Source organism: Pseudomonas sp. NFR09 (assembly GCF_900111535.1).
Lineage (GTDB): Bacteria > Pseudomonadota > Gammaproteobacteria > Pseudomonadales > Pseudomonadaceae > Aquipseudomonas > Aquipseudomonas extremorientalis.
Genome location: NZ_FOIH01000008.1, coordinates 171,000 through 355,810 on the forward strand (window position 1 = coordinate 171,000; position 184,811 = coordinate 355,810).

General features: G+C 59.7%; 174 protein-coding genes, 10 tRNA genes, 5 pseudogenes and 1 riboswitch (1 of these 190 only partly in view). Of the genes and pseudogenes, 68 read left to right on the plus strand and 121 right to left on the minus strand.

Annotated features, from left to right (window positions below; translation table 11 throughout):
- The 9 genes from fecC to BMX59_RS18910 form a co-directional block, all read right to left on the minus strand.
- Positions 1-764 carry the 5' portion of an iron-dicitrate ABC transporter permease FecC gene (gene fecC, locus BMX59_RS18870; protein ID WP_093124544.1) on the minus strand. 226 nt of this gene lie to the left of the window's left edge, so the window shows 764 of its 990 coding nt (coding positions 1-764); it begins with the start codon at positions 762-764; the stop codon falls past the left edge of the window.
- A gap of 2 nt (positions 765-766) precedes the next feature.
- Complete coding sequence (locus tag BMX59_RS18875; protein WP_371322062.1) at positions 767-1,681, minus strand: Fe(3+) dicitrate ABC transporter substrate-binding protein FecB; 915 nt, start codon at positions 1,679-1,681, stop codon at positions 767-769.
- Between the two features lie 127 nt (positions 1,682-1,808).
- Entirely contained in the window at positions 1,809-4,199 is a 2,391-nt protein-coding gene (locus BMX59_RS18880; protein ID WP_093124547.1) for a TonB-dependent receptor, read from the minus strand.
- 85 nt (positions 4,200-4,284) lie between these two features.
- Positions 4,285-5,895 carry a gamma-glutamyltransferase family protein gene (locus BMX59_RS18885; protein WP_093124550.1) on the minus strand — a complete coding sequence of 537 codons (1,611 nt, stop codon included), beginning with the start codon at positions 5,893-5,895 and terminating at the stop codon, positions 4,285-4,287.
- 35 nt (positions 5,896-5,930) lie between these two features.
- Positions 5,931-6,710, minus strand: coding sequence for an amino acid ABC transporter ATP-binding protein (locus tag BMX59_RS18890; RefSeq protein ID WP_093124553.1), 780 nt, complete (start codon positions 6,708-6,710; stop codon positions 5,931-5,933).
- Positions 6,711-6,712: 2 nt separating this feature from the next.
- Positions 6,713-7,489, minus strand: coding sequence for an amino acid ABC transporter permease (locus BMX59_RS18895; protein WP_093124556.1), 777 nt, complete (start codon positions 7,487-7,489; stop codon positions 6,713-6,715).
- Positions 7,490-7,501: 12 nt separating this feature from the next.
- Entirely contained in the window at positions 7,502-8,308 is an 807-nt protein-coding gene (locus BMX59_RS18900) for an ABC transporter substrate-binding protein (protein ID WP_071492170.1), read from the minus strand.
- Between the two features lie 65 nt (positions 8,309-8,373).
- Positions 8,374-9,045, minus strand: coding sequence for a GntR family transcriptional regulator (locus BMX59_RS18905; RefSeq protein WP_071492171.1), 672 nt, complete (start codon positions 9,043-9,045; stop codon positions 8,374-8,376).
- Positions 9,046-9,309: 264 nt separating this feature from the next.
- Positions 9,310-10,200: a LysR family transcriptional regulator gene (locus BMX59_RS18910; RefSeq protein ID WP_071492172.1), complete on the minus strand. Its 891-nt coding sequence runs from the start codon at positions 10,198-10,200 to the stop codon at positions 9,310-9,312.
- Positions 10,201-10,365: 165 nt separating this feature from the next.
- Between BMX59_RS18910 and BMX59_RS18915 the strand changes: the two genes are divergently transcribed.
- From BMX59_RS18915 to BMX59_RS18930, 4 genes are all read left to right on the plus strand, one after another.
- Entirely contained in the window at positions 10,366-11,448 is a 1,083-nt protein-coding gene (locus tag BMX59_RS18915) for a 4-oxalomesaconate tautomerase (protein WP_071492173.1), read from the plus strand.
- A 43-nt stretch (positions 11,449-11,491) separates the two neighbouring features.
- Complete coding sequence (locus BMX59_RS18920) at positions 11,492-12,805, plus strand: dicarboxylate/amino acid:cation symporter (protein WP_092250441.1); 1,314 nt, start codon at positions 11,492-11,494, stop codon at positions 12,803-12,805.
- A gap of 128 nt (positions 12,806-12,933) precedes the next feature.
- Positions 12,934-14,238 (plus strand): CitMHS family transporter, encoded by a 1,305-nt coding sequence (locus BMX59_RS18925; RefSeq protein ID WP_092250438.1) that lies wholly within the window; start codon positions 12,934-12,936, stop codon positions 14,236-14,238.
- A gap of 91 nt (positions 14,239-14,329) precedes the next feature.
- Entirely contained in the window at positions 14,330-15,583 is a 1,254-nt protein-coding gene (locus BMX59_RS18930; RefSeq protein ID WP_093124560.1) for an OprD family porin, read from the plus strand.
- Between the two features lie 540 nt (positions 15,584-16,123).
- Here the strand turns inward: BMX59_RS18930 and BMX59_RS18940 are convergent.
- Positions 16,124-17,059 carry an AraC-like ligand-binding domain-containing protein gene (locus BMX59_RS18940; RefSeq protein WP_092250429.1) on the minus strand — a complete coding sequence of 312 codons (936 nt, stop codon included), beginning with the start codon at positions 17,057-17,059 and terminating at the stop codon, positions 16,124-16,126.
- Between the two features lie 550 nt (positions 17,060-17,609).
- On the opposite strand from BMX59_RS18940, the gene BMX59_RS18945 reads away from it, so the two are divergent.
- From BMX59_RS18945 to BMX59_RS18975, 7 genes are all read left to right on the plus strand, one after another.
- A complete protein-coding gene (locus tag BMX59_RS18945; protein ID WP_093124565.1) occupies positions 17,610-18,677 on the plus strand; it encodes an aliphatic aldoxime dehydratase in 1,068 nt (355 codons plus the stop codon).
- Positions 18,674-19,543 carry a transporter gene (locus BMX59_RS18950; protein WP_093124569.1) on the plus strand — a complete coding sequence of 290 codons (870 nt, stop codon included), beginning with the start codon at positions 18,674-18,676 and terminating at the stop codon, positions 19,541-19,543. Before BMX59_RS18945 ends, BMX59_RS18950 begins: the two co-directional genes overlap by 4 nt.
- Positions 19,544-19,661: 118 nt before the next feature.
- Positions 19,662-21,176, plus strand: a complete 1,515-nt coding sequence (locus BMX59_RS18955; RefSeq protein WP_092250421.1) for an amidase — start codon at positions 19,662-19,664, stop codon at positions 21,174-21,176.
- A gap of 80 nt (positions 21,177-21,256) precedes the next feature.
- Positions 21,257-21,859, plus strand: a complete 603-nt coding sequence (gene nthA / locus BMX59_RS18960) for a nitrile hydratase subunit alpha (protein ID WP_093124576.1) — start codon at positions 21,257-21,259, stop codon at positions 21,857-21,859.
- 41 nt (positions 21,860-21,900) lie between these two features.
- The gene (gene nthB, locus BMX59_RS18965; RefSeq protein ID WP_071492183.1) at positions 21,901-22,563 is read left to right on the plus strand and encodes a nitrile hydratase subunit beta; all 663 of its coding nucleotides are present in this window, start codon (positions 21,901-21,903) and stop codon (positions 22,561-22,563) included.
- Complete coding sequence (locus BMX59_RS18970; RefSeq protein ID WP_093124581.1) at positions 22,560-23,840, plus strand: GTP-binding protein; 1,281 nt, start codon at positions 22,560-22,562, stop codon at positions 23,838-23,840. The genes nthB and BMX59_RS18970 overlap by 4 nt, the downstream gene beginning before the upstream one ends.
- 25 nt (positions 23,841-23,865) lie before the next feature.
- Positions 23,866-25,506, plus strand: coding sequence for an AMP-binding protein (locus tag BMX59_RS18975; RefSeq protein ID WP_093124586.1), 1,641 nt, complete (start codon positions 23,866-23,868; stop codon positions 25,504-25,506).
- A 102-nt stretch (positions 25,507-25,608) separates the two neighbouring features.
- On the opposite strand, the gene BMX59_RS31160 is transcribed toward BMX59_RS18975, so the two are convergent.
- The 11 genes and pseudogenes from BMX59_RS31160 to thrS form a co-directional block, all read right to left on the minus strand.
- Positions 25,609-26,046, minus strand: coding sequence for a methyl-accepting chemotaxis protein (locus BMX59_RS31160; protein ID WP_371322063.1), 438 nt, complete (start codon positions 26,044-26,046; stop codon positions 25,609-25,611).
- A gap of 99 nt (positions 26,047-26,145) precedes the next feature.
- Positions 26,146-26,922: pseudogene (locus BMX59_RS31165) on the minus strand (PAS domain-containing protein); the annotation flags it as partial.
- Between the two features lie 215 nt (positions 26,923-27,137).
- Positions 27,138-27,214 (minus strand) — tRNA-Pro (locus BMX59_RS18985).
- 90 nt (positions 27,215-27,304) lie between these two features.
- Complete coding sequence (locus BMX59_RS18990; protein WP_010209127.1) at positions 27,305-27,661, minus strand: MerR family transcriptional regulator; 357 nt, start codon at positions 27,659-27,661, stop codon at positions 27,305-27,307.
- Entirely contained in the window at positions 27,642-27,944 is a 303-nt protein-coding gene (ihfA, locus tag BMX59_RS18995) for an integration host factor subunit alpha (RefSeq protein ID WP_002553164.1), read from the minus strand. Before ihfA ends, BMX59_RS18990 begins: the two co-directional genes overlap by 20 nt.
- 3 nt (positions 27,945-27,947) lie before the next feature.
- Positions 27,948-30,326: a phenylalanine--tRNA ligase subunit beta gene (gene pheT / locus BMX59_RS19000; RefSeq protein WP_093124591.1), complete on the minus strand. Its 2,379-nt coding sequence runs from the start codon at positions 30,324-30,326 to the stop codon at positions 27,948-27,950.
- A 26-nt stretch (positions 30,327-30,352) separates the two neighbouring features.
- Positions 30,353-31,369: a phenylalanine--tRNA ligase subunit alpha gene (gene pheS, locus BMX59_RS19005; protein ID WP_003192486.1), complete on the minus strand. Its 1,017-nt coding sequence runs from the start codon at positions 31,367-31,369 to the stop codon at positions 30,353-30,355.
- Between the two features lie 108 nt (positions 31,370-31,477).
- Positions 31,478-31,834, minus strand: coding sequence for a 50S ribosomal protein L20 (gene rplT / locus BMX59_RS19010; protein ID WP_002553161.1), 357 nt, complete (start codon positions 31,832-31,834; stop codon positions 31,478-31,480).
- A 30-nt stretch (positions 31,835-31,864) separates the two neighbouring features.
- Positions 31,865-32,059 carry a 50S ribosomal protein L35 gene (gene rpmI / locus BMX59_RS19015; RefSeq protein WP_002553160.1) on the minus strand — a complete coding sequence of 65 codons (195 nt, stop codon included), beginning with the start codon at positions 32,057-32,059 and terminating at the stop codon, positions 31,865-31,867.
- A gap of 60 nt (positions 32,060-32,119) precedes the next feature.
- The gene (infC, locus tag BMX59_RS19020) at positions 32,120-32,671 is read right to left on the minus strand and encodes a translation initiation factor IF-3 (protein WP_169850653.1); all 552 of its coding nucleotides are present in this window, start codon (positions 32,669-32,671) and stop codon (positions 32,120-32,122) included.
- Positions 32,671-34,593, minus strand: a complete 1,923-nt coding sequence (gene thrS / locus BMX59_RS19025) for a threonine--tRNA ligase (protein WP_003192490.1) — start codon at positions 34,591-34,593, stop codon at positions 32,671-32,673. Before thrS ends, infC begins: the two co-directional genes overlap by 1 nt.
- Before the next feature lie 367 nt (positions 34,594-34,960).
- Between thrS and BMX59_RS19030 the strand changes: the two genes are divergently transcribed.
- Both BMX59_RS19030 and BMX59_RS19035 read left to right on the plus strand, forming a co-directional pair.
- Positions 34,961-35,275 carry a hypothetical protein gene (locus BMX59_RS19030; RefSeq protein WP_016978147.1) on the plus strand — a complete coding sequence of 105 codons (315 nt, stop codon included), beginning with the start codon at positions 34,961-34,963 and terminating at the stop codon, positions 35,273-35,275.
- A 289-nt stretch (positions 35,276-35,564) separates the two neighbouring features.
- Complete coding sequence (locus tag BMX59_RS19035) at positions 35,565-35,777, plus strand: cold-shock protein (RefSeq protein ID WP_003234260.1); 213 nt, start codon at positions 35,565-35,567, stop codon at positions 35,775-35,777.
- Positions 35,778-35,850: 73 nt separating this feature from the next.
- Here BMX59_RS19035 and BMX59_RS19040 read toward each other — a convergent pair whose 3' ends face one another.
- Complete coding sequence (locus BMX59_RS19040) at positions 35,851-36,171, minus strand: I78 family peptidase inhibitor (protein WP_092250399.1); 321 nt, start codon at positions 36,169-36,171, stop codon at positions 35,851-35,853.
- 143 nt (positions 36,172-36,314) lie between these two features.
- Positions 36,315-36,623: a hypothetical protein gene (locus tag BMX59_RS19045; RefSeq protein ID WP_071492213.1), complete on the minus strand. Its 309-nt coding sequence runs from the start codon at positions 36,621-36,623 to the stop codon at positions 36,315-36,317.
- Positions 36,624-36,793: 170 nt separating this feature from the next.
- Between BMX59_RS19045 and BMX59_RS19050 the strand changes: the two genes are divergently transcribed.
- Entirely contained in the window at positions 36,794-37,006 is a 213-nt protein-coding gene (locus BMX59_RS19050; RefSeq protein WP_010209115.1) for a hypothetical protein, read from the plus strand.
- Positions 37,007-37,030: 24 nt separating this feature from the next.
- On the opposite strand, the gene BMX59_RS19055 is transcribed toward BMX59_RS19050, so the two are convergent.
- Genes BMX59_RS19055 through BMX59_RS19085 form a run of 7 tightly spaced genes read right to left on the minus strand, consistent with a single transcriptional unit; the run spans position 37,031 to position 43,995 of the window.
- Positions 37,031-38,059, minus strand: a complete 1,029-nt coding sequence (locus tag BMX59_RS19055; protein WP_093124597.1) for a nucleoside hydrolase — start codon at positions 38,057-38,059, stop codon at positions 37,031-37,033.
- A 25-nt stretch (positions 38,060-38,084) separates the two neighbouring features.
- On the minus strand, positions 38,085-38,489 hold the full coding sequence (rbsD, locus tag BMX59_RS19060; RefSeq protein ID WP_071492190.1) for a D-ribose pyranase: 405 nt from the start codon (positions 38,487-38,489) through the stop codon (positions 38,085-38,087).
- Positions 38,486-39,403: a ribokinase gene (gene rbsK / locus BMX59_RS19065; RefSeq protein WP_092250396.1), complete on the minus strand. Its 918-nt coding sequence runs from the start codon at positions 39,401-39,403 to the stop codon at positions 38,486-38,488. The genes rbsD and rbsK overlap by 4 nt, the downstream gene beginning before the upstream one ends.
- Before the next feature lie 23 nt (positions 39,404-39,426).
- Positions 39,427-40,449 carry a LacI family DNA-binding transcriptional regulator gene (locus BMX59_RS19070; protein ID WP_092250393.1) on the minus strand — a complete coding sequence of 341 codons (1,023 nt, stop codon included), beginning with the start codon at positions 40,447-40,449 and terminating at the stop codon, positions 39,427-39,429.
- Between the two features lie 3 nt (positions 40,450-40,452).
- Positions 40,453-41,430 (minus strand): ABC transporter permease, encoded by a 978-nt coding sequence (locus BMX59_RS19075; protein WP_017528200.1) that lies wholly within the window; start codon positions 41,428-41,430, stop codon positions 40,453-40,455.
- Complete coding sequence (locus BMX59_RS19080) at positions 41,427-42,980, minus strand: sugar ABC transporter ATP-binding protein (protein WP_071492193.1); 1,554 nt, start codon at positions 42,978-42,980, stop codon at positions 41,427-41,429. The genes BMX59_RS19075 and BMX59_RS19080 overlap by 4 nt, the downstream gene beginning before the upstream one ends.
- Before the next feature lie 58 nt (positions 42,981-43,038).
- Positions 43,039-43,995, minus strand: a complete 957-nt coding sequence (locus BMX59_RS19085) for a sugar ABC transporter substrate-binding protein (RefSeq protein ID WP_092250390.1) — start codon at positions 43,993-43,995, stop codon at positions 43,039-43,041.
- A gap of 552 nt (positions 43,996-44,547) precedes the next feature.
- Here BMX59_RS19085 and BMX59_RS19090 point away from each other — a divergent pair.
- The 3 genes from BMX59_RS19090 to BMX59_RS19100 all read left to right on the plus strand — a co-directional run bounded on the left by BMX59_RS19090 (position 44,548) and on the right by BMX59_RS19100 (position 46,753).
- Positions 44,548-45,636: an asparaginase gene (locus tag BMX59_RS19090; RefSeq protein ID WP_071492194.1), complete on the plus strand. Its 1,089-nt coding sequence runs from the start codon at positions 44,548-44,550 to the stop codon at positions 45,634-45,636.
- 171 nt (positions 45,637-45,807) lie between these two features.
- Positions 45,808-46,059, plus strand: coding sequence for a DUF1654 domain-containing protein (locus BMX59_RS19095; protein ID WP_083351486.1), 252 nt, complete (start codon positions 45,808-45,810; stop codon positions 46,057-46,059).
- A 4-nt stretch (positions 46,060-46,063) separates the two neighbouring features.
- Positions 46,064-46,753, plus strand: a complete 690-nt coding sequence (locus tag BMX59_RS19100) for an endonuclease (protein WP_071492196.1) — start codon at positions 46,064-46,066, stop codon at positions 46,751-46,753.
- Between the two features lie 31 nt (positions 46,754-46,784).
- Here BMX59_RS19100 and BMX59_RS19105 read toward each other — a convergent pair whose 3' ends face one another.
- On the minus strand, positions 46,785-47,150 hold the full coding sequence (locus tag BMX59_RS19105) for a penicillin-binding protein activator LpoB (RefSeq protein ID WP_092250381.1): 366 nt from the start codon (positions 47,148-47,150) through the stop codon (positions 46,785-46,787).
- A gap of 263 nt (positions 47,151-47,413) precedes the next feature.
- On the opposite strand from BMX59_RS19105, the gene csrA reads away from it, so the two are divergent.
- Positions 47,414-47,608 carry a carbon storage regulator CsrA gene (csrA, locus tag BMX59_RS19110; protein ID WP_058426265.1) on the plus strand — a complete coding sequence of 65 codons (195 nt, stop codon included), beginning with the start codon at positions 47,414-47,416 and terminating at the stop codon, positions 47,606-47,608.
- A 516-nt stretch (positions 47,609-48,124) separates the two neighbouring features.
- On the opposite strand, the gene BMX59_RS19120 is transcribed toward csrA, so the two are convergent.
- A complete protein-coding gene (locus BMX59_RS19120; RefSeq protein WP_093124611.1) occupies positions 48,125-48,802 on the minus strand; it encodes an HAD family hydrolase in 678 nt (225 codons plus the stop codon).
- Positions 48,803-48,937: 135 nt separating this feature from the next.
- On the opposite strand from BMX59_RS19120, the pseudogene BMX59_RS19125 reads away from it, so the two are divergent.
- The 5 genes and pseudogenes from BMX59_RS19125 to BMX59_RS19145 form a co-directional block, all read left to right on the plus strand.
- Positions 48,938-49,414, plus strand: a pseudogene (locus BMX59_RS19125) (alpha/beta fold hydrolase); the annotation flags it as partial.
- Positions 49,415-49,525: 111 nt separating this feature from the next.
- On the plus strand, positions 49,526-49,771 hold the full coding sequence (locus tag BMX59_RS19130; RefSeq protein WP_071492201.1) for a DUF2790 domain-containing protein: 246 nt from the start codon (positions 49,526-49,528) through the stop codon (positions 49,769-49,771).
- Positions 49,772-49,813: 42 nt separating this feature from the next.
- On the plus strand, positions 49,814-50,485 hold the full coding sequence (locus tag BMX59_RS19135) for a heavy metal response regulator transcription factor (protein ID WP_071492202.1): 672 nt from the start codon (positions 49,814-49,816) through the stop codon (positions 50,483-50,485).
- A complete protein-coding gene (locus BMX59_RS19140; protein ID WP_092250374.1) occupies positions 50,482-51,882 on the plus strand; it encodes a heavy metal sensor histidine kinase in 1,401 nt (466 codons plus the stop codon). The genes BMX59_RS19135 and BMX59_RS19140 overlap by 4 nt, the downstream gene beginning before the upstream one ends.
- 124 nt (positions 51,883-52,006) lie before the next feature.
- On the plus strand, positions 52,007-52,231 hold the full coding sequence (locus BMX59_RS19145; protein WP_058426270.1) for a hypothetical protein: 225 nt from the start codon (positions 52,007-52,009) through the stop codon (positions 52,229-52,231).
- A gap of 15 nt (positions 52,232-52,246) precedes the next feature.
- On the opposite strand, the gene pcp is transcribed toward BMX59_RS19145, so the two are convergent.
- The 4 genes from pcp to BMX59_RS30510 all read right to left on the minus strand — a co-directional run bounded on the left by pcp (position 52,247) and on the right by BMX59_RS30510 (position 55,098).
- A complete protein-coding gene (pcp, locus tag BMX59_RS19150) occupies positions 52,247-52,888 on the minus strand; it encodes a pyroglutamyl-peptidase I (RefSeq protein WP_093124617.1) in 642 nt (213 codons plus the stop codon).
- Positions 52,889-52,895: 7 nt separating this feature from the next.
- A complete protein-coding gene (locus BMX59_RS19155; RefSeq protein WP_071492205.1) occupies positions 52,896-53,846 on the minus strand; it encodes a DUF979 domain-containing protein in 951 nt (316 codons plus the stop codon).
- A complete protein-coding gene (locus tag BMX59_RS19160; protein ID WP_071492206.1) occupies positions 53,843-54,559 on the minus strand; it encodes a DUF969 domain-containing protein in 717 nt (238 codons plus the stop codon). The genes BMX59_RS19155 and BMX59_RS19160 overlap by 4 nt, the downstream gene beginning before the upstream one ends.
- Before the next feature lie 439 nt (positions 54,560-54,998).
- Positions 54,999-55,098, minus strand: a tRNA-Val gene (locus tag BMX59_RS30510).
- 23 nt (positions 55,099-55,121) lie between these two features.
- On the opposite strand from BMX59_RS30510, the gene BMX59_RS19165 reads away from it, so the two are divergent.
- From BMX59_RS19165 to BMX59_RS19175, 3 genes are all read left to right on the plus strand, one after another.
- Positions 55,122-56,078, plus strand: a complete 957-nt coding sequence (locus tag BMX59_RS19165; RefSeq protein WP_093124622.1) for a tyrosine-type recombinase/integrase — start codon at positions 55,122-55,124, stop codon at positions 56,076-56,078.
- Positions 56,079-57,535: 1,457 nt separating this feature from the next.
- Positions 57,536-58,012 (plus strand): HMG-box domain-containing protein, encoded by a 477-nt coding sequence (locus BMX59_RS19170; protein ID WP_093124627.1) that lies wholly within the window; start codon positions 57,536-57,538, stop codon positions 58,010-58,012.
- 435 nt (positions 58,013-58,447) lie between these two features.
- The gene (locus tag BMX59_RS19175; protein ID WP_093124631.1) at positions 58,448-59,095 is read left to right on the plus strand and encodes a hypothetical protein; all 648 of its coding nucleotides are present in this window, start codon (positions 58,448-58,450) and stop codon (positions 59,093-59,095) included.
- Positions 59,096-59,655: 560 nt separating this feature from the next.
- On the opposite strand, the gene BMX59_RS30630 is transcribed toward BMX59_RS19175, so the two are convergent.
- Together BMX59_RS30630 and BMX59_RS19185 are read right to left on the minus strand one after the other, a co-directional pair.
- Positions 59,656-60,027: a zinc ribbon domain-containing protein gene (locus BMX59_RS30630; protein WP_093124634.1), complete on the minus strand. Its 372-nt coding sequence runs from the start codon at positions 60,025-60,027 to the stop codon at positions 59,656-59,658.
- A 396-nt stretch (positions 60,028-60,423) separates the two neighbouring features.
- Positions 60,424-61,005: a hypothetical protein gene (locus tag BMX59_RS19185; protein WP_139212905.1), complete on the minus strand. Its 582-nt coding sequence runs from the start codon at positions 61,003-61,005 to the stop codon at positions 60,424-60,426.
- A gap of 105 nt (positions 61,006-61,110) precedes the next feature.
- On the opposite strand from BMX59_RS19185, the gene BMX59_RS19190 reads away from it, so the two are divergent.
- The 3 genes from BMX59_RS19190 (at position 61,111) to BMX59_RS19200 (ending at position 62,429) form a co-directional block, all read left to right on the plus strand.
- Positions 61,111-61,332 carry a helix-turn-helix domain-containing protein gene (locus BMX59_RS19190; RefSeq protein ID WP_093124640.1) on the plus strand — a complete coding sequence of 74 codons (222 nt, stop codon included), beginning with the start codon at positions 61,111-61,113 and terminating at the stop codon, positions 61,330-61,332.
- A 32-nt stretch (positions 61,333-61,364) separates the two neighbouring features.
- Positions 61,365-61,568 (plus strand): hypothetical protein, encoded by a 204-nt coding sequence (locus BMX59_RS19195; RefSeq protein WP_093124643.1) that lies wholly within the window; start codon positions 61,365-61,367, stop codon positions 61,566-61,568.
- A 90-nt stretch (positions 61,569-61,658) separates the two neighbouring features.
- The gene (locus tag BMX59_RS19200; RefSeq protein WP_256572980.1) at positions 61,659-62,429 is read left to right on the plus strand and encodes a recombinase family protein; all 771 of its coding nucleotides are present in this window, start codon (positions 61,659-61,661) and stop codon (positions 62,427-62,429) included.
- Positions 62,430-62,575: 146 nt separating this feature from the next.
- Here the strand turns inward: BMX59_RS19200 and BMX59_RS19205 are convergent, their stop codons facing one another.
- The 7 genes from BMX59_RS19205 to BMX59_RS19230 all read right to left on the minus strand — a co-directional run bounded on the left by BMX59_RS19205 (position 62,576) and on the right by BMX59_RS19230 (position 68,261).
- Positions 62,576-63,376: a DUF2971 domain-containing protein gene (locus tag BMX59_RS19205; RefSeq protein ID WP_139212906.1), complete on the minus strand. Its 801-nt coding sequence runs from the start codon at positions 63,374-63,376 to the stop codon at positions 62,576-62,578.
- Between the two features lie 379 nt (positions 63,377-63,755).
- Positions 63,756-64,397, minus strand: a complete 642-nt coding sequence (locus BMX59_RS19210) for a hypothetical protein (RefSeq protein WP_093124649.1) — start codon at positions 64,395-64,397, stop codon at positions 63,756-63,758.
- 156 nt (positions 64,398-64,553) lie between these two features.
- Positions 64,554-66,446, minus strand: a complete 1,893-nt coding sequence (locus BMX59_RS19215; protein ID WP_139212907.1) for an AAA family ATPase — start codon at positions 66,444-66,446, stop codon at positions 64,554-64,556.
- The gene (locus BMX59_RS19220) at positions 66,421-66,936 is read right to left on the minus strand and encodes an ABC-three component system middle component 5 (RefSeq protein ID WP_093124655.1); all 516 of its coding nucleotides are present in this window, start codon (positions 66,934-66,936) and stop codon (positions 66,421-66,423) included. The genes BMX59_RS19215 and BMX59_RS19220 overlap by 26 nt, the downstream gene beginning before the upstream one ends.
- Positions 66,933-67,385, minus strand: coding sequence for an ABC-three component system protein (locus BMX59_RS19225; protein ID WP_139212908.1), 453 nt, complete (start codon positions 67,383-67,385; stop codon positions 66,933-66,935). The genes BMX59_RS19220 and BMX59_RS19225 overlap by 4 nt, the downstream gene beginning before the upstream one ends.
- A gap of 64 nt (positions 67,386-67,449) precedes the next feature.
- Positions 67,450-67,635 carry a hypothetical protein gene (locus BMX59_RS30230; protein WP_139212910.1) on the minus strand — a complete coding sequence of 62 codons (186 nt, stop codon included), beginning with the start codon at positions 67,633-67,635 and terminating at the stop codon, positions 67,450-67,452.
- A 549-nt stretch (positions 67,636-68,184) separates the two neighbouring features.
- A tRNA-Val gene (locus BMX59_RS19230) sits at positions 68,185-68,261 on the minus strand.
- Positions 68,262-68,445: 184 nt separating this feature from the next.
- On the opposite strand from BMX59_RS19230, the gene BMX59_RS19235 reads away from it, so the two are divergent.
- Positions 68,446-69,729 (plus strand): NAD(P)/FAD-dependent oxidoreductase, encoded by a 1,284-nt coding sequence (locus tag BMX59_RS19235; RefSeq protein ID WP_093124661.1) that lies wholly within the window; start codon positions 68,446-68,448, stop codon positions 69,727-69,729.
- A gap of 162 nt (positions 69,730-69,891) precedes the next feature.
- Here BMX59_RS19235 and BMX59_RS19240 read toward each other — a convergent pair.
- The 19 genes from BMX59_RS19240 to leuC form a co-directional block, all read right to left on the minus strand.
- Positions 69,892-69,968, minus strand: a tRNA-Asp gene (locus BMX59_RS19240).
- Between the two features lie 105 nt (positions 69,969-70,073).
- Positions 70,074-70,150: transfer RNA gene (locus BMX59_RS19245), tRNA-Asp, on the minus strand.
- Positions 70,151-70,205: 55 nt separating this feature from the next.
- Positions 70,206-70,281 (minus strand) — tRNA-Val (locus BMX59_RS19250).
- Between the two features lie 107 nt (positions 70,282-70,388).
- Complete coding sequence (locus BMX59_RS19255) at positions 70,389-71,153, minus strand: SDR family oxidoreductase (protein ID WP_093124664.1); 765 nt, start codon at positions 71,151-71,153, stop codon at positions 70,389-70,391.
- A gap of 11 nt (positions 71,154-71,164) precedes the next feature.
- Entirely contained in the window at positions 71,165-72,376 is a 1,212-nt protein-coding gene (locus BMX59_RS19260) for an O-succinylhomoserine sulfhydrylase (protein ID WP_071492215.1), read from the minus strand.
- A gap of 65 nt (positions 72,377-72,441) precedes the next feature.
- Positions 72,442-73,947, minus strand: coding sequence for an amidophosphoribosyltransferase (gene purF, locus BMX59_RS19265; protein WP_058426877.1), 1,506 nt, complete (start codon positions 73,945-73,947; stop codon positions 72,442-72,444).
- A 41-nt stretch (positions 73,948-73,988) separates the two neighbouring features.
- Complete coding sequence (locus tag BMX59_RS19270; RefSeq protein ID WP_003192538.1) at positions 73,989-74,546, minus strand: CvpA family protein; 558 nt, start codon at positions 74,544-74,546, stop codon at positions 73,989-73,991.
- A gap of 113 nt (positions 74,547-74,659) precedes the next feature.
- A complete protein-coding gene (locus BMX59_RS19275; RefSeq protein WP_092250359.1) occupies positions 74,660-75,319 on the minus strand; it encodes an SPOR domain-containing protein in 660 nt (219 codons plus the stop codon).
- On the minus strand, positions 75,303-76,610 hold the full coding sequence (gene folC, locus BMX59_RS19280; protein ID WP_092250356.1) for a bifunctional tetrahydrofolate synthase/dihydrofolate synthase: 1,308 nt from the start codon (positions 76,608-76,610) through the stop codon (positions 75,303-75,305). The genes BMX59_RS19275 and folC overlap by 17 nt, the downstream gene beginning before the upstream one ends.
- Positions 76,607-77,527 (minus strand): acetyl-CoA carboxylase, carboxyltransferase subunit beta, encoded by a 921-nt coding sequence (gene accD / locus BMX59_RS19285; RefSeq protein ID WP_025856447.1) that lies wholly within the window; start codon positions 77,525-77,527, stop codon positions 76,607-76,609. The genes folC and accD overlap by 4 nt, the downstream gene beginning before the upstream one ends.
- Positions 77,528-77,770: 243 nt before the next feature.
- Complete coding sequence (locus BMX59_RS19290; protein ID WP_093124669.1) at positions 77,771-78,403, minus strand: phosphoribosylanthranilate isomerase; 633 nt, start codon at positions 78,401-78,403, stop codon at positions 77,771-77,773.
- Positions 78,404-78,467: 64 nt separating this feature from the next.
- Complete coding sequence (gene truA, locus BMX59_RS19295) at positions 78,468-79,292, minus strand: tRNA pseudouridine(38-40) synthase TruA (protein ID WP_071492219.1); 825 nt, start codon at positions 79,290-79,292, stop codon at positions 78,468-78,470.
- 141 nt (positions 79,293-79,433) lie between these two features.
- Positions 79,434-81,983, minus strand: a complete 2,550-nt coding sequence (locus tag BMX59_RS19300; protein WP_093124672.1) for a FimV/HubP family polar landmark protein — start codon at positions 81,981-81,983, stop codon at positions 79,434-79,436.
- A gap of 162 nt (positions 81,984-82,145) precedes the next feature.
- A complete protein-coding gene (locus BMX59_RS19305) occupies positions 82,146-83,156 on the minus strand; it encodes an aspartate-semialdehyde dehydrogenase (RefSeq protein ID WP_093124675.1) in 1,011 nt (336 codons plus the stop codon).
- 239 nt (positions 83,157-83,395) lie between these two features.
- A complete protein-coding gene (asd, locus tag BMX59_RS19310; protein WP_092250344.1) occupies positions 83,396-84,508 on the minus strand; it encodes an aspartate-semialdehyde dehydrogenase in 1,113 nt (370 codons plus the stop codon).
- Between the two features lie 64 nt (positions 84,509-84,572).
- Positions 84,573-85,655 (minus strand): 3-isopropylmalate dehydrogenase, encoded by a 1,083-nt coding sequence (gene leuB / locus BMX59_RS19315; protein ID WP_092250341.1) that lies wholly within the window; start codon positions 85,653-85,655, stop codon positions 84,573-84,575.
- Between the two features lie 53 nt (positions 85,656-85,708).
- Positions 85,709-86,473 (minus strand): class I SAM-dependent methyltransferase, encoded by a 765-nt coding sequence (locus tag BMX59_RS19320; protein WP_093124680.1) that lies wholly within the window; start codon positions 86,471-86,473, stop codon positions 85,709-85,711.
- A 128-nt stretch (positions 86,474-86,601) separates the two neighbouring features.
- The gene (gene leuD / locus BMX59_RS19325; RefSeq protein WP_058426887.1) at positions 86,602-87,246 is read right to left on the minus strand and encodes a 3-isopropylmalate dehydratase small subunit; all 645 of its coding nucleotides are present in this window, start codon (positions 87,244-87,246) and stop codon (positions 86,602-86,604) included.
- A gap of 10 nt (positions 87,247-87,256) precedes the next feature.
- A complete protein-coding gene (gene leuC, locus BMX59_RS19330) occupies positions 87,257-88,675 on the minus strand; it encodes a 3-isopropylmalate dehydratase large subunit (RefSeq protein WP_093124685.1) in 1,419 nt (472 codons plus the stop codon).
- 139 nt (positions 88,676-88,814) lie between these two features.
- Between leuC and BMX59_RS19335 the strand changes: the two genes are divergently transcribed.
- Positions 88,815-89,705 (plus strand): LysR family transcriptional regulator, encoded by an 891-nt coding sequence (locus BMX59_RS19335; RefSeq protein WP_071492224.1) that lies wholly within the window; start codon positions 88,815-88,817, stop codon positions 89,703-89,705.
- Positions 89,706-89,771: 66 nt separating this feature from the next.
- On the plus strand, positions 89,772-93,050 hold the full coding sequence (locus BMX59_RS19340; protein WP_093124688.1) for an EAL domain-containing protein: 3,279 nt from the start codon (positions 89,772-89,774) through the stop codon (positions 93,048-93,050).
- Between the two features lie 4 nt (positions 93,051-93,054).
- On the opposite strand, the gene BMX59_RS19345 is transcribed toward BMX59_RS19340, so the two are convergent.
- The 12 genes from BMX59_RS19345 to uvrB all read right to left on the minus strand — a co-directional run bounded on the left by BMX59_RS19345 (position 93,055) and on the right by uvrB (position 103,972).
- The gene (locus BMX59_RS19345) at positions 93,055-94,353 is read right to left on the minus strand and encodes a hypothetical protein (RefSeq protein WP_092250329.1); all 1,299 of its coding nucleotides are present in this window, start codon (positions 94,351-94,353) and stop codon (positions 93,055-93,057) included.
- Positions 94,354-94,493: 140 nt separating this feature from the next.
- Positions 94,494-96,032 (minus strand): hypothetical protein, encoded by a 1,539-nt coding sequence (locus BMX59_RS19350; RefSeq protein WP_093124692.1) that lies wholly within the window; start codon positions 96,030-96,032, stop codon positions 94,494-94,496.
- A gap of 553 nt (positions 96,033-96,585) precedes the next feature.
- Entirely contained in the window at positions 96,586-97,545 is a 960-nt protein-coding gene (locus tag BMX59_RS19355) for a tRNA dihydrouridine synthase (protein ID WP_092250323.1), read from the minus strand.
- A 55-nt stretch (positions 97,546-97,600) separates the two neighbouring features.
- On the minus strand, positions 97,601-98,035 hold the full coding sequence (locus BMX59_RS19360) for an acyl-CoA thioesterase (RefSeq protein WP_033901813.1): 435 nt from the start codon (positions 98,033-98,035) through the stop codon (positions 97,601-97,603).
- A gap of 40 nt (positions 98,036-98,075) precedes the next feature.
- Positions 98,076-98,909, minus strand: a complete 834-nt coding sequence (locus BMX59_RS19365) for an alpha/beta hydrolase (protein WP_092250500.1) — start codon at positions 98,907-98,909, stop codon at positions 98,076-98,078.
- Positions 98,910-98,923: 14 nt separating this feature from the next.
- Complete coding sequence (locus BMX59_RS19370; RefSeq protein ID WP_058426896.1) at positions 98,924-99,463, minus strand: TetR/AcrR family transcriptional regulator; 540 nt, start codon at positions 99,461-99,463, stop codon at positions 98,924-98,926.
- A 180-nt stretch (positions 99,464-99,643) separates the two neighbouring features.
- A tRNA-Glu gene (locus BMX59_RS19375) sits at positions 99,644-99,719 on the minus strand.
- Between the two features lie 77 nt (positions 99,720-99,796).
- Positions 99,797-99,872 (minus strand) — tRNA-Ala (locus tag BMX59_RS19380).
- A gap of 50 nt (positions 99,873-99,922) precedes the next feature.
- Positions 99,923-99,998 (minus strand) — tRNA-Glu (locus BMX59_RS19385).
- Positions 99,999-100,076: 78 nt separating this feature from the next.
- Positions 100,077-100,152: transfer RNA gene (locus BMX59_RS19390), tRNA-Ala, on the minus strand.
- Between the two features lie 147 nt (positions 100,153-100,299).
- Positions 100,300-101,781 carry a glutamate--tRNA ligase gene (gene gltX, locus BMX59_RS19395; protein ID WP_093124698.1) on the minus strand — a complete coding sequence of 494 codons (1,482 nt, stop codon included), beginning with the start codon at positions 101,779-101,781 and terminating at the stop codon, positions 100,300-100,302.
- Positions 101,782-101,956: 175 nt separating this feature from the next.
- A complete protein-coding gene (gene uvrB / locus BMX59_RS19400; RefSeq protein ID WP_093124701.1) occupies positions 101,957-103,972 on the minus strand; it encodes an excinuclease ABC subunit UvrB in 2,016 nt (671 codons plus the stop codon).
- A 343-nt stretch (positions 103,973-104,315) separates the two neighbouring features.
- On the opposite strand from uvrB, the gene BMX59_RS19405 reads away from it, so the two are divergent.
- Together BMX59_RS19405 and BMX59_RS19410 are read left to right on the plus strand one after the other, a co-directional pair.
- Positions 104,316-105,512 (plus strand): amino acid aminotransferase, encoded by a 1,197-nt coding sequence (locus BMX59_RS19405; RefSeq protein ID WP_058427801.1) that lies wholly within the window; start codon positions 104,316-104,318, stop codon positions 105,510-105,512.
- 100 nt (positions 105,513-105,612) lie between these two features.
- On the plus strand, positions 105,613-105,822 hold the full coding sequence (locus BMX59_RS19410; protein ID WP_093124704.1) for a hypothetical protein: 210 nt from the start codon (positions 105,613-105,615) through the stop codon (positions 105,820-105,822).
- Positions 105,823-105,835: 13 nt separating this feature from the next.
- On the opposite strand, the gene BMX59_RS19415 is transcribed toward BMX59_RS19410, so the two are convergent.
- Positions 105,836-106,708, minus strand: coding sequence for a putrescine utilization regulator PtrR (locus BMX59_RS19415; RefSeq protein WP_093124706.1), 873 nt, complete (start codon positions 106,706-106,708; stop codon positions 105,836-105,838).
- 103 nt (positions 106,709-106,811) lie between these two features.
- Here BMX59_RS19415 and BMX59_RS19420 point away from each other — a divergent pair, with 103 nt between their 5' ends.
- Positions 106,812-108,194 (plus strand): aldehyde dehydrogenase family protein, encoded by a 1,383-nt coding sequence (locus tag BMX59_RS19420; RefSeq protein ID WP_093124710.1) that lies wholly within the window; start codon positions 106,812-106,814, stop codon positions 108,192-108,194.
- A 56-nt stretch (positions 108,195-108,250) separates the two neighbouring features.
- Here BMX59_RS19420 and BMX59_RS19425 read toward each other — a convergent pair whose 3' ends face one another.
- Positions 108,251-108,556: a protealysin inhibitor emfourin gene (locus BMX59_RS19425; protein WP_092250312.1), complete on the minus strand. Its 306-nt coding sequence runs from the start codon at positions 108,554-108,556 to the stop codon at positions 108,251-108,253.
- 14 nt (positions 108,557-108,570) lie between these two features.
- A complete protein-coding gene (locus tag BMX59_RS19430) occupies positions 108,571-109,632 on the minus strand; it encodes a M4 family metallopeptidase (protein WP_071490120.1) in 1,062 nt (353 codons plus the stop codon).
- Positions 109,633-109,762: 130 nt separating this feature from the next.
- Between BMX59_RS19430 and BMX59_RS19435 the strand changes: the two genes are divergently transcribed.
- The 4 genes from BMX59_RS19435 to BMX59_RS19450 all read left to right on the plus strand — a co-directional run bounded on the left by BMX59_RS19435 (position 109,763) and on the right by BMX59_RS19450 (position 113,795).
- On the plus strand, positions 109,763-110,689 hold the full coding sequence (locus tag BMX59_RS19435) for a DNA/RNA non-specific endonuclease (RefSeq protein ID WP_093124715.1): 927 nt from the start codon (positions 109,763-109,765) through the stop codon (positions 110,687-110,689).
- 36 nt (positions 110,690-110,725) lie between these two features.
- Positions 110,726-110,921, plus strand: a riboswitch (cobalamin riboswitch).
- 101 nt (positions 110,922-111,022) lie between these two features.
- Positions 111,023-112,033 (plus strand): ABC transporter substrate-binding protein, encoded by a 1,011-nt coding sequence (locus tag BMX59_RS19440; protein WP_093124718.1) that lies wholly within the window; start codon positions 111,023-111,025, stop codon positions 112,031-112,033.
- The gene (locus BMX59_RS19445; protein ID WP_093124722.1) at positions 112,030-113,034 is read left to right on the plus strand and encodes a FecCD family ABC transporter permease; all 1,005 of its coding nucleotides are present in this window, start codon (positions 112,030-112,032) and stop codon (positions 113,032-113,034) included. Before BMX59_RS19440 ends, BMX59_RS19445 begins: the two co-directional genes overlap by 4 nt.
- Positions 113,031-113,795, plus strand: a complete 765-nt coding sequence (locus tag BMX59_RS19450; RefSeq protein ID WP_092250301.1) for an ABC transporter ATP-binding protein — start codon at positions 113,031-113,033, stop codon at positions 113,793-113,795. The genes BMX59_RS19445 and BMX59_RS19450 overlap by 4 nt, the downstream gene beginning before the upstream one ends.
- Positions 113,796-113,842: 47 nt before the next feature.
- On the opposite strand, the gene BMX59_RS19455 is transcribed toward BMX59_RS19450, so the two are convergent.
- Together BMX59_RS19455 and BMX59_RS19460 are read right to left on the minus strand one after the other, a co-directional pair.
- Positions 113,843-114,307, minus strand: a complete 465-nt coding sequence (locus BMX59_RS19455) for a GNAT family N-acetyltransferase (RefSeq protein WP_093124958.1) — start codon at positions 114,305-114,307, stop codon at positions 113,843-113,845.
- Positions 114,308-114,324: 17 nt separating this feature from the next.
- A complete protein-coding gene (locus BMX59_RS19460) occupies positions 114,325-114,864 on the minus strand; it encodes a hypothetical protein (RefSeq protein WP_256572981.1) in 540 nt (179 codons plus the stop codon).
- A 146-nt stretch (positions 114,865-115,010) separates the two neighbouring features.
- Here BMX59_RS19460 and BMX59_RS19465 point away from each other — a divergent pair, with 146 nt between their 5' ends.
- On the plus strand, positions 115,011-115,445 hold the full coding sequence (locus BMX59_RS19465) for a DUF6678 family protein (RefSeq protein WP_170856129.1): 435 nt from the start codon (positions 115,011-115,013) through the stop codon (positions 115,443-115,445).
- Between the two features lie 217 nt (positions 115,446-115,662).
- On the opposite strand, the gene BMX59_RS19470 is transcribed toward BMX59_RS19465, so the two are convergent.
- The 3 genes from BMX59_RS19470 to BMX59_RS19480 form a co-directional block, all read right to left on the minus strand.
- Complete coding sequence (locus BMX59_RS19470; RefSeq protein ID WP_093124735.1) at positions 115,663-116,580, minus strand: alpha/beta hydrolase; 918 nt, start codon at positions 116,578-116,580, stop codon at positions 115,663-115,665.
- Positions 116,580-117,020 (minus strand): tryptophan-rich sensory protein TspO, encoded by a 441-nt coding sequence (locus tag BMX59_RS19475; protein ID WP_093124739.1) that lies wholly within the window; start codon positions 117,018-117,020, stop codon positions 116,580-116,582. The genes BMX59_RS19470 and BMX59_RS19475 overlap by 1 nt, the downstream gene beginning before the upstream one ends.
- A 64-nt stretch (positions 117,021-117,084) precedes the next feature.
- Positions 117,085-117,645: a nucleotidyltransferase family protein gene (locus tag BMX59_RS19480; protein WP_093124742.1), complete on the minus strand. Its 561-nt coding sequence runs from the start codon at positions 117,643-117,645 to the stop codon at positions 117,085-117,087.
- A gap of 131 nt (positions 117,646-117,776) precedes the next feature.
- Between BMX59_RS19480 and BMX59_RS19485 the strand changes: the two genes are divergently transcribed.
- Positions 117,777-118,382: a hypothetical protein gene (locus BMX59_RS19485; RefSeq protein ID WP_093124745.1), complete on the plus strand. Its 606-nt coding sequence runs from the start codon at positions 117,777-117,779 to the stop codon at positions 118,380-118,382.
- 2 nt (positions 118,383-118,384) lie between these two features.
- Here BMX59_RS19485 and BMX59_RS19490 read toward each other — a convergent pair whose 3' ends face one another.
- A complete protein-coding gene (locus tag BMX59_RS19490; RefSeq protein ID WP_058425621.1) occupies positions 118,385-118,618 on the minus strand; it encodes a hypothetical protein in 234 nt (77 codons plus the stop codon).
- A 90-nt stretch (positions 118,619-118,708) separates the two neighbouring features.
- Here BMX59_RS19490 and BMX59_RS19495 point away from each other — a divergent pair, with 90 nt between their 5' ends.
- From BMX59_RS19495 to BMX59_RS19505, 3 genes are all read left to right on the plus strand, one after another.
- Complete coding sequence (locus BMX59_RS19495) at positions 118,709-119,242, plus strand: YeeE/YedE family protein (protein WP_371914382.1); 534 nt, start codon at positions 118,709-118,711, stop codon at positions 119,240-119,242.
- Between the two features lie 2 nt (positions 119,243-119,244).
- On the plus strand, positions 119,245-119,670 hold the full coding sequence (locus tag BMX59_RS19500) for a DUF6691 family protein (RefSeq protein ID WP_093124750.1): 426 nt from the start codon (positions 119,245-119,247) through the stop codon (positions 119,668-119,670).
- 85 nt (positions 119,671-119,755) lie between these two features.
- On the plus strand, positions 119,756-120,745 hold the full coding sequence (locus BMX59_RS19505; protein ID WP_093124754.1) for a zinc-dependent alcohol dehydrogenase family protein: 990 nt from the start codon (positions 119,756-119,758) through the stop codon (positions 120,743-120,745).
- A 599-nt stretch (positions 120,746-121,344) separates the two neighbouring features.
- Here the strand turns inward: BMX59_RS19505 and BMX59_RS19510 are convergent.
- The 3 genes from BMX59_RS19510 to BMX59_RS19520 all read right to left on the minus strand — a co-directional run bounded on the left by BMX59_RS19510 (position 121,345) and on the right by BMX59_RS19520 (position 123,328).
- On the minus strand, positions 121,345-121,767 hold the full coding sequence (locus BMX59_RS19510) for a DUF6896 domain-containing protein (protein WP_093124758.1): 423 nt from the start codon (positions 121,765-121,767) through the stop codon (positions 121,345-121,347).
- A 173-nt stretch (positions 121,768-121,940) separates the two neighbouring features.
- Entirely contained in the window at positions 121,941-122,396 is a 456-nt protein-coding gene (locus tag BMX59_RS19515) for a hypothetical protein (RefSeq protein WP_093124762.1), read from the minus strand.
- Between the two features lie 248 nt (positions 122,397-122,644).
- Positions 122,645-123,328 carry a hypothetical protein gene (locus BMX59_RS19520; protein ID WP_172963358.1) on the minus strand — a complete coding sequence of 228 codons (684 nt, stop codon included), beginning with the start codon at positions 123,326-123,328 and terminating at the stop codon, positions 122,645-122,647.
- Positions 123,329-123,477: 149 nt separating this feature from the next.
- Between BMX59_RS19520 and BMX59_RS19525 the strand changes: the two genes are divergently transcribed.
- Together BMX59_RS19525 and BMX59_RS19530 are read left to right on the plus strand one after the other, a co-directional pair.
- Positions 123,478-123,720, plus strand: coding sequence for a hypothetical protein (locus tag BMX59_RS19525; protein WP_093124968.1), 243 nt, complete (start codon positions 123,478-123,480; stop codon positions 123,718-123,720).
- A 38-nt stretch (positions 123,721-123,758) separates the two neighbouring features.
- On the plus strand, positions 123,759-124,295 hold the full coding sequence (locus tag BMX59_RS19530; protein ID WP_256572982.1) for a hypothetical protein: 537 nt from the start codon (positions 123,759-123,761) through the stop codon (positions 124,293-124,295).
- Positions 124,296-124,309: 14 nt separating this feature from the next.
- Here the strand turns inward: BMX59_RS19530 and BMX59_RS19535 are convergent, their stop codons facing one another.
- Positions 124,310-124,918: a LysE family translocator gene (locus BMX59_RS19535; RefSeq protein ID WP_093124773.1), complete on the minus strand. Its 609-nt coding sequence runs from the start codon at positions 124,916-124,918 to the stop codon at positions 124,310-124,312.
- A 111-nt stretch (positions 124,919-125,029) separates the two neighbouring features.
- Between BMX59_RS19535 and BMX59_RS19540 the strand changes: the two genes are divergently transcribed.
- The 3 genes from BMX59_RS19540 (at position 125,030) to BMX59_RS19550 (ending at position 127,670) form a co-directional block, all read left to right on the plus strand.
- Entirely contained in the window at positions 125,030-125,893 is an 864-nt protein-coding gene (locus BMX59_RS19540; RefSeq protein WP_092250716.1) for a LysR family transcriptional regulator, read from the plus strand.
- 97 nt (positions 125,894-125,990) lie between these two features.
- Positions 125,991-126,353 (plus strand): hypothetical protein, encoded by a 363-nt coding sequence (locus tag BMX59_RS19545; protein WP_092250713.1) that lies wholly within the window; start codon positions 125,991-125,993, stop codon positions 126,351-126,353.
- Between the two features lie 69 nt (positions 126,354-126,422).
- Positions 126,423-127,670 carry a hypothetical protein gene (locus BMX59_RS19550; RefSeq protein ID WP_093124779.1) on the plus strand — a complete coding sequence of 416 codons (1,248 nt, stop codon included), beginning with the start codon at positions 126,423-126,425 and terminating at the stop codon, positions 127,668-127,670.
- Between the two features lie 141 nt (positions 127,671-127,811).
- On the opposite strand, the gene BMX59_RS19555 is transcribed toward BMX59_RS19550, so the two are convergent.
- Positions 127,812-128,537 (minus strand): BPL-N domain-containing protein, encoded by a 726-nt coding sequence (locus tag BMX59_RS19555; protein WP_093124784.1) that lies wholly within the window; start codon positions 128,535-128,537, stop codon positions 127,812-127,814.
- Between the two features lie 126 nt (positions 128,538-128,663).
- On the opposite strand from BMX59_RS19555, the gene BMX59_RS19560 reads away from it, so the two are divergent.
- A complete protein-coding gene (locus BMX59_RS19560; protein ID WP_092250704.1) occupies positions 128,664-129,290 on the plus strand; it encodes a LysE family translocator in 627 nt (208 codons plus the stop codon).
- Here the strand turns inward: BMX59_RS19560 and BMX59_RS19565 are convergent, their stop codons facing one another.
- Both BMX59_RS19565 and BMX59_RS19570 read right to left on the minus strand, forming a co-directional pair.
- Positions 129,291-129,917 (minus strand): glutathione S-transferase family protein, encoded by a 627-nt coding sequence (locus BMX59_RS19565; protein ID WP_092250701.1) that lies wholly within the window; start codon positions 129,915-129,917, stop codon positions 129,291-129,293.
- Positions 129,918-129,984: 67 nt separating this feature from the next.
- Positions 129,985-130,623, minus strand: a complete 639-nt coding sequence (locus BMX59_RS19570) for a TetR/AcrR family transcriptional regulator (protein ID WP_093124789.1) — start codon at positions 130,621-130,623, stop codon at positions 129,985-129,987.
- 134 nt (positions 130,624-130,757) lie between these two features.
- On the opposite strand from BMX59_RS19570, the gene BMX59_RS19575 reads away from it, so the two are divergent.
- The gene (locus BMX59_RS19575; protein ID WP_071490155.1) at positions 130,758-131,198 is read left to right on the plus strand and encodes a hotdog fold domain-containing protein; all 441 of its coding nucleotides are present in this window, start codon (positions 130,758-130,760) and stop codon (positions 131,196-131,198) included.
- A 38-nt stretch (positions 131,199-131,236) separates the two neighbouring features.
- On the opposite strand, the gene BMX59_RS19580 is transcribed toward BMX59_RS19575, so the two are convergent.
- The 5 genes from BMX59_RS19580 to BMX59_RS19600 form a co-directional block, all read right to left on the minus strand.
- Positions 131,237-132,964, minus strand: a complete 1,728-nt coding sequence (locus BMX59_RS19580) for an OPT family oligopeptide transporter (protein ID WP_093124793.1) — start codon at positions 132,962-132,964, stop codon at positions 131,237-131,239.
- Positions 132,965-133,039: 75 nt separating this feature from the next.
- Entirely contained in the window at positions 133,040-135,097 is a 2,058-nt protein-coding gene (locus tag BMX59_RS19585) for a methyl-accepting chemotaxis protein (RefSeq protein ID WP_093124797.1), read from the minus strand.
- Between the two features lie 268 nt (positions 135,098-135,365).
- Entirely contained in the window at positions 135,366-135,665 is a 300-nt protein-coding gene (locus BMX59_RS19590; RefSeq protein ID WP_093124803.1) for a DUF3144 domain-containing protein, read from the minus strand.
- Positions 135,666-135,704: 39 nt separating this feature from the next.
- On the minus strand, positions 135,705-136,400 hold the full coding sequence (locus BMX59_RS19595; RefSeq protein WP_093124808.1) for a tRNA (adenine(22)-N(1))-methyltransferase: 696 nt from the start codon (positions 136,398-136,400) through the stop codon (positions 135,705-135,707).
- The gene (locus BMX59_RS19600; protein ID WP_071490160.1) at positions 136,397-137,116 is read right to left on the minus strand and encodes a FadR/GntR family transcriptional regulator; all 720 of its coding nucleotides are present in this window, start codon (positions 137,114-137,116) and stop codon (positions 136,397-136,399) included. The genes BMX59_RS19595 and BMX59_RS19600 overlap by 4 nt, the downstream gene beginning before the upstream one ends.
- A 232-nt stretch (positions 137,117-137,348) precedes the next feature.
- Between BMX59_RS19600 and BMX59_RS19605 the strand changes: the two genes are divergently transcribed.
- Both BMX59_RS19605 and gudD read left to right on the plus strand, forming a co-directional pair.
- Complete coding sequence (locus BMX59_RS19605) at positions 137,349-138,707, plus strand: MFS transporter (RefSeq protein WP_093124973.1); 1,359 nt, start codon at positions 137,349-137,351, stop codon at positions 138,705-138,707.
- 19 nt (positions 138,708-138,726) lie between these two features.
- Entirely contained in the window at positions 138,727-140,052 is a 1,326-nt protein-coding gene (gene gudD / locus BMX59_RS19610) for a glucarate dehydratase (RefSeq protein ID WP_093124813.1), read from the plus strand.
- Positions 140,053-140,126: 74 nt separating this feature from the next.
- Here the strand turns inward: gudD and BMX59_RS19615 are convergent.
- Together BMX59_RS19615 and BMX59_RS19620 are read right to left on the minus strand one after the other, a co-directional pair.
- A pseudogene (locus tag BMX59_RS19615) lies at positions 140,127-140,300 on the minus strand (DNA-binding protein); the annotation flags it as partial.
- A 25-nt stretch (positions 140,301-140,325) separates the two neighbouring features.
- The gene (locus BMX59_RS19620; RefSeq protein ID WP_093124818.1) at positions 140,326-141,249 is read right to left on the minus strand and encodes an ABC transporter substrate-binding protein; all 924 of its coding nucleotides are present in this window, start codon (positions 141,247-141,249) and stop codon (positions 140,326-140,328) included.
- A gap of 241 nt (positions 141,250-141,490) precedes the next feature.
- Between BMX59_RS19620 and BMX59_RS19625 the strand changes: the two genes are divergently transcribed.
- The gene (locus BMX59_RS19625) at positions 141,491-142,732 is read left to right on the plus strand and encodes an acyl-CoA dehydrogenase family protein (RefSeq protein ID WP_093124822.1); all 1,242 of its coding nucleotides are present in this window, start codon (positions 141,491-141,493) and stop codon (positions 142,730-142,732) included.
- A 122-nt stretch (positions 142,733-142,854) separates the two neighbouring features.
- Here the strand turns inward: BMX59_RS19625 and argE are convergent, their stop codons facing one another.
- The 7 genes from argE to BMX59_RS19660 all read right to left on the minus strand — a co-directional run bounded on the left by argE (position 142,855) and on the right by BMX59_RS19660 (position 149,931).
- A complete protein-coding gene (argE, locus tag BMX59_RS19630) occupies positions 142,855-144,003 on the minus strand; it encodes an acetylornithine deacetylase (RefSeq protein WP_071490165.1) in 1,149 nt (382 codons plus the stop codon).
- A complete protein-coding gene (locus tag BMX59_RS19635) occupies positions 144,000-144,674 on the minus strand; it encodes a DUF1028 domain-containing protein (RefSeq protein ID WP_093124826.1) in 675 nt (224 codons plus the stop codon). The genes argE and BMX59_RS19635 overlap by 4 nt, the downstream gene beginning before the upstream one ends.
- A 10-nt stretch (positions 144,675-144,684) precedes the next feature.
- Entirely contained in the window at positions 144,685-145,416 is a 732-nt protein-coding gene (locus tag BMX59_RS19640) for a class II aldolase and adducin N-terminal domain-containing protein (protein ID WP_093124831.1), read from the minus strand.
- A 54-nt stretch (positions 145,417-145,470) separates the two neighbouring features.
- On the minus strand, positions 145,471-146,301 hold the full coding sequence (locus BMX59_RS19645) for an ABC transporter substrate-binding protein (RefSeq protein ID WP_093124836.1): 831 nt from the start codon (positions 146,299-146,301) through the stop codon (positions 145,471-145,473).
- A 28-nt stretch (positions 146,302-146,329) separates the two neighbouring features.
- Positions 146,330-147,202, minus strand: coding sequence for a phytanoyl-CoA dioxygenase family protein (locus BMX59_RS19650; RefSeq protein WP_093124840.1), 873 nt, complete (start codon positions 147,200-147,202; stop codon positions 146,330-146,332).
- Positions 147,203-147,229: 27 nt separating this feature from the next.
- Positions 147,230-148,747 carry an amino acid ABC transporter permease/ATP-binding protein gene (locus BMX59_RS19655; protein WP_093124845.1) on the minus strand — a complete coding sequence of 506 codons (1,518 nt, stop codon included), beginning with the start codon at positions 148,745-148,747 and terminating at the stop codon, positions 147,230-147,232.
- Between the two features lie 209 nt (positions 148,748-148,956).
- Complete coding sequence (locus BMX59_RS19660; protein ID WP_093124850.1) at positions 148,957-149,931, minus strand: LysR family transcriptional regulator; 975 nt, start codon at positions 149,929-149,931, stop codon at positions 148,957-148,959.
- Positions 149,932-150,113: 182 nt separating this feature from the next.
- On the opposite strand from BMX59_RS19660, the gene BMX59_RS19665 reads away from it, so the two are divergent.
- From BMX59_RS19665 to BMX59_RS19680, 4 genes are all read left to right on the plus strand, one after another.
- On the plus strand, positions 150,114-150,536 hold the full coding sequence (locus BMX59_RS19665; protein WP_058425659.1) for a RidA family protein: 423 nt from the start codon (positions 150,114-150,116) through the stop codon (positions 150,534-150,536).
- Between the two features lie 25 nt (positions 150,537-150,561).
- Complete coding sequence (locus BMX59_RS19670) at positions 150,562-151,008, plus strand: type II 3-dehydroquinate dehydratase (RefSeq protein ID WP_092250659.1); 447 nt, start codon at positions 150,562-150,564, stop codon at positions 151,006-151,008.
- Between the two features lie 20 nt (positions 151,009-151,028).
- Positions 151,029-152,279 (plus strand): flavin-containing monooxygenase, encoded by a 1,251-nt coding sequence (locus BMX59_RS19675; RefSeq protein ID WP_093124858.1) that lies wholly within the window; start codon positions 151,029-151,031, stop codon positions 152,277-152,279.
- Between the two features lie 322 nt (positions 152,280-152,601).
- A complete protein-coding gene (locus tag BMX59_RS19680; RefSeq protein WP_093124862.1) occupies positions 152,602-152,934 on the plus strand; it encodes a DUF6124 family protein in 333 nt (110 codons plus the stop codon).
- Between the two features lie 264 nt (positions 152,935-153,198).
- Here BMX59_RS19680 and msrA read toward each other — a convergent pair whose 3' ends face one another.
- From msrA to BMX59_RS30235, 3 genes are all read right to left on the minus strand, one after another.
- Entirely contained in the window at positions 153,199-153,705 is a 507-nt protein-coding gene (msrA, locus tag BMX59_RS19685; protein WP_071490175.1) for a peptide-methionine (S)-S-oxide reductase MsrA, read from the minus strand.
- Between the two features lie 95 nt (positions 153,706-153,800).
- Complete coding sequence (locus tag BMX59_RS19690; RefSeq protein WP_093124866.1) at positions 153,801-155,144, minus strand: hypothetical protein; 1,344 nt, start codon at positions 155,142-155,144, stop codon at positions 153,801-153,803.
- A 99-nt stretch (positions 155,145-155,243) separates the two neighbouring features.
- On the minus strand, positions 155,244-155,732 hold the full coding sequence (locus tag BMX59_RS30235; RefSeq protein WP_139212911.1) for a hypothetical protein: 489 nt from the start codon (positions 155,730-155,732) through the stop codon (positions 155,244-155,246).
- A 244-nt stretch (positions 155,733-155,976) separates the two neighbouring features.
- Here BMX59_RS30235 and BMX59_RS19695 point away from each other — a divergent pair.
- Both BMX59_RS19695 and BMX59_RS19700 read left to right on the plus strand, forming a co-directional pair.
- Positions 155,977-156,589: pseudogene (locus BMX59_RS19695) on the plus strand (alpha/beta hydrolase family protein).
- A gap of 40 nt (positions 156,590-156,629) precedes the next feature.
- Positions 156,630-156,791 (plus strand): DUF2986 domain-containing protein, encoded by a 162-nt coding sequence (locus tag BMX59_RS19700; protein WP_092250644.1) that lies wholly within the window; start codon positions 156,630-156,632, stop codon positions 156,789-156,791.
- Position 156,792: 1 nt separating this feature from the next.
- Here BMX59_RS19700 and BMX59_RS19705 read toward each other — a convergent pair whose 3' ends face one another.
- Positions 156,793-158,004, minus strand: a complete 1,212-nt coding sequence (locus BMX59_RS19705) for a YeeE/YedE family protein (protein WP_093124872.1) — start codon at positions 158,002-158,004, stop codon at positions 156,793-156,795.
- A 123-nt stretch (positions 158,005-158,127) separates the two neighbouring features.
- Here BMX59_RS19705 and BMX59_RS19710 point away from each other — a divergent pair, with 123 nt between their 5' ends.
- On the plus strand, positions 158,128-158,307 hold the full coding sequence (locus tag BMX59_RS19710) for a DUF1289 domain-containing protein (RefSeq protein WP_058425670.1): 180 nt from the start codon (positions 158,128-158,130) through the stop codon (positions 158,305-158,307).
- A gap of 74 nt (positions 158,308-158,381) precedes the next feature.
- Here the strand turns inward: BMX59_RS19710 and BMX59_RS19715 are convergent, their stop codons facing one another.
- Both BMX59_RS19715 and BMX59_RS19720 read right to left on the minus strand, forming a co-directional pair.
- Positions 158,382-159,176: a DNA/RNA non-specific endonuclease gene (locus BMX59_RS19715; protein WP_093124876.1), complete on the minus strand. Its 795-nt coding sequence runs from the start codon at positions 159,174-159,176 to the stop codon at positions 158,382-158,384.
- Positions 159,177-159,270: 94 nt separating this feature from the next.
- Entirely contained in the window at positions 159,271-160,488 is a 1,218-nt protein-coding gene (locus tag BMX59_RS19720; protein WP_092250635.1) for an MFS transporter, read from the minus strand.
- Between the two features lie 123 nt (positions 160,489-160,611).
- Here BMX59_RS19720 and BMX59_RS19725 point away from each other — a divergent pair, with 123 nt between their 5' ends.
- Positions 160,612-161,316 carry a TetR/AcrR family transcriptional regulator gene (locus tag BMX59_RS19725; RefSeq protein WP_092250632.1) on the plus strand — a complete coding sequence of 235 codons (705 nt, stop codon included), beginning with the start codon at positions 160,612-160,614 and terminating at the stop codon, positions 161,314-161,316.
- Here the strand turns inward: BMX59_RS19725 and BMX59_RS19730 are convergent.
- The 7 genes from BMX59_RS19730 to BMX59_RS19760 all read right to left on the minus strand — a co-directional run bounded on the left by BMX59_RS19730 (position 161,219) and on the right by BMX59_RS19760 (position 170,581).
- Positions 161,219-162,142: a LysR family transcriptional regulator gene (locus BMX59_RS19730; RefSeq protein ID WP_093124884.1), complete on the minus strand. Its 924-nt coding sequence runs from the start codon at positions 162,140-162,142 to the stop codon at positions 161,219-161,221. The two genes, BMX59_RS19725 and BMX59_RS19730, sit on opposite strands and share 98 nt — an antisense overlap.
- A 93-nt stretch (positions 162,143-162,235) precedes the next feature.
- Positions 162,236-162,889 (minus strand): RraA family protein, encoded by a 654-nt coding sequence (locus BMX59_RS19735; protein WP_092250629.1) that lies wholly within the window; start codon positions 162,887-162,889, stop codon positions 162,236-162,238.
- Between the two features lie 26 nt (positions 162,890-162,915).
- Complete coding sequence (locus BMX59_RS19740) at positions 162,916-163,971, minus strand: NAD(P)-dependent oxidoreductase (protein ID WP_092250626.1); 1,056 nt, start codon at positions 163,969-163,971, stop codon at positions 162,916-162,918.
- 69 nt (positions 163,972-164,040) lie between these two features.
- On the minus strand, positions 164,041-166,707 hold the full coding sequence (locus BMX59_RS19745) for a phosphoenolpyruvate carboxylase (protein ID WP_256572983.1): 2,667 nt from the start codon (positions 166,705-166,707) through the stop codon (positions 164,041-164,043).
- Between the two features lie 589 nt (positions 166,708-167,296).
- The gene (locus BMX59_RS19750; protein ID WP_071490189.1) at positions 167,297-167,755 is read right to left on the minus strand and encodes an Hsp20 family protein; all 459 of its coding nucleotides are present in this window, start codon (positions 167,753-167,755) and stop codon (positions 167,297-167,299) included.
- 115 nt (positions 167,756-167,870) lie between these two features.
- The gene (locus BMX59_RS19755) at positions 167,871-169,322 is read right to left on the minus strand and encodes a cysteate racemase (protein ID WP_093124898.1); all 1,452 of its coding nucleotides are present in this window, start codon (positions 169,320-169,322) and stop codon (positions 167,871-167,873) included.
- Positions 169,319-170,581 carry a dicarboxylate/amino acid:cation symporter gene (locus tag BMX59_RS19760; RefSeq protein ID WP_093124903.1) on the minus strand — a complete coding sequence of 421 codons (1,263 nt, stop codon included), beginning with the start codon at positions 170,579-170,581 and terminating at the stop codon, positions 169,319-169,321. Before BMX59_RS19760 ends, BMX59_RS19755 begins: the two co-directional genes overlap by 4 nt.
- Positions 170,582-170,754: 173 nt before the next feature.
- Here BMX59_RS19760 and BMX59_RS19765 point away from each other — a divergent pair, with 173 nt between their 5' ends.
- The gene (locus BMX59_RS19765) at positions 170,755-171,657 is read left to right on the plus strand and encodes a LysR substrate-binding domain-containing protein (RefSeq protein ID WP_092250614.1); all 903 of its coding nucleotides are present in this window, start codon (positions 170,755-170,757) and stop codon (positions 171,655-171,657) included.
- Between the two features lie 2 nt (positions 171,658-171,659).
- Here the strand turns inward: BMX59_RS19765 and BMX59_RS19770 are convergent, their stop codons facing one another.
- Positions 171,660-172,565, minus strand: coding sequence for a LysR family transcriptional regulator (locus BMX59_RS19770; protein WP_093124909.1), 906 nt, complete (start codon positions 172,563-172,565; stop codon positions 171,660-171,662).
- A gap of 72 nt (positions 172,566-172,637) precedes the next feature.
- Positions 172,638-173,864, minus strand: a complete 1,227-nt coding sequence (locus tag BMX59_RS19775; RefSeq protein ID WP_093124914.1) for an OprD family outer membrane porin — start codon at positions 173,862-173,864, stop codon at positions 172,638-172,640.
- Positions 173,865-174,168: 304 nt separating this feature from the next.
- Between BMX59_RS19775 and BMX59_RS19780 the strand changes: the two genes are divergently transcribed.
- The 5 genes and pseudogenes from BMX59_RS19780 to BMX59_RS30240 all read left to right on the plus strand — a co-directional run.
- Complete coding sequence (locus tag BMX59_RS19780; protein WP_093124919.1) at positions 174,169-175,584, plus strand: YfcC family protein; 1,416 nt, start codon at positions 174,169-174,171, stop codon at positions 175,582-175,584.
- Between the two features lie 47 nt (positions 175,585-175,631).
- Entirely contained in the window at positions 175,632-177,458 is a 1,827-nt protein-coding gene (locus BMX59_RS19785) for a CocE/NonD family hydrolase (protein WP_093124978.1), read from the plus strand.
- 16 nt (positions 177,459-177,474) lie between these two features.
- Positions 177,475-177,770 (plus strand): annotated as a pseudogene (locus BMX59_RS19790) (zinc-binding dehydrogenase); the annotation flags it as partial.
- Between the two features lie 214 nt (positions 177,771-177,984).
- Positions 177,985-181,197, plus strand: a complete 3,213-nt coding sequence (locus BMX59_RS19795; RefSeq protein WP_093124924.1) for a Tc toxin subunit A — start codon at positions 177,985-177,987, stop codon at positions 181,195-181,197.
- Between the two features lie 12 nt (positions 181,198-181,209).
- Positions 181,210-184,811 (plus strand): Tc toxin subunit A-related protein (locus BMX59_RS30240; RefSeq protein ID WP_139212912.1); only part of this gene is annotated, 3,602 nt, incomplete at its 3' end.

Below are 184,811 nucleotides of genomic sequence, written 5' to 3' on the forward strand. Positions count from 1 at the left end.
CCCACCGCACACACGCTGGCGCCCACCAGCAGCAAACTGGCGACAAACACCTGCAGACGCAGGCTGGCGATGCCGACGCCCAGTGAGCGTGCGGCGTCTTCGCCGAGGTTGATCAGGTTCAGGCGCGGCGCGCACCAGAGTGCCCACAGGCCGCCGATCAAGGCGCATGGCCAGAGCAGTTGCACCTGCGCAGCGCCGACATTGGCCAGTGAACCGGCCAGCCAGTTGAGCACGCTTTGCGCCTGGGCCTCGACCAGGATCACTGTGAGCCGGGTCAACGCGGCGCACAACGCCGCCACGGCCACGCCAGCCAAAACCAGACGGCCCTGGGCCGTGGTCGGCGACCAGGCACCGCCCAGGCTGAACACGGTGATCCAGGCCAGCGCGCCGCCCAGGCAGGTCATCAACAGCGCACCGCCGGCAAAGGGCGGCGCGACCAGGCCCGTGGAAAACAGGGCCAGTCCCAGCGCGGCGCCCGCCGTCACGCCAAACAGCGACGGCGAGGCCAGACGGTTGCGCGTAATGCCCTGCATCAGCGCCCCCGCGAGGCCCAGGCAGGCACCGACCAACGCGGCACACACGGCCCGTGGCACACGCAACTGGGCGACGATATAGGCCATGTTGCCGCCGACGCGGCCCTGGTGAACCAGGCCATTCCACGCATCCGTCGCTGTCAGGGTAAATGGCGACCAGCTGTACAGCGACAGCCAGAACAACCCGGCACCCGACAGCAGAATGCCAACGGCGGCGAAACTGCGTCGCACGGTTATTGGCTCAATACGGCTTTACCGCCCTTGAGAATCGCCAGCGCATCCTCGGCGATCTGCTCCGACGCCAGCACGCCACGGTTGCGCGCCCAGCTGTCGCCATCCACTTCGGCCACATGCTTATTGCGCACGGCGCCGAGCACTTGCCACAACGGCTGCTTGCTCCAGCTGTCGACGATGCTGGGGCGACGGTAATGACCGACCAGCAACCAACCCGGGTCGAGGGCCAGCAACTGTTCCAGGCTGACGAACTCGGTGGGCGCGGCGTTGGCGCGTACCGATGGGACTTTCAGGCCGATGGCCTCAAGCACGCTGCCGGCGTAGGAGTCCGGGCCATGCACGGAGAAGCTGTCCTCACGCGCCACACCGAACAACACGCTGGCGCCTGCCGGGATCTGTTGCGCGATGGCCTTGAGGTTTTCACGGTTCTTCTGGATGCGCGCCTCCATCTGCGCGCTCTTGCCGAGGGCCTTGCCAATCAGTTCGGCGGATTTGAGGCTGCCCTGGTAATCCTCGCCACGGGACGGCAACAGCAAGGTCGGCGCGATGCTCGCCAGGTCGCTGTACAGCGCCTGGTGGCGATTGAGGTCGGCCACGATCAGATCGGGCTTGAGCCGGGCGATCTCCTCGATGCTCGGCTGCGAGCGCAGGCCCACCGACTGCCATTGGCCGATGGCCTGGCGTACGCGGGGCAACACGCGGTTGGCATCGCCATCATCGGCGGCGCCGACCGGGGTGACGTCAACGGCGGCCAGGCTGTCGAGAAAGGAAAACTCCAGCACCACCACGCGCTTGGGGGCATCGGGCAGATGCACGGCGTGCTGGCCATCGTTGAGGTCGATGGGGGCGGCGCTCAGCAGGCTGGACGAGAACGCCAGGACACAGGCGGCCAGGGTGGGGATGGAACGCAGCATTCGCATGACAAGGACCTCGGCGTTAAAACACCCCGGCTAGGCAGGCCGGGGAAAACGGCGGGTACTATTCCATATCGGCGCGGCGTGATCAAAAAACATTCTCATTTATAACCTGCACAGCCCAGTGTCAGAAGTCGACGGTGGCCGACAGCAGGTAGGTGCGCGGCGTCGACAGGGTCAGCCCCGGCTCGCTGTCATCCGATGCACCGGCCGAGCTCCAGTAGCGTTTATCGGCGACGTTCTCCACATTCGCCCGCAGGGTGATGTGCTTGTCATCCACCTTGAAGCCATAGCGCGCACCCACGTCGAGGCGGTTCCAGGCGTCGATTTCCTTGACGTTGGACTGGTCCAGGTACTGCGAGCTGGAGTAGATGCCACGGCTGGTCAACGTCAGGCCTTCCAGGCCCGGCACGTCCCATTCGGCGCCGAGGTTGACGTTGTACTTGGGCGTGGCCGGCGCACGGTTGCCGTCCCAGGTGCCATTGGTGGTGTCTTTGAGTTTGCTGTCGATGTACATCACCCCGCCCAGCAGGCGGAAGCCCTTGAGCGGTTCGCCGAACACGCTCAGTTCCACACCGGCATTCTCGCGCTTGCCGTTGGGGCCAAACAGCCGCGTGGTCGCATTGGTTTCATAGGCCGGTTGCTTGATGCGGAACACGGCGGCGGTCACCGCGAAGGCACCGGCATCGTACTTGGCGCCCACTTCCACCTGGCGGCTGATGAACGGCGGGAAGATCTCGTCTTCGTTTCTCGAGGTCGACGGCGCGATCTTGCCCTGGCTCAGGCCCTCCATGTAGTTGGCGTACAGCGACAACTTGTCGGTGGCCTTGAACAGGATGCCGCCCGACGGCGATACCTTTTCTTCGTCATAGGCGGTGTCGCCTTTGATCCCGTCGCTCCAGTCAGTCACCTTGACCCGCTGCCAGCGCGCACCGAGGGTGAGCAACAGGCGGTCGTCGAAAAAACCCAGGGTGTCGGACAAGGCCACGCCGCTGAATTTGTTTTCGGTGTAGACCTTGGGATCGAAGCGCGTCGGCCGTGACGGCGTCGGCGACTGCACCGGGTTGTAGAGATTGCTCGACGGCGCCGTATACCGCGCACCGCCGTTGGTGAAGTCCATGTCGAAGTAGCTGGCGGCCAGGTTGACCTCATGGCTCACCGGCCCGGTATGGAACCAGTTGCGCACGCCAGCGGTGTAGGTGCGCACGTTTTCATCGCGGGTGAAATCCCGCGGCTGCACGCTGAAATCGCCGGCCGCATTGGTCACCGAAACCGCGTGGCGCAGGAAGTCGTGGTTGCTTTTGCGCGCGCCCACGCCACCGTAGAGCATCACGTTGTCACTGAGGTCGTACTCGGCGTTGACCGTACCAAAGGTGTCATTGGTGCGAGCCTTGCTCCACGACTGCGCATAGTTGCGGCGCACGTCGTTGGCACTCGGGACCGGCGCAGCGGCCGCCACCTGCACGCGCTCCTGGGGGGCATCGGTGTCGCGCTCGGTGTGGCCGATATCGGTGGAAAGGCGCAGGCGCTCGCCGCGAAAATCCAGGCCCAGCACGGCCATTTCGCGGTCGACGCTCTGGTGGTCCCAGGCGGTGTCGCCGGATTGCTTCACGCCGTTGAAGCGAATGCCGTACTGGTTGTCCTCGCCAAAGCGTCGGCCAATGTCCACCGCACCGCCGGCCTGGCTGTCGGACGCCCAGTTGCCGGTAAACGAGTTGATGTCCTTGTCGGTGGCGCGCTTGGGCACCACGTTGATCCCGCCGCCGACGCTGCCACGCGGCGAGATGCCGTTGATCAACTGGCTCGGGCCTTTGAGGATGTCGACGCGATCGGCCATCTCCATGTCGATGGTGTACGTCGGCAGCACGCCGTACAGGCCGTTGTAGGCCACGTCACTGTTGAACAGGCTGAACCCGCGAATGGTGAATTGCTCGTAGCGCCCACCGGCCGGGTTGGTGGCGCGCACCGAGGGGTCGGCCGCGATCAGGTCGCCGAGGGTGCGTGCCTGCTGGTTTTTCACCGCCTCCTGGGTGTAGGTGGTGATGCTGAACGGAGTCTCCATGAAATCCCGCGTGCCCAGCATGCCCTGCGCCGTGCGGCGCGCCACCTGGCCACCGGCGTAGGTGTCGCCGTCGTACAGGCCGGTGGTGCCGAGGATGGACGTGGGCGCCAGCTCCAGGCTGCTGCCGTCCGGCACCGGCACCAGCATGTAGGCCTGCTCGCCCATGGCTTGCAGTTGCAGGCCGGAACCTTGCAGCAGGCGGGCAAAGCCCTCCTCCACGCCGTATTCGCCGGACAAGCCAGTGCTGCTGCGCCCGCTGACCAGCGCCGGGTCCACCGACAGGTTGACCCCCGACAGCCCGGCAAAACGCGTCAGCGCCGCGCTCAGGCTGCCCGCCGGCACTTGGTAGCTGCGCCGCGCGGCGGTGTCTTCGGCGTAGCTGACGGCGGCGAAAAACGGGCTGGCGCTGAGGCTCAGCATCAGGCTCAGTTTGAGCAAGGGGCGGACTGCGGGCATTGGCGGAAGCTCTCGATATTGTTCACTTGCCTGGAATGACAGGCGAGGTGAAAAAAAGGGACAGGCTTCAGCCAATTTTTTTCGCTTACCACACTGCGATCGTTGAATCCGTCCTTGGCTCCGTTCCGCCGCACAATACACCACTGACCGGATCACGCAGGATGATCTGGCCACGCCCGTAGTCGGTGAGGTCGCTGGCGATCTGCACCTGGTGCCCGCGTCGCGCCAGGGCATTGGCCAGGTCACTAGAGGCACCGTGTTCGATGCCGACCTTCATGTCGCCCAGCCATTGCCAGCGCGGCGCGTCCAGGGCCGCTTGCGGGTTGAGGCCGAAGTCCACCAGGTTCATCACCATCTGCACATGGCCCTGGGGCTGCATGTAGCCGCCCATCACGCCGAATGGCCCGAGGGCCTGCCCGTCCTTGGTGAGGAAGCCGGGAATAATGGTGTGGAAGGTTTTCTTGCCCGGTGCCAGGCAGTTGGCGTGACTTGGGTCGAGGCTGAATTCCTGCCCACGGTTCTGCAGGGCGATGCCGCTGTCGGGCAGCACCACGCCGGAGCCGAAGCCGTGGTAGTTGCTCTGGATGAACGAGACCATATTGCCCTCGGCATCCGCCGTGGCCAGGTACACCGTGCCGCTGGCATGGGGGTCGCCGGGCTTGGGCGGTTGCGCCTGTTCGCCGATCTGCCCACGGCGACGGGTGCTGTAGGCATCGCTGAGCAGGTCGGCGACGGCCACGCGCATGTGCAACGGGTCGGTGATGTGGTGCAGGCCGTCGCTGTAGGCGAGTTTCATCGCCTCCAACTGGCGGTGCCAGGTCTGCTGGCTGTCGCGGTGATCGAAGCTGAAGCCTTCAAGGATTTTCAACGCCATCAGCGCCACCAGGCCCTGGCCGCTGGGCGGGATTTCCCAGACGTCCACCCCTCGGTAGTTGACGTGGATCGGGTCCACCCATTGGGCGCGATAATCCTGGAGGTCGCTGGCGCGCAGGTAACCGCCACTGGCCCTGGAATGCGCATCCAGGCGTTCGGCCAGGGCACCGCGATACAAGCTTTCGCAACGGGTAGCGGCGAGTTCTTCCAAGGTACGTGCCTGGGCGGGGTTGCGGAATATCTCACCCGCCCGGGGCGCACGGCCGTCGATCAGGAACGTGTCGAACCAGGCGTCCAGGGCCGGGTCACGATGGGGGCCGAATTCATCCAGCGCGTCCTGCCAGAGCTGGGCGATCACCGGCGACAACGGGAAGCCGTCACGCGCCAGGCTGATGGCGGGCTGCAGCAACTCGGCAAACGGCAACTTGCCGAAGCGCTCGGACAGCTCGGCCCAGGCCGAGGGGCAACCGGGCACGGTGACCGGTGTCCAGCCATACAGCGGCATCCGGTCGTGCCCCGCCGCCTTGACCGCCTCGATACTCAAGGCCGCCGGCGCGTGGCCATTGCCGTTCAGGCCGTGCAACCGGCCCTTGCACCAGACCAGCGCGAACGCGTCGCCGCCCAGGCCACAGCCGGTGGGCTCCACCACCGTGAGCGCGGCCGCCGTGGCAATCGCCGCATCAATGGCGTTACCGCCCTGTTGCATGATCTGGATACCGGCCTGGGCCGCCAGGGGCTGGGACGCCGCAACCATGCCGCGACGGGCAAACACGCTTTGGCGCTGCGAGGGATAGGGGTACTCGTGAGCAGAAAATTTCAACATGGCTAAGACTCGTCAACACAGGGTGATGGAAAGACTCACAACACACGACTGAGAAAGGCCCGGGTACGGGGATGGCTGGGGCGGCTGAAAATCTGTTCCGGCGGCCCTTGTTCGATGAGTTCGCCCTGGTCGAGCACCACCACGCGGTCGGCCACTTCACGGGCAAAGCCCATTTCGTGGGTGACCACCACCATGGTCATGCCCTCCTCGGCCAGCTCCTTCATCACCTGCAGCACCTCGCCGACGGTTTCCGGGTCGAGGGCGCTGGTGGGTTCGTCGAACAGCATGGCCTGGGGTTTCATCGCCAGGGCGCGGGCAATCGCCACCCGCTGCTGCTGGCCGCCGGAGAGCATCGACGGGTAATGGCTGGCCTTGTCCGCCAGGCCGACCCGCGCCAGCAATCCACGGGCTTGCTCCAAGGCTTCGGCGCGAGATGTGCCGAGCACCTGGATCGGCGCTTCGATGATGTTTTCCAGCGCGGTCATGTGGGGGAACAGGTTGAAACGCTGGAACACCATGCCGATGTCGCGGCGTTGGCGCGCGATGTTGCGCTCCGAATCGCGTACCAGGCTGCCATCGCTGCGCTCGCGATAGCCCATGGCACAACCGTTGACGCGGATGCGCCCACTCTGGATGTCTTCCAGCAGGTTGATGCAGCGGATAAAGGTGGTCTTGCCCGAGCCGGAGGCGCCGATCAGCACCACCACTTCGCCGCGCCGCACTTGCAGGGAGATGCCCTTGAGGATCTGCAGGGTGCCGAACGACTTGTGGATGTCCAGCGCCTCGATGATCAGTTCTTCACTCTGGTGCGCCATGGTTATCGTCCCCTCAGCAGTTTCAAGGTGCTGCGCCCGAACATGCGGCTGGACGCCGGTGGCGGCGCGGATGGCCGGTCGGACTGGCCAAAGCGCGCCTCCAGCCAGCGCTGGAAAAAGCCCCACAGCGTGGTAAGCATCAAAAAGTAAATCGCGACCACCAGGTACAACTCGAACACGCGGAACGTCGCCGAGGTGACCATCTGCGTGCTGAGCAGCAACTCCTGCACGCCGATCACGCTGACCAGGGTGGTGTTCTTGAGCATCACGTTGAACTCATTGCCCAGCGGCGGCACGATCACGCGGAACGCCTGGGGCAGCACGATGCGCCGCATCAGCTTGGCAAAGCCCATGCCCAGGGAACGCCCGGCTTCGTATTGGCCCTTGTCCACCGCGCCGATGCCGGCGCGGATGATCTCGGCCATGTACGCGCCTTCGTTCAAGCCCAGCGCGATGATCGCCGCCTGGATATTGCCGGGGATGACCAGGCCGAACAGCGCGATGTCCTCGAAACGGAAAATCCCACCCGCCGCCAGCGCGGTGTACAGGAATACGATCTGCACCAGCAGCGGCGTACCGCGCATCAGCCACACATAAACGCGTACCGGCAAGTGCAACAGCGGGTTCTTCGACAAGCGCAGCAGCGCCGCCGCCAACCCCAGCACGCAGCCCAGCAGCATCGCCGACACCGCGATCAGGCAGGTCAGCCACAGCCCGGTGAGGTACACCCCGCTCGGCTGCAACAGGTACTGCCAGAACACATCCCAATTGAAATTCATCGCCGGTGTGCCTCAGTCGAGTGTGTCGCTGCTGACATGCCATTTGTTCAGCAACTGGACGTAGCTGCCGTCGCTGCGCATGTCGCTGATCACCTGCTGCACGGCGGCGGTGAGTTGCGGGTCGTCCTTGCGCATGCCCAAACCGGTGAGAATGCGGCTGAACGCTGGCACGCCTTCCTGGAAAAGGTCCGGGGCCATGGCGGCGTAATAGCCGGCCGTTTCCACGGTGGTACCGTAGGCGTCGACCTGGCTGATGCGCAGAGCCTGGAAGGCGTCGGTGTCGGTGTTGTACACCACCAGTTTCATCGGCGGTTTGCCGGCCTTGGCCAGGCTGTCGTTCTGCGCGTCCAGCAGGGTCTTGATGGTGGAGCCGTTGAGCACCGCGACCTTGTGTCCGGACAAGTCATCCAGGGTCTTGATGCCCTTGGGGTTGCCCTTGGGCACCACCACCGATTGGCTGGAATACATGTAGTTGACGATGTCGATCACCTGGCGTCGCTCAGGCTTGTCGAACAGTTGGTCGACGATCATGTCGCACTGCTGGGCGAGCAATGCCGGCACCAGGCCAGAGAACGGAATCACTCGCCACTGCACCTGCTTGTCGCCTAGGCGCCTGGCGATCTCCAGGCCCAGGTCGATGGTGAGCCCGCGGGGTTTCTGTGCTTCATCGAAGGACACCAGGGGCGGTGAATCCATCCCCGAGCAGTAGATGAGTTTGTCGACGTTCTTCAGGCGCTCCGGCACCTGGGGCGCGGCAACGGCCCATTGGGTACAGAGGCCGAGGGAGACAGCCACCAGCAAGGCGCGGTGTTTATGCATGACCAGACACTCCAGTTCGTTGATTAACGGGGCAGGACTCAACGTCAACACACAGCAGATGTTTCTTATTGTTGTTCGGTTTGCAGGAACTGGATCAGTGCCGGCACGGTGCCTTCGATGTGTTCGCGCACCACGGCCTCGGCGCGGGCGGCGTCACCGGCACGGATCGCGTCGAGGATCACCGCGTGTTCCTGGCGGGCACTGAGGGGTTTTTCACCGTGCTGCAACCACAGGCGCATGGGCGCTTCGACCAGTGAGTACAGCGCCGAAATCTGCTTCATCAGGCGTGGGCGGCCACTGAGGCTACACAGGTATTCGTGGAAAGCGCGGTGCCGGCTGACCCAGGCGGCACTGTCATCGCGGTAGTCGTCCATCGCATCGAGCAAGCGCTCCAGCGCGGCCAACTGGCGCTCGCCGATACGCCCCACCGCGACGCGCACTGCCAGGCCTTCGAGGGCGCTGCGCATTTCGAACACTTCGTGCAGTTCATCGATATCCAGGCCGCTGACGATGGCGCCGCGATTGGGCCGCAGGGTCACCAGGCCCTGGGCGTCCAGGCGGCGAAAGGCTTCGCGCACCGGCATGCGGCTCATGCCGATTTCGCTGGCGATATCTTCGGCGATCAGACGGTCGCCTTTGCGGTAGCGGCCGCCGCAAATGGCATCGAGCAGGAAGTTGTAGGCCTCCTCCTCGGCGGTGAGGGGCTGGCGGTCAACGTAAGCGGGGGCAAATTGCATCGGCAGCACCTTTTGAATTTTTGTATCCAATTATCCATGGATACGAAAAAGCAGGAAGCGTGCCAAATCACGGCGCTATGACCCAAGCGCTTGATTCAAATGAAATAGGCCCATTGCATCAGCGGAAACCGTGAAGGGATCGTGCACAAGCTTGCTACCTGACCGCTCAGAAAACGCCCCCTCAGTGGGCAGAAGTAACAACTCAGAGCATGCCCACCTCGCATTCATGACGATGACCGCCGGCGAACGGCAACACGCGGCCGGTCACTGTGGCCATTGCTCAAGCAGTATCGAGACGAATTTTTCCGCCGCTGGCGAAAGCGAGGACCCTCGGCGGTAAACCAGGCCCAAAGAGCGGTTCACCACGGGCTCGATCAATGGAACGCTGACCAGGGTGGGATGATCATCAGCCGGCATGGCCAGGCTTGGCATCGCCGAAACCCCCAGGCCAGCCTCCACCAGGCCCAGTGAAGTCGAAAGGTGCTGGACTTCATAGAACCATTGCGGCCGCCAACTCAAGCCCGATAGAGCGTGGTCGAGCAGCATGCGGTTGCCGCTCAAACGCCCTACCCCGATAAGGCGGTAATCGCTCAATTCAGACCAGGTGACCGAACTGCGCCCTGCCAGCTCGTGATCACGCCGGCACGCCAATACAAAGGGCTCACTGACCAATGGCACGAACTCAATGTCCGGATGCTGGCCACTCATCATGTTGATACCGAAGTCGGCTTCCCCGCGCAGCACCGCTTCAAGCCCCTCATTCGCACTCAAATCCAGCAGACGGATGCGGATTTTCGGGTAGCGCTCGTTGTACAGACGGATCACTGAAGGCAGGAAATAGAACGCGGCGGTAGGGATACACGCCAGGGTTACACGGCCGATCTGGCGTTCGGCCAGTTCACGGATATTAAGAATCGACTCGTCGAAGTCATCCAGCAACCGGCGCGCCTTGGGAAGAAAGTCACGCCCGACGCTGGTAAGGCTGACTTTGCGGGTGGTGCGATCCAGCAACGCCGTGCCCAGCCCCTCTTCGAGTTTTTTTATCCGCCGGCTGAGTGCAGGTTGAGACAGATGCAAAGCATCGGCCGCTTCGTGAAAGCTACCCAATTCGGCGATTTTCACGAAAGATCGGATGTCATTCAGCTCATAGTCCATGTCCAGTCTCGTCAGCCAAGGAAATTGGGAAGTCGTTTGGCGCACATTTACCATTCGCCAAACGCAATAATAACGTCAATTTTTGCATTGGAAACATTTTTCAAAGCTTGAGACTCTTGCTCACAGAGCATCAATTACCTCGATTGATCAACAAGAGTCAGTATTATGCAAAGAATCCCCTGTGTGCTGATGCGCGGTGGTACCTCCAAAGGTCCGGTTTTTCTCGACTGGGATTTGCCGTCGTCCATCGAGGCCCGCGACGAACTGCTACTCAACCTGATGGGCTCCGGTCATGAACTGGAGATCGACGGAATCGGTGGTGGCAGCCCGCAAACCAGCAAGGTTGCGATTGTCAGCCCTTCGCTGCACCCGGATGCGGACGTCGATTACTTGTTTGTCCAAGTGATGGTGTCTCAGCGCAGAGTCGACAGCGCACCCAATTGCGGCAACATGCTGTGTGCGGTTGGCCCATTCGCCATCGAACAGGGCCTGGTCAAAGCCACCCCCGGACGCACCCGCGTGCGCATTCGCAACGTCAACACCGGGACCTTCATCCATTCCCAGGTGTACACACCGGATGGCAAAGTCAGTTATGAGGGCGATACCGCCATTGATGGCGTGCCCGGTACTGCGGCGCCGGTGCAACTGACCTTCCTGGATGCAGCCGGCAGCAAGACGGGCAAGCTCTTTCCCACCGGCAACACGCAGGACGTCTTTGATGGCATTGCAGTGACCTGTATCGACATGGCGATGCCCATGGTGCTCGTCGAAGCCAGCCAACTGGGCAAGCGAGGCGATGAGAGCCCAGCGGAACTGGACGCCGATAAGGAGTTCCTGCGACGCCTGGAGACACTGCGGCTCCAGGCCGGCCTGGCCATGGGCCTGGGCGATGTCAGCGGCAAAGTGATTCCCAAGCCGGTCCTGGTCTCGCCCGCGAAAGCTGGCGGTACGATTCAGGTTCGCTATTTCATGCCGCACAACTGCCACCGCGCGCTTGCCATTACCGGCTCGATTGGTCTGGCCACCGCGTGCGTGATAGAAGGCAGCATCGTCGCGCAGATGCTTGGCGGGGTCAGCACGCCGCGTCGTGAAGCGGTGCGTATCGAACATCCAAGCGGCGGGATTGATGTCGTATTGTCCTACACCGGCAGCAATGGTGAGACAATTCAAGCGTCCGTCGTACGCACCGCGCGCAGGCTTTTCTCCGGTTACGTCTACGCCACTGAGTCACAGCGCCTCGCCGGATAATTCCGGCGGTCGTTGGCATTTTTGCATCCGCACAATTCTAAAAATGGGTGATGCCATGAAAGTTGTTAAATCGCTCTACTTCCAGATTCTCTGCGCCGTGGTGCTGGGCATTGTGGTCGGGCATTTCTGGGCTCAGCAGGCCATCGCGCTCAAGCCGTTGGGTGATGCGTTCATCAAGCTGATCAAGATGATGATTGCCCCCGTGGTGTTCTGCACCATCGTCACCGGCATCGCCGGAATGAGCGACAAACGCTCGCTCGGACGCCTGCTCAGCAAGACTATGCTGCTGTTTTTTGGCCTGACGGTGATCAGCCTGGTGATTGGCCTGGTGGCGGTGTATGTGTTCCAGCCGGGCGTCGGCATGAACATTGATCCCACCCAACTGAGCACCAAAGGCTTGGCCCAGTACACCGAGTCGGCGGCAAAGCTTGGGGTTGTGGAGTTCTTCATGCACATCATCCCCGAAACCTTCGTGGGTGCCTTCAGTAAGGGGGAAGTGCTGCCGGTGCTCTTTATTGCAGTGTTGTCCGGGTTTGCCTTGTCATCCCTGGGCGAACGTGGCAAGCCGGTACTCGACGTACTCGAAGCCGCTTCGCAGATGGTCTTCAAGATCTTCGCGTACCTGATGCGTTTTGCCCCGGTCGGTGCCTTCGGCGCCCTGGCGTTCACCGTGGGTCAGTACGGCATCACTTCGCTGGGTTCGCTGGCGAAGTTGATCATGACCTTGTACATCGCCTGCGGCTTCTTCGTGTTCGTGGTCCTGGGCAGCATTTGCCGTAGCAACGGCTTCAGCCTGTGGAAACTGTTGCGCTACTTTCGCGAAGAATTCCTGGTGGTGCTGGGCACGTCCTCCACGGAACCGGTCATGCCACGCATGCTGGAAAAACTCGAAGCGCTGGGCTGCAAAAAAGGCGTCGTAGGCCTGGTACTCCCCACCGGCTACTCGTTCAACCTGGACGGTACGGCCATTTACCTGTCGTTGGCGGCGATTTTCATCGCCCAGGCCTGCAACATTGACCTGAGCCTGACGCAAATCATCACCATGCTGGCGATCATGCTGCTGTCCTCCAAAGGTGCCGCCGGCGTGACGGGCAGCGGGTTCGTCGCGCTCGCCTCGACCTTGACGGTCATTCACGACATCCCGTTGGCCGGCCTGGCGCTGCTGATCGGGGTTGACCGCTTCATGTCCGAAGCGCGCGCCCTGACCAGCCTGGCCAGCAACGCCGTCGCGACGGTAGTGATTTCCCTATCTGAAAATGCCTGCCATCGCGAAACGCTGCACCGGATGCTCGACGCAAAACCCTCTGCGACGCCGGTAGAAGCCTGGGAAGACCTGAAAGTCCCCAAGCGCGTTTAACAATAACCGGGCAACGCCCCTCCCTGACTTGACCCCTCCTCCGCCAGGCGCCCTTGGCCGCCCGGCGGATCAGGGCGCGTGCGCCTCGGCGTCAGCCACTATTACGATAACAACAAGAGAATCGTCCTATGCTCGCTTTCCTTGGCCTGGCCATGGTGGTCGTATTCACCGTCCTCATCATGACGAAGCGTTTGTCGCCAATCGTCGCGCTTACCGTTGTACCTATCGTCTTCGCGGTGCTTGGCGGTTTCGGCGGCACCACCGGCAAGATGATGCTCGACGGCCTGAAAATGGTCGCCCCGTCTGCCGCCTTGCTGTTGTTTGCGATCCTGTTCTTCGGCTTGATGATCGACGCAGGCTTGTTCGACCCGCTGATCCGCAAGATCCTCAAGCGGGTCAATGGCGACCCGATGAAGATCGCGGTCGGCACTGCCCTGCTCTCGTTGCTGGTCGCACTCGACGGCGACGGCACCACGACCTACATGATCACCTGTGCGGCAATGCTGCCGCTGTATAAGCGCATCGGCATGAATCCGATGATCCTGGCGACCATTTCCATGCTGTCGCTGAGCATCATGAGCGGCATGACCCCCTGGGGCGGCCCCGCGACACGGGCTATCGCCGCGCTGGGCCTGGATGCCGGCGAATACTTCGTGCCATTGCTGCCGACCATGATCGGCGGCGCCCTGTGGGTGATCTTCACCGCCTTCCTGCTGGGGCGCGCCGAGCGCAAGCGGATCGGCAACGTCCAACTGCAGAGCGGTGGCGGCGATTGCTATATCAACGCGATTCTTGAAGACACCCCCCACAAGCGTCCGAAACTGGCCTACGTCAACCTGGTGCTGGTCATTGCGGTGATGGCGGCCCTGGTGATGGGGTTGATGCACTCCGCGATCCTGTTCCTGATCGGCTTTGTGCTCGCGCTGATGATCAACTACCCGCAATTGGACATTCAGAAAGAACGCATCCTGGCGCACTCGGGCAATGCCATGACCGTGGTGTTGCTGGTATTCGCCGCCGGGATCTTCGCCGGGATTTTTTCCGGCACAAAGATGGTGGACGCCCTGGCGCAGACCCTCGTCGACTGGATCCCGCCATCCTGGGGCCACCTGTTTCCCTTGGTGGTGGCGATCACCAGCATGCCGCTGACGTTCGTGCTGTCCAATGACGCCTACTATTTTGGCGTGGTGCCGATCCTGGCCAATGCCGCCGCGGCGTATGGCATCGACCCGGTTGAAATCGCGCGCGCCTCGATCCTGGGGCAACCCGTCCACCTCATGAGCCCGCTGGTGGCCTCGACCCTGTTGCTGGTGGGCATGGTCGATCGCGATATCGGCGACTTCCAGAAGGCCACCGTCAAATGGGCAGTGCTGACCTCGCTGGTCGTCACCGCGCTGGCCTTGTTGACCGGGGCCATCAGCCTGTTCACCTGATCCACCCACAACCTCTGCTGTCTTTCAGCGCGCCTCGCTCACGGGGCGCGTGTCGCACCGCACCCCAAATAACAACAAAGAGTCATTTGCCATGAACCATGTGTATGCCCATCGGGCGTTGTTTTGCGCGTTTGCCCTGGTACCGGTCACAAGTGCGAACGCCGAAGGTTTTATTGACGACAGCAAACTCAAGCTGCAACTGCGCAATGTGTATTTCAACGAGAACTTTCGCGACGAGCACGGCTTGAGTGCGCGAGCCGCCAGAACGGCAAAAAGCGAGCGTACCGAGTGGGCCCAGGGATTTCTGCTGGACTATCAGTCCGGATTCACGCCGGGCACCCTTGGCTTTGGTGTGGACGCCCTGGGGCTCTATGGCGTAAAGCTCGATTCGGGGCGCGGTCGCAGTGGCACCGGGCTCATGCCGGTGCATGACGATGGGCAGGCAGCCGACGAGTTCGCCAGCGCCGGCGCTACCGCGAAGGCCAGGTTCGCCAAAACCACCGTCAAGTACGGCACCTTGCTGCCCAAGACGCCGGTACTGATTTACAACGATGCACGCTTGTTGCCCCAGACCTACCAGGGCACCCAGGTCAGCAGCACCGACATCGACAACCTGACCGTCACCGGCGGGCACCTGGACCGCTTCAAGTTACGCGACTCCACCAACAGCGTGCCGATCGTGCCCGATGGCTACAGCGGGGAAAAATCGGGGGATTTCAACTACGCGGGGGCTGAGTACAAATGGGGCAAAAACCTTCGCTTGAGTTATTTCTATGGAGAGCTCGAGAACTTCTACCGACAGAATTTCGCCGGTATCCAGCACGACCTGCCACTGGCCGGTGGGGTGCTGACCAGCGACCTGCGCTACTTCAACAGTGTCGATAGCGGCTCTGCCTACGCAGGCAAAATCGACAACGACATGTTCAGCGGCCAGCTGTCCTACGTGATCGCAGGCCATACCGTCGGCGGCGGCTACCAGACCCTTCGCGGAGATGCCGGTCTGCCCTACATCAGCGGCGCCACCGTCTACTCGTTCAGCAACGCCGGCATCGGCAAATTCATCGAGGAGGACGAGAAGACCTGGATGCTCAACTACGGCTACAACTTCGCCGCCGTCGGCGTGCCCGGCCTGACCTTTTCAACGCGCTACCTGAGCGGCAATGACGGTAAGTCCGCAACCACCGTCAAGGAATGGGAGCGTGATACCGAGTTGGCCTACGTGGTGCAGGCCGGCACGTTCAAGGGGCTGGGGGTGCGCATGCGCAACTATGTCTATCGCTCTGAATTCTCCCGGGGCCGCGACAGCAACCGCCTTTACCTCACCTATGACATTGCCCTCTGGTAAGTCGACGATTGCGGCCCTTGCGGCCGCTTTCCTTAAGGTTCAGGTGAGGTCATCCGAACATGCTGTTCAAGAACAAAGCGCTGATCCTGGTGCTGTTGTTTACGGTGCTGGCACTGAGCACTGGCGCCAACCTGCTGGCAAGCGCAGAGCAGGAATATTCGGGGCCCTGATCAATTAGGTATAAAGGTTGTTCAGATTGAAAATGATGGCCTATTGGCACTTCTTGAAGGCGCACAGGTCAACAGTTCATCACTACCCACGTTAGTACGTCATCATGCACAGCTGGAAGAAAATATCGCTGACCGAGGGTCTGGAGCGGAGCCTGCCGGGGCACAAGGTCGATTGCGTTCTGATCAATGGCTGGACTGCTACCGTCTTTGTCAGGTCGCCAGAAACTGAATCAATGTTTTGCACAACGGGTATCAACCTGGCCAAGCTTGCAGACCGCTCGAGCGTGCAGCAGCTTGCGGACGAGATAACGTTTGAGATTGATATGTCCAGGAACAGGAGCGCCGGCTAGCGCTCCCCCTGCTTGATCATTCAATTTCGCTGCAACAGCGTGTTAGGCGCGACGCCGAACGCTTTGCGGAACGCATGGCTGAAATGGGAGAAGTCAGAAAACCCGAAGTCCAGTGCGGCTTGCGAGATACTGCGCACCTGGCCGCGCTCGATCGCTTCACGGCTGGCATTCAGGCGTTCCCTCCAGATTTCTGCGGCGGGGGTTTTCTGGTGCCGCGCGAAGGCGCGCGTGACGGTGCGGGTCGACACATTGTGGGCTTGGGCGATGACCTCAATCGACAGGTCCGGCTCGGCCAGATGCCGTTGGATGTACTGCATGATGCGGCCGTAAAGGTCCAGTTCCTGGTGAGTGGCCTTCAGGTCCTGGAGTTCCAGGCTGATCACCAGAAGGTCGAGCAACGCCCCTGAATAGCGACTGGAGATGTGCTGATCCTGTAAGGATGCCGGCGTAATCGCTGCTTGGCGCAGCATTTCCCGCAAGGGAATCACGCCAGGCCGCCGATCATCCAGGACCATCGCGGTGTGCTCCGCAATACGCGGCAGGCGTTCGGTCAGCAACGCCCGCGGAATACGCACCAGGTGGTTTTCGGTACCACCGAGGCTGAATCGGAACGGTTGCGTTGCGTCATAAAGAAACAAATTGCCCGTTGCCAGGCTGGCTTTTCTTCCGCTCTGTTCGATCTGTCCATAACCGTTTCGGGCAAACCCCAACCATAGATCGTCGGCCGGACCGCTGCGCAGATGCTGCTCGGAACGCTCCCAGTAATGCAGGGGCGATGACAGGGAACAGAGATCGAGAGCGCCCACGGAATTGACCGCAAGAACGCCATCGAAACTGCTCTGGGACAGGGGTTTGCTATCGGCCGCCAGGCAATGGCGACAGACCACTTCTTTCCAGTAATCAAATCGACGTGGTGCAGCAACGGCAAGGGTCGAATACTGAGTGCTTGGATTCATGGCACTGACCTCGGTACAGCGATGCAGTAAGAACTCGAAAAGGTGTTACCGGCTTTTCAGCGCTAGCAATTAACAGGCCAGGCACATTGACGCTCGCCCTCACGTACGCCTATCGGTTTCCTGCACCCAAGCGTGGCTTTCAACGCCCTCGTTGTCCCCAATAAGAGGCACAGAGGCCTGAGCTTTCGACACGGGCGCACCAACGCCGATCACCCGTGGAGTCCCCTCCGGCGTTGTCTCTTCCAACCAAACGGTTGTCTCGACGAACCAAGCGCCGCCTTGCCGTCACGCCTAATTTCCACCTCACAGCAGCTCACCCCCCCCCCCCCCCCTGATGAGGCACGCCATGCATCGACACTGTTCACACCCTTCGGCTGATGCCTCCTGGCTCTTGCAGAGGCGCGACCTCGTGCCTGAAGAGTCGGCTTATTGGTTGATTGAGTGGGGGGCCATGAAGCTGCTGCGCCGACGACAGACCGCCAAGCGCGACCCGTCGCCCCAGCACTGATGCCCACCCGCAGACCTGAACGAAAATAACGAGGAGCGCAACATGGAATCTGCAATCGACACACATCTCAAATGCCCACGCACCCTGTCTCGCCGTGTGCCCGAAGAGTACCAGCCCCCCTTTGCCATGTGGGTTGCACGCGCCGACGAGCAATTGGAACAGGTGGTGATGGCTTACTTCGGCGTGCAGTACCGAGGGGAAGCGCAGCGCGAAGCCGCGCTCCAGGCCATGCGTCACATCGTTGGCAGCTTCAGCCTCGTCGATGGCCCGCAGAACCATGACGTGACCCACCACACCGACAACAGCGGCTTCGATAACCTGATGGTGGTCGGCTACTGGAAAGACCCGGCAGCTCACTGCCGCTGGTCACGCTGCGCACCGGTCAACGACTGGTGGGCCTCCCAGGATCGCCTCGACGACGGGCTGGGCTATTTTCGTGAAATCAGCGCACCGCGCGCGGAGCAGTTCGAGACGCTGTACGCCTTCCAGGACAATCTGCCCGGTGTCGGCGCAGTCATGGACAAGACCAGCGGCGAAATCGAAGAGCACGGTTACTGGGGCTCGATGCGCGACCGCTTTCCGATCTCCCAGACCGACTGGATGAAGCCTACCAGTGAGCTGCAAGTGATCAGCGGTGATCCCGCCAGGGGCGGACGGGTGGTGGTGCTGGGGCATGACAACCTCACGCTGATTCGTTCCGGCCAGGATTGGGCGGACGCCGAGGCGGATGAGCGCGCGCTGTACCTCGACGAAATTCTGCCAACCTTGCAGGACGGCATGGACTTCCTGCGTGACAACGGCCAGCCGTTGGGCTGCTACAGCAATCGGTTCGTGCGCAATATCGACCTGGACGGCAACTTTCTCGACATCAGCTACAACATCGGCCACTGGCGCTCGGTGGAAAAACTCGAGCGCTGGGCCGAATCCCACCCGACCCACCTGCGTATTTTCGTGACGTTCTTCCGCGTGGCCGCCGGTTTGAAAAAGTTGCGGCTATACCACGAAGTGTCAGTGTCAGACGCCAACAGCCAGATCTTCGAGTACATCAACTGCCATCCGCACACCGGAATGCTGCGCGATGCCGCTGCCGCACAAGGAGAACGGCCATGAAAGTGAGTCGACTCGTGCTGGTGCTGGGGATGTTGCCATTTGCCAAAAGCCAGGCCCTTGAAGTCGCGCCGGGGGATTTCGAGCCGCTGCCCGCCGGGGCCGATGCGGTGCTGTTTTACTACCAGCACACCGACCGGTCCGAGCTGTATCAGAACGGCCATCGAACCTCGGACAACGCCAAGCTCAGCTCCGACGTAGGGATCCTGCGTTACATCCATGCCATAGGCCTCGGCGAAAACCTTTCATGGGAACCGCAGATATTGCTGCCGTTCGGCTACATGAACGCCGCTGGCGATGTCGGCGCACTGGGCGATGCCCACGGCGTGGGCGACCCGATTCTCACCGCCCCGCTCAAGTGGACACTGCCCACCGCCAACAAAGATGTATTTGCCCTGGCCCCCTACCTGTACATCCCCGTGGGCAGCTACGACAAAAACGATGCCTTGAACCTGGGCGAGAATCGCTGGCGGGCGACGCTACAAGCAGCCTATATCCACCACTTCTCAGCGCAGTGGGCATTGGACACCGTAGCAGACGTGTCCTGGGTTTCGACCAATCACGACTACGGCGCCAGCAGCGCAAAACTCGAAGAAAACACGCGCTACGAGTACCAGGCCGCCGTGCGCTACAACTGGACCCCAAGCACCACGTTCGCCCTCGGCGGAGGCTATGTCACCGGGGCCGCAACCAGCGTCGACGGCGTTGACCAGCACGATGGCGTATCGACGTCCTATGCACGTTTCACGGTCACGCACTTTATCGATCCAACCTTGCAGGTCCAGGCGCAGCTCGGCAGGGATATCGAGGTGGAGCAAGGCTTCAGGGAAGGTGCACGGCTGAATCTGCGCGTCTTGAAAGTGTTCTGAGTGGCGCTGTCCTTTTCAGCCAAATGCGTGTCCTGCTCAACCATGCGAACACAGTGATAGAGGCCTAATTTGGTGTCCATTGCTACCCGGACTGAATCGATAAAAAGACAGGAAAATCATGGCCATTACTCGTCCCACGCTTGATCAGCTGTTAGCCATTGCGGCCCAGTTGAACATGCAACTGACCCACGAACAGGCGGCGTCCTACCTGGACCTGATGCAACCGAGTTTCGATGCATACGACCTGGTCGACGAACTGTGTGATTTCGTTCCGCCGATACGTTACGAGCGCAGCTCAGGCTATCGTCCCTCGGCCAAGGAAAACCCGCTCAACGCGTGGTACTACCGGACTGAAGTAAATGGCGCCCGTAGCGGCCTGCTGGCCGGTAAAACCGTCGCGCTCAAAGACAACATCGCCCTGGCCGGCGTCCCGATGATGAACGGCGCCGCACCGCTGGAAGGGTTTGTGCCGGGCTTCGATGCCACCGTGGTCACGCGTTTGCTCGATGCCGGCGCGACCATCCTCGGCAAAGCCACTTGCGAGCACTACTGTCTGTCGGGCGGCAGCCATACCTCTGACCCAGCCCCGGTACACAACCCCCATCGCCACGGGTATGCCGCCGGCGGGTCTTCATCGGGCAGCGCGGCATTGGTCGCCACTGGTGAAGTCGACATCGCCGTGGGCGGCGATCAAGGCGGCTCCATCCGCATCCCGTCGGCCTTCTGCGGCACCTACGGCATGAAACCCACCCATGGCCTGGTGCCCTACACCGGCATCATGGCGATTGAAGCGACGATCGATCATGTCGGCCCCATTTCCGCCAACGTGCACGACAACGCGCTGATGCTGCAGGCCATGGCCGGTTCCGATGGCCTCGACCCACGCCAGGCGGCGCCCCAGGTCGATGACTATTGCAGTTACCTGGCGCGGGGCGTGAGCGGGCTCAGAATCGGCGTGTTGCAGGAGGGGTTCGCGCTGGCCAATCAGGACCCGCGCGTGGCGGACAAGGTGCGCGACGCTATCGCCCGTCTCGAAGCGTTGGGCGCCCATGTCGAGCCGGTGTCCGTTCCCGAACACAACCTGGCAGGTTCGTTGTGGCATCCCATCGGTTGCGAAGGCTTGACCATGCAGATGATGCACGGCAACGGCGCGGGCTTTAACTGGAAAGGCCTGTACGACGTCGGCCTGCTGGACAAACAGGCCGGTTGGCGCGACCAGGCGGACCAGTTATCCGCGTCGCTCAAGCTGTGCATGTTCGTCGGCCAGTACGGCCTGACCCACTACAACGGGCGGTATTACGCCAAGGCACAGAACCTCGCCCGCTTCGCCCGGCAAGGCTATGACAAGGCCTTGCAGAGCTATGACCTGCTGGTGATGCCGACCACGCCCATCACCGCCCAGCCCCACCCGCCAGCGGGCTGTTCGATCACTGAATACGTGGCGCGCGCCCTGGAAATGATCGGCAATACCGCGCCACAAGACATCACCGGGCATCCGGCCATGTCGATTCCCTGCGGCCTGGTGGACGGGCTGCCCGTCGGGCTGATGCTGGTCGCCAGGCACTACGGCGAAGGCACGATCTACCAGGCCGCGGCGGCGTTCGAAGCCACGGTGGACTGGCGCACGCTCTGAGCGCCCAACCTGGAAAACAATAAGAAACACCGGCACGTTTCAACCACTCCACAACCGCGTTGACTGATAGGAGATACCCCATGAGTCCATCCAATTCCACGCCTGCGGGCACTTCAACCCCAGGTGAACGGGCCTGGGCATTGTTTCAAGTCCTCAAGAGCAAGGACCTTATCCCAGAGGGCTACGTCGAGCAGCTCACGCAATTGATGGAGCACGGCTGGAGCCCGGAGAACGGCGCCCGTGTGGTCGCCAAGGCCTGGGTCGATCCGCAATTCCGGGCGCTGTTGCTCAAGGACGGCACCGCTGCGTGTGCCCGGTTCGGCTATACCGGACCGCAGGGCGAATACATCGTCGCGCTGGAAGACACGCCGCAGGTGAAGAACGTCATTGTCTGCAGCTTGTGCTCCTGCACCAACTGGCCGGTGCTCGGCCTGCCGCCCGAGTGGTACAAGGGCTTCGAGTTCCGTGCACGCCTGGTCCGGGAGGGGCGCACGGTGCTGCAAGAACTGGGGACGAAGCTGCCAAACGACGTGGTGGTCAAGGTCTGGGATACCAGCGCCGAGACCCGCTACCTGGTGTTGCCGGTAAGGCCTGAAGGTTCCGAGCACATGAGTGAGGAGCAGCTTCAGGCACTCGTGACCAAAGACGTGCTGATCGGCGTCGCCCTGCCCCGCGTTGGCTGAGAAAAACCACGCATCATCGTTCAACTCCCGGAGTTTCTATTATGGATGGCTTTCACGATCTCGGCGGTTTCCAAGGCTTTGGCAAAGTCCCTCACACCATCAATAGCCTGGACTACAAACAGGTATTCAAACAGGACTGGGAGCACCTGGCCTACAGCTTGATGTTCGTCGGGGCCGATCATTTGAAGAAGTTCAGCGTGGACGAAGTGCGTCATGCCGTCGAACGCCTGGACGTTCGCCAACATGTCGGCACCCAGTACTACGAACGCTACGTCATCGCGACCGCCACCCTGCTGGTCGAAACGGGCGTCATCACCCAGGCGGAGCTCGACCAGGCCTTGGGTTCTCACTTCAAGCTGGCAAACCCGGCACAGGCTGGAGGTCGTGCGGCGATCACCGGTCGAGCGCCGTTTGAGGTCGGTGACCGCGTGGTCGTGCGCGACGAGTACGTGGCCGGGCATATCCGCATGCCGGCCTATGTGCGCGGCAAGCAAGGCGTGGTGTTGCATCGCACGTCGGAAAAATGGCCGTTCCCGGACGCGATCGGCCATGGCGATACAAGCGCGGCGCATCAGCCGACCTACCATGTGGAGTTTGCCGTGAAAGATCTATGGGGCGATGCGGCAGACGACGGCTTCGTGGTGGTCGATCTGTTCGAAAGCTACCTGGACCGCGTCGATGCCCCTCGAGCGGTGAACGTATGAGGGACGGCACCCAGGCGGGCCGACTGCCGGTGACGGTGCTCTCCGGCTTCCTCGGTGCCGGCAAGACCACCCTGCTCAACCATATCCTGCGCAATCGCGAAGGCCTGAAGGTGGCGGTCATCGTCAATGATATGAGCGAGGTCAATATCGATGCCGCTGAGGTGCAGCGCGACGTGTCGCTGCACCGTGGTCGCGATGAGCTGATCGAAATGAGCAACGGCTGCATTTGCTGCACGCTGCGCGCCGATCTGCTCGAACAGATCAGTGCCCTGGCGCGTCAGCAGCGTTTCGATTACCTGCTCATCGAATCCACGGGCATCTCGGAGCCAATGCCGGTCGCCGAGACGTTCGCCTTCCTTGACGCTGAAGGCTTCAGCCTCAGCGAACTGGCACGGCTCGACACCCTGGTGACGGTGGTCGATGGCAGCCGTTTCCAGGCATTGCTCGCGTCACCGGACACCGTGGCCCGCGACGACACACAGGAGAGCACCCCTGCGCGCCCTCTGGCGGACCTGCTGATCGAGCAGGTGGAATACGCCAACGTCATTCTCGTCAACAAACGGGACCTGATCGACGAGCCGGGTTATCAGGCTGTGCGGGCGATTCTCGCAGGCCTTAATCCGACTGCCCGGATCATGCCGATGGCCCACGGCCAGGTCGAATTGACCCGCCTCCTCGACACCCATCTGTTTGACTTGCCCAGCCTTGCGGCGTCGCCGGGCTGGATGAGGAAAATGGAGGTTGAAGACGCTCCGGCCTCCGAGTCGGACACCTATGGCGTGACGTCCTGGGTATACCGCGAACGCGCGCCCTTCCATCCACAACGCTTGCTCGATTTCCTCCAACGGCCCTGGAGCAACGGCCGCCTGTTACGCAGCAAAGGGTATTTCTGGCTGGCCAGCCGACACTTGGAAACCGGCCTGCTGGCGCAAAGCGGCGCGCAGTTCCAGTGGGACTACGTCGGGCACTGGTGGAACTTTATCGAGCAGTCGCAGTGGCCGCGGGATGAATACCGGTTGCAGAGCATCATGGCCAAGTGGGACAGCATCGTCGGCGACTGTCGGCAGGAGTGGGTGTTCATCGGCCAGGATCTCGACACCCATGCTTTGCAGCGTGAACTCGACCACTGCCTGCTCAGTGCCGAGGAAATCGCCGCCGGGCCGTCGGCCTGGCGAGCCCTGCCGGGGGCGGCTGCCTTTGACGCACAGGCCCTGTCGGCCGCCTTGCAGGCTGGGGCAACCTCCCCCCCGCACCGTGGCCGTGGGCAAAGCACCTAATCCAACAATAACAATCAGGTACGTTATGCGCGATTACGACTCAGCAGTGAACTCCTTCGATTTTTTACGCCTGGCCGCGCAGGATTTGCAGGGCGAGCTGAATGCCTTGAATGCCTGCGTCGAATGCTGCGACCGCCACGCCGACGCAAATGCCGTGGCGTTGTATTGCGAAACGCGGGATGGCCGTGCCACGCATTACCGCTTCAGCGAACTGCAGGCCCATGCTGAGCGCTTCGGCAATTTTCTGCGGCAACAGGGAGTCAAGCCCGGAGAGCGTGTCGCGGGCCTGATGCCACGCACGGTTGAACTGTTGATCGCCATCTTGGGCACCTGGCGTATCGGCGCGGTCTACCAGCCGCTTTTTACCGCATTCGGTCCCAAGGCGATCGAGCAGCGATTGGGCTGCTCCAAGGCACGCTGGATCGTGACCGACGCGCACAACCGTTCCAAGCTGGATGACATCCCGGACTGCCCAGGCATCCTGGTGACCGACGATCATGCACGGGCCCCGGGCGATTACGATTTCTGGAGTGCACTGGGTCATCAACACACCGAATGCGCACCCGAGTTGCTGGATGCCAGTGCGCCTTTTCTGCTGATGTGCACCTCGGGCACCACCGGGCCGGCCAAACCGCTGGAAGTGCCTTTAAGCGCCCTCCTGGCCTTCAAGGGCTATATGCGTGATGCAATCGACCTGCGTGAGGACGAGCCATTCTGGAACCTCGCCGACCCTGGCTGGGCGTATGGTCTGTACTACGCGGTGACCGGTCCATTGGCATGTGGCCATGCCACATTGTTTTATGACGGGCCGTTTTCGGTGGAGAGTACCTGCCGGATCATCGCCAAATACAACATCCGCAACCTGGCCGGCTCGCCGACAGCCTATCGCCTGCTGATCGCGGCAGGAGCCGAGTTCGCCGACGCCGTGCGCGGCCACCTGCGTATCGTCAGCAGCGCCGGCGAGCCGCTCAACCCGCAAGTCATCCGTTGGTTTGCCGAACAGCTCGGCGTGGTCATCCACGACCATTACGGCCAGACCGAAATCGGCATGGTGCTGTGCAATCATCATGGGCTACGCCACCCGGTACGTGAGGGCTCGGCCGGCTATGCGGTGCCGGGATACCGGATTGTCGTGCTGGATGACGCCCACCAGGAATTGCCGACTGGCCAGCCTGGCGTGCTGGCGGTGGACCGCGAGCGTTCGCCGCAGTGCTGGTTCAACGGCTACTTCGCGATGCCGACCAACGCCTTCGTCAGCCGCTATTACTTGAGCGGCGATATCGTGGAGTTGAATGACGACGGCAGCATCAGCTTCGTCGGCCGTAACGACGATGTGATCACCACCTCGGGCTATCGCGTCGGGCCTTTCGATGTCGAGAGCGCGTTGATCGAACACCCGGCGGTGGTCGAGGCCGCGGTGATCGGCAAACCCGACCCGCAGCGCACCGAACTGATCAAGGCGTTTATCGTATTGCATGGCCAGTATTCGCCCAGCGCCGAATTGGCGGAAGTCCTGCGCCTGCACGTGCGAGAGCGCCTGGCTGCACATGCTTACCCGCGGGAAATCGAATTCGTCGAACAAGTACCCAAGACACCGAGTGGAAAGTTGCAGCGGTTTATTTTGCGCAACCAGGAAATAGCCAAACAGCACGCACTCGACACATGACTCAGGGGCGGATGGTTCCTGTGCTGAGCCGACCGGCGTTTCAGCGCAGGGCCGTGTCCAGGCCCCATCCTTGATGACAGCTGTGGCGCGCCCTTTCGCTCCCTAAGCCAACTGGGTCGCAAACCTGCCCACGGCGTCGACTACTTGCTTGGCACCGTCCTGGATTTCAACAATCACCTGGCCTGCCTGAGTGGCAAGTTCCAGGCCTTGCTCGGCTTGGGACTTGCTGTTGGCCATCTCAGCGACGGTCTCATCGACCAACTTCTGATTCTGCAAGACAACCGACGCGATTTCTTCAGTCGCCGTGCTGGTTCTGCCCGCCAATTGTCGAACCTCATCAGCCACAACGGCAAATCCTCGACCTTGCTCACCTGCGCGAGCCGCTTCAATCGCAGCATTCAAAGCAAGAAGATTGGTTTGCTGCGCGATGCTGCTGATCGTCTGAATAATCGAGCTGATCAACAATGACTGTTTGCCCAGCGCTTCTACTCCCCCGGAGGCCGCCTGCATATCAACGGCGATCTTACGCATGGTATGCATCGTATCGTTGACGACGACTGCGCCTCGTTGAGCGCTGACATCCGTTTGCTGAGAAATTTCAAATGCCGTCTGGGCGGCCCCGCTCACTTCTTGCTCACGGGCCACTTGATCGGTCACTACCGTGGCGAACTTCACCACTTTGCAAAGATTGCCTTCGGTGTCGTAAACCGGGTTGTAGGTCGCTTCCAGCCACACCGTTTGGCCGCGACTGTCTATACGTTCGAACCGGCCGGCAACAAATTCACCTCTGTTCAGCTTTGCCCAGAAGTCCTTGTACGCCTGGGACGAAGTCAGCTCCGGTTTACAGAAAACACGGTGATGGCTCCCTTTTGCCTGTCCCAGGTTGTAGCCCATGGCTTGTAGAAACTGATCATTCGCCATCAGTACATGCCCGGAGAGATCAAACTCGATCACCGCAGTGGAACGTAATAACGCCTCAATGAACGACGCATTTTCCGAGGCTTTTTCCACTCGGGAGGTAATGTTCGTCGCGTAGCACGTGACATGACTCAACTGGCCGCTCGCGTCCATGATTGGCTGCCAATGTGCATGAATCCACACCAACGAACCATTGGCATGAAGGTATCTGTAATCGTCGCTGATTGACTTACCCGCGGCCACCGCCGCTCGAAAGTTATGAAAGCACGGCAGTTTGGAGACATACGAGGGAACAATCTCGGCCATGGCGCGACCGACAAGTTGATCCGGAGCGTAGCCCAGCGTATTTCCAAAGTTTTCGTTGCAGGCCGTGATGTTAAACGACGAGTCGATACTCAACGTCAGCATTTCACGGTTCAGGCCATCACGCAGTTGGCGAAGCTCTAACAGTTCACTGGTCTGAGATTGAAGCTGTTTCTTAAGGCTTGCATTGAACATAGGACATCGCCTCTTGGGTCATACCTATCGTATCGGCGTCTCATGGCGCAAATTGAGGGCATGACCAAGAACTATCAGCGGGACCCATGGGGAAATCATCTGGTCCGAGGCAGTTCCGGATCTGAACATCAGCGAAATCAACGAGAAGTTTTGTGCAGGCACAAAAAAGCCGATCTAACTGATCGGCTTAAGAGTCTGATTTTACTCAGGAATAATGGTCGGGACGGAGTGATTCGAACACTCGACCCCTAGCACCCCATGCTAGTGCGCTACCGGACTGCGCTACGCCCCGACTAGGCGTGTTACTGGGTTTGCTTCTTGACGAAGCGAACCGGAATATACCGCAAGCTTTTGAAATGTGGAAGTATTTTAAAAGCCGGAATTACTTTTTCAGAACCACCAGCACATCTTCGAGTTCGGCAATCATCTGGCGGATCATTTGTTTGTATTGGGTGGTGTCGTCTTTGGCTTCATCACCGGACATACGCTGACGCGCGCCGCTGATGGTGAACCCCTGATCGTAGAGCAACGCTCGGATCTGTCGGATCATCAGCACATCCTGGCGCTGATAATACCGACGGTTCCCGGTGCGTTTGACGGGGTTGAGCTGAGGAAACTCCTGCTCCCAATAGCGCAGCACGTGCGGCTTTACCGCACAAAGCTCGCTGACTTCACCAATGGTGAAGTAGCGTTTGCCTGGGATGACGGGTAGCTCGTCGTTATGACTTGGTTCCAGCATAAGCCTCAACTCGGGCCTTCAACTTCTGCCCTGGACGAAAGGTGACCACACGGCGAGCCGTGATCGGGATTTCTTCTCCCGTTTTTGGATTGCGGCCAGGCCGCTGGCGTTTGTCCCGCAGGTCAAAATTGCCGAAACCGGACAATTTGACCTGTTCGTTGTCTTCCAGAGCGTGTCTGATCTCTTCAAAAAACAGCTCGACCAATTCCTTGGCCTCGCGCTTGTTCAGACCCAACTCTTCGTACAGACGTTCCGCCATCTCAGCTTTCGTCAAAGCCCCCATACGTCACTTCCTTAACGTGGCGTTCAACCTTTGTTCGAGCGAGGTGAGGATATTTTGTGTCGTGGTATTCACCTCATCGTCATTAAGAGTGCGCGATGGATGCTGCCAGGTCAAGCCAACTGCAAGGCTTTTTCTATGCGGATCAATACCTTTACCCTGATAGACGTCAAATAGCCTGAGGTCTGTCAGCCATTCCCCTGCATTTTCACGGATTACATCCAGAACGGCAGTGGCAGCCACGTCACGGTCGGCAATCAGCGCCAGGTCACGGCGCACTTCAGGGAAGCGCGACAGCTCGCTGAATTTGGGCATTTTGCCCAAAGCCACTTCAGCCAGGACCAGTTCGAACACAAACACCGGACGATCAAGACCGAGGGTTTTCGACAGTTCAGGGTGAAGGGCACCGACGAAACCTACCAAACGCCCTTCGCGCTCGATGCGTGCTGTCTGGCCTGGGTGCAACGCCGGATGGCTGCCTGGTACGAAGGTGAAGGCGTCCAGTGCACCGGCAAAGCCCAGCACCGCTTCCACGTCAGCCTTGACGTCGAAGAAGTCCACGGCATCGCGGCCCTGCGCCCAACCTTCCGGCAGGCGGCTACCGCACACCACGCCAGCCAGCATTGGCTCTTGCTTCAGGCCATCGAGCTGGCCAACGAAACGCAGGCCGCTCTCGAACATGCGCACGCGGTCTTGCTGACGGTTCAGGTTATGGGAAAGTGCTTTCACCAGGCCTGGCCACAGGGACGAACGCATGGCCGCCATGTCGTTGGAGATCGGGTTCGCCAACAGCAGCGGCTCGACGCCAGGGTTGAACAGTTCGAACTGCTTGGGATCGATGAAACTGTAGGTCACCGCTTCCTGGTAGCCACGGGCAACCAGCAGGCGACGCAGCTCAGGCAGGTGCGCACGCGCCTCGGCCTTGGGTTGCGGCGCCAGGCGCGCTTGCGGGTAACGAACCGGCAGGCGGTTGTAGCCGTAGAGGCGGGCCAGCTCTTCGATCAGGTCGACTTCCAGGCTGATATCGAAGCGATGGCTTGGTACTTCAACGCTCCACTGCCCTTCCCCACCGGCGGAAATGCCCAGGCCGAGGGCGGACAACAGTTGCTCGATTTCAGCCGGTTCGATCACCAGGCCAAGCATCTGCTCAACACTTTTGGCACGCAGGGTGATCGGCGCAACCGATGGCAGGAACTGCTTGTTGACGGTTTCGGTGATCGGGCCGGCTTCGCCGCCAGTGATTTCCAGCAGCAGGCCAGTAGCGCGCTCCATGGCTTCACGGGCGAGGTTCCAGTCCACGCCGCGCTCATAGCGGTGCGACGCGTCGGTGTGCAGGCCATAGGAACGGGCCTTGCCGGCGATAGCGATCTGGTCGAAGAATGCGCTTTCGAGGAATACGTCGCGAGTGGTAGCGGATACGCCGCTGTGCTCGCCACCCATCACGCCGGCAATCGCCAGGGCGCGGGAGTGGTCGGCGATAACCAGGGTGTCTGCGCGAAGGTTGACTTCCTGACCATCGAGCAGCACCAGCTTCTCGCCGTCTTCCGCCATGCGCACACGGATGCCGCCGTTGATTTCGGCAAGGTCGAACGCGTGCAGCGGTTGCCCCAGCTCCAGCATCACGTAGTTGGTGATGTCGACGGCAGCGTCGATGCTGCGCACGTCAGCGCGGCGCAGGCGTTCAACCATCCACAGCGGGGTGGGCCTGGACAGGTCGACGTTGCGGATCACCCGGCCCAGGTAACGTGGGCAGGCGTTGGGGGCCAGCACGTCGATCGGACGTACTTCGTCGTGCACAGCGAGTACAGCTGCAACGACCGGACGAGTGACCGGGGCGTTGTACAAAGCGCCCACTTCACGCGCCAGGCCAGCCAGGGACAGGCAGTCGCCACGGTTCGGGGTCAGGTCGACCTCGATGCTGGCGTCTTCCAGTTCCAGGTAAACGCGGATGTCCTGGCCCACGGGCGCGTCGGCCGGCAGTTCCATCAGGCCATCATTGCCCTCGCCGACCTGCAGCTCCGCCTGGGAACACAGCATGCCGTTGGATTCAACGCCACGCAGCTTGGCCTTCTTGATCTTGAAGTCGCCCGGCAACTCGGCACCGATCATGGCGAACGGGATCTTCAGGCCCGCGCGCACATTGGGCGCTCCGCACACGACCTGGAAGGTTTCCGCGCCATTGCTCACTTGGCATACGCGCAATTTGTCAGCGTCGGGATGCTGCTCGGTGCTCAGCACCTCGCCTACCACCACGCCACTGAAAACACCGGCGGCCGGCGTAACGCTATCGACCTCAAGACCGGCCATCGACAGACGCGCAACCAGCTCGTCGCGACTAACCTGCGGGCTTACCCAGCCACGCAGCCATTGTTCACTGAATTTCATCCTGCTCTCCTAAAGATTCGTTACGACTAGCGAAATTGCGCGAGGAACCGCAAGTCGTTGTCGAAGAACAGACGCAAGTCGTTCACGCCGTAACGCAGCATGGCCAGACGCTCTACACCCATGCCGAAGGCAAAGCCCGAGAATTCTTCCGGATCGATACCGGACATGCGCAGCACGTTGGGGTGAACCATGCCGCAGCCCATCACTTCCAGCCAGCCGGTCTGTTTGCAGACGCGGCAGCCTTTACCACTGCACATCACGCATTCCATATCGACTTCAGCGGACGGCTCGGTGAACGGGAAGAACGATGGACGGAAACGTACCGCCAGCTCCTTCTCGAAGAACACCCGCAGGAATTCTTCGATGGTGCCCTTGAGGTCGGCGAAGTTGATATCGCGATCAACCAGCAGGCCTTCGACCTGGTGAAACATTGGCGAGTGGGTGATATCGGAGTCGCTGCGGTATACACGGCCTGGGCAGACGATGCGGATCGGCGGCTTGTTCGCTTCCATGGTGCGGACCTGTACCGGCGAGGTATGGGTGCGCAACAACATGTTCGCGTTGAAATAGAAGGTGTCGTGCATCGACCGGGCCGGGTGGTGGCCTGGGATGTTGAGCGCCTCGAAGTTGTGATAATCGTCTTCGACCTCAGGGCCTTCGGCGATGCCGTAGCCGATATGGGTGAAGAACTGTTCGATACGTTCCAGAGTCCGGGTGATCGGATGCAGACCGCCCGAGGCCTGACCACGGCCAGGCAGGGTTACGTCAATGGACTCGGCGGCGAGCTTGGCCGCAAGATCGGCCTCCTCGAGCGACGCCTTGCGCGCATTGAGCACCTCTGTGACACGCTCCTTGGCGACGTTGATCAGCGCACCGACTTGCGGGCGCTCTTCAGCCGGCAAATTCCCCAGGGTCTTCATCACCTGAGTCAATTCACCTTTTTTGCCAAGGTAGTGAACCCGGATTTGCTCCAGGGCATTTACATCTTCAGCGCTTTGCACAGCCTCAAGGGCTTGAGCGACGAGCGCGTCCAGGTTTTCCATGTACAGACTCCAGATACAAAATAGGGGAAGAGCTTGAAGGCTCTTCCCCTATTTATGACGTTTAACACCTTGGGCTACAGCGTAACCCAGGGTGACTGTCGGGGGTACTTAAGCCAAGGTGGCTTTAGCTTTCTCGACAATCGCAGCAAACGCCGCTTTTTCGTTCACTGCCAGATCAGCCAGAACCTTACGGTCGATCTCGATGGACGCTTTTTTCAGGCCAGCGATGAAACGGCTGTAGGACAGACCGTTAACACGTGCACCAGCGTTGATACGAGCGATCCACAGAGCGCGGAACTGACGTTTTTTCTGACGACGGTCACGGTAGGCGTATTGGCCTGCCTTGATTACCGCTTGCTTGGCAACACGGAATACGCGTGAACGCGCGCCGTAGTAGCCTTTAGCAAGTTTCAGAATTTTTTTGTGACGCTTACGGGCAATGACGCCACGCTTTACACGAGCCATGAGTTACTTCCTCTATTCTTGATCCAAAAATTAACGAAGGCGCAGCATGCGCTCGACTTTTGCCACGTCAGACGGATGCAGCAAGCTGCTACCGCGCAGTTGACGCTTACGCTTGGTCGACATTTTGGTCAGGATGTGGCTCTTGAAAGCGTGCTTGTGCTTGATACCGTTAGCAGTTTTCAGAAACCGCTTAGCAGCACCACTTTTAGTCTTCATCTTTGGCATGTTCGGATACTCCGCATTCAGTTGATAAACATAATCAGAAGGCCTGCCGTGCCCTGTTGATTACTTCTTCTTTTTCGGGGCGATGACCATGATCAGCTGGCGTCCTTCCATCTTAGGATGCTGTTCGACCGAACCGTACTCGAGCAGGTCAGCTTCAACCCGCTTGAGGAGTTCCATCCCCAGCTCCTGGTGGGCCATCTCACGGCCGCGGAATCGCAAGGATACCTTGGCCCTGTCCCCATCACTCAGGAAACGTACCAGGTTGCGCAGTTTTACCTGGTAATCCCCTTCCTCCGTCCCTGGACGAAACTTGATTTCTTTTACTTGAATCTGCTTCTGGTTCTTCTTCGCCGCAGCAATCTGCTTCTTCTTTTCGAAGATCGACTTGCCGTAGTCCATCACCCGGCAAACAGGCGGGACTGCGTCGGCGGAGATTTCCACCAGGTCCAATTTGGACTCTTCAGCGATACGAAGCGCTTCATCAATCGAGACGATGCCAATCTGCTCGCCGTCAGCGCCAATTAACCGAACCTCGCGTGCCGAGATATTCTCGTTGATCGGGGCTTTCGGTGCAGCTCGTTTATCTTGTCTCATTTCACGCTTAATAATAATTACTCCGAATCTGGGCGACCACGCCGGGAAACCGCTTGCGCGAGGAACTCAGCGAACTGGGCGACGGGCATCGAGCCCAGGTCAGCACCTTCACGAGTACGCACAGCGACAGTCTGCATCTCGACTTCCCGATCTCCGATAACCAAAAGATAGGGAACCTTGAGCAAAGTATGCTCGCGGATTTTAAAGCCGATCTTTTCATTTCTCAAGTCGGACTTGGCACGAAATCCGCTTTCGTTGAGTGTTTTTTCAACTTCAGCGGCAAAATCTGCCTGTTTATCAGTGATATTCATGATCACTGCCTGGGTCGGAGCCAGCCACGCAGGGAATGCACCCTCGTAGTGCTCGATCAGGATCCCGACGAACCGTTCGAACGAGCCAAGGATCGCCCGGTGCAGCATAACCGGGTGCTTACGGCTGTTGTCTTCGGAGACGTATTCGGCTCCCAGACGGATCGGCAGGTTAAAATCGAGCTGCAGGGTACCACACTGCCAGACGCGGCCAAGGCAATCTTTCAGCGAGAACTCGATCTTCGGACCGTAGAAAGCGCCCTCGCCCGGTTGCAGGTCGTACGCAAGGCCCGCACTGTCGAGCGCAGCGGCCAGTGCCGCTTCGGCGCGGTCCCACAGTTCGTCGGAGCCGACGCGTTTTTCCGGACGAGTGGACAGCTTCATCTCGACTTCGGTAAAGCCGAAATCACGATAAACGTCCATGGTCAGCTTGATGAACGCGGCGGATTCGGCCTGCATCTGCTCCTCGGTGCAGAAGATGTGGGCGTCGTCCTGGGTAAAACCACGCACGCGCATGATGCCGTGCAGCGCACCCGATGGCTCGTTACGGTGGCAGGCACCGAACTCGGCCAGGCGCATCGGCAACTCGCGGTAGCTCTTCAGGCCCTGGTTGAACACCTGCACGTGGCAAGGGCAGTTCATGGGCTTGATGGCGTAGTCGCGGTTTTCCGACTGGGTGGTGAACATGTTGTCGGCGTAGTTGGCCCAGTGCCCGGACTTTTCCCACAGGCTGCGGTCAACGACCTGAGGTGTCTTGATCTCCAGGTAGCCATTTTCGCGCTGAACTTTGCGCATGTATTGCTCGAGCACCTGGTACAGGGTCCAACCGTTCGGATGCCAGAACACCATGCCCGGCGCTTCTTCCTGGAGGTGGAACAGGTTCAGGCGCTTGCCGATCTTGCGGTGGTCGCGTTTCTCGGCTTCTTCGATGCGCTGGATGTAGGCCGCCAGTTGCTTCTTGTCAGCCCAGGCAGTGCCATAGATCCGCTGCAGTTGCTCGTTCTTCGCGTCCCCACGCCAGTAGGCGCCGGACAGCTTGGTCAGCTTGAAGGACTTGAGAAAGCGTGTGTTCGGCACGTGCGGGCCACGGCACATGTCGACGTATTCTTCGTGGTAGTACAGGCCCATGGCCTGCTCGTCCGGCATGTCTTCCACCAGGCGCAGTTTGTAGTCTTCGCCACGGGCGGTGAACACGTCGATCACTTCGGCGCGCGGCGTGACCTTCTTGATCACGTCGTAGTCTTTTTCGATCAGCGCGTGCATGCGTTGTTCGATGGCAGCCAGGTCGTCCGGAGTGAAAGGACGCTCGTAGGCAATGTCGTAATAGAAGCCTTCTTCAATGACGGGACCGATCACCATCTTCGCGGTGGGGTACAGCTGCTTGACCGCATGGCCAATCAAGTGCGCGCAAGAGTGGCGAATGATCTCCAGCCCCTCTTGATCCTTGGGCGTGATGATTTGCAGGCTGGCATCGGAGGTGATCAGGTCGCTGGCATCGACCAGCTTGCCGTCGACCTTGCCGGCCACAGTGGCCTTGGCCAGGCCTGCACCAATGGATGCGGCGACCTCGGCTACGGAAACCGGATGATCGAATGAACGTTGACTGCCGTCGGGAAGAGTAATAGTTGGCATGGCGCCTCCTCTCCTAGTGGTGACCCCTACCAAAGGTCACGTGGGTTGGGATGAGCCAGTACAAGATCCAACACCAGGCCGTTCAATGATGAACGCCTGCCTTACAGCGGCAGGAGCCTTTCGGCCAACCGATAATCGAACCAGAGTGACTGGAGTGAGCTAAAAAGAACCTGGCAAGGCGGCAATTGGCACGCCTGGAAATAGCCAAGCGCAAGATGCTAGCACAGATGAACGGTCATCGCGGCGCTGCTATCTTGCGTTACGACAAAATCCGCCATTTATAGCTGCAAAAGTGAACTTGAGCTGTACGCAATGCCTCAAACCCACTGAGAATCGCCGTTCGTCCTCGACCCAAAGGAGCATCCTCATGATGCGTTTTACCTCTACCCTCGCTCTCGCCGCTTCCCTGACCCTTCTTTCCCTCGGTGCACAGGCGGCCGCTCCGTCCAACTGGCCAGCCGGTGCCCGTGACAGCTTTGTCAGCGATTGCAGCGCAGCCGCCAGCCAGAACGTAGACGTCAAAACTGCCAAAGCCCACTGCGAATGTGGCGCCGACAAGATCAACGCCGAATTGAGCACCGCGGAAATCAAAGAGCTCATGACCAACCAGAACGCCAGCCCGGAGCTTAAAAACAAAGCAGTCGCGGCTATTTCGTCCTGCAAAGTCGTGAAGAAAAAGTAAGATCCGCCACAGATCAGACGGTTTTTTTACCGGTAAAACGGCTGTAAAACTGCCATTTCTCACAAATTACGCAGCTTTTACGGCTTTTTTTACCAGTTGATATTTCGGGCGCAAGCCCCGTGGATCGGGGCTTTCAGCCGGAACAGGGACTAAACGCAACGCTATTGATTAGCAAACAATGCCTTGGGGGGGCTCCCAAGCCGAACATTTCGACTATGATAGCCCGGTGTGCCCAGTTGGCCTGAGCAGCACAGCACTACTGAAAATATATGTTTCTTGGAGATACACCATGTCTAATCGCCAAACCGGCACCGTTAAATGGTTCAACGATGAAAAAGGCTTCGGCTTCATCACTCCTCAAGGTGGCGGTGACGACCTGTTCGTACACTTCAAAGCTATCGAAAGCGACGGTTTCAAAAGCCTGAAAGAAGGCCAAACCGTTTCCTTCGTGGCTGAGAAAGGCCAAAAGGGTATGCAAGCTGCACAGGTTCGCGGCGAGTAATTCTCCGCTGAGCTAAAAAAACCCCGTCCATGTGACGGGGTTTTTTATGGGCACTGCAAAAGCCTTGAGAGACTTAGCCGCAATTGACCCGCGTGATCACCAGGTTGTCATCGGTGTTCAGGTTGAGGCGGTCGGAGCGGTACTCCAGGGTGATCATGTCATTCGGCTTGAGGATCCGCGCGTTCTGCGCACCGGCACGGGTACGCGCCTGCTCCAGCAACTCGGGCGAGGCTTTCTGGCCGATCGTGAATTCGGCGGCCTTCGACTCACAGCGGCTATGACCGGCGTCGGTCACGGTGGCGTCTTTGCCTGGCTCAGAGGCACCCGGGGTGCTGCAACCCGCCAACGCAAGTGCCGCCAACAAAGTACCGAATGATGCGAGCTTCCAAGGCATGAAGCCTCCTATGATAAAAATGGACAGAGATCGTGCGACAGCGATTGTGCGGATTGGTTTCAAGACGTAAACCGCCGCCGGGCAAGTTTGCCTGAGTCGGGACAGGCATTCGCCCGCTCAATCGTGACCGGATATGAATGTGCTCAATAGATGTCGATGTAGTCGAACGCAGGCTTCGGCCAGTTTTCCTTCAGTGCATTGAAGATCTGTGTCACCCAGACTTCATCACTGGCGGCCACATTCCCTACGTATCCGGAACCCTTGGCCCAAGTCTCCAGCCGGAACAGCAGCCCATCGATATCAACGCCACCGACAACCCTCCCTGAAGAGATATAGGCAATTCCGGCCTTGGTCACCCGCAATTGGGCATGTTCATCGTCACTGGCACTGGCGAGGAGCTGGCGCACATTCGCCAGCGTCAGGTTCTCGGGGTTGTTCAAATCGATCTGCACGTGGTGTCCCCGGCAATTAAACAGGCGGACAGTGTCGCACAGCAGCAGCGTCATGCCGAATCGACTCATGCCTAAGTATCAGTGCCAAACGCGATGCAAAATGGTTAACTGGCCCGGTAAGAACCGCGTTCCAGCGCATTGCCCAGTACTTTCAGCCCCGTGAGACCTACATGACCACCGTAACGCTCCAAGCCGATATCAAAGCCAAGTGGCCCCAAGGACAAAGCTCCTACAGCCCCGGCAGCCCAGAGGAATTGGCAATCATCGGCATCGACCTGCTGGTCAAGGAACTGGGTACGCAGGCAGCCCAAGCGTTCATCGGCCAGATATTCGAGAAATACCCGGCCGATCACATGGGGGCACATGACCCCGAGCGCGAATAAGAACCGACTGGACCGGTCAACCCATTACTTCAGACGCGCCAGGCGCTCGGTCAGCAGATCGAAAAAGCCCTGGGCATCACCGTTCTCCACCCAGAACGCGTTCTTCGGTTGTTTCAGGCCGTCGTACCAGTCGACAATGGTCTGGCCGAAGGTTGGGCCTTCACGGCTGTCCACCACCACGTTGACCTCACGTCCGCTGAACAGCGAAGGCTTGAGCAGGTAGGCAATAACGGTTGCATCATGCACCGGGCCGCCGGGAATACCGTAGTGCTCCATGTCGCCCTTGACGTATTCATTGAGAATATCGCCAACCACCTTGCTCGCGTTGTTCTTGAGGTCGGCGATCTTTTTCAGGCGCGCTTCGCTGGTCAGAACCTTGTGGGTCACGTCCAGCGGCAGGTAGGTCAGCTTGACGCCGCTCTTGAGCACAATCTCAGCCGCGACCGGGTCGGCGAACAGGTTGAACTCCGCCACCGGCGTGATATTGCCGCCGTTGAAGTGCGCGCCGCCCATTACCACGACTTCCTTGATGCCCTGAGTGATTTCCGGTGCCTGGGTCAGCGCCAGTGCCAGGTTGGTCTGCGGGCCGAGCATCGCGATGGTGATGCTGTGCGGCTTGGCAGTGCTGAGGGTATTGATCAGGTAATCAACGGCATTGCCGTCCGCCAGGCCCTTTTTCGGCTCATGCACGGTGACGCCGGAAATGCCTTCCTTACCGTGGATATTCTCGGCGTAGATCGGCGTGCGCAGCAGCGGTGCGGGCGCACCGGCGTACACCGGGATATCCTCGCGCCCCGCCCATTCACGGGCCAGGCGTGCATTGCGGGAGGTCTTGTCCAGGCGCACGTTGCCGGCGACGGTGGTGAGCGCGCGAATGTTCAGCTCATCCTCGGAGGCCATGGCAAACAATAATGCCACCACATCATCGGCGCCTGGGTCGGTGTCGATGACCAGGTCGATTTTTTCCGCCGCCTGGGCGCTTGCAGCAGTGAGCGCAGACAAAAGCAGAACACTCCGGAACAGGTTTTTCAGGGTGGGAAGACCATATTGCATAAAACACTCCTTGTCGTTGAGAACGCTAGAACGTTACGCCGGACACCAGCGCGATATTGCAGTAAGGCTGGCATTCACCAGTGCGCACCACCGCGCGCGCCTTGTGGCTGAGCTGCTTGAATTCGTCATGGCTGACCAGGCGCCGCTCACCGAGGGCCGCCTGCTCTGTGAGCGCATTGAGCTCGACCAGCGCCGGTGGTTGCTTGAGCAGGATTTCTTCCGCCAGCACATGGCGTTCAACCTGCATCTCGCTGAGCACGATACGCAAGGTGCTGATGAAATCCGGGATGCCCTGGGTCAATGCCAGGTCGATCAACTCGACACCCGGCGGCACCGGCAGGCCAGCGTCACCGATCACGAGGATGTCACCGTGCCCCAGGGAGGCGATCACACGCGACAGGGCAATATTGAGCAGAGGTGTCTTTTTCATGAGGGCACAAAACCTTGTACGTCGTGCAGCGTTGGAATAGAGGGCTGCGCACCGGCGCGGGTGACCGACAATGCCGCCGCGACCTGGCCAAAACGAATGGCCTCGGCCTCGCTCTTGCCGTTGGCCAACGCCGCAGCAAAGCCACCGACGAACGTATCACCCGCTGCCGTTGTGTCTACCGCCTTGACCTTGGGCGCATGCAGGTGCTCGAAATTCTGGCCGTCGGTAAACAGTGCGCCCTGAGAGCCCAGGGTGACGATGACTTTGCCGGCGCCCGCCAGGATCAGTTGGGTGGCCGCGGCCTTGGCACTGTCAATGGAGTCGACGGCCACACCACTCAGTGCGCCAGCTTCGCTTTCATTGGGGATCAGGTAGTCGATCGAGGCGTACCACTCGGCCGGCAACGGCGCGCTGGCCGGTGCAGGGTTGAGGATCACCGTCTTGCCCAGCTCACGACCGCGCTTGAGGGCATAGCCTACCGTATTCATCGGCACTTCCAGCTGGCAGACGATCACCTCAGCCGTCTGCAGCACCGCATCAAACGCCTGCAATGAGGCTGGCGTCAGTTCGCCGTTACTGCCCGCCACGATCACAATCGCGTTCTGACTGCTGTCGTCGACCACGATCAAGGCCACGCCACTGGAACCGTCCACGGTGCTGACGGCCTGGCAATCGATGCCTTCCACCACCAACGCATCGCGCAACTGGATGCCATAGGCATCGCTGCCGACACAGCCGATCATCGACACATCGGCCCCCAAGCGTGCGCAGGCTACCGCCTGGTTCGCACCCTTGCCGCCAGGTACGGTTGAGAATGTCTGGCCGATCAAGGTTTCACCGGCACGGGGCAAACGGCTGGCACGGGTGACCAGGTCCATGTTCAAGCTGCCTATTACCACTACTTTTGCTGGCATACATCAGTACTCATCAATTCGGTTCAGCGGTATTGGGCGAACGTACCGGAGACAGGTGCCGTCGACTCACGCAACACGATGCTCGGCGTCACGATGCGTTGATCGAATGGCATTTGGGGTGTTGCAATTCTTCGCAGTAAAAGCTCGGCGGCCGTCTCGCCCAGTTGCACGATCGACTGCCCGACCGTGGTCAGCGCCGGGTAGACGTAACGGCTCATTTGAATGTCATCGAAACCGATCACCGACAGCTCGCCGGGTACGCGAATATTGCGCTCTGCCGCTGCACGCAATACGCCGAAACCTATCATATCGTTGCTGGCAAAAATCGCACTGGGCGGGTTTTGCGCCAGCAATTGCACAGCGGCGGCATAACCGCCCGTGCTGGTGAAATCGCTTTCCTGGGTGCGGTTGGCGGCCACTTCGGCACCGGCCTCGCGCAGCGCACGGTAAAAACCCGCCAAACGCATTTGCGCGACACGGGTATGGGCAGGGCCGCCAATGCAAGCAATGTCGCGATGGCCCAATTCGAGCAGGTGCCGGGTCGCCAGGTAGGCGCCCTCCTCGTGATCGATGCGCACCAGGTCCACATCAATGCCATCCAGCGCCCGGTCGACGATCACCATGGGCGTGCGCACTGCGCTCAAGCCGGCGGCGAGGCCACTGTCATCGCCGCCCACCGATGTGACGATCAAGCCGTCGATGCGCTTTTCCAGCAACACGCGCAAATAGTTGCGCTGCTTTTCAGCGTTGTCGTCGGAGTTGCACAGGATGACGCAGTAGCCGTTACGCTCGCAGTAATCCTCGATGCCGCGAGCCAGTTCTGCAAAATACGGGTTGAGGCTGTTGGGCACCAGCAAACCGATGGTGGCCGTGGTCTTGGCCTTGAGTGAGCGCGCGACGGCACTGGGCACGTAGTCGAGCTGCTTGATCGCCGCTTCAACCTTGATACGCACCGGCTCACTGACCGGGCGGGTCTTGTTCACCACATGGGACACCGTGGTGTAGGAAATACCCGCAAGCGCTGCCACATCCTTGATGGTTGCCATGGTTCAACCCCGCCGACTGGCGCGCCGGCTGCGGTAGGTATCGAGTACCACGGCAATCACGATCACGGCACCGGTGATGATGCGCTTGGTCGGTTCCGTGGCACCGATCTGCGCCAGGCCAGCCGCCAGTACCGAAATAATCAACACACCAAAGAAAGTACTGATTACCGAGCCGCGCCCGCCCATCAGGCTGGTGCCGCCGATCACCACAGCCGCAATCACTTGCAGCTCCAGGCCGGAGCCGGCGTTCGGGTCCGCCGCTTCCAGGCGCGAAATCTGGAACAGCGCCGCCACGCCGGCCAGCAGGCCCATGAGGCTGAACACCAGGATCTTGTAGGGCTTTGGATTGATCCCCGCCAGGCGCACGGCCTCTTCGTTGGTGCCGATACCGATCAGGTAACGACCAAACACAGTACGGGTCAACACCAGCTGCGCGACGATGATCACCAGCAACGCGATGATGAACGACGGCGAGATACCAAAGGCAATCGGGTTGGACAGCCAGGCAAATGAATCCCCGATGTAGGCGGTGCGCGAGCCGGTCATCTGGTAGGCGACGCCCCGGGCCATTTCCAGCACGCCGAGGGAGACGATAAACGACGGAATGCGCCAGGCCACGGTGATCGAGCCGGTGATGGTGCCGGCCAAGGCCGCACAGCCCATGCCCAGTACGGCAGCCGGCAACACGCTCCAGCCCCAGCCGAGGATCGCCACGCTGACGGCCGATGCAGCCAGTGCCAGCACCGAGCCCACCGACAGGTCGATCCCGCCGATGATCAGGATGAAAGTCATGCCCACCGCCAGCACCATGAGGTCCGGAATCTGGTTGGCCAGGGTACTGAAGGTGTCATAGGACAGGAAGTGATCGCTGAGCACCGAGAACAGCGCAATCATCGCCAGCAAGGCACCCGCAAGACCCAGGTAGGTACCCAGGCCATAGAAGTTGCCGCCGGTCTTGCCAGGGGAGGTTGTGGTTTTCATGGGGTATCCCTAAGCACTGCGTCGTTGAGCAGCGCATCACGTTTCTGATAGCCGGCGAAGGCGGCGGCGAGCAATTCATCCTGGGTCCAGCTGTCGCGCTCGAACGTCTCGATCAAGCGCCCGGCGGACAATACACCGATGCGATCGCAGATCAGCATGAGCTCACGCAGGTCGCTGGACACCACCACCAGCGCTTTGCCCTGGCGGGTCAACTCGCCCAGCAAGGCATAAATATCGAACTTGGCACCCACGTCGATGCCGCGGGTTGGCTCGTCGAACAGCATCACCGAGCAGTCGCGCTCCAGCCAGCGGCCAATCACCACCTTCTGCTGGTTACCGCCGGACAGTTCGGAGACCAACTGCGCCGGACTGGAACTGCGGATGCGCATGGCGTCAATCTGACGCTTGGCCAAGGCGGTTTCGTCGCGGCTGTTGACCACCCCACCGCCAGAGATTTCCGGCATATTGCCCAGGGCGATGTTGGCGCTGATGGACTGGGTCAGCAGCAGCCCTTCACCCTTGCGGTCTTCGGTGATCAGGGCAATGCCGTGGCCTACCGCGTCCACGGGCGAGCGGATGCTCACCACCTGGGCCGGCGAACCGAGCGCCACGGTGCCGCTGTCGGCCAGGTCGGCGCCGAAGATCAGGCGCAACAATTCAGTACGGCCGGCACCGATCAGGCCGGAGATGCCATAGATCTCGCCCGCACGCACTTCAAAGGACACGTCGCGGACCTTGTCCGAGCGGGTCAGGCCTTTTACGGTCAGCGCCGGCCCCCCGATGGTTCGCGGGCCCAGGTCGATGTGCTCGCCCAGCTCGCGCCCCACCATCAAGGTGACCAGTTGCTCGCTGTTGTAATTGGCCATCGGCTCGACACAGACCAGCTTGCCGTCGCGCAGTACCGCAATGCGCTGGGCAACACGGGCAAGTTCTTCCAGCCGGTGCGAAATATAGATGATCGCCACGCCCCTGGCCTGCAGACGGGTGATCTGTTCGAACAGCATCTCGACTTCACGGGCCGTGAGCATGGCCGTGGGTTCGTCAAGGATCAGTACGTGACAATCGCCGATCAGGTTGCGTGCGATTTCGACCATTTGCTGATGACCAATGCCCAGGCTGCCAACCAGAGTGTCAGGGTCGATAGCGTCCAGCCCGACCTGGGCCATGGCCTCGACCGCCGCCTTGCGCAGTTGCTTGCGGCTGATCCAGCCGCAGTGGCTGGGCAGGTTATCCAGGAACAGGTTTTCGGCAACGGTCAGCGTCGGCAGCAGGTTGAGTTCCTGCATGACCATGCGCACGCCCAGCTCTTCAGCCTGGGTGCGGCTGCCAGGGCGATAATCCTGGCCGTTGAACTGCATCTGCCCGGTGGTCGGCGTGACCAGCCCGCCGATGATCTTCGACAAGGTACTTTTGCCTGCGCCGTTTTCACCCGTCAGCGCCAGCACTTCCCCACGATTGAGCGTCAGGGTGATGTCGGACAGAACCGGTTGGGCATAGGTCTTGCCGATACCGCTGACCGAGAGGACAGCGTTCGGGGCGGAAGATGACATAGGAAAATCTCCAGGCGCCCGCCCAGGACGAGCGGGCGCTGTTGGGGTATTGCCGGAATTACTTCTTGAGGACGAGTTCGACCGGGGTCTCGATCACGCCGTCCTTGGCATCGACTTTCTCACCCTTGACCAGCTTGAGCGCATTCTGGATACCGAACACGGCTTGCTTGGCAGCGGCCTGGTCGGCGGTCGCCAGCACACGACCGTCCTGCAGCATCGGCTTGATGGCTTCGATGTTGTCATAGCCTACGACCAGCACCTTGCCGGCTTTGCCTGCCGCACGCACGGCGGAGACCGCGCCCAGGGCCATGTTGTCGTTACCGGCCAGCAGGGCCTTGAGGTCCGGGTATTCGCTCAGCATGGCGGACGCCACTTTCTGGCCCTGGTCGATTTCCCAGTTGCCGGATTGAGTGGACACAATCTTCATGCCGGCAGCGTCCATCGCATCCTTGTAGCCTGCGGTACGTTGCTGGGCGTTGGTGGTGGTCGGCACACCTTCGATAATGCCGACCTTGTCACCCGAGGCCAGTTGCTTGGCCAGGTAGTCACCCACCAGTTTCGAGCCTTTACGGTTGTCCGGGCCTACGAATGGGATATCGAGGTTCTTGCTTTTAAGCACATCCGGGTCGAGGCGGTTATCGATGTTGACGACCTTGATACCGGCATCGGAGGCCTTCTTCAGCACGGTGACCAGTGCCTTCGAATCAGCAGGCGCGATCACGATGGCGTTGACCTTGGCGAGGATCATCTGGTTGACGATATCGATCTGCGCGCTGGTGTCGGTTTCGTTCTTGATCCCGTTGGTGATCATGTCGAAATCGGCGGCGTGCTCTTTCTGATACGTCTTGGCACCGTCCTGCATGGTGACGAAGAATTCATTGGCGAGGGATTTCATGACCAGGCCGACCTTGGGTTTGGCGGCGTCATCGGCAAATGCAGAGGAGAGAGGCAGGGCAGCGGATGCGGCGGCAAGCACAGCGACAGCAAGAAGACGTCCAGCGAATGGCAGCTTCATGGTTTCACTCCGATCTTATGATTATTGTGAGCAACGCTTGCACCGAAGACCCCTTCGGCAGCCTTCCCACCCGGGGGACTGATACGAGCTATCACGATACTCAATGAGTGCTTCGTGAAACATCTCGCAAACGTTTGCGTTGTTCAAACTATGAGAACCTTGTCGAGATTTGTCAACGGTTGAAAACAGCCTTTCATCCAGGCCCTCCCTCACGCTTGGGCATAGATGCAGCTAAACATCACACACTTCCAATCGTTCTCTGAAACGACAGGCTGGAACGCATCATTCATGCATCCTCAAAAGCCTGGCGGTCAACTTTTCGGACAACCGAACGCAATGCGGTCCGATGTTCGGAAAGCCGGACACCCACATGATAAATAAGCCCGAAAAATCAATATTAACTGTTATAAATCAATAATTTAAATTGTTTTAGCGTTCACGCTGAGCCTGGTACAGATCCTGCTCTACCTCATCACCTCGTGGCATTCAGAACCGCACGGGTGTTCTAGGTGAACCTGCTACAGCACTCATCAAAAACCAGAGAGAAAAATAATGAAATCTGCACTGAAGACTTTTGTTCCGGGCGCGTTAGCCCTCCTGCTGTTGTTCCCCGTTGCCGCCCAGGCAAAGGAAGTTGAAACCAAGACCAAACTGTCCAACGTGGTGATCCTCGCCACCGGCGGTACCATTGCCGGCGCCGGCGCCAGCGCAGCCAACAGCGCCACCTACCAGGCAGCGAAAGTCGGTATCGAGCAATTGATCGCTGGTGTTCCTGAGCTTAGCCAGATCGCCAATGTGCGTGGCGAGCAAGTGATGCAAATTGCGTCCGAAAGCATCAACAATGACAACCTGCTGCAACTGGGTCGCCGCGTCGCCGAACTGGCCGACAGCAAGGATGTGGACGGCATCGTGATCACCCACGGTACCGACACCCTGGAAGAAACCGCCTACTTCCTGAACCTGGTGGAGAAAACCGACAAGCCAATCGTGGTGGTCGGCTCCATGCGACCAGGCACCGCCATGTCGGCGGACGGCATGCTCAACCTGTACAACGCTGTGGCCGTGGCCGGCAGCAAGGATGCACGCGGCAAAGGCGTGCTGGTCACCATGAACGACGAGATCCAGTCGGGTCGCGACGTCAGCAAGATGATCAATATCAAGACCGAAGCGTTCAAGAGCCCATGGGGCCCACTGGGCATGGTGGTTGAAGGCAAATCCTACTGGTTCCGCTTGCCGGCCAAGCGTCACACAATGGATTCGGAATTCGATATCAAGAACATCAAGAGCCTGCCGGACGTCGAGATCGCCTATGGCTACGGCAACGTGAGCGACACTGCCTACAAGGCCCTGGCTCAAGCAGGCGCCAAAGCCATCATCCACGCCGGCACTGGCAACGGCTCCGTGTCCTCCAAAGTCGTACCTGCCCTGGTGGAACTGCGCAAACAGGGTGTACAGATCATTCGCTCTTCCCACGTGAATGCCGGTGGCATGGTTCTGCGCAACGCCGAACAGCCTGACGACAAATACGACTGGGTGGCTGCACTCGACCTGAACCCGCAGAAAGCCCGCATCCTGGCCATGGTCGCCTTGACCAAGACCCAAGACAGCAAAGAGCTGCAGCGCATGTTCTGGGAATATTGATTCCTGACTGTCCCCCTGCAGGAGCGAGCATGCTCGCTCCTGCACCATCCCGCCCCGCCCTACACCCAATTGCCTGAATTGCTGTAAGACGAACTTCTTGAATTTTAAGTAGTTGCGAAATCGCCTACAGTTAAATACTGTATGTGCGTACAGCTTATTAAGGAATACTCCGTGGCAAAGTCCTCTTCCGCAGTGCCAACCGCACCTGATGCCTACGAACGCCTGGCTATTCGCGTGCAAAAGATCATCAATTCAACCAACGCCCAGAAAGCCAAGGCGGCGTTGATCTTCCGTTTGCCGGACGAGCCCGAGGATGAATGGGCGCGGTTGCTGGAGGAAATAGCAGAGAACGACAACGTCACCCTCGCCTATCGTGACGACGGTGGCGTACAGATTTTCTGGGTTGTACCGAAGGAAGATTGATTCAATGAGTGTCCGTTTTATCGCGGTTTGCTGCCTGTTTTTTGCTGTCACCGCCCACGCCCAGGCGCCACGCACGTTCAGTGAAGCCAAGAAAATCGCCTGGAAGCTCTACGCGCCACAATCCACCGAGTTCTATTGCGGCTGCAAGTACACGGGCAATCGCGTGGACTTGAAAGCCTGTGGCTACATCCCCCGCAAAAACGCCAATCGTGCCGCACGCATCGAATGGGAGCACATTGTTCCCGCCTGGCAGATCGGGCATCAGCGCCAATGCTGGCAGGACGGTGGACGTAAGAACTGCACGCGCCATGATGACGTGTTCAAGCGTGCCGAAGCGGACCTGCACAACCTGGTACCCAGCATCGGCGAGGTCAACGGTGACCGTAATAACTTCAGTTTTGGCTGGCTGCCGGTACAAAGCGGGCAGTATGGGTCTTGCCTGACTCAAGTGGATTTCAAGGCCAAGAAGGTCATGCCGCGCCCTTCCATCCGGGGAATGATCGCCCGCACCTATTTTTATATGAGCAAACAGTACGGCTTGCGCCTGTCGAAACAGGATCGCCAGTTGTACGAAGCCTGGAACAAGACCTACCCGGTGCAGGCCTGGGAGCGCCAGCGTAACCAGACAGTGGCGTGTGTGATGGGGCGCGGCAATGAGTTTGTCGGCCCGGTGAATCTGAAAGCCTGTAGTTGAAAATGGGCGAAACTCCCGCCCACCCGGCGCGTTACTGTGCCGCCTTGTGCTCGATAACCTGCGATTCGGTATCGGTTTTCTTGGCGCGCGCCATTTTCTCGTTGAGCAGTGCCTGCTTGGCCTGCGCTTCAGCCTTGGTCGCGAACGGCCCCAGCAGGACTTCGTCCTTGCCGTCAACCTTCACGATGTAAAAGTTGAAACCATGCTCCAGCAACCAGGCCGTGAGGTCGGTGATGGCCTGTAGCTTGTGGTCCGGCGGCCCGACCCACACGTCCCATTCCTGGGCAGCAATCGCGCCGGTTCGAGGCTGGTTTTCGGTCACGACAGGCTTGCTCCTGGGGGCCTCCACGCGTTTGTCCTCACCGCAACCGGCCAATGCCAACACCGCCATTGCCATCGCTACTTTACGCACTGCCCTGCTCCTTTAAAGATAAAGAGGCGACTTTATCATTCACTGTCTATTCTGGCCGTCATAAACATTGGCTTAAACAATGCGAATCATGTATCGCAGACCTGTATGATGCCGCCATGGGAATTAATGTCGCCTCTATGCGTCCTAAAAAGAGGCAGTCACAGGGAAGCGCTTAGCAGTAAGCTACACACATCCGACACCTGCCCTGTCTGAAACATGTGTCCTTAAAAGTAATCAAGGAGAAGTCCATGCTGATACTCACCCGCAAAGTTGGTGAAAGCATAAACATCGGTGATGACATCACGGTCACCATCCTGGGCGTCAGCGGCCAGCAAGTAAGAATCGGCATCAACGCACCCAAGGATGTTGCCGTGCATCGCGAGGAGATCTACCAGCGCATCCAGGCCGGTTTGACTGCCCCGGACAAAAACCAGACGCCTTGAAGCGCCCTCAGTAGCCAGCCCTTTCGTGCACTGTAATGGCTGGCGAAAACCTCTTCACACCGCTCTTGTCATTGCTGCGTGACTGACGCCACCAATACGTTCATCTTCATGGAAAGATGAAACTGTCTTCACGCCCGGAACTTGTTGTTTCATTCTCAGCCGAATCTTCTGACTGACACTCAGCCATCCGTGTGCATTCAGGAGCATGTCGATGCGGCCCAGGCCCCCACCGCCATTTGCCTACACGTCTTGGATGATCGCCTTATCGATAGGATGGGTCTTCGCAGGGCTGGCCTATGGTTTGAAGTATGCAATCGAAGGCTCCGGCTCCGCCGCCCCTCATTCAGGGCTGGACTTGGCGCTGCTGCTTTGCGGGTACTTGTTCCTGTTTTGTCTCAAACCCATCCAGAAGTCCGTGCAACGCAGGTTGTGCCGGCAAACGCGTCAGTGACATCGCGCTCATCGCTAGCAGCCCCCCTATCAACAGCGTCACAGCGCGAGTTTGGCCTTTTCGTATCAGCCCGCCCGACTCTGCAAGTACAACAAGCCGTCTGCGTCACGCTGTACGTCCAACTGCTGGTACCCGTCTATCGAAGGGTGGTCAGTGGCCATAGGCGTGTGATGCGTCGACGTCACGACCATCACATCCGCGCCTGCGGCCTCTCCCGCACGAATACCCACCGGCGCATCTTCAAACACCAGGCATTCCTGCACCGGCACACCCAGGCGTTGCGCCCCCAAAACGTAACAAGCCGGATTCGGCTTGCCGACAGCCACGTCTTCAGCCGTCACCAATACCGCCGGCGGCGCAATGCCCGCTGCTTGCAGTCGGCGCAACGCCAACTCCCTGGGGGCAGAAGTGACCAACGCCCATTGATCACCCGGCAGGCGGTTCAGAAACGCCACGGCGCCGGAAATCGCCACAACACCTTCGACATCATTGATTTCTGCCTCGGTGATCCACTGCGCTTCAACCTCGGGATCGACGCCCGGCAATGCCTGGCGTGTGATGGTGTCGATCGCGCGGGCGCCGTGAATAGTCGTCAAAAAAGCCGCCACATCCAGCCCATGACGTTCAGCCCAGATGCTCCACACCCGCTCGGCAGCGGCAATGGAGTTGAGCAAGGTCCCATCCATATCAAACAAAAAGGCACGGTAACGGCGATTGAACACGGCTGAAGCTCGGATAGACACTGAGCGAATTCCTCATGGGCGGAAAAATGATAGCCCGATGCAATCTACGGATCACCTCGGTGCTTGTAAACGCTACCGAGGTCGATTGCATTACAGGTTTGTAATGGAGCGGTAAGTCTTACCAGCACCCTCACTTCATACAGTGGAGTCGACGCCGGGGCCAACCCGAAGGTCAGCGCCCTGGTGTACGTGGCCGCCCGCGCGCCTGACGCCAATGAGGACTTTGTCGCGCTCTCGGCAAAGTATCCAAGCATGCCGGTGCGGGCCGGCGTTGAAGACCACGACGGCTACCTCACCCTGAGCCAGGAGGCCTTCCTCAAATACTTTGCCGGCGATGTGCCGCATGCCAAGGCCATGGAGCTGTACGCCGTGCAGCAGCCCATCGCCAAGACCCTGTTCAGCGGTCGCACCGTCAATGCCGCCTGGCACACCAAGCCTTCCTGGTATGCAGTGTCGGCGAATGACCAGACCATCAATCCGGACTTGGAGCGCTTCCTCGCCAAGCGCATGAACGCCACCACCATCGAGCTGCCTTCGAGCCATCTGTCGCTGGTGTCCCACGCCAAGGAAATCACCGACCTGATCCTCGAGGCCTCTGGCCGCCAGCCCTGAGCCGTGCATTACAAACTTGTCATCATCCTGTTGGTTGGCTGTTCGGGGTGCCTGGTTACCGTGAACTCACTGTCACGATCTGGCAGCCAACCCTTTAAGAGAGATACCACCATGAAACTGTTTGTCCTCGGTTTTACCGCTCTGCTCGCTACCGGTTCCGTGCTTGCCGCAGAACCTGTGATCCATGACAAAACCGGCTTCTTCGTGCACCTGGATGTGGCCAAAGTGCTGTCGAGCACCGACACCTACGGCCAATGCGGCATCGTCCCGGCGCGCCTCGACTACCTGGACAGCCAGGGTCGCGAACATGTGTTGGACTACCAGGTCCAGGGCATCGGTTGCGCCAGCGACAATTGATCGGGCTACACTTGCGCCACGCATTGAGACAGGGCACTTTCCATGAACATTCTTGTAGTCGAAGACGAACCCAAGGCCGGCAATTACCTGCTCAACGGCCTGCAGGAACTGGGTTACTCCGTCAGCCTCGCCCGTGACGGCGTGGACGGTTTGCACCAGGCCCTGGAAACAGCGTTCGACGTGATCGTGCTGGATGTGATGATGCCGAAAATGGACGGCTGGGAGGTGCTGCGCCGCCTGCGAAAGGAAGCGGATACGCCGGTACTTTTCCTGACGGCTCGCGACGACATTGCCGACCGCATCAAGGGCCTGGAGCTGGGTGCCGATGATTACCTGATCAAGCCTTTTTCCTTCGCCGAACTGGTGGCACGTTTGCGAACCCTGACCCGTCGTGGCCCAAGCCGCGAGGAGGAACAGCTGCAGATCGCCGACCTGCAAATCGACGTGCTCAAACGCCGTGTCACCCGCGCCGGCACCCGCATCACCCTGACCAACAAAGAGTTCGCCTTGCTGCACCTGTTCGCCACTCATCAGGACCAGGTGCTGTCCCGTTCGCTGATCGCGTCGCGGGTGTGGGACATGAATTTCGACAGCGACACCAACGTGGTTGACGTGGCCGTACGGCGCCTGCGCCTGAAAATCGACGACCCGTTCCAGCTCAAGCTGATCCACAGCGTGCGTGGCATCGGCTACCGTTTCGATACCCAGCCATGAACACACGCCGTCATTACTCCCTGACCCTGCGCCTGGCGTTGATCTTCGCCCTGCTCGCCTTCGCCCTGCTGGCGACCCTCGGTGTGGCGCTGTATCGCGAACTGGAGCGGGAATTGATCATGCGTGACGACGCGGCCTTGATCTACCGCATCGATCAGTTGCGCAACCTGCTCAATGACAGCAACACCCTGGACCTGATCAAGACCAAGCCGGAGTTGTTCCAGAACATGCTCGGCAACCGCGAATCGGTACTGAGCATCGCCGCGCCAGGACAGAAGCCATTGCTGACGGTCAATCCCGGCAATATCGACCTGCCTTCCATACCCCCGGTCCCCAAGAACCACGAACTGACGCTCGCCGACGTACACCATTTTCCCAGCATCAACGGCGTACCCTTCGCCACCGTCGCCGCGTCCATCGACTCCGGCGACCTGGGCAGCCTGCAAGTCACCACGGGGCGCCTGATGACCGAGCGCACCAGCGTACTCGCCAGCTATCGACTGAGCGTTTATATCCTGGCGAGCGTTGCCGCAATCATCCTGGCCCTGGTCGGCTACCTGCTGGTTCATCGCGGGCTGTTACCGTTGCGACGCCTGGCCCGGCACGCTCAAGGCATTGGCGTCGGCAACCTCGCCGAACGCCTCGACAGCCACGGTGCGCCTAAGGAACTGCTGCCGATGATTGATTCATTCAATACCATGCTTGAGCGGCTGGCCAAGGGCTTTGTCCAACTGGGTCAGGTGTCCACCGACATGGCCCACGAGCTGCGCACACCCATCAACAATTTGCTGGGGGAAACCCAGGTCGCCCTGCAACAGCACCGCAGCATTGAAAGTTATCAGCAGTTGTTGGCGTCCAATGTGGAAGAGCTTGAACGCCTGGCGCGGATGCTCGATAACATGCTGTTCCTCGCGCGCACCGACCCGGCCAGTGCTTTGCGGCAACGCCAGGAACTCAGTGCCTGGGACGAGGTGGAACGCATCGCCGAGTACTTTGAGGGCTTGGCGGGTGATGTGGATATCAGCATTCACGCCGAAGGTGAAGGCGTGATCTGGGCGGAGCCAATGCTGCTGCGCAGGGCCTTGGCGAACCTGTGCGCCAACGCCATCAAATATGGTGCGCCAGGTACCGAGCTGGAGATCCGCGCCGTGCCAAGCGCCGATGGCATTCACCTGAGGGTCAGCAATCAAGGCGAGACCATCGCCGCCGAGCATCTGCCGCGGCTGTTCGAACGGTTTTACCGGGTGGATGAGTCACGGGAACGTTCTGCACAGTCCAACGGGTTGGGATTATCGATTGTGGCAACCATCATGCAACTGCATAACGGGCGGTACAGCGTAAGCAGTGAGGCAGGTGTGACGTGTTTTGAGTTGTTCTTTCCTAGACGGGAAGATTGAGCGCAAACGCCCGGTGTTATTTTGCAAAGGTTTGTCTCTTAACACTGGTCGCAAGCCAGACTAGTCTCGCTTCCCAAGGGGCTCAAGGGAGAGCCGGCAGCGGTAAAATTATGGAGATCCTGAAATGGAAATGCGATTAGGTTTACTGGAAAAGGGGCTGGCTGAAATGAATGAGAAGCTGATCACCGTTTCGAGCAAGGCAGATGCCATGGACAAGCACTTCGCTTCCAAGGCAGACCTGGCAACTACTGAACTGAACCTTATCAAATGGTACGTGGCAACCGCATTCGCCATGACAGGCCTGGCTTGCGCTATCACCTTCGGGCTTACCCGACTGTTTGCGATTTGAGGAGCGTCGGGCCGATCAGCTGACCTGCCCGCCCGCTTCCTCTGCATCTACCGGTGTTTGCCACGCCGCCAGCACAGCTGTCTGCAGCCCCGCAACCAACGTATCCAACGCCATTGAGGGCCGCTGTGAATCTGCCACCTGCTCTGGCAGAAAAGGTACGTGGATAAACCCACTGCGTACCCCAGAACCTGCGAGCGCATGCTGCAACAGATAAAACACCTGGTTACACACAAATGTCCCAGCCGTCTGCGATACCGAGGCCGCGACTCCCGCGTCGCGCACAGCCTTGACCATCGCCTTGATCGGCAAGGTCGTGAAGTAGGCCGCCGGGCCGCCGGCTACGACAGCCGTATCGATAGGCTGCTCCCCGAGGTTATCGGGGATGCGTGCATCATTGATATTGATCGCCACCCGTTCGACTGAGATATCGCTACGCCCAGGCCCCAGGCCAGTCGCAATCACCATCGCAGGGTGCAACTCGTCGATCAGCCCGGTCAGGCACGCGCCCGCCGTGGCAAATGCGCAAGGCAGCAATCGCGCAACAATCTGCACATCGCTCCCCAGTCGCACGCCGTCCAGTTGGCGCACGGCTTCCCAGGAGGGGTTCACCCGGTCTTGATCAAAGGGCTCGAAACCCGTCAGCAGTACAATTTGCATCACGGCCTCACATCAACAGATAAAGCAGCACAATATTGACCACCAGCATCATCAACGCGGTCGGAAGCTGGGCCTTGATTACCGCATTCTTGTCCGGCAGCTCGAGCAACGCCGCCGGAACGATATTGAAGTTGGCTGCCATCGGGGTCATCAGGGTACCGCAGTAGCCGGAGAACATACCGATCGCCGCCATCACCGCGGGGTTACCGCCATAGATACCCACCAACACTGGCACGCCGACACCGCCGGTCATTACAGGAAAAGCTGCAAAGCCATTCCCCATGATCACCGTAAACAACGCCATGCCCAGCACATAGACGATCACCGCCACCAACTTGAAATCAAGGTTGATATAGGTAGTGGTGACGTGCGCGACAGCCGTACCAACCCCGGCTTCGTTGAACAGTAAGCCCAGCATTGCCAGCATCTGCGGCAGCACCATGGCCCAGCCAAGCGCTTCAGTCAGGCGACGGGATTCACGCAAGGCCTGCACCGGCGTATCACGGGTCAACCAGCACGCCAGGCCAAGGGCGATCAGGCAGCCGATACCGAGAGAAACGAAGGTCGTGTTTTTCGGGTCCAGCAATGGCACTCCGCCGATCTCGGTGTGCTTGAGCAACACCGATCCGATCACCGTGGTCAGCGGGATCGCCAACGCCGGGATGAACAGCTTGTGCCCCAGGCGACCAGCGCTGGCACGGGATGCTTTGTCGTGCAGCTCGGCATGCTTGCCTCGGCCGACGCCGCCCATGCCGGCTATCAAGGCCATGACCACTATGCCTACCCCGATAGCCACCGACGGCAGACGCTCACCGATCAGGAATGGAATGGCGAACAACAGCCAGAACAATGCACTGGTCCAGCGTTTGGGATGGGTGCGATCCATCAGGATCATGCCCGCCGTGATCAGCAGCAGAACCCCGGCCAGCCAGTACAGGTATTGAATGGAAATAATCATTGTGCGGCCTCCACGGGTGCAGCGGCCGGCGTCATCTCTCGGGTGAGCCTTCGGTCAAACCGATGCAGGCGGATCGCGTGAATGATGAAGGCGCAGATCGCCGTAGGAATCCCCCATACCGCAATATGCAGCGGCTCCACATCAATCCCCGAGCCCAGCAGGAAGGTGTGCATCAAGGCGATTGCACCGAAGGCGACAAAGATATCCTCACCAAAAAACAGGCCGACATTGTCAGTTGCCGCGCACATCGCCAGCACTTTATGACGCAGTTTTTCGGGAAGTTTGCCGTAGCGTTTTTCCGCTGCACCTTCAGCCATCGGCGCCAGCAGCGGACGCACCATCTGCGGATGCCCGCCCAGGCTGGTCAAGCCCATGGCGGCCGTGGATTCACGCACAAACAGATAGATGATCAACAAGCGCCCGACCGTGGCGCGCTCGAACCGTGCAATCCAATTCTGCGCATGCAGGCGCAGCCCATGCCGCTCCAGCAGTCCAATGACCGCCAGGGGCAGCAACAGAATCAATTGCAGGGCACGGGTCTGAAGGAAGCCATCGCCCATGGTGGCGAGGATTTTTTCCAGGGGGAAATGGGCGGCAAGCCCGGTGGCGATAGCGGCGGCGGTGACCACCAACAGAGGGTTGATACGCAATACAAAGCCAACCACGATCACCAGTACGCCGATCAACGGCCATAAGTTCACAACAGTTTGCATGGCGGTGAGGTCCTTAAGTGCGCGCTGCGGCGCCATTACAGCAGGATGTGAACAAAGGGTTCACAGCAGGAAGTGGCGTGCAGTCGGCTCGGTTTTTTATTGTTGACCCAGAAGGTCGAGCGTCAGTGGCCGCAACTTTGCTGCCTGGGGGCGGGAGGTGTCCAACAAGAAAAATTGTTGCTGCGAACCAATAAATTTTGTGGGTGGTTGAACATCGTGCATGTAGCGAGAGTGGATAGCCCCGCAGGGACTCACGCATCTCAGCGCCGCTTGTTTCTGAGGCCTGAGCGAGTAAACCGATGACGCCCCCCTCTTACCCGCCGGCCATGACCCGGAAGCATCTGGAGGGTTTTGCAAAAAAACTTGCAAATCGCACCAACAAAAAAGGGCCCACCTTTCGGTGAGCCCTTCTAGACCGCCCAGCAGAGCGGATTTTGTTTGGTAGGCGCGATTGGACTCGAACCAACGACCCCCACCATGTCAAGGTCTGCTGGGAGCGAGCTCCCAGCCCTGCTGCTCTTGGATTTCACAGAACGCCCATTCACATTATGAGGCGTCAACAATGGCTACTTTCCGCTCCCTTCCATCCGGCAACTGGAACGCTCAGGTACGCGTAAAAGGTAAATCTCCCCAGTCGAAAACCTTTAGCACGAAGGCCGAAGCAGAGTCATGGGCAAACCAGCTCGAAGCCGTGACAATGGAGCACAAGCACCACACCATCTATACGTTGGGCATGATCTACTGCGAAACGATGCTCAAGGGTAAAGGTAGCTACAACCACGCACTGAAGATCGTGGAGCATCTGGGCAGGCACTTCACTCAGCCCATTAACGAAATCACGCCACAGATGGTCAATGACTTCAAGATTATGCGATTGAAGAAGGTGAAGCCGTCCACGTGCAGGACGCAGCTCGCATTTATGTCCCGATTCTATAGGTTCGCCAAGCGCGGCCTGCTGATCGACATTCATAATCCTGTAAGTGATATCGCACTCCCAAAGCCAGACCGGTCTTCGGACAAGGTGATTAGGACAAGTGAGCTTGAGCGTTTGCTGGAAAAGCTCTCTCCCACCATGAAACTCATCGTAGAACTAGCATACGAAACTGCGATGCGACGCTCTGAAATCCTGAAGCTAACGAAAGACTGCCTGCACCTGAGTGATCGCATTGCCGATGTGATTGACGGGAAGAACGGTACACGGTCTGTCCCCCTCACCCGCCGAGCTGTTGAAATTCTCCACCTCGCCCAACTTTGGGCCACTGTGGGAGGTCACCCGAACGGTCAAGTGTTCACCGTCACACCGCACGCCGTAACTCAGGCTGTGCGCTTAGCGCGCGTAAAGGCAGGTTTAGATAGTAGCGTCAGGTTGCATCAACTCAGGCACACCAGAATCACGAACGTCGCGAAAAAGGGATTCAACAACGCTCAGATCATGATCGTATCTGGGCACCGTGATACACGGTCGGTTGCGCGATACTCCCATCTAAACGTGAGGGACGTATTGCACCTGATCGACTAATCAAACCGGGCGGCCAGCCATGTTGAATTACCAGCTGGCTGCCCCTCCCCATATACATGGCTCGGCAGATACAAGACAAAGTGCTGGGCCACTAAACCACGAAAGCCTTCCACAGCTTCCGCAACACAGTGATATACGGATGAGGCAGGTATGAGTGAGAGACTCCTTAGTCAAATGCATCGCTAGACATTAGGACTCTGCCGCCATCTTCGGTGTTTACGGTAGCCGAATTCATATTAAAGCGACGTTCGAAGCAATCAAAAACCTCAACTTCAACCTAGCAAAATAACTGAAGAAAAAGTTGACAAACTCGTCCAACATATTGACAAAAATGCGCTTACTAGTATATAATATGCACATATAGGGAGAAAAACTAAGACCAATCTTAGCGACCTGCTTTTCTTCTACCGTCAGTGACTGTTAGTTACCTTCCCCCTTAATTATTAGGCCACTCCTTCAGCGGGCGGCCTTTTTATTGCGCAACACCCAACACATACTCCAACTTTTTATTACCAACTCTAAACGGAGCAATTTTTTATGCCTGTAGAAAAACAATGCATTGTCTGTAACAGATCATTAGCCGGTAAACGTAGTCACGCGGTCACTTGCTCATCTACCTGTCGCGGAGTTCGCTGGAGGGCAAACAAAACACCAATGGTGCCTCTGAAGCTAGCATTCCGTATCAATCACTTTGAAGCAATCAAAGAAGCTGCCAAGGCATCTGGCGCATCTATCAACAAGTACGTGCATGGCCGTCTAACTAAATACTTGGAGCTTTCACAATGAAGGTATTCCTCAATGAACAAGCTGTTTTCCAACTGGAAGGGCTAATGCGTCGGGCTGGGTATAAAAATCATCAGCACTGTCTACAGGTGTTACTGAGCACGGTCACGAACAATCTACGCCGTGGTGACGCGAAGAAAGCTGCAATAAAAATCTAAACCCGTCAATCCAAAATACTTTCAACCTACACATTAGAGGATAGAACGTATCTTATAGAGGAATAAATATAAACTACTTGGCAATTCACAAACAATCTCAGTTAATTTTTAAAGCAATCACCACATCTCACACACCTACGCCGGATGAGCATCACGAGCTTCATCCCGTTTCAACCACAGTACTTAATAAATACTACAAACTCAAGTCTAAAGCTAACCGTCAAGGTGTGTTGGTAAATGTGGGTGACCTTGCTGCTGTAAGTCCGAGCTTCTTGGAATCACTGGTAGATTCGAAGCGTCGACAATAAGCCATTTCATTACCCCAAAACCCGTTAAATCCCCTCCCCCTATGCACCCTACAAGGTACGGTGTTTTGCATGGCTACATCCCTTGTAAACCGTGTATCTAAATCCTCAAAAACACCTTATCTCAGGTGTCTTCCAACTCAAGCACAATACAGAACAACCGCCATTCAGAATGCTGAATTTATTAAACAGAAAAAGGAAGAAGTAAAAAATGACTACCAAAGTATCCATTAAAGGTACCGCACCGAAGTTCGACGCTGCTATATTGATGCAGCGCCAAGAGGCTCGACATATTGTTTATGATCAAACTGATGAGTGCACTGCTCTCGTTCGTGGTGAGATCCCGGTTCAGTTTCTGACCAATGTAATTGATCATCATGCTAAGGGTTACATGCTTAGCCTGAAGTATCCGCCCTCTTTTGGCTCTGGCAGTTATTGGTGCCGCATGGAGAAACCTGAACATATCAAGATTGGCGAACGCCAAGCACTTGATGCCCAAGTGAAGCTTGAGTACATCGCTTGGCTTGAAAGCGAGCATGATAGGTATAAAAAAATGCTCACTGAGCAACTGCTTCAAGCAGCCGAGACCAAAGAGAAAATGAAAGAGGAAGCCAAGCGGGTCAAACTACTTTCAGAAATCGAAAAGGAAGTACTCGAAACATTTGGTGATTTGGGTATCCCTGAGTAACCCAGCAACACACGCTAAAAGCGACAGCAGCCAGAAGCTCCCACAAAGGCTTTACAGAGCGTTCCCGATGCAACCCTACCCAATGTGACCCCGACAGCTACCAAGGCTGTACGGGGCTTTACGTGCTTTCTGGAAAAGTATGAGGTCGGCACGAGCAACATCTCGTTCTTAGTTGGTTGCGCATTGTTTAACGATTAAGCAACAAACGCGCAAGTCGAGAAAGCAAACAATAAACCTCTTGACAAATACGGATCATTCGCGTATAAAGCAATCCTTACAGACAGCACCCAAAAGTATCAAATCAAGCCTCATGCACTCCTCTGACTCATCCCAGATCAGGATCGCATGGGTGTTTTTGCGTCTGCGATTTGTACAATCCACTGGCAGCCACCCAAGAGGAATGCCTATGAAATAAACTTAAAAGGAGAATGAACAATGGCACTTTACTGCCCAGCTTTTACCGCAACACCCTTTCTGCACGTCGATGGGCTATTGATCAGTTCAACAACTGGCGAAATCTTCGGCTATGACGACAAACCATCGGTTTTCAGCGAATGTCCCGACCAATGCCCCGGACTAAGCAGTTGCCGGAGTGTTGACGACCTGAGTGCGTTCCTGAAGCACAAGCTCATTGACCGTCGCAAGCTGCCTGCGCACACGCTGCACTCACTGATCTACGCACAAGACATTGCCCATGGCGTATGGCGCCGTGACGGCGTGGATTGTCGTATCACTCTGCCGATGATGAATACCCTTCGCAAGCTGCATGGGTTGGTTGAGTACCATAGCGTTATCATCATTGCTCAGGCTGATCTGGCGAAAGCACTGAACACGACAGAATCGAATCTGATGAAAAAGCTGAACACCTTAATCGATGCGAACATGTTAAGGGTCGATACATCAAGGGGTGGTGATATACGTAAGGGGGAGATCAAGCTTGCCATCAACCCTCGACTTATTTTCAGAGGACCGGACAAGGCACGTGACCGGTACATAGCGGCTTGGTATCGCCCAACGGGCTACCTGCATACGGGCGCCCTTCGCCCTTTCAGCGTGGACGAATGTCTCATCGAAGCCGCGTAGTGCTCCCGTAGGTTTTTTGAAAAAACTACGCTAAAAATGGTCTGCAAGCCACGTAAATAAAGGGGTTTGAAAAAATCCTATTATATATAGAGAGAGCGAAGCGAGCGATGCTTTGACTCTCGGGAGATTGTCCCGATGAATGCTCAGTTTTCAGGGAGGTCATCCCTGAAGCTGTGTCCTTGAGAAAGTTAAGAGAAAGATGGGATAAAACCCATCAAAATAAAAAGAAGGATAACCATGTCGTTACCACGACATAGATGTATATCCCTTAGTATGAGATCACTATCGTAGTTACGATAGGAATAAAATTCTGAGTAGACTCAGAAGACAGATCAAAGGCGGGAGGGGTTTATCACCCTTTTCTCCCTAAGAGCATTCACTCCTTCGTCGCTCACTGCTGACACGTTCTGTATTGAAGAGTTAAAACTCTATACGCCACTCCTGATTGTCAATCAGAGATGTTTGCAATCTTCTGTGTGCACACAGAACAATTAGATGTTGCTGTGCATCGCACAGAAAACGATACTACAGATTACTAGTCTTTAAACAAGTCTGAATAGCTAGGCATCAAGGTCTAATTTACTACCACAATGCTTGCACTTAATAGCCTCCACTCTTACAGGCTCAGCACAAAACTGGCACTTCTTCATACCACCATAACTTCCAGTATCAGCAGCCATTTGCTCTTTGTTCTTAGCCATTATCGCCCAGAAAAAACCAACAACCGGGCAGAGGAAAGCAACAACCCACATTGCAATAGGCTTAGCATCCATGTTATTTCCTAGAGAATAGGAAGCTATCATCATCAGCGGTACCGCAGGGGCAACCATAGAGAAGAAGAGAAGTAAACCTGAGCGTCCTTTTTTGTTTGCAATAAACGAGATAAGAACGCAAAGAATGATAAATACAACAAGCCAGTGTATAGGTTCCATTTTATTTTCCTAAATTAAAAAAACTGTGTGACTCGTAACACTTTGTTTGACCGAATTAAGAATCCCTAGCTTTGCTGAGAACTTATTTTCGCTTTGTAATAGTGGACTGCCAGCATTTTGTTTACCTGTGTAGGGTCTAGGAAGCGTCCCGCGCATCACTATCCGCGATTGATCCATGCCTGCCTCAAGTACGCAGATACTGGGCAACAGTGAATAACGTGATCATCCAAGGCTTTATCAGGTGCTTTATCAGGGGTAATAACTGAGCCAATACACCGACATCCTTGAGACAGAGCGGCTGTGCACCTGATTGTACGCAGCCTTTAGCCACTCCTTACTAAGCAGCGGTCATGCTCTCTACGAAATCGTAGAATTTAAACAACTCAGCACAGGCTTTCAAAGTTTTGATGCATTTTCGCTTACTTTCCCGTGCTCATCTCTCAAAGCTTCTACAGCGACAGATTTATTTATTAATGATATGGAGCTAGTATCAATATTATCGCTATACTTTCTCAAGATAATTTGTACTTTCTTACCTTCCCAATATGATTTTTCATTCTGGAACGTGGCACCAACCTTCGTCTTCACCATCTCCGTCTTTTGACTTTGTGGACGCCCATATTTTTGGGTGAGCAAAGCGACCACCGCATCGTAATCATCTGTCTTCGTGTTGAGTACAATTTCTCGGATCAAGGAGTCATGCGTCAACACGCCAGCTGTATAGCCATGCAACCCTAGAGAAGGCACGGCAAACAGAGGGTAGTAACCTTGAAATGGACGTTGATAACAGATTTCGGCAGGAACACTGTAGTCCGCTGGGCACTGCTTCATCTGATAAATCAGTTTCTCATCAAACTTAATGCCTAAAAATGTGGTGGGCTCTTGAACCCATGGCGTAGGTTCAGCATTTTTCTTAGCCCCATACGCCGAAGTTGCCAAACAAAGAATTGCCAATGCCGTTGATAGCTTTGCGTTCATTACAAACATCCCTTTGCAAGCCTTCATAAACCATCCTCATGTATCACTTGGTGTGTCATCATTTGGTGTGTTCACGATTAGAGCACAGACGCCCATCATTCGGGAATGCAGACAAACCAAAATCTCAGAAAGACCTTCGGGCAACGTGTGCGTGATCTACGCCACAGTCAGGGCTTCAGCCAAGAAGCATTTGCTGATAGGTGCGGCTTTGTACGGACATACATGTCGCGCATCGAGACAGGCACAGCGAACCCCAGCCTTGAGGCCACCAAAGTGCTTGCAGACGGTCTGGGTCTCTCCCTATCAGAGCTGTTACAAGGACTCTGAAGCTCATCACACATGGTTTACGGATGACAGCCATGCAAGACAACATAGCCACAGCAGATGTACTAACCCTACTATGGGAAGGGCAACTGCCCTGTGCGGCAGCCATTGAAGAATTGGCATTGTGGGCAAGGACGACAGGCTCACCTGAAGCTCATGAAAAAGCACTCAACGCACTCGAAACTCTAGATGCGAACGCATCAGCCATTACCGCAGGTATTCTCAAGCTTCGGGAATAGAAAGTGGTCGAACAATAAATATTACAAACCTAGAACGACCAAACAAAATATGTTACATTGACTTCTAGAGACATTCTCAGGAGCCAAGACATGTCCACCAACACCATCAACGTAGTGAGCTACTGTCGTGTGTCGAGCTCATCACAGGGGGAGAGTGGATTAGGTCTTGAGGCTCAACGTGAGTACATCACTCGTGCAGCACAACAGAACGGCTGGAACATCATCGGCGAGTTCATTGATGTGGTGTCAGGCAAGCTGGCAATCGAGGATCGTCCAGAAGGTGCCAAGGCTTTGACCCTGTGCAAACAGTCGAAGGCTCAACTGGTGGTAGCCAAGTTGGATCGCCTATCTCGCTCCGTCCACCACATCGCCCGCCTGATGGAACAGGCAGAGTTCAAAGTGGCAACCATGCCCCACGCTAAGACATTTGAACTTCACTTGTTTGCTGCACTGGCTGAACAGGAACGATCCTTCATTGCCAGTCGTACCAAGGAAGCTCTAGCAGCCCTGCAGGCTCGTGCTGATGATGGTGACGCACAGTCTGTCGAAAAGATTGCACGTCGTACTGCGGCACTGGAGAAAGGTCGCACCGCTACCAATCGGGCGAAGGCTAGTAAGGCAATTCAAGAGCGTGTGAACCACTGGCAAGAATCTGTGCGTGATCCCATTGATCTGTGCATTCGCAAAGGTGGTCGCACACTTCAACAGGTTGCTGACTGCCTGAACGGTAAGGGTGTCACCACAAGCCGGGGCGGTGAATGGTCATCAATCCAAGTAAGTCGAGTAATGAAGAACCTTGGGCTCCAGTTCCCTTTGAAACAAATCGCTCTCAATGCCTATAGAAGCAACGATCAATGCTGAGTGTGTACATGCACCCGGAATCTGCATAGGACCGCTCAAGCAAGCTGGCAGTCCGCTTCCATAGGATTTGGCGATTTAAGCCGCCCACCCTTCGCCAGAGAAGTCAGGGCAGTTAAGTCTAGTCAATCAATATCCACGGATTCACTTTAAGGTAATTTTTCAGCCCCCCGTGATTCTGACCCATTAAGACCTGCAGGGCGCCCATTCGATTCACTCTTTGCCCGTCGCTGGCTTACTGGTTTAACATGAACCACAGCTTCTCGACGTTGCTGAACCATTTTGAAATCATTGAAAGATGGCCGGACTTTTTTTACTTGGACCGACTTAACAACCTTTCCCACAGACTTGGCAGCGGCTTGGAGCGTCCATGGGCAGCGGTGGCCAAGAATAACTTCTCGCAGAACAAGCACTCGGTCATCAAAAGGTAGAAAGTGCTTACCATCAGCACCTTTAATTACCGTCTCACTTTTAAAGTTCACGATAAAGCGCCACTCCCGCTCATATGACCAATCTAGATACTTCGTAGTCATGAGTTCTTCAATGGCGTTTATATTAAGGTCACTTAAGGCCGGGCTCTCTCCAAGCAAGTGCGTTAGCCGATCCGACGTGTATCGGACTTCTTTGGGAGCTGCATCCACCACATCAAATCCGAGACAAATACCTTTGTGCTTGTCCCCATAATGCGCCCACATCACCGGACTCTGCCATGTTCGACTCAGACAAATTAGTCCGAATGTTTCACTCAGCCGCATTTGCGCATATTTCATAACTTTGCGAGCTTTACTTTCGCCTATGGATGCACCGAGTAATTCGAAAGGATCATTTAGTTCATCTATTGTCGATAGCTTAACTCGACGTTCCTTTAGGATGACCTTGGCCCAATGCTCAGACGTTAGGTAATACAGACGCAATTCAGCCCCCTTATTTTCGTGATAAAACTCGCTCAAAAAAATGACCTGCCTGTAACTCGTGTCCACGTCGATGTTTGCATAGGGTCCTTATCGCGAAGATGCGCTGTTAAGAACCCTATCGACTGTCACAAATGGTGTCCCCCCTACCCAGTCAAAAACCTGTGCTAATAGTCTTCTGAGGTCGTTAGCGTGGGGGCTCCTTTCTCTTTGTAGATTCTCAGTCCGTAAACCAAAACCCCGCGTTTCGCCCAGCAACAATGGGTCATTCAGTTCGGTCATCTCGCAGATGTAATCCTACAACAGGGTGATCCGCGTGAGCTTATGCAGGTCTTAGCGGCGGTATATCCAAAACTGTCGAGTGATATTGTTTTTGTCCGGCAACACCGTCAGCAGGCGCTGCCATACCGACCCGCCGCTATCTCTTATCAGTAATTGACGGGATCGGTCTGATCTGAAACTTCTTACTGAAGAGAGAAGACTTGAAATACTGCCCAACTCGCTCAGCACTCTCAATAAGGGCATCGATAGCCTCCTCCAGCCCATCATCTTTAAATGCAATGGATGGATCATTCGAGGGAAACGCTAGGTCGGGATTTGAAGTAATGCAGGGCACCGAGGGATGAGCAATTTCCTTTAAGTATGCGAGAAAGGCGCCCTCCGCCATCATCAAACCGTAACGGCGCCAAGCATACTTTTTTCCCCAGTAATACCCGTCCTTGGCCCGGTGTGTCACACGCTGGTCATTCTTCGCTTTGTTCTCTGCAAAGTCGTCTGAAGATTGTTGTTTGGCTGCAAGCAGGCTGAGGGTTTTGTTCACTGAATCAGCTTTGCCCATCGCCGAAGGCTCAACCACTCTCCTCCCGTCGGATTTGAGGGTGAAACCAATGTTGTACCTGTCTCCGTTGACGAGCACAGGCGCGCTGTTAGCCTCGAACTGGTATATGGTATCAGTACTAGCGGGAGTAAATTGATGCAAATACTTACCCGTCGACAATGGGGAAATAGTATAGCCAGTGATGATCACATTGTGGTGGGTCCGCAGGTCTCTTGACTTCATTGCTCAGCTTCCATGTGGGTGACTGCTTTCAACATAGTGGCAATGTGCCGTTTTTTCAAGAGACACCAACATCCAGTATCAACTTATATACTGAGCGACATGGTCAATCAGCGGCCAAGCTTTCGGCATCTCCACCTCGATATGATTAACGATCCGTCACTGCATTTTTAGACTCTTCGCATCCTCAGTGAAGTGTGAACCGACCCTTACACCGGGTACATCCAATTCGGGATGGATCGTTTTCGTGGCAATGATAATTTGATGATCTACCCCCTCAACTGAGAAGTACTTTTTTATATTCATTTGAAGATTCTGAGATCGCTGATCTTCCAATCCAAAATTCTCGATACCATCCAAGATCAGAAGTCTTGGAAAACGAACATAATCTTTGACCAACGACAGCTTCAGAAGAGCAAGATGAAAGGCGTTATTTAAATATGATATTGAGCTTTCGGAAAAATACGTTTTCCCATTTACAGAAACCCTACTAGAAGCGAAATCATATTCAACCTCCTCAGCTTCCTTGAACTCCTTCTCACTGCCTGAGTCAGACTTCAAAAACGCAATGACAGTTTCAGATATGATTGAGTGAACTTCACCCGGCCGCACTCTAGCAAGCCCTTCTTTTAGCTCTATAGAGCCTTTCAGATGAGAAACCCTACTTTGCAGCCCCTCTCTCTTACTTGACAATGCTGCTATAGCGTTTCTCAACTCCTCGGTACGCTCCAAATCTACTATTTTCTGCTCAAGTTCACCGACTTTCGCATAATAAACGAACAACCCTTTTTCGAGTTGACTATTATGGACAGAAACTGTAGCAATTGACTTTGTCACTGCCTGCCTCAACTGCCTCTCGCACTCTTTTTTCTTCTTACTATTTTCATTTAATGCTTCATTTTTTCGATCATATATCTTATTTGACTCACGCAACTGAATACTGAGTTCATTTTTCATTCTGAGCATATTCGTATTTCTACGAGTCAAATAGTCATCACTCCCACAAAGCGAACATTCATCGCCAGTCACATCAGGGAGTTCGGAAAAACAGCAAGGACACACTTTGAAGGCAACAGAGTTCAATACACTGCCAGCCTCTAAGGAATCATTTACCTCTCGTAGCTTTTGATTTAGCTCACTAAGAAACAACCTTATATCTTCAACTTCAAACTCCAAGTCTCGCTGGGTAACCTCAAGATCGTATAAAGTCTCCTTAATTTTTGTGATATCCGCAGCGGACTGATTCGTGGCTAGTTTTTCTTGTTTATACTCAAGCTTAGTGTCTTCTTGCAGGGCAATAATTTTTTCCCTGATAGATTTTATCTCCTCAAGGTAAGACGCCCGCAACTGTTCAGTCGAAAATAACTCGGAAGAAATTTGCGTCCTCCCTAACACACTAGTGATGGCTCGTATCTCGGAGATAATTTTATCTAGAGCCTTCTCACTTCTACCAAGCTCAATTTTTTCATCATAAAGATCATTATCGTAAAGCCCACAAAGATACTTTCCAATCGCCTCTCGTTTAAATGCAGAGTCAAAAGCCTCAATATTAAATATACTTGAAGGAGGATTCGCCTGATTGCTATAAATCAGCCTTAACAACTGGTGCATTGTTAAGTTCTCACTTGCATCAAGCTTTACTTCCGGTATAGCAAGAACCTCAAATAATTTTTGCGAAAAACTTTCTTTGGCTCCAGAGTTATAAGGATAAGAAAACCACTCTGAACGGCCCGCTCTTAAACCCGAAGCAAGATCACCGAAGAAAAATTGCATACTGGCACGTTGAGTTTGAAGGGCTCGATTTAATGTTACCGTTTGCCCATTCAACTCACACTCTATAAAAACCTCGTCGCACGAGCCAGCCTCTTGCTTCCAATGCTGAACTTCATACCCTAGGCCATAAACTAATAATTGGACCACGGAGGTTTTCCCCCCTCCGTTACAACCTGATAAAATATTCAGACCAGAGTGAAACACCTCATCATATACGGCCTTTCCGGACTTTGCCGCAAGAAGGCGTTTAATCTTAATTGTTGGCTTGCGGATAATCATAATTAAAATCCATTAATTTGCTGGCTGCTTTAAGCCCTGACTTTCCGAGGATCGGCATTTGCGCCAGATACTTTGCCTCAAAGCTCAAAGCCTCCCTAGATATACTACTATCATCGCCATATACAATCTTCTTCAAAGTCTCTGGTATTTCACTCTTACTAAATTTGACAACAGAGCTGTCATCAACATGCAGAAAACCTATGCTCTCTGCCATTTGAAGCGAGGCAAAAAAAATTGGATTCATTCGATTGAAAAGAGTATACGGCTCAAAATTATTATAAGGCGATTTGTATTTTCTAAATTTATTCTTTTCCTGCATGACATCTCGCGACAATGGCATATCCGCGATATGAGCAGGAAAGGCAACTAAAAAGTTGAAAATCTGCAACCGTTCGACTTCTGCCTCATCGCTTACACTGAAGTCGCAAATTGCAGCGAGCCTCAACAATGTATGTATTGGATCGAATGCTTTATTGTATAGGAGCATCATTTCCACTCCAAATGACAATTTCCAGTAAGGAAATAAAGCATTCCTTTTATCTGCCTATTATAAATATCCAATACATTCTCACCTAGATTTTTTCTTATTTCTGCTTCTAGGTGCTGCGCAATAAGCTGCTCAGCGACTAATTTAGTCACTCCACATGTTATAAGCGGTTTAATCTTACAATTAAAAACACTAGCCACTTCATCCAAAAGCAATGCAATCATTTTTTGTGCTGATTTGAAGTTTTGATTTTTCATAATCAGCATTGAAATTAACTGCTTTAGCTCTTCAGCCTCTGCGACCAACTCACCAAGATTCACTTCCGCAAGTTTGGTTTCTAAATTTCGTATCTCATATTTTTGACTATTGTAGTGCAACAACTCATCAATCAGACTATGAACTTCCGCCCCATTCCTCACCTCTTCTTTATACACATCTACCAGCAAATCCATTTGCGTCGGTCTCGGAAGAATATTCTGATTAATTACATCACGCCCTACATACGAGCCATAAAAATTAGAATTCTTTATCCTGTTTAGGAGCCACCCCATTCATATCCCTCCCTGCATACGGTCCGTGAAAGGTGCTGTTTTTTATATTATTCTTTGTTCCACCCTTAAACTTAATCATCACTTTTACTCCCAACCCGAGTACAGCGAGACCACCTAAAACGATTAATCCATAGATAGCAAGATCATTCAATTTAAATCCCCCTTCAACAGTAAATCGCCTAACTCTTAAGACGTAAAGCCGACTCCTGAGTGCCCCACATACGCCCAACCGAGGCGGAAGCTGCAGCCTCCTCTACAAGCAAGATGCCACTATACATCGACAAGCGTAAAGCCAACGCATTGAGTACAAGAGTTTTTTGGGTGTCGAACAAGCGCTTAGGGCAGGACGACAGGACCTAACGAGAGACGGAAAAGGCTTTCAATCAGATAAACTCGCCGGCACCGCGCACCACTTAGGTGTCTCTAAACGCTGTTGCAGCTCGAGACACTCTCAGAAAAATACTTAATAATTCAACTAGTTATAGATTTTACAACCCCGCAAGCTGCACTCCCGCCCCCGACTTTTACGCCGCCAAGTCAAAAAAAATCTCAAACAAAAATGAGCTTCTACGGGCATTCACATTGCCCAGTGTGAACAACCCCGATATTTTGTGAACGTTCTGCATGAAATCCAAGACAACAAAAAAGGGCCCACCTTTCGGTGAGCCCTTCTAGACCGCCCAGCAGAGCGGATTTTGTTTGGTAGGCGCGATTGGACTCGAACCAACGACCCCCACCATGTCAAGGTGGTGCTCTAACCAACTGAGCTACGTGCCTGCTGTGAGGCGGCATTCTACGGAATTCCGGAGGGGTGTCAACATCTTTTTTGCAGCTAACCCTATGAATATGCGAATTTTTTATTTGCGTGGGGTACACCTGCGGATTTCGGGTGGCTGGCAGGCAATTTTCAACTCAGGTAGGATCGGCGCACTCGTAAAAAATATAAAACAGAGGTTCCAGGATGGCGAACACCCCCTACCCCCAGTCGTATTACGCCGCTTCCGCGAATGCAGCTCCACCTCGTCCAGTCCTGCAAGGCGACGTCGAAACCGATGTGTGCGTGATCGGCGCCGGCTACACCGGCCTCTCCAGCGCCCTGTTCCTGCTGGAGAGCGGTTTTCGCGTGACGGTGCTGGAAGCCGCCAAGGTGGGGTTTGGCGCCTCGGGCCGCAATGGCGGGCAGATCGTCAACAGCTACAGCCGTGATATTGATGTAATCGAGCGCAGTGTCGGCCCCAGGCAGGCGCAACTGCTGGGGCAGATGGCGTTTGAAGGCGGCAAGATCATTCGCGAGCGGGTGGCCAAGCATCAGATTCAGTGCGACCTGAAGGATGGTGGTGTTTTCGCCGCGCTCAACAGTAAGCACATGGACCATCTGGAGTCACAGAAGCGTCTATGGGAGCGCTACGGCCACACCCAACTGGAGCTGCTGGACGAACGCCGTATTCGCGAAGTAGTGGCCTGTGACAACTACGTCGGCGGCCTGCTGGACATGAGCGCGGGGCACATCCACCCACTCAACCTGGCACTCGGCGAAGCGGCCGCCGTGGAGTCCCTGGGCGGCACGATCTACGAGCAATCCGCTGCCGTGCGTATCGAGCGCGGCGCCAACCCGGTGGCGCATACCGCCGAGGGCAAGGTCAGGGCCAAGTTCATCATCGTCGCGGGGAATGCCTACCTGGGCAACCTGGTGCCGGAGTTGGCCGCCAAGTCCATGCCGTGCGGCACACAAGTGATCACCACCGCCCCCTTGGGCGATGAGCTGGCGAGAACGTTGCTGCCGCAGGATTACTGCGTCGAAGACTGCAACTACCTGCTCGACTACTACCGCCTCACGCGCGACAAGCGTCTGATCTTCGGCGGCGGCGTGGTGTATGGCGCGCGCGACCCGGCGAATATCGAAGCGATCATCCGCCCGAAGATGCTCAAGGCCTTCCCGCAACTCAAGGACGTGAAGATAGACTACGCCTGGACCGGCAATTTCCTGCTGACCCTGTCGCGTTTGCCGCAGGTGGGTCGCCTGGGCGACAACATCTACTACTCACAGGGCTGCAGCGGCCATGGCGTGACGTATACGCACCTGGCGGGCAAGGTACTGGCAGAGGCACTGCGAGGCCAGGCAGAGCGTTTTGACGCGTTTGCCGACCTGCCGCACTACCCGTTCCCGGGAGGGCAACTGTTGCGCACACCATTTGCGGCAATGGGTGCCTGGTACTACGGGCTACGCGACAAATTGGGATTCTGACTCGAACCTGTAGGAGCCCGTTTGCAGGCTCCTACAGGTCGCACTTATCAAATCACAGACACAAAAAACCCCGGTCTTTCGACCAGGGTCTTTGCTATCGGATCAAAGTAGCCAGAGGCTCGCTTTGTGCTTCAAGGCGTTCAGTGGGCCTTGAGACAGATATGGCGCAGCGGACGGGACTCGAACCCGCGACCCCCGGCGTGACAGGCCGGTATTCTAACCGACTGAACTACCGCTGCGTATCGCTTGACCGGCTGAACATAAGGCTTCAACCGTCTTTAAACATCTGATCGATCAGCCTTGGCTGTTCAATCTCAAGTCCGACACATCGAACCTGGAAAATATGGCGCAGCGGACGGGACTCGAACCCGCGACCCCCGGCGTGACAGGCCGGTATTCTAACCGACTGAACTACCGCTGCGCGTCGGTGCAACCTTTAACGTTGCGTCTTGCCCTGAAGCAAAACTCTCAAGAAGTGGTGGGTGATGACGGGATCGAACCGCCGACCCTCTGCTTGTAAGGCAGATGCTCTCCCGGCTGAGCTAATCACCCTTTGCTTCGTTGAGGCCGCGAAATTTACGCAGGTAGCGGACCTAAGTCAATAGCCCGCTTGAAGTTTTTCTGAAAAAGACAAAATTGCTTCAAGACAGCTATCCACCCTACTCGCTGTAAATCATCTTCTTGCTCATGCCGCCATCCACGACAAACTCTTGCCCGGTAACAAACCCCGCCTGGCGCGACAGCAGCCACGCCACCATTGCCGCCACGTCTTCCACCGTACCTACCCTGCCCGCAGGATGCTGGGCGTGATCGGCGTCACTCAAGGGCTCGGCACGCCGGGCCGCCGGATCCCGCGCATCGATCCAGCCGGGGCTGACCGCGTTGACCCGCACTTCCGGCCCCAGGCTCATCGCCAGGGCGTGTGTCAGGGCCAGCAAGCCGCCCTTGCTCGCGGCATAGGCCTCGGTGTCAGGCTCCGATTGGCGAGCCCGCGTCGACGCCAGGTTGACGATAGCGCCGCCATGGGCACGCAGATACGGCGCACAGTGCTTGGCCAGCAACATCGGCCCACTGAGGTTCACCGCCAGCACCCGATTCCAGTACGCCAGGTCCAGGCTTTCCAGCGTGATGTTGCGCGGGTCGGCCACCGCCGCGTTGCAGACCAACGCGTCCAGGCGCCCGAACTGCCCCAACACCTCGGCGACCCCCTGGGCGACTTGCTTCTCGTCGGCCACGTCCATGCTGATAAACCAGGCATTCTCGCCCAACACCTTGGACACCTTGGAACCGCGCTCGCGGTCCAGGTCGGTCAACACCACTTGCCAACCCTCACTGATCAGCCACGCGGCAATCCCGAGGCCAATGCCTCGCGCCGCGCCCGTCACCAGCGCGACACGCCCGTTACTGGCGGCTGCGACTTCCATGGACCACTCGATCACAAGGCCGCCAACCCGCGAGCCAGATCAGCCTGCAAGTCCGTCACGTCTTCCAGGCCTACCGCAATGCGGATCAGACTGTCACGAATACCGGCCGCCTCACGCTCCTGCGGCGCCAGGCGGCCGTGAGACGTGGTGCTCGGGTGGGTAATGGTGGTTTTGCTGTCACCCAGGTTGGCGGTGATGGAGATCAGGCGTGTCGCATCGATAAAGCGCCAGGCGCCCTCTTTGCCGCCCTTCACTTCGAAACTCACCACAGCACCGAAACCGCGCTGCTGACGCTGAGCCAATTCGTGTTGCGGGTGGCTCTTGAGGCCGGCGTAGTGCACCTTCTCGATGCCGTCCTGTTGCTCCAGCCATTCGGCCAGGGCCTGGGCGTTGGCGCAATGGGCCTTCATGCGCAGGCTCAGGGTTTCCAGGCCTTTGAGGAAGATCCAGGCGTTGAACGGGCTCAAGGTCGGGCCAGCGGTGCGCAGGAAGCCGACGACTTCCTTCATCTGTTCGCTGCGACCCGCCACCACACCACCCATGCAACGGCCCTGGCCATCGATGAACTTGGTGGCCGAGTGCACAACGATATCCGCGCCCAGCTTCAACGGCTGTTGCAACGCCGGAGTGCAGAAGCAGTTGTCCACCACCAGCATTGCGCCCTTGGCGTGCGCCACTTCGGACAACGCAGCGATATCCACCAGTTCGGCCAGAGGGTTGGACGGCGACTCGACGAACAGCAGCTTGGTGTTGGCCTTGATCGCCCCATCCCAGCCGGACAGATCCGCCAGGGGCACGTAATCGACTTCGATGCCGAAACGCTTGAAATACTTTTCGAACAGGCTGATGGTCGACCCGAACACGCTGCGCGACACCAGCACATGGTCACCAGCGCTGCACAGGCTCATCACCACCGCCAGGATGGCGGCCATGCCGGTCGCCGTTGCAACCGCCTGCTCAGCGCCTTCCAGCGCCGCGATACGCTCTTCGAACGCACGCACGGTCGGGTTGGTGTAACGCGAATACACGTTGCCCGGCACTTCGCCGGCAAAGCGCGCAGCGGCATCGGCCGCAGTACGGAACACGTAGCTGGAGGTGAAGAACATCGGATCACCGTGCTCACCTTCCGGGGTGCGGTGCTGGCCGGCGCGCACAGCCAGGGTATCGAAAGCTACGCCATCGAGGTCGCTGTCCAACCGACCGGCATCCCATTCCTGACTCATGCTGCCACTCCTTACTCAATTCTTTATTTAAGATACAAAACCGGCCCCTCAGGGCCGGTTGTCACTCAGTTGTTGTACAGGTCGATGATCGCGCTGACCGCCTGGGTCTTGATCTTCGACGAGTCGTTGCGCGCCTGCTCGATCTTGTTCAGGTAGGCCTCATCAACGTCGCCTGTCACGTACTTGCCGTCGAACACCGCGCAGTCGAACTGCTCAATCTTGATCTTGCCACCACCGACCGCTTCGATCAGGTCTGGCAGGTCCTGGTAGATCAACCAGTCGGCGCCGATCAGGTCGGCCACGTCCTGTGTCGAACGGTTGTGTGCGATCAGTTCGTGGGCGCTCGGCATGTCGATGCCGTACACGTTCGGGTAACGCACGGCAGGCGCTGCGGAACAGAAGTACACGTTCTTCGCACCGGCTTCGCGGGCCATCTGGATGATCTGCTTGCAGGTGGTGCCGCGCACGATGGAGTCATCCACCAGCATCACGTTCTTGCCGCGGAATTCCAGCTCGATGGCATTGAGCTTCTGGCGTACCGACTTCTTGCGCGCTGCCTGGCCCGGCATGATGAAGGTGCGGCCGATGTAGCGGTTCTTCACGAAGCCTTCGCGAAACTTGACGCCCAGGTGATTGGCCAGTTCCAGCGCGGCGGTGCGGCTGGTGTCCGGGATCGGGATCACTACGTCGATGTCGTGCTCCGGGCGCTCGCGCAGGATCTTCTCGGCCAGCTTCTCGCCCATGCGCAGACGCGCCTTGTAGACCGAAACGCCGTCGATGATCGAATCCGGACGCGCCAGGTAGACGTGTTCGAAGATGCACGGGGTGAGCTTCGGCGCCACGGCGCACTGACGGGTGTGCAGCTTGCCGTCTTCAGTGATGTACACCGCTTCGCCCGGCGCGAGATCGCGAATCAGGGTGAAGCCCAGCACGTCCAGGGACACGCTTTCGGAAGCGATCATGTACTCGACGCCTTCGTCGGTGTGACGCTGGCCGAACACGATCGGGCGGATGCCGTGCGGGTCACGGAAACCGACGATGCCATAGCCGGTGACCATGGCCACTACCGCGTAACCACCGACGCAACGGTTATGCACGTCAGTAACGGCGGCGAATACGTCTTCTTCGGTCGGCTGCAGCTTGCCACGCTGGGCCAGCTCGTGGGCGAACACGTTGAGCAGCACTTCCGAGTCGGAACTGGTGTTGACGTGGCGCAGGTCAGATTCGTAGATCTCCTTGGCCAGTTGTTCAACGTTGGTCAGGTTGCCGTTGTGCGCCAGGGTGATGCCGTAAGGCGAGTTGACGTAGAAAGGTTGAGCTTCGGCCGACGTCGAGCTACCGGCAGTCGGATAACGCACATGGCCAATGCCCATATGCCCGACCAGACGCTGCATGTGACGCTGATGGAACACGTCACGTACCAGACCATTGTCCTTGCGCAGGAATAACCGGCCGTCGTGGCTGGTCACAATACCGGCAGCGTCCTGGCCGCGGTGCTGGAGGACGGTTAGCGCGTCATACAGCGCCTGATTGACGTTCGACTTACCGACGATACCGACGATGCCACACATGCGACGCAACCCCTACTTAATGAATCTTGACTGAACACAACTTACTGAGGCGTTTTGGCCGGCAAGAGGTGTTCCTTGAACGGAAGATCAGCGGGTACGCTGATTCCGCTGGCCAGCCACTGACTGCTCCACCCCAGAATGAGGTTCTTGGACCAGTCTGCAACCAATAGAAATTTTGGCACGAGTACCGACTCCTGCCACCACGAATCCTGCTGTACCGGCCCCAGGCTCAAGAGCCCGACCGCCACGACCACCAGCAACGCGCCACGCGCGGCGCCGAAGGCCATGCCGAGAAATCGATCGGTCCCGGAGAGGCCGGTGACACGTATCAACTCGCCAATAAGATAATTGACCATTGCCCCCACCAGCAGCGTGGCGATGAACATGATGGCGCAGCCCGCGATGACGCGAGCCGAAGGTGTCTCGATGTATCCGGCCAGGTAGACCGACAATGAACCACCGAACATCCAGGCTACGACTCCTGCGATGATCCAGGTCAGCAACGACAGTGCTTCTTTGACGAAGCCGCGGCTTAGACTGATCAAAGCGGAGATGGCGACGATTGCAACAATCGCCCAATCAACCCAGGTAAATGGCACGTTGGAGCCTACGGACAGATGAGGCGGCGCATTTTAGCAGAGCGTCGGGCTATCGGTAAGCTGTGATTGTGGCTGCCTTGCAAATCAGTAGTTTGGGACGAGCAAATCCGCTTTCAACCCCGCTCAGGCTGGAACCGGGTCACGAAACCCTTGAGGTTCTGCTGGCGATCCAGCAAATCCCGCAGGCGGTCTGCCTCGGCACGCTCGATCAGCGGCCCGATAAACACCCGGTTCTTGCCATCGGCACTACGGATATAGGCGTTGTAGCCTTGGCTACGCAGCTTCTTTTGCAACGCGTCGGCGCCCTCGCGGCTGCCCAGGCTGGCCACCTGGATCGACCAACTGATCGGCAAGCCATTCGGATCGATGCGGCTCTGGCCGACATCCGGCTTGCCCGGCGCGGCGGGCTGCGGCGCTACCGGCTTGGGCGCAGGTGCCGGCGCAGCAGGCTTGGCCGCTACGGTCGGCGCGGGCGCCGGCTTGACCACCGGCACGCTCGGCTGCACCGGCATCGACGGCGCTTGCTGCGCGGCTACCTGAGCATCAGTCGGCACCGGTTCCTCCTCCGGCAAGGCCTGAGGCTCTGGAACCACCACTGGCTCAACCTGCACCTGAGGCACCGTGGGCGCCTGGGGCGCGGCCGGCGCCTCGACAACGACCTGACGCTCTTCATCCTGGCGAGAAAACAGCATTGGCAGGAAGATCACCGCCAATGCCACCAGCACCAGGGCACCGACCATTCGCTGCTTGTATGCGCTATCCAGTAATGCCATGTGCAGCTTCCTCCGTGGAGCGCCGGGCTAACCACTCAAGCGCCTCGGCAACACAATAAAATGACCCGAACAACAGAATCTCATCGTCGGGCGTGGCAATGGCGCACTGTGCTTCAAGGGCATCGGTCACGCTTGCATACGACGTCACCGGCGCAGCAAGGTTCTGCAAGGCCGCTTCCAGCTCGGTGGCCGGGCGGCTGCGCGGTGTATCCAGCGGCGCGACGGCCCAGGCCTGGACACTGCCCAGCAAGGGCGCGACCACCCCTTCCAGGTCCTTGTCGGCCAGCAGACCGAACACAGCCAAGCGACGACCGACCGGCGGCGTACGTGACAGACGCTGCGCCAGGTACTCGGCCGCATGGGGGTTATGCCCCACGTCCAGCAGCAGGTTCAGGCGCTTGCCCTGCCATTCGAATTCACGTCGGTCCAGACGCCCTACCACGCGAGTCGCCAGCAAGGTGGCCGCGATCTGTTCGGCATTCCACGGCAGATCCAGCAGCAGATAGGCTTGCAGCGCGAGCGCGGCGTTTTCCATCGGTAGATTCAGCAGCGGCAGGCCGCTCAGCTCGACAACCTGGCCACGGGCATCACGCCCACGCCACTGCCAGTCAAAGGCGCCGATCTCGAGATTGAATTCGCGGCCACGCAGGAAAAATGGGCAATCCAGCTCACGCACCTTGTCCAGCAAGGTGTGCGGAGGGTCGATATCACCACATAACGCCGGCTTGCCCTGGCGGAAGATCCCGGCCTTTTCATAGGCCACGGACTCACGGGTATTGCCAAGATAGTCGGCGTGGTCCACGCCAATACTGGTGATCAACGCCAAATCGGCATCCACCACGTTGACCGTATCCAGGCGCCCACCCAAGCCGACTTCCAGCACGACCACATCCAGTTGCGCACGCTCGAACAGCCAGAACGCCGCCAGGGTGCCCATCTCGAAGTAAGTCAGGGAGATCTCGCCCCGGCCCGCATCGAGTGCGGCGAAGGCTTCGCAGAGTTGCTCATCCGTGGCTTCGACACCGTTGAGCTGCACCCGCTCGTTATAACGCAGCAGGTGCGGGGAATTGTAGACGCCGACTTTCAGCCCCTGGGCCTGCAGCAGCGCCGCGACAAAGGCACAGGTAGAGCCTTTGCCGTTGGTGCCGGTCACCGTGATCACTCGCGGCGCCGGGCGGCCCAACCCGAGGCGGGCCGCTACCTGTTGCGAGCGCTCCAGGCCCATGTCGATGGCGGACGGATGCAACTGCTCAAGGTAGGCGAGCCACTCGCCCAGGGTACGTTGGGTCATAGGTTTGCAGGCACCGGCGGCACGACGATCGGCTCGACTTTAGGCGCGACGTACACCGGAGTCGGCAGGCCCATCATTTGCGCCAGCAGGTTGCCCAGGCGTGGACGCAGCTCACCGCGCGGGATGATCAGGTCGATCGCACCGTGCTCCAGCAGAAACTCGCTGCGCTGGAAACCTTCCGGCAGTTTTTCACGCACGGTCTGCTCGATCACGCGCGGGCCGGCAAAGCCGATCAGCGCCTTGGGCTCGCCGACGATCACGTCACCCAGCATCGCCAGGCTGGCGGAAACGCCGCCGTAGACCGGGTCGGTCAGCACGGAGATGAACGGGATGCCTTCTTCACGCAGGCGTGCCAGGACCGCAGAAGTCTTGGCCATTTGCATCAGGGAGATCAGGGCTTCCTGCATGCGCGCACCACCGGAGGCCGCGAAGCAGATCATCGGGCAACGGTTTTCCAGGGCATAGTTGGCGGCGCGGACAAAGCGCTCACCGACGATGGCGCCCATGGAGCCACCCATGAAGGAGAACTCGAATGCCGACACCACGACCGGCATGCCCAGCAGCTTGCCGCTGACGGAAATCAGGGCGTCTTTCTCACCGGTCTGCTTTTGCGCAGCGGTCAGGCGGTCCTTGTACTTCTTGCCATCACGGAACTTCAGACGGTCAACCGGCTCCAGGTCGGCGCCCAACTCGTTACGGCCTTCGGCGTCGAGGAAGATGTCGATGCGGGCGCGGGCGCCGATACGCATGTGGTGGTTGCACTTGGGGCAAACGTCCAGGGTCTTTTCCAGCTCCGGGCGGTACAGCACCGCGTCGCAGGACGGGCACTTGTGCCACAGACCTTCAGGAACCGAGCTTTTCTTCACCTCGGAACGCATGATCGAAGGGATCAGTTTGTCTACTAACCAGTTGCTCATGCTTTCTTTCTCCAGTACCGGTGGCTTGAACACAGCCCCGCGTATGCCCTTGAGCTAAATTCATATGTGGCGATGACACAGGCTGGACGGGGTCAGACGTTCGACCGGCCTTTTCCTGCCTGTATCCTCAGCCTTCCAGACAACCTGCCAGCGCAGGGTTGCCACTTCGTTTCCGGGCCACCACAGGCGGCGCCGGGCTGTTTTACACAGTGGTAGTTATGGACGGCGGCAGACTGCCAGCCGTCACATTGCACCGCTGCTGTTGCGCACAGCCTGCATGAATGCGCGAATCTTGCTGTGATCCTTGATGCCCTTACCCTGCTCCACCCCACCGCTGACATCCACAGCATACGGCCGCACCTGTTCGATTGCCGCCCCGACATTTGCGGGGTTGAGCCCGCCGGCCAGGATGATCGGCTTGCTCAAGCCTGCGGGAATCAGCGACCAGTCGAACGCTTCGCCAGTACCGCCGGGTACGCCTTCGACATAGGTGTCCAGCAAAATCCCGCGGGCACTGCCGTAGGCGGAACACGCCGCCGCAATATCATCCCCGGCCTTGACGCGCAACGCCTTGATATACGGCCGCTGGTAACTTTCACATTCCTCAGACGTTTCGTCGCCATGGAACTGCAACATGTCCAAGGCTACGGCATCCAGGGTTTCGTTGAGCTCGCAGCGACTGGCATTGACGAACAGACCCACGGTGGTCACGAACGGCGGCAATGCGGCGATGATCGCTCGCGCCTGCAGCACGTTCACCGCCCGTGGGCTCTTGGCATAAAACACGAAACCGATGGCATCCGCCCCTGCCTCGACCGCCGCCAGCGCGTCTTCTATGCGGGTAACCCCGCAAATCTTGCTGCGAACGGCTGACATGTCGTGGAAACCTCCAGGGTTGGACCGAGAAAGCCCCGGATGGTAACAAAAGCTTTTCCGGGCGTCAGCCGCCAAGTTCGCTGAAACCTGTGAGGAAGTGTGGTCCGATGAAACGCTCCGGCAACTCGAACTCGTCTCGGTACTCCACATCCACCAGGTACAGGCCGAACGGGTGTGCCGTGACCCCTCCCGTGCGACGAACGCGGCTTTCCAGCACTTCCCTGGCCCACTCTACCGGACGCTCGCCAGTGCCGATGGTCATCAGCACCCCGGCGATGTTGCGCACCATGTGATGCAGGAAGGCCCCGGCACGGATATCCAGCACGATCATCTTGCCGTGACGAGTCACCCGCAGGTGGTGGACCTCCTTGATCGGCGACTTGGCCTGGCACTGGCCGGCACGGAAGGCGCTGAAATCATGCACACCCACCAGGTGCTGCGCGGCCTCTGCCATGCGCTCGGCGTCCAGCGGGCGGTGGTTCCAGGTAATTTCTTCGTTAAGGTGCGCCGGGCGGATCTGGTCGTTGTAGATCACATAGCGATAGCGCCGGGCGATGGCCTTGAAACGCGCATGAAAATGCGCCGGCATGACCTTGGCCCAACTGACGCTGACGTCATGGGGCAAATTGATATTTGCGCCCATCACCCAGGCCTTCATTGACCGCTCGGCCTGAGTGTCAAAGTGCACCACCTGGCCACACGCATGCACACCGGCGTCGGTACGCCCGGCGCACATCAGCGATACCGGTGAATCGGCGACTTTCGACAGGGCGTTCTCCAGGGTCTCCTGCACCGTCAGCACGCCGGACGCCTGACGCTGCCAGCCGCGATAGCGCGAGCCCTTGTATTCCACGCCCAAGGCGATGCGGTAAAAGCCTGCGGCCGCCATTTCGGCGGTCGGGTTATCTATATTTGCCAAGAACTGAGAGCCTGATGAGTTGCGCGAAGGCGGCCATTATGCCGGTTTGCAGGGGAGCCCACAAAAGCAAAACGGCGACCCGAAGGTCGCCGCTGTTTGAACAATGGGCTGTCAAGCCAACCGACCGAGCATTTCCTTGGCCTCGCCGCGTTGAACCTCATCGCCTTCGGTCAACACTTCGGAAAGGATATCCCGCGCGCCGTCCGCATCGCCCATGTCGATATAGGCCTGGGCCAGGTCGAGCTTGGTAGCCACCTCATCCGTGCCGGAGAGGAAGTCGAATTCCGGCTCATCATCGCCCAACGCCGCGTCTTCTGCGTTAAAGGACGGCTCGATGGACGGATGTTCCAGGCTCTGGGACAGGCGATCCAGCTCGGCGTTGACATCATCCAGTTCCGACGTGAAAGCATCGGGCTTGGCGGCCGCTTCCGGCTCATCGGCCAGGGACAGGTCGAAATCCTCCGGCAAATCGAAGTCATCCAATGCCGCAGGCGTGAGGGTCGGCGGCTCGACGGCCGGCACGTCCTTCATCTGCTCTTCCAGGCCCGAGAGGAAGTCGTCATCGGATTGTGCCGAAGCTGGGGCATCCAGTTGCAGGTCGAGATCGAAGTCCGACAAGTCGTCCGTAGCGGCCTTGGCTTCGGTCTGCTGCTGCAACAGCGACTCGAAGGTCTGCTGATCGTCCTTGATCTGAGCCGGGGAAGCTTCTTCAAGATCGTCCAGGCTGAGATCGAAATCAGTGTCAAAGGCCTCCGGCTGCGCAGGCGCCGGTTTGTCTTCGAGCAAATCCTTGACGTATTGAGCATCCAGGGCAGCAGCCGCCACGGCGGCACTGACACCCGCCGCCAACACGGCCATGGCCGGGAAGCGACTCTTGAGCTGCTCGACCTGGGCGTGGTTTTCACCATTGGCCACCAGTTGACGCTCCTGGGTCACGAAACCGTCCTTGTCGTTTTGCAGGCCGTAGACTTCCATCAGTTTCAAGCGCAGGTCGCTGCGCTTGGGCTCATGCTTGATCGCTTGCTCCAGCACGTCGGCGGCCTGGTTCAGGTGACCACGATCGATATGAGACTGGGCCTGGGCCAGCGCATCGTTTGAATTCACCGGAGCCACGGCAACCGCCAGCGGCGCAAGTACGGAAGCAACAGTCGGCACAACAGCCGCCGGTTCAACCACCGGAGCCGGGGCCGGTGCGGCGGCCAGCTTTACGCTGGGCGGCGGCGTCTCCAGGCCTTCGAAGCTGCTCGACGGCAGGTCGTCATGAAGATTCGAGGTGAACTCCGGCTCTTCAGCCAGGGCACGCGCCATGCGCAGGTGTTTTTCCTCTTCACGGCGCGCATTGCGATGGCGCGCCCATAACAGCAGGAGCAGCAGCACCAGCAAGCCCGCCGCACCACCGATCACACCGAGGACGATCGGGTTGGTCAGCAGTTCGTTGAATTTGCCGTCGGCGCTGGCCGGTGCCGCGTCCGCCTTGGCCGGCTCAGGCGCTGGCGCGACGGGTGCAGGGGTGGCGACCTCGGGCGTAGCAGGTGCAGTGGATGGCTCGCCTGCCAACTGCGCGGGCATCGCGGCAGTCGCCGGAGCACCCGGAACAGCCTTTTCAGCCTGCAAACGGGCGAGCTGATCGTTTTTCAGTTGAATCAGTTTTTGCAGCTTGTCCAACTGGCTTTGCAGGTCTGCCGCGCGGCTTTTCAGCTCTTCGTTGTCGCGACGGGTGGTGTCCAGTTGCTCCTGGGTCATCGCCAGCTTGTCGCTGAGTGCCGCGCTGTCGCCCGCCTTGCCCTTGGCGCCCTTCTTGGCGGCCTCGGCCGACACCAGGCTCAGGTTGTCTTTGGTGTTGGTACTTGCGGGCGCGTTACCGGCCTGGGTGCGCTTGGTGGCGTCCAGTTGCTGCTTGCCCGCTGCCGGGTTGGTGGCGGCGCGTCGGCCCTGGCGCCAGGCGGCATTTTGCGCGCTCACCTCAGCAATTGCCTGGGGTTGCGGCAGTGCAGTGCTTTGTACGGCATCCGGCAGACGCAGGACCTGGCCGGTTTTCAGCCGGTTGATATTGCCGTCGATGAACGCATCCGGGTTCAGCGCCTGGATCGCCAGCATGGTCTGCTGCACGGAGCCGCCATTACGGTGCTTCGCGGCGATTTCCCACAGGGTGTCGCGGGAGGTGGTGGTGTGCTGTGCCGGTTTGCTCGCGGCGGGCGCGGCGTCGGTCGGCGCAGCCAGACGCGGCGCAGGCGCGGCAGCGGTGGGTGCCGGCTGCTCGAACTTGGCCGGGTCGAGCAACACGCTGTAGTCACGCATCAAACGGCCATTAGGCCATTGCACCTGCAACAGGAAACGCACGTAGGAATCAGGCAACGGCTTGCTGGAGGTGACGCGCACCACGCTGCGGCCGTTTGGATTGACCACCGGGGTAAACGTCAGGTCATCGAGAAACGCCTGGCGATCAACGCCCGCGTCCACAAATGCCTGGGACGAAGCCAGGCTTGGCGTGATCTCGGAGGCCGTGAGGCCACCGACATCGAGCAATTCGATTTCCACCGCCAACGGCTGGTTCAACTTCGACTTGAGGGTCATCTCCCCCAGCTGCAGCGCCTGCGCCATACCGGAGGACAGCGCCGAGGCGGCCGCTATTGCTAACACCAGTTTGCGAACTTGAACCATAGCCTCATCCTTTGTTTGAACACTCCCCGGCCTGCGAGAAGGTTGGTAACCGCTGCCATAAGGCATGGCGAGCCGATAGGTCACCGACGCGCAACTTTTCCTGCCTGGGACCAAGCATAGCGCCTGGCTAGAATCAATCTACAAATTGCCGCCAAGTATCTTTTACGCAAGGCCTTTTATCAACAACTGCGCCAGCTGCACGGCATTCAGTGCGGCGCCTTTGCGTACGTTATCTGACGTCAGCCACAGATTTAGTTCCGCCGGGTCATCCACACCTGCCCTGACGCGACCGACGTAGACCACATCCTGGCCCACTGCATCGCCGACGGCTGTAGGAAAATCCCCTTCATCCACAAGCTCGATGCCCGGCGCAGCGTCAAGTGCGCGGCTCACCGCCGCCAGATCAACCGCCGCCCCCAGTTGCAAGGACACTGTCAGGCTATCGCCAAAAAACACCGGGGCTTGAACGCAGGTTGCGGAAATCTTTAGCAAAGGTAATTCCAGCACTGCACGCAATTCGTGGACCAGGCGTTTTTCCAGGACCGTATGCCCCTGGGCGTCTGGCGTGCCAACCTGAGCCAACAGGTTGAAGGCGACCTGTCGATCAAAGAACTTCGGCTCCAGCGGGCGCATATTCAGCAGCTCGGCGGTTTGCCGGGCCAGTTCGCTGACGGCTTCACGCCCTTGGGCCGACATCGCCAGGCTGGCGGTGACGCTCACCCGCTGGATATCCAGCAAGCCCCGCAGAGGCGCCAGCACCACCGCCAGGTTGGTCGCCGACGGGCTGGGGCTGCCGAGCTGGAACGGCTTCTTCAGCCCCTGCAGCACGTGGGCATTGGCCTCCGGCACCACGTGCGGAGCCTGCGTGGCCGGCAAGGCGCCGGACAAGTCGATCACCGAGCACCCAGCCGCCGTGGCTCGCGGCGCAAAACTCAGGGTGACCGCCGGCCCCGCCGCAAAGAACGCCAACTGCGCCTTGCTGAAGTCGAATTCGTCGACCTCCTTGACCCGCACATTCTTGCCACGAAAGGGCACGGAGGCGCCCGCCGAGTTGTTGCCCGCCAGCAAATACAGAGTGCCCACCGGAAAATCCAACTCTTCCAGGATCTGCACCAGGGTTTCGCCGACGGTGCCGGTGGCGCCGATCACGGCGATTTCAAAAGTCTGGGTCATGGGGGCTGCCTCGGGCATTGCGGGGGGAGCGGCACTTTACCGGGTGGTGGGGGGTGAGGCAATTAAGCTGGCATTTGTGGTAGGGCTGATGGCCTTATCGGGGGCAAGCCCCCTCCCACACTCGAACGGGTTCGCAGGTCAAAATGTGGGAGGGGGCTTGCCCCCGATGAGGCCCGACCAAACAACAAAAAACCCGCGCCTGTCACCAGAGCGCGGGTTTCCATCATTGCCTCACGCGATCAACGCTCCAGCAAGATCCGCAACATGCGGCGCAGCGGCTCGGCCGCGCCCCACAGCAACTGGTCGCCCACGGTGAACGCACCGAGGAACTGGCTGCCCATGTTCAGTTTACGCAGACGACCCACCGGTACATTCAGGGTGCCGGTGACCTTGGTCGGGCTCAGCTCCTGCATGCTGATATCACGGTTGTTCGGCACCAGCTTGACCCACGGGTTGTGCTGGCTGATCAACGCTTCGATATCGGTGATCGGCACGTCTTTGTTCAGCTTGATGGTCAGCGCCTGGCTGTGGCAGCGCATCGCGCCGATGCGCACGCAGATGCCGTCCACCGGGATCGGGCTCTTGAAGCGGCCGAGGATCTTGTTGGTCTCGGCCTGGGCCTTCCACTCTTCGCGGCTCTGGCCGTTCGGCAGTTCCTTGTCGATCCATGGGATCAGGCTACCGGCCAACGGCACGCCGAAGTTTTCGGTCGGGTAGGCATCGCTGCGCATGGCTTCGGCCACGCGGCGGTCGATGTCGAGGATCGCGCTGGCCGGGTCGGCCAGTTGATCGGCGACCGCGGCGTGGGTCGCACCCATCTGCTTGATCAGCTCACGCATGTTCTGCGCGCCGGCCCCAGAGGCCGCCTGATAGGTCATGGCACTCATCCACTCGACCAGGCCAGCTTCGAACAAGCCGCCCAGGCCCATCAGCATCAGGCTGACGGTGCAGTTGCCGCCGACGTAGTTCTTGGTGCCGGCATCCAGCTGCTGGTCGATGACCTTGCGGTTCACCGGGTCGAGGATGATCACCGCGTCGTCCTGCATGCGCAGGCTCGAGGCGGCGTCGATCCAGTAACCCTGCCAGCCGGCTTCGCGCAGCTTGGGGAAGACTTCGCTGGTGTAGTCGCCACCCTGACAGGTCAGAATCACGTCGAGGGTTTTCAGCTCTTCAATGTTGTAGGCGTCCTTGAGCGGAGCAATATCCTTGCCCACGGACGGCCCCTGGCCACCCACATTCGAAGTGGTGAAAAACACCGGCTCGATAAGATCGAAATCCTGCTCTTCCAGCATCCGCTGCATGAGCACGGAACCGACCATACCGCGCCAACCGATCAGACCTACACGTTTCATCGCAACTACACCTTGTTAAAAAGTGGGCCGCCTTGCAGCAACAACTGCAAGCGGGCCCGAGAGATTACAGATTCCGCAGCGCGGCGACTACTGCGTCGCCCATTTCTTGCGTACCGACCTTGGTGCAACCCTGCGACCAGATGTCGCCGGTGCGCAACCCCTGATCCAGCACCAGGCTCACGGCCTTCTCGATGGCATCCGCCGCGTCGCTCAGGTTGAAGCTGTAACGCAGCATCATCGACACCGACAAAATGGTCGCCAGCGGGTTGGCAATGCCCTGGCCCGCGATGTCTGGCGCCGAACCGTGGCAAGGCTCGTACATGCCCTTGTTGTTGGTGTCCAGGGACGCCGACGGCAGCATGCCGATGGAACCGGTGAGCATCGACGCCTGGTCGGACAGGATGTCGCCGAACAGGTTGTCGGTGACGATCACGTCGAACTGCTTCGGCGCACGCACCAGTTGCATGGCGGCGTTGTCGACGTACATGTGGCTCAGTTCGACGTCCGGGTAGTCCTTGGCCACTTCTTCGACGATTTCGCGCCACAGTTGGCTGGAGGCCAGTACGTTGGCCTTGTCCACCGAGCAGACCTTCTTGCCACGCACGCGGGCCATGTCGAAGCCGACACGGGCGATACGGCGGATTTCACTCTCGCTGTACGGCAGGGTGTCATAGGCCTGGCGCTCGCCATTTTCCAACTCGCGCACGCCGCGTGGCGAGCCGAAGTAGATACCGCCGGTCAGCTCACGCACGATCAGGATATCCAGGCCCGCGACCACTTCCGGCTTGAGGCTCGAGGCGTCGGCCAGTTGCGGGTAGAGGATCGCCGGGCGCAGGTTGCCGAACAGGCCCAGTTGGGCACGGATTTTCAGCAGGCCGCGCTCAGGGCGGATGTCACGTTCGATCTTGTCCCATTTCGGGCCGCCCACGGCGCCGAGCAGTACGGCGTCGGCCGCACGCGCACGCTCCAGGGTCTCATCGGCCAGCGGTACACCATGCTTGTCGATGGCCGCGCCGCCGATCACGTCGTGGCTCAGCTCGAAACCCAGGCTGTACTTGCTGTTGGCGAGTTCCAGCACCTTGACCGCTTCGGCCATGATTTCCGGACCAATACCGTCGCCAGGGAGAATCAGAATCTGCTTGCTCATGCGTTCCTCATTTCATCAAGCGACCCGCCCGTGGGCAGGTCGGGAAAAATCAATCAGCGTTCGGCAAAGACCACCAGCACGTCGGTGCTGAAGGTGCCGTCGGCCTGAATTTCGTAATAATCGCGCACTTCCTGACCCATCGCCTGTTGCAGCTCGAGGATCGCCGCGCGCAGCACCTGCGGCGTGCGCATGCGCTCGACCCACGAGGTGTATTCCAGGCGCAGGCGCTGGCGACTGCTGGTTCGTACATGCAGACCGGATTCGCTGAGCTGCTGCATCCACTCGGCGGCAGAGTAATCGCGCACGTGGCTGGTGTCGCGCAGCACTTCGACGGTTTGCAGGTAAGTGTCCAACAGCGGGCTGCCCGGTGACAAGACATCGACGAAGGCCGCCACGCCACCCGGCTTGAGCACCCGGCGCACTTCACGCAGGGCCAGGCCGAGGTCGCTCCAGTGGTGGGCCGAATAACGGCTGAACACGAAGTCGAACTCGCCATCGGCGAACGGCAGGCGCTCAGCGGCGCCGTTCACGGTGCGGATATTGTCCAGGCCACGGTCCGTCGCAGCGGCGGCAACCACGTCGAGCATCTGCTGGGACAGGTCGTAGGCGACCACTTCCTTGACCAGCGGCGCGACGTGAAAGCTGACATGACCGGCACCGCAGCCCAGGTCCAGCAGTCGCGCACTGCCCTGCCCGGCCAGTTCGGCCTGGAGCAGCGCGAATTCGGTGCCCTGGGCGTGCACGGCACTGCTCAGGTAGGCGCGGGCTTGCTCGCCGAATTGTTTTTGCACGACTTGGGTGTGGGCGGTGGTGGTCATGGTGGTTTCCTTGGGTTTTGGGGTGTTGGTACTGGCGCTATCGCAGGCAAGCCAGCTCCCACAGTCGGAATGCATTCCAATGTGGGAGTCGGGCTTGCCCGCGATGGGGCCCGCACGGTTACCGCCAATCAGGCATCGCGAAACAACCAAGGCTGGCTCGCCCGGTGCCTGGCTTCAAACGCGGCAATCGCATCGCCGTCCTGCAAGGTCAGGCCGATATCGTCCAGGCCGTTGATCAGGCAGTGCTTACGGAACGCATCCACTTCAAAGTGATACACCTTGCCGTCTGGACGGGTCACAGTCTGCGCGGCCAGGTCGACAGTCAGTTGGTAGCCCTCTTCGGCCTCGACCTGCTTGAACAGCTCGTCCACTTCGGCATCGCTCAAGATGATCGGCAGCAGGCCGTTCTTGAAGCTGTTGTTGAAGAAGATGTCGGCATAGCTCGGCGCGATGATGCTGCGAAAGCCATACTCTTCCAGGGCCCATGGCGCGTGTTCACGGCTGGAACCGCAGCCGAAGTTTTCCCGGGCCAGCAAGACGCTGGCGCCCTGGTAACGCTCGGCGTTGAGCACGAAGTCCTTGTTCAGCGGGCGCTTGGAGTTGTCCTGGTAGGCGTAGCCCACATCCAGGTAGCGCCACTCGTCGAACAGGTTCGGGCCGAAGCCGGTGCGCTTGATCGATTTCAAGAACTGCTTGGGAATGATCTGGTCGGTGTCGACGTTGGCGCGATCCAAAGGGGCGACAAGGCCGGTGTGTTGGGTAAAAGCACGCATCGGGTATTCCTCAGATCAATTCGCGAACGTCGATGAAACGACCGTTGACGGCAGCGGCGGCGGCCATGGCCGGGCTGACCAGGTGGGTACGCCCACCGGCGCCCTGACGCCCTTCGAAGTTACGGTTGGAGGTGGACGCGCAGTGCTCACCCGACTCCAGGCGGTCCGGGTTCATCGCCAGGCACATGGAGCAGCCCGGCTCACGCCATTCAAAACCGGCTTCGAGGAAAATCTTGTCCAGGCCTTCGGCTTCAGCCTGCGCCTTGACCAGGCCCGAGCCCGGCACCACGATGGCTTGCTTGATAGTCGAAGCCACTTTGCGGCCCTTGGCGATCACCGCCGCGGCGCGCAGGTCTTCGATCCGCGAGTTGGTGCAGGAACCGATGAACACGCGATCCAACTGAATGTCGGTAATCGCCTGGTTGGCCTTCAAGCCCATGTACTTCAAGGCGCGTTCAATGGAGCCGCGCTTGACCAGGTCGGTTTCCTGCGCGGGGTCCGGCACGTTCTGGTCGACGGCCAGGACCATCTCCGGCGAGGTACCCCAGCTGACTTGCGGCTTGATCTGGGCAGCGTCCAGCTCGACCACAGTGTCAAACACCGCATCGGCATCGGAGACCAGGTCTTTCCAGGCTTGCACAGCGGCGTCCCAATCTTTGCCTTGTGGGGCAAATGGACGGCCCTTGACGTATTCAACGGTCTTTTCGTCCGCCGCCACCATGCCCACGCGGGCACCGGCTTCGATGGACATGTTGCAGATGGTCATGCGGCCTTCGATGGACAGGTCGCGAATCGCGCTGCCGGCGAACTCGATGGCATGGCCGTTACCGCCGGCGGTGCCGATCTTGCCGATCACGGCGAGCACGATGTCCTTGGCGGTCACGCCGAACGGCAACTGGCCTTCGACTTTAACCAACATGTTCTTCATCTTTTTGGCGACCAGGCACTGGGTGGCGAACACATGTTCCACCTCGGAGGTGCCGATGCCGTGGGCCAAGGCGCCGAACGCACCGTGGGTGGACGTATGGGAGTCGCCGCACACCACGGTCATGCCCGGCAAGGTGGCGCCCTGCTCCGGGCCGATCACGTGCACGATGCCTTGACGCACGTCATTCATCTTGAATTCAGTGATGCCATATTCGTCGCAGTAGTCATCGAGGGTCTGCACCTGCAAACGCGACACCTGGTCGGCAATGGCTTCGATGCCGCCCTTGCGCTCAGGGGTGGTCGGCACGTTGTGGTCCGGGGTGGCGATGATGGAGTCGACGCGCCAAGGCTTGCGCCCGGCCAGCCGCAGGCCTTCGAACGCTTGGGGCGAGGTCACTTCATGGATGATGTGGCGGTCGATATAGATCAGCGACGAACCATCGTCGCGCCGTTTCACTTCATGGGAATCCCAAAGTTTGTCGTAAAGCGTTTTGCCGGCCATCAGTCGGTCCTCATCAGCGGTGTTTCTCTATGCCGGGCTTTTCAATAACCCTTTGGCTTGTGAGGCTGATGGTATGGCGCTACATTAAATAACTCAAATTCATATTTTTTATGCTTTGGATTACCAACTGGAATACACCATGGACCTGGCCAACCTCAATGCCTTTATCGCCATCGCCGAGACCGGCAGCTTCTCCGGTGCCGGTGAGCGCCTGCACCTGACCCAGCCGGCCATCAGCAAACGCATTGCCGGCCTGGAGCAACAATTGAAGGTGCGCCTGTTTGATCGCCTGGGCCGTGAAGTCGGCCTGACGGAGGCCGGACGGGCCTTGCTGCCACGCGCCTATCAGATCCTCAACGTGCTGGACGACACGCGCCGCGCCCTCACCAACCTCACCGGCGAAGTCAGCGGTCGCCTGACCCTGGCCACCAGCCACCATATCGGCCTGCATCGCCTGCCGCCGGTGCTGCGCGCCTTCACCCGGGCATACCCGAATGTGGCGCTGGATATTCAGTTCCTCGATTCGGAAGTGGCCTACGAAGAAATCCTCCACGGCCGCGCCGAAGTGGCGGTGATCACCCTGGCGCCCGATCCCCACAACCTGGTGCGCGCCACCCCGGTGTGGGACGACCCACTGGATTTCGTGGTGGCGCCAGAGCACAGCCTGATCAGCAACGGCCACGTCAACCTGGCCGATATTGCCGGCCACCCGGCGGTGTTCCCCGGCGGCAACACCTTCACCCACCATATCGTCAGCCGGTTGTTCGAGGCCCAGGGCCTCACGCCGAATATCGCGATGAGCACCAACTACCTGGAAACGATCAAGATGATGGTGTCGATCGGCCTGGCCTGGAGCGTCTTGCCGCGCACCATGCTCGATGATCAGGTGGCAAGTATCGCTTTGCCGGGCATACAGCTCAGTCGCCAGCTAGGCTATATCGTGCACACCGAAAGGACGCTGTCGAATGCTGCGCGGGCCTTCATGAGCCTATTGGATGCACAGGTCGATCTGCCAGGGATACCGGCATGAAACCGTGCGGCCTCGAGGTCTGAACTGTACCGCGCCATACGCCCATCGAGCCAAGGCCCTTTGATAATGCGCAACCCCGTCGACTCCGTGCCACCCCTGCCCCGCATTTACGCCCTGGACCCCCAAGAGGCGGAACAAAGCTGGGACAGTGCCCCGCAACTGCTGGCCGCGCTCAATGCTGCCCGGCTGGGCGCCTGGTGCTGGGAAATCGACACCGGCAGGATAAGCTGGTCGCGGGGCACCCAGGCGCTGTTCGGCTTTGACCCGCGCCAGCCACTGCCCAAGGACTTGGACTATCTGGACCTGCTGGCACCGGCGGATCGCGCCAGGGTGGTACGGGCCTTTCATGCGGTGCTGGCGGGCGAGCCGTTCGAGCAGGCCATGCACCACCGTATCCAATGGCCTGACGGCAGCTTCCACTGGCTGGAAATCAACGGAAGCCTGTTACCGGACAAGTCCGGACGCCGACGCATGATCGGCGTGATCCGCGAAATCACCCACCAACGCGAGCGGGAAAGCGCCCTCAGCCACTCCGAAAAGCGCTTCGCCACGCTGTTTCACCTGTGCCCGAACATGGTTCTGCTGACCCGCCAGTCCGACGGGTTGATCAGCGAGGCCAACCAGTACTTCGAAATGCTCTTCGGCTGGCCGGTCGCCGATGCCATCGGCCGCACCACCCTGGACCTGGGCCTGTGGCGTCATCCCGAACAGCGTGCACAACTGGTCAAGGCCACCCAACGCAAGGGCCTGCCCATCACCATGGAGGTGCAGTTCTGCGCCAGCAACGGCCAGATCCACGACGGCACCCTCAGCGCACAAAGGGTCGAGCTGGAGGGCGAGGCCTACCTGATCAGTACGTTTCTCGACACCACTGAGCGCAAAAACGCCGAGCAGGCCCTCAAGGACAGCCAGGAGCGCCTCGACCTGGCCCTGGACTCGGCGCAACTGGGCACCTGGGACTGGCACATTCCCACCGGCATGCTCTACGGCTCGGCGCGCGCCGCCCAACTGCACGGCCTGCCGCCGGAGCCATTCCATGAGTCCTTCGACGCCTTCTTCGAGGGCATGCCCGATGAAGAGCGCGATAGCATGCGCAACGCCTACCGCACCCTACGCGAAGGCCCGGCCGGCAACTATCAGCTGACGTATCGCGTGCCCATGGAAGACGGCAGCTCACGCTACCTCGAAAGCCGCGCCCGCCTGTACCGCGATGAGCACGGCGCGCCCCTGCGTATGGCCGGCACTCTGCTGGATATCACCGACCAGGTGGAACGCGAACAACGCCTGACCGCTTCCGAAGAAAAATTTGCCAGCCTGTTCCAGGCCAGCCCGGACCCGATCTGCGTCACCTGTCTGGAGGGCGGCGCGTTTATCGAGATCAACCCCGCGTTTACCCAGACCTTCGGCTGGACGGCCGCCGAGGTCATCGACAAAAGCGCCGAAGAGATCGGCCTGTGGGACGAGTCGAGCAAGCGCCTGCAGCGTATCGAGCGGGTGATCCGCGAGCAGGCATTGAACAATGTGGCGATCGTGGTGCATCACAAGAGCGGCCAAAGCCTGACCTGCGTGATATCCAGCCGCCTGATCAAGGTGGGCGACCAGTCGTGCATCGTCACCACGCTGCGCGATATCACCCAGCAGCAGCGCTCGGAAGCGGCGCTCAAGGCCAGCGAAGAGAAGTTCGCCAAGGCCTTCCATTCCAGCCCCGACGCCATTTCCATCACTGAGCGCGACACCGGTCGATATGTGGAGGTCAACGACGGCTTCTGCCGCCTGACCGGCTACCGCGCCGAGGAAGCCATTGGCCTGACGCTGTATCAGATCGGCATCTGGGCCGATGAAAACCAGCGCGCCGCGCTGCTGGCCGAGTTGCAGATCAAGGGCCGCATTCATCACCTGGAAATGCTCTGGCACAACAAGCGCGGCGAGTTGCTGGCGGTGGAAGTCTCGGTGGAGCCCATCACGCTGAATGAAACCCCGTGCCTGTTGCTGACCGCCCGCGATGTGAGCCTGCTGAAAAACGCCCAGGCGCAGATCCGCCACCTGGCCTATCACGACCCGCTGACCAACCTGCCCAACCGCGCCCTGTTGATGGACCGCCTGAGCCAGCAGATCGCCTTGCTCAAGCGCCACAATTTGCGCGGCGCACTGCTGTTCCTCGACCTCGACCACTTCAAGCACATCAATGATTCCCTCGGCCACCCGGTGGGTGACACGGTGTTGAAGATTGTCACCGCGCGCCTGGAAGCCAGCGTGCGCATGGAAGACACCGTGGCGCGCCTGGGGGGAGATGAGTTCGTGGTGCTGCTCAGCGGCCTGGAAGGCTCGCGCATGGAAGTCAGTGGCCAGGTGCAGGAGTTGGCCGACACCCTGCGTGAGTTGCTCTCGGAGCCGATGTTCCTGGACGGTCATCGCCTGCAGGTCACGCCAAGCATTGGCGTGGCATTGATTCCCGATCACGGCTCCACGCCAGCGGACTTGCTCAAGCGTGCCGACATCGCCCTGTATCGCGCCAAGGATTCAGGGCGCAACACCACGCAGATGTTCCACAACAGTATGCAAAAAACCGCCAGCGAACGCCTGCGCATGGAGACAGACTTGCGCCTGGCCTTATCACGTGGCGAGTTCAGCGTGCATTACCAACCCCAGGTGGACGCGCGGGGCAACAAGATCGTCGGCGCCGAGGCCCTGGTACGCTGGCAACACCCGCAATTGGGCGCTCAGTCACCTTCCGAATTCATCAAGGTGCTGGAGGACAGCGGCCTGATCCTTGAGGTGGGCACCTGGATCCTGGATGAAGCCTGCGCGGCCTTTCAACAACTGATCCACGAAGGCTTGGTAGACCCACTGAATTTCAGCCTGTGCGTGAACATCAGCCCCCGGCAGTTTCGCCAGAACGACTTCGTGGAGCGGGTGGAGCGCAGCCTCAAGCAACATCAGTTGCCGTTCAGCCTTTTGAAACTGGAGATCACCGAAGGCATCGTGATCCAGAATCTGGACGACACCATCAGCAAAATGCGCCGCCTGAAAAAACTCGGCGTGAGTTTTGCCATGGACGACTTCGGCACCGGCTATTCATCGCTCACTTACCTCAAGCGGCTGCCGGTGGATGCGCTGAAGATCGACCAGTCCTTTGTGCGCGACGCGACCCATGACCCCAACGACGCTGAAATCATCCGTGCGATTGTGGCAATGGCCCGCAGCCTGAACCTGGAAGTGATCGCCGAAGGCGTGGAAACCCCGGAGCAACTGGCATTCCTGCAAAAACTGGGCTGCCATTTGTTCCAGGGTTATTTGCATAGCCGACCCTTGCCGATCGAGGGATTCCGGCAACTGTTGAAGTAGCCCCTCACACCAGCTTCAATGCCCACATTGCTCTATCGGACCACCCCGATGAGGTCAAGCCGAGCTTTTGGCCGTGGTTATCCACCGATCCGCTGACTGCCACCACCGAATGGGTATTGTCAGCGAGCGTGCCAATGGCGCCTTTGGCCAACTCTTGCGCAGTGCTCTGCCGCACGTAGGCAGACAACCCCAACCTGCGCAACGCCTGGCCTGGCGCTTCTCCATCGTTCAACGAGTGCATGGCGTCCTCGAAACTGCGGCCAGCACGCATGTCGTTGTTCTCCATTTGCGCACGCTTGGCGCTGACGGCATACAAGAAATTGGCATCATCCTTGAGCGCCTGGTCAGAACCTTCCAGTTTTGACCCATGCTCGGCCTTGCGCCGCTCTTCATGGCTCAGAAACACCTTGTAGCCATCACGCATGATCACCTCAAAACCACCGGGTACAGCGCTGATACTTTTGTAAATGCCCGCGGGATTCTGACCAAACCTCATCATCGCGACTTTGATCGCCGACACCGTGACACAATTACCTGCGGCACCTTGATAAAAGCCGCTCCATATATTCTTGGGTTTCATGCCCACCGGCATCTGTGAAACAACCGTGTCACTGCCATTCGGCGAAGCCGTATCGGGTTGGGTTTTGTCGTTGAACAAACGGTAGCCGTACCCGCGGTCAACACGGCGTCTATCGTTGTAGTCGTGCCTGACGCCATCGAGAACAAACGCACTGCCTCGGCTATGCGTCTCGAGTACACCCGCCCCCCCATCACCCACCATCTGATGTGCCGGAACATATTGCGACAGCCCGTACACACCCATGCCCTGCAGCCCTCGCAGCGTCGTCTCACCCTGCAGGGTGTCAGCCAGAGCCTCCTCAAAGCGGGGATAGCCGCCCATCACCTGCTTGCGTTTAACATAGGCGGCGAGCGCGACGTTGGCGCTGTCGACTGCGTCGCTGTCTGCGCCGGTGAAACGGGAGGCGCGCCTTGTCTGTTCGAGTTCGTGGTGGGAAATCTTTCCCTTGAACTCATCCTTCATGGTGAAGGTATACCCCCCGGCAGCCGGTGCGAACCGGGCAAACATGTCTTCAGGTCTTGGCCCAAAGGTTGCCATCATCATCTTGATGACCGCCGCAAGGGTGCTGGTATCAAAGTTCTCGCCAAAATGCCGCCGAGAAGCCTCAAAGCCGACGCCCTTTGCGGTCGGTTTGGCAACCGCCTGCTCCGTAGCGTGGGTAACGTGCCTGTAGTCCGGTGAATTTCCCCAGCCGACAGGAGGAGCAAAGACAGCAAAGGTCATAAACCCTCCGAAACCAAATTGAATGAGTGAAAAAACGCTGCCCCCAACCAGCCCTCCCCAATCGCACCTGCGATCGGGGAGGCTGGATCCCTCATCAAGCGTTTAAGACGAGCCGGGGGACATCAAGACTCGTCTGCACCTCAGGCCCTTATCCCTTCCAATCGAGGATTCATGACCCTGCGAGGGGCGGTGGGGTTTTTCACTTCTACAGTTGGCTCTGCATCAACCTTGTCCGAAGTTTGTGGCTCTGGAGTGAGCGGCACCTGAACCTTCGGCTCAGTTTCGACCTTTACCTCGACCTTATGCTCTGGGGCAGGCGGCACCTGTACCTTCGGTTCAGCCTCGACCTTCACCTCGACCTTGTGCTCTGGGGGGGGCGGCGTCTGGACCTTCGGCTCTGCACCGACCGCTACCTCAGCCTTTTGCTCCCCCTTCGACTCGCTATTCACCTTGGGTTCAGTACCCACTCTCGCCTCTGCCGTCGACTGAGAAATGGTCTTTACTTCCGCCTCCGGCTGCGAATCCACCGTCACACGCGTCGACTGCTTCGGGGTGATGTCACGGATTGATACTGGCTGGTTCTCCCCCCACCCCTCCGAACTGATCCGCACGTTGACACCGGCCTCCACACGCACCCTGAACTGTTTGCCGTCCTGAGGTGTAACGCTCACTTGCGTACTGCCATCTGGCATGACCTGCACTTGGGCATCACTACCCGACGTACTCACCTGCGCTTCACTGCCAACTTTGCCCTGAACGCTCTTTCCGACAGTCTCCGCCGACGAACTATTGCTAAAACCAGTGATTTTCATCTGCGCGCCGGCATTAACGTTACCCTTAACGCCGGTAGTCACGCTGGTCGATTTAGTATCGCCTGCCGCGTTGACTTCTGCGCCGGTGTTGCCATCAGGATTTACTTGAGCGTCCTCACCCACAGCGACTGTTACCGTTTTATTACTATTACCCGTAGCCTTTACTTGCGTGGAGGCATCCGCGTAAGCATTTACGTTACGGTCCTTAGCCGCGATGACCGATCTCGATGTATGATCACCAGCAGTCTTCACTTGCGTGGAGGCATCCGCATCAGCATTTACCTTACTGTCCTTAGTCGCGATGACCGTTTTCAATGTATTATCACCAGCAGTCTTCACTTGCACGGAGCCATCAGCACCAACATTGACTTTAGCGCCCTTACCCGCAGTGACTGTCGAGTTATTATTGCCGCCAGCAGTCTTCACATCCGTGGAGCCATCTGCATTGGTACTCACATTCTTAATACCGGCGGAGACACGTTCACTGTTCTTGGCAAAAGGTAACGGCTCCCCTTTGGAATTCACCCCGCCCTCCACAGACACTTCAATACCACTCTCCGCCTTGGCTGCATGCGGTACTACTGTCGCGGCGTGAGAACTGAATCCCCTGCCGGACAACAGGCTGCGCATGGCTTTGAAGACCAGATCAAACATCTCAAATAATTTTTCCAGCGCATCAGAGTTAACGGAAATCTCCTTCGCCCCCGTTGCAGTCTGATTAACGTCTCGTGCAGCCCCTTTAATACCGCTATCCGTAGCAAGCGTGCTAGCGCGTTCAACATCTTTCACAGCACCGGTCGAACTTTGGCTCACCGACTGGAGTTCCGGAACAAAAACCTTAGGAGTGCCAAGCGATACATTGGACATCTTGTAACCTCATGATTAGTTATGTGCTGCCTCGAAGCATTTGAAAATCCGGACAGCAATTAATGTAAAACTGGAAACAATCATCATCTCGCAGTCCCTATTTTCGTGGACCGAAACGCAATCAAGTTCCAACAATCCGACCTCACAAAAGGCAAACAAAATTAAAAATCAGATTTCAGCCTATGGCTATTCAAGAAACCGCTCTAAATCCACTGCGCCAGCGAGTATTTCATGGACAAACAAGGTAACAACCAAGCCCAAATCTAAAATAATGAAACCATTTACTCCAGCAAGATTTCACACGTATGTTAATTGCGCACAAGCGCGTATCAGAAGTTAATAAAACTGTATTTTTCCTGAAAAATTAAGGTATCAATCAAATAACTGCATACATTCAGAACACGCTATCACCCTCGATAAACATTAATGCTGCCCCCCTGAAAATCCGGAACTTTCACTTAAACACCGCCAAAAAAAAGGGCGCCAAGGGCGCCCATTTATCGATGCGTTTGAAAACTTATTAAATATCAACGCTATTTTTCAGCGCCGTCACTCATTGACTGTCTACCGGCACCATACCGAGCAAACGGCTCACTTGGGCCAGCTCGGTTTCCCGACGCATCGCCGTAAACAGCTCCACCGCTTCCGGATAGTTGCGCGTGAGCATCGCCAGCCACTGCTTCAATCGACCTGGCGCCTGTCGCTCGGTCAGTTGCGCCACCGACTGGGTCCAGAAGTCCTGGAGCAGGGGCTGCATCTGCGCCCAGGTCATTTCGACCACCTCCTCACCCGCCCGCGCCGCAGCGATCTGCCGCGCCAGGTCCGGGCGCGCCACCAGGCCCCGACCCAGCATGATGTCTTCGGCACCGGTGATTTCACGGCAACGCTTCCAGTCTTCGACACTCCAGATATCGCCATTGGCGAACACCGGCACCTTGACCACATCCTGCACACGCGGGATCCACTCCCAGTGCGCCGGTGGCTTGTAGCCGTCGGTCTTGGTACGCGCATGCACCACGATATGCGCCGCACCGCCTTCCGCCAGGGCGGTGGCGCAGACCAGGGCGCCGTCGGGGCTGTCGAAACCCAGGCGCATCTTGGCAGTCACCGGGATGTGCGCCGGCACAGCACGGCGCACGTGCTCGACGATCTGGTTGAGCAACTCCGGCTCCTTGAGCAGCACCGCACCGCCACGGGACTTGTTGACGGTCTTGGCCGGGCAGCCGAAGTTGAGGTCGATGACCTGCGAACCGAGCTCACACGCCAGCGCAGCGTTTTCCGCCAGGCACACCGGATCAGAGCCGAGCAATTGCACGCGCAGCGGCACACCGGCAGCGGTGTGGGCACCCTGCAGCAGTTCCGGGGCGAGTTTGTGGAAATACGCCGGGGTGAGCAGGCGGTCGTTGACGCGGATGAACTCGGTCACGCACCAGTCGATACCACCGACACGGGTCAGCACGTCCCGCAGGATGTTGTCGACCAACCCCTCCATGGGCGCCAAAGCAATTTGCATGGAAAACACTCAACAAAAATCGTGGCGCAGTTTACTGGGTTTCCCACAGCAACCGTTAACCCCCTGTCAGGGCGGGGCCATAACCGTCGAGGAATTCAGCCGGCATGCGCTTGGGCTTGCCGGTGGACAGCTCAATGCAGACGAAGGTGGTTTGCGCACGCAACAGGGTCGCGCCGTCACGGGGGCGGACCAGTTGGAAGCGCCGGGTCATCTTCAGGCGCTGGTCCCAGTCGACGATCCAGGTGGCCAGTTGCAGCTCGTCGCCTTCATAACCGGCGGCCAGGTAGTCGATCTCATGACGCACCACCGCCATGGCGCGGTCCAGGCGGCGATATTCGGTCAGGTCCAGGCCCAGGCGCTGGGAGTGGCGCCAGGCGCAGCGCTCCAGCCAGGACACGTACACCGCGTTATTGGCGTGCCCCAGGCCGTCGATGTCTTCAGGCGCGACCTGCAGATCGATGATGAACGGCGTTGCCAAATCCCAGCCCATGCCTTGCTCCCAGTCGATTAATGTCGGCGGGGAGAGTGTATCAGGCGCTTTGCCGCTCCTGTAGACAACGGCCGGCCAGCAACGCCAGTACAGCGTCGATCACACGCGGATCGGCCAGGACTTTCTGGTGACCGCCCTGCTCCAGGCGTAGCAAGCGGCTGTCGAACCAGGCTTCGTGGATGGCTTGCGAGGCTTTGACCGGAACGAAGGTGTCGTCTTCGGCGTGCACGATCAGGCCGGGAATATTCATCTGGTAATGCGCCACGTCCAGGTGTTTGAGCGGCATTCCGAAAGTCAACTCGACCTCCTGGATAAACGCCGAACGCGCCCGCGCCGGCAAACCGACCATCCTGGTAAAGCCGCGCAGCACATCCAGAAAACGCGACGGCGCGGCGATACTCACCAATGCCTCGGTGCGCAGCCCCAACTGCACCGCCAGCATCGCACTGGCGCCGCCCATAGAATGGCCGATCACGGCGTGCAGCGGTGGCAACTCGGCGGCAGCTTCAAGCATGGCGCGGGCAAACAGCAGCACATGGGCTTCACGACCCGGCGAACGGCCATGGGCGGGGCCATCAAGGGCAATCACGGAATAACCGTTGTCGACCAATGCGCTGATCAAGCTGGCAAATTGGGTAGGACGCCCTTCCCAACCGTGCATCAGCAACACCGCCGGCCCCTGGCCCCAGCGCAACGCGGACAAGCCGAAACGCAGGGTGATGCGCTCCGATTGCGCCAGCAGCGGCAGTTCCCAGTCACGCGGCGGCAGCTCGCGGGGCGTCATGAAGGCACGACGCATGCGGTTGGCCACCGTTTGCGGCACCAGGTGGCCCAGCGTGCTGTTGAAGCGACGAACCCAGGTAAGCGTGCCCATCATGCAGCCCTCTTCTAGCGCACGGCCGACTTGGCGGCGCGCAGCACACGGTCAGACAACTCACCCGGCCCCAAGGCGCGGGCCAGGGCCAAGCCACCGATCATCAGCGCCATGTCAGCCAGGGCTTTGTCGGTGTCCTCGGGGCTGGCAGCCAACTGCGCAGCCATCAGCTCACAGTGCTCGTTCAACGCCTGGCGGAACTCATCCGGCAGGCGGCTCATCTCGCCGACCGTGGCGGGAATCGGGCAAGCCTGGGCAGTGGAGTCGCGGTGCTTGCGCGACAGGTAGAACGCCGCCACCAGGCTTCTGCGCTCCTCTCCGGTCAGCTGCGAGTCCATGTCATCAATCGACGCTCGACGCTTGGCCAGCAACTGGGTGAAGGCCTCCAGCATCAGCGCGTCCTTGCTTTCGAAGTGCGCGTAGAAACCACCGACGGTCAGCCCCGCCGCGCCCATCACTTCGCCCACACTCGGTTCAGCCGGGCCACGCTGGATCAGCGCGGCGCTGGCGGCCTGCAAAATGCGTTCGCGGGTTTGCGCTTTTTTATCGCTCATCATCGCCTCCGATGTTCATGGGTTGAATATTATTACCATAATAATATTTGGCAAGCGACGGGCATGACCGCTGGTCAGAAGAAAAGTAGGAAAGGAAAAAGAATTGGCCAAACGGCAGACAAACAAAAGGGCCATTCAATAATTGAATGACCCTTAAAAATCCCGCAGAGCGGGTAATCGTGGCGTCCCCTAGGGGACTCGAACCCCTGTTACCGCCGTGAAAGGGCGGTGTCCTAGGCCACTAGACGAAGGGGACACAAACCTTCTGTACACTGATCAGGCTGAGACTGATCGATCCAAGGACGGTGTTGCCGGAACCTTGGAACTGTAAATTGGTGGAGCTAAACGGGATCGAACCGTTGACCTCTTGCATGCCATGCAAGCGCTCTCCCAGCTGAGCTATAGCCCCGGATTTTTCGTCTCGCGACGCAGCAGACCTTTCGAACTGCTTGGTGAAACTGGCGTCCCCTAGGGGACTCGAACCCCTGTTACCGCCGTGAAAGGGCGGTGTCCTAGGCCACTAGACGAAGGGGACAAAACCTTCTGTACATCTGATCAGCGCTGAGAACTGATCGATTCAAGGACGTTGTGGCCAGACCTTGAACCTGTAAATTGGTGGAGCTAAACGGGATCGAACCGTTGACCTCTTGCATGCCATGCAAGCGCTCTCCCAGCTGAGCTATAGCCCCTCATCGGTGAGGACGGGGCGAATCTTAATGGCGGTTTGGAAACGTGTCAAATTTATTTTCAACAATTTCCAAAATTTTTTGCCGGGATAACAATCACTTACCAGCGAAACCCCGGAAAACCGGGGTTTCGCCGTTTCAACCGCGTGCTTAAGCGATAGCGCCCAGCAACTTTTCCCACTCTTTGTTTTCTTTCTTCGATACACCACCAAGCAAATCAAGGGCTTGGCGCAGGCGGAAGCGGGTCAGGTCCGGGCCGAGGATTTCCATCGCATCAAGCACCGACACCGAACTGGCCTGCCCGGTGATCGCGGCAAACATCAGCGGCATGGCATCACGCAATTTCAATTCCAGGGATTCCACCACCGCCTGGATCGTCGCGGCGATCGCATCCTTCTCCCACTGGCGCAGGCTTTCGAGCTTCCACAGGATCAACTGCATCAGTTGGCGAACCTGGTCGCCCGAGAGTTTCTTGGATTCAAACAGCTTGGCATCCGGGTTCACGCCCCCGGCAAAGAAGAAGCTGGCCAACGGTGCGACCTGGCTGAACGTCTCCACCCTGCCCTGCACCAGCGGCGCGATCTTCATCATGTACTCGGGGTTCAACGCCCACTGCTGCACACGGCTGGCGAACTCTTCCACCGGCAGATCACGCAGCCACTGGCCGTTGAGCCACGACAGCTTCTCGATGTCGAAGATCGGCCCGCCCAGTGACACGCGGGACAGGTCGAAATTATCGACCATTTCCTGCAGCGAGAACTTCTCGCGCTCGTCCGGCATCGACCAGCCCATGCGGCCCAGGTAGTTGAGCATCGCTTCCGGCATGAAACCCATGCGCTCGTAGAAGGTCACCGAGGTCGGGTTCTTGCGCTTGGACAGCTTGCTCTTGTCCGGATTACGCAACAGCGGCATGTAGCACAGCTGCGGTTGTTCCCACCCGAAGTACTCGTACAGCAGGATCAGCTTCGGCGCCGACGGCAGCCATTCTTCGCCGCGCAATACGTGGGTGATGCCCATCAGGTGGTCATCGACCACGTTGGCCAGGAAGTACGTCGGCAGGCCGTCGGTCTTCATCAGCACCTGCATGTCCATGCGGTCCCACGGGATCTCGACGTCACCGCGCAGCATGTCCGGCACCACGCACACGCCTTCGCTCGGCACCTTCATGCGGATCACGTGAGGCTCGCCAGCGGCCAGGCGACGGGCCACTTCTTCTTTCGACAGCAGCAGCGCGCGGCCATCGTAGCGCGGGGTTTCGCCGCGGGCCTGTTGCTCGGCGCGCATCTGGTCCAGTTCTTCTGCGGTGCAGAAGCACGGGAACGCATGGCCCATGTCGACCAGTTGCTGGGTGTACTGCTTGTAGATATCGCTACGCTCGCTCTGGCGATACGGGCCATGCGGTCCGCCAACGTCCGGACCTTCCGCCCAGGTAATGCCCAGCCAGCGCAAGGCATCGAAAATCTGCTGTTCCGACTCACGGGTGGAGCGCAGTTGGTCGGTGTCTTCGATCCGCAGGATGAATTCACCGCCGTGCTGCTTGGCAAAGCAGTAGTTGAACAAGGCGATGTAAGCAGTGCCGACGTGGGGATCCCCAGTAGGCGATGGCGCGATGCGCGTGCGGACGGTGGTCATGGCAGGTCTCGAATGGGCGATAAAACTGAAAATTGAAACAAGGGGCGAATGGTAACAGCCTGGGGGATTTCTGGAAAACCGAGGCGCGGCTATCGGGGCAAGCCCCCTCCCACAGTCGATATGGGAACACCGTCAAATGTGGGAGGGGGCTTGCCCCCGATGAAACCACCACCAATCAAACGGCCAGCAAGCGCTCGCGCAACTTGCCAATCTCATCCCGCGTCTGCGCCGCCGCCTCGAACTCCAGGTCACGCGCCAACTGGTACATCTTCTCTTCCAGTTGCCGAATCCGCTTGGTGATCTCACTCGGCGAGCGCAGTTCGTTCTCGTACTTGGCGCTCTCCTCGGCAGCCTTGGCCATGCCCTTGCGCTTCTTGCTGCGCGAGCCTGGCACGGTGGCGCCTTCCATGATGTCGGCGACGTCCTTGATCACGCCCTTGGGCGTGATGCCATTTTCCAGGTTGAACGCGATCTGCTTGTCGCGACGGCGCTGGGTCTCGCCAATCGCCCGCTCCATGGAACCGGTGATGCGGTCCGCGTACAGGATCGCCCGGCCATTGAGGTTACGCGCGGCACGGCCAATGGTCTGGATCAGCGAGCGCTCCGAACGCAGGAAGCCCTCCTTGTCCGCATCGAGGATCGCCACCAGCGACACTTCCGGCATGTCCAGGCCTTCGCGCAGCAGGTTGATCCCCACCAGCACATCGAAGGTGCCCAGGCGCAGGTCGCGGATGATTTCCACGCGTTCCACGGTGTCGATGTCCGAGTGCAGGTAGCGCACGCGCACGCCGTGGTCGGCCAGGTAGTCGGTCAAGTCTTCGGACATGCGCTTGGTCAGCGTGGTGACCAGCACCCGCTCATCCAGGGCCACGCGCTTGGTGATTTCCGACAGCAAGTCGTCGACCTGGGTCAACGCCGGGCGGATTTCGATTTCCGGATCGACCAGGCCGGTCGGCCGCACCAATTGCTCGATCACACGGCCGGCATGCTCGGCCTCATAGTTGCCCGGCGTGGCGGACACAAAAATAGTCTGCGGGCTGATGGCTTCCCACTCATCAAAGCGCATCGGCCGGTTATCCAGCGCCGACGGCAGGCGGAAACCGTATTCCACCAAGGTTTCCTTACGCGACCGGTCGCCCTTATACATCGCGCCGACCTGCGGCACGCTGACGTGGGATTCGTCGATCACCAGCAATGCATCCGGCGGCAGGTAATCGTAGAGCGTCGGCGGCGGCGCCCCGGACTCGCGCCCCGACAGGTAGCGCGAGTAGTTTTCGATGCCGTTGCAGTAGCCCAGCTCCAGGATCATCTCCAGGTCGAAACGGGTGCGCTGTTCCAGGCGCTGGGCTTCCACCAGCTTGTTGTTGGAACGCAGGTACTCCAGGCGCTCGGCCAACTCGGTCTTGATGCCTTCGATAGCGCCCATCAGGGTTTCACGCGGGGTCACGTAGTGGCTTTTCGGATAGAACGTGAAGCGCGGCAGCTTGCGGATCACCTCGCCGGTCAACGGGTCGAAGGCCGACAGGCTCTCGACCTCATCGTCGAACAGCTCGATGCGGATCGCTTCCAGGTCGGATTCGGCCGGGTAGATGTCGATCACATCGCCGCGCACCCGGAAGGTGGCGCGGGCAAAGTCCATGTCGTTGCGCGTGTATTGCAGGCTGGCCAGGCGACGCAACAGTTCGCGCTGGTCGAGTTTGTCGCCGCGGTCGACGTGCAGCACCATCTTCAAATAGGTTTCCGGGCTGCCCAAGCCGTAGATGCACGACACCGTGGTGACGATGATCGCGTCCTTGCGCTCCAGCAGCGCCTTGGTCGCCGACAATCGCATCTGCTCGATGTGGTCGTTGATCGACGCATCCTTCTCGATAAAGGTATCGGAGGACGGCACGTAGGCTTCGGGCTGGTAGTAGTCGTAGTAGGAAACGAAGTACTCCACCGCGTTGTTCGGGAAGAACGCCTTGAACTCACCATAGAGCTGCGCGGCCAGGGTCTTGTTTGGCGCCAGCACCAGGGTAGGACGATTGATCTGCGCGATCACGTTGGCGATGCTGAAGGTCTTGCCCGAACCGGTCACCCCGAGCAGCGTCTGGTGAGCCAGGCCGGCCTCGATGCCTTCGACCATCTGGCGAATGGCTTCCGGCTGATCGCCGGCGGGTTCAAAACGGGTGACGAGTTGGAAATCCGACATAACGTACCTCGTGAAGTCACCCCAGACTCGAAACCGCCAGGGACGAAATAGCTCGGCAACCCGCGAATGATCATCGCAGGTTGCAGGAAAAAACCATGATAGCTGTAGAAGTGGTGCCGAATGTGACGGGTTTCAAGACCATCGTCCTACGTGCCGTGCCGGATCAATGTTGCAATAAGACTAACGGTCAGCAAATAAACCGAAAAACTTGGCCGAAAAGCCATTTCGGCTGTCGCCCTCGACGGTGATGGCCTCTATACTAGCTCCCCGTTTGTGCACCGCTCTAGTGCATTCGGCTGGAGCGCGACACGTCCCTCCTACCCCCCATAGAGCTGCCGCAAAAATGAGCCTGTTCTCCGCTGTCGAAATGGCACCACGCGATCCTATCCTGGGCCTCAACGAAGCATTCAACGCCGACACACGAACCACCAAGGTCAACCTTGGCGTGGGCGTTTACTGCAACGAGGAGGGGAAGATTCCACTCTTGCGTGCCGTTGCCGAAGCGGAAGCCATTCGCGTGGCGCAACACGCCGCCCGTGGCTACCTGCCGATCGATGGCATCGCAGCCTACGATAAGGCTGTGCAAACCCTGCTGTTCGGCGCTGAATCGCCACTGCTCAGCGCTGGCCGCGTCACCACCGTACAAGCGGTCGGCGGCACTGGCGCGCTGAAGCTGGGGGCTGACTTCCTCAAGCAACTGCTGCCCAACGCCGTCGTCGCCATCAGCGACCCGAGCTGGGAAAACCACCGCGCACTGTTCGAAACCGCCGGCTTCCCGGTGCAGAACTACCGTTACTACGACGCCGCCACCCATGACGTGAACCGCGCCGGCCTGCTCGAAGACCTCAACGCCCTGCCGCCGCAATCCATCGTGGTGCTGCACGCCTGCTGCCACAACCCGACCGGCGTCGACCTGAGCCCGGCCGACTGGCAGAACGTGCTGGACGTGGTCAAGGCCAAGAACCTGGTGCCGTTCCTCGACATGGCCTACCAGGGCTTTGGCGACGGCATCCACGAAGACGCCGCCGCTGTGCGCCTGTTCGCTGAATCGGGCCTGACCTTCTTCGTGTCCAGCTCGTTCTCCAAGTCGTTCTCCCTGTACGGCGAACGTGTGGGCGCACTGTCCATCGTCGGCGAGTCCAAGGAAGAAAGCGCGCGCATCCTGTCCCAGGTCAAGCGTGTGATCCGCACCAACTACTCCAACCCGCCAACCCACGGCGCGGCCATCGTGGCAGCGGTGCTGAACAGCCCTGAGCTGCGCGCCCAGTGGGAAGCCGAACTGGCTGAAATGCGCCTGCGCATCCGTGGCATGCGTGAGCAGATGGTCGCCACCCTGGCCAAGGCTGCTCCGGAGCACGACTTCAGTTTCGTCGGCCGCCAGCGCGGGATGTTCTCCTACTCCGGCCTGACCGTTGAGCAAGTTACCCGCCTGCGCAGCGAATTCGGCATCTACGCACTGGATACCGGGCGTATCTGTGTGGCGGCGTTGAACCAGTCGAACATTGATGCAGTCACAAAGGCAATCGTTCAGGTGCTGTAAACCTGTAGCCGTTGCACCAGAAGGGGAAGCCGATGGCTTCCCCTTTTTCGTCTCCAGCCCCTAGACTGAACCTCGACCGCCCCTTTGCTGTGAGTACCTTATGAGAAACGACGACCTGGACCTGCGTGCCGACCGCGACGAGCTGGACCACTTCCCCCCGCGTGCACCGCAAGCAAAGCGCCAGAAGAGCCTGGTACTGCAAGTGGCGCTCGGTGTATTCCTTGGCGGCCTGGCACTGTGGCTGGTGCAGTTGGGCGCAACTGCAGTCATGGCAAAACTGGCCATGGGCACCCTGCAATTCGGCGGCTGATACCCATCACAATCTAGGAAGCAACCAGATCGCGTTCCTCCAACAGCTTTACAAAGCTGTTGAGGCTCTGCGACACCGTCCCGCGCCGCCAGATCAGCCAGGTATTCAAAATCCGGAAGTTATCCGTCAGCGGCCACACGCTCACCGCCGCCGACCCCGGCATGCTCTCCAGCATGCTGCGCGGCATCAGCGCCAGCCCGGCGCCGGCACTGACGCAGGCGAGCATGCCGTGGTACGACTCAATCTCGAAGATCTTGCCCGGCACCGCGCCATCCTGTGAAAACCAGCGCTCAAAGTGGTGCCGATACGAGCAGTTGGAGCGGAAGGTGTAGATGTTCTCGCCATTCACATCCTGCCCCCGGGTGATCGGCGCGTGATGCAGCGGCGCGATCACTACCATCTCTTCCTCGAATACCGCCACGCCTTCCAAGGTGGCATGCAGCACCGGCCCGTCGACAAACGCCGCCGCCAACCGCCCCGACAACACGCCTTCGATCATCGTGCCCGACGGCCCGGTGCTCAGGTCCAGCTCGACCTTGGTGTGTTTCTGGTTGTACGCCGCGAGCAACGCCGGGATACGCACTGCCGCCGTGCTCTCCAGCGAACCGAGGGCAAACGCACCCTGGGGCTCCTTCCCCGCCACTGTCGCACGGGCCTCCTGCACCAGGTCGAGAATGCGCCGCGCATAACCGAGGAAATTCCAGCCCGCCGGCGATAGACGCAAGCGGCTTTTCTCGCGGATAAACAATTCCACGCCCAGGTCTTGCTCCAGTTGCTTGATGCGCGTGGTCAGGTTCGACGGCACGCGGTGAATCAACTGCGCGGCGGCGCTGATGCTGCCTTGCTCGGCAACGGCCTTGAAGATTTCCAGCTGCACCAGGTCCAAGTCATTCTCCAATCGTGAATGTATTGCTTAATATTATTCAGTTTCCAGAAAATATATACCCCCGTAGGCTGAACCCAACCTCATCATTCAGCAGGACGGTGCCATGAACGCGACTACCCACGCCCTCTCGATCAACCCGGCCAACGGCGAAACGGTCGGCAGCTACCCGTATGAAACCGCGCAGCAACTGGACGCCGCCCTCGAGCGCGCCACCCTCGCCTTCCGCACCTGGCGCCGCCAGCCGGTCAGCCAGCGCGCCGAGTTGCTGCTGAGCCTGGCCAGCGCCCTGCGCGAACAAGCCGAAGATATGGCGCAGATGATCACCCTGGAAATGGGCAAACCCATCGCCCAGGCCCGTGCCGAAATCGAAAAATGCGCGCAGCTCAGCGAGTGGTATGCCGCCCACGGCCCGACCATGCTCGCCCCGGAACCGACGCAGGTGGACAACGGCAGCGCCCAGATCGAATACCGCCCACTGGGTCCGATCTTCGCGGTGATGCCGTGGAACTTCCCGGTGTGGCAAGTGCTGCGCGGCGCCGTGCCGACCATGCTGGCCGGCAACACCTACGTGCTCAAACACGCACCCAACGTGATGGGCAGCGCTTACCTGATCCAGCAGGCGTTCCACACCGCCGGTTTTGCCAAAGGCCTGTTTGAAGTGGTCAATGTGACCAACGACGGCGTCTCCCAAGCCATCGCCGACCCACGCATCGCCGCCGTCACCCTCACCGGCAGCGTGCGCGCCGGTATCGCCATCGGCTCCCAGGCCGGTGCCGCATTGAAAAAATGCGTGCTGGAACTGGGCGGCTCCGACCCGTTCATCGTGCTCAACGACGCCGACCTCGATGCCGCCGTACAAGCCGCCCTGATCGGCCGCTTCCAGAACAGCGGCCAGGTCTGCGCCGCCGCCAAGCGCCTGATCATCGAAAAAGGTGTGGTGCAAGCCTTCACCGCCAGATTCCTCGAAGCCAGCCGCGCCCTGGTGATGGGCGACCCGACTTCAGCCGCCACCTACATCGGCCCGATGGCCCGCTTCGACCTGCGCGACGAGCTGCATGGCCAGGTCCAGGCGACTCTGGAAGAAGGTGCCACCCTGCTGCTGGGCGGCCATAAAATACCCGGCGCCGGCAATTACTATGCGCCGACCGTACTGGCCAACGTCACCGACCAGATGACCTCGTTCAAACAGGAACTGTTCGGCCCCGTGGCCTCGATCATCACCGCCCGCGACGCCGACCACGCCGTGGCCCTGGCGAATGACAGCGAGTTCGGCCTTACCGCGAGCATCTTCACCAGCGACCCGGCGAAGGCGCGGGACATCGCCAATCAGCTGGAAACCGGCGGCATCTTCGTCAATGCCTTCAGCATCTCCGACCCTCGGGTGGCGTTTGGCGGGATCAAGAAAAGCGGGTTCGGCCGCGAGTTGTCGCACTTCGGTGTCCGCGAGTTCTGCAACGCGCAGACCGTGTGGCTGGATCGCACATAAATCAGAGCAGCGCCTGACCTGTGGCTCACCACAGGCATGCGGTGGCCTGAAATTGTTTATGCACGAATATGCCGCCGCACACACTGCACCAACCCCTCCAGCGCCTGCGACTTCACTGGCGCGAGCACACAGACCGTGTGTTCGCGCTGGTCCTCCTTCACCGTCAGGGTGTAATGCACCTGGCCCGGTTTACCGGGCGCGGGTTCACTGCTTTGCGGCAGTTGAAAGAAGTCGCACGCCTCGACCAACTGCCGCAACTCCTGCTGGTCCTGCTCGGGCAGGCTGTCCAGCTCAACCGTGCGCGGCTTGGCCAGGCCCGGAAAAAAAGCAGGCCCGCCGTTTTCCTTCAGCGAAATTTGCATGCTTGCTCCTCACGTCAGACTGAAATACCGACCGCCTTCCAGCCCTCCTTGACCGCCTTCTGCTCATCCTTGTTCGCGCCGTAGAGGCGACCGGCAACATCGTAGGTAATGCGTGCAAAGCGCAAAAACCCTGAGTTCGGCCGCAACCGCGCATCACGCAACGCGTCGTACCAGATGCGCCCGGCACGTTCCCAGGCAAACCCGCCGATTTTCGTCGCCACCTGGTAAAACGCATGGTTGGGAATACCGGAATTGATATGCACCCCGCCATTGTCCTCGTAGGTCTGCACAAAATCATCCATGTGCCCGGGCTGAGGGTCCTTGCCCAGCAGCTTGTCGTCAAACGCGGTGCCGGGGGCTTTCATCGAGCGCAGCGCGGTGCCTTTGATCTTCTTGGTAAACAACCCTTTGCCGATCAGCCAATCGGCGTCCTCGGCCTTTTGTTTCAACGAATATTGCTTGATCAACGAACCGAACACGTCCGACAGCGACTCGTTCAACGCGCCGGACTGATTGAAATACATCAGCTTGGCCTCGTCCTCGGTCACACCGTGGGCCAGCTCATGGCCAATCACGTCGAGGGCGACCGTGAAGCGGTTGAACAGCTCGCCGTCCCCATCCCCGAACACCATCTGGGTCGAGTTCCAGAACGCATTGTTGTAGTTCTGGCCAAAGTGCACGGTAGCGTCCAGGGCCATGCCGGCATCGTCGATGGAGTTGCGGTCAAAGACCTGATCGAAAAAGTCGAAGGTGGCACCCAGCCCATCATAGGCCTCGTCCACCGCCGCGTCGCCACTGACGGGCTGGCCTTCGCCACGGATGAGTTTGCCCGGCAGGCTGTCGCTGCCCTCGGCGCTGTAGATCGAGCGTCGTTTGTCGGCGCCCATGGCCAGCGCCAGGTGCGCCGGGCCCTTGGCGGGCACCGCGACCATGCGCAGCGAGCGGAAGGTGCTGTCCTTGGCGCGGGTACGCAGCGCGACATCCCGTTGCGCTTTGTCACCGTTACGCGCGATCTGGTCGAGCATATAGGGCGGGATCAGGCAGAAAATCGGGTTACGGTAATGGCGATCACACATGGGCTGGCTCCTTGTTGGCGTGTGCTGAACGTCCGGGTGACCGTTTGAGGATAGCCCCCAGGGGTTAGTGCGTATGATCAATTGTCATTAATCTATGTTGCAGTCGTGTTTATCCAAGGAGGACTGACCGATGCCCGCACGTAAAGCCAAAATCGAACTTGCCTACCGCCCCCGGCTTGCCGACCTGCGCCCATTGATCGCGCCGAGCCCCACGCTGCTGGAGGCACGCGCAGCGACACCCCGCGTCACGCCGGCCAAAGACTTGAAGGACCGGCGTGGCTACGCGGAGGACTTTCTCGGCAGCTTCGGGGTGCCCTGGCCCACACTGGAAGAAGCATTGGCGAGCGATGCCCAGAAGCGCCTGGACTACACGCACTTCTCCATAACGATGTCACGCGCCAAGCGCCTCGCGCTGTATGTGGGCGTCAACATCGACGGCGGCCAGCATGTGGACATCATCCGCAGCAACGACACCTGGGCCTACGATGGCCGCCTGCCGGTCGACGCCCAAGTCGGCGAAGCGCTCTACGCCGGCAATGGCCTGGACCGCGGCCACCTGGTGCGCCGCCAGGACCCCAATTGGGGCGACGTGGCGCAAACCGCCAACCTCGACACCTTCCACTTCACCAACTGCTCGCCGCAGATGAGCGGGTTCAACCAGAAGACCTGGCTGGAACTCGAAGACTACATCCTCGACAACACCCAACGCTGGAAAGCCCGGGCCACGGTGTTCAGCGGCCCGGTGTTCGCCGACGACGACCGCATTTACCGTGGCGTGCAGATCCCCAAGGCGTTCTGGAAGGTGGTCGCCTACCTGAGCGATGACGGCAAGCCTTCGGCCAGCGCCTACATGATCGATCAGAGCCGCGAACTGGGCCAATTGGAGCTGGTGTTCGGCCAGCTGCGCACCTACCAGCGCAGCGTGATCCAGATCGAGCGCCTGACCGGCATCCACTTCGGCAACCTGGCCGACTACGACGGCTTCAGCAACGAAGAACGCGCCACCGGCACGCGCATCGAAGCGCTGATCCAGGGGCCCGAGGACATTCGTCTCTGACCGGGCACGCCGTGGGCTATGTCGCCCCGCCTTAATCAACTACCATACCGCGCCGGTTCCCAAACGGGACTAATAGGGAATCCGAGGCGCGGTACACCCGCGCCAACCGGAACTGCCCCCGCAACTGTAGATGCCGAGCCTGCTCCTCGATGCCACTGGACCTCGTCCGGGAAGGCTGGAGCCTGGCGACGACGCATCAGTCAGGAGACCTGCCGGCCCAAGCTCAATCACTAACCGGCGGGGTGTCCGGGAAGGACATTCTTGCCTGTCGCTCCCCCGGAGCCCGAGAGTGAATTTCCGAATGGCACGTACGCTTCACTCGGAGATCGCCCCATGCTGCCACGCGTTACCGCCCTGCTCACAGGCGTTGGCTTCTGTGCCCTGGCCCAAGCCGTGCCCACTCACTATCCGCTGACGGTGGAAAACTGCGGCAGCCAGATCACCTTTGCGCAAGCTCCCGCCCGCAGCGTGACCATCGGCCAGGCCGCCACCGAGATGCTGTATGCCCTGGGCGTGGCCGATAAAGTGGTCGGCACCTCGCTGTGGTTCAACAGTGTGTTGCCGCAGTACAAGGCACAGAACGATAAAATCGAGCGCCTGGCCAACAACGAACCGAGCTTCGAAGCCGTGATCGCCAAGCGCCCGCAACTGGTGGCCGCCGAGCTGGAATGGGTGGTCGGCGCGCAAGGCGTGGTCGGTACCCGCGAGCAGTTCCATGAACTGAAGATCCCCACCTACCTGCTGCCCTCCGACTGCGAAGGCAAGGACAACCTGGTGGGCGCCGACGGCACACGGCTGGAGCCGTTTCGCATCGAGACCATCTATAAAAGCATCCGCCAACTGGCGCAGATCTTCGACGTGCAGGAGCGCGGCCAGCAGCTGAACGACGAACTCAAGGCGCGCCTGGCCAAATCCGTCGCCACCGCGCAGGGCAAAGGCCTCAAGCAGGCCAGCGCGCTGGTGTGGTTCTCCAGTGCCGAGATGGCCAGCGACCCATACGTGGCTGGCCACAAAGGCATCCCCGAATTCATGCTGCAAACCCTGGGCCTTTCCAACGTGGTGCAGTCCGATGAAGAGTGGCCCGCCGTGGGTTGGGAAACCATCGCCAAGGCCAACCCGACCTTCCTCGTCATCGCGCGCATGGACCGCCGCCGCTACCCGGCCGACGACCATGAAAAGAAACTCGCCTTCCTGCGCAGCGACCCGGTAACGCGCAACATGGACGCGGTGAAAAACAACCGCATCATCATCCTCGACGCCCTGGCGTTGCAGGCCAGCATCCGCATGTTCGACGGCCTTGAACAACTGGCCACGGCCATCGACGGCTACGACCTGCCAAAATGATGCGCACCCTGCTCGCCCTGGCCCTGCTCCTGGTTGCCGTCCTCGCCGGCGTGGCCATTGGTGAAACCGCCATCTCGCCACAGGTGGTGCTCCAGGTACTCGCCAACAAATTGTGGGGCGCCGACTACGTGCTCGACCCCATCGATGAAGGCGTGGTGTGGAACTACCGCCTCACCCGCGCCCTGGTCGCCGCCGCCTGCGGTGCCGGGCTGGCCACCTGCGGGGTGATTTTGCAATCGCTGTTGCGCAACCCGCTGGCCGATCCCTACCTGCTGGGCATCAGCGCCGGCGCTTCGACCGGTGCGGTGCTGGTGGCGTTGATGGGTGTGGGCGGCGGCTTGGTGTCGTTGTCGGCGGGCGCGTTTATCGGCGCGATGGCGGCGTTTGCCCTGGTGATCCTGTTGGCGCGGGCCAGCGGTTCGGTCAGTGGCACCGGCCAGATCATCCTCGCCGGTATTGCCGGCTCGCAATTGTTCAATGCGCTCACCGCGTTCCTGATCACCAAGTCGGCCAGCTCCGAACAGGCGCGCGGCATCCTGTTCTGGCTGCTCGGCAATCTAAGCGGCGTGCGTTGGCCCTCGGTGTGGCTGGCGGTGCCGGTGGCGGTCGCCGGCCTGGCCGTGTGCCTGTGGCACCGCCGGGCGCTGGATGCGTTTACCTTTGGCAGCGACTCGGCGGCGTCACTCGGTATTCCGGTGCGCCGCGTGCAATTTGTGCTGGTGGGCTGCGCGGCGCTGGTGACGGCAGTGATGGTGTCGATTGTCGGCTCTATCGGCTTTGTCGGGCTGGTGATTCCCCATGCCGTGCGCCTGTTGCTTGGCACCGGGCATTCGCGGCTGTTGCCCGCCAGCGCCTTGGGTGGCGCGTTGTTCCTGATTGCGGCGGATGTGCTGTCGCGCACGCTGATCAAGGGCCAGGTGATTCCGGTCGGCGTGGTCACCGCACTGGTCGGTGCACCGGTGTTTGCGCTGATCCTGATCGGCCGGAGGAATGCGCGATGACCGTCCTCAGTTGCAGCGGGTTGGGCTTCAAGGTGCGCGAGGCCGAGTTGCTGCGTGATATTCATCTGGACGTGCAATTGGGCGAAACCCTCGGCATCGTCGGCCCGAATGGCTCCGGCAAATCCACCTTGCTCAAGCTGTTGGCCGGGCTACGTGCACCAGCGTCCGGCGACGTGCTGCTGGGCGGCCAGCGCCTGGGCACGCTGTCCCGCCGCGCCATCGCGCAGCAACTGGCCGTGGTGGAGCAACAGGCCGACACCGACGACGCCATCCGCGTATTCGACGCCGTGGCGCTGGGCCGTACGCCGTGGCTGTCGGCGCTGAGCCCGTGGTCCTTGGATGACGATGCGATCGTGCGCCAGGCCCTGCGCGACGTCGACGCCACCCACCTGAGCCACCGTGCCTGGCGCAGCCTCTCGGGCGGGGAACGCCAGCGCGTGCACATCGCCCGCGCATTGGCGCAACGGCCGCAGATTCTGTTGCTGGATGAGCCGACCAATCACCTGGATATCCAGCATCAGCTGGCGATCTTGAAGGGTGTGCAGGCGCTGCCCGTGACGACCTTGATTGCGCTGCATGACCTTAACCAGGCACTGACCTGTGACCGCCTGGCAGTGTTGGATCGCGGGCGGTTGGTGGCGCTGGGCAAACCGCTGCAAGTGCTGACGCCGCAGCGGTTGCACGAGACATTCGGAGTGCAGGCGCATTACCTGACGGACCCGTTTGATGGGGCGCAGATCCTGCGGCTGCGTTCCGCTTGATACTGGAATAGCGGTTTATCGTGGCGAACGGGCTTGCCACAACAGGCCTACAGGGACCGCTGCATATGCGTCGTCCGCCATACCGGGTCTGCTTCCACATCCACCACCTCGAACCCCTGCCGAACCCAGAACTCAATCGCTCCCGGCAAAAATGGGTGGGTATGCAGGTACATCACCTCAACCCCATCCGCCTGCGCCAGCGCTTCCAGTGCGCGGTACAACTGCCTCGCCAGGCCAAAACGGCGAAACCCCGGCGCTACGAACAAGCGCACCACCTCCACCGTCTTGCGGCCTAGGTAATCCAGCTGAGGGAAACGCCCGTCATAGGGCAGATAGCCGATGGCCGCAACAATTTCGCCACCGTTGCGAGCGATCAAAAAGCGGCCTTCGCCCTGAAGATAAATCGACGCAAAGCACGCGAGGTCAGCCGGCATGCCGGCATCATGAAATTTGGGAAACAGCTCGGCACGCGCCTGCAGCACAAATGCCAGCACCTCAGGCACATCCCCCATTGCAACCGGCCGGATGATCACTGGCGCAACTCACACACCGCATTGCCCTTCATGCCCGACGCATGCACGCTCACATGGCGCACCGTAAAACCGGGCTTCACCACCAGCTTCTTCTCTTCCCAGGTGCCGCCGTTTTCAACCTGGTAACCGATGGCGCCATCGGCTTGCCAGGTCAGGCGCAGGGTGTACACGCCGTTATGATCGAGTGTTTGATGAATCGGCGTATCGATGATCGGCTTGGCCTTATTGAACGTACGCAGGTTGAAAATCCGCTGATCCGTACCGGCTGGCGAATAGCTGGAGAGAAACAACGTATCGTCTTCGGCCACATCCTCGGCGGCCGCCAGGATCACCGACGGCACCCACTTCTCGCCACGGTCCTGGGTGTCAGTGACGACCTTGCAGGTCAACTGGCCCTTGCCGGTGACGTTCTGGCGCCAGCCCGTTTCGTAGAAGCCGTAGGGCACGTCGAAGCGCAGGGTCTTCTCGGTGACTTGCTCGCAGGCGGCCAGCAGGTAGAGCGCTGATAAAGCCATGAGTCCTTGAAGAAACTTCACGTGCTGTCCTTGGCTTGAATAGGTGGGGCCGGGAGATTACCTGGGCAGTCAGAAAAAGTGGATAGATTTAGCGGGCTGCCGTGTCGTGATATACCTGCGCCCGTCATTTATTTCAAACCCGATGGGTTAAAGGAGATGAGCTGAAAATGACTGAACTACCCATGGCTGACGCGCGCCAGAATGATAAAAACCGCAAGATCATCCAGACCGCTATCAAAGAACGAAACCTGGCAGGCGCGGCAAATAACACCAAGTGGAACGAACTGATTGCACACATGCGCCAGCGCTCGGGGTGGGTACCGTCTTATCGCTCAAAATCCATCACAGGCCATATCTCAGGATGGGATGTGGAATGGTTTTACCACCTACCTTTCCCTTTTGCGTATGTCGAATGGCTCGACATCGGCTTGTGGCAAGAAGCGCCTTCGTTAGGCGTATTACTGCCACGAACGTATATTGACCATACCGAGGAAATCTCTCAGGTTATCTCGCAGATAGGCTTCGAATTTGAAGTGAAGGCCGACGTACTGAGAATTTGGGGATACCTTCCAAAATCTTTCGATGACTTTCCGCCGGCATAACGTACAGCGGCGGATCCTGCGGCCACGCCCGAACTAACGCCTTGCGACTGCTGGCCCTGCTTCAGCCACCATCACTGTAGTGAGCGGGCTTGCCCCGCGCTGGGTGGCGAAGCCGCCCCAAACCCAGGCGACTCGGTGTGTCAGGGGTATCGTTGCGCCCCTGGCGCGGGGCAAGCCCGCTCACTACAAGTTACAGTCGGCATGGCGGTTTGAATGATCATCTCCCCAGTCGGGCACTGATCCACTGGCGGCTATAAGCAAGCACGCTCCCCCCCATCACCACCGGAAAATGAATAAACCCATGCGCCGCCTCCGGCAACAGATACACCTCAGCCCCCGGCCACCGCTCCGCGATCAACAGCGTGTCATCCTTCAACGGGTCCAATTCCCCCACAAACATCAACGCCGGCGGCAGGCCCTCGAAGTCGCCATACAACGGTGACAACGGCGGCTGCCGACGCTCATCATCACTCAACCCCGGGGTCAGCATGCGCAGCGCCTCGACCATGCCCGGGCCGTCCAGCAACAAGGTGTCCGGCCCCGCCGCGCGCACGCTCGGGGTGCCGGTCAGGTCGTACACGCCGTAATACAACACCGCCCCGCGCACGCGCTGGAGCAGTTGCGGCCATTGCTTCAACGCCAGCAACGTCGCCGCCGCCAAATGCCCGCCGGCCGATTCGCCGACCACGAACACCGGCAGACCGACAAATTCATCGGCCGTGAGCAACCAACGCGCCGCCGCCAGGCAGTCGTCCATCAGCCCTTGCACCGGCGTGTCGACCGCCAGCCGATAATCCACCGACACCACCGCCACCTCGCAGGCGTTGACCATGCCAAGGTTGAGGTCGTCATCCATCTGCGCATTGCCGATCACCCAACCGCCACCGTGGATATCCAGCACCACGCCCTTGGGCTTGCCGCTCGGCCGCAGGATGCGCACGGGTACGGAGTCGACCAGTTTGCATTCAGCAGCTGGCGCTTTCTTAAGCATTTGGCTGGTGCGCAACAGCGCCTGGATCAGGCGCGGTGTGACGCGATTACGGATCTTGAAGCGCGGCATCCAGGCCAGCTTCTGGTTGAAGCGGCGCATCTCGGCCAGTTCCGGGCCACTGGCGGGCCAAGGTGTGTAGGCCATCAGCGGTTATTCCGCAGGATCGAAAAGTTCAGCGCCGCTGCCACGCACAGCCACGCCAGGTAGGGGAACAGAATCAAGCCGGTGATCAAATCCAGTTGCACCGCCAGTACCACCATGGTCGCCACGGTCAGCCACAGCACCGCGAGAATCACCATCCCGGCCAGAAGCCGATGGGCGCCGAAGAACACCGGCGTCCACAAGGTGTTCAAGGCGATCTGCGCGGCCCACAAGGCCAGCACCATTTGGCTGCCCGGGATAAGGCTGAGGCGGTAACCGGCCCAGGCCAGCAACAGGTAGATAATCGTCCAAGCCACCGGGAACAACCAGTTGGGTGGGGTGAAGCTGGGTTTGACCAGGGAGTCGTACCAGGCTCCCGGCTTGAAGATAATGCCGGTACTGGCAGCGGCAGCGCAGGCGAGCAGGAAGATGAAGAAGGTCATGGGCGGTCCTTGGCTGGGTATTTCAACTTTGACGCGTAGCAAGCGGGTAAAAGTTCACTGCGATTCAGGGCATTACGATGTTCAGCCAAGGCCAGCGCGCCTGATAACTGCGGGCCTTCTGCATAAACAACTCACGCTCGGGATGCCGTGGGTTGATGCGCAACACGCCCTGTTCCACATCCTCCAACCCATAAGGCGCATACACCTCGCCCGTGGCAATCTCCAGGCCGATGCACGTGCCCGCCACCAGGTAACGGTCAATCCCCTGCCTGGCCGTGTGCAACTGCGGGTAAGGCCGGCCAAAGCGCTCGCCGTACCAAAGATGCACCCGCGCCTGGTTCTTCACCTCGACGTTGACGCCCAGGTCCTGGAACAACCGCTCGGCCGCACGGATCACTGCGTCTTCAGCCTCGTAGGACAGGTCGGTATCGAAGTAGAAAACGTCGTAGTCCTTTACGCCATGGGCCGCCGGCAAATTCGACTGATGATTCCACACCGCCTGGAACAGGCAGCCCGCCGTGAGAAAGCACTGGTCCACACCCAGGTCGGGCAGGCGCGCGGTGATTTCGGCGTTGATGGGGTTGGCCATGGCCAGGTTGAGCAAGGTTTCGACAGTCAATGTCATGGGCTCTCCGTTATCCGTGACGCGCTCGAACGGCAGAGGTTACACCACGGTTTGGAGGGTTTCGTGACAGCAGGATTTCTATACACTTTGCCGCGGGCTAAAAACCTGCCCCAATCGTCAAGGATAAAACGATGCGAATCACCACCATGGCCCTCGTTGCCACCAGCAGCCTGTTGCTAACCGCCTGCAGCGAGAGCCCTTCCGACACCGACATTCAAGCCGCCCTGCAACCCCGCCTGGAAGGGGCTTCCTGCATCAGCGCGCCGATGTTCAAAGACTTCCCCGTAACCCTGGGCGACAGCTTCACCCGCAGCGTGTCCAAGGGCAACGCACCGGCCTTCGATGCGCTGGTCGATGCAGGCCTGTTGGCCAAGAGCGACCAGACCTACACCCTCACCGAACCAGGTAAAGCCGCCCACGTGCCCCAGGCCTCCGGGTTCTGCTACGCCCAAGGCTATGAGATCGCCAGGGTCCAGAGCACCGAGGTCAACACTGACCAGATGGGACCGGCCGTGGAAAAATCCTGGCAGGTGACCGTGGACATCCGCCAGAAGCCCGTCGCCCCGTGGGCGAAAAACCCGGCGATTGAGAAACTCACGCGCCACCCGGAAAACCTCTCCGAAGCGCCAAAGACCTACCACGTGACCGTCGGCCGGGTGAAGGGTGAACCAGGGTTGCAGTTGATCGACCCGCGCTTTTCGATCTCACGCGGGATCAGCGTCAGCCAGGGCTTCTGATCTCAGCCCTTCAACTCACTAGCCCGATGCGCCGCCGCGTCGTCGTAAACCACATACAACGACTCGGCGACCTGGCTCTTGATGGCCTTGGTGGACTCAAGGCCCAGCACAAAACCCTCGGCCTTGCCGCCGGCGCGGTTGAGTTCCTCAGGGGTGGCGGCGCCGGTGATGGCGTCGAACAGCTTGGTGGCGTGGGGGCCGACGCCCTTGGGCAGGCTGATCTGGTCGATGGACATGGGCGATACCTTAAAAGAGAGAATTCGGTAGCGCGTGGAACCACTGCCGGGGTGGCATGGTAGACCGGCTGGCACAGAAAGGCGCGGCTTTTGCGCATATCGCGCTCACCGGGCGGCCTTTTTCATGACACTGCCCCACATCACCGTGATAGCGCTAAGCTGGATCCCCCACCCGCCCCGCAGGCCCAGCACCATGACGCTCTCCCCCGACTTCACCCCTGGGCCTCCCTGCTCGGCGGCGCACTGATCGGCCTCAGCGCCGGCCTGTTCATCCTGCTCAACGGGCGCATCGCCGGTATCAGCGGCCTGCTCGGCAGCCTGCTGGCCAAACACGCTGAAGGCCACGCCGAAAAAGCCCTGTTCCTGCTAGGCCTGCTCGCCTCGCCCTGGCTGTGGGCACTGTTCGGCACCTTGCCCGGCGCGTCGATCCAGGCCGGTGGCGCCGCGCTGGTGCTGGCGGGGCTGCTGGTGGGCCTCGGCACCCGCTACGGCGCCGGCTGCACCAGTGGGCACGGGATCTGCGGGCTGTCACGCCTGTCGCTGCGCTCGCTGGTGGCGGTGGCGTGCTTCATGGACAGCGGGTTTGCCACTGTCTACATCATCCGCCATCTGATGGGAGCCTGAGCGTGCGCAAACTGACCGCCTTGATCGCCGGCCTGCTCTTCGGCCTGGGGCTGTACCTCAGCGGCATGACCAACCCGGCCAAGGTGCTCGGGTTTCTCGACCTGGCCGGCGAATGGGACCCGTCCCTGGCGCTGGTCATGCTCGGCGCGCTCGCCGTCAGCAGCGTGTTCTTCTACGTCGCCAGGCAGCGCCGCACCGCGTTGCTGGGCGCGCCGATACAGATGCCGACCAGGCGCACCCTCGACCGGCGGCTGGTGCTCGGCAGTGTGGTGTTTGGTGTTGGCTGGGGGATCGCCGGGCTGTGCCCCGGCCCTGCGGTGGCGTTGTTGCTGACCGGGCAATGGCAGGTGGGGGTGTTCGTGCTGGCGATGGCGCTGGGGATGTGGCTGTTTGAGCGGATTGAGGCGCGCAGGTTGGCCAAGGCTTGAGGCACGGGCAGGCGTTTGTGCTTTATCTCCACCCGCCTGCGGCCTACATTGAACGCCTTATCGATCAACCCCGAGGTCAGCCCCCATGGCACGCATCGTCCGGATTCACGCCTACGGCGACGCCAGCGTCTTGAAACTCGAAGACGTCGACGTCCCCGCCCCCGCCGCCGATGAGGTCCAAATCGACGTCAAAGCCTTCGGCCTCAACCGCGCCGAAGTGATGTTCCGCAACCACGCCTACCTGCAGGAAGCCGAATTCCCCAGTCGCCTGGGCTACGAAGCGGCCGGTGTGGTGATAGCGGTCGGTGCCGATGTCACCGACCTGCAGGTGGGCGACGCCGTCAGCGTCATCCCACCGCTGGACATCGCCCGCTGGGGCACCTATGGCGAAGTCGCCAACGTGCCCGCCCACCTCGCCGTCAAACACCCGCAAACCATCAGCTTTGTGCAAGCCGCCGCGTGCTGGATGCAATACGTCACCGCCTGGGGCGCCCTGGTGGAACAGGCCAAACTGACCCAGGGCGACACCGTGCTGGTCACCGCCGCCTCCAGCAGCGTCGCCCTCGCCGCCTTCCAGATCGCCCGCAGCGTCGGCGCCACCGCCATCGGCGTAACCCGCACCCGTGCAAAAAAACAGGCGCTGCTGGATGCCGGCGCAACACACGTCATCGTCAGCGACGAAGAAAACCTGGTGGAACGCGTGATGCAACTCACCCACGACCAAGGCGCCCGCGTGGTGTTCGACCCCATCGGCGGGCCGGGCTTCGAAGCCCTCACCCAGAGCATGGCCCGAGGCGGCATCTTGCTGGAGTACGGCGCGCTGAGCTCGGAGCCGACGCCGTTTCCGTTGTTTACCGTGTTAGGCAAATGCTTGACGCTCAAGGGGTATCTGTACGCCGAGATCGTCGCCAACCCGGCGGCGTTGGCGCGGGCCAGGGCGTTCATTCTGGACGGGCTGGCGTCGGGCGCGTTGGCGCCGGTGATTGCGAAGACGTTTGCGTTGGACGAGGTGCAGGACGCGCATCGGTTTTTGGAGGCGAACCAGCAGGTGGGGAAAATCGTGGTGACGGTGTGAGGGCGGTGTCCTAGGACAATTCCCAAAGCTGGGCAGTGGCTTGCCCAATTGCCTACGCGTGGGTCAGAATCCGCCGGCTTGTGCGCTGGGGTGGTCGAAACTAAGGTGGCGCGGTCGCTGAATTTCTCGGTGATCGGGTTTAGTAGCCCACGATTTAACCTAACAAGTGCATGAGCTTCATCTATCAGGCGTCCCAGCCTGTGCTTGATGGTGGCTGTGCGCAGGGCGCCCTCGGGCGCGCCGGTTTTGTTAGGTTCCACCGGTCATACTTCGCAGCAATTGCTCTCCAGATGAGACGCGAAATTCTATGCGGCTTGTAGGTGGACAGGCCCAGGCCGGTGCCTTGGCCGAGGGGTTTGGTGGTGGGGAGAATTGAGGAGAATTGGGGTCAGACCACGTTTTCAATAATGGTGGTCTGACCCCAATTTCCTCAGCTCGCGCTCCATTAAGCTTCGTAATCTCCTCGACCATCCGCTATGGGTCGATTTTTGCCTGTCGGAACGGGGTTAATCGGCCAAACCTGGCGCTGGTAGGTGACCGAAAATGGCAGATCCAGGCAGGCGCTCTGTAGTGAGAACTTAATGCACGGATAGAACGGACTATTTCGACAGAAATTGTGAGGTGTCGTCCGCTACGTAGTAGAGAATGTACCCGGAATACACTAGAGAGCCAGCAGCAACTTCCGCTTCGAAGCACTCTGTGAGTGCGTCCTCATCAGCAAAACCGTATTCCGACAACTTGTCACCTGCGAAACTAGCAAGTCGCCACGCGTCGAAGCCACCGATCTCACCATGAGCCCCAAAGTCAAAGCCTACTGTACCTGTGGGGAGACTAACCGCGCAGCCATAGCCGTGCTTGAAGTAACGAACTCCGCCTTCTAACTCTCCGCGCTGAGGAATGTCAGTGCCCACCCAATCCATATTGGTCAAGGGCCGCGGAATACCGGACCGATGCATCATATCCGCAGCGGTGCCAACACTTGCTTGGTAGGCGCTGATCAAAATGGCGAGTTGGTTATTCATAAAGTCTCACGTTATAAGCAGCACTGAGTCCAGAGACCGCAGAGAGTAGCAGTCGACGCAACTGAAAGGCAGCTTCTGGCCGACTTCTGCCTATCATAACTGACCGAAATCGACCAAAAGCGGCGGTCGACGGACACAATCGGCCCGCTTAAGCAATGCAGGTTGAATTACCTCTAGAACGCAGCCGCATCGTTGATAGCTGCCTCATAGGCATGCTTTTCAAATGTGAAGGGGCCAACGCCATCTATAATTTGAGGCTCTTCATAGCCGTTCTCATAAGCAAAGGAATCCCATGTGAAACAGTCATCGTTTTGGCAAACAGATACTGCGTAGGCGCCACACCCGATGTCGCCGCACTCGGGGCAGATGTAAAGGAGTATCCGACCGCTCTCTGTTTCAGCTGGCTCGCGTAATAGCAGACGAGAACTAGATTGTTTGTTTTGCTCCGGGAAGCCCTTGACGAAACAGCCCATGAAATCGGAATGATCACCAGCTGCCATAACGAGAGCATTGAGCAACGAACGTTCGTTTATCTGAAAATCGATGGAGAGTCGTTCGGCCACGGTGCAGCCATTTGAGGCGCTTCCCGGACGAAACAACTGTTGAAATGTGAGGGAGCTGGTGTCCATTCCTGCGAACCGCTTTATGCACTGAATTGGCGTGGAATTACATACAACATCGTGGGTTGGTACAAGCCAAATTTCATCGGCCGACTGACCACTTTTGGCCGATAGCCCACAGTCCTCCGCTCCCTCCTCCGCAGCAGAAAACTTCCCCCTCCCTCACCCCAACACCTCCACCGCATTCTCCGTGGGGGTCAGACCACGTTTTCAATAATGATGGTCTGCCCCCTATTTCTGCGTTTTCCACACAAGGTTTACAACCCAAGCCCATACTGAAACAACGCCATATCCATCACCCGCGCCGTAGGATACGGTAGTTCCAGACGCCCCGTTTTCAACGGCAGGGGTGAAGGATTCAGTTGCTCCACCACGCCCGCCAACGCCGTCAGCCCCTTCCCGCTGGCGATGGTGATGAACGCGCGACGTGGGAACAGATCGCGGCAGGCGGCAATGTAGAAACGGTCCAGCGCCGGGCACTCTCCCCAGACCCCCATCAGGATTTTGGTCTTGAGGGTGTCGGTCCAGGAGACGTTGGTGGCCAAGGTCTCCATGGAGGCCAATACGCTGTCCAACAAGGCTTGGTTGTATGCCAGGTCCGGTGCGCCGGGTGCGAAATTATCCAGGGACAGTTCAAACAACTCCGGGCCCTGGCCGGTAAAAAGGCGCTTGGCCAAGGCTTTCATCAGGTCCAGGTTGCTGTTCTGCAGCAGGCCCGAGGAGCCACGGAACATCCCCCAGTTCGCCAGGTAGAAGCCGATATGCAGGGCGGTGGTGTCGATCTGTTCTTCGCTGATGAGGTCAGCCCAGCGAGGGCGGGATTCGTCCCAGATGTATTCATAGAGAAACTCCCACGCCTTGAGTCGGGGGTAGTCGTTACCCGGTGAGGGCTGGATATTCTGGTAGTAGATCTGGGCATAGCGATTGACATCAAAAATCATCATCTGGCTTCCTGCGCACGGCGTTCCTGTTGATCACATCAGCAGAGGTTATCGACAGCGCGGGCGAGATATTGAATACGCCCTCCCCCAAGCACCCGACCCACGTTTACACTGGCGCCTTTTGCGCCGCTCACACAGGGAAGCACTCGATGTCCACCGATCCGCTATGCCTGGTTTTTGTCCCCGCCCTTGTGGCTGTATTCACCGCCGCCGAGGCGAAAAAAGGCACGCCGCTGACCGAAGCCGAAGTGTGTGAAATCCGCGATGCAGCCACCTGTATCGCGCTGCCGTTCAGCACCGCGCTGGCGATGGAAACCGAGCGAGGTTATCCAGATATCGTCGCCGAAGACTGCTGGAGTGAGTGGCAACGGCTAAGTGCTTCGGTTGCCTGACCCCGCTTATCGACCCCCTTACGAATGGAATCGACACCATGCTCAACTCCCCGCGCCCGTTCAAGCCACTCATCTGCCTCCCCCTCCTCGCCGCCCTCACCGGCTGCGGCGCGTTGACGGATGTGCGCTCGTTCTCCACGCCCTACGCCACGCCCACCAGCGCTGAAACCGTGCGCCTGCGTGTGATGAGCGATGGCATGGTGCGCGCTGTGCCCAATTCCAACTGCATCAACTTCCGCCTGCCCGGCGCGGGGGTGATGGTCGCCAACCGAGAGGGCTATGCAGACCGCAACGGCGAGAGCCTGGGCATGGCGCCCGTGGAGCGGTATTCGGATGGCACGGTGATGAGCGAACTGCGGGTGCCGGCCGGGCAGCCCATCGCGTTTCACTACATCGGTAATCGTTGCTACAACATGTTCACTTTCGTGCCTGAGGCGGGGATGGACTATGAACTGGATGCAGCGGGTCGCTATAAGTGCGGGGTGACGCTCAAGCGCATGTTGGTCGGCAAGATTGAGGGCACTCGGGTGCCGTTGGGTGAGAGCAAGTTGTGCAATTGGGGCGATAACTTCTGAGCCACGTCTCGCCCTCAGCTATGCAACGGCAACGCCACCCCGAACAACACAAAGAACCCACCACAGACTTTATTGAACCGCCGCCCGGTGCGAGCCAACCATGGCCGCACCCGGTGCGCGGCGCTGGCCACCAGGTATTCGACCACGAACTCCACCACGGCGTAGGTCAGCGCGATGATGGCGGTCTGCGTGATGATGTTTCTGTGGGGGTCGAGGAAGGGTGGGATAAACGCGGTAAACAGCAGCAACGCCTTGGGGTTGGAGAGGGCCGAGACCAACCCTTGGCGGAACAGCGACCAGCGTCGCAGGCTGGAAGTGGCCGCTGTTTCCAGGCTGACGGGGGCGGCGCGCCACAGTCCGTAGCCCAGCCAGATCAGGTAGAGCCCGCCGGCAATCTTCAAAGCCGTGAACGCGCTGGCCGAGGCCTGGATCAGCGCGCCCAGGCCCAGCGCGCACAGCGCAAGTACCAAGGCAAAACCGAGCACGCCGCCGCTGATGGTGAACAGGGTTCTGCGACTGCCGTGCAGCGCGCCATGGGTCAGCGCCAGCAACGCATTCGGGCCTGGCACCACGGATATCCCGCAGCAGGTGATCAGGTAGAGCAACCAGGTCTCGAAGGGCATGATCAAGTCCGCAATGGGTGGTTTTGACTGCTATCTTGCAAATGAACAACGACCGTGAAAAGCGCATAATTCACGTCGCAGCCATTCGATTAACGAATAGAGGTAACCGCCGTGTCTTCCAGCGATTTGCAGATCGATTGGCTCAAGTGCTTCGTCGCCGTGGTGGATGCCGGTTCGCTGTCGGGGGCGGCCCATGAGGTGAACCGTTCGCAGTCCGCCGTCAGCATGCAGATGAAAAAACTCGAGGCTGCCCTGGGCCGGCCCTTGCTCAACCGTGGCCCGCGGCACCTGCAACTGACCGATGACGGCCAGACACTGCTGGGCTATGCCCGTCGCATGCTTGCCCTGCACGCCGAGACCCAGGCAGCGTTTCACGGCGAGGCGTTGACCGGGCGCATCCGCCTGGGGGTGGCCGAGGACTACGCAGCCAAGTACCTCACGCCGCTGCTCAAACGTTTTGCGCCGCGTTATGCGGGGGTCGACATCGAGCTGACCTGTGAACAGTCGACCGCCCTGATCCCGCGTTTGCGCAGCGGCGACCTTGATCTTGCGCTGGTGTCCAGGGACTCGCCGCACACAGGGACGTTTCTGTTCAAGGAGCCGATGGTGTGGGTCGGCTCCGCGCAATTCGAGCTGTGGCGCCGCGACCCGGTGCCTATCGCCGTCTACGAAAGCGAAAGCCTGGCGCGCCGGTATGCGGTGAATTCACTGGCGCAACAGGGCCGCCAGTTCAAGGTGGTGTACAACAGCTCCAGCCTGGCCGGCCAGCTCGCCGCCGTGGAAGGGGGGCTGGCGATAGCGGCGATTACTCAGTGCACCGTGAATCCATCGTTGCAGGTCTTGAGCAGCGAACACGGCCTGGGCGCTATCGAACCGATGGAGGTGTCGATTCTACGTAGCCGGGCTTCGCGCGGGTCCGAGGCGGTCAGCAGCCTGCATGGGTTTATCATCAGTGCGCTTAGAGCTCAGGCGTAGCCCTGGCGCGTCGCGCTATCTGGACACCGAGGTGATCCCATAGCAGCCTCGCTGAAGCTCGACAGCTCCTACAATTGATCTGCATTCGGAGCTATACATGGCCCTGTCCAAACGTGAAACCGTTGGTATCGAACGCCAACTGGTCGCTGCACTGACTGACGCCTGCGAAACGGCGAAGGCTGAAATCCCGGGGTTTGAATGGCTGACCCACACGGTCAACTACGCCGACTTCCCTCAAAGCCTGCGCATCACCTGGGTCTTCGACACCCGCGCCAATAAAGACAACGCGGTGGCGACCGGGTTGGACGCACGCATCCGCGAACTCACAGCCGCGGCCTTGCACGACGCCGACATCCCACCCGTGCCGTTGCCGCGCTGCGTTCAACTTGACTCCGAAGAAGCCTGCCAAACCCAGCACGGCGGCAATTGGCGTTTGCGCCTGACCCGCTCAGCCAACTAGAGCCTGGCGCCCAACTGCTGGATAATGCCTCGCCCTGCTCTCCGCCCGCTGAAAAGGAAATCCCGCCCCATGAAGTTGCCGCTTTCCGCTGCCCTGCTCGCGTCTGCCCTGCTGTCGCCTTCGATGGCCCACGCCGACGACGCCGCCCTGATCGACACCCTCAAGGCCTTCACCCGCTGCGACGCGAGTTTTTTCAGCAGCCTGAACACCCACCGCGACGCCTGGCAGGCCTACGCGCCGCTCAAGCAAGAGAAGGACTTCAGCTGGATCGCGGTACGTGATCGCACCGACCCCAAGGCGACCGCCGTGCCGGTGAGCGCGCCGGCCATCGCCGGTTTGAAGTTGCTGTCCTACAACGATGAGGTCAGCGATCTCGGCCCGTTGGGCCTGTATTACTTCTGGGGTTTCACGGTGGACGGCAACATTGATGAGGTCGCGCAGCGCTTTTCCGCACTGCTGGACCAACCCGCTGCGCTGCAAAAAGGCGAAGGGCAATACACGCGCAGCGAGCTGAAGGTGGGCAACAGCTGGCAAGCGATCAAGCCGATGCCGGGCAAGGCGCCAGGGCTGCGCCATGTGGAGCGGGTGCTGATCGTGGAGCCGGAGGGCACGCACTCCCGTGTGAGCTGTTCGGTGCAGGGCGGTGTGACTCCCGGCCTGGTCGCGCTGCTGCGGCCGGACATTGCGCCGGTCGATTACCCGCGTACAGTGGCCGACACCAATCTCGCCGATGTGCCGGTGCCGCCCACTGTGCTACAGGGCCTCGATGCGCCGTTGTTGCAGCCCAGGTTCAAGACGTTGAGCTACACCTACCTGTCGAGGAATGCCGCGGGCAAGGACGCGCCGATCACCATCCGGTTCAAGGCCGAGGGCGGTTTGCTGGTCAAGAATGAGGCCTACGGCAGCGCCTTCAATGTGGACCGACTGATGTTGGCGGACCTGATCCAGCTGAAATCGAAAATGAACGGCGTAGGCGAAGGCCAGGTGCTGCAGACCCGCGAGGCCGAAGTAAAACTGCCGACCAGTTGGGCACCGGGCCAGACCCTGAGTGCCCACCTGAAGATGGCCAATGTGCCGGTCAAGCCCACCGACAAACCAACCGAGACCACCTTGACCTGCAAGGTCGGCGAGCGCTTCCCGGCGCGCCAGGTGTTTGCATCGTTGACAGGCGATGCCATCCGGCTGGCCTGCGAGCAGGACGGTTACACGTCGTCGCGCGCGTTTATCGAGGACCTGGGGGTGGCCCTGACGCTGGAGTCGACGTCGAGCCAGACCCACTATGTGAATGAAATCCAGACGCTGGATGTGGTGCGCTGATTAGGCGCTCCACGCCACGCAAGAACACACCGACGCGCCGGATGATCGCCCATTGTGTTTTAGTCGCAGTCGTACTCAACGTGTGGTGAACGGGCTTGTCCACCACAATGAGCCCGCTCACCACAAGGAATGGAGAGACGGTTAGAAGTGCCGTATGAGCGAACCAAACAGGTCGCCCCGGGGCATTTTGCTCAACGGGATGTCGGCGTTCTCGAACCACTGCGCACTGGCTTCGGGATGGGGGCCGCTCAGGATCACCACGCCCTTCTCGAAGGTATACCGCGCCGCCGCGATGTCGCCGTTGCGGTAGGTGGCGATGGCCGTGTAGGGCGCGACCTTGGGGAAGTACGGGCCGTCCTGGAAGAACACCTGATCAGGCTTGCCCTCCCAAGTGACCTGCACGGCGGCGTCGGCGCTGTCGGGCACTTCGAAGCTGGGGCGGCCGGCCTCGCCGTCGAGGTCCACCGGGATCAGGCCGAGGTTGTTGTCATCCGCCAGGTAGGCACCCATGCACAAGCCCAGGTAGCGCCCGCCGTTGGCCACGTAATCGCGGATCGCTTCGCTGCGCGCATCGCCGATGCTGCGCAGGGCGCCGGGGATGTCCTGGCCGCCGCCGGGTTGCACGTAGAGGTCGTAGCGCGCCAGGGTTTGCGGCGTGATGTCGATAGGCTCGTCGGCGCCCACGAAGTCGATACGGTAGTTGGGGTTGATGCGCTGCAAGGCCTTTGCCACGTTTTCCGAACAGTCATCGCAGCCTGCCGGGCCACGGTAGATGGCGACACGGGTGATAGGCGCCGAGGCTTCGGCCGGTGACGGCAGCAAAAGGGCAAAGGTAAACAACGTGGCGACGGCGGCTCGCAGGTTCATGGTCGAGGGCTCCTGTATGGACCACGCAAAGCCTATAGCGATTGCGCCGTTGAATCCGTTAACAGTTGTAAACGACGTTGAGTTGGGGATAACTGGCGGTCGAGCCCCGTTCCGAGAGTGCCCATCATGTTTGAACTCGCAGCCCTCATCACCTATATCGCCGTCGTGATCGGCCTGTTCCTGATCCCCGGCCCGTCGGTGTTGCTGGTGATCACCCGCACCGTGCAGGGCGGCCGCAAGGTCGGGGTCGCCACCGGCCTGGGGGTGGCGTGCGGCGACCTGCTGCATACACTGGGCGCGGCGCTGGGGTTATCGGCGATCCTGATGACCTCGGCCACCGCGTTCAACGCGGTGAAATGGGCCGGCGCGGCTTACCTGATCTACCTGGGCATCCGTGCGTTCACGGCCAAGACCGGCACACAAAAAGGGCTGACGTTGCCTACAGTCACGCCGCGCCAGGCGTTTTTCCAGGCGGTCGGTGCCGAGTTGCTCAACCCGAAAACCGCGATTTTCTTCCTGGCATTCCTGCCGCAATTCGTGCACCCGGAAGCCGGCTCATCGCTGGTGCAGTTCGCGGTGCTGGGTTTGATTTTCTCGGTGCTCAGCGCGGTGTACACCAGCCTGCTCGCCCTCGCCATCCGCCCCTTGAGCCGAGGCATCAAGGGGCTGTCCAAACTGCGGCGCTGGGAAGGAAAAATCATCGGCACGCTGTTTATGGGGCTGGGGCTGAAGGTCGCGTTGCAACAGCGTTAGTCACTTAGCAAACGCATATTCCCCACCCTGCTCCACCGCCTTGCGATAGGCAGGTCGGGCCTGGAATTTTTCTACCCACGCCGCCAGGTGCGGGTAAGCCTGCAACTTGCCCTGGGCCTTGGCGATTTCGCCGATAAAGCTCATCTGGATATCCGCACCGCTCAGCTCGTCGCCCAGCAGGTACGCTTTATCGGCCAGCACGTCGTTCAGGTAACCCAAATAGTTGGCCACTTCCGATTCGATACGCGGATGCAACGGCGCGCCGGCTTCACCCAGGCGGCCAACATAGAGGTTGAGCATCAGCGGCAACATAGCCGAGCCTTCGGCGAAGTGCAGCCACTGCACGTAGGTGTCATAGGCGGCGCTGGTTGGGTCCGGTTGCAGGCGGCCCTGGCCGTGATGGCGGATAAGGTAGTCGATGATCGCGGCGGACTCGATCAACACCTGGCCACCGTCTTCGATCACCGGGGATTTGCCCAGCGGATGGATGGCCTTGAGTTCCGGCGGCGCCAGGTTGGTCTTTGGGTCACGCTGGTAGCGCTTGATCTCGTAAGGCAGGCCGAGTTCTTCGAGCAGCCACAGGATGCGTTGCGAACGTGAGTTGTTGAGGTGGTGGACGATGATCATTGAGTACTCCGCGCAGCGAAAGGATGTCTTGGAAACAGACTACGCCAGCGTCCGGGAGTGCCGACAATTAAATGTCTGTCGATTGCAAAGGCGTTTGGCTGATCGAGGCCCACGCCGCCTGCGCCAGCAATTGCGCGTGGTGGTTCGGACTGTTCTTGACCCGCCCGGACAACCACGCCCGGGCGTAGTTTTCTGCCGCGCCAATGATCAGCGATAACAAAAGCTCGGCGGGAATGTGGCTGAACGCTTCAGCGCGACCCTCCTCGCTCATCCACTCGGTCAATTGCCGATTGCGCTGTTTGTTGCGGGTGAGCAATTCATCCTTGAACGGGCCGTTGGCCACGGCGAAACGGCTCTGGAACACAAAGCGCGCCCAGTCGGGTTGCGCGTCCACCCACTCCACATAGCTGCACACCAACGCTTGCACACCTGCCTGGGCGGTTTGCGCCTGCGTCAGGTAGTGCTCACGCAGGGCGGCCTGGTCCTCCAGCGCGGCAAAAAACAGCGCGGCGACGATGCCTTCCTTGCTGCCGAAATGGTGGTAGATGGCGCCCACGCTGGTGTCGCACCGCGCGCGGATGGTTTCGATGTTCGTGGCTTCAATACCCACTTCGTTAAAGCAGGCCAGGGCCTCGCGCAGGATGCTGCGCTTGAGGTCGCTGCGCCGGCCCGGGAAGGTGCGCTCGATCAGATCAGGTGCGTGCATGAAGTCGCTCGCCAAATGTGCGGAGTCTAAAGGTACAGCAGCCGCTAGAGAAGGCATGGCTTGACACCCTTGCAATTTACAGAATATTGTTCTGTCACAGAATATTATTCTGTAAACCTATCAGGAGGAAATCCATGAGTCAGTTTCTCAGCATGTTCAACAGCGTAGGCCCAGCCGCCTTCAGCCAGATGGCCTGCCAGGTGGCGCCCTACTTCAGCACCATCAACCCTGAAATCGCCGAACTGCGCCCAGGCCACGCGGTGGTCAACGTGCCGTTTCGCAAGGAAATCACCAACCACCTGGCCTCGGTGCATGCCATTGCGTTGTGCAACGCGGCGGAATTGGCCGGTGGGACGATGACGGATGTGTCGATTGCCCAAGGCGCCAGATGGATTCCCAAGGGCATGACCGTGGAGTACCTGGCGAAGGCCAAGTCGAACATCCGCGCGGTGGCGGATGGCAGTGGCATTGACTGGTCAACGGCTGGCGACAAGATCGTGCCGGTGGATATTTTCGATGAGGGCGGGGTGAAGGTGTTTACGGCGAAGATCACCATGAATGTGAAGATCGCCTGAAGCCGGGACGGCAGGCTCGGCGTTTGCCGAGCCATGCGTCACCTCACCATCGACCACAATGAAGCACCGACGCCAGTGATGCTCTCCCCCGCGATCAAGCCGGCAGCGGCGGTAATCGCAAAACGCTCGGTGAGGCTCGACCAGCGGCAGCTCACCAGCCAGGTCAGTATGGCGCCCAGGGCCATCATCAGCGAAACCGAAGCCGGCAGCACGAAGGCCAGGCCCAATGCCGCGGCACTAGGGAGGAAGCGGGCGCGATGGGCAGGCAAGGTACTGTCCAGCACGCCGAGCAGCACGCCAACCAAGCCGCCGATGGCAATCGCCCAGCGGATGCTGGTCGATAGCGAGTCGAGCCCATGGGTGAGGGTTTGCGCCACGGCTTTCCAGGTGGCGACCGCCGGTGCCGGCCACTCTTCGGTGAGCAACATGGATTGCGGGTCGGGGATCAGTGCCAGGTAGGCGAATACACCGACGATACTGCCGATGAAAATCCCCAGGATCTGCGCGATCACTTGTTTGTGCGGTGTGGCGCCAATGGCCTTGCCCACCTTGAAATCGTTCATCAGGTCCGTGCATTGCCCGGCTGAACCGCCAGCGGTATTGGCGCTCATCAGGTTGATCGGCACCTGCCCCGGCGCAACGATGCCAAAGCTCAATTGGGACAGTTGGCCGATGGCACCGATGGGCGGGATGCCGGTGGCTCCCACCACGCGCGCGGCGACGGCAGCCAGGCAGATCGCCAGCGGAATGGTGAGCAACGCCATCCCCAGGTCGATGCCGAACAGCAGCGCCTGCAGGCTCACCACCAGCCCGATCGACAGCGCGAACCCAGCGGCGGGCCCGGGCTTGGGCAGGGTCCACGTCGAGCCGCCGCTGGACTGGGTCGATCGGTACAAACCCCACAAACGTATCGTCAACGAGGCCAGGGTGGAACACACCATCAGGCTCACACCCGGCCACAGCAACCACTCCACCAGCGCGGCGAACTGTGGGCCGCTGCTGTCCGCAGGCAATGTCACCAGGTGTTGCGCCAACAACCAGGGGCCCAGCCCGCCCCAGGCGAGCAGGGCGCCAAGCAGCAGGGTCAGGCCCACGCGAATGCCGATGATGCCGCCAAAGCCCACCAGCAACAGCGAAGGGTCGGCAGTGAACGTCAGGCGCTCCAAGTGCGCGCTGGGCGACCAGCGCGGGAACGCCCACATAAAGGTATCGACCCACTTGACCAAACCGGAGAGCAGCGCGGCGCTGAGCAGCACCTTCAAACGCGTCGCGGCTTCGCGACCGTGGTTGTAAATGTGCAACAGGGTTTCCAGGGTGGCCATGCCTTCGGGGAATTTCAACGCGTGGTCATTCAGCAGGGAGGGCCGTAGATACCAGGCGATCCAAATGCCCAGGAAACTGACCGAGAACACCCAAGCGATCATCGGCACAGCGTCCAACTGGTTGCCCGTGAGCAAGGTATAGGCCGGGATCGGCGCCACTAACCCGCCGGAAATGATCGACGCGGCGGCCGATGCGACGGTCTGGTTGATATTGCTTTCGTGCAAGGTCCACGGCAGTGGTTCGGCGGCACGCTTGGCCAATCCCTGGAAGATGGCATAGCCGATCAGCAAGGCAATGATCGACATGTTGAACGACCAGCCGATCTTCAACCCGGCGTACACATTGGAAGGCGTGAGCAGAATGCCGAGCACGGTGCCGGTGATGACGGCGCGCAGGCTCAGTTCGCGAATCACGGGGCCGTGCGGGAGGGTCGTGGCGGGCATGCGGATTCCTTTCGGCAAGAACACAGGGCTACCTGACAAGTGAGCCCCATATCCGCCGAAGGTTCATCCCATTGCTCAGCCAAGGCGGAACCGCGCCGTGTTATCGCTCAACGCCTGGCTGCCTTTGCTCAGGGTATCGGCTGCGCGGTTCACTGCCCGCGCACCGTCGAGCAAGCGTCCGGCGGCCTGGTCCACTTGCTGGATGTTGCCGCTCACTTCATCCGCCGTCGCCGCTTGTTCCTCGACGGCGGTGGCGATCTGCGCCAGGGTGTCGGTCACCTGCTGCACCGCCCCGGCGATCTCGCCCAGACGGGTGCCCAGCCCGGTGACGGACTCCGCATCCGCCAGCGCTTGTTCACACGCGGCGCCCATCAGGGTGACCGCCTGGCTGACCGTGGCGCGCAGGCTGTCCACGGTACCGGCGATCTGTGCGGTGGAGGCCTGGGTGCGCTGCGACAAACTGCGCACTTCATCGGCCACCACCGCAAAACCACGGCCCTGCTCGCCGGCGCGCGCGGCTTCGATGGCGGCGTTGAGGGCCAGCAGGTTGGTCTGTTCGGCGATGCCGCGAATGGTGTCGACCACCGACTGAATCTGCTGGCCCTGCTGGCTGACTTGCTCCAGGGCATCGGCGGTATCAGTCAGGCGTTGGTTGAGTTGCTGGATGCTGGCCGTGGTGCGCTGGCTGTCACGGCTGCTGTCTTCGGCAATACGCCGGGTCTGCTGGGCACTGCCCGAGGCGTGCTCGCAGCTTTTGGCGACGCCCAGGGAAGTGGCGGCCAGCTGGGTCGCGGCGGCGGCAATCTGGCTGATTTGGTGTTGCTGGTCTTCGACTTCGGTAAGGGTGCTGCCCGATTGCGAATTGAGGGTGAGCACCGCCGAGCCGAGTTGCTGCGTCTCGTGATTGACCCCCAGCAGGCTGGTGCGCAGTTGCACCACCGCCACGTTCAGCGCGGTGCTGATGGCCGCGAGTTCGTCGCGCCCTTCCACCGCCACCTCCACGCACAGGTTGCCGTCGCGCAGGGACTCGGCCAGGGTGGTGATGCCGCTGGCGCTGCGGCGGATCGAGGCTTGCAGGCACATGAACAGGTACAACGCGGCCAGGGCCAGCAGGCTGAATATGGCCGCGACGGGGACAAATTTCTGCAACGAACGGTCACGGTAGTGACCCAGGCGCGCATCCAGCGAGTCGAGGGACTGGTTACGCAGCGCGCCCAGGCTGTCGAGCATGCCGTCGACACTGGTTTCGAAGGCCGCGGTGTCAAGCTTGATGGTGCCGCCGAACACGCCGTCGTCGAGCACTTTGAGTTCGTTGTCCAGGCGTTGCAGGCTGGTGTCGTACTGGGTGGTCCAGGGTTCCAGGCCGGCATATTGCTTGGCCTTGAGCGAGGCCGCCGCCTTGACCAATTGGTCCCGCGCATCGCCGATACGGCCGCGCAGGTCACGCATCTGCAAACGGCTTTGCAAGGTGAATTGCCCCGAGGCGATGGACGACTGGCCAACACTGGCCATGCGCCCGATGCGCTCGATCAGGTCCGGTGTGTACTGGGTGGAAATCTGCATCAACAGGTAGGTTTCCAGCCACGGGTCGAGAATCAGGCCGGCGTCCAGGGTGATCTGTTCGCGCAGGGTTTGCATGGCGGTCAGGGCCGAGGTGAAACGGTCGTAACCGTCCGGCCACCAGCCCACGGTACGCAGGGACTGGGAGTCCATGCCCTTGACCGTGGCCTGCAACGCGTCGAAGCGGGCCAGCACGTCGGCGCCGGCATTCCGGGCCTTGAGTGAATCCCCCAGGGCTTGCAGGCTTTGCAGGATCAGCGGGAAGTTCGCATCGACCTTGTCCATCGCCGCCTTCGCCGCCGGGGTCGGGGCGTGCAGGATATCGGCGGCTTTCCAGCGTGCGGCCAGGTTGCGCTGCGCCGTCAACTGGCCGTCCAGCCCATCCAGGGCCAGCAGTTGGCGAACGCCGGATTGCTCGCTGGAAATCACGGTCAGTTTGTCGCGATAGTCCGAGCCGATCATCCACAGGCTGCCCGCCAGGGGCAGCATGAACAGGAAGAATAGAATCTGGAACTTGCGCGCAAAGCCGAACCGCCCCAGCAGGCGGATACCCGGTGATAAAAGGCTGTGCATGTGCGACCACTCCCCAAAAACGACCCAGGCGGTGCACCGCCGGGCGAAGCCTTGAAATGACTAACGGCAAAATGCCATGTCATTGATTGGGAAGGCACTAGCAAGATGTGGGCCGTTGGTAGAGAGGCCGGATACAGACGGGTTGGCACCTGATGGTGCACGCAAAGCGCCCTGAAATGGGGCAAAAGCACCCATCATTGAGCGCACATTTGTAACCACGCCACGAATCCAAGCCCCCTCCTACATTTTCACCCGCCGACAGCCTCGCTTACCCTTGCGTCCGTCCGGTCATGTACCGGCTGAAGTTATTAATGTGATCATCCAGATTATCCTCAAGCATCATCCGGTACTGGTCGCAGAAGTACTTCAACATCGCCTCCCGTGCATCGGCCATTTCCGCGCCGGACTTGAAGTTGCGCGCACTCGCCCAGGCGTTGAAGCGCGTGGTGCCAAACATCATCGAGGCGCTGACCTGGCCGAGGTTTTCGTGGGCCTGGAGCTGCGCGTTCGACAGCTCGATATGCGCGTCGGCGCGGTCGTAGAAGGTGGGGTCGATGGCGTCTGCCATGGTGGTTTTCCTTGGTCATCAGGTTTGAATGAGGGTCGATCAAGCCAGCAGCGCGGTTATCCACCTAGCCTGTTGGGAAATTTCCTGCCACTTGTCTGGCGGCACTGCCTGCCGCGCCTGCTCGAAGCTCGCCAGGGTTTTGTGCTTCTGCTGCAACAGGCGCTGCCACTTGGCCAGGAACACCGGGCTGCGCGCCTGCATTTGCAGGGGGCCGAAGTACAGCTGTTCGGCGGTGTAGGCCACCGGTCCGGTGCGCTCGGCGACGATGATCTCGTAATAGAAACGGTTCTCGCGCAGCAGCTCTTCATGGAGGATCGCGTAGCCGTTGTCCATCAGCCACTGGCGCAGCGGTTGTTCGCCACCGTTGGGTTGCAGGATCAGGCGCTCCTGGCCGCTCAGGTGCTGTTTGCCGCTTTCAAGAATGTCGCGGATCGTCTCGCCGCCCATGCCGCAGACGCTGATAGCGGTGATGCCGTCATGGGGTTCGATGGCCGCCAGCCCATCGGCCAGGCGCACGGTGACCTGCTGTTCCAGGCCGTTGTCGCGCACGGTACGTTGCGCCGCATGGAATGGCGTGGTCGCCACCTCCCCCGCCACTGCCGCCGTGATCAGGCCGCGACGCAGCAACGCCACCGGCAAATAACCGTGATCGGAGCCGATATCGGCCAGCCGCGCACTCGCCGGTACGTTAGCGGCCACGCGCTCGAGGCGCAGGGATAAGCTATGTTCGTTCAACGGCCCTGCTCCCCGGAAAAACGATCGCGGCTGTTGGTCAGGTGCAGCACCATGGCGGCGCGGGCGGCGTCCGGGTCCTGGCGTTTGATCGCGTTGAAGATCGCCTCGTGTTCCAGGTTCGCCAACTGGCCCAGCCTGGCGAAGTCGGCACCGCCGCGCTCATCGCCCTTGACCTGGGTGCGCGGGATCATCGCATTGCCCAGGTGCAGCATGATTTCGGTGAAGAAGGTGTTGCCGGTGGCCTCGGCGATCAGTTGGTGAAAGCGTTTGTCTTCCTCCACGCAGCTGTCGTTACTGGCCAGGGAAGCCTGGTAGTCATCCAGCGCCTGGCGCATGTGGGCCAACTGGGCGTCGGTGCGGCGCACGGCCGCCAGCGCGACGGCTTGTACTTCAAGGCCCAGGCGTAACTCCAGCATGTTGCGCACGCTGGCCACCGTGTCCACATGCAGGCGCAAGCCTTGCTGGGCCTGCTGCTCCAACACAAAGGTGCCGATGCCGTGGCGGGTCTCGACCAGGCCGGACGCCTGCAACTTGGAGATAGCCTCGCGCACCACCGTTCGGCTCACGCCGTGCTCGTGCACGATGGTGGATTCCGAGGGCAGTTTTTCACCGGGTTTGAGTTGGCCGAGCAGGATGCGCTGGGTCAGCGCGTCGACCACGCCTTGGGCCAGGTTGGTGGAGCGTCTGCGGACAGAGCTTCCATTATCGATGGGCATATTACGCGTCCACAGGGTTGAGCAGCCGCAAGCTTAACATCCCCACCTGGCCCTCGCGCCTACGGGGTGGTTGATGCGCAAAAAACCGTCTACTTGTATGACAACCAATTTTTAAAGCGCTCTACAACCAAGAAAATCTAAGGATGTTGCAGAAAAAATAAAACAACTTGTATGATGTCTGGCAACTCGATATGCAAACCCACATAAAAACAATCAGGGGGAGTCTGGAATGGTGACCACTTCAAGCCATGCATCTGCCACACCCGAAAATGATGCCGTCCTCACGCGCGCCGTGAGCAAGGTGAAGGGCCATGTGCTCCCACTGTTCGTGATCATGTTCATCCTCAACTACATCGACCGGGTCAATATCGGTTTTGTGCGCACGCACATGGAACACGACCTGGGCATCGGCGCAGCGGCGTATGGCTTCGGAGCCGGGTTGTTCTTCATCGGCTATGCCCTCTTCGAAGTGCCCTCCAATATGCTGCTGCAAAAGGTCGGCGCGCGTATCTGGCTGACCCGCATCATGTTCACCTGGGGCATCGTCGCCACACTGATGGCGTTCATTCAGAACGAAACCCACTTCTACATCCTGCGCTTCTTGCTGGGCGTGGCTGAAGCCGGCTTTTTCCCGGGGGTGATCTACTACTTCACGCGCTGGTTGCCCGGTGTGGAGCGTGGTAAAGCCATTGCGATTTTCCTCAGTGGCTCGGCGGTCGCGTCACTGATTTCCGGTCCGCTTTCCGGCGCGCTGTTGCAGATCGAAGGGTTTGGCTTTCACGGCTGGCAATGGATGTTTGCCATTGAAGGCCTGGCCTCAGTGGCGCTGGGGTTCTTTGTGTGGTTCTGGCTCGACTCCAAACCCCACGACGCCAAATGGATGACCCGCGAGGAACAGGACGCACTGGTCAATGCCATCGACCAGGAACAACGCGACCGCGAAGCCCTCACCCGCGTCAAGCCGACCCTCGGCAAGCTGCTCAAGGACCGCCAGATCCTGCTGTTCTGCGCGTTGTATTTCTGCATCCAGCTGACGATCTATGCCGCCACGTTCTGGCTGCCGAGCATCATCAAGAAGATGGGCGACTTGAGTGATGTTCAGGTCGGTTTCTTCAATTCGATCCCGTGGCTGATCTCGATCATCGCCATGTATGCCTTCGCGTCGTTGTCCGGCAAGTTCAAGTTCCAGCAGGCCTGGGTCGCGGCAGCACTGCTGATTGCGGCGGCGGGGATGTTCATGTCGACCACCGGCGGGCCTATCTTCGCGTTTGTGGCGATCTGCTTTGCGGCCATCGGCTTCAAGTCGGCATCGTCACTGTTCTGGCCGATCCCCCAGGGCTACCTGGATGTGCGCATTGCCGCTGCGGTGATCGCGCTGATCAACTCCATCGGTAACCTGGGCGGCTTCGTCGCGCCGACCACCTTCGGCTTTCTGGAGCAGACCACCGGTTCGATCCAGGGTGGCCTCTATGGCCTGGCCGGCACCTCGGTGTTCGCCGCGATCCTGGTGTTTTTTGCCAGGACGGCCCCCTCTGCCGCATTGAAGCCACCGAGCGGCGTGCCCACCGCCGCCCTCGGCAAACCACTTTGAGACCCGTCAGGAACCTGCCATGAATACTCCCGTCGTTACGCACTTCCAGGTCATCCCCGTCGCCGGCCACGACAGCATGTTGCTCAACCTCAGCGGCGCCCATGGGCCATACTTCACGCGTAATATCGTCATCCTCAAGGACAGTTCGGGCAACACCGGCGTCGGCGAAGTGCCCGGCGGCGAGCGCATCCGCGAAACCCTGGAAGACGCCCGCAGCCTGGTGATCGGCCAGCCCATCGGCCAGTACCAGCGCATCCTCAACCAGATGCGCAGCGCCTTTGCTTCACGCGATGCCGCCGGTCGCGGCCTGCAGACCTTTGACCTGCGCATCACCATCCATGCCGTCACCGCCATGGAAGCGGCGCTGCTCGATTTGCTGGGCCAGTTTCTCGAAGTGCCGGTGGCGGCCTTGCTCGGCGAAGGACAGCAGCGCGATGCGGTAAAAATGCTCGGCTACCTGTTCTATGTCGGCGACCGCAACGCCACCACGCTCGCCTACCGCAACGAAGCCGACAGCGACGACGACTGGTTCCGCCTGCGCCACGAAAAAGCTCTGACCAGCGACGCCGTGGTACGCCTGGCCGAAGCCGCCCAGGCCAAATACGGCTTCAACGACTTCAAGCTCAAAGGCGGCGTATTGAGCGGCGACGCCGAAATCGAAGCGGTCACCGCCCTGGCCGAACGCTTCCCGGATGCACGCATCACCCTCGACCCGAACGGCGCCTGGTCACTGAAGGAAGCCATCCGCCTGTGCCGCGACCAGCACCACGTACTCGCCTATGCCGAAGACCCCTGTGGTGCAGAAAACGGTTACTCAGGTCGTGAGGTCATGGCCGAATTCCGCCGTGCCACCGGCCTTAAGACCGCCACCAATATGATCGCCACCGACTGGCGCGAGATGGGCCACGCGATCCAGCTGCAATCGGTCGACATCCCCCTCGCCGACCCGCACTTCTGGACCCTGCAGGGCTCGGTGCGTGTTGCACAGATGTGCCATGAGTGGGGCCTCACCTGGGGCTCGCACTCCAATAACCACTTCGATATTTCCCTGGCGATGTTCACCCAGGTGGCCGCCGCAGCACCGGGCGACATCACCGCCATCGACACCCACTGGATCTGGCAGGACGGCCAGCGCCTGACCAAAGCGCCGCTGAAAATCGAAGGTGGTTACGTGAAGGTCCCAAGCAAACCAGGCCTGGGTGTGGAGATCGACCTGGACGCCGTGGCCCAGGCCCACGAAGTCTACAAAGGCATGGGCCTCGGCGCGCGGGATGACAGCGTGGCGATGCAATTCTTGATTCCGGGGTGGCGCTTCAACAACAAGCAACCCTGCCTGGTGCGATAACCCCTTCCTGCAGGAGCGAGCTTGCTCGCGAAGATCGCCAACGATAAAGCGTCCTCTCCGGATAAACGCAATGCCTAGGTTTTCTTCGCGAGCACGCTCGCTCCTGCAATTGGCTGTACCGTCAGCTCGACGCCCAAGGCCAGCATCAGCTTCTGGATCGTCTCGTAGCGGGTCTTCGAGCCGCCTTTCAACGTTTTATAAAGACTCTCCCGGTTCACCCCAGCCGCCTCGGCCACTTTGTTCACACCTTATGAGCGCTTGTTTCCCCAATGTTTAAAGCACCCGATCAAACAACGGCGCCACGTCATACCGCTGCTTCAACATCTGTGCATCCACCAAAAAGTCCGCCGTGGCCTGGGCCTCGCTGATAATCGTCGGCGAGATCGGCAGCACCTTGATTGCATCGCGCTTGAACCACACCTTGGCGATTTCCGGCGCCGACTGGTTGGCCTTCGCCCAGGCTTCGGCGTATTCATCGACGTGGGTGTTGCTCCAGGCTCGGGCGCGAGTCAGGCGGGCAATGAAGTCTTTGATGATCGCGCTTTTCTGCGCCAGGGCCGGCTCATACGCCACGATGTAGGTCGGCGCACTCATCAGGCCCTTGGCGTTGCGGATCAGGGTGCTGCCTTCTTTTTCCTGCAACGACACGTAGGGTTCCCAGGTGCCGAAGGCGTCGATGTCGCCCTGGGTCAATGCCAGGCTGGCCTCGGCCGGCAGCAGGTATTTGAAGTTGACGCTGCTGCGTGGCACACCCGCTTCATCCAGCGCCTTGTACGCCAGTTGCTGGCTCCACGAGCCGTTCCAGATGGCGACGGTCTTGCCTTTGAGGTCGGCCACCGAGTGAATGCCCTTGCGCGCCACAATGCCCACGCCATCAAGGCTGGTCTGGGTGCTGGCGACGACTTTTACCGGTGCGCCGTTGGCGGCCAGGCTGATCACCGGGGTGTCGCCGACGATGCCCACATCCAGCGCGCCACTGGCCACGGCCGAGGCTACCGGGGAACCGGTGTTGAAGCGCTTGAAGTCGACTTTGTACGGCAGGTCCTCCAGCTCGCCGGACAGCTCCAGCACGATGCGGTTGGAAAAGAACTGGTCACCCACGACGAGGGTCAACGGCTCGGCGGCGCTGGCCGACGGACCATAGAGCGCAAGAGAGGCCACGCCCAGCAAGGACAGCAGTGTTCGACGGTTGATCATGAAAAATCCCACAGGGTTAGAGGGTTGGTTTAACCATCTGTGGGCATGCAGTCTGGTCGCGTCAGGTAGAAGCTAACGCAATAAAAGCGCGGGGTTTAATACTGTTGGGCACTATCGATAGAACCGTCCCACAGGTCGCTAGTTGCTTTTCGTATTAAAACCTTCGCTGCCGCTGGGTTAGGGTGACGTCACCAGACCACTGGACCCCAGCACCTGAACCACTTTCAGCAAGGTCCATTGCATGTCGATTCCCGCTTTGAATATCTGGGGCGCTCCGCCCACTGCCCGCTACGAACAACTGGCCGCGCCGTTTCGCCCACTGTTTGCGCAGATTCTCGCGCAGGCCGCCGAGGCGGATCAGACACGCGCCAGCCTCGCCACGGTGATCCAGCAACTGAACGCCCTGGGTTTGCCGCGCTGGCGCCTGCCGGCCAGTTATGGCGGCCAGGATGCGACCCTGGTCGAGCTGCTCACGCTGCTTGCGGAACTGTCCGCCGCCGACTCCAACATCACCCAGGCCCTGCGCGGCCACTTTGGTTTTTGCGAAGACGTACTCAGCGCCAAGGACCCTGACTGGCGCGCCAAGTGGCTGGACCGCCTCGGCCAAGGCGCCCTGCTCTCCCCCGGCAGCACCGAAGTCGGCAACGGAGCCCGTGGCGATTTCGACACCCGCCTGCACCGCGATGCCGCCGGCGCATTGCGCATCAGCGGTAAGAAGTTCTACACCACCGGCGCGCTCTACAGCGACCTGATCAATACCATCGCGACCGGTGAAAACGGCACCGTGTATACGGTTGTCATCGACCTGAAAGCCCCCGGCGTGAAGATCGTCGACGACTGGAACGGCTTCGGCCAGCGCCTCACCGCCAGCGGCACCTGCATCTTCGATAACGCACCGGTGATGGACAACGACGCGCGCCCCACCCAACAGCGCTTCGGCCATGGACAGTCGTTCTTCCAGCTCTACCACCTCAGCACCCTCGCCGGAATCGCCCGACGCGCCGCCCTCAGCGGTGCCGAAGAACTCAGCCAGCGCGCCCGCACCTTCACCACCGGCAATGCCGACACCGCAGGCCAGGACGTGCAACTGCTACAGGTGATTGGCGAAGTCGCGAGCCAAGCCTACGCTGCTCAAGCGATTGCCCAGCAAGCGGCGCAACGCCTGGAGTACACCGCGCAGTCTGTGATTGCCCATGACCAGCCACTGCATGACGATGATCCGCAGGTTGCATTGGCCGAGCTGGAAGTGTGCCTGGCGGTGAACCCGGTGGTGGATGCGACGCTGGCCGCGACCACCGCCTTGTTCGATGCACTGGGTGCCAGTGCCACTGCCAGCAGCAAGGCGCTGGACCGGCTGTGGCGCAATGCGCGCACCCTGGCGAACCATAACCCGCGGGTGTACAAGTCGCGGATCGTAGGCAATTACCTGGTCAATGGAGTCCTGCCGCCTGCGCAGTGGCGGGTGGGTGTGGCAAAGCACTGACAGTTAGAGGGCACAACAAAGATCAAATGTGGGAGGGGGCTTGCCCCCGATTGCGGACATCCAGTCACTGCATTGTTAGTTGACCCATCGCCATCGGGGGCAAGCCCCCTCCCACAGGTAACCTACACGCTCACAAACTTCAGCACCCGCGCCAACATCCGGTCGCAGGCCTGCAACTGCGCCAGGCTGATGAACTCGTCCGGTTTGTGGCCCTGCTCCATGCTGCCAGGCCCACACACCACCGTAGGAATACCGGCCTGGTCGAACAGACCACCCTCTGTCCCAAAGGCCACCGTGCCAAAATCCTGCGAGCCACAGAACTGCGCCACCCATTCGGCGGCCTGGCTTTCAGGCGCTGTGGCCAGCCCGGGATAGCTCGACAACTCACTGATGCTGATCGCCGATTGCGCACTCACCGCCCGCATCGCCGGCAACAGGGAGTACTCGGCGTAGTCGCGCAGTTGCTGCACCACCTGCCAGGGATCCTGGGCCGGCAGCGAGCGCACTTCAAAGTCGAAACTGCAGTCCTGCGGCACGATATTGAGCGCCTTGCCGCCACTGATCAAACCAGTCTGCACCGTAGAAAACGCCGGGTCGAAACGCGCATCCAGATGCTCTGGCGCCTTGAGCGTTTCGCCGAGCCGCACCCATTCGCTGACCAGGCGCGCCGCGTATTCAATGGCGTTCACGCCCGCCGGCGCGTACGCCGAATGGCACGCCGCGCCATGCACCTGGCAGCGCATCGCCAGCTTGCCTTTGTGGCCCAGCACCGGCTTGAGTTCGGTGGGTTCGCCAATCACACACAGCAGCGGCTTGACCGGCTGCCCGTGGAACCGCTCGATCAGCGAGCGCACGCCCAGGCAACCGACTTCCTCATCGTAGGACAGCGCGATATGCACCGGCATGCGCAACGGCGCCTGCACCAACGCCGGCACGCACGCCAGCACACAAGCGATGTAGCCCTTCATGTCCGCCGTGCCACGACCGTACAACTTGCCGTCCTGTTCGGTCAGCTCGAACGGCGCCACGCGCCAGCGCTGCCCGTCCACCGGCACCACATCGGTATGCCCGGACAACACGATGCCGGGCACCTGCGCCGGACCAATCGTCGCAAGCAGGTTGGCCTTGCTCTTGTGCGCGTTGTACACCAGCTCACAGGCCACGCCGTGGTCTTGCAAATAGGTGCGCACGAAGTCGATCAAGGCCAGGTTGGATTCGCGGCTGGTGGTGTCGAAACGCACCAGTTGCGCCAGCAGGTCGCGGCTGTTCATCGGTCATCTCCCGGCACCGCATAACCCGGTGCGATCTGCGGGTTGAGGGCGCGGTCGATGTAATCCTGCAGTTGCCCGCGATAGGCTTGCCAGAGTTGGTCGAGGGCGCTGATCGGGTCCGCATCGGCCCAATCCACACGCAGATTGACCACTGGCCACAGCAGGTCATCGACAATCACCAGCGCCGCCGAATGCACCGGCCCCGCTTCACCACCACCTGCCACACCGGCGTGCATCGCGGCCAGCAGGCGGTCGGCCAGGTGCCCCGGGGCCGCTTCGAACGCCGCCACCATGGCCGCGATTACGCCGGGGTTGGCCAACATGTTCCCTGCCGCCACGCATTGCTCGCCGCTCACTGCGTGGTGAATACCCAGGGTCTGCGCACCGCTGAAATGCGCGGTGCGGCCCAGGTGATCAATCACGCTGACCTGCCGATACTCGCTGTGATCCTGACCGGCCAACGTCGCCAGTGCTTCACTCGGTGTCAGGCCCTGCTCCAGTAAATCCAGCACCTGAGGCCCCAGGCTCGGCAAGGTAATGTTCTGCGATGCCACCGCGCCCACGCCGGGACGCAGCCACGGACAACGCGCGCCCACGGCAATGCTCGATGAGCTGATCGCAATGCCCAACTGGCCCGTCTCGGCGCAGCGGGCGACAACGGAAAACGTCATGGAGGTGTCCTCAATCGAGCACGGAAGGGTCAGCGTCGATCATCAACTGCTTCATTTCTTCGAAATGCTGGCGCGAGAAGTCCGCGATGCCTTCCCAGCCCCGCGCGGTTTTTTCTGCCACTTCATCGGACAGCACCCGCAACGGCTGTCCGGTGGACCAGGCCGTGACGAGGATCTGGCAGGAACGTTCCAGGGTCCAGATGTCGTCGAACGCTTCACCGATGGAACCGGCCGTGACCATTACGCCGTGGTTACCCATCAACAAGCGCGTCTTGCCGTCGAGCAACCCGGCCAGCCGTGCGCCTTCGGCCTCGGTGTCGGCCATGCCGCCGTACAGCTCGTCCACGGCCACGCGGTTGAAGTAACGCGCGGTGTTCTGGTCGATCGGCGGGATGTGCGGCCTGGCCAGGCACGCCACCGCCGTGGTGTACACCGGGTGCAGGTGCAGCACCGCACGGGTCTGTGGCAACAGCCGGTGGATCTGCCCGTGGATCGACCAGGCCGTGGCGTCCACGTGGGGGTGATCGGCACAGGCCGTGTCTTCCGCATTCAACAGCAACAGATCGCTCGCGCGGATACGCGAAAAGTGCTTCCACTTCGGGTTGAGCAGAAACTGTTTGCCATCGGCCGAAACGGCGGCACTGAAGTGGTTGGCCACCGCTTCATGCATGCCCAGGTGGGCGATGATGCGAAAGGTCGCCGCCAGGTCGATGCGCGTCTGTTCTTCGTGGGATAACGCCATGGATCGCTCTCCGCAGGGCGCGGCCGCAGGCGAATGCGGCACGCGCGTGTAGGTTTACTTCGGCATCAGTGCGGCGATGTCGGCATCGGTCGGCGCTTGGAAGTTGTACTTCTTGAGCAGGGCGGCGTACTCCGGCGTGGCGCGGTATTTTTCCAGGCCGTCGAGCAGGGCTTTTTTCACCGTGTCATTGCCTTTCTTCACGCCGAAGCCGTTGAGCACCGGGTAGATCAGGGTGTCGGACGAGATCACCACGCGGCTGCCGAGCTTGTCGATCACGCCTCGGGCCACGGCGGCATCGGTGATCTGCGCTTCGACGGCGTGGGCCAGCAGCGCCTGGGTGGTTTGCGGGTCAGTGCTGTATTCGCTGATCTGGATCGGCTTCAGGCCCTTGGCGACGCAGTATTCGGTGGACAGCTTGTTCATCTGCGCGAGCCACGAGGTGGCCCCCATGGAGCCGATCTTGTGGCCGCAGAACTCTTCCGGGGTCTTGGGCTGGAAGGCGCTGTCCTTGAGGGTGAGGATCGACTCGCCGCTTTTCAGATAAGGGATCATGTCGATCACTTTGACCCGCTCGGCGGTGATGTACATCGACGAGTTGGTCACATCGAAACGCCCGGCCTGCAGGCCAGTGATCAGGTTGGGGAAGCGTGTGTCGAGGGTCTCGACCCGGCGGCCCATGACCTTGCCCAGGCCGTCCATGAACTCGATATCAAAACCCGCCGGCTTGTTGTTATCCATGTACTCATAGGGGAAGAACGTCACGTCGGAACCGGCGATGATCTTACCGTCCTGCTGGAACGCCGACGCGGCCAACGAGGTCAGTGCAACGGCTGCGCCCAGCAGGCACACGGCAAGGGGACGAACACTTTTACGAAACGCTGTCATGGTGATTACCTGCAAGGGTTTAGGGGGGTTAGGCAGTGGCTGAATCTTGTCCCGCCTGTTGCACGAAGAACGAGGCGCCACGAGGCTTCTGCGGCAGGCGCATGTGGTTGTCGGTGGAACGCACCAAGCCACTTTCCTCACCGGCCACCAACAGGCCGGCATGTGCGCTGGGCAACGGGTTTTCGCCGAAGGGCAGCGCGTCTTCAGCGGCATAGACACTGATGAACAGCGTGCGCGGCAGTTCGGTCTCGTTTGGGCTGGAAGCATGCAAAAGCCGGGTGTGCATGAAGCACACCGAGCCGGCCGGCCCGTAGCAGGCCACCGGTTGCTGGCAGTGTTGCGCGACCACGCTGTCGTCCACCGAACCGGTGAAACGCTGGTGCTGCCAGTGCGACCACAGCGGGCCTTTGTGGCTGCCGGGAATCACATTCAGCGGGCCGTTCTGCGGCGTCACTTCGCTGACCATCAGCAAGGCGGTGACGATGTCGTCGTTGCTGTGGGGCGTGAACAGAAAGTCCTGGTGCCACTTCACCTGCGTCGCGGTGTGGGGCAGCTTGGAGTTGATCTTGCTGTGGTGAAAACGCGTACCCTGGGCGCCGATCAGTTGCGCGCAAATCGCCGCCATGCGCGAGTGCAACGCCACGCGCTCATAGGCCGGCGAAATCTCCGTGGGCGAGCTGACCCGGCGCAGGGACGGGTGGTCGGCGCGGTGGTCGCCCTCCAGGTCAAAGCGCTCACGGCCATCGACAGTGGCGCCCCAGCCCCGGTCATGGCTGCGGCTTTCTTCCACCCATTGGTCGAAGTCGTGCTGTAACGCGGCCACTTCATCCTGCGACAGCACGCCTTCTACCACCAGGAAGCCGTCGCGCTGGAATTGTTCGATTTGCGATTGCTCGATCATTTTAGTGTTTCCTGAACGTTAAAGAGATCACGCCAGCGAGACGTCCTTGAGGAACGCCTCCACGCGTGGGTTGTAGCCGCTGCGCAGGGCGCACGGCGTGTCGTCGCAGACCACGCGGCCCTTCTCCATGAACACGATGCGGTCGGAGACCTTGAAGGCGAAGTTCATCTCGTGAGTGACGATGACCATGGTGATGCCCTCCTCGGCCAGGGCTTCGATCACCTGCAGCACCTCGTTGACCTTCTCCGGGTCCAGCGCCGAGGTAGGCTCATCGAACAGCATGATCTGCGGGCGCATCATCAAGGCGCGGGCGATGGCTACGCGTTGCTGTTGGCCGCCAGACAACTGGTGCGGGTACTTCCAGGCGTGGTCGAGCATGCCGACCTTGTGCAGCAGCGCGTAGGCCTGTTGCTTGAGTTCGGCGGTCGCGCCCAGGCGGTGGTACTTGGGCGCCATCAGCAGGTTGTCGAGCACGCTCAAGTGCGGGAACAGGTTGAAGCTCTGGAACACCATGCCGATGTGCAGGCGATGCTCGGCGTGCTCGATGTACTGGGGTTTCTGCGCGCCGACTTTGTTCAAGTGGATGAAGGGTTGGCCATTGATCCTGATCTCGCCGTTGTCCAGTTGCTCCAGACCATTAAGCAGGCGGATCAGCGTGGTCTTGCCGGAGCCCGACGGACCGATCACAGACACCACTTCACCGGGCTGGATCTGCAGATTCACCGAGCCCAATACCTCGATATCGTTGTAGGCCTTGTGCAACCGCGTGGCCTGCAACGCCGACTCGCCATTATTGGCCGGGCGCGCCAAGGCAGTGCGCTGCTGGGTCGCCAGGGCCAGCACCGCCGCATCGGGAACACGGGACACGTTGCGCTGGTTGACGTCGAGAAAGCGCTCCAGGCGCTTGAGCAGGAAGTCGAACACCGTGACGATAAACACATAGAAGAACGCCACCGCCGCCATGGTTTCGATCACCAGGAAGTTCTGCGAATACAGGCGCTGGCCGACCATCAGGATCTCGGTCAGGGAGATCACCGACACCAGGGAGGTGAGCTTGACGATGGAGATGTATTCGTTGGCCAGCGACGGCAACGCCACCCGCAGCGCCTGGGGAATTACCACGCGCCACTGGGTGCCGAAGAACTTCAGGCCCAGCGCCCGAGCCGCCTCGCCCTGCCCTTTGGGAATCGACAGCAGGCCACCGCGATGGATCTCAGCCACGTAGGCGGTCTCGCAGATCACCAGGGCCAACAGGCCGGACCAGAACGGGTCGGCCAGTACCGCCGAGGTACCGGGCAACGCTTGCGGCAAGTTGTAGATAAAGATCAGCAGCACCAGCAACGGCAGGCTGCGAAACAGCCAGATATAGCCGCGGGCCGGCACGCTCAGCAGGCCATGTCTGGATTGCTTGGCCAGGGCCAGCAGAAAGCCCAGGCCAATGCTCAACACCCAGGTCAAGGTGCTGAGCTTGATCACCGTCCACGTCGCGCGCCAGAACTCGGCATCGCCCAGCAAACCCAACATGTAGTTCCAGTCGAATGTCATCGTCGCTGTGCCCTGAGAAGTTGATCTACATCGATGGGTTCAGAGTCGTGGCGGGAGGCGGTTGGGGTCAATTCGTAAAAGCCGGGGCACTGGGTAGGCAGAACCTATGCAGCCTGAGAGCACCCAAAATCCAATGTGGGAGGGGCCCCTCCCACCTTTGGTGCAGGCTTGAATCGGCCGTATTGCGCATGCCACTTACTGGTGCAAGCTCAGCTCACACCGCTCAACACCCGCACCGCATGCGGGTCAAAAAAGCTCGGCGGCGCCATGCCGGGGATGTACTGGTCGGACACAAACATGCGGCACCGCTCGGCAAACGCCGACACCACCCGCGACAGCTGGGTGTTGCTGGCGGTGGCGTAGCCCAGGCGCATCGGCCGGTGTGCACCCGCCAGGCGCAGGCGGATCACGCGCTTGCCGTCCTGGGACATGTTCGATTTGGGCCGCGCATTCGCGAAGGAATAGCCGATACCGTTGCCCACCATGGCGCGCACCGTTTCAAGGTTGGTGGAGCGCATGATGATGTTCGGTGTGGTGCCGGCCTGGATGAACAGGCTGAGGAAATAGTCACGGCTCCACGGCGTGTCGAGCAGCACCACCGGGTAGGCCTCCAGGTCCTGCATGCTCACGGCCGGTGAGTTCGCCAGCGGGTGGTACTCGCCCACCATCACGTAGGGCGGCAGTTGCGCCAGGGGTTGGAAGTCGATGTCCTGGCTGGTCACCAGGTCGTAGGTCAGGGCGATATCCAGCTCGCCGCTGCGCAGTTTTTCCAGCAGCTCTTCATGGTTGCCCTCGGCTTGCGTCAGCCGTACGCCGGGAAACGCACGGCCGAAACCGAACACCAGCTCTGGCGTGATCATCGGCGCCAGCGACTCCAGGCAGCCCACGCGCAACGGCCCGCGCACCGTGTTCAAGGACTCCGAGGCGATGGTGTAGAGGTTGGTCATCTGCTCCAGGATCAGCTTGGCTTCCTGCATCACCAGGCGCCCCACCGCCGTGAGGGAAATGCCCTGGGCGTGATGGCGGATGAACAACTGAATGCCCAGCTCCGCCTCCATATGGGTGATCGCCGCCGAGATCGACGGCGACGACACATGAATGCGCTCGGCGGCCGCACTGATGCTGCCCGCCTCTCCCGACGCGACGAAATACTCCAGTTGACGCTGAGTAATACGACTGAGCATGACGCCTGCCCCTCAACAATGACTGTACCGGCGGTGTTGCAGGGTTCGTGCCGGGTCAGGCGCAAACCGATGACCTGCACGGGCTTCGGTTTTTCCTAAGCACTACCCCGCGCAAATGCTGGTTTCGCCGCAGCCGGGGCGGTGTGAAGCTGGATCTATCCCGCTTCCCACGAGTTGCAGTTATGCCGACCCACACCCGCATCCGCATGTTCAATACCCAACAGACCTACCCCAACCAGGCGCTGGACAACGACCTGTGCCAGGCCGTGCGCGCCGGCAACACCATTTACGTGCGCGGCCAGATCGGCACCGATTTCGACGGCAACCTGGTCGGCCTCGGCGACCCGCGCGCCCAGGCCGAGCAGGCGATGAAGAACGTCAAGCAACTGCTGGAAGAAGCAGGTTCGGACCTGTCGCACATCGTGAAGACCACCACCTATCTGATCGACCCGCGCTACCGCGAGCCGGTGTACCAGGAGGTGGGCAAGTGGCTCAAAGGTGTGTTCCCGATTTCCACTGGGTTGGTGATCTCCGGGCTGGGCCAGCCGGAGTGGTTGATGGAGATCGATGTGATCGCCGTGGTGCCGGACGATTGGGCCGTATGAAAGCGCTGATTGCCTGGAGTGCCCCATGACCCATCGTGTGTTTTTCCTCAACGGGCCTAACGCCAACCTGTACGGGCTGGATAAAAACGGCACCTATGGCAGCGAAAGCTTCGCCAGCATCGACGCCCGCTGCCAACGCCACGCCGCCGCCCTGGGCCTGACGCTGGACTTTCGCCAGAGCAACCATGAAGGCGTGCTGGTTGACTGGGTTCAGGAAGCACGCCTGCACGCCGACGCCCTCGTGATCAACGCCGCCGGGCTCAGCTACAGCTCGGTGCCGATCCTCGATGCGTTGCTGGCGTTCGACGGCCCGATCATCGAAGCGCACATGAGCAATATCTGGCAGCGCGAAAGCTTCCGGCACCACTCCTACGTGTCCAGGGCCGCCACCGGTGTGATCGCCGGGTTGGGGGCGCTGGGTTACCAACTGGCAATCACGGCTGTGGCCGAATTGCTTGGCCAAACCGCCTAATGACTGTTCAGGAACCGCCTATGTCCGTCGAAAAAATCAACACCCTGGTCGTCGGCGCAGGCCAGGCCGGCGTCGCCATGAGCGAGCACCTGTCCTTGATGGGTGTGCCCCACCTCGTGCTGGAACGCCACCGCATTGCCGAACGCTGGCGCTCGGAACGCTGGGACTCTCTGGTCGCCAACGGACCGGCGTGGCATGACCGCTTTCCCGGTCTCACCTTCGAAGGCATTTCGCCGGAAGCCTTCGCGCCGAAAGAGCGCATGGCCGACTACTTCGAGGCCTACGCGGATAAGTTGCAGGCCCCTGTCCGCACGGGCGTGGAAGTCCAGTCGGTGGAACGCCACGCAGGCCGCCCCGGCTTCAAGGTCACCACCTCCGCGGGCGTGATCGAAGCCGCCAACGTCGTTGCTGCCACCGGCCCGTTCCAGCGCCCGTCAATCCCGAACATCGTCCCCGCCAGCGCACCGCTGCACCAACTGCATTCCTGCGCCTACAAGAACCCCGGCCAACTCCCCGAAGGCGCCGTATTGGTGGTCGGCGCCGGTGCCTCCGGCTCGCAGATCGCCGAAGAACTGCAAAAGGCCGGCAAGACCGTGTACCTCTCGGTGGGCGAACACTACCGCCCGCCCCGCGCCTATCGTGGCCGCGACTATTGCTGGTGGCTGGGCGCATTGGGCTTGTGGGATGAAGTCAAGATCCAGCCGAAGAAAAAGCACGTGGCGTTTGCGGTGAGTGGTTACGAAGGCGGCAAGACGGTGGACTTTCGCCGACTGGCACATCAAGGCATTCAATTGGTGGGCGTCACCCAGGACTGGGCGGAGGGCGTGATGAGGTTTCAACCGGGGTTGGCCGAGAACGTGGCTGAAGGCGACCGCGCTTACTTTGACGTACTGCGCGATGCGGATGCGTATATCGAGGCCAATGGCTTGCCGTTTCCGCCGGAGCCACAGGCCTGGGAACTGTTGCCTGATCCAGAGTGCCTGGTGAACCCGATGTTGAGCCTGGACCTAGCTGAAGCGGGCGTGACCACAATCCTTTGGGCCACCGGCTTCAAGTTCGATTTCAGCTGGTTGAAGGTGGACGCGTTCGACGAGAAAGGCGAGCCGTTCCACAAACGCGGGATCTCGGCACAGAGCGGAATTTACTTCCTAGGTTTGCCGAACCTGGTCAACCGCGCATCTTCATTTATCTATGGGGTTTGGCATGATGCGAAGTACGTGGCGGACCATATCGTGCTGCAGAACGCGTACAGGGCGTACGACAAGTCCTAATCCTGCCGGGACGAAAGGCGCGAGCCTTGCCCGGTTGCCTACGCTTGCGTCAGAATCCGCCGGCTTGTGCGCTTGGGTGAGCGTCTCTAAGGTGGCTCGGTCGCTGAACACTCAGTGATCGGGTTTAGTAGCCCGAGTGACAACATAAAGTGCATGAGCCTCATCGATCAGATGTTCTTGTCTGTGCTTGATGGTGGCTGTGCGCAGGGCGCCCTCGGGCGCGCCGGCTTTGTGTGTTTCCCCGGTCTACTAACCTGCGTACAGCCGCCACCCTCTCGTTTAGTAGCGAAAAGGTGTTGGCCCTAAAACAGGTACAACACACATGTTCAAAGTCACGCCCAATCCTCCAAACGGTCCCGACCTGAAGCTCAATCATGCGGCGAATCGTGCGATTGACCATTACCTCAATCCCGGTGCCGAAGCACCACCTGCGCCACTCTTCAGCATCGCCAGCGATGCCAGCAACGAAACATTGATCGTCAACTGCTACGAAACCCTTTCCTCGGTCAGCGCCTTGCTACTCGACCTGTCGGAGGCGTTGATGGGTAAACAGCGGGATGTGGCGCTGGCCATTCACCAGTTGAGTGAGTTGGGGGTTTTGTTGGTGGATAAGCTGATGGAGCGCGAAGCTACGCTAGCTGATCCAGGTCTTTGAGAAACCGGCCATATCCGGCTGATAACGTCCCATAAGGGCGAACACTGCAACTGTGGCGAGCGGGCTTGCCCCGCGTTGGGTTGCGAAGCAACCCTGGAAGGAGGAATGCGCGAAGTCAGGCCCTCTTCGACCGCGGGTTTTGGGGCTGCTTCGCAGCCCAACGCGGGGCAAGCCCGCTCGCCACAGGGGTACTTATCGTCAGTTCTACCTAAAGACCTTGAAAGGGCTGCCCCTTACAACGACTCGCGCTTGCAGGCAGTGCTTTCAGCCACGCTTGGGCAACTTCCAATTCGGCCGAATAAAGTGGCAGGTATAGCCATTGGGAATCCGCTCCAGATAATCCTGATGCTCCGGCTCCGCCTCCCAAAACGGCCCCGCCGGCTCGATCTCCGTCACCACCTTCCCCGGCCACAGCTTCGATGCATCCACGTCCGCCGCCGTATCTTCGGCCACCTCCCGCTGCTGCTCACTCAGGTAATAAATCGCCGAACGGTAACTCGGCCCCAAATCATTGCCCTGCCGATTCGGCGTGCTCGGGTCATGGATCTGGAAAAAGAACTCCAGAATCTGCCGGTAGCTGATCACTGCCGGGTCAAACACGATTTCAATCGCTTCGGCATGGTTGCCATGGTTGCGGTAGGTGGCATTCGGCACATCGCCGCCGGTGTAGCCCACGCGGGTGTGCAGCACGCCGGGGTAGCGGCGCAACAGGTCCTGCATGCCCCAGAAGCAACCGCCGGCGAGGATGGCGGTTTCGGTTGAGTTGGTCATGGTCTGCCCTTGCGTTTAGTGAATACCTGCCTAGTTATGGGGCCGTGTTGGCCAATAGCAAGATTCACGGGTTTGTCATGCAGTGCGCCGGCACCTCAGGGTTTGAAGTTTTTCATCAGTTTGAACAGGTGGCCGGGCCAGACCCAGCGTGACTGGGGCGGGTCGCGAGTCTCACCGAGAGCGTCAAGAAAGGTTTTGTTGGGCGCATTACCGTCTGGCCCATTCACGTTTTGACGCGGGAGAGTTGGATCGTTTGGCGGGTCCTCCGGCTTATAGACCCGATGGGTGACTGCATCCAGCACGTAACCGGCGGCCTTGCCGTACTCAGTGAGGCTCCAGACACCGTCGATGACTTGGGAGACTGCCTTTGAGGGTGGAAGCTTGATGTCCTTGTGCGTGGTGGTGACGATATGGTCCGCAGTTTTGGCGTGTTTGAAGGTGGCGTACTCGCTGCCGAGTGGAGGTTGATCCGCGCCCTCGTCGGAGAATTTTTTCACCATTCGCTCCAGGAACGGTATGCCGCCGATGTGGGTGAACGCGCCCATGCCTGGGTTCAGGATGTGTTTCACAAAGCCAGGGTCAACACGGGTGCTGCTGAGCGCTGAACTGGTCAGTATGCGTGAGGCGATGGCCTCGTCCTCTGGCTTGTAATTAAACGTCGTCCAATACCCGTCTACGTAAAAGCCATTGGTGGCTATGTATTGGCGACCGTCGCTGGAGCGTCGATACTCGCCGAGTGCCCAGACCAAAAGATCAACGTGGCCTAAATCCGCACCTTCTGACTGTAGATATGCATACATATCCGCGACCAAGGCACGATCATCGAGGTTGAGGAAGTCGCTTGCTCTTTGAAGGGCATTCACTGAAGTGGCCGGTGGAAGGGCGACTGGGGGTTCTCTACCGCCAAACACGCGCGAAATCATGATCTCACGGCCGACGCTGGCAGCCTGCCCCGAACTAGAACCGCCTGAAGGCTCCATCGACTTGGCCGTTTGCCACGCCACCCTTCGCTCATTGACCGTGAAGGCGCCGCCGTTGTCGCGGGCGATCAGGTTGAGTTGATCTCGCCCGAGCCCCTTGAAGGGGTTGCTGTCATGACCGTTGAGGAAACCAGTCGCTTGCCGCGCACGGGCCAAGAGTTCCGGGTTATTGGCCGTTGGAAGCTCTGCGTCGTGTTGTGCCTTGTTGGCGAAATACTGTTCGTCGGTGATGAGTTCGAGGGGGTCGGCATTCGTTTGACCCGTGGGCGTTTCCGCACGCTGTGCCGCATCACTCAATTGAAGCGCCAGGATTGAGACGGTGGTGATGCCGTCATTACGCTTAGCGAGCGCATCAGTCTCGACGTTGTCAGGCGAGACTGTGGACGGAATAACAATGCCGACGGAATCATTCGTCACGCGATTGTTTGACGAGGAGGTATTAGGGCTGATAGTGATCATTAGTATTCACCTTGCGTTAGGCATGTGAATGGTCATGTAAAAGTTTCTTACCTATCCAAATACCCGCAGCCAAATTGGCTGCGGGCATCACACCGCACACTAATACCTATATTTAATAGTCACTGAATCGGCACCGGCAGGACGAGCGTACGGTGGAGTGCCGCCCCACACCTTATGAAAAATCTGAATTTTTGAGCCATTACCAAAGGACTGATTGTTAAAATCCATCAGCACACCCGACGAACTCGGAGCGATGATCTGACAGTTCTCTTCTAAACTAAATGGACGGTAGTAACACAGCCTAACCTCCTCACGAATAGTCCCGGGATAGTAGGTTGTACGCCACTGAACCTCCAGTATTTGCTTGGGATCCGCGAGTGTTCCTGAAGGAATATCCGAGGCCAGCACGTTAAAACTTGCGAATTCCACACCCGGATGAGTATTGGAATTAGATAACACCAGTATGGGACCTGGCGCCACTGTTTTAGCAATGGAGTGTTCTGCCGCCAACACCACATCCTTTGTAAAAACCGCCAACACAACACACACAACAATCCAAACCTTATTGATACTTTTCGAGCTTTTCATAATCTTCACCCTAGTTCATAAGTGAGCACCTGAGGTTCCAATCATTCCAGCAGCAGGAATCACACCACTACCCTTGCACGATTTTTCAATTCAAGTAAGGCACCCGCTTCCTAAAAACATGAAGCCCTTATCTGTAATACTTACAAGTAGGACTTTGTCAGTAACTTCCTAGTCCCGTCTCCCCTCTATTAAAAACCCCTGTTCCAAGGCATGATGCCGCCCTCACATCAAGGACGATAAAACCGTGAAAATCACCCTCACCGCGCTGCTGTTGATTGGCTTGGCGATGCCTGCATTCGCCGACACCACGCCCATCGGCTTCAAGAACATCAGCGTCCCTGATGCGCAACGCCCGCTGCAAATGGTCGTCTGGTACCCCGCCGCGAGCGGCGAACATCCGCTGGTGGTGCTCTCCCACGGCTACGGCGGCGAAGGCCCAACTGGCCGCTGACCCGCGCGACCCACGCGTCGGCGCTGTAGTGACACTGGACCTGGGCCTGTCACGCGGCTTCACCGACGCCAGCCTGGCCGCCCTGCCGGTGCCGGCGCTGGTGATTGCGGGGGGCGTGCCAACGGAAGATATGGACCCCAACCTGGAGTCCGCCGACATGGTCAGGCGTATGCCAAAGGCCTCGACCGAGTATGTGGAGATCAGCGACGCTACGCACTTCAGCTTTATGTCGATCTGCAAGCCGGGTGGCATGGCGTTGATCGAAGAAGACTCGCCGGGCGATGGCATGATTTGCCGCGATGGCGAGGGGGCTCGGCCACGGGCGGTGATTCAGCAACAGGTGCTGGCTCTGATCACTGGTTTTTTGTGGCGGACAGCGGCACGGCGCACGGCGGCGGATTTTTAGCTGGTATCATCCCGGGCCTGTACAACCCGGGTGGACCCACATGAATCGCCAGAAAAAACTCCAGCAGCTCTTCAAGGAAAAAGCCAGGAAGGCGAATGCCAAGTTGGCGCCGAAAAAGAAGGACAAGTACATCAGCAAGGCGGACCGCGAAAAGCTGGCGGCTGAAGCGGCTCAGGCGCCAGACAGTTCGCCGCAAAGCTGAATCAGCAACCGCTCAACGCCACCTGCCGCCGCTCCCCCGCAAAGAAAAACGGCCGCAACCGCACGCCCACGCTGTTGCCGATAAACGCCGCCACCAGCCATACCCAGCCATGCAGGCTGCCCGAGGCGATGCCGCTGAAGTACGCGCCGATGTTGCAACCGTACGCCAGGCGCGAGCCGTAGCCGAGCAGCAGGCCGCCGATCACTGCCGCCACCAGCGAGCGCGCCGGGATCCTGAGGCTGGGGGCAAAGCGCCCGGCCAGGCCGGCGGCCAGCAGCGCACCGAGGACGATGCCGATGTCCATCACGCTGGTGATGTCTTCCCACACCGGCGCGGCCAGGGCCTTGGCATTGCCCGGCATCTGCCAGAACGCCCAGCTGGCCACGTCCACACCCAGGCCGCTGGCGACTTTGGCGCCCCACAGCGCGAACGCCGAGGTGATGCCCCAGGGCCGTCCCGCCAGCGCCAGGGTGGCGTAGTTGAGCAGGGCCAGGCCGATGGCGCCCCACACCAGTGGCCATGGCCCGCGCAGAAAGCGGCGCAGGCCTCGGTGCTCGCTTTTCACGCCCTCTTCCAACTGACCATGGCGACCCTTCTCCAACCGTACGGTCACCAACGCAATGATCGCGAACACCGCCAGGCTCAAGCCCAATGCCGGCACCACGCCGAAGCTCTTGACGATGGACACCGCCGGGAACGCCGGCAGCCCGAACCACCAGTCAACATGGTGCGTGGCGATCAACGAACCGCAGATAAAGAACAGCAACGTGACCAGCATGCGCGCATTGCCACCGCCGACGGTGAACAGCGTGCCCGACGCACAACCGCCGCCCAGCTGCATGCCGATGCCGAAAATAAATGCCCCGAACACCACCGACACCCCGGTCGGCGCCACCAGCCCGGTCACCGGCTGCCCAAACAGCGTGCCCGCCCCCAGCGCCGGGAAGAACAGCAGCACCGCCAGCGCCAGCATCACCATCTGCGCGCGCAAGCCAGCGCCACGGCGATCATTGATGAACACGCGCCAGGCCGAAGTGAAACCGAAGGCGGCGTGGTAGAGGGTCAAGCCCAGTGCGGCGCCAACCACCAGCAACAGCACCTGGTGCGAACCGACGCTGTTTTGCAGGAACAGGGCGCCCAGCACCAGGATGATAAAGGCCACCAGCGGCGCGACGGGTTTGCGCGCGGGGGTGAGAGGCAGAGAGGTACTCATGGGGAATCTCGGTCTGTTTGAAAGGAGTAGGCTGCGAGGGTGGCGAGTATACCCTTGTGTGTAGATAATCCCGGGATGCGTGTGGCCTGACGGCGCCCCTTTCCTCCATCAGCCGGTGAACCTGTGGCCAAAGACATCGAGAACCCCTGCGTTTCCCTCTGCCAGCTCAGCGGCGACCTCTGCGTCAGTTGCGGACGCACCAAGGATGACATCCGCAAATGGAAACGCATGAAACGCCCGGAGAAGATGGCGGCCGTACAGCGTGCGACACAGCGCCTCAAGGCGTTGAAAAAAGCCAGGTAAGGCTGTTCATGCATCTGTGGCGAGCGGGCTTGCCACACAAGCCTGCTCACCACAATTGGCCCGCAAGATGGGGGTCAACCCCGCCCCACGGACCCCGACACCGGAAGATCACCCAGCAACTTGAGCCCGGTGCTCTTCACAAACGTCGCGTAGTCCATCGGTTTCTGGATGCGCGTCTCGGCGTTGGGCAGCACATAGGCCCAGGCGCGCTTGCTGGAGGCGTCATACACCAGCTTGAACAACCGCGTCGGCACCCAGACCTTGTTGTGGCCGATGGTGCCGTAGCCCGGGTCGAACAACGGGCCGGTGAACACATACACGTCGCCACCGGCACGCACGGCAAACTTGCGCACGTCGGCCTCGACCTTGCTCCAGACCTTGCGGTTGTTGGTGGGGTCCTGGGGCACCATGTTCGACAGCGCGAACGACTGCGCCATCGCATTGGCATTCGGTGCATCGGCGGCCGGGGATTGATGACCACGGTCCACCGCCGGGTGCTGGGCGCGGTAGTCGCTCAACTCGGCGCGACCGCCTTTGGGGATACGCGGGTCGGCGTAGAACTGGTTGGTGCGTTCCTCGCCCTTGGCGTCTTTCAACAGGGCGGCATTCAGGCGTTCGACCACCACCAGCGGGGTCTTGCTGGTTTGCGAGTAGAGCACTGCGAAATGGTCGGAACACAGCGCCAGCGGTTTCATCGCGGTTGGCACGGTGGCGGTGTTGATCGGTGCGGCGGGGAACAGGTCGGCACAACTGTCGAAGGACAGTTGCTTTTCCTGTTTGGAGTACAGGTCCGGCAGGCTGCGGGCGTTGGCCCCGCAAGACAGCAAAACAAAGGCGGTCAGCCCAACGACAAGTTTGCGTAGGTACATGCATTGAATCTTCGAAAAGGAGTGAAGCGGCTGGCTCCGGCGTACGGAGCCAAGTGGATGATATTGCGAGGATTATTGACTAGCAGATGTCAGATTAGTGCCCGACTGCTGAAGGTTTTCCCGCAGCCCGCGCACCTGGTTTGAAACCATGGGCACGGGCGCTCCAGGCAATCGCCAGCGACACACCGATCAACAGCAACATCGCCCACGGAAACGAGGCCACGCCCCAGGTCTCCAGCAACACCCCACCGACGACACCGCTGCCGGCGATCGCGCTGTTCCAGGCCACCACATTCAGCGACAGCGCCACGTCGGCGCCATCGCCCGCCGCATCGGCCAGGGCAGTCTGCAGCAGGGTCGCGGCGCCGCCGAAACTCAGGCCCCACACGGCCACGCCGAGGTAGACCACTTCCGGCAGGTTGCCAAAAAGGCCCAGCCCAAGCGAGACGACCGCGAACACCGCCAGGCTGACGAGCACGGTCTTGCGCAACAACGACTCAACGAGCCTGGCCGTGAGCCAGATCCCCGCCAACGCGGCAACCCCGAACACCAACAGCACCAGGTCGACCCGCTCGGCCAACCCCGCCGGCGCCACGAAGGGTGCAATGTAGGTGTACAGAATGTTGTGCGCCAGCATCCAACTGATCACCACCGCCAGCACCGGCCGTACGCCCGGCGTGCTCAGCACCTGGCCCAGCGACATACGTTGATGGGCGGGCTGGGGAGCGTAGTCCGGGACTTTGACCAACACCCACGCAATCAATACCAGACTCACCGCCGACATCAGGCCAAACGTGGTGCGCCATCCCACCAACCCACCCAGCCAAGTGCCGAGCGGTACACCCAACGACAGCGCAATCGGCGTGCCGACCATCGCCAACGCCAGCGCCCTGCCCTGCTGGTGCGGCGCGACCATGCGCCGGGCATAACCGGCCAGCAGGCTCCAGGCCAACCCCGCTGCCACACCGGCGAAAAAACGCGCCACCAGGGTCACACCATAGTGGGACGACAGCGCGGTGATGGAGTTGAACAGCAGGAACCCGACGATGGTCAGCAACAGCACATTACGCCGGCGCCAGCCACGGGTCGCGATGGTCATGGGGATCACCGCCAGCACCGAGCCCAAGGCATACGCGGTGACCATCTGCCCGGCCATCGACGGGGAAATCGCCAGGCCGTCACTGATCAACGGCAACAGGCCGGCGGGCAGGGTTTCGGTGACGATGCAGATAAAGCCGGTCATGGCCAGGGCGAGCAAGGCGCCGATGGGCAGGCGGTCGGATGACGCCGATAAAGTGAGTGAAGGTGTCACGGGTAACTCCTTGAGCGAGATTTAAATACTGATCGATACAAATGTTGCGACCGGACATAGCGCGTTGTCAACGACATATGTATCGACTAGTATTTATCTCGCTTCCCCCACCGGAGATCCGCCATGGCACAAATGGGCCGCCCCCGCACCTTCGACCGCGATCACGCCGTAGACCAGGCCTTGCACCTGTTCTGGCAGCACGGCTACGACGCCACCTCACTCGCCCAACTCAAGGCTGGCCTGGGTGGCGGTATCTCCGCGCCGAGTTTTTATGCGGCGTTCGGTTCCAAAGAGGCGCTGTTCGACGAATGTGTACAGCGCTACCTGACGACCTACGCACAGGTCACCGAATGCCTGTGGGACGAAAGCCTGTCGCCGCGTCAGGCGGTTGAAACGGCGCTGCGCCAGTCGGCACGTATGCAGTGTGAAGACGGGCATCCCAAGGGCTGCATGGTGGCGCTGGGCGTGATGAGTGCGCCGAGCCCCGAGAATGCGCGGGTGGCGAATGGATTGACGCAATCGCGGCTGCGCACACGGGCGGGGATTGTGGCCTGTGTGCAGCGTGCGATACGTGCAGGGCAATTGCCAGGCACGATTGACCCGGCGGTGATGGCGACGGTATTTGACAGTTTCCTGCAGGGCATTTCGATCCTTGCGCGCGACAACGTTCCCCACGCCAGCATCGACGCGGCGATCAGCCAACTGCTGCTGACCTGGGATATTGCCGCGTCTACGGCGCCGCCGATTCGTCCCGGCATTGCATCAGGAAATCCACAAACGCCCGCACCCGATGCGGCACATAGCGACCATGGGGATACAACAAGGTAAACGGCCGTGAACGCCCACCGAACGGCTGCAGGACTTCTACCAGGCTGCCGTCAGCCAGTTCCTGCTCGACAATAAACTTGTAGGTCTGAAACAACCCCGCGCCGTGCCTGGCCAGGGTCACCCCGCCCAGCACATCGTCGGAGCAGCTGTACCCCGCCTGCCCCGCATACTCTTGCGCCTTGCCATCCACCTGAAACAGCCAGGAGATACGCCGGCCATTGCTGGGCAGTTCGTACTGGATGCATTCATGGGCGGGTAGATCTTCCAGCGTCTGTGGGATGCCGGCGCGCTCAAGATAGGACGGTGCCGCGACCACCACCAACTCGGCGTCTTCCAGCAGGCGCGCAATCAGCGATGAGTCGGGCTGGGCGCGCACACGGACCGCCAGGTCGTAGCCTTCGGCGACGAAGTCGATATTGCGGTTGCTGATGTGGATATCCACCGTCACCTGCGGGTACAGCGCACGAAACTTCGGCAGTAGCGGCAGCAGACGGTGATGGGCGTAGGTGGTGGGAATACTGATACGCAACAGGCCGGACGGCACTGCTTGCGCGCCCATCACCTCCTGTTGCGCTTCCACCAGTTGGGTCAGGGCCTGGCGGCATTGTTCGAAGAAGGTGCGGCCACTGTCAGTGAGGCGGATGCTGCGCGTGGTGCGCACAAACAGCCGCGAGCCCAGGCGCTCTTCCAGGCGTGAAATGCTGCGGCTCACGGCCGCCGGCGTGACACCGGCAACCTGCGCGGCGGCGGTGAAGCTGTTGGCTTCGGCGGCGAGGCAAAACAGCTCGATGCTGCCGAGCTGCAGGTCTTCGAAATGGCGTTTCACACTGGGTCCACCCGGTTACGGCTGCGGGGGATTGCAACACGTCCGCGCCCAGTGTGCCACTGCTTGCTTACGCCGTTGGCTCGATCAGGGTTGTCAGCCGCGCGGGGTTTGCAAGGCGTGGTACCCGTAGTCTGCGCGCGCTTGCCGCAATGGGACACCGGCGTCGATGGCCGCACGAATCTGTTCCTCGGCCTGGTGGATTTCTTCGGCGACCGTCAGCACCTCGCTCACTGAAACCGCAGGAATGACCACTAGCCCGTCACCATCGCCCCGTAGCCAGTCATCCGGTCTAACCCGCACGCCACCCAGCGTCACCGCCTCCTGTATCGCCTCGACACGCACGCGATCCTTGCCGGTGCGCATCCAGTTGCCCCGGGAAAAGATCGGGTAATGGAGTTCCAACGCACGATCGACATCGCGGCAGATACCGTCGATCACCGTGCCGGCCAATTGTTTGCGGGCAGCCGTAGAGGTCAGCAGGTCGCCCCATACGGTGGTGTCGAGGCGTGCCTGATTGTCGATCACCACCACTTGCCCTGGGGCAAGGTCGTCGATGTAGTCGCCCACCGAGCCCCCCTCCAGGCCAACAGGTCCGTAGCGCAGGGTCCAGGCTTTGCCCGTAAGGCTGAAGGACCGGTCCAGCGGCTTGATGTCGGTACATTGACAAAGGATTTTCAGGCGATCCATGGCATCGCTGAGGTCGGTACAACTGAGGGCGTCCAGGCGTTGATGAATAGAGCGTTGCATGAGGAAGGCTTCCTTGTGTTGAGGGGTTAACCTGCGTTCGCCGCCAGGCTGAGCGCGTGGATCTTGTCGACAATCTGCCGCGAAGCCTTGCGGATCGCCGTCGTTGTGGTGCCTGCAATATGCGGTGTGAGCTGGGCATTGCCGACGCCTGCCAGTGGCGAGTGGAAGCAGTCTTTTTCCAGGGCGAAGGTATCGATGGCGGCTGCTTTTATATGCCTGGGAAACGCCGTCATGAAACTCGCCAACTGCGCTTCATCGACGATGCCGCCGCGCGCGGTATTGATCAGTATCGAACCTTGGCGCATCTGCCTGAACTGGGTCAGCCCAAACAGGCCGCGGGTCAGCGGGGTCAACGGTACGTGGATCGAGACCACGTCGGCCTCCCTCAGCAATGCTTCGAGGGTTTGCCGGCGCTCAAGGCCAAGGCTGCGCGCGACCTGGTCGGTAAAGCGTTCCGAACCGGTGGCGATGACCTTGAGACCAAGCGCTCCCGCCTTGCGTGCGACCTCTTGAGCGATGCTGCCCGTGCCGACCACCCCTAGCGTGAGTTCACCGAACTCCAGGCCTGGCGCCAAGGTGCCCTTGGACCAGCATCCCTTGTGCGTTTCAGCGTTGTAGTGGTCCAGGTCCCGGGATAAATACAACGCCTGGGCCAGGACATATTCAGCAACCGCAGCCGCGTTGGCGCCTGGAGTGTTCAGCAGGGTCACGCCACACTGCTGGGCCGCTTGCCGGTCGATATGGTTGACGCCCGTACCGGCTTGAGCGATAGCGCGCAGCGGCGTTGGCAGAGCCGGTGACGCAGCGTTGCGAATCAGTTCGCCCTCAATGGGAATATTCAAGCGCGTCTTGAACACGCTGTACCCTCCGGCCAACATCACGGCCCCCATGAAAGCCTGCCGGTCGTGACCGTTGATCTCGGTGTAGTGAATGCGCTCGCCATAGTGCTCGCGGATACCATCCTTATCAGTGAAATAGTAGAGATTCAGGGTGACGACCAGGCCCAGCGCGAGGAATCGGTCGACTTCCTCGAATAACAACGGCGGGCCGGGTGCATCGAGTATCAGGGTGGTGAATGCCATGCTTGTGATCCTCTTGAACGGCGCACAACCGCGCCGACAGCCAGGTCGCCCCGGCTGTCGGCGGGTGCTTTACCAAGTGAAGTGGCAGGCGCTGTCAGGATCGACCAAGCCTGTATCGGTACTGGCTGCCGCCAGGAACCCACTGTAAAAATCGTTCAGTGAAGAGGCCTTGATAAAGTCTGGGTTGCTTTTGGCATAGATGAGGAACAACCGATAAATGCGCAGGTTTTTCTCTTTGCGGTAGACCTCGGCCTTGAGGCTAGGCCACAGATTGAGCAGGGAGTTTTCCTTGATTTTCCACGGGTCCTGCGGCTCTACGCCGGTGGTGGCCTTGTGCACAAAACGCTTACCCGCCATCACTTCCAGATGCAGGCTGGCCAACAGTTGCTCGCCGGTACCGACAGCTTCGGTGTGCAACGCCTGCGCCAGCGACAGGATGTGCGTTTTCTCTGGAACGCTGCCCGCCAATGTCAGCCAGGCGCACGTGAGGTCGGTTCGGGCGATGGCGTACGCCATGCCTTTGACATAGCTGCGAAAGCTGTCGTCCTCCGTAAAGGCTTCCAACAATTTCGCCGCGGGCTCATCGGCGAACTGCCCGACCCCGATCAGTTCGCTGTGCAGTCCACTGGCCAAGAGGGCGCGAGTCCAGGGAATCGCACGAATGGCATCCGGCCTGGACTCGAAGACCTTGATATTGAAGAGGCGTGACGGCGGCCGAGTGCCCTTGGCGGTGGCCCTGACCACGTCGAATCGCGCCATGTCCCGCAGCAAGGCTGGCAGCGCCGGATGCTCGAAAAAACGCGACTGGTAGCGGCGCACGACATCGGACCAACGCTGGATCCTGTCGGCGATTACCGCCTCCGAGGGCTGCGTGCGGGGCTCAGCATGCATGCGGTAGAGTTGGCTGAGAAAATTCACCGATTGATTGCGGGTCAACAAATGGCCGCGCATTTCCGCACACCCGGCCAGCATGAATCGGGTTTCCGGTCCGTCCAGGGCGCCGAACTCTTGCAGGGTATCGGCGATCACTCCATTACAACGCGCATGCTCGCCCCCCATGATCACGTGGGTAACCACCTCGATACCGTACCGAGCCGCGATCCGCTGGTGCTGGTGAGCGATAGCCATGTTCAGCTTGTGCATCCCCTTGCCACCCTGCTTGCCAGTGTCGCTGGGGCCGAAGGTGATGTATTGGCGGTTGCCCCGTGATGCCAAGTGCTGCCTGTAAACCGGGCTTTCATAAATCTCATGCACCGTGGCCAGGGTTTGCTCGGCGCCCGCCAGGTCTTCGGGTTGCAGGGCGATGTCGATGCCCTCCCGCACCTGGGCCGCCTTCATCAAAAACAGGACTTCCAGCACACTGAGGCTCGATGTGTACTCGGCGATCCCGTGGATGTTCATGCGGTCGCGATAACGGTCGATCATCTCAAAACGTTCGACCGCATTGCGGGCGTCGTACATGCGAATGTAGCCCGGGTCCTGTTCCATCAATGCGATGTAGTCCTGGCCCTTGTAGCGCAGGGCTTTCTCTTCATAAATCGCAGCGGTGCGCCGCAGGTAGGCCTGCCAGAAATCCGTGGGCGGCTGAACGCTGTCGTCCGCCAGCGCGGCATCAAGCACCGCCCGGCGCTCCCGCTCATCCAGGTCACGATAGGGGCGGGATGTGCCTGCGCCAGGATCCTGTTGCCATTGGCTGGAAACAATCTCATCGACCACGCTGCTGAACATCTCGGCGTTTTCGCGGAACTCGATCTCCACATAATGAAAACCAAAGGCCTGCACCCGCAGCAACAACGGGTCGATGCCCGCAGGCTGGGTGAAACGGATGCTGCTCAGCGCTTCGATCAATTCGGCCGGGGCGGCAAAGGCATCGGCGTGATCCTTGTCCAGTCGGGCACGAATCTCTTCCAGGCGATGCCGTGCGCCACCGTCTTTGATCAGGCTATTGATGTCTGCGATATAACGGCTGCGCAGCGCTGATTCCAGGGCGATAACCAAGGTTTCGGTGTGCTGGTTTGTGTCGTACGGCCGCCCATCCTTGTCGCCATACAACCAGGTGAACACCGTGAGCCACTGGGTCCGGGCCGCCAGACCCAGGGCCTGATAGACATCGGGCAATGCGTCGTACACGCTGTTGGCATAGAAGATCTGCGACTCGATATCGACACCCTGGTTGCCCGACCACACGGCGTTGTACAGCGCCAACAAAATCTCTTGAGTGGCCTGGGGTTTCTTGAGCCCGTGGTCTTCCAGATGCTGGGCGAGTTTTTGCAACACCTGGACAACGGAGTGCTTGAGTTGATCGGTCTCCTTGCACAGCAGGCCCAGGCTGACGTTCACCCTGGACGACCCGGCAAAGGTCGGCGGAGACACAGGGTTATGATTGGCCTGCGAAGCAATATGGGAAGCGACGCCCCTGACAGATACTTCAAACAGCAGTTGCTTGATCAACAACAATTTCCAGAACGCCTCGACGTCTTTACTGGAACGCGACTCAAAGAAGGCCTTGCCCAAGGCGGCGGCCAATTTCGAATCTGCTTTATCCAGATAAGACAGGGTATCGATTTCGGCGTAGATCCTCAGGCAGGCTCGGGTATGCGGACTGTGAGAAACATCATCGGTGCTGATCTTCAGTGCCTGTTCCAACGCGCGCCACAACACATCATGCACAAGCGCGGGGTGTGTATGGCTGATAGAGGAACGGGTTGACGCATCTTCAAGTATGGAGTTGATCATGTGGTTCATCGGTTCAAGCCTCGATAATTAATACAGATCCCTTGTTTGCACTCCACCGCGTGGGTGGAAGCAAAATCATCAATGTCACAGGCCGAAACCACTGCGTCGCAACGAACGGATATCTCCTGTTCGCCGACAGAAAGCCCCCAGATCGGTACCTAAAAGCGGCAAAAAATCTGAAACAAGTTGTTACACTTCAACTTGAATAAATCATGTCGCCGCTTTTTCGACAAAAGACCTTTTTGGAATAAAACGCGCATAAAAAGATAGCCAGCTTAAGAACGGTTTCCCGATCCGACACTGACTATTCTTTTTCAAGCAATTGATTATTAGGGGTTAATGAAGGGAGTCAAAAACGCATTACGCCCAGAAAGCACTCACGCCGACAGGATGTGCCAGGTCATTCTTAAATAATTCTTCATAAAGGCATGACCCCATATGCACCGGACGATCCCGAGCCCTTGGCATCGTGCCCGGCCGCGCAGGGGTGGACTCGGGCTCAAACGACGAGCGCAAATAAGATAGAAAATGACTGTGAATCATTGGGCAAAATAAAGGCGCTCCAAAGAGCGCCTTTATTCATTTCAACTCACTGCTCGCTGATGGACTTCACATCCGCCTTGGCAGCGCCACCAATCGCAATGCGTTTTGGCTTGGCTTCCTCCGGTACCACCCTGAGCAGGTCGATGCTCAGCAGGCCGTTGGAAAGCTGGGCGCCCTGCACTTCGATGTGGTCGACCAGGCGGAACGACAAGCGGAACGCGCGCTGGGCGATGCCCTGGTGCAGGTAGGTGATGCCCTCATCGTGTTCGCGCTTACCGCCGGCGACGGTCAACACGCCTTTTTCCACCTGGATTTCCAGGTCATCCTCCACCAGGCCTGCGGCCGCAATCACGATCCGATAATGATCGTCACCGTGCTTTTCGACGTTGTGAGGTGGGTAGGTGGTGCCGGCCTCGCTGCGAAGCGCCGATTCGAAAAGGTCGTTGAAACGGTCAAAGCCGACAGAGTGACGGAACAGTGGGGCCAACGAAAGAGTAGTAGCCATTGCAAAATCTCCTGAGGTTTCTCCAAGTGATTTGATACGCGACCCGCATTCGGCATCGCGTAAAACCTAAGTAGGTTCGGGCTGAATATTTTCAAGCGGCGCTCACAAAATTTTTTTATCCGACATGATGAGCTCCCGACGAAAGGCTGACACAACGGCGCGCCAGGACCGTCGTGGGGTCAACCAGGGCGACCCGGTGGGCGCCGATCTCGAACACCTCGCAATGCGCCAGCACCAACGGCAACTCGGTACACCCGAGAATCAACACTTTCGCCCCCTGTTCACACAGATGCTCTGCCGCCAGCAGCAACTGCTCACGGCACACGCCAGCGGTAAACCCCGCCTTGATCCCCCGTTCGCCGTAGATCGCCTCCATCACCAGCGCCTGGTAATCAAAGCCAGGCGTGATGAGTTGCAGGCCGCAGCCTCGCGCGGCCTGGTGGTAGACCTGGCTTTGCAGGGTGCCGGACGTCGCCAGCAAGCCCACGGCCTGGCGGCTGCCGTAGGTCTGCACGATCCACTCCACCGTCTCGCTGAGCATGTTGACGATGGGCACGCGCAGGTGCGCCTGGATGCGTTCGACAAACGCATGGGCGGTGTTGCACGGAATCGCGATGGCCTGGGCGCCGGCGCTTTCCAGGCGTTTGCAGGTGGCGTACAGGGCCAGGGTCGGGTCGGTTTCATCGCGTAGCAGGTTGGCGGTGCGGTCGGGGATCTGCGGGTTCTGTTCCACCACCATCTTGATGTGGTCCTGGTCTTTGCCGGCCGGGGTATGGGCGACCACCTTGCCCATGAAGTCCACGGTAGCCGCCGGGCCGACGCCGCCGACGATGCCCAGTTTGAACGGTGGCTGACGCGCCGAGCCATCGGCCTGGGTGGCGAACTCGGCGTAGATCTGGTTGATGTCGAGGGCGCTGATACCACGCCGTTGCAGGTCGCCGCAGACCAGCGACAGCTCGGTCATGCCCGGCACAATCACCGTGGCGCCCTGCCCGTGCAGCGACAGGCACGCCTGGTACACCGACTCCAGCGGCACACCGTCAAGGTGGCCGTCCTTGATGCCGTTGACGCCGTACATCGCCTCCATCAAGGCGGCCTGGGCGTGGTCCTCCGGGTAGACCAGGTTGAAGTGCTGGCCGAGGTGCCGTTCAAACAAGCCGCCGTGACGCACGAAGTCCGATGCGATCACGCCGAGGGTGGTGCCAGGCGCTATTCGACGGGTGATGTGCCGGACCAGCGCGTGCATCATGTCCAGCACGGGAATGCCCAGTTCCTGCTGGATTTCAGCGCGAAAGGTCTGGCTGGCGAAACACGGCAGCAGCACCGCATCCACCCCGGTGTTTTCAAAGGTCTTGCATACCTGGAACACATAGAACTTACGCGCGGTCATGCTCGCGTTACGGTCCAGGGGCAGCAGTACATCCTTGAACGGGTGCTGCTCGAACAGGAAGTGATAGCGCCGCTGGTCCTCCAGCACGGCACGGGACTTGACCAGTTTGTAGAACAGATCGCCGCCCGCCAGCGAACCGAGCCCGCCGACGATGCCCAGCCGGGAGGTGGTTTTCATGCGTGCACACCTTGCGGCAGCTCAGCGGGTTCTTCCGCGCTCTCGGATTTGGCCACCACCGCCGTGGCGATGCTGTTGCCCACCACGTTGGTGGCGGTGCGCGCCATGTCGAGGAACTGGTCGATACCGATGATCAGCAACAAACCCGCCTCGGGCAGGTTGAACATCGGCAGCGTCGCCGCCACCACCACGACCGACGCCCGCGCCACGCCGGCCATGCCTTTGCTGGTGATCATCAGCGTCAGCAAAATCAGCAGTTGCTGGGTGAAGCTCAGGTCGATGTTGTAGGCCTGGGCGATGAACATGATCGCGAACGCCTGGTACATCATCGAGCCGTCAAGGTTAAAGGAATAGCCCAGCGGCAACACAAAACTGGAGACTCGCTTGGGCGCGCCGAACTTCTCCAGCGCCTCCATGGTTTTGGGGTAGGCCGACTCGCTGCTGGCCGTGGAAAACGCCAGCAGGATCGGCCCGCGGATCAGCTTGCCGAGGGTGAACACCGAGCGTCCGAGAAACAGGTAACCGGCGGCGAACAACAACACCCAGAGCAGGGCGATCCCCAGGTAGAACTCGGCAATCAGCTTGGCGTAATCGGCCAGCAGGCCCAGGCCGTTGGTGGTGATCGCCGAGGCAATCGCGGCGAACACGCCGATCGGCGCGAAAGCCATCACGTAGTCGGTAATCTTGAACATGACCTTGGCCAGCTCGTCCACGGTGTCGGTGATGCGCGTGTAGCCGGCGCGCTTGACCCCGGCCAGGGCGAAGCCGAAGAACAGCGAAAACACCACGATCTGCAGGATCTCGTTGTTGGCCATCGCCTCGGCAATGCTGCGCGGGAATACGTGGCTGATGAAGGTCTTGAGGCTGAAGTCCCCGGTGTTGACCGGCACCGCTGCCGTCGCATGTTGCACCACCTGCATGTTCAGCCCGGCCCCCGGCTGGAACAGATTGACCAGGGCCATGCCAAGCATCAGCGAGACCAGTGACGCCGTGACGAACCACAGCATCGCACGCAAGCCGATGCGCCCTACCGAGCGCGAATTGCCCATGCTCGCGATGCCGCCCACCAGGGTGGCGAACACCAACGGCGCAATGATCATCTTGATCATGCGCAGGAAGACGTCGGTGACCATCGAAAAGTACCCCGCCAGCGCCTTGGCGGCCTGCTCGCTTCCTGCATAGTGGTGACATGCCCAACCCACCAGCACGCCCAAGACGATGCCAACTGCGATTCGACGGGGGAGTTTGTTCTTCTTCACAGGTGCGGCCCTCAGATGGCTTTTGTTGTATGGAGCGGATTCTAGGGACCCACCCCGGCCGCCATGATGAGTAATCCAGCTAACCCCATGCGCTTTTGGAATAGTTTGCAGAATGCCCAGCCCAGGCTGCGCGCGGCGGCATACACTCAGGGCTCATCGCCTGGAGAACCGGCATGCAGATCAAATGGTTGGACGACCTCTTGGCCATAGCCGAGTGGAAAAATTTCTCCCGCGCCGCCGAAGTGCGCTGCGTGACGCAATCGGCGTTGTCGCGGCGCATTCGTTCACTGGAAGAATGGGTGGGCGTCGAACTGGTCGACCGTGGCACCTACCCGGTGCAACTGACCGCCGCAGGCGCCGCCTTCTGCAGCGAAAGCCGCGACGCCCTCGCCGGCCTGATGCGCCTGCGCGCCAGCCTGCGTGAAGTGGAACGCATGCCAGGGCGCTCGATCCAGGTGACCGCCGCACACAGCCTGTCGATGACCTTCCTGCCCAAGTGGCTGACGCAGTTCCAGCGCCAGACCGAGCAGTTCAATGCACGGGTGGTGGCAGCGAATATTCATGACGCGGTGATTGCGCTGGAAGAAGGCAGTTGCGATTTGATGATCGTCTACCACCATCCCCTGGCGCCGATCCTGCTGGACGCGCAACGCTTCGGCAGCCTGGCCCTGGGGCATGATGCGTTTATTCCGTTGTGCGCGCCGGACAAACGCGGCCGACCGCTGTATCGCCTGCCGGGGAGCACCGGAAAACCCGTCCCGCATCTGGCTTACACGGCCACCACGTTCCTGGGCAGGGTCGCGGAAATCGTGATCAAGAACGGCCCTGCACCTGCCGTGCTGGAGCGCTGCTACGAAGCCGACATGGCCATGCTGCTGATGCGCATGGCTATCGAAGGTTACGGTGTGGCGTGGTTGCCACAGAGCGCGGTGGTGGATGAGTTGGAGCGTGGGCTGCTGGTGCGGGCGGGTGGCGAGGCGTGGAGTACGCGGTTGGAGATTCGCTCGTACTGCGCGATTGAAAACCAGAACCCCACGATGAGGAAGTTGTGGCGCACGCTCGAAGGGCTGCGCTGACGTCAATGCACCTGCGGCATCGCCATTCGCAAACGCTGGGCAAGTAAATCGGAGAACGCTTGCGCCAGGGCCGTACGGGGAACATCACTGCGAAAAACCAGGCCGAATGAATACGGCAAAACCGGTAGAAAAGGCCGCGTCACGATCGGCAAGTCCAAGAAATCATTGGCCAGCAATTCGTTGATGATCGACACGCCGATGCCCTCGGCGACGAAAGCGCAGGCGGCACCTGCCGAATGCACTTCCATGCGCACGTTGGGAAGAATGGACGCCTGCCGAAATACCTGGTCAAGCTCCGTGCGCAGGTTGCGCTGGCGGCCCAGCAGCACCAGCGGCACACCGCGCAAATCACTCACCTGGATAACGCGCTTTTCGCACAGCGCGTGCGTTTGGGGAAGCACGCACACGCCTTGCACCTGCAACACCGGCACCACGTCGAAGCCCGGCAATTCGGTGGGCAGGCGCACAAAGGCAAAATCGACGCTGCGGTCCAGCACCGCGCGCTCAAGCGCATCGTAGGAACCGGTGACCAGTTCGATAACAAGGTCGTCGCGGCCCTGCATGAATTCGGCAACCACACGGGGCAACCATTGGTGGGTCATGCTGGTGGGCACCGCCACGCGCAGCAGCGCCCGGCCAGCGTGACCCAGGCGCAGGTCGTCGGCCATGCGCTGGACGCGTTGCATGTTGTCGACCAGCCCCGACACCTCCGGCAAAAACGCCTCGGCCTCGGAGGTCGGCGTCAGCCTGCCCTTCCTGCGCAGGAACAAGGCAAAGCCCAGTGACTCTTCGAGCTGGCTGAGCAAACGGCTGATGGCCGACTGGGACAAGCCCATGCGCGTGGCGGCATCGATGGTCGAACCGGTCGACATGATGGCCTGGAACGCTTCCAGTTGTTTGAGATTCACGCTCGGGCTCCAAGCAGACACGACTGGGCGCAGTTTCCGCTGGCAACACCTGCGGCGTCCAGCCTTGCAGCCCTACCAGAGCTTGATGTCGTAGGTCAGGTACAGGCGATTGTAGTCCCAACTGGTGAGCACATTTGAGCGGTACGCCGTGTTGCGAAATTCTGCCCCCAGGCCTTTGAACGTGCCGTCCTGGATCACGTACTTGAGGCTGGTATCCAGCTCGTGCTCATCGGCCGGTTTGCCCGAATACCTGGCGTCAAACCCTTTGTAGTAGCGGATCATGAAACTCAAGCCCGGGATCGCCAGGGCGGAAAAGTCATAGTCGTAGCGCAGCATCCAGGTTTTCTCATCCTCCAGGATGAATTTGCTCACGCCCGGACTGGTAAAGGACGTGGTGGCCGCACCATTCAAATAGGGCAATGCGGCGTTACCGGACAATTGCTGATAGCCGCCTCCGAACGTATGCCCGCCGAGCCGATAACTCAAGGAGCCGCTGAACATGTCGGCGTCCGCAGCACCGTTATAGGCCGCCCCCGTTTCAAAACTGTTGTAATAACGCACGTCCGTCGTCAAGTGACCTGGCCCGACAGCCACTTTATGCACAACTCCGAAAAAGTGCTGGCGATAGAAGTTTTCAAGTTCACCGTAGTAATAAGACAGGCTGATGGTTTTATTGAGTGCATACGTACCACCCACAAAGTAAAAATCACCATGCTTCGGGCCTTTGTAACCGCTCGGTATCAGATCGACGTTATCGCTGGAGTTACGCAACTTTGATTGATCCAGTCGCCCACCTTGCACAAATAGATGTTCGATACCGGTGTATTCAAACTGCGTGCCTTGGAATGTCTGTGGCAGCAAACGCCCATCGTTGTAACTGACCACCGGGTTCTTGGGCAACAACGTGCCCGTCTTCACCACGACATCGGCGAAACGCAGCTTGCCGGTCACGCCGAGGCTGGAAAAATCACGGGCGGCGCGGCCATCATCCTGCACAGGCAACAGGCCAGTACCGGCATATGCAGGGCTGGAGTCAAGCCTCAGCCCCAGCAGGCCCAGGGTGTCGAGGCCAAACCCGACGGTCCCGGACGTGAATCCGGAACGCATCGTCAGCAACAACCCCTGTGCCCATTCGACACGGTCGTTGCCGCCGCTGCGGTTGTCATGATTGAAGGCGTAATTACGCAACGCAAGGTGGCCGGTGGAATCCCCGAGGAAACCTTCGGCGCGCACGCTTGATATACCAGGCACCATTAAGCTGGCGCACAAAAGCCCGCCGGTCGTTATAAACGCACGCATGTTAAAGCCCTCAGCTGTGTTTTATTTTTTGTGGCAGAGAGTAAGAAAAGTTGCTTGACCAAGTATTTCCTGGCCGATGCTCCTGGGTGTTAATGACCGCAAAGAGTAAACAACGCTATCGAATTAAAACAGGGGCGACAAGCTTATGACAAACGCGCATCAGGCTATGACAAATAATCCGACAACACCTTCAAACGCATAGCCCAATACGCGTTCGTCATAACGTTGTGAGGTATTTACGATTGCCCTACTGTGCCGATGTAGCCGTTGGCTATCCCCATAAAAAAAAGATGAGAGCACCGCTATGTCATCCACTGCGCCAACAGTCACCGCGCCACCCAAAAACACCCGCCAACTCAACCCGGCAATCATCTTGCTGAGCATTGTGTTCCTGGCGATGGTGCTGACTTATGTGGTGCGCTCCGGCCAGTTTGAACGCCAAGACGTCCGCGTGATTCCCGGGACCTATCAGGTACTGGAAAAAGACACCTCGCTCAGCCAACTCTTCGCCCTGCCGCCGCGCTCGTCGAATAAAACCGTGGCACAACCGGTATCGCTGGCCGAGACCTTTCTGGCCATTCCCCTGGCCATCGAGAAACGCGCCGGGCTGATTTTCATGGTGCTGTTCATCGGTGGCATGTTTGCCGTGCTGAACAAGACCGGCACCATCGATGCCGGCCTGGACCGACTGCTCGGTGCCACCAAAGGCAACGTCTACATTCTGGTGCCAACCCTGATGCTCGCATTGTCGGCAGGCAGCACCTTCATGGGGCTGGCGAAGGAATACATCATGTTCGTGCCCGTGATGGTGGCCATGGCAAACCGCCTGGGCCTGCCCAACATCGTCGGCTTGGCGATCGTCGCGCTGGCGGTAAAGACGGGGTACATGGGCTCGATTTCCAACCCCATCGCGCTGTCTGTCGCGCAACCCTTGGTCGGCCTGCCAGTGTTCAGCGGGCTGAGCATGCGCATCGTCGCGTACTTCATTTTTGTCACGCTGGCCGTGGGCTACATCCTGTTCTACATCCGCCGGAGCGGCTTCGATACCTCGGCCACATTTTCCCACTCGGGCAAAAAACTCTCCACGCGGCACACTCTCAGCCTGATCACACTGGGGGTGGGCGTCGGCTTCCTGGTGTACGCCTCCAATACCTGGCACTGGAAGTACCCCGAGCTGTCCTCGTATTACCTGGCGCTGACCATCGTCTTCGCCGCCATCGCAGGCATGAGCCCGAGCACCACGGCAAGCACCTTTGTCGAAGGCATGAACAAGATGCTCATGGCCGGCGTGCTGATCGCACTGGCCACGGCCGTGGAGTCGATCCTCGCCAGCGGCCAGGTGCTGGACACCATCGTGCACGGCCTGTCGCAGATCATTGGCCAGCACGGCCAACTGCCTGCGGCGTTCGGCATGTTCTTCGCGCAGATGAGCCTGGATGTGGTGATTCCATCCACCAGCGGGCAGGCCGCCGTGACGATGCCGATCTTCGGTCCGCTGGGCCAACTGGCCGGCGTGAGCCCGCAGACCACGGTGTATGCCTTCCTGCTGGGCAACGGCTTGACCAACATGATCACGCCCACTTCCAGCGGCCTGCTGGTACTGCTTGCTGCGGCCAATGTGGGCTGGGTGCAGTGGGCTCGGTTTGTGCTGCCGCTGTTCCTGATCTGCACGACGGTGGCGTTGCTTCTGCTCGCCTGCGCCGCCCTCACCGGCTATTGAATTAGACTGACCAAGGCTTTGTCATGACCCACCCCGCATTCGAAAACATGCACATTGTACGCAACCAGATGATCACCCTGCGCGATGGCGTGCGCCTGGCCACCGACATTTATCTACCGCTGGGCACCGGCCCCTGGCCGGTTGTCATCGAGCGCACGCCCTACGACAAATCCGGCCCCTCACGCTCGGAAAAACGCCTGGACGGGCTGCACCTTACCCGCGAGCAAATGGCCGCAGCTTTTACCGAGCAGGGCTTTGTGGCGATCTTCCAGGATTGTCGCGGGCGTTACCGTTCCGAAGGCGTGTTCACCAAATACATCAATGAAGGCGAAGACGGCTACGACACCTTGCGCTGGATCGTCGAACAGCCCTGGTGCAATGGCCACATCGGCAGCATGGGCCTGTCCTATGCAGCGCACACGCAGATGGCGATGGCCTGTTGCAATGCGCCAGGTCTCAAGACCATGGTGCTGGACTCGGGGGGGTTCGCCAACGCCTACCAGTGCGGCATTCGCCAGGGCGGCGCGTTCGAACTCAAGCAAGCGACCTGGGCCTACAAGCAAGCCCAGCAAAGCGCCGCCGTGGAGGCCGACCCGCAGTTGCGAGAGGCGTTGGCCCAGGAAGACATTCTCGATTGGTTTGCGCGCATGCCGTGGCGCCCTGGGCATTCGCCATTGCGCCATGTACCGGAGTATGAAAACTACCTGTTCGAGCAGTGGTCCCACGGTGACTTTGACCAGTACTGGAAGCAACTGGGTATCTACGCTGAAGGTTTCTACGAGCAGATCCCGGACATCCCGGTGTTGTTCATGTCCAGTTGGTACGACGCCTATGTCAGTTGCACGTTGGACAATTTCACGGCGTTCACCGCACGCAAGCAGTCACCTCAACGCCTGATCATGGGCCCGTGGCTGCACGGTGACCGCAACATCAGCTACAGCGGCAACGCCGAATTTGGCAACGCCGCGCCTTTCGACGGCAACCTGGGCGAAGACTGGTTGAGTTGCCGAGTGGAATGGATGCAACGCTGGCTCAAACCGACCGACGCCGGACGGCACGCCACCCATCAGGTCGATGTGTTCCTGATGGGGGGCGGCAGCGGCCGAAAAAATGCAGAGGGTCGGCTGGAGCATGGCGGGCGTTGGCTCAAGTCGCCGTGTTGGCCGCTCGCGGGCAGCCAACAGCTGAACCTCTACCTGACACCACAAAAAGCCCTTTCGCCGCTCGCTCCTGTGGGGCCGCCCAGTTCATTGAGCTACTTCAGCGATCCCGCCCACCCGGTACCGACCATTGGCGGCTCGTTGACGTCTGGCGCTCCGGTGTTCGTGGGTGGCGCTTTCAACCAGATCGAAAGCCCGGACTTTTTCGGCACCCGGGGTGACCACTCGGCACTGTGCGACCGAGATGACGTAGTGAGCTTCGAAACCCAACCGCTTGAGCACGACTGGGTGGTCGCCGGCCCGGTGAAAGTCGAACTGTGGGTGCACAGCAGTGCGCCGGATACCGATTTCACCGCCAAGCTGGTGGACGTCTACCCGCCGAGCGACGATTACCCGCAGGGGTACGCCATGAACATCACCGACGGGATTATCCGCTGCCGCTATCGGGACTCATGGGAACACCCGGCTCCGCTCACGCCGGGAGAGCCGTTCAAGGTGGTGATCGAACCCTTCGCCACCTGCAACCTGTTCAAGCGTGGCCACCGCCTGCGCCTGGATATCGCCAGCAGCAACTTTCCGCGCTTCGATGTAAACCCCAACAGTGGCGAGGCCGAAGGCATGGGCGAGCATCCGCAGGTGGCGCGCAATACCGTGCATATCGGCGCCGGGCATCCGAGCCGTTTGATACTCACGATCGTGAACAGTGCGCTATAGGAGGCGGATCAAAACGCTGATACATGGCGGCGCCGGCAGAGTCGGCCATGTGGCGATCCATCTGGCCAAGGCCATCGGCGCCAGGGTGTTCCCCCCCGTGCGTGAAGCCAATATTGAGTTCGCACAACGCATGGGCGCCGATGTGATCATCGACTACGAAAAGGAAGATTACGTTCACGCCATCCTGCGGGAAACGGACGGGCGCGGCGTTGATGTGGTGTTCGATACCATCGGCGGCCACACGCGTTCACGGCCTCGATCATGGACATAGCGCAGCCGCGGAACCTGGTCCAGGCCTGGGGCAAGAACGCGATAGCCGTCGTGCCCACTCAGGAAGCAACGCCATGATTTACGAGATCGCCGTGCTGCCGGTTCATAAAGAACACATCGGTGAGGCTTACTGTTAAGTGAAGGACCAGAAACGGCCTCGTCTTGCTCTCTTAAACAAATCGTCTATTACTTTATATTACCCACTCAATGCACGGTCCACCGCGGTGTGCGCAATGTTGTACGTCAGGAGAAACGTATGGCAAAGAAAAGCGCACCCAGCGCTACTGCAGCGAAGACCAAGCCGCCCGCACGCATCCACAAGACAGTAAAGACAGCAGACAAGCCGCAACCGGCAGTCACCCCGCCCCCCGAGAGTGATGTGGCTCAGATCAAAGCGTTTCGCCAGCAACTGGCCGAGCGGGGCTACGAGTCAGTGTTCGACGTCGTCCGTAAGGGCCGTGCCGAGACGATATCCAACTATCTGGGAAAGAAAACCGCGAAGCGCGAGCGGGCTGCGGCGCAACAGTTTTTTGAACAGGCCGAAGCCCACGCCGCAGCCTTGACCCGGTTGCATCGCCAGTTGACCGCACGCGGCGAGCCGATCGCCCAGGCCATCGCCAAGCTGGGCATTGCCTATGATGCCGAGTGGCTGGATCGCGCCATCGGCTCCAGCGGCAATTATCAAGATTGGTTCGGCCGGAACCTGCTCTATGCCCATCCCGATTCGGTGGGCTCGCTGTTTTCCCCTGGCAGTTACCTGACGACGCTGTACCGGGTCGCCAAACCGTTGCATCCCGCCACCCACGGCTTGCAGCTGGACAAGCGGCGCCCCGACCTGAATCGCCTGCCGTTGAGTGACACCCACCTGAACCAAGAAATATCCACCTTGACCCTGATCCTGGAGGTATTGGAGCAAGGCGTGGTGGGGGATGCCGAGGAACAGCTGCGTACCAAGGTTTTTCCGATGATCTTGCCTTACAACCATGCCAGCGAGCAGATCCGCCAGGGCTTGGCTGCCTTGAAGAGTTCGCAAGCCGAAATATGGGCCACGCTGGGCGATAACGAAGCGCGCGCGTTCTCATCTATCCCCTTTGATGCATGGATCACCCAAGTACTGACCCCGGGCTGCGTGCGCGATCGGCTGGCGTTATCGCCTGAGGAGTTCGGGATACTGACGCAGGGCATGCAGAACACCCAGGCCACAGTCGGGCGATACTACGGTTTGAGCCGAATTGCGGACATGACGCATGTGGGGTCGGAGGCCGCTATTACAGCGATCCAGAAGGATCGGTCCTTGCTGGAACGTACTCAGCTGGACCAGGAGACGTTGATGCAGGCACTGGGTGTGGGTGCCATTCAGAGAGATGTGGGCGATCGCACACTCGAATACCGTAAACCGGTAGAACTAAGGATCGATCACTCGCCTGATGATGGTGGCTATTCTTTAGTCACGATCTACGACATGAGAATAGATAGGGAGGCTGATCAGATTACTTGGGTGGCTCAGGTAAATGCCCGGCATACCGTCACCTATTCATATATGGACGATGCGTCACTCTTTATTGAAATGCGCTGGGGAAACGAATCGGTCACGAGTGACGACCCCATGATCCATTGGAGTAACGGCACGCCGGCAGGAGTGACGCGAGAAGTGAGAATAACCTTGGATATCGACTCAGGAGTGCTGAGCCGATCTGATTTTGTTCTAACCTTTGTTCTTGGGTATTCCCCCCCCTACCGACCCAGGCCTCGGCAATATGTATCAAACGGCCCAATCTCCCTGGAGTGGCCGTTGATTGCCCCGCAGAAGTACGGCGCCCGCTACATTCACGGCTGGGATAGTGACGTCAACCCCTCCCCCCCTCTGTATGCGTACGTAGGAACACGGGCAGGGCACCCCGCGACGCCGCCTGCCAACAACCCGGCGACCAGCAGGCTGTACAACCGTCATGGTCAAAATCTGGAACGGCTCAATCGCGTGATCCGGCTTCAGCGGCGCGTCGGGATAACCTTCGAAGAGCTCGATTGGTTGATCGTGGCGGCGGCGGTCAACCTCTCCGATTACCCGTTGACCCGGCCACTCCAAGCCTTGGCCGTCTACCTGCCGCTGCGTGAACGCTACGGTTTTTCCGTCAATGCCTTCGTTGCGTGTATCGGCTCGATCAACACCTACCACCGCCCGGGCGAGCAGTCGTTTTTCCGGGAGTTGTTTGGAAACGACGATTTTCTCAGTACGCGCCTGTTCCTGTCGCCACCGCGCGACGACGCACCTTCACAGGCGGCACGCGCCATATTGTGCCGAGGGTTGGGCATCAGTGCCGATGTGCTCATCATGCTGGCCCGCTTGCTGCCTGGAGTCATCGATAATGGGGGCGCCATCGGCTATGTCCTGCCCACCCTGAATATAACGCATGTAGACGCACTCTATCGGCTGGTGGCGATCCCACGCCTGTTTGGGCTGGCTCCGGACGAAGCATTGCAGTTGTGGAATCTGCTGGATGCACCGGGAGTGATCGCTCAGAGTCTCAGCCAGCAAGAGCGTCCGGTGGGGGCAGCGCTCGCGGCGTTGGAACGCACGGGTTACCTGGTGGACTGGATGCGGCGCGAAGGTCTGGATGCCGCCCGTCTGATTGTGATGACCTCTCGCGACTACCGCCAGGTCGCGACACCGGAGCTGCAAGGCTTTTTGCAGAACATCTACAGCACACTCAGTGGACAACCCGGTGATACTCGCAGCGAGCAGGCGCTGTTCGAACTGCTGTGTCGGCACATCGGTGCGCAGTTTGGTTTGAAACCGAGCACGTCCCTGCGTCTGATCGAATGGATGGATGCCGTTGCCGCTCGCATGAATCCGGCATTTACCGGCTACTCGGTGTTGACCTTCTGGAATCAGATCCAAGCCTATTACAGTAGCCCGGTGAGGGGGTTATCTACCCTGGAATCTGATCTCCCACAGTTGGTGCAATATGCAAACCTGATTGCCCAGTTCGCCCTGCTGTGCCATTGGGCGCAACTCAGCGAGCAGGACCTGGCACTCATCATGCCGCGCCCTTCCCGTTCGCTGCTGACCGGCGAATTATTGCCGCCGCTTCCTGACCTGCCATTGCTGTTGCTGCTGTCACGCTACCGGCACTGGCAGAAATTGCTGGTACTGCCGGTGGCCGAAGGGCGGCGGTATTTGCAGCGCGCTGCGGCCGGCGAGTGGACGGCGCCCGCGGACATAGCACAGGAGCTTGCGCTGTTACATGGCTGGGACAAAATCCAGGTACTCGGCTGCATGGAATCACTAGGCGTCTCGCCCAGGAGCTTTCGTGAGCTGTACCCGCTCGTCGCGCGCATGCAACTGGGGCAGAAGCTGGGCCAGGCCCCGACGGATCTGAGCCTCCTGGATCTGTTGGCCGGACTGATACCCGATCAGAATACGCTTGAACAATTCGCTGCCAATATCCTCGCCGCTGCCCACGCCTGAACCGGAGGCATCATGAATAGCGCATTGGAAAACTCGCTCAACCAAACCAAGCGCGATGCGCTGGTGAGCTACTACCTGCAGTACGTCATTCCTGATCGTGGGCTGGGTACTCTCGCCACAAACATCAAAACGGCCGACGACCTTTACGAGTACCTGCTGCTGGACCCGCAGGTGAGCGGCCAGGTCACGACCAGCCGGATTGCCGAGGCGATTGCCAGCGTTCAGCTGTATATCCATCGCTGTCGCCAGTACCTGGAACCCGGCGTCAGCCTACCCGCCATGGCAGAGGCTTCGCGCCCCGGCCGCTACCTGGACCAGTGGGACGCCTACAACAAGCGTTATGCCACTTGGGCCGGGTTGCAACTCTTGCTGCACTACCCGGCCAGTTATCTGGACCCGGCACTGCGTTACCGCAAGACCACGCTGTTCAAAAACCTGGAGCAGACCATCAACCAGGGACGGGTGACCGAAGAGCGGGTTGAGCAGGCGATGCGCGATTATGTGGGGGAGTTGCGGGCTGTGCTGGATATCAGGTCGTTCAGCGCCTACCAGGTCGAGCCGGATGTGAGCGACACACCGGTCTATTTCTTGGGTCGCTCGCTTGATCAGGATGGCGACTACTACTGGCGCTATGTTGATGGCAACAGCGGCGGAGTCAACGGTCGATTGCGTAATCCTGTGGCCTGGAGTGAGTGGTCCAGGATCCAAGTGCCTATCAAAGCAGAAGGTGATCCAGCGATTGTGTACTTCAATCACCGGGTCCATGTGATGTGGTTACACAAAAAGATTCGTAAACTGCAGGTTGATCAAGCCAGTAGTTCGGAAAACGATGTGCGGGCATGGGAAATTGTCTCGTGGGAGCTGCACCTCGCTTCGTTGCAGGCAAATGGTCAATGGGCGCAGCGCAGCTATCCATTGGAACATTTAATTCCTTCTACGGATCTCGTCAGCCCTACACGTTTGTTTGCAGCAGAACTAAGAGAGGAAGGGAGCTCAGCAGATCGGCCATTGGGTGTGTTTTTCGTTCAACAGGAAACAAACACCAACGTGCGCTACTTATGTCTTTTAAACAAACTTCTACAACATATCGACTCGCCCGGTAAGTCGTGGGAGTTCAATTTCAACTATGACATTGAATCCGTCACCACGCATACCAACTACCCAGTGTTTCCACCACTTAAATACCAAGCTCGCTTGGCTCCCCCGATTGATACCGTGACGGTAGCGGCATCAGCGAGAGCCGAGGACAACACCGCCACTCTTACTGACTTTAGAATAACGAGTGGAGCATTGTCTTTTACATCTACCCCCAAGAATCACGACGACCATGCGTACTTTGTTACATTGACAAAAGGCGGCGGCATTGAACCTCTATATTCGTCTATAGAGATCCGCACGAATGCAAATAAAAGAGTGCGTTTGCCAACAGGTTATAGCCAGCAAGTCATAGCGTCGAATCACGGTATAACGATTAGGTTATTTTTGATAACTACCTTCCCCGAATACAGTGAGCGTATTGTCTACGATGTCCCTCTCGTGCGAGCGGTTTTCGATCAACCCGCAAAAATCACGAACTTCACGCCGAACGTCAACTGGTGGATGGTGACTTCTCCCAAGCGCTTGGGACACAGTCAAATCTTTCACCTACGATCCAACGGAACCAACGGCGGTGCCGAGCATGTGATGACGACCCTTGGAGGGCCGCTACTGGAACAACGGATGCAGGAAGGCACCGACGTGCTGCTTTCTTGGAACACGCAAGCCATCCCTGTCGACCCGAGTGGATCGAATTGGGGCGGCACAATCATCAATACCCCCATGCGCTTCGAAGGTGGCATAGGCCAATATACCTGGGAGCTGTTTTTCCACGTGCCTTTCCTGATCGCCAATCGGCTGCTGGCCGAGCAGCGTTTCGACGAGGCCGAGCGCTGGTTCAAGCGCATTTTCAATCCCGCCGGCTATCGCAAGGAAGACGGCAGTCTCGACATGATCGGCAGCACACCGCGCTTCTGGAACGTCCAGCCATTGCAGCAGGACACCACCTGGAACACTTCCTCGCCGGAAAACACCTATGACCCAGACCTGATCGCCGCCAACGACCCCATGCACTATAAGCTGGCCGTGTACCTGCGTTGGCTGGAACTGTTGCTCGCACGGGGCGACCATCTGTACCGCCAGCAAAACCGTGACAGTTTGACCGAAGCCAAGATGTGGTATATCCAGGCCCTGCAACTGCTGGGTAAGCGGCCAGCCATGCCGCTGCTGCTGAACTGGGCTGATCCGACGCTGGGTCAGGCGAGTGTCGAAAACAGCGTGTCACTGAAACGCCTGGAAAAGCTGTTCGATGACAACCCCAAGGCACTGGCACCCGGCCTGGTTGGGCAGATCCAAGTGACCAACGGCCCGTTCAAGGCACCCTTCGATGACGCCTTGCTGGATTACTGGCGGCGGGTGGAGCAGCGTCTGTTCAACCTGCGCAATAACCTCTCACTTGACGGCCAGCCGTTGATTTTGCGGCTGTTCGAAGAACCCGTCTCCCCCACCGCCCTGCAGCAGGCCCGTCAAGCCGGGGATGGCAGCGACCCGGCGCCCTCAATGGCCGGCCTGGGCCTTTGGAGCCAACGCTTCCCGCTGTTGCTGGAGCGCGCCCGTACGGCCGTGCAACAGGTGATCCAGTTTGGCAGCAACTTGCAGGGCATCCTGGAGCGGCGCGACGCCGATGCGTTGGGGGTACTGCAACAGACCCAACAGGGCGCCTTGTTGGGTATGGCCAACGAAGTGCATCTGGCGAACATCGCGTCACTGGAACACAACCTGGCCTCGTTGCAGGCGAGCCTAGCCGGCGTTAAGAAGCGTCAACTGCATTACAAGGGTTTGTATGACCGGCATATCACCGACAACGAACAACGCGCCATGGATTTGCGCACCAGCGCCAATGACAAACAACTCAGCGCCGGCGCACTGACCACCACCGCGGCCCTCTTAAACCAGATCCCAACCCATTTCACAGCTGGCATGGCCTACGGCATCGGCTACAAGGAGTTTGGCGGCTTGGCCCAAGCGGCGGCAAAGGTGCTGGAGCTGGATGCGCAATCCAACAACGGCAAAGCCAACAAACTCGAGGCTTCCGAGCAATATGCACGCCGACGCGAAGAGTGGCAGGCCCTGCGTGACCAGAGCGCGCATGACATTGCCCAACTGGACGCGCAGATCCTTTCAGCAACGGAACAGATCACCGTGGCGAACAAACAGTCGGCGCAAACAGAACGGGAACAGGCCTATAACCAAGCGGTCCTGGATACGCTGAGCACCCGCTTCAACAGCCAGACGCTCTTCAACTGGCAGGCCGGCCGCCTCGCGGCGCTGTATTACCAACTCTATGATTTGGCCGTCGGTGTCTGCGCCCGCGCACAGCGCAGTTATCAATGGGAAACAGGCGATACTACGGCGTATCTGCGCCCGGGCAATTGGAGCGACACCTATCAGGGCCTTTTGGCGGGTGAAGGCCTGCTGCAGAACCTTCAGCACATGGAAAACAGATACCTGGACTGGGACCGCCGCACGTTGGAGGTACAACGCACTGTTTCCCTGCAGCAATTGTCGAAGCAGACCAT

Excerpts from the sequence above, each read along its gene's own strand:
- BMX59_RS19300 (WP_093124672.1), bottom strand. The coding sequence starts at position 81,983 with ATGGTTCAAGTTCGCAAACTGGTGTTAGCAATAGCGGCCGCCTCGGCG.
- BMX59_RS19420 (WP_093124710.1), top strand. The coding sequence starts at position 106,812 with ATGAACGCGACTACCCACGCCCTCTCGATCAACCCGGCCAACGGCGAA.
- BMX59_RS18925 (WP_092250438.1), top strand. The coding sequence starts at position 12,934 with ATGCTCGCTTTCCTTGGCCTGGCCATGGTGGTCGTATTCACCGTCCTC.
- BMX59_RS19545 (WP_092250713.1), top strand. The coding sequence starts at position 125,991 with ATGGCCCTGTCCAAACGTGAAACCGTTGGTATCGAACGCCAACTGGTC.
- BMX59_RS19335 (WP_071492224.1), top strand. The coding sequence starts at position 88,815 with ATGGACCTGGCCAACCTCAATGCCTTTATCGCCATCGCCGAGACCGGC.
- BMX59_RS19425 (WP_092250312.1), bottom strand. The coding sequence starts at position 108,556 with ATGCAAATTTCGCTGAAGGAAAACGGCGGGCCTGCTTTTTTTCCGGGC.
- BMX59_RS18890 (WP_093124553.1), bottom strand. The coding sequence starts at position 6,710 with ATGGCGCACCAGAGTGAAGAACTGATCATCGAGGCGCTGGACATCCAC.
- gudD (WP_093124813.1), top strand. The coding sequence starts at position 138,727 with ATGAATACTCCCGTCGTTACGCACTTCCAGGTCATCCCCGTCGCCGGC.
- BMX59_RS19455 (WP_093124958.1), bottom strand. The coding sequence starts at position 114,307 with ATGGGGGATGTGCCTGAGGTGCTGGCATTTGTGCTGCAGGCGCGTGCC.
- BMX59_RS19550 (WP_093124779.1), top strand. The coding sequence starts at position 126,423 with ATGAAGTTGCCGCTTTCCGCTGCCCTGCTCGCGTCTGCCCTGCTGTCG.
- BMX59_RS19165 (WP_093124622.1), top strand. The coding sequence starts at position 55,122 with ATGGCTACTTTCCGCTCCCTTCCATCCGGCAACTGGAACGCTCAGGTA.
- BMX59_RS19740 (WP_092250626.1), bottom strand. The coding sequence starts at position 163,971 with ATGGCATTCACCACCCTGATACTCGATGCACCCGGCCCGCCGTTGTTA.
- BMX59_RS19765 (WP_092250614.1), top strand. The coding sequence starts at position 170,755 with ATGCAGATCAAATGGTTGGACGACCTCTTGGCCATAGCCGAGTGGAAA.
- BMX59_RS18905 (WP_071492171.1), bottom strand. The coding sequence starts at position 9,045 with ATGCAATTTGCCCCCGCTTACGTTGACCGCCAGCCCCTCACCGCCGAG.
- BMX59_RS19145 (WP_058426270.1), top strand. The coding sequence starts at position 52,007 with ATGGAAATGCGATTAGGTTTACTGGAAAAGGGGCTGGCTGAAATGAAT.
- BMX59_RS19290 (WP_093124669.1), bottom strand. The coding sequence starts at position 78,403 with ATGTCAGCCGTTCGCAGCAAGATTTGCGGGGTTACCCGCATAGAAGAC.
- BMX59_RS19135 (WP_071492202.1), top strand. The coding sequence starts at position 49,814 with ATGAACATTCTTGTAGTCGAAGACGAACCCAAGGCCGGCAATTACCTG.
- BMX59_RS19470 (WP_093124735.1), bottom strand. The coding sequence starts at position 116,580 with ATGGCCTACACACCTTGGCCCGCCAGTGGCCCGGAACTGGCCGAGATG.
- BMX59_RS19155 (WP_071492205.1), bottom strand. The coding sequence starts at position 53,846 with ATGATTATTTCCATTCAATACCTGTACTGGCTGGCCGGGGTTCTGCTG.
- BMX59_RS19755 (WP_093124898.1), bottom strand. The coding sequence starts at position 169,322 with ATGAAAACCACCTCCCGGCTGGGCATCGTCGGCGGGCTCGGTTCGCTG.
- BMX59_RS19160 (WP_071492206.1), bottom strand. The coding sequence starts at position 54,559 with ATGCAAACTGTTGTGAACTTATGGCCGTTGATCGGCGTACTGGTGATC.
- leuD (WP_058426887.1), bottom strand. The coding sequence starts at position 87,246 with ATGCGTGCTTTTACCCAACACACCGGCCTTGTCGCCCCTTTGGATCGC.
- purF (WP_058426877.1), bottom strand. The coding sequence starts at position 73,947 with ATGTGTGGCATCGTCGGTATCGTCGGTAAGTCGAACGTCAATCAGGCG.
- BMX59_RS19580 (WP_093124793.1), bottom strand. The coding sequence starts at position 132,964 with ATGCCCGCCACGACCCTCCCGCACGGCCCCGTGATTCGCGAACTGAGC.
- BMX59_RS18950 (WP_093124569.1), top strand. The coding sequence starts at position 18,674 with ATGAAAGTGAGTCGACTCGTGCTGGTGCTGGGGATGTTGCCATTTGCC.
- BMX59_RS19650 (WP_093124840.1), bottom strand. The coding sequence starts at position 147,202 with ATGATCGAGCAATCGCAAATCGAACAATTCCAGCGCGACGGCTTCCTG.
- BMX59_RS19405 (WP_058427801.1), top strand. The coding sequence starts at position 104,316 with ATGAGCCTGTTCTCCGCTGTCGAAATGGCACCACGCGATCCTATCCTG.
- BMX59_RS19355 (WP_092250323.1), bottom strand. The coding sequence starts at position 97,545 with ATGCAAATTGCTTTGGCGCCCATGGAGGGGTTGGTCGACAACATCCTG.
- BMX59_RS19070 (WP_092250393.1), bottom strand. The coding sequence starts at position 40,449 with ATGGCAACCATCAAGGATGTGGCAGCGCTTGCGGGTATTTCCTACACC.
- BMX59_RS19130 (WP_071492201.1), top strand. The coding sequence starts at position 49,526 with ATGAAACTGTTTGTCCTCGGTTTTACCGCTCTGCTCGCTACCGGTTCC.
- BMX59_RS19140 (WP_092250374.1), top strand. The coding sequence starts at position 50,482 with ATGAACACACGCCGTCATTACTCCCTGACCCTGCGCCTGGCGTTGATC.
- uvrB (WP_093124701.1), bottom strand. The coding sequence starts at position 103,972 with ATGTCGGATTTCCAACTCGTCACCCGTTTTGAACCCGCCGGCGATCAG.
- BMX59_RS19055 (WP_093124597.1), bottom strand. The coding sequence starts at position 38,059 with ATGCAATATGGTCTTCCCACCCTGAAAAACCTGTTCCGGAGTGTTCTG.
- BMX59_RS19565 (WP_092250701.1), bottom strand. The coding sequence starts at position 129,917 with ATGATCATCGTCCACCACCTCAACAACTCACGTTCGCAACGCATCCTG.
- BMX59_RS19090 (WP_071492194.1), top strand. The coding sequence starts at position 44,548 with ATGAAATCTGCACTGAAGACTTTTGTTCCGGGCGCGTTAGCCCTCCTG.
- BMX59_RS19260 (WP_071492215.1), bottom strand. The coding sequence starts at position 72,376 with ATGAGTCAGGAATGGGATGCCGGTCGGTTGGACAGCGACCTCGATGGC.
- csrA (WP_058426265.1), top strand. The coding sequence starts at position 47,414 with ATGCTGATACTCACCCGCAAAGTTGGTGAAAGCATAAACATCGGTGAT.
- BMX59_RS18940 (WP_092250429.1), bottom strand. The coding sequence starts at position 17,059 with ATGAATCCAAGCACTCAGTATTCGACCCTTGCCGTTGCTGCACCACGT.
- BMX59_RS19780 (WP_093124919.1), top strand. The coding sequence starts at position 174,169 with ATGTCATCCACTGCGCCAACAGTCACCGCGCCACCCAAAAACACCCGC.
- BMX59_RS19195 (WP_093124643.1), top strand. The coding sequence starts at position 61,365 with ATGCAAGACAACATAGCCACAGCAGATGTACTAACCCTACTATGGGAA.
- pheT (WP_093124591.1), bottom strand. The coding sequence starts at position 30,326 with ATGAAATTCAGTGAACAATGGCTGCGTGGCTGGGTAAGCCCGCAGGTT.
- BMX59_RS19645 (WP_093124836.1), bottom strand. The coding sequence starts at position 146,301 with ATGACAGCGTTTCGTAAAAGTGTTCGTCCCCTTGCCGTGTGCCTGCTG.
- argE (WP_071490165.1), bottom strand. The coding sequence starts at position 144,003 with ATGAACAGCCGCGACCTGCTGGCGCAACTGGTGCGTTTCGACACCACC.
- BMX59_RS18945 (WP_093124565.1), top strand. The coding sequence starts at position 17,610 with ATGGAATCTGCAATCGACACACATCTCAAATGCCCACGCACCCTGTCT.
- BMX59_RS19085 (WP_092250390.1), bottom strand. The coding sequence starts at position 43,995 with ATGAAGCTGCCATTCGCTGGACGTCTTCTTGCTGTCGCTGTGCTTGCC.
- BMX59_RS19575 (WP_071490155.1), top strand. The coding sequence starts at position 130,758 with ATGAGTCAGTTTCTCAGCATGTTCAACAGCGTAGGCCCAGCCGCCTTC.
- BMX59_RS31160 (WP_371322063.1), bottom strand. The coding sequence starts at position 26,046 with ATGCATACCATGCGTAAGATCGCCGTTGATATGCAGGCGGCCTCCGGG.
- BMX59_RS18990 (WP_010209127.1), bottom strand. The coding sequence starts at position 27,661 with ATGCTGGAACCAAGTCATAACGACGAGCTACCCGTCATCCCAGGCAAA.
- pheS (WP_003192486.1), bottom strand. The coding sequence starts at position 31,369 with ATGGAAAACCTGGACGCGCTCGTCGCTCAAGCCCTTGAGGCTGTGCAA.
- nthB (WP_071492183.1), top strand. The coding sequence starts at position 21,901 with ATGGATGGCTTTCACGATCTCGGCGGTTTCCAAGGCTTTGGCAAAGTC.
- BMX59_RS19410 (WP_093124704.1), top strand. The coding sequence starts at position 105,613 with ATGAGAAACGACGACCTGGACCTGCGTGCCGACCGCGACGAGCTGGAC.
- BMX59_RS19675 (WP_093124858.1), top strand. The coding sequence starts at position 151,029 with ATGTCCGTCGAAAAAATCAACACCCTGGTCGTCGGCGCAGGCCAGGCC.
- BMX59_RS19200 (WP_256572980.1), top strand. The coding sequence starts at position 61,659 with ATGTCCACCAACACCATCAACGTAGTGAGCTACTGTCGTGTGTCGAGC.
- BMX59_RS19680 (WP_093124862.1), top strand. The coding sequence starts at position 152,602 with ATGTTCAAAGTCACGCCCAATCCTCCAAACGGTCCCGACCTGAAGCTC.
- BMX59_RS19220 (WP_093124655.1), bottom strand. The coding sequence starts at position 66,936 with ATGATGCTCCTATACAATAAAGCATTCGATCCAATACATACATTGTTG.
- BMX59_RS19040 (WP_092250399.1), bottom strand. The coding sequence starts at position 36,171 with ATGCCTTGGAAGCTCGCATCATTCGGTACTTTGTTGGCGGCACTTGCG.
- BMX59_RS18975 (WP_093124586.1), top strand. The coding sequence starts at position 23,866 with ATGCGCGATTACGACTCAGCAGTGAACTCCTTCGATTTTTTACGCCTG.
- BMX59_RS19690 (WP_093124866.1), bottom strand. The coding sequence starts at position 155,144 with ATGATCACTATCAGCCCTAATACCTCCTCGTCAAACAATCGCGTGACG.
- BMX59_RS18930 (WP_093124560.1), top strand. The coding sequence starts at position 14,330 with ATGAACCATGTGTATGCCCATCGGGCGTTGTTTTGCGCGTTTGCCCTG.
- gltX (WP_093124698.1), bottom strand. The coding sequence starts at position 101,781 with ATGACCACCGTCCGCACGCGCATCGCGCCATCGCCTACTGGGGATCCC.
- BMX59_RS19625 (WP_093124822.1), top strand. The coding sequence starts at position 141,491 with ATGTCGATTCCCGCTTTGAATATCTGGGGCGCTCCGCCCACTGCCCGC.
- BMX59_RS19735 (WP_092250629.1), bottom strand. The coding sequence starts at position 162,889 with ATGCAACGCTCTATTCATCAACGCCTGGACGCCCTCAGTTGTACCGAC.
- BMX59_RS19560 (WP_092250704.1), top strand. The coding sequence starts at position 128,664 with ATGTTTGAACTCGCAGCCCTCATCACCTATATCGCCGTCGTGATCGGC.
- truA (WP_071492219.1), bottom strand. The coding sequence starts at position 79,292 with ATGGCGGCCGCAGGCTTTTACCGCATCGCCTTGGGCGTGGAATACAAG.
- BMX59_RS19525 (WP_093124968.1), top strand. The coding sequence starts at position 123,478 with ATGTCCACCGATCCGCTATGCCTGGTTTTTGTCCCCGCCCTTGTGGCT.
- BMX59_RS19350 (WP_093124692.1), bottom strand. The coding sequence starts at position 96,032 with ATGTCCAATGTATCGCTTGGCACTCCTAAGGTTTTTGTTCCGGAACTC.
- rpmI (WP_002553160.1), bottom strand. The coding sequence starts at position 32,059 with ATGCCAAAGATGAAGACTAAAAGTGGTGCTGCTAAGCGGTTTCTGAAA.
- BMX59_RS19190 (WP_093124640.1), top strand. The coding sequence starts at position 61,111 with ATGCAGACAAACCAAAATCTCAGAAAGACCTTCGGGCAACGTGTGCGT.
- pcp (WP_093124617.1), bottom strand. The coding sequence starts at position 52,888 with ATGCAAATTGTACTGCTGACGGGTTTCGAGCCCTTTGATCAAGACCGG.
- BMX59_RS19590 (WP_093124803.1), bottom strand. The coding sequence starts at position 135,665 with ATGGCAGACGCCATCGACCCCACCTTCTACGACCGCGCCGACGCGCAT.
- nthA (WP_093124576.1), top strand. The coding sequence starts at position 21,257 with ATGAGTCCATCCAATTCCACGCCTGCGGGCACTTCAACCCCAGGTGAA.
- msrA (WP_071490175.1), bottom strand. The coding sequence starts at position 153,705 with ATGACCAACTCAACCGAAACCGCCATCCTCGCCGGCGGTTGCTTCTGG.
- BMX59_RS19505 (WP_093124754.1), top strand. The coding sequence starts at position 119,756 with ATGGCACGCATCGTCCGGATTCACGCCTACGGCGACGCCAGCGTCTTG.
- BMX59_RS19715 (WP_093124876.1), bottom strand. The coding sequence starts at position 159,176 with ATGTACCTACGCAAACTTGTCGTTGGGCTGACCGCCTTTGTTTTGCTG.
- BMX59_RS19320 (WP_093124680.1), bottom strand. The coding sequence starts at position 86,473 with ATGACCACCACCGCCCACACCCAAGTCGTGCAAAAACAATTCGGCGAG.
- BMX59_RS19050 (WP_010209115.1), top strand. The coding sequence starts at position 36,794 with ATGACCACCGTAACGCTCCAAGCCGATATCAAAGCCAAGTGGCCCCAA.
- BMX59_RS19370 (WP_058426896.1), bottom strand. The coding sequence starts at position 99,463 with ATGAGCGATAAAAAAGCGCAAACCCGCGAACGCATTTTGCAGGCCGCC.
- BMX59_RS19345 (WP_092250329.1), bottom strand. The coding sequence starts at position 94,353 with ATGACCTTTGCTGTCTTTGCTCCTCCTGTCGGCTGGGGAAATTCACCG.
- BMX59_RS19705 (WP_093124872.1), bottom strand. The coding sequence starts at position 158,004 with ATGAGTACCTCTCTGCCTCTCACCCCCGCGCGCAAACCCGTCGCGCCG.
- BMX59_RS19185 (WP_139212905.1), bottom strand. The coding sequence starts at position 61,005 with ATGAACGCAAAGCTATCAACGGCATTGGCAATTCTTTGTTTGGCAACT.
- BMX59_RS19475 (WP_093124739.1), bottom strand. The coding sequence starts at position 117,020 with ATGACCTTCTTCATCTTCCTGCTCGCCTGCGCTGCCGCTGCCAGTACC.
- BMX59_RS18900 (WP_071492170.1), bottom strand. The coding sequence starts at position 8,308 with ATGCATAAACACCGCGCCTTGCTGGTGGCTGTCTCCCTCGGCCTCTGT.
- BMX59_RS19365 (WP_092250500.1), bottom strand. The coding sequence starts at position 98,909 with ATGGGCACGCTTACCTGGGTTCGTCGCTTCAACAGCACGCTGGGCCAC.
- BMX59_RS19700 (WP_092250644.1), top strand. The coding sequence starts at position 156,630 with ATGAATCGCCAGAAAAAACTCCAGCAGCTCTTCAAGGAAAAAGCCAGG.
- BMX59_RS19170 (WP_093124627.1), top strand. The coding sequence starts at position 57,536 with ATGACTACCAAAGTATCCATTAAAGGTACCGCACCGAAGTTCGACGCT.
- BMX59_RS19445 (WP_093124722.1), top strand. The coding sequence starts at position 112,030 with ATGATGCGCACCCTGCTCGCCCTGGCCCTGCTCCTGGTTGCCGTCCTC.
- BMX59_RS19210 (WP_093124649.1), bottom strand. The coding sequence starts at position 64,397 with ATGAAGTCAAGAGACCTGCGGACCCACCACAATGTGATCATCACTGGC.
- BMX59_RS19255 (WP_093124664.1), bottom strand. The coding sequence starts at position 71,153 with ATGGAAGTCGCAGCCGCCAGTAACGGGCGTGTCGCGCTGGTGACGGGC.
- thrS (WP_003192490.1), bottom strand. The coding sequence starts at position 34,593 with ATGCCAACTATTACTCTTCCCGACGGCAGTCAACGTTCATTCGATCAT.
- BMX59_RS19665 (WP_058425659.1), top strand. The coding sequence starts at position 150,114 with ATGCCGACCCACACCCGCATCCGCATGTTCAATACCCAACAGACCTAC.
- BMX59_RS30630 (WP_093124634.1), bottom strand. The coding sequence starts at position 60,027 with ATGGAACCTATACACTGGCTTGTTGTATTTATCATTCTTTGCGTTCTT.
- leuB (WP_092250341.1), bottom strand. The coding sequence starts at position 85,655 with ATGAGCAAGCAGATTCTGATTCTCCCTGGCGACGGTATTGGTCCGGAA.
- BMX59_RS19435 (WP_093124715.1), top strand. The coding sequence starts at position 109,763 with ATGCCCGCACGTAAAGCCAAAATCGAACTTGCCTACCGCCCCCGGCTT.
- BMX59_RS19555 (WP_093124784.1), bottom strand. The coding sequence starts at position 128,537 with ATGAACCTGCGAGCCGCCGTCGCCACGTTGTTTACCTTTGCCCTTTTG.
- BMX59_RS19640 (WP_093124831.1), bottom strand. The coding sequence starts at position 145,416 with ATGGCGTTATCCCACGAAGAACAGACGCGCATCGACCTGGCGGCGACC.
- BMX59_RS19450 (WP_092250301.1), top strand. The coding sequence starts at position 113,031 with ATGACCGTCCTCAGTTGCAGCGGGTTGGGCTTCAAGGTGCGCGAGGCC.
- leuC (WP_093124685.1), bottom strand. The coding sequence starts at position 88,675 with ATGGCCGGCAAAACGCTTTACGACAAACTTTGGGATTCCCATGAAGTG.
- BMX59_RS19745 (WP_256572983.1), bottom strand. The coding sequence starts at position 166,707 with ATGATCAACTCCATACTTGAAGATGCGTCAACCCGTTCCTCTATCAGC.
- BMX59_RS19360 (WP_033901813.1), bottom strand. The coding sequence starts at position 98,035 with ATGGGCTGGGATTTGGCAACGCCGTTCATCATCGATCTGCAGGTCGCG.
- BMX59_RS19775 (WP_093124914.1), bottom strand. The coding sequence starts at position 173,864 with ATGCGTGCGTTTATAACGACCGGCGGGCTTTTGTGCGCCAGCTTAATG.
- BMX59_RS19490 (WP_058425621.1), bottom strand. The coding sequence starts at position 118,618 with ATGTCCATCGACCAGATCAGCCTGCCCAAGGGCGTCGGCCCCCACGCC.
- BMX59_RS19100 (WP_071492196.1), top strand. The coding sequence starts at position 46,064 with ATGAGTGTCCGTTTTATCGCGGTTTGCTGCCTGTTTTTTGCTGTCACC.
- BMX59_RS19535 (WP_093124773.1), bottom strand. The coding sequence starts at position 124,918 with ATGCCCTTCGAGACCTGGTTGCTCTACCTGATCACCTGCTGCGGGATA.
- BMX59_RS18955 (WP_092250421.1), top strand. The coding sequence starts at position 19,662 with ATGGCCATTACTCGTCCCACGCTTGATCAGCTGTTAGCCATTGCGGCC.
- rplT (WP_002553161.1), bottom strand. The coding sequence starts at position 31,834 with ATGGCTCGTGTAAAGCGTGGCGTCATTGCCCGTAAGCGTCACAAAAAA.
- accD (WP_025856447.1), bottom strand. The coding sequence starts at position 77,527 with ATGAGCAACTGGTTAGTAGACAAACTGATCCCTTCGATCATGCGTTCC.
- BMX59_RS19620 (WP_093124818.1), bottom strand. The coding sequence starts at position 141,249 with ATGATCAACCGTCGAACACTGCTGTCCTTGCTGGGCGTGGCCTCTCTT.
- BMX59_RS19430 (WP_071490120.1), bottom strand. The coding sequence starts at position 109,632 with ATGTGTGATCGCCATTACCGTAACCCGATTTTCTGCCTGATCCCGCCC.
- BMX59_RS18885 (WP_093124550.1), bottom strand. The coding sequence starts at position 5,895 with ATGTTGAAATTTTCTGCTCACGAGTACCCCTATCCCTCGCAGCGCCAA.
- BMX59_RS19670 (WP_092250659.1), top strand. The coding sequence starts at position 150,562 with ATGACCCATCGTGTGTTTTTCCTCAACGGGCCTAACGCCAACCTGTAC.
- BMX59_RS19035 (WP_003234260.1), top strand. The coding sequence starts at position 35,565 with ATGTCTAATCGCCAAACCGGCACCGTTAAATGGTTCAACGATGAAAAA.
- BMX59_RS18915 (WP_071492173.1), top strand. The coding sequence starts at position 10,366 with ATGCAAAGAATCCCCTGTGTGCTGATGCGCGGTGGTACCTCCAAAGGT.
- BMX59_RS19465 (WP_170856129.1), top strand. The coding sequence starts at position 115,011 with ATGACTGAACTACCCATGGCTGACGCGCGCCAGAATGATAAAAACCGC.
- BMX59_RS19235 (WP_093124661.1), top strand. The coding sequence starts at position 68,446 with ATGGCGAACACCCCCTACCCCCAGTCGTATTACGCCGCTTCCGCGAAT.
- folC (WP_092250356.1), bottom strand. The coding sequence starts at position 76,610 with ATGACCCAACGTACCCTGGGCGAGTGGCTCGCCTACCTTGAGCAGTTG.
- BMX59_RS19530 (WP_256572982.1), top strand. The coding sequence starts at position 123,759 with ATGCTCAACTCCCCGCGCCCGTTCAAGCCACTCATCTGCCTCCCCCTC.
- BMX59_RS18970 (WP_093124581.1), top strand. The coding sequence starts at position 22,560 with ATGAGGGACGGCACCCAGGCGGGCCGACTGCCGGTGACGGTGCTCTCC.
- BMX59_RS19785 (WP_093124978.1), top strand. The coding sequence starts at position 175,632 with ATGCACATTGTACGCAACCAGATGATCACCCTGCGCGATGGCGTGCGC.
- BMX59_RS19795 (WP_093124924.1), top strand. The coding sequence starts at position 177,985 with ATGGCAAAGAAAAGCGCACCCAGCGCTACTGCAGCGAAGACCAAGCCG.
- BMX59_RS19175 (WP_093124631.1), top strand. The coding sequence starts at position 58,448 with ATGGCACTTTACTGCCCAGCTTTTACCGCAACACCCTTTCTGCACGTC.
- BMX59_RS19515 (WP_093124762.1), bottom strand. The coding sequence starts at position 122,396 with ATGGACACCAGCTCCCTCACATTTCAACAGTTGTTTCGTCCGGGAAGC.
- BMX59_RS19485 (WP_093124745.1), top strand. The coding sequence starts at position 117,777 with ATGCGAATCACCACCATGGCCCTCGTTGCCACCAGCAGCCTGTTGCTA.
- BMX59_RS19570 (WP_093124789.1), bottom strand. The coding sequence starts at position 130,623 with ATGCACGCACCTGATCTGATCGAGCGCACCTTCCCGGGCCGGCGCAGC.
- rbsK (WP_092250396.1), bottom strand. The coding sequence starts at position 39,403 with ATGCCAGCAAAAGTAGTGGTAATAGGCAGCTTGAACATGGACCTGGTC.
- BMX59_RS19215 (WP_139212907.1), bottom strand. The coding sequence starts at position 66,446 with ATGATTATCCGCAAGCCAACAATTAAGATTAAACGCCTTCTTGCGGCA.
- asd (WP_092250344.1), bottom strand. The coding sequence starts at position 84,508 with ATGAAACGTGTAGGTCTGATCGGTTGGCGCGGTATGGTCGGTTCCGTG.
- BMX59_RS19660 (WP_093124850.1), bottom strand. The coding sequence starts at position 149,931 with ATGCTCAGTCGTATTACTCAGCGTCAACTGGAGTATTTCGTCGCGTCG.
- BMX59_RS19030 (WP_016978147.1), top strand. The coding sequence starts at position 34,961 with ATGATGCGTTTTACCTCTACCCTCGCTCTCGCCGCTTCCCTGACCCTT.
- BMX59_RS19725 (WP_092250632.1), top strand. The coding sequence starts at position 160,612 with ATGGCACAAATGGGCCGCCCCCGCACCTTCGACCGCGATCACGCCGTA.
- BMX59_RS18910 (WP_071492172.1), bottom strand. The coding sequence starts at position 10,200 with ATGGACTATGAGCTGAATGACATCCGATCTTTCGTGAAAATCGCCGAA.
- BMX59_RS18895 (WP_093124556.1), bottom strand. The coding sequence starts at position 7,489 with ATGAATTTCAATTGGGATGTGTTCTGGCAGTACCTGTTGCAGCCGAGC.
- BMX59_RS19480 (WP_093124742.1), bottom strand. The coding sequence starts at position 117,645 with ATGACATTGACTGTCGAAACCTTGCTCAACCTGGCCATGGCCAACCCC.
- BMX59_RS18875 (WP_371322062.1), bottom strand. The coding sequence starts at position 1,681 with ATGCTGCGTTCCATCCCCACCCTGGCCGCCTGTGTCCTGGCGTTCTCG.
- BMX59_RS18880 (WP_093124547.1), bottom strand. The coding sequence starts at position 4,199 with ATGCCCGCAGTCCGCCCCTTGCTCAAACTGAGCCTGATGCTGAGCCTC.
- BMX59_RS19655 (WP_093124845.1), bottom strand. The coding sequence starts at position 148,747 with ATGACATTCGACTGGAACTACATGTTGGGTTTGCTGGGCGATGCCGAG.
- BMX59_RS19440 (WP_093124718.1), top strand. The coding sequence starts at position 111,023 with ATGCTGCCACGCGTTACCGCCCTGCTCACAGGCGTTGGCTTCTGTGCC.
- BMX59_RS19080 (WP_071492193.1), bottom strand. The coding sequence starts at position 42,980 with ATGTCATCTTCCGCCCCGAACGCTGTCCTCTCGGTCAGCGGTATCGGC.
- BMX59_RS19105 (WP_092250381.1), bottom strand. The coding sequence starts at position 47,150 with ATGGCAATGGCGGTGTTGGCATTGGCCGGTTGCGGTGAGGACAAACGC.
- BMX59_RS19275 (WP_092250359.1), bottom strand. The coding sequence starts at position 75,319 with ATGGCATTACTGGATAGCGCATACAAGCAGCGAATGGTCGGTGCCCTG.
- BMX59_RS19635 (WP_093124826.1), bottom strand. The coding sequence starts at position 144,674 with ATGACGTTTTCCGTTGTCGCCCGCTGCGCCGAGACGGGCCAGTTGGGC.
- BMX59_RS19520 (WP_172963358.1), bottom strand. The coding sequence starts at position 123,328 with ATGATTTTTGATGTCAATCGCTATGCCCAGATCTACTACCAGAATATC.
- ihfA (WP_002553164.1), bottom strand. The coding sequence starts at position 27,944 with ATGGGGGCTTTGACGAAAGCTGAGATGGCGGAACGTCTGTACGAAGAG.
- BMX59_RS19750 (WP_071490189.1), bottom strand. The coding sequence starts at position 167,755 with ATGGCTACTACTCTTTCGTTGGCCCCACTGTTCCGTCACTCTGTCGGC.
- rbsD (WP_071492190.1), bottom strand. The coding sequence starts at position 38,489 with ATGAAAAAGACACCTCTGCTCAATATTGCCCTGTCGCGTGTGATCGCC.
- BMX59_RS19305 (WP_093124675.1), bottom strand. The coding sequence starts at position 83,156 with ATGACCCAGACTTTTGAAATCGCCGTGATCGGCGCCACCGGCACCGTC.
- BMX59_RS19075 (WP_017528200.1), bottom strand. The coding sequence starts at position 41,430 with ATGAAAACCACAACCTCCCCTGGCAAGACCGGCGGCAACTTCTATGGC.
- BMX59_RS19510 (WP_093124758.1), bottom strand. The coding sequence starts at position 121,767 with ATGAATAACCAACTCGCCATTTTGATCAGCGCCTACCAAGCAAGTGTT.
- BMX59_RS19585 (WP_093124797.1), bottom strand. The coding sequence starts at position 135,097 with ATGCACAGCCTTTTATCACCGGGTATCCGCCTGCTGGGGCGGTTCGGC.
- BMX59_RS19340 (WP_093124688.1), top strand. The coding sequence starts at position 89,772 with ATGCGCAACCCCGTCGACTCCGTGCCACCCCTGCCCCGCATTTACGCC.
- BMX59_RS19225 (WP_139212908.1), bottom strand. The coding sequence starts at position 67,385 with ATGGATTTGCTGGTAGATGTGTATAAAGAAGAGGTGAGGAATGGGGCG.
- BMX59_RS19600 (WP_071490160.1), bottom strand. The coding sequence starts at position 137,116 with ATGCCCATCGATAATGGAAGCTCTGTCCGCAGACGCTCCACCAACCTG.
- BMX59_RS30235 (WP_139212911.1), bottom strand. The coding sequence starts at position 155,732 with ATGAAAAGCTCGAAAAGTATCAATAAGGTTTGGATTGTTGTGTGTGTT.
- BMX59_RS18920 (WP_092250441.1), top strand. The coding sequence starts at position 11,492 with ATGGGTGATGCCATGAAAGTTGTTAAATCGCTCTACTTCCAGATTCTC.